This window comes from Pseudomonas quercus, assembly GCF_012033695.1.
GTDB lineage: Bacteria > Pseudomonadota > Gammaproteobacteria > Pseudomonadales > Pseudomonadaceae > Aquipseudomonas > Aquipseudomonas quercus.
In genome coordinates, this window is the sequence record NZ_JAAVJI010000002.1 from 1 (window position 1) to 230,084 (window position 230,084).

General features: G+C 60.6%; 208 protein-coding genes, 8 tRNA genes, 1 other RNA gene and 5 pseudogenes (1 of these 222 running past the window's edge). 90 read left to right on the forward strand and 132 right to left on the reverse strand.

Going from position 1 to position 230,084, the window contains the following annotated elements:
* The first annotated feature begins 98 nt into the window (after positions 1-98).
* From tnpA to tnpC, 3 genes are read left to right on the forward strand one after another with little or no spacing between them, the layout of a single operon-like run.
* Positions 99-416: an IS66-like element accessory protein TnpA gene (tnpA, locus tag HBH25_RS03210; RefSeq protein WP_168081496.1), complete on the forward strand. Its 318-nt coding sequence runs from the start codon at positions 99-101 to the stop codon at positions 414-416.
* The gene (gene tnpB, locus HBH25_RS23210) at positions 413-748 is read left to right on the forward strand and encodes an IS66 family insertion sequence element accessory protein TnpB (protein ID WP_168081498.1); all 336 of its coding nucleotides are present in this window, start codon (positions 413-415) and stop codon (positions 746-748) included. Before tnpA ends, tnpB begins: the two co-directional genes overlap by 4 nt.
* A 49-nt stretch (positions 749-797) precedes the next feature.
* Positions 798-2,324 carry an IS66 family transposase gene (gene tnpC, locus HBH25_RS03220; protein ID WP_168081500.1) on the forward strand — a complete coding sequence of 509 codons (1,527 nt, stop codon included), beginning with the start codon at positions 798-800 and terminating at the stop codon, positions 2,322-2,324.
* A gap of 5 nt (positions 2,325-2,329) precedes the next feature.
* Here the strand turns inward: tnpC and HBH25_RS03225 are convergent, their stop codons facing one another.
* Positions 2,330-2,851, reverse strand: a complete 522-nt coding sequence (locus HBH25_RS03225; protein ID WP_003380656.1) for a GNAT family N-acetyltransferase — start codon at positions 2,849-2,851, stop codon at positions 2,330-2,332.
* Between the two features lie 433 nt (positions 2,852-3,284).
* Positions 3,285-4,619, reverse strand: coding sequence for a DUF6602 domain-containing protein (locus tag HBH25_RS03230; protein WP_168081502.1), 1,335 nt, complete (start codon positions 4,617-4,619; stop codon positions 3,285-3,287).
* 804 nt (positions 4,620-5,423) lie between these two features.
* Here HBH25_RS03230 and HBH25_RS03235 point away from each other — a divergent pair.
* A pseudogene (locus HBH25_RS03235) lies at positions 5,424-5,753 on the forward strand (GreA/GreB family elongation factor); the annotation flags it as partial.
* A 6-nt stretch (positions 5,754-5,759) separates the two neighbouring features.
* Here HBH25_RS03235 and HBH25_RS03240 read toward each other — a convergent pair.
* Both HBH25_RS03240 and HBH25_RS03245 read right to left on the reverse strand, forming a co-directional pair.
* Entirely contained in the window at positions 5,760-6,068 is a 309-nt protein-coding gene (locus HBH25_RS03240) for a class I SAM-dependent methyltransferase (protein ID WP_168081504.1), read from the reverse strand.
* 172 nt (positions 6,069-6,240) lie between these two features.
* Positions 6,241-7,638: an MltF family protein gene (locus HBH25_RS03245; protein WP_168081506.1), complete on the reverse strand. Its 1,398-nt coding sequence runs from the start codon at positions 7,636-7,638 to the stop codon at positions 6,241-6,243.
* 140 nt (positions 7,639-7,778) lie between these two features.
* Here HBH25_RS03245 and HBH25_RS03250 point away from each other — a divergent pair, with 140 nt between their 5' ends.
* Entirely contained in the window at positions 7,779-8,585 is an 807-nt protein-coding gene (locus HBH25_RS03250; protein WP_168081508.1) for a TatD family hydrolase, read from the forward strand.
* Positions 8,586-8,726: 141 nt separating this feature from the next.
* Positions 8,727-8,948: a hypothetical protein gene (locus HBH25_RS03255; RefSeq protein ID WP_168081510.1), complete on the forward strand. Its 222-nt coding sequence runs from the start codon at positions 8,727-8,729 to the stop codon at positions 8,946-8,948.
* A 6-nt stretch (positions 8,949-8,954) separates the two neighbouring features.
* Here HBH25_RS03255 and HBH25_RS03260 read toward each other — a convergent pair whose 3' ends face one another.
* From HBH25_RS03260 to HBH25_RS03275, 4 genes are all read right to left on the reverse strand, one after another.
* A complete protein-coding gene (locus HBH25_RS03260; RefSeq protein WP_420708435.1) occupies positions 8,955-10,940 on the reverse strand; it encodes a transglutaminase TgpA family protein in 1,986 nt (661 codons plus the stop codon).
* 5 nt (positions 10,941-10,945) lie between these two features.
* Positions 10,946-11,896: a DUF58 domain-containing protein gene (locus tag HBH25_RS03265; protein WP_324616854.1), complete on the reverse strand. Its 951-nt coding sequence runs from the start codon at positions 11,894-11,896 to the stop codon at positions 10,946-10,948.
* Positions 11,893-12,810 (reverse strand): AAA family ATPase, encoded by a 918-nt coding sequence (locus HBH25_RS03270; RefSeq protein WP_168081516.1) that lies wholly within the window; start codon positions 12,808-12,810, stop codon positions 11,893-11,895. Before HBH25_RS03270 ends, HBH25_RS03265 begins: the two co-directional genes overlap by 4 nt.
* Positions 12,811-12,874: 64 nt before the next feature.
* On the reverse strand, positions 12,875-13,153 hold the full coding sequence (locus HBH25_RS03275; protein ID WP_168081518.1) for a hypothetical protein: 279 nt from the start codon (positions 13,151-13,153) through the stop codon (positions 12,875-12,877).
* Positions 13,154-13,300: 147 nt separating this feature from the next.
* Here HBH25_RS03275 and HBH25_RS03280 point away from each other — a divergent pair, with 147 nt between their 5' ends.
* Positions 13,301-14,407, forward strand: a complete 1,107-nt coding sequence (locus tag HBH25_RS03280; RefSeq protein WP_168081520.1) for a patatin-like phospholipase family protein — start codon at positions 13,301-13,303, stop codon at positions 14,405-14,407.
* Between the two features lie 20 nt (positions 14,408-14,427).
* Here the strand turns inward: HBH25_RS03280 and HBH25_RS03285 are convergent, their stop codons facing one another.
* From HBH25_RS03285 to kdpA, 5 genes are read right to left on the reverse strand one after another with little or no spacing between them, the layout of a single operon-like run.
* Entirely contained in the window at positions 14,428-15,117 is a 690-nt protein-coding gene (locus tag HBH25_RS03285) for a response regulator (protein ID WP_168081522.1), read from the reverse strand.
* A gap of 2 nt (positions 15,118-15,119) precedes the next feature.
* A complete protein-coding gene (locus HBH25_RS03290; protein WP_168081524.1) occupies positions 15,120-17,759 on the reverse strand; it encodes an ATP-binding protein in 2,640 nt (879 codons plus the stop codon).
* Positions 17,760-17,778: 19 nt separating this feature from the next.
* Positions 17,779-18,336, reverse strand: a complete 558-nt coding sequence (gene kdpC, locus HBH25_RS03295) for a potassium-transporting ATPase subunit KdpC (RefSeq protein WP_168081526.1) — start codon at positions 18,334-18,336, stop codon at positions 17,779-17,781.
* A gap of 23 nt (positions 18,337-18,359) precedes the next feature.
* Positions 18,360-20,405 (reverse strand): potassium-transporting ATPase subunit KdpB, encoded by a 2,046-nt coding sequence (gene kdpB / locus HBH25_RS03300; protein WP_168081528.1) that lies wholly within the window; start codon positions 20,403-20,405, stop codon positions 18,360-18,362.
* A gap of 9 nt (positions 20,406-20,414) precedes the next feature.
* Positions 20,415-22,109, reverse strand: a complete 1,695-nt coding sequence (kdpA, locus tag HBH25_RS03305) for a potassium-transporting ATPase subunit KdpA (protein ID WP_168081530.1) — start codon at positions 22,107-22,109, stop codon at positions 20,415-20,417.
* A gap of 355 nt (positions 22,110-22,464) precedes the next feature.
* On the opposite strand from kdpA, the gene HBH25_RS03310 reads away from it, so the two are divergent.
* Together HBH25_RS03310 and HBH25_RS03315 are read left to right on the forward strand one after the other, a co-directional pair.
* Entirely contained in the window at positions 22,465-23,250 is a 786-nt protein-coding gene (locus HBH25_RS03310) for a response regulator (RefSeq protein ID WP_168081532.1), read from the forward strand.
* On the forward strand, positions 23,250-24,341 hold the full coding sequence (locus HBH25_RS03315; protein ID WP_168081534.1) for a sensor histidine kinase: 1,092 nt from the start codon (positions 23,250-23,252) through the stop codon (positions 24,339-24,341). Before HBH25_RS03310 ends, HBH25_RS03315 begins: the two co-directional genes overlap by 1 nt.
* A 120-nt stretch (positions 24,342-24,461) precedes the next feature.
* Here the strand turns inward: HBH25_RS03315 and HBH25_RS03320 are convergent.
* The 18 genes from HBH25_RS03320 to leuC form a co-directional block, all read right to left on the reverse strand.
* Positions 24,462-24,538, reverse strand: a tRNA-Asp gene (locus HBH25_RS03320).
* A 96-nt stretch (positions 24,539-24,634) separates the two neighbouring features.
* Positions 24,635-24,711, reverse strand: a tRNA-Asp gene (locus HBH25_RS03325).
* Positions 24,712-24,756: 45 nt separating this feature from the next.
* A tRNA-Val gene (locus HBH25_RS03330) sits at positions 24,757-24,832 on the reverse strand.
* 118 nt (positions 24,833-24,950) lie between these two features.
* A complete protein-coding gene (locus HBH25_RS03335; RefSeq protein WP_168082650.1) occupies positions 24,951-25,724 on the reverse strand; it encodes an SDR family oxidoreductase in 774 nt (257 codons plus the stop codon).
* Positions 25,724-26,938, reverse strand: coding sequence for an O-succinylhomoserine sulfhydrylase (locus HBH25_RS03340; RefSeq protein WP_168081536.1), 1,215 nt, complete (start codon positions 26,936-26,938; stop codon positions 25,724-25,726). The genes HBH25_RS03335 and HBH25_RS03340 overlap by 1 nt, the downstream gene beginning before the upstream one ends.
* A gap of 11 nt (positions 26,939-26,949) precedes the next feature.
* A complete protein-coding gene (purF, locus tag HBH25_RS03345) occupies positions 26,950-28,455 on the reverse strand; it encodes an amidophosphoribosyltransferase (protein WP_168081538.1) in 1,506 nt (501 codons plus the stop codon).
* Between the two features lie 16 nt (positions 28,456-28,471).
* The gene (locus HBH25_RS03350) at positions 28,472-29,053 is read right to left on the reverse strand and encodes a CvpA family protein (RefSeq protein WP_168081540.1); all 582 of its coding nucleotides are present in this window, start codon (positions 29,051-29,053) and stop codon (positions 28,472-28,474) included.
* A 98-nt stretch (positions 29,054-29,151) separates the two neighbouring features.
* Positions 29,152-29,823 (reverse strand): SPOR domain-containing protein, encoded by a 672-nt coding sequence (locus HBH25_RS03355; protein WP_168081542.1) that lies wholly within the window; start codon positions 29,821-29,823, stop codon positions 29,152-29,154.
* Entirely contained in the window at positions 29,807-31,114 is a 1,308-nt protein-coding gene (folC, locus tag HBH25_RS03360) for a bifunctional tetrahydrofolate synthase/dihydrofolate synthase (protein WP_168081544.1), read from the reverse strand. The genes HBH25_RS03355 and folC overlap by 17 nt, the downstream gene beginning before the upstream one ends.
* Positions 31,111-32,049 carry an acetyl-CoA carboxylase, carboxyltransferase subunit beta gene (gene accD, locus HBH25_RS03365; protein WP_168081546.1) on the reverse strand — a complete coding sequence of 313 codons (939 nt, stop codon included), beginning with the start codon at positions 32,047-32,049 and terminating at the stop codon, positions 31,111-31,113. The genes folC and accD overlap by 4 nt, the downstream gene beginning before the upstream one ends.
* Before the next feature lie 206 nt (positions 32,050-32,255).
* Positions 32,256-32,879: a phosphoribosylanthranilate isomerase gene (locus tag HBH25_RS03370; RefSeq protein ID WP_168081547.1), complete on the reverse strand. Its 624-nt coding sequence runs from the start codon at positions 32,877-32,879 to the stop codon at positions 32,256-32,258.
* A 57-nt stretch (positions 32,880-32,936) separates the two neighbouring features.
* Positions 32,937-33,791 (reverse strand): tRNA pseudouridine(38-40) synthase TruA, encoded by an 855-nt coding sequence (gene truA, locus HBH25_RS03375; RefSeq protein ID WP_168081549.1) that lies wholly within the window; start codon positions 33,789-33,791, stop codon positions 32,937-32,939.
* A 71-nt stretch (positions 33,792-33,862) separates the two neighbouring features.
* Positions 33,863-36,481, reverse strand: coding sequence for a motility hub landmark protein FimV (locus tag HBH25_RS03380; RefSeq protein WP_168081551.1), 2,619 nt, complete (start codon positions 36,479-36,481; stop codon positions 33,863-33,865).
* Positions 36,482-36,557: 76 nt separating this feature from the next.
* Complete coding sequence (locus HBH25_RS03385; RefSeq protein ID WP_168081553.1) at positions 36,558-37,559, reverse strand: aspartate-semialdehyde dehydrogenase; 1,002 nt, start codon at positions 37,557-37,559, stop codon at positions 36,558-36,560.
* Between the two features lie 84 nt (positions 37,560-37,643).
* Positions 37,644-38,756 (reverse strand): aspartate-semialdehyde dehydrogenase, encoded by a 1,113-nt coding sequence (gene asd, locus HBH25_RS03390; protein WP_168081555.1) that lies wholly within the window; start codon positions 38,754-38,756, stop codon positions 37,644-37,646.
* 66 nt (positions 38,757-38,822) lie between these two features.
* Entirely contained in the window at positions 38,823-39,905 is a 1,083-nt protein-coding gene (gene leuB, locus HBH25_RS03395) for a 3-isopropylmalate dehydrogenase (RefSeq protein WP_168081557.1), read from the reverse strand.
* 69 nt (positions 39,906-39,974) lie between these two features.
* A complete protein-coding gene (gene leuD, locus HBH25_RS03400) occupies positions 39,975-40,613 on the reverse strand; it encodes a 3-isopropylmalate dehydratase small subunit (RefSeq protein ID WP_168081559.1) in 639 nt (212 codons plus the stop codon).
* Positions 40,610-42,043: a 3-isopropylmalate dehydratase large subunit gene (gene leuC / locus HBH25_RS03405; RefSeq protein ID WP_168081561.1), complete on the reverse strand. Its 1,434-nt coding sequence runs from the start codon at positions 42,041-42,043 to the stop codon at positions 40,610-40,612. Before leuC ends, leuD begins: the two co-directional genes overlap by 4 nt.
* A 160-nt stretch (positions 42,044-42,203) precedes the next feature.
* Between leuC and HBH25_RS03410 the strand changes: the two genes are divergently transcribed.
* Positions 42,204-43,091, forward strand: a complete 888-nt coding sequence (locus HBH25_RS03410; protein ID WP_168081562.1) for a LysR family transcriptional regulator — start codon at positions 42,204-42,206, stop codon at positions 43,089-43,091.
* A gap of 80 nt (positions 43,092-43,171) precedes the next feature.
* On the opposite strand, the gene HBH25_RS03415 is transcribed toward HBH25_RS03410, so the two are convergent.
* From HBH25_RS03415 to uvrB, 9 genes are all read right to left on the reverse strand, one after another.
* Positions 43,172-43,624, reverse strand: a complete 453-nt coding sequence (locus tag HBH25_RS03415; protein WP_168081564.1) for an Hsp20 family protein — start codon at positions 43,622-43,624, stop codon at positions 43,172-43,174.
* A 115-nt stretch (positions 43,625-43,739) separates the two neighbouring features.
* Positions 43,740-44,699, reverse strand: a complete 960-nt coding sequence (locus tag HBH25_RS03420) for a tRNA dihydrouridine synthase (RefSeq protein ID WP_168081566.1) — start codon at positions 44,697-44,699, stop codon at positions 43,740-43,742.
* A gap of 4 nt (positions 44,700-44,703) precedes the next feature.
* Positions 44,704-45,156 carry an acyl-CoA thioesterase gene (locus HBH25_RS03425; RefSeq protein WP_168081568.1) on the reverse strand — a complete coding sequence of 151 codons (453 nt, stop codon included), beginning with the start codon at positions 45,154-45,156 and terminating at the stop codon, positions 44,704-44,706.
* 89 nt (positions 45,157-45,245) lie between these two features.
* Positions 45,246-45,321, reverse strand: a tRNA-Glu gene (locus tag HBH25_RS03430).
* Between the two features lie 42 nt (positions 45,322-45,363).
* Positions 45,364-45,439: transfer RNA gene (locus tag HBH25_RS03435), tRNA-Ala, on the reverse strand.
* Positions 45,440-45,486: 47 nt separating this feature from the next.
* Positions 45,487-45,562 (reverse strand) — tRNA-Glu (locus HBH25_RS03440).
* A 67-nt stretch (positions 45,563-45,629) separates the two neighbouring features.
* A tRNA-Ala gene (locus tag HBH25_RS03445) sits at positions 45,630-45,705 on the reverse strand.
* Between the two features lie 199 nt (positions 45,706-45,904).
* The gene (gene gltX, locus HBH25_RS03450) at positions 45,905-47,386 is read right to left on the reverse strand and encodes a glutamate--tRNA ligase (RefSeq protein WP_168081570.1); all 1,482 of its coding nucleotides are present in this window, start codon (positions 47,384-47,386) and stop codon (positions 45,905-45,907) included.
* Between the two features lie 305 nt (positions 47,387-47,691).
* Positions 47,692-49,707, reverse strand: a complete 2,016-nt coding sequence (gene uvrB / locus HBH25_RS03455; RefSeq protein ID WP_168081572.1) for an excinuclease ABC subunit UvrB — start codon at positions 49,705-49,707, stop codon at positions 47,692-47,694.
* Between the two features lie 249 nt (positions 49,708-49,956).
* Between uvrB and HBH25_RS03460 the strand changes: the two genes are divergently transcribed.
* Together HBH25_RS03460 and HBH25_RS03465 are read left to right on the forward strand one after the other, a co-directional pair.
* A complete protein-coding gene (locus tag HBH25_RS03460) occupies positions 49,957-51,147 on the forward strand; it encodes an amino acid aminotransferase (RefSeq protein WP_168081574.1) in 1,191 nt (396 codons plus the stop codon).
* Positions 51,148-51,181: 34 nt separating this feature from the next.
* Positions 51,182-51,559, forward strand: a complete 378-nt coding sequence (locus HBH25_RS03465) for a COG4315 family predicted lipoprotein (RefSeq protein ID WP_168081576.1) — start codon at positions 51,182-51,184, stop codon at positions 51,557-51,559.
* 3 nt (positions 51,560-51,562) lie between these two features.
* Here HBH25_RS03465 and HBH25_RS03470 read toward each other — a convergent pair whose 3' ends face one another.
* The 4 genes from HBH25_RS03470 to HBH25_RS03485 all read right to left on the reverse strand — a co-directional run bounded on the left by HBH25_RS03470 (position 51,563) and on the right by HBH25_RS03485 (position 53,926).
* A complete protein-coding gene (locus HBH25_RS03470; protein ID WP_168081578.1) occupies positions 51,563-52,123 on the reverse strand; it encodes a DUF1285 domain-containing protein in 561 nt (186 codons plus the stop codon).
* 17 nt (positions 52,124-52,140) lie between these two features.
* A complete protein-coding gene (locus HBH25_RS03475) occupies positions 52,141-52,749 on the reverse strand; it encodes a DUF4823 domain-containing protein (RefSeq protein ID WP_168081580.1) in 609 nt (202 codons plus the stop codon).
* Between the two features lie 75 nt (positions 52,750-52,824).
* Complete coding sequence (locus tag HBH25_RS03480; protein WP_168081582.1) at positions 52,825-53,121, reverse strand: DUF1145 domain-containing protein; 297 nt, start codon at positions 53,119-53,121, stop codon at positions 52,825-52,827.
* 67 nt (positions 53,122-53,188) lie between these two features.
* Complete coding sequence (locus HBH25_RS03485; RefSeq protein WP_168081584.1) at positions 53,189-53,926, reverse strand: PA1041 family peptidoglycan-binding anchor lipoprotein; 738 nt, start codon at positions 53,924-53,926, stop codon at positions 53,189-53,191.
* A gap of 149 nt (positions 53,927-54,075) precedes the next feature.
* Between HBH25_RS03485 and HBH25_RS03490 the strand changes: the two genes are divergently transcribed.
* Entirely contained in the window at positions 54,076-54,567 is a 492-nt protein-coding gene (locus HBH25_RS03490; RefSeq protein ID WP_168081586.1) for a DUF6231 family protein, read from the forward strand.
* A 2-nt stretch (positions 54,568-54,569) separates the two neighbouring features.
* A complete protein-coding gene (locus HBH25_RS03495; protein ID WP_168081588.1) occupies positions 54,570-55,046 on the forward strand; it encodes a YchJ family protein in 477 nt (158 codons plus the stop codon).
* On the opposite strand, the gene HBH25_RS03500 is transcribed toward HBH25_RS03495, so the two are convergent.
* Positions 55,043-55,564 (reverse strand): hypothetical protein, encoded by a 522-nt coding sequence (locus HBH25_RS03500; protein WP_168081590.1) that lies wholly within the window; start codon positions 55,562-55,564, stop codon positions 55,043-55,045. The two genes, HBH25_RS03495 and HBH25_RS03500, sit on opposite strands and share 4 nt — an antisense overlap.
* A gap of 90 nt (positions 55,565-55,654) precedes the next feature.
* On the opposite strand from HBH25_RS03500, the gene HBH25_RS03505 reads away from it, so the two are divergent.
* Together HBH25_RS03505 and HBH25_RS03510 are read left to right on the forward strand one after the other, a co-directional pair.
* Positions 55,655-56,110 (forward strand): LEA/WHy family protein, encoded by a 456-nt coding sequence (locus tag HBH25_RS03505; protein WP_168081592.1) that lies wholly within the window; start codon positions 55,655-55,657, stop codon positions 56,108-56,110.
* A 5-nt stretch (positions 56,111-56,115) separates the two neighbouring features.
* Positions 56,116-56,334 carry an SEC-C metal-binding domain-containing protein gene (locus tag HBH25_RS03510; RefSeq protein WP_168081594.1) on the forward strand — a complete coding sequence of 73 codons (219 nt, stop codon included), beginning with the start codon at positions 56,116-56,118 and terminating at the stop codon, positions 56,332-56,334.
* A 145-nt stretch (positions 56,335-56,479) separates the two neighbouring features.
* On the opposite strand, the gene HBH25_RS03515 is transcribed toward HBH25_RS03510, so the two are convergent.
* The 5 genes from HBH25_RS03515 to HBH25_RS03535 all read right to left on the reverse strand — a co-directional run bounded on the left by HBH25_RS03515 (position 56,480) and on the right by HBH25_RS03535 (position 60,973).
* On the reverse strand, positions 56,480-58,558 hold the full coding sequence (locus tag HBH25_RS03515) for an LTA synthase family protein (protein ID WP_168081596.1): 2,079 nt from the start codon (positions 58,556-58,558) through the stop codon (positions 56,480-56,482).
* A 117-nt stretch (positions 58,559-58,675) separates the two neighbouring features.
* On the reverse strand, positions 58,676-59,536 hold the full coding sequence (gene speE / locus HBH25_RS03520) for a polyamine aminopropyltransferase (RefSeq protein ID WP_168081598.1): 861 nt from the start codon (positions 59,534-59,536) through the stop codon (positions 58,676-58,678).
* 95 nt (positions 59,537-59,631) lie between these two features.
* Complete coding sequence (locus HBH25_RS03525) at positions 59,632-59,820, reverse strand: PLDc N-terminal domain-containing protein (protein ID WP_168081600.1); 189 nt, start codon at positions 59,818-59,820, stop codon at positions 59,632-59,634.
* Positions 59,821-59,877: 57 nt separating this feature from the next.
* Entirely contained in the window at positions 59,878-60,399 is a 522-nt protein-coding gene (locus tag HBH25_RS03530; RefSeq protein WP_168081602.1) for a hypothetical protein, read from the reverse strand.
* A 49-nt stretch (positions 60,400-60,448) separates the two neighbouring features.
* The gene (locus tag HBH25_RS03535) at positions 60,449-60,973 is read right to left on the reverse strand and encodes an ankyrin repeat domain-containing protein (RefSeq protein ID WP_168081604.1); all 525 of its coding nucleotides are present in this window, start codon (positions 60,971-60,973) and stop codon (positions 60,449-60,451) included.
* A 330-nt stretch (positions 60,974-61,303) separates the two neighbouring features.
* Here HBH25_RS03535 and HBH25_RS03540 point away from each other — a divergent pair, with 330 nt between their 5' ends.
* Positions 61,304-61,582: a DUF3509 domain-containing protein gene (locus HBH25_RS03540; RefSeq protein WP_168081606.1), complete on the forward strand. Its 279-nt coding sequence runs from the start codon at positions 61,304-61,306 to the stop codon at positions 61,580-61,582.
* 126 nt (positions 61,583-61,708) lie between these two features.
* On the opposite strand, the gene mtnC is transcribed toward HBH25_RS03540, so the two are convergent.
* Genes mtnC through aroC form a run of 5 tightly spaced genes read right to left on the reverse strand, consistent with a single transcriptional unit; the run spans position 61,709 to position 65,867 of the window.
* Positions 61,709-62,392, reverse strand: a complete 684-nt coding sequence (gene mtnC / locus HBH25_RS03545; RefSeq protein ID WP_168081608.1) for an acireductone synthase — start codon at positions 62,390-62,392, stop codon at positions 61,709-61,711.
* 13 nt (positions 62,393-62,405) lie between these two features.
* Complete coding sequence (locus tag HBH25_RS03550) at positions 62,406-62,951, reverse strand: 1,2-dihydroxy-3-keto-5-methylthiopentene dioxygenase (protein ID WP_168081609.1); 546 nt, start codon at positions 62,949-62,951, stop codon at positions 62,406-62,408.
* Between the two features lie 25 nt (positions 62,952-62,976).
* Positions 62,977-63,591: a methylthioribulose 1-phosphate dehydratase gene (locus tag HBH25_RS03555; RefSeq protein WP_168081611.1), complete on the reverse strand. Its 615-nt coding sequence runs from the start codon at positions 63,589-63,591 to the stop codon at positions 62,977-62,979.
* Positions 63,588-64,739: an MFS transporter gene (locus tag HBH25_RS03560; RefSeq protein ID WP_168081613.1), complete on the reverse strand. Its 1,152-nt coding sequence runs from the start codon at positions 64,737-64,739 to the stop codon at positions 63,588-63,590. Before HBH25_RS03560 ends, HBH25_RS03555 begins: the two co-directional genes overlap by 4 nt.
* A gap of 33 nt (positions 64,740-64,772) precedes the next feature.
* Complete coding sequence (gene aroC, locus HBH25_RS03565; RefSeq protein WP_168081615.1) at positions 64,773-65,867, reverse strand: chorismate synthase; 1,095 nt, start codon at positions 65,865-65,867, stop codon at positions 64,773-64,775.
* Between the two features lie 136 nt (positions 65,868-66,003).
* Between aroC and HBH25_RS03570 the strand changes: the two genes are divergently transcribed.
* On the forward strand, positions 66,004-66,957 hold the full coding sequence (locus tag HBH25_RS03570; RefSeq protein WP_168081617.1) for an alpha/beta hydrolase: 954 nt from the start codon (positions 66,004-66,006) through the stop codon (positions 66,955-66,957).
* A gap of 58 nt (positions 66,958-67,015) precedes the next feature.
* Complete coding sequence (locus HBH25_RS03575) at positions 67,016-67,804, forward strand: hypothetical protein (RefSeq protein ID WP_168081619.1); 789 nt, start codon at positions 67,016-67,018, stop codon at positions 67,802-67,804.
* 110 nt (positions 67,805-67,914) lie between these two features.
* Here the strand turns inward: HBH25_RS03575 and pdxB are convergent, their stop codons facing one another.
* From pdxB to rlmM, 3 genes are all read right to left on the reverse strand, one after another.
* Positions 67,915-69,057 (reverse strand): 4-phosphoerythronate dehydrogenase PdxB, encoded by a 1,143-nt coding sequence (gene pdxB / locus HBH25_RS03580; protein ID WP_168081621.1) that lies wholly within the window; start codon positions 69,055-69,057, stop codon positions 67,915-67,917.
* Positions 69,058-69,075: 18 nt separating this feature from the next.
* Positions 69,076-69,330, reverse strand: a complete 255-nt coding sequence (tusA, locus tag HBH25_RS03585) for a sulfurtransferase TusA (protein ID WP_168081623.1) — start codon at positions 69,328-69,330, stop codon at positions 69,076-69,078.
* Between the two features lie 74 nt (positions 69,331-69,404).
* On the reverse strand, positions 69,405-70,460 hold the full coding sequence (rlmM, locus tag HBH25_RS03590) for a 23S rRNA (cytidine(2498)-2'-O)-methyltransferase RlmM (protein WP_168081625.1): 1,056 nt from the start codon (positions 70,458-70,460) through the stop codon (positions 69,405-69,407).
* Between the two features lie 223 nt (positions 70,461-70,683).
* Between rlmM and acnA the strand changes: the two genes are divergently transcribed.
* Entirely contained in the window at positions 70,684-73,422 is a 2,739-nt protein-coding gene (acnA, locus tag HBH25_RS03595) for an aconitate hydratase AcnA (protein ID WP_168081627.1), read from the forward strand.
* Positions 73,423-73,561: 139 nt separating this feature from the next.
* On the opposite strand, the gene HBH25_RS03600 is transcribed toward acnA, so the two are convergent.
* Complete coding sequence (locus tag HBH25_RS03600; protein WP_168081629.1) at positions 73,562-74,992, reverse strand: phosphatidylinositol-specific phospholipase C domain-containing protein; 1,431 nt, start codon at positions 74,990-74,992, stop codon at positions 73,562-73,564.
* A gap of 219 nt (positions 74,993-75,211) precedes the next feature.
* Here HBH25_RS03600 and HBH25_RS03605 point away from each other — a divergent pair, with 219 nt between their 5' ends.
* Positions 75,212-76,777: a methyl-accepting chemotaxis protein gene (locus HBH25_RS03605; protein WP_168081631.1), complete on the forward strand. Its 1,566-nt coding sequence runs from the start codon at positions 75,212-75,214 to the stop codon at positions 76,775-76,777.
* A 102-nt stretch (positions 76,778-76,879) separates the two neighbouring features.
* Here the strand turns inward: HBH25_RS03605 and HBH25_RS03610 are convergent, their stop codons facing one another.
* Positions 76,880-77,536 (reverse strand): alpha/beta family hydrolase, encoded by a 657-nt coding sequence (locus HBH25_RS03610; RefSeq protein ID WP_168081633.1) that lies wholly within the window; start codon positions 77,534-77,536, stop codon positions 76,880-76,882.
* Between the two features lie 143 nt (positions 77,537-77,679).
* On the opposite strand from HBH25_RS03610, the gene ccoN reads away from it, so the two are divergent.
* The 11 genes from ccoN to HBH25_RS03665 all read left to right on the forward strand — a co-directional run bounded on the left by ccoN (position 77,680) and on the right by HBH25_RS03665 (position 87,317).
* The gene (gene ccoN / locus HBH25_RS03615; protein ID WP_168081635.1) at positions 77,680-79,119 is read left to right on the forward strand and encodes a cytochrome-c oxidase, cbb3-type subunit I; all 1,440 of its coding nucleotides are present in this window, start codon (positions 77,680-77,682) and stop codon (positions 79,117-79,119) included.
* Positions 79,116-79,724: a cytochrome-c oxidase, cbb3-type subunit II gene (ccoO, locus tag HBH25_RS03620; RefSeq protein ID WP_168081637.1), complete on the forward strand. Its 609-nt coding sequence runs from the start codon at positions 79,116-79,118 to the stop codon at positions 79,722-79,724. The genes ccoN and ccoO overlap by 4 nt, the downstream gene beginning before the upstream one ends.
* Before the next feature lie 3 nt (positions 79,725-79,727).
* Complete coding sequence (locus HBH25_RS03625; RefSeq protein ID WP_168081639.1) at positions 79,728-79,898, forward strand: cbb3-type cytochrome oxidase subunit 3; 171 nt, start codon at positions 79,728-79,730, stop codon at positions 79,896-79,898.
* Positions 79,895-80,863, forward strand: coding sequence for a cytochrome-c oxidase, cbb3-type subunit III (gene ccoP, locus HBH25_RS03630; protein ID WP_168081641.1), 969 nt, complete (start codon positions 79,895-79,897; stop codon positions 80,861-80,863). Before HBH25_RS03625 ends, ccoP begins: the two co-directional genes overlap by 4 nt.
* Positions 80,860-82,107 (forward strand): cytochrome c oxidase accessory protein CcoG, encoded by a 1,248-nt coding sequence (ccoG, locus tag HBH25_RS03635; protein ID WP_168081643.1) that lies wholly within the window; start codon positions 80,860-80,862, stop codon positions 82,105-82,107. The genes ccoP and ccoG overlap by 4 nt, the downstream gene beginning before the upstream one ends.
* Positions 82,104-82,631, forward strand: a complete 528-nt coding sequence (locus tag HBH25_RS03640; protein ID WP_168081645.1) for a FixH family protein — start codon at positions 82,104-82,106, stop codon at positions 82,629-82,631. The genes ccoG and HBH25_RS03640 overlap by 4 nt, the downstream gene beginning before the upstream one ends.
* A complete protein-coding gene (locus tag HBH25_RS03645) occupies positions 82,628-85,021 on the forward strand; it encodes a heavy metal translocating P-type ATPase (RefSeq protein WP_168081647.1) in 2,394 nt (797 codons plus the stop codon). The genes HBH25_RS03640 and HBH25_RS03645 overlap by 4 nt, the downstream gene beginning before the upstream one ends.
* Positions 85,018-85,194, forward strand: a complete 177-nt coding sequence (ccoS, locus tag HBH25_RS03650; protein ID WP_168081649.1) for a cbb3-type cytochrome oxidase assembly protein CcoS — start codon at positions 85,018-85,020, stop codon at positions 85,192-85,194. Before HBH25_RS03645 ends, ccoS begins: the two co-directional genes overlap by 4 nt.
* Complete coding sequence (locus tag HBH25_RS03655) at positions 85,184-85,912, forward strand: sulfite exporter TauE/SafE family protein (protein ID WP_168081651.1); 729 nt, start codon at positions 85,184-85,186, stop codon at positions 85,910-85,912. Before ccoS ends, HBH25_RS03655 begins: the two co-directional genes overlap by 11 nt.
* A 65-nt stretch (positions 85,913-85,977) precedes the next feature.
* Complete coding sequence (gene fnr, locus HBH25_RS03660; RefSeq protein WP_168081653.1) at positions 85,978-86,712, forward strand: fumarate/nitrate reduction transcriptional regulator Fnr; 735 nt, start codon at positions 85,978-85,980, stop codon at positions 86,710-86,712.
* A gap of 56 nt (positions 86,713-86,768) precedes the next feature.
* Positions 86,769-87,317: an adenine phosphoribosyltransferase gene (locus HBH25_RS03665; RefSeq protein ID WP_168081655.1), complete on the forward strand. Its 549-nt coding sequence runs from the start codon at positions 86,769-86,771 to the stop codon at positions 87,315-87,317.
* Positions 87,318-87,625: 308 nt separating this feature from the next.
* On the opposite strand, the gene recR is transcribed toward HBH25_RS03665, so the two are convergent.
* From recR to dnaX, 4 genes are all read right to left on the reverse strand, one after another.
* Positions 87,626-88,228 (reverse strand): recombination mediator RecR, encoded by a 603-nt coding sequence (gene recR / locus HBH25_RS03670; RefSeq protein ID WP_168081657.1) that lies wholly within the window; start codon positions 88,226-88,228, stop codon positions 87,626-87,628.
* A gap of 74 nt (positions 88,229-88,302) precedes the next feature.
* Entirely contained in the window at positions 88,303-89,334 is a 1,032-nt protein-coding gene (locus HBH25_RS03675; RefSeq protein WP_168081659.1) for an NADP-dependent oxidoreductase, read from the reverse strand.
* Positions 89,335-89,395: 61 nt separating this feature from the next.
* A complete protein-coding gene (locus HBH25_RS03680; protein ID WP_168081661.1) occupies positions 89,396-89,722 on the reverse strand; it encodes a YbaB/EbfC family nucleoid-associated protein in 327 nt (108 codons plus the stop codon).
* Between the two features lie 27 nt (positions 89,723-89,749).
* Positions 89,750-91,804 carry a DNA polymerase III subunit gamma/tau gene (gene dnaX, locus HBH25_RS03685; RefSeq protein ID WP_168081663.1) on the reverse strand — a complete coding sequence of 685 codons (2,055 nt, stop codon included), beginning with the start codon at positions 91,802-91,804 and terminating at the stop codon, positions 89,750-89,752.
* 168 nt (positions 91,805-91,972) lie between these two features.
* On the opposite strand from dnaX, the gene HBH25_RS03690 reads away from it, so the two are divergent.
* Positions 91,973-92,455, forward strand: coding sequence for a peptidoglycan recognition protein family protein (locus tag HBH25_RS03690; protein ID WP_168081665.1), 483 nt, complete (start codon positions 91,973-91,975; stop codon positions 92,453-92,455).
* 2 nt (positions 92,456-92,457) lie between these two features.
* Here the strand turns inward: HBH25_RS03690 and HBH25_RS03695 are convergent, their stop codons facing one another.
* From HBH25_RS03695 to HBH25_RS03705, 3 genes and pseudogenes are all read right to left on the reverse strand, one after another.
* Positions 92,458-92,718, reverse strand: coding sequence for a hypothetical protein (locus HBH25_RS03695; RefSeq protein ID WP_168081667.1), 261 nt, complete (start codon positions 92,716-92,718; stop codon positions 92,458-92,460).
* 74 nt (positions 92,719-92,792) lie between these two features.
* Complete coding sequence (locus HBH25_RS03700; RefSeq protein WP_168081669.1) at positions 92,793-94,235, reverse strand: hypothetical protein; 1,443 nt, start codon at positions 94,233-94,235, stop codon at positions 92,793-92,795.
* Between the two features lie 22 nt (positions 94,236-94,257).
* Positions 94,258-94,932 (reverse strand): annotated as a pseudogene (locus HBH25_RS03705) (autotransporter outer membrane beta-barrel domain-containing protein); the annotation flags it as partial.
* Between the two features lie 210 nt (positions 94,933-95,142).
* Between HBH25_RS03705 and HBH25_RS03710 the strand changes: the two are divergent.
* The 3 genes from HBH25_RS03710 (at position 95,143) to HBH25_RS03720 (ending at position 99,440) form a co-directional block, all read left to right on the forward strand.
* On the forward strand, positions 95,143-96,462 hold the full coding sequence (locus tag HBH25_RS03710; protein WP_168081673.1) for a site-specific integrase: 1,320 nt from the start codon (positions 95,143-95,145) through the stop codon (positions 96,460-96,462).
* A 1,264-nt stretch (positions 96,463-97,726) separates the two neighbouring features.
* Positions 97,727-98,185: a phage antirepressor KilAC domain-containing protein gene (locus HBH25_RS03715; protein ID WP_168081675.1), complete on the forward strand. Its 459-nt coding sequence runs from the start codon at positions 97,727-97,729 to the stop codon at positions 98,183-98,185.
* Between the two features lie 388 nt (positions 98,186-98,573).
* On the forward strand, positions 98,574-99,440 hold the full coding sequence (locus HBH25_RS03720; protein WP_168081677.1) for a helix-turn-helix domain-containing protein: 867 nt from the start codon (positions 98,574-98,576) through the stop codon (positions 99,438-99,440).
* 879 nt (positions 99,441-100,319) lie between these two features.
* Here the strand turns inward: HBH25_RS03720 and HBH25_RS03725 are convergent.
* A complete protein-coding gene (locus HBH25_RS03725; protein ID WP_168081679.1) occupies positions 100,320-100,676 on the reverse strand; it encodes a hypothetical protein in 357 nt (118 codons plus the stop codon).
* Positions 100,677-100,711: 35 nt separating this feature from the next.
* Positions 100,712-101,056: a hypothetical protein gene (locus HBH25_RS03730; protein ID WP_168081681.1), complete on the reverse strand. Its 345-nt coding sequence runs from the start codon at positions 101,054-101,056 to the stop codon at positions 100,712-100,714.
* 95 nt (positions 101,057-101,151) lie between these two features.
* Between HBH25_RS03730 and HBH25_RS03735 the strand changes: the two genes are divergently transcribed.
* Positions 101,152-101,382: a helix-turn-helix domain-containing protein gene (locus HBH25_RS03735; RefSeq protein WP_168081683.1), complete on the forward strand. Its 231-nt coding sequence runs from the start codon at positions 101,152-101,154 to the stop codon at positions 101,380-101,382.
* A gap of 236 nt (positions 101,383-101,618) precedes the next feature.
* A complete protein-coding gene (locus HBH25_RS03740) occupies positions 101,619-102,185 on the forward strand; it encodes a recombinase family protein (protein ID WP_168081685.1) in 567 nt (188 codons plus the stop codon).
* 190 nt (positions 102,186-102,375) lie between these two features.
* Here HBH25_RS03740 and HBH25_RS03745 read toward each other — a convergent pair whose 3' ends face one another.
* Positions 102,376-103,461 (reverse strand): type I restriction endonuclease, encoded by a 1,086-nt coding sequence (locus HBH25_RS03745; protein ID WP_168081687.1) that lies wholly within the window; start codon positions 103,459-103,461, stop codon positions 102,376-102,378.
* A 336-nt stretch (positions 103,462-103,797) separates the two neighbouring features.
* Here HBH25_RS03745 and HBH25_RS03750 point away from each other — a divergent pair, with 336 nt between their 5' ends.
* Positions 103,798-104,043 carry a hypothetical protein gene (locus HBH25_RS03750; RefSeq protein ID WP_168081689.1) on the forward strand — a complete coding sequence of 82 codons (246 nt, stop codon included), beginning with the start codon at positions 103,798-103,800 and terminating at the stop codon, positions 104,041-104,043.
* 506 nt (positions 104,044-104,549) lie between these two features.
* Here the strand turns inward: HBH25_RS03750 and HBH25_RS03755 are convergent.
* The 3 genes from HBH25_RS03755 to ffs all read right to left on the reverse strand — a co-directional run bounded on the left by HBH25_RS03755 (position 104,550) and on the right by ffs (position 106,464).
* On the reverse strand, positions 104,550-105,020 hold the full coding sequence (locus tag HBH25_RS03755) for a hypothetical protein (RefSeq protein ID WP_168081691.1): 471 nt from the start codon (positions 105,018-105,020) through the stop codon (positions 104,550-104,552).
* A 38-nt stretch (positions 105,021-105,058) separates the two neighbouring features.
* Positions 105,059-105,571 (reverse strand): zinc ribbon domain-containing protein, encoded by a 513-nt coding sequence (locus tag HBH25_RS03760; RefSeq protein WP_168081693.1) that lies wholly within the window; start codon positions 105,569-105,571, stop codon positions 105,059-105,061.
* A 796-nt stretch (positions 105,572-106,367) separates the two neighbouring features.
* An RNA gene (gene ffs / locus HBH25_RS03765) (signal recognition particle sRNA small type) lies at positions 106,368-106,464 on the reverse strand.
* 337 nt (positions 106,465-106,801) lie between these two features.
* On the opposite strand from ffs, the gene HBH25_RS03770 reads away from it, so the two are divergent.
* Positions 106,802-107,824, forward strand: coding sequence for a hypothetical protein (locus HBH25_RS03770; RefSeq protein ID WP_168081695.1), 1,023 nt, complete (start codon positions 106,802-106,804; stop codon positions 107,822-107,824).
* 2 nt (positions 107,825-107,826) lie between these two features.
* On the opposite strand, the gene ligA is transcribed toward HBH25_RS03770, so the two are convergent.
* The 4 genes from ligA to HBH25_RS03790 form a co-directional block, all read right to left on the reverse strand.
* Positions 107,827-110,172 (reverse strand): NAD-dependent DNA ligase LigA, encoded by a 2,346-nt coding sequence (gene ligA / locus HBH25_RS03775; RefSeq protein ID WP_168081697.1) that lies wholly within the window; start codon positions 110,170-110,172, stop codon positions 107,827-107,829.
* 111 nt (positions 110,173-110,283) lie between these two features.
* Entirely contained in the window at positions 110,284-111,093 is an 810-nt protein-coding gene (zipA, locus tag HBH25_RS03780) for a cell division protein ZipA (RefSeq protein WP_168081699.1), read from the reverse strand.
* Between the two features lie 187 nt (positions 111,094-111,280).
* Positions 111,281-114,766 (reverse strand): chromosome segregation protein SMC, encoded by a 3,486-nt coding sequence (gene smc / locus HBH25_RS03785; protein WP_168081701.1) that lies wholly within the window; start codon positions 114,764-114,766, stop codon positions 111,281-111,283.
* 1 nt (position 114,767) lies between these two features.
* Positions 114,768-115,427: a GntR family transcriptional regulator gene (locus HBH25_RS03790; RefSeq protein WP_168081703.1), complete on the reverse strand. Its 660-nt coding sequence runs from the start codon at positions 115,425-115,427 to the stop codon at positions 114,768-114,770.
* Positions 115,428-115,649: 222 nt separating this feature from the next.
* Here HBH25_RS03790 and xdhA point away from each other — a divergent pair, with 222 nt between their 5' ends.
* The 5 genes from xdhA (at position 115,650) to HBH25_RS03815 (ending at position 122,361) form a co-directional block, all read left to right on the forward strand.
* Positions 115,650-117,104, forward strand: a complete 1,455-nt coding sequence (gene xdhA / locus HBH25_RS03795) for a xanthine dehydrogenase small subunit (RefSeq protein ID WP_168081705.1) — start codon at positions 115,650-115,652, stop codon at positions 117,102-117,104.
* Entirely contained in the window at positions 117,097-119,496 is a 2,400-nt protein-coding gene (gene xdhB, locus HBH25_RS03800; protein WP_168081707.1) for a xanthine dehydrogenase molybdopterin binding subunit, read from the forward strand. The genes xdhA and xdhB overlap by 8 nt, the downstream gene beginning before the upstream one ends.
* The gene (xdhC, locus tag HBH25_RS03805; RefSeq protein WP_168081709.1) at positions 119,493-120,332 is read left to right on the forward strand and encodes a xanthine dehydrogenase accessory protein XdhC; all 840 of its coding nucleotides are present in this window, start codon (positions 119,493-119,495) and stop codon (positions 120,330-120,332) included. Before xdhB ends, xdhC begins: the two co-directional genes overlap by 4 nt.
* 11 nt (positions 120,333-120,343) lie before the next feature.
* Positions 120,344-121,648, forward strand: a complete 1,305-nt coding sequence (guaD, locus tag HBH25_RS03810) for a guanine deaminase (RefSeq protein ID WP_168081711.1) — start codon at positions 120,344-120,346, stop codon at positions 121,646-121,648.
* Between the two features lie 86 nt (positions 121,649-121,734).
* On the forward strand, positions 121,735-122,361 hold the full coding sequence (locus HBH25_RS03815; RefSeq protein WP_168081713.1) for a LysE family translocator: 627 nt from the start codon (positions 121,735-121,737) through the stop codon (positions 122,359-122,361).
* A gap of 17 nt (positions 122,362-122,378) precedes the next feature.
* Here HBH25_RS03815 and HBH25_RS03820 read toward each other — a convergent pair whose 3' ends face one another.
* Entirely contained in the window at positions 122,379-127,427 is a 5,049-nt protein-coding gene (locus HBH25_RS03820; protein WP_168081715.1) for a dermonecrotic toxin domain-containing protein, read from the reverse strand.
* 72 nt (positions 127,428-127,499) lie between these two features.
* Positions 127,500-127,853 (reverse strand): hydroxyisourate hydrolase, encoded by a 354-nt coding sequence (gene uraH / locus HBH25_RS03825; RefSeq protein WP_168081717.1) that lies wholly within the window; start codon positions 127,851-127,853, stop codon positions 127,500-127,502.
* A 212-nt stretch (positions 127,854-128,065) separates the two neighbouring features.
* Here uraH and puuE point away from each other — a divergent pair, with 212 nt between their 5' ends.
* The 10 genes from puuE to HBH25_RS03875 all read left to right on the forward strand — a co-directional run bounded on the left by puuE (position 128,066) and on the right by HBH25_RS03875 (position 138,813).
* On the forward strand, positions 128,066-128,995 hold the full coding sequence (gene puuE, locus HBH25_RS03830) for an allantoinase PuuE (RefSeq protein ID WP_168081719.1): 930 nt from the start codon (positions 128,066-128,068) through the stop codon (positions 128,993-128,995).
* The gene (uraD, locus tag HBH25_RS03835) at positions 128,992-129,492 is read left to right on the forward strand and encodes a 2-oxo-4-hydroxy-4-carboxy-5-ureidoimidazoline decarboxylase (RefSeq protein WP_168081721.1); all 501 of its coding nucleotides are present in this window, start codon (positions 128,992-128,994) and stop codon (positions 129,490-129,492) included. The genes puuE and uraD overlap by 4 nt, the downstream gene beginning before the upstream one ends.
* Positions 129,493-129,510: 18 nt before the next feature.
* A complete protein-coding gene (gene alc, locus HBH25_RS03840) occupies positions 129,511-130,503 on the forward strand; it encodes an allantoicase (RefSeq protein WP_168081723.1) in 993 nt (330 codons plus the stop codon).
* A gap of 18 nt (positions 130,504-130,521) precedes the next feature.
* Positions 130,522-131,049, forward strand: coding sequence for an ureidoglycolate lyase (locus tag HBH25_RS03845; protein ID WP_168081725.1), 528 nt, complete (start codon positions 130,522-130,524; stop codon positions 131,047-131,049).
* A gap of 337 nt (positions 131,050-131,386) precedes the next feature.
* Positions 131,387-132,175 (forward strand): outer membrane protein OmpK, encoded by a 789-nt coding sequence (locus HBH25_RS03850; RefSeq protein WP_168081727.1) that lies wholly within the window; start codon positions 131,387-131,389, stop codon positions 132,173-132,175.
* A gap of 52 nt (positions 132,176-132,227) precedes the next feature.
* Positions 132,228-132,956 (forward strand): 4'-phosphopantetheinyl transferase family protein, encoded by a 729-nt coding sequence (locus tag HBH25_RS03855; protein ID WP_168081729.1) that lies wholly within the window; start codon positions 132,228-132,230, stop codon positions 132,954-132,956.
* A 446-nt stretch (positions 132,957-133,402) separates the two neighbouring features.
* Positions 133,403-136,300, forward strand: coding sequence for a ribonucleoside-diphosphate reductase subunit alpha (locus tag HBH25_RS03860; RefSeq protein ID WP_168081731.1), 2,898 nt, complete (start codon positions 133,403-133,405; stop codon positions 136,298-136,300).
* 113 nt (positions 136,301-136,413) lie between these two features.
* Positions 136,414-136,587 (forward strand): YhfG family protein, encoded by a 174-nt coding sequence (locus HBH25_RS03865; protein ID WP_229631813.1) that lies wholly within the window; start codon positions 136,414-136,416, stop codon positions 136,585-136,587.
* Positions 136,587-137,186, forward strand: a complete 600-nt coding sequence (locus tag HBH25_RS03870) for a putative adenosine monophosphate-protein transferase Fic (protein WP_168081735.1) — start codon at positions 136,587-136,589, stop codon at positions 137,184-137,186. The genes HBH25_RS03865 and HBH25_RS03870 overlap by 1 nt, the downstream gene beginning before the upstream one ends.
* Positions 137,187-137,574: 388 nt before the next feature.
* The gene (locus tag HBH25_RS03875; protein ID WP_168081737.1) at positions 137,575-138,813 is read left to right on the forward strand and encodes a ribonucleotide-diphosphate reductase subunit beta; all 1,239 of its coding nucleotides are present in this window, start codon (positions 137,575-137,577) and stop codon (positions 138,811-138,813) included.
* A 69-nt stretch (positions 138,814-138,882) separates the two neighbouring features.
* Here the strand turns inward: HBH25_RS03875 and HBH25_RS03880 are convergent, their stop codons facing one another.
* Both HBH25_RS03880 and HBH25_RS03885 read right to left on the reverse strand, forming a co-directional pair.
* The gene (locus HBH25_RS03880; protein WP_168081739.1) at positions 138,883-139,608 is read right to left on the reverse strand and encodes a haloacid dehalogenase type II; all 726 of its coding nucleotides are present in this window, start codon (positions 139,606-139,608) and stop codon (positions 138,883-138,885) included.
* Between the two features lie 73 nt (positions 139,609-139,681).
* A complete protein-coding gene (locus HBH25_RS03885; RefSeq protein WP_168081741.1) occupies positions 139,682-140,590 on the reverse strand; it encodes a LysR family transcriptional regulator in 909 nt (302 codons plus the stop codon).
* A gap of 93 nt (positions 140,591-140,683) precedes the next feature.
* On the opposite strand from HBH25_RS03885, the gene HBH25_RS03890 reads away from it, so the two are divergent.
* From HBH25_RS03890 to ada, 12 genes are all read left to right on the forward strand, one after another.
* Positions 140,684-141,655 (forward strand): ketopantoate reductase family protein, encoded by a 972-nt coding sequence (locus tag HBH25_RS03890; protein ID WP_168081743.1) that lies wholly within the window; start codon positions 140,684-140,686, stop codon positions 141,653-141,655.
* Positions 141,652-142,047 (forward strand): VOC family protein, encoded by a 396-nt coding sequence (locus HBH25_RS03895; protein WP_168081745.1) that lies wholly within the window; start codon positions 141,652-141,654, stop codon positions 142,045-142,047. Before HBH25_RS03890 ends, HBH25_RS03895 begins: the two co-directional genes overlap by 4 nt.
* A 15-nt stretch (positions 142,048-142,062) precedes the next feature.
* Positions 142,063-142,521: a MaoC family dehydratase gene (locus tag HBH25_RS03900; protein ID WP_168081747.1), complete on the forward strand. Its 459-nt coding sequence runs from the start codon at positions 142,063-142,065 to the stop codon at positions 142,519-142,521.
* On the forward strand, positions 142,518-143,750 hold the full coding sequence (locus tag HBH25_RS03905) for a CaiB/BaiF CoA transferase family protein (RefSeq protein ID WP_168081749.1): 1,233 nt from the start codon (positions 142,518-142,520) through the stop codon (positions 143,748-143,750). The genes HBH25_RS03900 and HBH25_RS03905 overlap by 4 nt, the downstream gene beginning before the upstream one ends.
* Complete coding sequence (aroE, locus tag HBH25_RS03910) at positions 143,747-144,565, forward strand: shikimate dehydrogenase (RefSeq protein ID WP_168081751.1); 819 nt, start codon at positions 143,747-143,749, stop codon at positions 144,563-144,565. Before HBH25_RS03905 ends, aroE begins: the two co-directional genes overlap by 4 nt.
* 8 nt (positions 144,566-144,573) lie before the next feature.
* Positions 144,574-145,011, forward strand: coding sequence for a type II 3-dehydroquinate dehydratase (gene aroQ, locus HBH25_RS03915; protein WP_168081752.1), 438 nt, complete (start codon positions 144,574-144,576; stop codon positions 145,009-145,011).
* A gap of 52 nt (positions 145,012-145,063) precedes the next feature.
* Positions 145,064-146,113: a Gfo/Idh/MocA family protein gene (locus tag HBH25_RS03920; RefSeq protein WP_168081754.1), complete on the forward strand. Its 1,050-nt coding sequence runs from the start codon at positions 145,064-145,066 to the stop codon at positions 146,111-146,113.
* Positions 146,114-146,174: 61 nt separating this feature from the next.
* Entirely contained in the window at positions 146,175-147,563 is a 1,389-nt protein-coding gene (locus HBH25_RS03925) for an MFS transporter (RefSeq protein WP_168081756.1), read from the forward strand.
* Positions 147,564-147,917: 354 nt separating this feature from the next.
* The gene (locus HBH25_RS03930) at positions 147,918-148,421 is read left to right on the forward strand and encodes a hypothetical protein (RefSeq protein ID WP_168081758.1); all 504 of its coding nucleotides are present in this window, start codon (positions 147,918-147,920) and stop codon (positions 148,419-148,421) included.
* Positions 148,422-148,786: 365 nt separating this feature from the next.
* A complete protein-coding gene (locus HBH25_RS03935) occupies positions 148,787-149,503 on the forward strand; it encodes a 2OG-Fe(II) oxygenase (RefSeq protein WP_168081760.1) in 717 nt (238 codons plus the stop codon).
* Positions 149,490-150,170: a DNA-3-methyladenine glycosylase family protein gene (locus HBH25_RS03940; protein WP_168081762.1), complete on the forward strand. Its 681-nt coding sequence runs from the start codon at positions 149,490-149,492 to the stop codon at positions 150,168-150,170. Before HBH25_RS03935 ends, HBH25_RS03940 begins: the two co-directional genes overlap by 14 nt.
* Before the next feature lie 213 nt (positions 150,171-150,383).
* Positions 150,384-151,469, forward strand: a complete 1,086-nt coding sequence (gene ada / locus HBH25_RS03945; protein ID WP_168081764.1) for a bifunctional DNA-binding transcriptional regulator/O6-methylguanine-DNA methyltransferase Ada — start codon at positions 150,384-150,386, stop codon at positions 151,467-151,469.
* A gap of 53 nt (positions 151,470-151,522) precedes the next feature.
* Here the strand turns inward: ada and HBH25_RS03950 are convergent, their stop codons facing one another.
* Entirely contained in the window at positions 151,523-152,074 is a 552-nt protein-coding gene (locus tag HBH25_RS03950; protein WP_168081766.1) for an ATP-dependent Clp protease proteolytic subunit, read from the reverse strand.
* Between the two features lie 177 nt (positions 152,075-152,251).
* Between HBH25_RS03950 and HBH25_RS03955 the strand changes: the two genes are divergently transcribed.
* Positions 152,252-152,857, forward strand: coding sequence for a DcrB/PsbP domain-containing protein (locus HBH25_RS03955; RefSeq protein ID WP_168081768.1), 606 nt, complete (start codon positions 152,252-152,254; stop codon positions 152,855-152,857).
* 22 nt (positions 152,858-152,879) lie between these two features.
* Here HBH25_RS03955 and HBH25_RS03960 read toward each other — a convergent pair whose 3' ends face one another.
* From HBH25_RS03960 to HBH25_RS03980, 5 genes are all read right to left on the reverse strand, one after another.
* Positions 152,880-153,362, reverse strand: a complete 483-nt coding sequence (locus tag HBH25_RS03960; RefSeq protein ID WP_168081770.1) for a GNAT family N-acetyltransferase — start codon at positions 153,360-153,362, stop codon at positions 152,880-152,882.
* A 149-nt stretch (positions 153,363-153,511) separates the two neighbouring features.
* Positions 153,512-153,588 (reverse strand) — tRNA-Val (locus HBH25_RS03965).
* Between the two features lie 65 nt (positions 153,589-153,653).
* Positions 153,654-154,835 carry a hypothetical protein gene (locus HBH25_RS03970; RefSeq protein ID WP_168081772.1) on the reverse strand — a complete coding sequence of 394 codons (1,182 nt, stop codon included), beginning with the start codon at positions 154,833-154,835 and terminating at the stop codon, positions 153,654-153,656.
* 11 nt (positions 154,836-154,846) lie between these two features.
* Complete coding sequence (locus tag HBH25_RS03975; protein WP_168081774.1) at positions 154,847-155,740, reverse strand: nitrilase family protein; 894 nt, start codon at positions 155,738-155,740, stop codon at positions 154,847-154,849.
* Positions 155,741-155,864: 124 nt separating this feature from the next.
* On the reverse strand, positions 155,865-157,766 hold the full coding sequence (locus HBH25_RS03980; protein ID WP_168081776.1) for a flavin monoamine oxidase family protein: 1,902 nt from the start codon (positions 157,764-157,766) through the stop codon (positions 155,865-155,867).
* Between the two features lie 194 nt (positions 157,767-157,960).
* On the opposite strand from HBH25_RS03980, the gene HBH25_RS03985 reads away from it, so the two are divergent.
* Both HBH25_RS03985 and HBH25_RS03990 read left to right on the forward strand, forming a co-directional pair.
* Positions 157,961-158,845, forward strand: coding sequence for an alpha/beta hydrolase (locus tag HBH25_RS03985; RefSeq protein ID WP_168081778.1), 885 nt, complete (start codon positions 157,961-157,963; stop codon positions 158,843-158,845).
* Between the two features lie 46 nt (positions 158,846-158,891).
* Entirely contained in the window at positions 158,892-159,824 is a 933-nt protein-coding gene (locus HBH25_RS03990) for a formate/nitrite transporter family protein (protein ID WP_168081780.1), read from the forward strand.
* Here the strand turns inward: HBH25_RS03990 and HBH25_RS03995 are convergent, their stop codons facing one another.
* Positions 159,825-160,937, reverse strand: coding sequence for an MBL fold metallo-hydrolase (locus HBH25_RS03995; protein WP_168081782.1), 1,113 nt, complete (start codon positions 160,935-160,937; stop codon positions 159,825-159,827). It lies immediately after the preceding gene.
* Positions 160,938-161,071: 134 nt separating this feature from the next.
* Here HBH25_RS03995 and HBH25_RS04000 point away from each other — a divergent pair, with 134 nt between their 5' ends.
* The 3 genes and pseudogenes from HBH25_RS04000 to HBH25_RS23675 form a co-directional block, all read left to right on the forward strand.
* Positions 161,072-162,256, forward strand: coding sequence for a sensor histidine kinase (locus HBH25_RS04000; RefSeq protein WP_168082652.1), 1,185 nt, complete (start codon positions 161,072-161,074; stop codon positions 162,254-162,256).
* Between the two features lie 195 nt (positions 162,257-162,451).
* Positions 162,452-163,138: pseudogene (locus tag HBH25_RS23670) on the forward strand (PAS domain-containing protein); the annotation flags it as partial.
* Between the two features lie 108 nt (positions 163,139-163,246).
* A pseudogene (locus HBH25_RS23675) lies at positions 163,247-163,678 on the forward strand (methyl-accepting chemotaxis protein); the annotation flags it as partial.
* Here the strand turns inward: HBH25_RS23675 and HBH25_RS04010 are convergent.
* Complete coding sequence (locus HBH25_RS04010; protein ID WP_168081786.1) at positions 163,675-164,805, reverse strand: GNAT family N-acetyltransferase; 1,131 nt, start codon at positions 164,803-164,805, stop codon at positions 163,675-163,677. The pseudogene HBH25_RS23675 and the gene HBH25_RS04010 sit on opposite strands and share 4 nt — an antisense overlap.
* Positions 164,806-165,108: 303 nt before the next feature.
* Here HBH25_RS04010 and HBH25_RS04015 point away from each other — a divergent pair, with 303 nt between their 5' ends.
* On the forward strand, positions 165,109-166,395 hold the full coding sequence (locus HBH25_RS04015) for a putative porin (protein WP_168081788.1): 1,287 nt from the start codon (positions 165,109-165,111) through the stop codon (positions 166,393-166,395).
* Between the two features lie 130 nt (positions 166,396-166,525).
* Positions 166,526-167,296, forward strand: a complete 771-nt coding sequence (locus HBH25_RS04020; protein WP_168081790.1) for a class I SAM-dependent methyltransferase — start codon at positions 166,526-166,528, stop codon at positions 167,294-167,296.
* A gap of 42 nt (positions 167,297-167,338) precedes the next feature.
* Here HBH25_RS04020 and HBH25_RS04025 read toward each other — a convergent pair whose 3' ends face one another.
* The 4 genes from HBH25_RS04025 to HBH25_RS04040 form a co-directional block, all read right to left on the reverse strand.
* Positions 167,339-168,460, reverse strand: a complete 1,122-nt coding sequence (locus HBH25_RS04025) for a beta-ketoacyl-ACP synthase III (protein ID WP_168081792.1) — start codon at positions 168,458-168,460, stop codon at positions 167,339-167,341.
* Between the two features lie 80 nt (positions 168,461-168,540).
* Positions 168,541-172,452: an ATP-dependent RNA helicase HrpA gene (gene hrpA / locus HBH25_RS04030; RefSeq protein WP_168081794.1), complete on the reverse strand. Its 3,912-nt coding sequence runs from the start codon at positions 172,450-172,452 to the stop codon at positions 168,541-168,543.
* Between the two features lie 116 nt (positions 172,453-172,568).
* Complete coding sequence (gene fadD1, locus HBH25_RS04035; RefSeq protein WP_168081796.1) at positions 172,569-174,266, reverse strand: long-chain-fatty-acid--CoA ligase FadD1; 1,698 nt, start codon at positions 174,264-174,266, stop codon at positions 172,569-172,571.
* A 174-nt stretch (positions 174,267-174,440) separates the two neighbouring features.
* Positions 174,441-176,168, reverse strand: a complete 1,728-nt coding sequence (locus tag HBH25_RS04040; RefSeq protein ID WP_168081798.1) for a long-chain-fatty-acid--CoA ligase — start codon at positions 176,166-176,168, stop codon at positions 174,441-174,443.
* Positions 176,169-176,343: 175 nt separating this feature from the next.
* Here HBH25_RS04040 and HBH25_RS04045 point away from each other — a divergent pair, with 175 nt between their 5' ends.
* Positions 176,344-176,814 carry a MaoC family dehydratase gene (locus HBH25_RS04045; protein WP_168081800.1) on the forward strand — a complete coding sequence of 157 codons (471 nt, stop codon included), beginning with the start codon at positions 176,344-176,346 and terminating at the stop codon, positions 176,812-176,814.
* A gap of 134 nt (positions 176,815-176,948) precedes the next feature.
* On the opposite strand, the gene HBH25_RS04050 is transcribed toward HBH25_RS04045, so the two are convergent.
* Together HBH25_RS04050 and HBH25_RS04055 are read right to left on the reverse strand one after the other, a co-directional pair.
* Positions 176,949-177,113, reverse strand: coding sequence for a hypothetical protein (locus tag HBH25_RS04050; protein WP_168081494.1), 165 nt, complete (start codon positions 177,111-177,113; stop codon positions 176,949-176,951).
* Between the two features lie 52 nt (positions 177,114-177,165).
* Positions 177,166-177,492 carry an aspartate-semialdehyde dehydrogenase gene (locus HBH25_RS04055; RefSeq protein WP_168081802.1) on the reverse strand — a complete coding sequence of 109 codons (327 nt, stop codon included), beginning with the start codon at positions 177,490-177,492 and terminating at the stop codon, positions 177,166-177,168.
* Between the two features lie 208 nt (positions 177,493-177,700).
* Between HBH25_RS04055 and rapA the strand changes: the two genes are divergently transcribed.
* Positions 177,701-180,541 (forward strand): RNA polymerase-associated protein RapA, encoded by a 2,841-nt coding sequence (gene rapA, locus HBH25_RS04060; protein WP_168081804.1) that lies wholly within the window; start codon positions 177,701-177,703, stop codon positions 180,539-180,541.
* 839 nt (positions 180,542-181,380) lie between these two features.
* Here rapA and HBH25_RS04065 read toward each other — a convergent pair.
* Positions 181,381-181,686, reverse strand: coding sequence for a DUF2288 domain-containing protein (locus HBH25_RS04065; protein ID WP_168081806.1), 306 nt, complete (start codon positions 181,684-181,686; stop codon positions 181,381-181,383).
* A gap of 358 nt (positions 181,687-182,044) precedes the next feature.
* Here HBH25_RS04065 and HBH25_RS04070 point away from each other — a divergent pair, with 358 nt between their 5' ends.
* The 8 genes from HBH25_RS04070 to nhaA all read left to right on the forward strand — a co-directional run bounded on the left by HBH25_RS04070 (position 182,045) and on the right by nhaA (position 190,905).
* A complete protein-coding gene (locus HBH25_RS04070) occupies positions 182,045-183,160 on the forward strand; it encodes a branched-chain amino acid ABC transporter substrate-binding protein (RefSeq protein WP_168081808.1) in 1,116 nt (371 codons plus the stop codon).
* A 216-nt stretch (positions 183,161-183,376) separates the two neighbouring features.
* The gene (livH, locus tag HBH25_RS04075; RefSeq protein ID WP_168081810.1) at positions 183,377-184,300 is read left to right on the forward strand and encodes a high-affinity branched-chain amino acid ABC transporter permease LivH; all 924 of its coding nucleotides are present in this window, start codon (positions 183,377-183,379) and stop codon (positions 184,298-184,300) included.
* Positions 184,297-185,550 carry a high-affinity branched-chain amino acid ABC transporter permease LivM gene (locus tag HBH25_RS04080; RefSeq protein ID WP_168081812.1) on the forward strand — a complete coding sequence of 418 codons (1,254 nt, stop codon included), beginning with the start codon at positions 184,297-184,299 and terminating at the stop codon, positions 185,548-185,550. The genes livH and HBH25_RS04080 overlap by 4 nt, the downstream gene beginning before the upstream one ends.
* Complete coding sequence (gene livG / locus HBH25_RS04085; protein ID WP_168081814.1) at positions 185,547-186,314, forward strand: high-affinity branched-chain amino acid ABC transporter ATP-binding protein LivG; 768 nt, start codon at positions 185,547-185,549, stop codon at positions 186,312-186,314. Before HBH25_RS04080 ends, livG begins: the two co-directional genes overlap by 4 nt.
* Position 186,315: 1 nt before the next feature.
* On the forward strand, positions 186,316-187,017 hold the full coding sequence (locus HBH25_RS04090) for an ABC transporter ATP-binding protein (protein WP_168081816.1): 702 nt from the start codon (positions 186,316-186,318) through the stop codon (positions 187,015-187,017).
* Between the two features lie 121 nt (positions 187,018-187,138).
* Positions 187,139-187,813, forward strand: coding sequence for a hypothetical protein (locus HBH25_RS04095; protein ID WP_168081818.1), 675 nt, complete (start codon positions 187,139-187,141; stop codon positions 187,811-187,813).
* 87 nt (positions 187,814-187,900) lie between these two features.
* The gene (locus tag HBH25_RS04100; RefSeq protein WP_168081820.1) at positions 187,901-189,508 is read left to right on the forward strand and encodes an NAD(P)/FAD-dependent oxidoreductase; all 1,608 of its coding nucleotides are present in this window, start codon (positions 187,901-187,903) and stop codon (positions 189,506-189,508) included.
* A 209-nt stretch (positions 189,509-189,717) separates the two neighbouring features.
* Complete coding sequence (gene nhaA / locus HBH25_RS04105; RefSeq protein ID WP_168081822.1) at positions 189,718-190,905, forward strand: Na+/H+ antiporter NhaA; 1,188 nt, start codon at positions 189,718-189,720, stop codon at positions 190,903-190,905.
* Positions 190,906-190,985: 80 nt separating this feature from the next.
* Here the strand turns inward: nhaA and HBH25_RS04110 are convergent, their stop codons facing one another.
* The 5 genes from HBH25_RS04110 to dinG form a co-directional block, all read right to left on the reverse strand.
* The gene (locus tag HBH25_RS04110) at positions 190,986-191,450 is read right to left on the reverse strand and encodes an outer membrane lipoprotein (protein ID WP_168081824.1); all 465 of its coding nucleotides are present in this window, start codon (positions 191,448-191,450) and stop codon (positions 190,986-190,988) included.
* A gap of 80 nt (positions 191,451-191,530) precedes the next feature.
* Positions 191,531-192,178 carry a pyridoxamine 5'-phosphate oxidase gene (gene pdxH, locus HBH25_RS04115; RefSeq protein ID WP_168081826.1) on the reverse strand — a complete coding sequence of 216 codons (648 nt, stop codon included), beginning with the start codon at positions 192,176-192,178 and terminating at the stop codon, positions 191,531-191,533.
* Positions 192,179-192,189: 11 nt separating this feature from the next.
* Positions 192,190-193,209 (reverse strand): OmpA family protein, encoded by a 1,020-nt coding sequence (locus HBH25_RS04120; RefSeq protein WP_168081828.1) that lies wholly within the window; start codon positions 193,207-193,209, stop codon positions 192,190-192,192.
* 110 nt (positions 193,210-193,319) lie between these two features.
* Positions 193,320-194,465: a serine hydrolase domain-containing protein gene (locus HBH25_RS04125; protein ID WP_168081830.1), complete on the reverse strand. Its 1,146-nt coding sequence runs from the start codon at positions 194,463-194,465 to the stop codon at positions 193,320-193,322.
* Positions 194,466-194,563: 98 nt separating this feature from the next.
* Positions 194,564-196,708 (reverse strand): ATP-dependent DNA helicase DinG, encoded by a 2,145-nt coding sequence (gene dinG, locus HBH25_RS04130; protein WP_168081832.1) that lies wholly within the window; start codon positions 196,706-196,708, stop codon positions 194,564-194,566.
* Positions 196,709-196,804: 96 nt separating this feature from the next.
* Between dinG and HBH25_RS04135 the strand changes: the two genes are divergently transcribed.
* Positions 196,805-197,248 carry a hypothetical protein gene (locus HBH25_RS04135; RefSeq protein ID WP_168081834.1) on the forward strand — a complete coding sequence of 148 codons (444 nt, stop codon included), beginning with the start codon at positions 196,805-196,807 and terminating at the stop codon, positions 197,246-197,248.
* A 201-nt stretch (positions 197,249-197,449) separates the two neighbouring features.
* On the opposite strand, the gene HBH25_RS04140 is transcribed toward HBH25_RS04135, so the two are convergent.
* Positions 197,450-198,085, reverse strand: coding sequence for a TetR/AcrR family transcriptional regulator (locus HBH25_RS04140; RefSeq protein WP_168081836.1), 636 nt, complete (start codon positions 198,083-198,085; stop codon positions 197,450-197,452).
* Between the two features lie 70 nt (positions 198,086-198,155).
* Between HBH25_RS04140 and HBH25_RS04145 the strand changes: the two genes are divergently transcribed.
* Complete coding sequence (locus HBH25_RS04145) at positions 198,156-199,307, forward strand: aminotransferase class V-fold PLP-dependent enzyme (RefSeq protein WP_168081838.1); 1,152 nt, start codon at positions 198,156-198,158, stop codon at positions 199,305-199,307.
* 206 nt (positions 199,308-199,513) lie between these two features.
* Here the strand turns inward: HBH25_RS04145 and HBH25_RS04150 are convergent, their stop codons facing one another.
* From HBH25_RS04150 to HBH25_RS04210, 13 genes are all read right to left on the reverse strand, one after another.
* On the reverse strand, positions 199,514-200,296 hold the full coding sequence (locus HBH25_RS04150) for a TatD family hydrolase (RefSeq protein WP_168082654.1): 783 nt from the start codon (positions 200,294-200,296) through the stop codon (positions 199,514-199,516).
* A 24-nt stretch (positions 200,297-200,320) separates the two neighbouring features.
* Positions 200,321-200,677 carry a PilZ domain-containing protein gene (locus HBH25_RS04155; RefSeq protein ID WP_168081840.1) on the reverse strand — a complete coding sequence of 119 codons (357 nt, stop codon included), beginning with the start codon at positions 200,675-200,677 and terminating at the stop codon, positions 200,321-200,323.
* Between the two features lie 31 nt (positions 200,678-200,708).
* The gene (locus HBH25_RS04160) at positions 200,709-201,692 is read right to left on the reverse strand and encodes a DNA polymerase III subunit delta' (RefSeq protein WP_168081842.1); all 984 of its coding nucleotides are present in this window, start codon (positions 201,690-201,692) and stop codon (positions 200,709-200,711) included.
* Positions 201,685-202,317: a dTMP kinase gene (gene tmk, locus HBH25_RS04165; protein WP_168081844.1), complete on the reverse strand. Its 633-nt coding sequence runs from the start codon at positions 202,315-202,317 to the stop codon at positions 201,685-201,687. Before tmk ends, HBH25_RS04160 begins: the two co-directional genes overlap by 8 nt.
* Before the next feature lie 10 nt (positions 202,318-202,327).
* Complete coding sequence (gene mltG / locus HBH25_RS04170) at positions 202,328-203,434, reverse strand: endolytic transglycosylase MltG (protein WP_168081846.1); 1,107 nt, start codon at positions 203,432-203,434, stop codon at positions 202,328-202,330.
* A gap of 2 nt (positions 203,435-203,436) precedes the next feature.
* Positions 203,437-204,252, reverse strand: a complete 816-nt coding sequence (gene pabC / locus HBH25_RS04175; protein ID WP_168082656.1) for an aminodeoxychorismate lyase — start codon at positions 204,250-204,252, stop codon at positions 203,437-203,439.
* Positions 204,252-205,496, reverse strand: coding sequence for a beta-ketoacyl-ACP synthase II (fabF, locus tag HBH25_RS04180; protein ID WP_168081848.1), 1,245 nt, complete (start codon positions 205,494-205,496; stop codon positions 204,252-204,254). Before fabF ends, pabC begins: the two co-directional genes overlap by 1 nt.
* Before the next feature lie 109 nt (positions 205,497-205,605).
* A complete protein-coding gene (gene acpP, locus HBH25_RS04185) occupies positions 205,606-205,842 on the reverse strand; it encodes an acyl carrier protein (protein WP_168081850.1) in 237 nt (78 codons plus the stop codon).
* 194 nt (positions 205,843-206,036) lie between these two features.
* Positions 206,037-206,777 (reverse strand): 3-oxoacyl-ACP reductase FabG, encoded by a 741-nt coding sequence (gene fabG, locus HBH25_RS04190; RefSeq protein ID WP_168081852.1) that lies wholly within the window; start codon positions 206,775-206,777, stop codon positions 206,037-206,039.
* 16 nt (positions 206,778-206,793) lie between these two features.
* Positions 206,794-207,732: an ACP S-malonyltransferase gene (gene fabD / locus HBH25_RS04195; protein ID WP_168081854.1), complete on the reverse strand. Its 939-nt coding sequence runs from the start codon at positions 207,730-207,732 to the stop codon at positions 206,794-206,796.
* A gap of 94 nt (positions 207,733-207,826) precedes the next feature.
* A complete protein-coding gene (gene plsX / locus HBH25_RS04200) occupies positions 207,827-208,861 on the reverse strand; it encodes a phosphate acyltransferase PlsX (protein WP_168081856.1) in 1,035 nt (344 codons plus the stop codon).
* Positions 208,862-208,864: 3 nt separating this feature from the next.
* Entirely contained in the window at positions 208,865-209,047 is a 183-nt protein-coding gene (gene rpmF, locus HBH25_RS04205) for a 50S ribosomal protein L32 (RefSeq protein WP_168081858.1), read from the reverse strand.
* Positions 209,048-209,060: 13 nt separating this feature from the next.
* Positions 209,061-209,588, reverse strand: coding sequence for a YceD family protein (locus HBH25_RS04210; protein WP_168081860.1), 528 nt, complete (start codon positions 209,586-209,588; stop codon positions 209,061-209,063).
* Between the two features lie 110 nt (positions 209,589-209,698).
* On the opposite strand from HBH25_RS04210, the gene HBH25_RS04215 reads away from it, so the two are divergent.
* Complete coding sequence (locus tag HBH25_RS04215; protein ID WP_168081862.1) at positions 209,699-210,277, forward strand: Maf family protein; 579 nt, start codon at positions 209,699-209,701, stop codon at positions 210,275-210,277.
* A gap of 6 nt (positions 210,278-210,283) precedes the next feature.
* Here HBH25_RS04215 and HBH25_RS04220 read toward each other — a convergent pair whose 3' ends face one another.
* Genes HBH25_RS04220 through rluC form a run of 3 tightly spaced genes read right to left on the reverse strand, consistent with a single transcriptional unit; the run spans position 210,284 to position 212,912 of the window.
* Positions 210,284-211,282, reverse strand: coding sequence for a S49 family peptidase (locus HBH25_RS04220; protein ID WP_168081864.1), 999 nt, complete (start codon positions 211,280-211,282; stop codon positions 210,284-210,286).
* Between the two features lie 3 nt (positions 211,283-211,285).
* Entirely contained in the window at positions 211,286-211,963 is a 678-nt protein-coding gene (locus tag HBH25_RS04225; RefSeq protein ID WP_168081866.1) for an HAD-IA family hydrolase, read from the reverse strand.
* Entirely contained in the window at positions 211,956-212,912 is a 957-nt protein-coding gene (rluC, locus tag HBH25_RS04230) for a 23S rRNA pseudouridine(955/2504/2580) synthase RluC (RefSeq protein WP_168081868.1), read from the reverse strand. The genes HBH25_RS04225 and rluC overlap by 8 nt, the downstream gene beginning before the upstream one ends.
* A 747-nt stretch (positions 212,913-213,659) precedes the next feature.
* On the opposite strand from rluC, the pseudogene rne reads away from it, so the two are divergent.
* Positions 213,660-216,839, forward strand: a pseudogene (gene rne, locus HBH25_RS04235) (ribonuclease E); the annotation flags it as partial.
* A gap of 347 nt (positions 216,840-217,186) precedes the next feature.
* Here rne and HBH25_RS04240 read toward each other — a convergent pair.
* The 11 genes from HBH25_RS04240 to HBH25_RS04290 form a co-directional block, all read right to left on the reverse strand.
* Positions 217,187-217,777: a nucleotidyltransferase family protein gene (locus tag HBH25_RS04240; RefSeq protein ID WP_168081872.1), complete on the reverse strand. Its 591-nt coding sequence runs from the start codon at positions 217,775-217,777 to the stop codon at positions 217,187-217,189.
* A complete protein-coding gene (locus tag HBH25_RS04245; protein ID WP_168081874.1) occupies positions 217,774-218,724 on the reverse strand; it encodes an XdhC family protein in 951 nt (316 codons plus the stop codon). The genes HBH25_RS04240 and HBH25_RS04245 overlap by 4 nt, the downstream gene beginning before the upstream one ends.
* Positions 218,725-218,787: 63 nt before the next feature.
* Complete coding sequence (gene murB, locus HBH25_RS04250; protein ID WP_168081876.1) at positions 218,788-219,816, reverse strand: UDP-N-acetylmuramate dehydrogenase; 1,029 nt, start codon at positions 219,814-219,816, stop codon at positions 218,788-218,790.
* Positions 219,813-220,580 (reverse strand): 3-deoxy-manno-octulosonate cytidylyltransferase, encoded by a 768-nt coding sequence (gene kdsB, locus HBH25_RS04255; protein WP_168081878.1) that lies wholly within the window; start codon positions 220,578-220,580, stop codon positions 219,813-219,815. Before kdsB ends, murB begins: the two co-directional genes overlap by 4 nt.
* Positions 220,577-220,762 (reverse strand): Trm112 family protein, encoded by a 186-nt coding sequence (locus HBH25_RS04260; protein ID WP_168081880.1) that lies wholly within the window; start codon positions 220,760-220,762, stop codon positions 220,577-220,579. Before HBH25_RS04260 ends, kdsB begins: the two co-directional genes overlap by 4 nt.
* Before the next feature lie 28 nt (positions 220,763-220,790).
* A complete protein-coding gene (gene lpxK / locus HBH25_RS04265; protein WP_168081882.1) occupies positions 220,791-221,798 on the reverse strand; it encodes a tetraacyldisaccharide 4'-kinase in 1,008 nt (335 codons plus the stop codon).
* Positions 221,798-222,229 (reverse strand): ExbD/TolR family protein, encoded by a 432-nt coding sequence (locus HBH25_RS04270; protein WP_168081884.1) that lies wholly within the window; start codon positions 222,227-222,229, stop codon positions 221,798-221,800. The genes lpxK and HBH25_RS04270 overlap by 1 nt, the downstream gene beginning before the upstream one ends.
* Positions 222,226-222,861, reverse strand: a complete 636-nt coding sequence (locus tag HBH25_RS04275; RefSeq protein ID WP_168081886.1) for a MotA/TolQ/ExbB proton channel family protein — start codon at positions 222,859-222,861, stop codon at positions 222,226-222,228. The genes HBH25_RS04270 and HBH25_RS04275 overlap by 4 nt, the downstream gene beginning before the upstream one ends.
* A gap of 65 nt (positions 222,862-222,926) precedes the next feature.
* Positions 222,927-225,161 carry a DNA internalization-related competence protein ComEC/Rec2 gene (locus HBH25_RS04280; protein WP_168081888.1) on the reverse strand — a complete coding sequence of 745 codons (2,235 nt, stop codon included), beginning with the start codon at positions 225,159-225,161 and terminating at the stop codon, positions 222,927-222,929.
* Positions 225,162-225,245: 84 nt separating this feature from the next.
* A complete protein-coding gene (locus HBH25_RS04285) occupies positions 225,246-226,025 on the reverse strand; it encodes an ABC transporter permease (RefSeq protein WP_168081890.1) in 780 nt (259 codons plus the stop codon).
* Positions 226,022-226,954, reverse strand: a complete 933-nt coding sequence (locus HBH25_RS04290) for an ABC transporter ATP-binding protein (RefSeq protein ID WP_168081892.1) — start codon at positions 226,952-226,954, stop codon at positions 226,022-226,024. Before HBH25_RS04290 ends, HBH25_RS04285 begins: the two co-directional genes overlap by 4 nt.
* Positions 226,955-227,246: 292 nt before the next feature.
* Here HBH25_RS04290 and HBH25_RS04295 point away from each other — a divergent pair, with 292 nt between their 5' ends.
* Positions 227,247-227,657, forward strand: a complete 411-nt coding sequence (locus HBH25_RS04295) for a PA2817 family protein (protein ID WP_168082658.1) — start codon at positions 227,247-227,249, stop codon at positions 227,655-227,657.
* 58 nt (positions 227,658-227,715) lie between these two features.
* Here HBH25_RS04295 and HBH25_RS04300 read toward each other — a convergent pair whose 3' ends face one another.
* From HBH25_RS04300 to HBH25_RS23495, 3 genes are all read right to left on the reverse strand, one after another.
* Positions 227,716-228,702: a zeta toxin family protein gene (locus tag HBH25_RS04300; RefSeq protein WP_168081894.1), complete on the reverse strand. Its 987-nt coding sequence runs from the start codon at positions 228,700-228,702 to the stop codon at positions 227,716-227,718.
* A gap of 399 nt (positions 228,703-229,101) precedes the next feature.
* Positions 229,102-229,314: a cold shock domain-containing protein gene (locus tag HBH25_RS04305; RefSeq protein ID WP_168081896.1), complete on the reverse strand. Its 213-nt coding sequence runs from the start codon at positions 229,312-229,314 to the stop codon at positions 229,102-229,104.
* Positions 229,315-229,451: 137 nt separating this feature from the next.
* Positions 229,452-230,084: the final stretch of an RHS repeat-associated core domain-containing protein gene (locus HBH25_RS23495; protein WP_168081898.1), read on the reverse strand. It continues 7,827 nt past the right edge of the window; 633 of the gene's 8,460 nt are visible here — the last part of the coding sequence; its start codon lies beyond the right edge, outside the window; its stop codon occupies positions 229,452-229,454.

Consider the following 230,084-nt stretch of genomic DNA (forward strand, 5'->3'; position numbering starts at 1 on the left):
GTAAGCGGCCAGCAAACACACCTTCAAAAATCCAGAATTAAGGGCAATGGTGTCCGCCTATTTAAGCGGACGCGATCACCCTTATCGCTAGGATTTCCATGCGCCAACGAAGCTCTTACCCCAAACCCTTTAAAGCCCAGGTCGTTCAGGAATGTCTGCAACCCGGCGCCTCCGTTTCCAGCGTCGCCATCAGCCACGGCATCAATGCCAACGTAATTCGCAAGTGGTTGCCGATTTACCGCGATAAACCCGTCGCGCCACTTCCCGCGTTTGTGCCGCTGCAACCGATGCCTAAACGGCACGCTGATGAAGCGGTAGTTATCGCACTGCCGCTGGGCAAAAAATCTATCACGGTCAAATGGCCCATCTCCGACCCGGACGGCTGCGCACGCTTCATTCGCAGCCTCTCGCAATGATACGCATCGACGCCATCTGGCTCTCGACCGCGCCCATGGACATGCGCGCTGGCACCGAGACTGCGCTAGCCCGCGTGGTAGCGGTGTTCGGTGCGGCAAAGCCGCACAGCGCTTATCTGTTTGCCAATCGCCGCGCCAACCGGATGAAGGTGCTGGTGCATGATGGCGTGGGCATCTGGCTTGCCGCACGCCGGTTGAACCAAGGCAAGTTTCACTGGCTTGGCACTCATCGCGGCCTGGAAGTCGAACTCGACGCTGAACAACTGCACGCGCTGGTGCTCGGTTTGCCATGGCAGCGTGTAGGTGTGAACGGCGTGATTACGGTAGTTTAGTCCTGCCTTTGAGCTGTGTCGGATGAGTTGCTTTGGTAAAATCCACGGCATGACTTCCTTGCCCAATCTCGACCAAATGACACCCGACCAACTGCGCGCACTCGCTGCGCAGTTGCTGTCGAAGGTCGACACCATGGGTCGAAAGATCCATCGTGACGAGACGATCATCGAACAGCTCTCTCACGAAATTGCCATCCTCAAACACCACAAGTTCGCCAAACGCAGCGAGCAGATCAGCCCAGCTCAAGGCAGTTTGCTGGATGACCTGCTCAACACCGACCTTGAGGCCATTGAGGCAGAACTGGACGCGCTTCGTCCTGCCCCGACGCCAGACGAAACCCGCCAAAAGCCCAAGCGCGCGCCGCTGCCGACGCAGTTCCCACGCACCGTCATTCGTCACGAGCCAGAGAACACCCAGTGCGCTTGCGGCTGCCAGCTTCAGCGCATCGGCGAAGACGTCAGCGAAAAGCTGGATTACACACCGGGTGTGTTCACCGTTGAGCAGCATGTACGTGGCAAGTGGGCCTGCCGCCAGTGCGAAACGCTGATCCAGGCGCCGGTGCCCGCCCAAGTCATAGACAAGGGCATCCCTACTGCCGGTCTGCTGGCCCATGTGATGGTGACCAAGTTCTCCGACCATTTACCGCTGTACCGGCAGGAAAAGATCTTTGGCCGTGCAGGCCTGGCGATCCCGCGCTCAACACTGGCTCAGTGGGTGGGCCAAACTGGCGTGCAACTCCAGCCACTGGTGGATGCACTGCGGGAAGTCGTACTCGCCCAGCGAGTCGTGCATGCCGATGAAACGCCGGTGCAGATGCTGGCCCCCGGCGAGAAGAAAACGCACCGAGCGTATGTCTGGGCTTATTGCACCACGCCGTTCTCGGTACTGAAGGCGGTGGTCTACGACTTCAGCCCCAGCCGTGCTGGCGAACATGCACGTAACTTCCTTGGCACGTGGAACGGCAAGCTGGTCTGCGATGACTTCGCGGGCTACAAGGCCAGCTTCGAGCTGGGCATCACCGAAATCGGCTGCATGGCCCACGCTCGCCGCAAGTTCTTTGACCTGCATGTGGCAAACAAAAGCCAGTTGGCCGAACAGGCACTGCACTCAATCGGCGGCCTGTACGAGATCGAGCGGCAAGCCAAAGAAATGAACGATGAAGACCGCCGGCGATTACGTCAGGAAATAGCGGTTCCCGTCGCAGCAAAGTTGCATGAATGGATGCTGGCTCAACGCGAGCTTGTGCCAGAAGGCTCGGCGGTGGCCAAGGCCTTGGACTACAGCCTGAAACGCTGGGTAGCGCTGACGCGCTACCTGGAAGATGGTACCGTGCCCATCGACAACAACCCTGTCGAGAACACGATCAGGCCTTGGGCGCTTGGGCGCTCCAATTGGTTGTTCGCCGGGTCTCTGCGCAGCGGCAAACGAGCGGCCGCGATCATGAGTTTGATCCAGTCGGCACGCATGAATGGGCATGATCCGTATGCTTATCTCAAAGATGTGCTGACGCGGTTGCCGACGCAGAAAGCCAGTGAGATTGAGCATCTGCTGCCGCATCAATGGATGCCGGACTGACTTACTCAGCCTGAGTTTGGCAGCCTGCTTGTCGCCCGCGTGACGTCCATTAGCTCTTCACTGGCCAACTGTTTCCGCATCGGTGTACAAGCCAGCTCAAGACCGGAGGGCGAGGTATAGATGGCTTGATTATCTCCGTGATAGCCACACCGACGGTAGAACGCGGTTGCGTTAGGGGTAGCATCTAAATGGATGTCGACGATTCCGGCTTTAAAGGCCAGTCGCTCAAGGTATAGGAGCATTGCCTTGCCAATCCCCTGTCCCATGAATGCAGGCAAAACGAAAATAGCGCCTATCTCTCCAGACTGGAAATCAATCAGACCTGTTGCGACCGGTGTCTCGCCCAACCAGGCAACGTGGTACTCCTTTTCCACCCAAGCCCGATATCGGTCTGTGAGCGGCACATCAGTCCACGCCATTACTTGCTCAGCGGTATAGACAGTAATGCATTGATGCCGGATCGCCTGGAGGCGTATATCAAACGCGGCCTCGGCGTCAGTACGTTTGGCTGGGCGAATCAACAGCATCTTCACTCTCCTTGTCATCAATGATTTGGAAGGGGGATGAAAAAGCCCCTTCCATTTCTGGCGGGGCTTCTGGTCAATGCTTCTGTTCTAAGCGCGCATCGCCCTATGGCCCGCCAATGGCAGTCATCAAGGGGCGCATCATGCTAACGAGATTTGTAGGGGTCATTGATTGATAATCTGGAGATTTGAGCACTGTGTCAATAACCGAAAATGCGAACTGGCGAGTCGCTCTTTTGTGAAATCTGATCGTATTTAGACCATTTGCTTTGTCCAGACGACTTCACCAGACGCTTACGGTAATGCACTGAGGATGCATGAGAAATACGTATGATGAGCCAGAACTAGTGCCCACCTAAATCAGTTGGACACTGTGGCCTTCAGCGATAGCTTCAGGAAGATGTGTTTGCCGGGAGGTTACCCTTTAACTGATCTCTCACTCGTTGCGCCAAGAGAGCGGAGCTCCGTCGAGCCACCCCTGCACCTTGCCCACGAGCTCCTCCATGGCTTCAACTGTCTCGTCCTCAGGCAGTGCACCATTCGCCTCCAAAAAGTACACCCCCCACTCCCCATCGACTAAGTCACAGTAATAAGCAGATATGGTGTCGGAACCCAGCATGTCGTCCATATGACGAAGGTGGTTATTCTTCACCCCTCCGTAACGCAGGTGTGCTAACAACGATTGCATGAAGAAAGCCGCTTGACTCTTAAGCCCGGAGTTACTCTTTTTCGTAAACATACTTGGCACTACCATATTCTCGCTATTTCGAGAGTATCTAGTGTAGACGAAGTGCTTTTCAAGGACACAAGCGCAAGTGAAGTGTGCAAATGGCTTCATGATTACATCTGCGGTGCAATCCTCCGAAAAACGATCTGCCACATAATATTCTTTAATGACCTGGCAGAGTGCTTCCTCCGAAAGTTTACTCTCAAATGCAAAGACTCCCTTGAATATGGGTGGCGCACTATCGTCGAGCACCGCGACGCCCGACAGCAGATGCAGGCTTTCTCGAAGTTCATTTGCGGTTAGACCCGTCTTCACCTCAATAACTGCTCGTACCGCGTTAGGCGGCACTACCACCAAATCCCCCTCTCTAAAGAGAGGGGCATACTCTAATCTATCGTAAATTACGACATCGAGCTGTCTAGAGCATCCGTAAATAAATCCAGTTGCAACATGATACCGTTCAGGTAGATTCTTGCGCAGAACATTCTGCAATAGATTCTCTCTATAAGTTCCGACCGTGCCGGAATGAGATATAATCAACCTTATCCTTGCGCTTAGATCATCAAGCTCACTCGCAATGGAGGCCGCAAACATTCTTCGCTTTTCAGACTCTTCCCTTTGCTTACCAAGAATCAAGTAGATTTCCTTCACCTTCATGCGCGTATCTGATTTTACAGCAAAGCTATTACTGGCCACCAAAGCCTTCAGAACAAATGTCAAAACCTCTGTACTAAGCCTCGCCCTGCCGTCCTTATGCAAAAGATCTATAAGTTTCGGAATTTCGATTTTTTCATTCTGCCGTATCAGGGCGCTGGCGGTGTCTTGAACAAATTTGTATTGAGCAAATGCCTTACTGTCCCTCGCCAAGGAGGTCGGATGTAATTTCAGGCGGGACTTAATTTCTATCGGAATATCCTTCCAATTTCCGTCTAAGTCGCAGACACCAAGAGTGTTCTGTGTTTCGCTCATTACGATGAAAACCTGAAGATCAGACCAATCGGCTTCATCGACAAAGTAGGTTTTGCCAATATCTACGCTCTTCATGCATCGAACTCCCTGATAGTGAAGACGCCCATCGTTCAGATGTGGCACAACGCCAAGAGTATCTGTTATGAGCAGCATAGGCGAAGCGACGTTAGAGATTCAGGCACAATAGATGAGCCCTTTGAAACACACGATGCCGGTTACACCTCAGGATAGAGGGTCTGCAAACGGATACGTTTATGACTGACAGGGGTTCTACCTGCGCGTCAGTGTACGCGCTTGGAACGTGTCTGTGATGAGTCGCTGGAAAGGCTATGGGCTAGTGAGGTTCGATGGGCGTAAGCGGAGCAATTATGCGGGGGCTAGTCTCCACGCGCTTCGACTGGCCTCAACCAGACTGGATTGAGGCTCACCTTTCCTCGAAGACCGGCAGGTCTTCATCATCGCTTTTGATCACAAATTGATAGCTTGGAGGGGCTTACCTCAACTATTCCAGCATGCTCTCTCTAGCCCGCTAAGCAGGGTTTGCGGGTATGTCGACGGGTACCTTGTGGCTTTGGCTTTGGCTTTGGCTTTGGCTTTGGCTTTGGCTTTGGCTTTGGCGGTAGCGGTAGCGGTAGCGGCGGATGCTTGAGACGAAAGGGTAGAGAGCAAATTGGAGCGGGTAATGAATGGTGTATCTGCTGACCAAGCTGAGGCCCCGAGTCAGTTATCACAGGCGCAACTGGGAAGGGTTGGCGGCATGGCCAATGCGAGGGGCACGTACGAAAATAGTACAGAAAATTTTAGTACATGTACTAAAGCTCGAAGGCAGGTAAATCCGGGGGTTGCGGGGAAATAGTATGCTCCCTAAATCGACTCTGCAAATACAACAAAAAACTGTTGCGCGAGATCGACCGCCGCGTGCGCTACCTGCGCAAGCGGCTGGAAGATGTCAAGGTGGTTGACTACTCACCTGAGCAGGAAGGCAGGGTGTTTTTCGGGGCGTGGGTCGAAGTCGAGAACCTGGAGGGCGAGACTCGCCGGTTTCGCATCGTGGGTTATGACGAAATCTACGGGCGCAACGACTACATCTCTATCGATGCCCCCATGGCCCGTGCCTTGCTCAAGAAAGAGGAAGGTGACGAGGTGATGGTGCCCACCCCCACGGGCGATGTGTGCTGGATCGTCAACCAGGTAGAGTACGAGGGTTAGCGTTCTTCAAAGGCGCAGCAACCCTTGGCGTGCAACCCGCACCAGGTCAGCGATAAGGGCCGGGGCATGCTCAGCCGAGGGCGACTGCACCACGGCCAGGTCAAACCGGTTGTCCGCAACGTGCGCCAAGCCCTGGCCGGGGTTCATGAACCGTACCGAAAACGGCGTGGCCTTGCCATGGCGCCGGGGCCAGCCATCCAGGTAGCGCAACAGCGTGGGCTGATGCTGACCAATCAATAGAATGCTGGGGACATGAGAGGTAAGCACAGAGCCCGGCAGCGGGGCCAGGCAGACGACGGGGCGTGGGCAACTCATTGGCGGGGTACTCCACCTCACGGGTTTCGCGGGCGGGTGCGAGGTAACACCGAGCCAGCGCTTTAGCGGTATTTCAGGCAATGAACAACGCCCAGGCGCCCCGCAAGTAGCTGTCTAAATCGGCGCATGTGTCTGATCCTAGTAGGGGCAGGTTTGAGAGTCAATATCGGCATTACCTGCGCTCCAGGCTGTCGCGTGCCCGGTCGAAGGCCAAGTAGTATTTGTTCACGTTATTAACATATCGCACCGGCGCCAGCCCTACGTTCTCCATGGCAACCCGCTCTACCTGGAAGAACCAGCGATTGGGGTCCAGCCCACGCTGCTTGGCCTGGGCGCGAAACCGCTGTACGCGCTCCGGCCCCATGTTGTAGGCCGCCAATACAAAGGCCATGCGCTCACGCTCATCCATGCCCTTGGCATTGAAGAAATTGCGCCGGATAAGGGCCAGGTACCGGGCAGCAGCTTTCACGTTATCGTCCAGTTCCGCCACACTCTTCACGCCTACCCGGCGGGCTGCGGCAGGGGTGATTTGCAAGGGCCCGCTGGCACCGCCACCACCACGGGCGTCCGGCTCCAGGTCTGACTCCTTGTAGGCCAGTGCAGCCAGGTCCAGCCAGTCCAGGCCCTGCTGCCGGGCATTGCGTTGCAGCACAGGGCGCAGGGTTTCCAGGCGCTCGCGGTCGTCCCGGTGCAGGGGGTATTGGGTTTGATACAGCCCACGCCAGGCGTCGAGCAGGTCCTTGTCCTGATTGACCGGTGCTCGGTACTGCCCGAGGAACTGGCGCACACTGTCGCTCAACTGAGGAGCGCCTTGGCGCACGTACCAGCTCATGGGCGTGGGTGCGCGAAAGGGTACCCGCCGTTCGATGCGCAGGTCCGGCATCAGCTTCACCCAACGCTCGGCAATGGGCTGCTCCACTAACGTAAGGCCGTATACCCCAGCGCTAACCATGTCCAGCACATCCTCAACCCCCAGGGTGGGGTCTGCCCACTCCACCACCATGGGCGCTTTGTGGCGCGCGGCCAATTGGGCATTGGCCTGCTTCACGGCTTCCTGGGCCGCACTGCCGGCCACCAGCACCACGTGCTTGCCGGCCAGCTGGTCCAGCCGGGCCACGGCACGGTGCTTACGAGGCTGCACCAGTACCAGCACGGTGCTGGCGACTGTGGTGGCAGCCTCTACGGCCTGGCCATAGGTATCGGTTGGCAGGGCTTCGCCTGGGGCAGCCAGGTCTGCCTCGCCGCGCTGCAGGGCCGCTAGTAGTTGGCCCTTAGGGCGCGGCACGGCCTTCAGGCGAACCTGCGGGTGCCGCCCCGGCTGGGCATTGAGGTAGTGTTCGAACGCTTGCAGGCGCTGGTCTTCAGTGCCCAACGCTTCGCCCGCTACGGTGGTGGAGCTGTTACGGCTCTGGTTCACCACCACCCTGAGCACTTTGGCCTGGCGGATCTGCGCCAGGTCGCGTGCAGGGGGAACGGCATGCCGGGGCTCAGCCAGCGCAGCGGTACAGGTGAAGACGAAAAGCGCGAGTGTAGCCAGGGTCAATCCCTGGCCAGCAGCAGGACCTTTCATGTGTGCTCCGAGGTTAAAAAGCCACCCCAGGCGCGCCGCCTGGGAGCTACCAAAACCGCGCGGGCTGAGCCTGCGACGGGTTTTATTGTTTGAAATCCAGGTTTGGTATGCTTTCCGGCCTCAGCCTGAAAGGAGCCACCATGCAACTCATCGACATCGGCGTCAACCTGACCCACTCGTCATTCGACGAGCAGCACGCTGCGTTTATAGCGCGGGCTGTAGCCGCTGGTGTGGTGCAAATGGTCATTACCGGCACCAGTGCCGACGTCAGCGAGCAGGCCATTGAATTGGCCGACCGGCTCGACCCCGAGGAAAAGCAGCTGTTTGCCACAGCCGGCGTTCACCCTCACGACGCCACGGCCTGGAACAGCGATACACGGCGACGCATCAATGCCTTACTGCGCCATTCGCGGGTGCGCGCCGTCGGCGAATGCGGGCTGGATTTCAACCGGGACTTTTCTCCCCGCGCCCAGCAGGAGAAAGCGTTCGAAGAGCAATTGGCGCTTGCCGCAGAGCATCAGCTACCGGTATTCCTGCATGAGCGAGAGGCCGTGGCACGGATGCTTCCTATTCTGGCCGAGTGGCGCGATCGCCTGACCCATGCGGTAGTGCACTGCTTTACGGCCGACCGCGAAGCCCTGTTCGCCTACCTGGACCTGGACCTTCATATCGGCATCACAGGCTGGATCTGCGATGAACGCCGTGGCAGCCATTTGCACCCCTTGGTGGGCAGCATTCCTCGGGGCCGGCTGATGCTGGAAAGCGATGCACCTTGGTTGTTGCCTCGTACCCTGCGCCCAAAGCCTAAAAACGGCCGTAACGAACCGGCTTACCTGCCCGAAGTGTTGAAGGCGGTAGCCCAGCATCGCCAGGAATCCGAGACGGATGTGGCAGCCCATACCACAGCATGTGCCCGTGCATTCTTCGGGCTGCCTGAACCCACCTGAAAAACGGCCATTGCCCGTTCGCCCCTTGGACGAAACTTTCAAACCCGCTATGGGGCCCATAGAGAACTGTGATTCGCGTGGAGCACGTCAGTTGGCTACGCTTCAAACATGAATCATTCGCATCCATGATGGAGCCAGATCATGCTTAGACGCCTCGCTTGCCGTACTGCAGGTCGCATGCCCGCCGACGACCTGTTGGCTACCGCCACGCCCGCTGCGGCCTTGTTCACCTTTCCACTGTTGCTGATTGCCATCGCACTGGTTGGCTTAGGTATCGCTACTCACAGCGCCCCCTCAGCAGCAATCGGCGCTATTTGCCTGGTAGCGGCCCTTAGCAAACCCAAGGCTGCACATCCTCGTTAATGAGGATCAGCCAGGGTGTGGGTAGCGATGCGCCGTGCGTAGCCCCCTTTCCAGCCTGGCAAGTGCCAGCGTTGCCAGACGCTTGGCTCCAATGTCACCCCCGTAGCGGAAACGGCTGAATGCGTCTATGAACGCCTTTATCTCTGCGGTGTAATCAGGAAAAGCTAACTCAGCACGCGCCGCAAAATCGTGAGGCCCCTCACCTGAACGTGCGCGCAGCCCTTTGCGAGCCAACACGCGCTCGAACCGCCTGTACAGTTTAAGCTCAGGGTCCACCACCCGCCGGCCGGGCCGAAGCAGGACCAGCGCCAGTATTGCGAGTGTGCTACCACCTGCCACCGGTAGTAGCCAGCTTGCAGCGCCCGCAAACCACCGGCTCAGCCACTGTTGCTGCTGAGCTTCCTGATACCCCAGTACCCACCGTTCCCACCCGTAGTTAAGGTTCTCCCATCCCAGGCGCACCTCGTTAAGCCATTGAAAATGGCGGTAGCGAAGGGCTGAAAAAGGTGACGCGCTTAGAAAAGGCTCGTCGGCGGCCAGCGCCTCGGCCAAGCCGGCCTCTACCCGCTGGGGCGCTACGGCGGCCGTAGGGTCGGCCTGGGTCCAGCCACGGCCTGCCACCCAGTATTCAACCCACGCATGGGCGTCATATTGGCGCACGCTCAGGTACCCGCCGCGGGGGTTGAATTCGCCACCTTGGTAGCCCATCACAATCCGGGCAGGCACCCCCATGCTGCGCAACAGGAACGTGAGCGCGCCTGCGTAATGCAGGCAGAAGCCACGGCGGCTCTCAAACAGAAAACCATCGATGCTATCAGTGCCCAAGGGCGTAGGCCGCAGGGTGTAATGAAAATCCTGCTGGTTGAACAGGTGCAACACCGCCTGTACCTGCTGATCAGGCGACGGGTTGCTATGGGCCAGGGTTTGGGCCAGTGCTCTGCTCCGGGCGTTCCCGGCCTGCGGCAGCGCCAAGGCCTGGCGACGAGCAGCCTCGCTTAAAACAGGCTCACGCAACGCCTGTGGCCAGCCCGTGGCGTCATAGCTGAACGCCTGGTCGATGGGCCGGGAACGCTGCCAGCGAAGGTCGTACCCTTGCCGGGCATCGGCGCTCTCCAGGCGGCTGGTGTCCAACATGAACAACCAGGGCTGATGGCTCGCTTCCTGAATCACTCGGTAGCGGTAGGCGGGACCTTGGGGCTGCCACTCAGGCGCCGTGCGTACCGCCCCCGGATCGCTCTGGGTCCAGCGTGTACCGTCGAATCGGTCCAACGCCAGGGCACGCCAATACAGGGCCTGGCGAGGGGGTAAAGGGCCTTCGAATGCCACCCGGAAAGCCAGCTCGGGCGACTGGGCCAGCTCGGCAATATCGCCTGGTGCAACGGTATCGCTTAGCCCGGTGCTTGCGCGGTCTCCTGGCATGGGCAATGACCACAAGGGGCCGATGCGGGGAAATAGCACAAACAACACCAGCAGCAACGGCAGGGCCTGGCCGATAAGTAGCCCGGCGCGCTTCAACGGCAGGGTCCAGTTCATGGACGCCGACGGCCACTCCAAGGCGATCAAGGTGGCCAGCAAGGCACTCAGCGGCAGCAGGCTATAAAGCGCCCAAGGCAGGCTGGCGTCAAACAGGTAACCGACGGCGAGGCAGAAAAACCCCAGCATAACCACCACCCGCGCATCCCGCGGGGCTTGCACTTCCAACAGCTTGAGCACTGAAGCGGCCACCAGCAAGGCGGCGGCGAACTCCAGGCCGATGACCGTGCCTACGGAGCGGTAGAGGCCTGCCACCATGGCAACCAGCAGAATCCCTTTGACCACCCAGCCTGGGGCGCCGCGCCCTCGGCGCTCTACCCAGAGCCGCCAGCCACTGCACGCCAGCCACAGGCCTATCAGCCATACGGGCACATTGGGCCACAACGGAACCAGCACCAAGGCTTCGGCGCCCAGCAGCCAGTACAGTGCACTGCGCGGCAGGTCCGGTAACCTGGCCACCGTACTCACAGCCCTTCCATCGCCAAGGCATACAGACACGCGTCTCGATGTGGCTCACCCGTAGCGGTGGCCAGCGAGGTACTGGTCAGGAGCAGGGAAAACGACTCGCCCCGGCTGCTCAGCGCCAGCACCCAATGACACAATACGGACAGCCGCTGTTCAAGCGGCCCTTCAAGGGCCGCGATGTCCAGGGCCACATCCTGCCCGCGCGCCTCTGCAAACGACTTGATCAGCAATGCCTGGCCTTTGGAAAACGCCTTCCAGTGCAGGCGCCGCCACGAGTCTCCCGGCCGATAGGCTTGCAAGCCCTGAAAATCATCTACCCCTGTGTCCAGCACATGCCAACCGTGATCCTCGGCATCACCGGCCGGCCCGTGGCGTGGGGGCAACACAGCCGGCTGGGGCGCGGGGTACACCAGCACCTGCTGGCTCAGGTCAACCCAGCTCCAGGCCCGTAACAACCCCAGCGGGAAACGCGTTTCCAAGCGAATGCGCGGCGCAGCCATCCAGCCCCGGTGTGGTGCTACCAGCCCCAGTGTGATGCGCTGCGCCTGCCCCACTGCCAGGTCCAAGCGCTGCAACTGGGCCTTGGACCATCCCACGTAGAGGGCCAAGTGCGGCCGGCCCTGGCTTTCCAGCATCAGCCCGAACTGAGCGGCTTCATGGGCGAAAACAGGGGCCGGTGCCTCTGCTCTGACCCAGAGCCCGCTCAGGTTGCGATACGTATGCAGCATGGCGACTACAAACAGGCCCGCCAGCGTGAACGCGAGTGCGTAGGCCATGCTGTTTTGATAATTGATGGCTGCTAGCAACACCAGCGCCAGGGTGACGAAGAAACCGTAGCCTGCACCACTGGGCAGAATGTAGATCCGCCGGTGGTCCAGCACAACGTCAGGGGCCGGAGGCGAGCGGCGGGCTTGCCAGGCCGCCACCCGCTGCCGCCAGGGCGTGGTCACAGCGCCGGCACCTCTCGCAATAGCCACTGCACCAAGGTGCCGCCCTGCTGGCTGCCGGGGTCGGTACGGTCACGCAGGCGATGCCCTGCTACAGCAGGCAGCACGGCTTGAATGTCTTCAGGGATCACGTACTCGCGTTCGTCCAGCAGCGCCCAGGCACGGGCCGCAGACAGCAGGGCAAGGCTGCCGCGAGGTGACAGGCCCATGGCGAAATGAGGCTGGGTACGGGTGGCCTCGGCCAGGCGCAGCACATAATCCACCACGGCTTCGCTGACCCGAATGGCCTTGGCGCGTACCTGAATGGCCGCCAACTGTTCAAGGTCCAGTACAGGTGCCAGGCGTGGCAGCATGTCCCGCCGCGCTTCACCTAATAGCAACGCGCGCTCGGCCGCGTGGGCCGGGTAGCCCAAGGACACACGCATGAGAAAGCGGTCGAGTTGAGACTCAGGCAAAGGGAAAGTCCCACCCTGGCTGGTGGGGTTTTGCGTGGCAATCACGAAGAAAGGCTGTGGCAGCGGGCGTGTAGCGCCCTCTATGGTCACCTGCCCCTCTTCCATGGCCTCCAGCAACGCACTCTGGCTTTTGGGCGTCGCACGGTTGATTTCGTCCGCCAGCACCAACTGGGCGAAGATGGGGCCAGGATGAAAGGCGAACTGGCCACTGTCCTTATCGAACACGGACGTGCCCAGGATGTCCCCTGGCAGCAAATCAGAGGTGAACTGGATGCGTTGGAAGCCCAGCCCCAGTACCCTGGCCAAAGTATGGCTGAGCGTGGTTTTACCCATGCCGGGCACGTCTTCGATCAGCAAATGGCCGTCGGCCAACAGGCAGGCCAGGGCCAGGCGTATCTGAGTGGGCTTGCCCAGGACTATCTGGTTAACGGCCCTAAGGCAAGCCTGCAGTGAATCGGCCATCGGTACCTCTGCGCTACTGCCAAAGGTGCGCTACCCTGCCGGCGGGGCTGAGTGGGTATAAGCCCTACCGCCCTTCGCGAGACTCACGGATATAGAAGCGCGCCTTTTCGGCTTTGGTGGTACAACCTTCGAAGGCTTCGAACTGCTGCTGGGTCTTGGCGCCGGTCAACAGCGACAGGGCCTTGGAATAGCTCACGGTGCCCGCAAACCCTTCGGCCTTGGCAACGTCCAGTTCATGCCAGGCGGCATCAAGCTGGGTGCCGCAGCTTTCACGGTAAGCAGTTTTACCGGCGCAACCGGTGATCAGTACAGCGAGCAAAGGCAGGCAGACCCAGGCTTTCATTAATTCGAACACTCCAGAAAAGAGACAGCGTGCAGATAAGACGGCAACGCCCGTGAAAAGTGCCAGCCCTGCAAAACCCTGGCGGTCGCCGGGCGAGGTCAGCAGCGGCATAGTATACGGCCCGAGGGGCACCCAAGCGGAGGCACTGTGACAAAGAAAACCGTGGCATTGGTGCTGGGCGCAGGGGGTGCCCGTGGTTACGCGCACATTGGTGCCATCGAAGAAATCGAGCGCCGAGGGTATGCCATCCGTTGCGTTGCAGGCTGCTCGATGGGCGCGGTGGTGGGCGGCATCTATGCCGCGGGCCGGCTGGACGAGTACCGCCAATGGATCGAGCGCCTGGACTACCTCGATATCCTGCGGCTGGTAGATGTGAGCTTCCGCATGGGCGCCATTCGTGGAGACAAGGTGTTCGGGCAGATCCGCCGGCTATTGGGCGACCTTAACATCGAGGACCTTCGCATTCCCTACACGGCAGTGGCCACCGACCTGACCCATCAGAAAGAAGTGTGGTTTCAGGAAGGCTGCCTGCACCAGGCCATGCGGGCATCAGCCGCCATTCCGAGCCTGTTCACGCCGGTAATGATCGGCAACCGCACGCTGGTCGACGGCGGCCTGCTCAACCCGCTGCCCATTGTTCCCGTGGTGGCCAGCCATTGTGACCTGGTGGTGGCCGTCAACCTCAACGGCACCAGCGCCCTGCCCTATGAGATGCCAATGATTGAGCGGCCTGCGGCGTTCCGCAGCCGCTTCGACCGGTTGCTGGAGTCCCTCAATTCGCGACTGCCGTCCCGCCGTCGGCAGGCCCAGGCAGTGTTGCAGATGGAGCGCAATATACTGTCACCCACCAGCATGGCACCTGCCCCATGGTTTCCAGAAGACCTGTGCGAACCTTTGCCTGAGACGCCGGTGCAGGCTTTCGCGGACGGTGCCGATGAGCAGGTGGTTCGGGTGCGGCCGCGGCGTCGACCGCCGTTGCCCGACCCGGACGAAACCGCACCGACCTCAGCCACTGATGCCGTAGTGGTCGATGCCGTAGGCCCGGCCTCGTTGCTGGACCTGGTCAACCAGAGCTTCGAGGTCATGCAAACGTCATTGGCGCAGTACAAGATCGCTGGCTACCCGCCAGATGTATTGATCGAAGTGCCCAAGCGCGTCTGTCGGTTCTTCGAGTTCTACAAAGCCCCTGAACTGATTGCCCTTGGCCGGCGTATCGCCAGGGATGCCTTTGACCGGTATGAGGGGCGGCGCTAGCAAGGGAGCGCTGGACAGGGCTATGCGTCCATCAAGCGGTAACCCACCCCCGGCTCGGTCTGTATATACCGCGGGCTGGCCGGATCGTCGCCCAGCTTCTGGCGCAAGTGCCCGATGACGATGCGCAGGTAGTGCGTGTCTTCCACATGGCTCGGCCCCCAGATCTCCACCAGCAGTTGGCGTTGGGTAATCACCCGGCCTGGATACTGGGCCAATTGCGCCAGTACGGCGTACTCCTTGCGCGTGAGGCTCAAAGGCGAACCGCCTAACGTCACACGGCGACCGGCCAGGTCCATGGCCAATTCGCCCAGCAGCACCGTAGCAGGCTCCCCAGGTGCCGAGACAATGCGCCGCAACAAGGCCCTCACACGGGCCAGAAACTCCTGAATGCCAAAGGGTTTGGTCACATAGTCATTGGCGCCAGCGTCCAGCGCCTGCACTTTCTGCACTTCGCTGGCCCGCACAGACAGCACCAGCACCGGCACCTGGCTCCACTCGCGCAGTTGAACCAGCACCGCCTGGCCATCCATGTCGGGTAGGCCCAGGTCCAGTACAACCAGGTCCGGCCCGTTCAGGGCCGCCTGTTCCAGCCCCGCTACCCCGGTGGCGGCCTCCAGCACTTTGTAGCCCTGGGAGCCCAGGCTGATGCGTAGAAACGCGCGAATCTGGGGTTCGTCGTCGATCACCAGTACCTTGGTGGGGTCAGGCATGTTCAGGCTTCACTCTGTGCAACCGGAGGCGGATGAAGCGGCAAGCATAAGGCGATGCGCGTGCCCAAGCCATCATCACCTTCACTGACCGTCACTTGCCCGCCATGGGCGCCCACCATGCCTTGGCAAATGGCCAGGCCCAGCCCCGTGCCCTGCCCACCCCGGTCGCCACGGGCGGCCGTGTAAAACATGTCGAAGATACGCTCGCGCTCCGCTTCTGGAATGCCTGGGCCCTGATCGATGACGGCCAGGCACAGGCGATCACCCTCTTGGGTGGCTTCCACTTGCAAGCGCCCACCCGGTGGTGAAAAGCGGGCAGCGTTTTCCAGCACATTGATCAGGGCCTGCTCGATCAACGCAGGGTGAACCCACAGCAGGGGCAGCTCGGCAGGCACCCGAACCTCCACCGCCAGCGGCGCCAACACCGAACGTAAGCGCTGCACAGCTGCACCCACCAGCTCGCCGGGGGCGATCCAGTCTCGGGCCAGGGTCAGTGCCCCGTGGCCCAGCCGGGTCATGTCCAGCAGGTTCTGGATATAGCGGTCCAGCCGCTCGCACTCCAGGCGGGTGCTTTCCAGCAATTGCTCACGGTCGCTGGCCGACAACAGGCTGCCCAGGGTCTGCAGGCTTTCGATACTGCCGCGCATGGCGGTCAACGGGGTACGCAGGTCATGGGACACCGAGGCCAGCAAGGCGCTGCGCAACTGTTCAGTCTCCCCATGCAACCGCGCCGCTTCCAGCTCCTGGGCCAGGTTGGCACGCGCCAGGGCCTGCGCCAGTGGTTGCGCGAGGGCCATCACACGCTGCCGCCGTTGCTGGCTGATGGCGTGCTGGCCTGACGCGGCCAGCCCGATGAGGCCCAGGGTTCGGCCATTGGCCACCAAGGGCCACCACCACCAGCGCCCGCCCGGCAGCGTACCTGTGCCCTGCCCTGCTGGCTGGCCATGTTGCCAGGCCCAGTCAGCGGCAGCCTGCTCGGTTGCCTCCAGGGTGACCAGGGCGGCATTTGAACCCTGCAGGCGACGTTCAGGGTTACGCGACAGCACACAGGTCCCTACCTCTGACCAGCGCGCCAAGTGAACACGGGCTACCTCGAAGACCCCTTCAAGGTCACTGGCCGCTGCCAAGCCACGGGACAGGTCCAACAGGTCTGTGGTATCGGCCTGGGTATCGCGCAGGGCTTGCACCTGGTGGCGCTGCCGACCGGCCAGCTGACCGGTGAGTGTGGCCATAATCAGGAAGAACACCAGCGTCAGTACATCCTGCTCCCGTTGGATGGCCAGCGAAAAGTGCGGTGGAATGAACAGCAGGTCGTACAACAGAAAAGACGCCAAGGCGCAGACGAGCGCGGGCCCCGTGGCGCTGCGAATGGCCACCAGCAAAACCGCAGTAAGAAAAATCAGCGACACGTTAGGCAGTTCGAGCCAGCCCGGCACTGCACAGGCCACCAAGCCAGCCACACCGGCCGCGGCCAACGCCCACACGTAGGCGGCTGGGCGCCGCGACGGCGACATTCGCTGGACCTTGGGCCGGGCAATGGCCGGATCACGTTCAAGCACCGACAGCTCGACTACCGGCCCCAGGCGCAGCAGGCGGCTCGCGACGCCACGCCGCCAGCCACGGTTGCGCGCCGTTTGCCCTACCACCAGCACGCTGGCCTGGCGCTCGCGTGCATGCTCCAGCAACGTGCGCGCCGGGTCTGCTCCGCGCAGGGTGACCACCTCGGCGCCCAGGCGCTCTGCCAGTTGCTGGGCGGTGGACAGGCGCTGACGGCTGGCTTCGTCACCCGGCTTGCCGGTGTCTACGTGCACCACACTCCACGGCAGGTGGCGGCGCTGGGCAACCAGGCTGGCATGGCGCACCAAGCGGTCGGCGTCACCGTCCGCCTCTATGCCCACCAGCAGCCGCCCCCGCAGCCGGTTGGCACCGGCTACCGGGCCGAATACATGCTGGCCAGCATCTACCTGTGCTGCGGCCGTTTGCAGGGCTAATTCGCGCAGGGCTGTGAGGTTGCGGGGTGAGAAAAAGGCTTCGATGGCCGCACGGGCCTGTTCGGGCACGTACACCTTGCCGTCACGCAAGCGCTCCAGCAGGTCGTGAGGGGGCAGGTCGATCAATACCAGTTCGCTGGCGCTCAATACCAGCCAGTCCGGTACCGTTTCACGCACCTGCACGCCGGTGATACCCCGCACCCGGTCGTTGAGGGATTCCAGGTGCTGAACATTGACAGTGGTATACACGTCGATACCGGCGGAGAGCACTTCCTGCACGTCTTGCCAACGCTTGCCATGGCGGCTGCCGGGCACGTTGTCATGGGCCAGCTCATCGATCAGGGCCAGTTGCGGCTTGGCCTGCAGCAGTGCATCCAGGTCCAGCTCTTCCAGCCAGCGGTCGCGGTACTGCACCCGGCGCAGCGGTAGCCGTGGCAGCCCAGTGAGGCGGGCTTCAGTCTCGGCCCGGCCATGGGTGACCACCATGGCCGCCAGCACCTTGATGCCCTGGCGCTGCCGGTCCTGAGCGGCCTGCAACATGGCGAAGGTCTTGCCCACCCCGGCGGCGGCGCCAAGGAACACTTTCAGGCGCCCCTGGCCAGGCACCGGTAATGCGGCCAGCAGCGCGTCGGCCTGCTCGGAGTTGGTCACGTTTACCCCTTGTGTGTGGTCAGCGCGCTGACGTTAACGCATCCAGCGCCAGGTTCAAGCCCAGTACATTGATCACTGGCGGGCCAAACAAAGGCTGGCGTACCTGGTTCATCGCCAAAGTATGGACCTGGTCTTCGGCCAGCCCACGGGCCTTGGCGACTCGCGCGACCTGGTACAGCACGGCAGCCGGGGGCAGGTCCGGGTCCAGCCCGCTGGCCGAGGTGGTCAGCAGGGCCAGGGGCACCGGGCCGGCCGCCGCGCTGTACAGCGTGGCCACGCTGGCCTGTACACGCGTCGGCAGGGCCGGGTTGGTACTGGCCAGGTTGCTGGCGGCACTGGACACCGTCGCGAAATCCCCCGCCGAGGGGCGCGGCTGGAACCATTGCGGCCCTGTGAACGGCTGGGCCAGCAGTGCAGAACCTCGAACCTGGCCCTGGGCGTCGCGCACCAGGCTTCCTCCGGCCTGGGCGGAAAACGCCAGACGGGCGACGGCCGTCACGGCCAGTGGATAGGCGACGCCGGTCAGCAAGGCCATGATCAGCAAAAGGCTCAGGGCAGGACGTATAAGGGTCAGCATTGCGTTATCTCCACGAAACAGCATTACACCAGGCCCAGGCCAGTCAGTGTCAGGTCGATCAGCTTGATACCCACGAACGGTACGATCAGCCCGCCAACGCCGTAGATCAGCAGGTTGCGCCGCAGCAGGTGGGCCGCACTGCGTGCCTGCACCTTCACCCCACGCAGGGCCAGGGGCACCAGCACTATGATGATGAGCGCGTTGAACACGATCGCCGACAGAATGGCGCTTTGAGGTGTGGCCAGGTGCATCACGTTGAGCAGGTTCAGCGAGGGGTACACGCCGGCGAACAACGCAGGCAGGATGGCGAAGTACTTGGCCACGTCGTTGGCCACCGAGAAGGTGGTCAGGGCACCTCGGGTAACCAGTAACTCTTTGCCCACCCGTACCACGTCCAGCAGCTTGGTCGGGTCGCTGTCCAGGTCCACCATGTTGGCGGCCTCGCGCGCGGCCTGAGTGCCTTCGTTCATGGCCACCCCTACATCGGCCTGCGCCAGCGCTGGCGCATCGTTGGCGCCGTCGCCACACATGGCCACCAAGCGTCCCTGATCCTGCTCCAGCCGAATACGCTCCAGCTTTTTCTGCGGCGTGGCCTCGGCAATCATGTCGTCCACACCGGCCTGGGCAGCAATGGCTGCAGCGGTGAGCGGGTTGTCTCCGGTCACCATGACCGTGCGAATGCCCAAGGCGCGCAGGGCCGCAAAGCGTTCGCGAATGCCGGGCTTGACCACGTCGGTCAGCTCGATAGCCCCTAGCAGCCGGTTGTCCTGGCTGACCAGCAACGGTGTACCGCCCTGTTGGGCAATGCGGTCGATCTCACGGGCCAAGGCGCTGGGCAACTCGCTGCGCTGGCTGCCGATAAAGCCCAGCACAGCATCCACTGCGCCTTTGCGGTAGCGGGTTGTACCCAGGTCCAGGCCTGACAGGCGAGTTTCGGCGGTAAACGGCACGCTGGTGCCGCCCGTGGCGCCGCTGAGGTCCCGGCCCACGAACTGCAGAACGGATTTACCCTCGGCGGTGGTGTCTGCCAGGGACGCATAAGCCGCGCCGTCTTCCAATGCAGCCTTGGCAATGCCAGGTGCCGCGATCAGTGCCGTGCAGCGACGGTTACCAAAGGTGATGGTGCCGGTCTTGTCCAGCAGCAGCACCTGCACGTCACCGGCTGCTTCCACGGCCCGGCCAGATTTGGCAATCACGTTCAGCCGTACCAGCCGGTCCATGCCGGCGATACCGATGGCCGAGAGCAACCCGCCGATGGTGGTGGGTATCAGGGTCACCAGCAGCGCCATCAGGTAGATCAGCGGCAGTTCCCCTCCGGAAAACCGCGCAAACGGCTGCAGGGTCGCCACCACAATGATGAAAATAAGGGTCAGGCCGATCAGCAGGCTGTCGAGAGCGATTTCGTTAGGGGTTTTCTGCCGGCGTGCGCCTTCCACTAACGCAATCATGCGGTCCACCGTAGATTCGCCCGGATTGCTGGTGACCCGTACCAGCAGCCAGTCCGACACCAGCCGCGTGTTGCCTGTCACCGCCGAGCGGTCCCCGCCGGATTCCCGAATCACCGGGGCAGACTCCCCCGTAATGGCAGCCTCGTCCACTGCAGCGATACCTTCGACCACCTCACCGTCAGCAGGGATCATTTCCCCCACCTCGACCCGCACCAGGTCGCCGATACGCAGGCTGCCGGCGGGCACGGTTTCCATGGCACCGCTGGTGGTACGCCGGCGGGCCATCAGCCCTTGGCTGCCGCTGCGCAGGCTATCGGCACGCGCCCGCCCACGGCCTTCGGCCAAGGCTTCGGCGAAGTTGGCAAACAGCACGGTAAACCATAGCCAGAGCGCCAGTTGCGCCCCGACCCCGGCACTGACACCGCTGTCTGGCAGCAGGCACAGCACGGTCGTGGCTACGGCGGTAATGGCCACCACCAGCATGACCGGGGAGCGGCGCAACTGGCGTGGGTCCAGCTTTACGAACGCCTGGCCCAGCGCTGGCAACCACAGGTGTTTAAGGGTGACGCCAGTGGCCGGTGTTGCGGCAGCCACCACGGACGGTTCAAGCGGCAGGTTCATGGCGAGTTCTCAAAAGGCGTGGGTCAGTTGGTCGGCGATGGGGCCCAGCGCCAGTGCAGGAAGGAAGGTCAGCCCGCCTACCAGCACAATGGTCAGGGTCAGCAGCGCTACGAACAGCGGGCCATGGGTAGGGAAACTGTCGATGCCGGCAGGGGCTGGCTTTTTCGCGGCCAGACAACCGGCCAAGGCAATCACTGGGATGATGTAGCCGAAACGCCCGATCATCATGGCCAGCGCCAGCAACAGGTTATGCACGGCGGTATTGGCGCTCAGCCCGCCGAAGGCCGAACCATTGTTGGCGGCAGCAGACACATAGGCATACAGCAGCTCACTGAAGCCATGGGGCCCAGGGTTGTTCAAACCCGCTGGGGTACTGGGCAGGGCTGCTGCCAGGGCTGCAGGCAGCAATGTGGCCACGGGCATTACCAGCAAGGTCGCTACCAGCAAGCGCACTTCGGTGGCCTGCAATTTCTTGCCCAAGTATTCCGGCGTACGGCCGATCATCAGGCCTGCCAGGAACACGGCGGTGAGCACAAACAGCAACATGCCGTACAGCCCGGCCCCTACCCCGCCGAAGATCACTTCGCCCAGCATCATGTTGACCATGGCCACCATGCCAGCCAACGGGTTGAGGCTGTCATGCATGCCATTGACCGAGCCATTGGACGCTGCCGTAGTGATGACGGCCCACAGCGTGGTAGCGGTGGTTCCAAAGCGGCTTTCCTTGCCTTCCAGTGAGGGTTCCAAGGCCAGGTTGGCAGCCGACAAGGCAGCGTTGGGCTGGAATTCGGCCCACAGTGCCACGCCTGCTCCTACGGCCAGCAGCACCAGCATGCTGGCCAGGATCGCGCGGCTCTGGCGCAGGTCTTTTACGTAGTGCCCGAACATGAACACCAGTGCGGCCGGGATGCACAAGATAGCCGCCAGCTCGAACAGGTTGCTCAACGCGGTAGGGTTTTCAAATGGGTGTGCTGAATTCACCCCAAAGAAGCCACCCCCATTGGTGCCTAACTGCTTGATGGCAATCTGGCTGGCTACCGGGCCCAAGGGAATGAGCTGGTCGGCACCTTGTACCGTAACGGCCGGCACGTAGGCCGAGAACGTTTGTGGCACGCCTTGCCACACCAGCACCACGGCAAATACCAAGCACAGCGGCAGCAGGCCATACAGGGTGGCACGGGTGAGGTCTGCCCAGAAATTGCCCAGGCTGGCACCGCCGCGGCTGGCGATGCCACGGCACAGCGCCGCCAGCACGGCCAGGCCCGTGGCCGCGCTTACAAAGTTCTGCACCCCCAGGCCGGCCATCTGGCTCAGGTAACTGAGCGACGCTTCGCCACTGTAGGCTTGCCAGTTGGTATTGGTCACGAAACTGACCGCTGTATTGAGTGCCAAGGTCCATTCAAGGCCCGGCAAGTGCTGCGGGTTAAGAGGCAGCCACCCTTGGAGCATGAGTAAGGCAAACAACAGCGCAAGCCCGGCCAGGTTGAACGCCAAGAGTGCGCCCAGGTAGGCACGCCAGTTCTGCTGCCGCGCCGGGTCGATGGCCGCCAGGCGATAGCAGCCCCGCTCCACAGGCCCCAGCACCCGGCCCACTACCGTAGGCTGGCCTTCCATCACGCGAAAATAAAACCGCCCCAACCAGGGCGCCGGCACCAGCACCAAGGCCGCTACGCCAATGATGAGCCAATAATCATAGCTGTGCATGATGGCTGCTCCTGTACCGCACCTTTGCGCTCATCAACCTCTCCTTCGAGGTCACTCTTCAAGGCAGCTATTGTTAAGGCTAGGGCTGTAAAGGAACGAGATGGCAGGTGCGGCTGGGGCGTAAAGACCGCGTAATGTTTGCGCCCGGCGTCAGGTTCAAGCCGGTTGTATCAAGGCCGATACATTCAAGAAACCCACAGGACATGCGAGCACTTCAGACTAAGGGCATGCTGCGCCCGCGCTGCGCCCGCGCTGCACTCGCGCTGCACCCGCGCAGGCCCGGCAGGTGCCCATGCAGCCCTTTTCTTACACACACCGCCGGCCAAGGGCCCGGTGCCCAGGCAGATGACCTTTCATGACAACTTCTGAATCCACGCCCGTACCCACCTTCGGTCTTCCTTCCGATCCTGACCGGCTTTGCGAACTGGACGATGGCAAGCGCTGGAATACCCGTGCCTTGATCGTCGATGACGACGTGCCGATTCGCGAATTGCTAGTCGATTACCTGGCCCGTTTCGGCATTCTCGGGGTGGGTGCCAGCGACGGAGAAGCCATGCGCCAGGCGTTGAGCCAGAGCACCTATGACGTGGTGGTGCTGGACCTGATGTTGCCCGGTGAGGACGGGCTGGCGCTGTGCAGACAATTGCGTGCCGAATCCGACATTCCGATCCTGATGCTCACGGCGCGTTGCGAACCCACCGACCGGATCATCGGTCTGGAGCTCGGTGCCGATGACTACATGGCCAAGCCCTTCGAACCCCGTGAACTGGTGGCCCGCATTCAAACCGTGCTGCGCCGCGTACGTGATGAGCGTACGGAACCACGCGGCAACCTGCGCTTCGACAATTGGCGCCTGAACAGTGTGCTGCGCCAATTGACTTCGGCCAGTGGCCTGGTCGTTCCCCTGAGCAACGCCGAATTTCGCTTGCTCTGGGTGTTCCTGGAACGGCCAAGGCGCGTTTTGAGCCGTGAACAATTGCTCGACGCGGCCAGGGGGCGCTCCATCGAAGCCTTCGATCGTAGCATCGACCTGCTGGTGTCGCGGCTGCGCCAGAAGCTGGGCGATGACCCCAAGGCGCCCCAACTGATCAAGACCGTGCGGGGTGAAGGCTACCTGTTCGACGCCCGGGACATTGGCTGATGCGTACCGCCGATACGCTGTTCGCCCGGTTGTTCGGTGTGTCCGTGATTGCCATCCTTTTGGCTCACCTGCTGGCCCTGGTGTGGTTTCATCACTACGGGTTCCCGCCGCCGCCAGGCTGCCCTCCGCCCTTCGCTCAGCCCATGCCTGCACCGGGCATGACGGGGGCTTCTAGCATGCCGGGAACCTGGCCGGGCGGCTCGGAGCCCCAAGGGCCATTTAAACCTTGTCGTGAACGCCACGTCTTCGACGGGCCTATCGTGCCGCTCACCTTCCAGATCATTACGCTGGTGATCGCGGCCTGGTGGGGCGCGCGCTACCTGTCGCGGCCCATTCGCCGCTTCAGCGAGGCTGCTGAACGCCTCAGCGAAAACCTGGACAGCCCGCCCATGGCGGAAACCGGCCCCGTAGAGGCGCGCAAGGCCGCCCATACGTTCAACCAGATGCAGCAGCGTATTCGCGAACAAGTGCAACAGCGTGCCCGTATGCTCGGCGCAGTGTCCCATGACCTGCGCACGCCCTTGTCCCGGTTGAAGCTGAGGCTGGAGCAATTGGGCGACGAGAAGCTGCAAATGCAGATGCGGCAGGACCTGGACGATATGATTGGCATGCTGGACGCCACCCTGACTTACCTGCATGAACAGCGGACCAGCGAAGCCCTGCAGCTGTACGATGTGCAGGCCCTGGTGGAGTCGCTGTGTGAAAACGCCCAGGACAACGGTTTGCCCGCTGAGGCGAGAGGACACTGCACGCCCTTGCGTACCCAGCCCATGGCGTTGCGCTCGTGCCTGAGCAACCTGCTGGACAACGCCCTGCGCTACGGGGGCGCCACACAGGTTGCATTGGCCGACGGGCCCACCCACATCATCATCCGGGTGATCGATCATGGGCCCGGTATCAGCGCCGAAAAACGCGAAGCTGTGTTCGAGCCCTTCTTCCGGCTGGAAGGCTCACGCAACCGTAACTCCGGCGGTGTGGGGCTGGGCATGACCATTGCGCGAGAGGCCGCTCAACGGCTCAATGGCAGCCTGGCGCTCGACGAAACACCTGGGGGCGGCCTGACGGCTATCGTGCGTTTGCCAAGGCTCTGAAATTAGGCTGCGCTTTCCGGTAGCCCTTTATTAGAACGACACCGAATGGCAGACGAAAAAAAACGACCCGAAGGTCGTTTTTTTTGAGGCCCGAAACCGTTCAACGTTTCGAGCCGAAGATGGCGCAGCGGACGGGACTCGAACCCGCGACCCCCGGCGTGACAGGCCGGTATTCTAACCGACTGAACTACCGCTGCGTATCGCTCAGGCTTTCGCCCGAAGTGAAACTGGCTGATCAAAGCGGGGTGGTTGCTTCGATCTCAGATGACGCCGAAACGACACCTGGAGAAAAATGGCGCAGCGGACGGGACTCGAACCCGCGACCCCCGGCGTGACAGGCCGGTATTCTAACCGACTGAACTACCGCTGCGCGTCGGTGGACTTTCATCCGCTCTAGAATCAGAGCACTTCGAAGTGGTGGGTGATGACGGGATCGAACCGCCGACCCTCTGCTTGTAAGGCAGATGCTCTCCCAGCTGAGCTAATCACCCGTGTACTGCGTCGAAGTGGTGCGCATTTTGGCGATGGGGCGACTGTAAGTCAATACCCTGCTTGAAGTTTTTTTCAAAAAGCCTGAATTTCGTTTAAAGCCCCCGCTGCGCTTGAGGTTCAGGCGTAAATCATCTTGCGGGTCATGCCGCCGTCCACGATCAGCTCCTGCCCCGTCACGAACGCTGCCGTAGGCGACAGCAGCCAAGCCACTGCGGCTGCTACGTCTTCTACGGTACCTACGCGCCCAGTGGGATGCTGTGCATGGTCAGTGTCCGTGAGCGGTTCGGCGCGGCGCTGGGCGGGATCACGGGCGTCGATCCAGCCAGGGCTGACTACGTTGACCCGGATTTCCGGGGCCAGGCTGATTGCCAGTGCGTGACTGAGTGCCAGCACTCCACCCTTGCTGGCGGCATAGGCCTCCGTATCGGGTTCGGACTGATGGGCGCGGGTAGAGCACAGGTTCACAATGGCTCCGTTGCGTGCGCGCAGGTAGGGCGCGCAATGCCGGGCCAGCAGCATGGTGCCGGTGAGGTTTACGTCGATCACCCGCTGCCAGCGCGACAATGGCAGGCTTTCGAGCGGGCCATTGTGGGCATGGGTTATTGCAGCATTGCACACCAAGGCGTCTAGCCGCCCGAAACGTGCCAGTGCCTGGGCTACCCCCGCAGCGACCTGCTTGTCGTTGGCCACGTCCATGGTCACAAAAGCGGCGCTTTCGCCCAAGGCCTCGGCAATCACCGTGCCCCGCTCCGCGTCCACGTCGGCCAGTACCACTTTCCACCCTTCCACCAGCAGCCAGCATGCGACGCCCAGGCCTATGCCACGCGCAGCCCCTGTCACCAGCGCCACCCGTGCGTCGCGAAAGCCGCTACGTGCAATTTCGACAGGAATCACAGGGCTGCCAGGCCCCGGGCCAGGTCTGCTTGCAGGTCTGCCAGGTCTTCCAGGCCCACCGCCACACGAATAAGGCTGTCGCGGATACCGGCGGCGTCACGCTCCTGTGGCGACAGGCGCCCATGAGAGGTGGTGGCCGGGTGGGTGATCGTGGTTTTGCTATCGCCCAGGTTGGCGGTAATGGACACCAACCGCGTAGCGTCGATGAACGCCCATGCCCCTACCTTTCCGCCCTTCACCTCGAAGCTCACTACCCCGCCGAAGCCGCCCTGCATCTGGCGCTTGGCCAAAGCGTGCTGCGGGTGGCTTTCCAGGCCTGCATAGTGCACCTTTTCAATACCAGGCTGCTGCTCCAGCCATTCGGCCAGCGCCTGGGCGTTGGCACAGTGGGCACGCATGCGCAGCTTCAAGGTTTCCAGCCCCTTGAGGAAAACCCACGCGTTGAACGGGCTGAGGGTGGCGCCTGCCGTACGCACCACGCCTACCATTTCCTTCATGTGTTCGGCACGGCCTGCCACCACGCCGCCCATGCAACGGCCTTGGCCATCGATGAATTTGGTTGCCGAATGCATCACGATATCTGCTCCCAGCTTCAGCGGCTGTTGCAGGGCGGGTGTGCTGAAGCAGTTGTCCACCACCAGCAACGTGCCTTTGGCATGGGCGATCTCGGCCAGCGCAGCAATATCGACCAGCTCGGCCAGCGGATTGGAAGGCGACTCCACGAACAGGAACCGGGTGTTTGGCCGGATGGCCTGCTCCCAGCCCGCGAGGTCGGCCAGCGGCGCGTAGCTCACTTCGATGCCAAAGCGCTTGAAGTATTTTTCGAACAGGCTGATGGTCGAGCCGAATACGCTTTGGGAGATCAGTACGTGGTCACCTGCACTGCACAGCCCCATGGCCAGGCCGGTAATGGCAGCCATGCCCGTGGCGAAGCCTACGGCCTGTTCCGCGCCTTCCAGCGCCGCGATACGCTCTTCGAAAGAACGCACCGTGGGGTTGGTATAACGCGAATACACATTACCTGGCACATCCCCGGCGAAACGGGCAGCGGCATCGGCTGCCGTACGAAACACATAGCTGGAGGTGAAGAACAGCGGGTCACTGTGCTCCCCTTCCGGGGTGCGGTGCTGGCCTGCTCTTACGGCCAGCGTGTCGAACCCTACGCCGTCCAGGTCGCTGTCGAGGCGCCCTGCGTCCCAATCCTGGCTCATGCTCGGTCCTCTCAGTTGTTGTACAGGTCGATGATGGCGCTGGCCGCCTGTGGCCGGACCTTGGCGGTATCGTTACGCGCCGTGTCGATCTTGCTCAGGTAGGTGGCATCGATATCGCCGGTCACGTACTGGCCATCGAACACGGCACAATCGAAGTGATCAATCTTCACCTTGCCCCCGCCCACTGCATCGATCAGGTCGGGCAGGTCCTGATAGATCAGCCAGTCGGCACCGATAAGGTCCGCCACTTCCTGGGTACTGCGGTCGTGGGCAATCAGTTCATGGGCACTTGGCATGTCAATGCCATACACGTTCGGGTAACGCACCGCCGGGGCGGCCGAGCAGAAGTACACCTTCTTGGCACCGGCTTCGCGGGCCATCTGGATGATCTGCTTGCAGGTGGTGCCCCGCACGATGGAGTCATCCACCAGCATTACGTTCTTGCCACGGAATTCCAGCTCAATGGCATTGAGCTTCTGGCGCACGGATTTCTTGCGTGCTGCCTGGCCCGGCATGATGAAGGTGCGGCCGATGTAACGGTTTTTCACAAAGCCTTCGCGGAATTTCACGCCCAGCTGATTGGCCAGTTCCAGGGCCGATGTGCGGCTGGTGTCCGGGATTGGAATGACCACGTCGATGTCGTGGCCCGGGCGCTCGCGCTGAATTTTCTCAGCCAGCTTTTCACCCATGCGTAGGCGGGCCTTGTAGACCGAGATGCCGTCGATGATCGAATCTGGCCGTGCCAGGTACACATGCTCGAAAATGCAGGGGGCATACTTGGGGTTCGGCGCGCACTGGCGGGTGTGCAGCTGGCCTTCTGCGGTGATGTAGACGGCTTCGCCGGGGGCCAGGTCGCGAATGAGCGTAAAGCCCAGCACGTCCAAGGCCACGCTTTCGGAGGCGATCATGTACTCCACCCCGTCATCGGTCTGGCGTTGGCCGAACACGATCGGGCGAATGGCGTTCGGGTCCCGGAAACCGACAATGCCGTAGCCGGTGACCATGGCCACTACTGCATAGCCACCCCGGCAGCGCTTATGGGTGTCTTTAACGGCGGCGAACACATCCTCTTCAGTAGGATGCAGCTTGCCGCGCACGGCCAGCTCGTGCGCGAACACGTTCAGCAACACCTCGGAATCCGAGCTGGTGTTGACGTGGCGCAGGTCGGACTCGTAGATTTCCTTGGCCAACTGTTCCACGTTGGTGAGGTTGCCGTTGTGGGCAAGCGTGATCCCGTAGGGCGAGTTCACATAGAACGGTTGTGCCTCGGCGGAGGTTGAGCTGCCCGCCGTGGGATAGCGCACGTGGCCGATGCCCATGTTGCCCACCAGCCGCTGCATATGCCGCTGCTGGAACACGTCGCGCACAAGGCCGTTGTCCTTGCGCAGGAATAACCGGCCCTCATGGCTGGTCACAATACCGGCAGCGTCCTGGCCGCGATGCTGCAAGACGGTCAACGCGTCATACAGCGCCTGATTCACGTTCGACTTACCGACGATACCGACGATGCCACACATGCGACGCAACCCCTACTTAGTGAACCTGAACGGACCCCTGCTCGTGCGCCTTGGGCGCTGGCAGTAGGTGCTCCTTGAACGGAATCTCGACCGGCGAACTGACCCCGGCCGCCAGCCACTGACTGCTCATCCCCAAAATGAGGTTCTTTGACCAGTCTGCAACCAGAAGAAAACGCGGTAACAACTGAGACTGCTGCCACCAAGGGTCCTGCTGAACCGGCCCTAAGCTAAGCAACCCCGCAGCGACCACGACCAGCAGGCCACCCCGGGCTGCACCGAACACCATGCCCAGGAAGCGGTCAGTGCCGGAAAGGCCAGTGACGCGAATCAGCTCGCCAATCAGGTAGTTGACCATCGCGCCGACCAGCAACGTAGCCACGAACAGAATCACGCAGCCGGCAATTACCCGTGCCGACGGCGTTTGAATATAGTTCTCGAAGTACTGCGCCAGGCCGCCGCCAAACATCCAGGCCACGGCACCTGCCACTATCCAGGTGACCAGCGAGAGGGCTTCCTTGACGAAACCACGCTTCAAGCTGATCAGTGCAGAGACAGCGACGACCGCGATGATCGCCCAGTCAACCCAGGTAAATGCCACGTTTCGGCCCGCAGACGTATAAGGCCGCGCATTTTAGCAGACAGGAAGGTTCCGGTTAAGGGAGATTCTCCAATCCCCCTCACAAGCTGGTCGGCGGTTCAGCCGCGTTCAGGCTCGAAGCGCACCACGAACCCTTTGAGGTTCTGTTGGCGATTGATGACATCACGCAGGCGCTCCGCCTCGCCCCGGTCGATGAGCGGCCCCACAAACACCCGATTCTTGCCTTCGGCTGAACGCACGTAGGCGTTGTAACCTTGAGTGCGAAGGGTTTTCTGCAAGGTATCAGCCCCTGCACGGTTCGACAGGCTGGCCAGTTGAACCGACCAGCTTACGGGCACGCCCCCCGCATCGAGCTTGCTGGCCACATCAGCCTTGGCAGTCGGTGCTGTGGAGGTGGAAGGTGCGGGGGTGGTAGGTACGGCCGCGGGTGCTGCTGTTTTCGTCGATGGTGCAGACGGGGCCGTTACTGTCGGCGCCGCAGAGATAGGCATGCTGGGCGCACGCGCCTGGGAAGAAGCACGGGCTGTGACCGGCGGAGAAGGCGGTGCTTCATCCACCACCGGCGTGGGTGCAGGGGCATCTGGCACCGCAGCCGGCTGTACCTTGACCTGCGGTACCACAGGCACAGCGGGGGCCGCTGGCGCATTCACACGTACTTCGCGCATTTCATCCGGGCGGCTGAACAGCATGGGCAGGAATACCACCGCCAGTGCTACCAGCACCAGGGCGCCTACCATGCGTTGTTTGACCACGTTATCCAGCAAAGCCATCGGCGGCTACCTCCACGCCGTGCCGGTCGAGCCATGACAAGGCCTCGGCGACACAAAAGAAAGATCCAAACACCAGTATTTCGTCGTCCGGGCCTGCCTGGTCGCATTGGTGCGCCAGGGCGTCATGGACGCTGCCATGTGACGTTGCCGTTGCGCCAAGGTTCGACAAAGCTGCCTGCAACGCCGCAGCCGGCTGTGTACGCGGCGATGGCAGAGGAGCGACTGCCCAATGCGCGATGCTTCCCAGCAGTGGCTCGATCACACCAGGAAGGTCTTTGTCTGCCAATAGCCCGAACACTGCACGGCGAACGCTAGGCAGCGGCAATGCGGGCAAGCGGCTGCGCAGGTAGTGCGCCGCATGGGGGTTGTGGCCCACGTCCAGTAACAGCCGGACCGGTTTGCCTTTCCACAGCGCCTGGCGGCGGTCCAGGCGGCCCATCACCCGGGTACGGCTCAAGGCACTTGACAACACGGAGGGCACCCAGGGCAGGCCGAACAGCGCATAGGCCTGCAAGGCCAGTGCAGCGTTTTCCATGGGAAGGGCCAGCAGCGGTAGCTCGGTGAGGGAAAGCGCAGCACCATCAATGGCCTGGCCGCGCCATGCCCATGCCTGGGGCCCGACGGCCAGGTCGAATGCAGCGCCTCTGAGGTACAGCGGGCAGCCCAGCCGCTGCGCGGCGTCCAGCAGAGGTGCTGGCGGATCGAGGTCGCCACACAGTGCAGGCTTTGCCGAACGCAGGATGCCCGCCTTCTCGAACGCCACAGACTCGCGGGTATTGCCCAGGTAGTCAGCATGGTCGATGCCGATGCTGGTCACTACCGACAGGTCTGCATCTACCAGGTTGACCGTGTCCAGGCGCCCACCCAGGCCCACTTCCAGCACCACTGCATCGAGGTGCGCGCCTGCGAACAGCCAGAACGCTGCCAGGGTGCCCATTTCAAAGTAGGTGAGTGTGGTGCCCCCGCGGGCAGCCTCGACGGCTTCGAACGCTGCGCACAGCTGTGCATCTGTCGCGTCCTGGCCTTCAAGGCGAACCCGCTCGTTGTAACGTAGCAGGTGCGGCGAACTGTACACGCCTACCCGAAGGCCTTGGGCCTCGAGCAGGCTGGCAATGAACGCGCAGGTAGAACCCTTGCCATTGGTGCCGGTAACGGTGATGACACGCGGCGCGAGGGCCCCAAGGTTCAAACGCTCCAGCACGGTTCTGGAGCGTTCCAGCCCCATGTCGATGGCCACCGGGTGCAGCTGTTCCAGGTACGCCAGCCATGCGTCAAGGGTACGTGGCTTCATACCGCTGAGGGAGCGCCTGCAGTGGCGCCGGCGGGGTCCAGCTCAACGGGATGTACGACGCTCAAGGCAGGGTTGGGCGTAGCCACGTTCATCATCTGTGCCAGCAGCCGTGCCAGGCGTGGGCGAAGCTCCTGCCGGTGGATAATCAGGTCGATGGCGCCGTGGTCCAGCAGGAACTCGCTACGCTGGAACCCTTCGGGCAGTTTTTCGCGGACGGTCTGCTCGATGACACGCGGCCCGGCGAAACCGATCAAGGCCTTGGGCTCGCCGACAATCACGTCGCCCAGCATGGCAAGGCTGGCGGATACACCACCATACACCGGGTCGGTCAGTACGGAGATGAACGGAATCCCCTCTTCTCGCAGGCGTGCCAGCACGGCAGAGGTCTTGGCCATCTGCATCAGGGAGATCAGCGCCTCCTGCATGCGCGCACCGCCGGAGGCCGCGAAGCAGACCATCGGGCAGCGGTGTTCCAGCGCATAGTTGGCAGCGCGCACAAAACGCTCCCCCACGATGGCACCCATGGAGCCGCCCATGAAGCTGAATTCGAACGCGCTGGTTACCACGGGCATGCCCATCAGGCTACCGCTCATGGAGATCAAGGCGTCTTTTTCACCGGTCTGCTTCTGGGCGCCGGTGAGGCGATCCTTGTACTTCTTGCCATCGCGGAACTTGAGGCGGTCGACCGGTTCCAGGTCTGCACCCAACTCTTCACGCCCTTCAGCATCCAGGAAGATGTCCAGGCGTGCCCGAGCACCAATGCGCATGTGGTGATTGCACTTGGGGCAAACGTCGAGGGTTTTTTCCAGCTCCGGGCGGTACAGCACTGCTTCGCAGTTGGGGCACTTGTGCCACAGCCCCTCGGGCACCGAGCTCTTCTTCACCTCGGAACGCATGATCGAAGGGATCAGTTTGTCTACCAACCAGTTGCTCATGCCTGTTTCTCCAGTAACTGGGCGAACCCTGTGCGGGCCGGACCGGGGCTCGAAGCCACCATGGTCGTTCAATACCAGGGGAGCGCAATGCGCTTCACCCTCACTAAAAATACGGAGGCGCGCCAGCGGGGCTGCCCCGTGGCGCGCTGAAGAAGTTCGACGGCCATAAGGCCACCGCCGTCACATTGCCACACGGTGGGTGCAAGTCAACGCCACGAACGCACTGCCTTGACGAAGGCCTGGACACGGTGAGCATCCTTGATGCCCTTGCTCAGCTCTACGCCGCCGCTTACATCCACGCCAAAGGGCCGTACCCGCTCAATGGCTTCGCTGACGTTTTCCGGCGTCAGCCCACCGGCCAGGATGATGGGCTTGGGCAAGGCAGCTGGCACGAGGTTCCAGTCGAACGCCAGCCCGGTACCACCCGGCACGCCCTCTACGAACGCATCCAGCAGCAGGCCGCTGGCGCTGCCGTAGCGTTCGCAGGCTGCTTCGAGGTTATCACCTGGCCTCACCCGCAATGCCTTGATGTATGGGCGATGGTAGCCACTGCACTGCTCCGGGCTTTCATCACCGTGAAACTGAAGCAGGTCCAGGGGAACGGCGTCCAGGGTTTCATTGATTTCACAGGCAGAAGCATTCACGAACAGGCCCACTACCGTGACAAACGGCGGCAAGGCACGGATGATTTCGCGCGCCTGTTGCACATTTACTGCACGAGGGCTGGGGGCATAAAACACCAGGCCAATGGCATCAGCGCCTGCCTGAGCGGCAACGATGGCATCTTCCGGCCGGGTAATACCACAGATCTTGCTGCGAACGGCGCCCATTGTGTAAGACCTCTACTGTCAAAACGGGCACGATGGTAGCAAATACCCCTGTGGCCGTCAGCTGTCCAAACCCGTGAAGCCGGTCAGAAAATGTGGCCCGATGTATCGGTTGGGCACCCCATAGGGCTCAGGGTACTCAACGTTCACAAGGTAAAGCCCATAGGGATGGGCGGTTACCCCGCCCTGTCGCCGCTCGCCACGCTCCAGCACCTCTGCTGCCCAGCCTATGGGTTTGTCCCCAGAACCAATGGCCATCAACACGCCAGCCAGGTTGCGCACCATATGGTGAAGAAAGGCACTAGCACGGACATCGATGACAATGAGGCTGCCATGGCGTGTGACTCGCAGGTGGTGCAAGGTCTTGATGGGGGATTTGGCCTGGCACTGGCTGGCCCTGAAGGCACTGAAGTCATGGGTACCATGCAGAGGTGCTGCTGCCGCGGCCATGCGTGCCACATCCAGAGGCCGATGATTCCAGGTGACTTCCTCGCTCAAATGCGCGGGGCGGATAGGGTCGTTGTAGATCACATAACGGTAACGACGGGACACGGCCTTGAACCGCGCATGGAAATCGCTCGGCATCACCTGCGCCCAACTGACACTGATATCGCCTGGCAACTCGCTATTGGTGCCCATCACCCAGGCCCGCTCCGGGCGTACGGCACGGGTGTCGAAATGAACGACCTGGCCGCAGGCGTGCACGCCTGCATCTGTGCGGCCGGCGCACAACACGGACACTGGGCTGGCAGCCACCTTGGACAAGGCCTTCTCAAGGGTTTCCTGAACGCTTCGCACACCCTCGATCTGCCGCTGCCAGCCTTTGTAGCGTGAGCCTTTGTATTCCACGCCCAAGGCGATTCGGGTATAGCCCTCAGCAGCCACTTCATCCGCTGCGCTTTGATAGATGTCCACGTGATAAACCCATATTCAGGAAAACGACAACGGCAGCCAATTGGCTGCCGTTGGGTGATACACGGCGCGCGTCAGCTTAACGTAGCCAGCATCTTGCGCGCTTCTTTCTGCTGGGCCATGGTGCCTTCTTTAAGCACTTCATCCAGAATGTCCCGCGCCCCTTCGGCATCGGCCATTTCGATGTAGGCACGTGCCAGGTCGAGCTTGGTGGTGACCTCATCGGAGTCGGACAGGAAATCGAACTCGTCCAGCCCTTCACCCGCCCTGCCCTCGCCATGCAAGCCGTTATCCAGGGAGGCTTGGCCAAGGCTATGGGACAGTTCATCCAATTGAGCGTTGACGTCGTTCACATCGGCGGCAAAACGATCCTGATCCTCCAACTGCTCACTGGACAGTGCCAAGTCAAAATCATCCAACTGCTCGCGATGAGTACGCTCGGGCGCTGAAGCCTCATCTTCCCCTAGTACGCGGGGCGTTTCCAAGGGACCAAGGGCGTCCATTTCATTCGCTTCGGACGGTGCCGGCCTTTCTGTCGCCTGCTCAGCATCAGCGGCCTGCTCCAGCCCTACTTCTGGTTCCGGCTCCACATTGCTGCGTTCAGCTGCGCTTTCTCTGAGCAGGGTTTCGAAGTCCACCTCATCCCGGGGCGTAGCACGCTCGGTCGTTTCAGGCGTAGCGTCTGCAGCAACAGGCTCTATGCCATCCAGGCTGAGGTCGAAGTTGGTGTCGAACACATCCCCGATGGGTTCGGGAGCACTGGCATCGTCCTGCAACAGGTCCTTGACGTACTGGGCGTCCAGCTCTGCCGCTACGGCAGCGGCGCTCAACCCGGCTGCAAGCCCTGCCATGGCAGGGAAACGTGCCTTGAGTTCGTCCACCGGTGCGGGGTTGCCGCCATGGGCCATCAGGTGCCGTTCCTGCGCAATAAAGCCGTCGCGATCCCCCTGCTGACCATAGACTTCCATCAGTTTGAGCCGGAGGTCGCTGCGTTGAGGCTCATTCCTGACGCCCGCTTCAAGCACGTCTCTGGCACTCATGTAACGGTCGTTGTCGATATGTGCCTGAGCCTGTTCCAGTGGATCGCTCGCCGCAGGGGCCACCACCAGAGACGCCACAGACGGCACCTCTTGACGGACAGCGATGCGGTCTGGCCGTGCATACACCGGTGCCTCACCGGCAGAGGCCTCGGCGGCCGCCGCTGCGGCTACAGACGCCGCCACCATGGCAGGAGCCAGGCGGACCGATGGCGAGGACGTGCCCAAGCTGTCGAAGCTGCCTACCGGCGCTTCGAAATCTTCAGGCCGGAATTCCTGTGCTTCGGCCAATTCCCGCGCCATGCGTGCATGGCGCTCAGACTCCTGCTGCGCCCTGCGCCGACGTGCCAGCAGCCAGGCAGCCAGCAAGGCGGCTGCCACCGCCAGGCCAGCAGCCGTGCCCAGTAGCCAGGAACCGGTGTGGTTATCTTCGGTGGCAGGGGCTGGCGCTACGACCGGTGGTGTGGTGGCGTCCGGCGAGGCGACAGGGGCTTGGGTGGATGGCGTGAGCTGCGCATCAACCGCTGGTGGGGCAGATGTCACAGCCGCGTCAGGCGCTGGGGCCACTGCCTCAGGGGTTGCCGCAGGTGCCGGTGCGGTAACCGCCGGTGCTGCGTTTGCCCCCGCTTCAAGGCGCGCCAACTGGTCGCTCTTGAGCTGCAACAGGCGATTGGCTTTGTCCAACTGGCTTTGCAAGTCGGCCAATCGGCTTTGCAGTTCACTGTTCTCGCGCCGGGCGCTATCCAAGCCTTCCTGGGTCACCGCCAGCTTGTCCGTCAGGGCTTTGTTATCACCGGCAAGGCCCTTGGCGTTGGCGGCATTGGCGTCGCCGGACACCAGTTTGAGGTTATCGGTCTGCGCAGGCACGGGGGCATTGCCTCGCCCGTTACCCCGCGTAGCGTCCAACTGTTGCGCACGAGGGCCCAGTCGGCGGCCTTCGCGCCAGGCCGCGTTCTGCCGTGCCACTTCTGCAATAGCCTGTGGCTGTGCCAATGCTGTGGCGTCGTTGCTATCGGGGATACGCAGCACCTGGCCGGCACGCAGGCGGTTGATATTGGCGTCCTGGAAAGCAGACGGGTTCATGGCCTGGATGGCCAGCATGGTCTGCTGTACCGACGCTTGCTCACGGAAACGTGCAGCGATTTCCCACAAGGTGTCGCGGCTGGTGGTGGTGTACTCCCGGCCATTGGACGCCGCTGGCGCCGTCACCGCTGGCGTAGCGGCTGGCGTTGCCGCCTCTGCAGCTTGCGGCGAGAACTTGGACGCATCGACCAGAACACTGTAGTCGCGCATCAGGCGCCCGCTGGGGTAGATCACCTGCACCAGGAACTTGAGCAGCGGCTCGGACAGTGGCGCAGGCGACGTGACCTGAATCACGCTACGCCCGCCGGGATTGATTACGGGCGTAAAGCTGAGCTGGTTGAGGAAGGCCTGACGCTCCAGGCCTGCGCGCGCGAACTCATCCGGCGAGGCAAGGCCTGGCACAATCTCAGGTGCGGTGAGCTGAGCCACATCACGCAGCTCGATCTCTGCCACCAACGGCTGGTTGGCGGCTGACTTGAGCGTCAGCTCGCCCAGTTCCAAGGCTTGCGCCATACCGGAAGACAGCGCGGTGGCAGCGGCTATCGCCAAGACCAGTTTTCGAACATGAACCATGGCCAGATCCTTTTGTGCGTGCCGGGCTTGCAACGTAATCCGAGAAATTTTTTTACAAAAAGTGCCCAAGTATCTTTTACGAAAGGCGTTTTATCAACAACTCAGCCACTTGCACTGCATTGAGGGCTGCACCTTTGCGCACGTTATCCAGCACCAGCCAGAGGTTAAGCTCGCAAGGGTCGCCCAACCCGCCGCGTACGCGACCCACGTAAACCACGTCCTGGCCCACGGCATCTCCCACTACCGTTGGGTAGTCGTCAGCGCCTGTCCACTCCACACCCGCCGCCTGTTCAAGGGCCTGTGTAGCAGCTTGCACATCCACGGGGGTGCGCGAACGTACGCTCACTGTGAGGCTGTCGCCAAAGAATACAGGCGCCTGAATGCAACTGATGGATACCTTGAGTAAAGGCAGGTTCAACAGTTCGCGCAATTCCCGGTGGGCACGTTTTTCCAGCGCCAGCTGACCCGCTGCATCCGGCTCGCCGACCTGGGCGAGCATATTGAAGGCTACCTGGCGGTCGAACACCCGAGGTTCCAGGGGCCTTGCGTTCAGCAGTTCGGTGGTTTGCCGCGCCAGCTCGCGTACCGCCTCACGGCTACTGGCAGACATGGGCAGGCAAGCGGTGACCGTAACGTGCTCGATGTCCAATAGCCCTTGCAGGGGTGCTAGGGCCAGGGCCAATGCCGTTGCGATGCTGCCGGGTGTGCCTACGCGGCTGGGCGCTGACAGGCCCTGAAGGGTTTGCGCATTCACTTCAGGCACCACCGCCGGCGCGCCTGCCCCACCTGCCAGGTCGATCACTTGGCAGCCAGCCTCGCTCGCCTGGCCTGCGAAGGCGGCCGTCACGGCGTCGCCAGCGCAGAAAAACACTAGCTTCACCTGGTTGAAATCGAAACCGTTCAGCGACTTTACCCGCACGTTCCGGCCACGAAAAGGGATGGACTGCGCCACTGAGGCTTCGCTTGCCAGCACATGCAGCTGCCCAAGCGGAAAATCGCGCTCTTCGAGCACCTGAACAAGGGTTTCGCCTACGGTGCCGGTAGCACCGATCACCGCCACGTCAAAGGTTGCAGACATCAGGGTTCCTGTTGAAAAAATAAGGTTGCCAGAAAACAAAACCCCCGCCATACGGCAGGGGTTTGTCGCAGGCCTTGCCGGGTATCACCGCTCCAGCAGGATACGCAACATACGGCGCAGCGGCTCGGCTGCGCCCCACAGCAGCTGGTCACCTACCGTGAAGGCGCCCAGGAACTGCGAGCCCATGTTGAGCTTGCGCAGGCGGCCTACGGGAATGTTCAGCGTACCGGTGACCTGGGTAGGGCTCAGCTCTGCCATGCTGGCTTCGCGATGGTTGGGCACCAGTTTAACCCAAGGGTTGTGCTGGCTGATCATGCCTTCGATGTCCGCAATGGGGACATCCTTGTTCAGCTTGATGGTCAGCGCCTGGCTATGGCACCGCATGGCGCCGATGCGTACGCAGATACCATCGACCGGCACCGGGTTCTTGAAGCGCCCCAGGATCTTGTTGGTCTCTGCATGCCCTTTCCATTCCTCGCGGCTCTGGCCGTTGGGCAGCTCTTTGTCGATCCAGGGAATCAGGCTACCGGCCAGGGGCACGCCGAACTGTTCAGTGGGGAAGGCTTCACCGCGCATGGCCTCGGCCACCTTGCGGTCGATGTCCAGAATAGCGCTGGCCGGGTTGGCCAGGTCGTCGGCCACAGCGGCGTGGGTAGCACCCATCTGCCGAATCAGCTCACGCATGTTCTGGGCACCTGCACCTGAGGCCGCCTGGTAGGTCATGGCGCTCATCCACTCCACCAGCCCGGCCTCGAACAGCCCGCCTAGGCCCATCAGCATAAGGCTGACCGTGCAGTTGCCACCGATGTAGTTGCGGGTACCGGCATCGAGTTGCTGATCGATCACCTTGCGGTTGACCGGGTCCAGCACGATCACGGCATCGTCCTGCATGCGCAGGGTGGAGGCGGCATCGATCCAGTAGCCCTGCCAGCCCGCCTCGCGCAATTTGGGGAACACTTCGCTGGTGTAGTCGCCACCCTGGCAGGTGAGGATGACGTCCAGGGTTTTCAACTCATCGATGCTGTAGGCATCCTTGAGCGGTGCCACCTCCTTGCCCACGGCCGGGCCTTCGCCGCCCACATTGGAGGTAGTGAAAAACACCGGTTCGATCAGGTCGAAGTCCTGCTCTTCCAGCATCCGCTGCATGAGCACGGAACCGACCATACCGCGCCAACCGATCAGACCTACACGTTTCATCGCAACTGTACCCTTGGAAAAAATGTGAGCCGCCGCTCTGGCAAGCGAGACGGCGGGCCCGAGAGATTACAGATTTCGCAGGGCCGCGACTACCGCGTCGCCCATTTCCTGTGTACCCACCTTGGTGCAACCTGCCGACCAGATGTCGCCGGTACGCAGGCCCTGGTCCAGCACTTTCCCGACCGCCGCCTCGATGGCCTGGGCCGCGTCATCCTGGTTGAAGCTGTAGCGCAGCATCATCGACACCGAGAGGATGGTCGCCAACGGGTTGGCAATGCCCTGCCCTGCAATGTCTGGGGCCGAACCGTGGCAGGGTTCGTACATGCCTTTGTTGCTGGCATCCAGGGAGGCCGAGGGCAGCATGCCGATGGAACCGGTAAGCATGGACGCCTCGTCGGACAAAATGTCACCGAACAGGTTGTCTGTTACCACCACGTCGAACTGCTTGGGCGCCTTCACCAGCTGCATGGCAGCGTTGTCCACGTACATATGGCTGAGTTCGACCTCAGGATAATCCTTTGCAACCTCCTCCACCACTTCACGCCACAGTTGGCTGGAGGCCAGCACGTTGGCTTTGTCCACGGAGCATAGCTTTTTGCCGCGCACCTTGGCCATGTCGAAGCCCACTCGGGCGATACGCCGGATTTCGCCCTCGCTGTAGGGCAAAGTGTCGTAGGCCTGACGCTCGCCGTTTTCCAGCTCACGAGTCCCCCGAGGAGCGCCGAAATAGATGCCGCCCGTCAGCTCCCGCACAATAAGGATGTCCAGCCCGGCAACGATCTCCGGCTTGAGCGAGGAGGCGTCCGCCAATTGCGGGTACAGGATGGCCGGGCGCAGGTTGGCGAACAGGCCCAACTGGGCGCGAATTTTCAGCAGCCCGCGTTCGGGGCGGATGTCGCGTTCGATCTTGTCCCATTTGGGGCCACCGACAGCGCCTAGCAGCACCGCATCGGCAGCCCGGGCACGGTCCAGGGTTTCGTCGGCCAGGGGCACGCCATGACGGTCGAGGGCGGCACCGCCAATCACATCTTCTGTCAACGTCAGGTCGAGGCTGAAACGCTCATTGGCAACGTTCAGTACCTTGACGGCTTCGGCCATGATTTCAGGGCCGATACCATCGCCGGGGAGAACCAGGATCTGCTTGCTCATGCGTTCCTCTTCATAGGCAAACGGCACCCCGCAGGGTGCCGGTAGAAATGCGTGCGTGGGTCATTCGCTTCAGCGGAACAGCCAGGGCTGGCTGGCCTTGTGGCCTGCTTCGAACGCGCGAATGGCCTCGGCATCCTGCAGGGTCAGGCCGATGTCATCCAGGCCATGGAGCAGGCAGTGTTTGCGGAAGGCGTCTATCTCGAAACGGTACACCTTGCCGTCCGGGCGAGTCACGCTCTGGGTATCCAGGTCGATAGCCAGCTGATAGCCAGGCTCGGCCTCTACCTGTTTGAACAGGTCGTCTACGTCGGCAGCGTCAAGAATGATCGGCAACAGGCCGTTCTTGAAGCTGTTGTTGAAGAAGATGTCGGCGTAACTGGGCGCAATCACGCACCGGAAGCCGTATTCATCCAACGCCCAGGGCGCATGTTCACGGCTGGAGCCGCAACCGAAGTTCTCACGGGCCAGTAGCACGCTGGCGCCCTGGTAGCGTGGCTGGTTGAGCACGAACTCGGTATTCAAGGGGCGCTTGGAGTTGTCCTGGTAGGGCTGCCCTACGTCCAGGTAGCGCCATTCATCGAACAGGTTAGGACCGAACCCCGTGCGCTTGATGGACTTGAGAAACTGCTTGGGAATGATCTGATCGGTGTCAACGTTGGCGCGATCCAGCGGCACGGTCAAGCCAGTGTGTTGAGTGAAGGCTTTCATGCTGCGCTCTCCTGGGTCAATTCACGCACATCGATGAAGTGGCCGGTCACGGCCGCAGCGGCGGCCATGGCGGGGCTGACCAGGTGAGTACGGCCACCGGCCCCTTGGCGCCCTTCAAAGTTGCGGTTTGAGGTGGACGCGCAATGTTCACCGGCTTCCAAGCGGTCCGGGTTCATGGCCAGGCACATGGAGCAACCGGGCTCACGCCACTCGAAGCCCGCGTCAATGAAGACGCGATCCAGCCCCTCCTGTTCAGCCTGAGCTTTAACCAGCCCTGAACCGGGCACCACGATGGCCTGCTTCACGGTGGCGGCTACCTTACGGCCTTTGGCAACGACGGCCGCTGCGCGCAGGTCTTCGATACGCGAGTTGGTGCAGGAGCCGATAAAGATACGGTCCAGGCGAATCTCGGTGATCGGCTGGTTCGCGCGCAACCCCATGTACTTCAGGGCACGCTCGATGGACCCTCGCTTGACCAGGTCGGCTTCAGCGGCCGGGTCCGGCACAGCCTGGTCAACCGCCAGCACCATCTCAGGCGACGTACCCCAGCTGACCTGCGGCTTGATCTGCGCGGCGTCCAGGCGCACTACCGTGTCGAAGTGGGCATCCTCGTCGGATTTCAGCGACTGCCAGGCGTTTACGGCCTTGGCCCAGTTGTCACCCGTCGGTGAGAACGGCCGGCCCTTCACATAGGCAATGGTTTTCTCGTCACAGGCCACCAGGCCTACGCGCGCGCCGGCCTCGATGGACATGTTGCAGATGGTCATGCGGCCTTCCACAGACAGGTCGCGAATGGCGCTGCCCGCAAACTCAATGGCATGGCCATTACCGCCCGCCGTGCCGATTTTGCCGATTACGGCCAACACAATGTCCTTGGCCGTTACACCAAAGGGCAAGGTGCCTTCCACCAGCACCTGCATGTTTTTCATCTTTTTGGCCACCAGGCACTGGGTGGCGAGCACATGCTCCACTTCCGAGGTGCCGATACCATGGGCCAGCGCACCGAACGCGCCGTGAGTGGAGGTGTGGGAATCGCCGCATACCACGGTCATGCCCGGCAACGTAGCCCCTTGCTCGGGCCCGATGACATGAACGATGCCTTGGCGCTCATCGTTCATCTTGAATTCGGTGATGCCGTACTCGTCGCAGTTGTCATCCAGGGTCTGAACCTGGAGGCGCGACACCTGATCGGCAATGGCTTCGATACCGCCTTTGCGTTCTGGCGTGGTAGGGACGTTGTGGTCGGGTGTGGCCACGATGCTGTCGACGCGCCAGGGCTTGCGACCCGCCAGGCGCAGCCCTTCGAAGGCTTGCGGAGAGGTCACTTCGTGAACGATGTGGCGATCGATGTAGATCAGCGCAGAGCCATCGTCCCGTTGCTTGACCAGATGCGAATCCCAGAGCTTGTCGTACAGCGTTTTACCGGCCATCTAGTGGTTCCTCGTCAGGCATGACTGTCGCAGAGTGGCGGCTTCTGCTAGCCGCTCGATTGATAAGCCTCCGCTTGTAGGCCTAAATGCTATGAGGTTAGATTGAATAACTCAAATTCATAATTTTCATATTCTGGATAACAAAAAGGAATTCGAAGGCGTGGACCTGGCAAACCTTACTGCCTTTATCAGGGTGGCGGAAACCGGCAGTTTTTCCAACGCAGGTGAGCAATTGCACCTGACCCAACCGGCGATCAGCAAGCGCATAGCAGGCTTGGAGAGCCAATTGAACACGCGCTTGTTCGACCGCCTGGGCCGGGAAGTGAGCCTCACCGAAGCCGGGCGCGCCCTGCTGCCCAGGGCTTACCAGATTCTCAATGTGCTGGAGGATACACGCCGTGCCTTGAGCAACCTGGACAAGGAGGTCACTGGCCGGCTGACGTTGGCGACAAGCCACCACATCGGTTTACATCGATTACCGCCCGTGCTGCGCACCTTCACACGGCGCTACCCCAATGTGGCCCTGGATATCCAGTTTCTCGACTCCGAAGTGGCCTACGAAGAGATTCTCCATGGGCGTGCCGAGCTGGCCGTTATCACCCTAGCCCCGGAGCCCCATGGGCTGGTAAAGGCCGTACACATTTGGGACGACCCGCTGGACCTGGTAGCAGCACCTGAGCATGCGCTGGCGCGCCAGCAGAACGTGTCGCTTCAAGACATCGCTCGGCACCCAGCCGTATTCCCAGGTGGCAATACCTTCACTCACCACATTGTCCATCATCTCTTCCAGGCCCAGGGGCTCACCCCCAATATCGCCATGAGCACCAATTACCTGGAAACCATCAAGATGATGGTGTCCATTGGCCTGGCCTGGAGCGTATTGCCGCGTACCATGCTGGATAATCAAGTGACCACCCTGTCGCTACCCGGCGTCCAGTTGTCTCGCCAGCTAGGCTACATCGTGCATACGGAGCGCACGCTCTCCAATGCGGCACGTGCCTTCATGGCACTGCTTGAAGCCCAGGCAACGTTCGATGAGGGTGCGTGAACTGCGCGGCTGCCTGTAGCCAATAAAAAAGGGGGGCACCCCACCAGGTGCCCCCCTTTTTTACTTCACGCGTCGAGCGATCAGTGTTCCAGCACAGGCTGCTGTGCGCCACCAATCGGGATGCGTTTTGGCTTGGCCTCTTCAGGCACCACACGCAACAGGTCGATGTTCAACAGGCCGTTCTGCAAGCCAGCCGCCTTGACCTCGATATGGTCTGCCAGGCGGAAGGACAGTTTGAAGGCCCGCTGGGCAATGCCCTGGTGCAGGTAGGTAACGGCGCTGGTATCGCCCTCGCGGTTTTTGCCGCCGGTGACTGTCAACACGCCCTTCTCGACCTGAAGGTCCAGGTCCTGCTCCTGGAAGCCCGCTGCAGCTACAACGATACGGTAGTCGTTATCGCCATGCTTTTCGACGTTGTAGGGTGGGTAGGTGCTACCCGATTCATTGCGCAACGCCGACTCGAACAGATCGTTGAAACGATCGAAGCCAACGGAGTGACGGAACAGTGGAGCCAAGGAAAATGCAGTACTCATGACAAACTCCTAAATGTTTCAGCGAGTGGTTGATTCCGCGACCCGACTTCGGCATCGCGTACTTAACAGATAGGGCTCGCCAAAACGGTTTCAAGACCGTTCGTCGTCTTTTTTTTCAGGCAGCTACCGTGTCGTTCATGCCTAGCAGGGCGCTGATGCGGGTGCAGTCGGTTTCCTGGCGTAAGGCAGTAAACAGCTCCACGGCGCCTGGATAGGTACGCGTGAGCATGGCCACCCATTGCTTGAGACGGCCTGGCGCATAGCGAGGCGATAGCTTGGCCGTGGCCTGCCGCCAGAAGTCCTGCAGCAGGGGGAGCAGCGCCTCCCAGGTCATGGGCTGAAGCTCATGACCCTGCGCCGCTGCAGCGATCTGCAGAGCCAGGTCCGGGCACGACACCAATCCACGGCCCAGCATGAAGTGCTGAGCGCCGCTCACTTCCCTGCAGCGCAGCCAATCCTCAACCGTCCAGATCTCACCGTTGGCATATACCGGCACCTTCACGGCATCCTGCACGCGCGCCACCCACTCCCAATGGGCCGGTGGCTTGTAGCCTTCAAGCTTGGTGCGCGCATGCACCACGATGCGTTCAGCCCCGCCATCGGCCAGCGCACGCGCACAGTCCATGGCACTGGAAGGGCTGGCGTAGCCCAGGCGCATCTTGGCCGTGACGGGCACATGGGCAGGTGTGTCACGGCGCACCTGGCTCACAATGTGGTGCAACAGGTCCGGCTCGTTCAGCAGCACCGCCCCGCCACGGGACCGGTTGACGGTTTTTGCTGGGCAACCGAAATTCAAGTCAATCACTGGGGCCCCTAGCTCACAGGCGACGGCGGCGCTATCGCCCAGCAAGGCTGGCTCGGAGCCCAGCAACTGCACATGCAAGGGTGTACCGGCACGGGTTTGGCTGCCATGGGCCAGCTCTGGGGCCAGCTTGAGAAAGGACGAGGGTGGCAGCGCTCGGTCTGATACGCGGATGAATTCGGTCACGCACCAGTCGATCCCACCCACGCGGGTCAGCACGTCCCGCAGGATGTTATCTACCAGCCCCTCCATGGGCGCCAAGGCAAGTTGCATGGTTTCAGTTCTCGGGCGCGGCAGGCGCTGGCAGGATGGCGCAGCGATAGCCATCGATGAATTCGCTAGGCATGCGCTTGGGCCGGCCAGTGGACAGCTCGATGCACACGAATGTGGTTTGCGCACGCAACAAGGTCGCGCCATCGCGTGGGCGAACCAGCTGGAAGCGGCGGTTCATTTTCAGGCGCTGGTCCCAGTCCATGATCCAGGTGCCCATTACCAGTTCATCGCCTTCATAGGCGGCGGCCAAGTAGTCGATCTCGTGACGCAATACCGCCATGGCGCGGTCCAGGCGGCGGTATTCGGCCAGGTCCAGGCCTAGATGGCCGGAGTGGCGCCAGGCGCAGCGCTCAAGCCAGGCGACGTACACGGCATTGTTGGCATGCCCCAGGCCATCGATGTCATCGGCGGTTACGTGATAGTCGAGGGTGAAAGGTGCTGGTAGATCCCAATTCATAGGCTCTCCTGCGCTCACGGGGGGCTGGAAAAACAAAAGGCCCATTCAATAATCGAATGAGCCTTGATTCCCGGAGATCGGGGTAAACGTGGCGTCCCCTAGGGGACTCGAACCCCTGTTACCGCCGTGAAAGGGCGGTGTCCTAGGCCACTAGACGAAGGGGACGCAAACCTTCGAGCAGGCCTGCCGTAGCAGGCCTTGGCAAATTGGTGGAGCTAGACGGGATCGAACCGTCGACCTCTTGCATGCCATGCAAGCGCTCTCCCAGCTGAGCTATAGCCCCAATTTAACGCCTGGCGGCGTGTATCACCGAAGCGATACAGGTGAAACTGGCGTCCCCTAGGGGACTCGAACCCCTGTTACCGCCGTGAAAGGGCGGTGTCCTAGGCCACTAGACGAAGGGGACAGACCTTCTTTCCCACCAGCCTTCTGGCCGGTGTACCCCAGGCTTACAGCGCCTCGGGCAAGGAATATGGTGGAGCTAGACGGGATCGAACCGTCGACCTCTTGCATGCCATGCAAGCGCTCTCCCAGCTGAGCTATAGCCCCACAGTGCGGCGCCTTGTTTCAGCACCATGTCGTGGACGGGGCGCATATTAAGACGACACCCCTACCCTGTCAAACAAATTTTCAGAAATTCTTGAAAAATTATTCCCGGCATTCAAAGGGTTAGGCCAACCCCCCGAATAACAAGGCTGCAACGGCAACAAGCGAAGCGCTCATGTCCGTTGCACACCCAGGGGCATTATCAGCCGATATCGGCCAGCAGCTTTTCCCATTCCTTGTTTTCTTTCTTCGAGACGCCGCCCAGTACATCCAACGCTTGACGCAGGCGGTAGCGGGTAAGGTCCGGCCCCAGGATTTCCATGGCGTCTAACACCGATACCGAGCTGGCCTGGCCAGTGATGGCGGCGAACATCAAAGGCATGGCATCCCGCAGCTTGAGCTGCAAGGCATCGACCACCGCCTGGATACAGGCCGTGATGCGGTCCTTCTCCCACTGGCGGAGGCTTTCAAGCTTCCAGAGGATAAGTTGTATCACCTGCCGAACCTGGTCAGGGCTGAGTTTCTTGCTCACGAGCAAGGCAGGGTCCGGGCGTATGCCACCCTCGAAGAAGAAGCCGCCCAGCGGCACCACCTGGCTGAAGGTTTCCACCCTGCCCTGTACCAGGGGGGCGATTTTCATCAGGTAATCCGGGTTGAACGCCCACTTCTGCAACCGCGCCGCGAAGTCTTCCACAGGCAGTTCACGCAGCCACTGGCCGTTGAGCCAGGAAAGCTTTTCGATATCGAAGATAGGCCCGCCCAAGGAGACGCGGGACAGGTCGAAGTGTTCGACCATTTCCTCCAGGGAAAACTTCTCGCGTTCGTCCGGCATGGACCAGCCCATGCGGCCCAGGTAGTTGAGCATGGCCTCAGGCATGAAGCCCATGCGCTCGTAGAAGGTCACCGAGGTGGGGTTCTTGCGCTTGGAAAGCTTGGATTTGTCCGGGTTGCGCAGCAGTGGCATATAGCAGAGCTGAGGTTGCTCCCAGCCGAAGTATTCGTACAGCTTCATCAGCTTGGGCGCGGACGGCAGCCACTCTTCGCCACGCAGCACGTGAGTGATGCCCATCAGGTGGTCGTCCACCACGTTGGCCAGGAAGTAGGTGGGCAGGCCATCGGTCTTGATCAGCACCTGCATGTCCATACGGTCCCACGGGATCTCCACGTTGCCACGGAGCATGTCGGGCACCACGCAGACGCCCTCGGTAGGCACCTTCATACGGATCACATGGGGCTCGCCAGCGGCCAGGCGGCGCTGGACTTCATCGGCAGGCAGCAAGAGCGCACGGCCGTCATAGCGCGGCGTTTCGCCCCGGGCGGTCTGCTCGGCGCGCATCTGGTCCAGCTCTTCAGCCGTGCAGAAACAGGGGAACGCATGGCCGGCGTCTACCAGTTGCTGGGCATAACGTTGGTAGATCTCGCCGCGCTCGCTCTGGCGGTAAGGGCCATGGGGGCCGCCTACATCCGGGCCTTCGCTCCATTCAATGCCCAACCAGCGCAGGGCATCGTAGATTTGCTGTTCGGATTCGCGGGTTGAACGCAGCTGGTCTGTGTCCTCGATCCGCAGGATGAACTCGCCCCCATGCTTTTTAGCGAAGCAGTAATTGAACAAGGCGATATAGGCCGTGCCAACGTGGGGGTCACCGGTAGGTGAAGGGGCGATTCGGGTACGAACGGTACTCATTGAAGGTTCTCGGGCAGGGCTGTGCAAAGTGAGGAATGGTAGCACCCTGTGGGAGTTCGCGCAGCGCGGGCGCAGCGCGGGCGCAGCGGACGAACCTTGGGCACCCGTTCCCGGGCAAGCCCGGTCCCACAGGGTGTGCCAGGCACTGAAAGGCCCTGCGGGAGCCTGCGAAGCGCGGGCGAAGCGCGGGCGCAGCGGGCGAACCGGTGGCATTTGTTCCCGGGCAAGCCCGGTCCCACAAGGAATGCCATTGGCTAACAGACCTTGTGGGAGCCTGCGAAGCGGGCGAACCTTGGGCCAGAGGCTTACACCGCCAGTAAACGCTCGCGCAATTTGCCGATCTCGTCCCGGGTTTGCGCGGCGGCCTCGAACTCCAGGTCGCGCGCATACTGCAGCATCTTCTCTTCCAACTGGCGAATGCGCTTGGTGATTTCGCTTGGGCTACGCAGCTCGGCTTCGTACTTGGCGCTTTCTTCGGCGGCCTTGGCCATGCCCTTGCGCTTCTTGCTCTTGCCCCCTGGGATGTTGGCGCCTTCAAGAATGTCCGCAATATCACGCACTACGCCTTTAGGCACGATACCGTTGGCCTCGTTGAACGCGATCTGCTTCTCACGACGGCGGTCTGTCTCGTTGATGGCGCGTTCCATGGAGCCTGTCATGTTGTCCGCGTACAAGATGGCGCGACCATTGAGGTTACGGGCCGCACGGCCAATGGTCTGGATCAGCGAGCGCTCCGAACGCAAGAACCCTTCCTTGTCCGCGTCCAGAATGGCGACCAAGGCCACCTCAGGCATGTCCAGGCCCTCGCGCAGCAGGTTGATCCCCACCAGCACGTCGAACGTGCCCAGGCGCAGGTCACGGATGATCTCCACCCGCTCCACGGTATCGATGTCCGAGTGCAGGTAGCGCACGCGCACATCGTGGTCTGCCAGGTAGTCCGTAAGGTCTTCAGACATGCGCTTGGTCAGTGTGGTCACCAGTACGCGCTGGTCAAGGGCGACACGTTTGCGGATTTCCGACAACAGATCATCCACCTGAGTGGACGCCGGGCGAATTTCGATCTGAGGGTCCACCAGGCCGGTAGGCCGCACCACCTGCTCGACCACTCTCCCCGCATGCTCCTGCTCGTAAGGGCCTGGCGTGGCCGATACGAAGATGGTCTGGGGCATGATCGATTCCCACTCTTCGAAACGCATGGGCCGGTTATCCAGCGCCGACGGCAGGCGGAAGCCGTATTCCACCAAGGTTTCCTTGCGTGAGCGGTCGCCTTTGTACATGGCGCCCACCTGGGGGACGCTCACGTGGGACTCGTCGATCACCAGCAGGGCCTCGGCCGGCAGATAGTCGTACAACGTAGGCGGCGGGGCCCCGGCCGGGCGGCCTGACAGGTAGCGGGAGTAGTTTTCGATCCCGTTGCAATAGCCCAGCTCCAGCATCATTTCAAGGTCGAACCGGGTGCGCTGTTCCAGCCGCTGGGCCTCTACCAGCTTGTTGGCCCCGCGCAGGTACTCCAGGCGCTCTTCCAGCTCTACCTTGATCTTCTCGATGGCCCCTACGATGGTTTCCCTAGGGGTCACGTAGTGGGTCTTGGGGTAGAGAGTGTAGCGCGGCAGGCGCTGGATGATTTCCCCGGTGAGCGGGTCGAAGGACGAGATGTTTTCGATTTCATCGTCGAACAGCTCGATACGGATGGCTTCCAGGTCCGACTCGGCCGGGAATACGTCGATCACGTCGCCACGCACACGGAAGGTGGCCCGGGCGAAATCCATTTCGTTGCGGGTGTACTGCAGCTCAGCCAGCCGGCGCAGCAGCTCGCGCTGGTCGAAGCGGTCGCCTCGGTCCAGGTGCAGCACCATACGCAGGTAGGTTTCCGGGCTGCCCAGGCCGTAGATGCAACTGACCGTGGTGACGATGATTGCGTCTTTACGCTCCAACAAGGCCTTGGTGGCCGACAACCGCATCTGTTCGATGTGATCGTTGATGGAGGCGTCCTTTTCAATGAAGGTGTCCGACGACGGCACATAGGCCTCGGGCTGGTAATAGTCGTAGTAGGACACAAAGTACTCAACGGCGTTGTTGGGGAAGAACGCCTTGAACTCTCCATACAACTGGGCTGCGAGGGTTTTGTTAGGTGCCAGTACCAACGTCGGCCGCTTTACCTGGGACACCACGTTGGCAATGCTGAACGTCTTGCCTGAGCCGGTCACCCCCAGCAGAGTCTGATGCGCCAGGCCTGCATCGATGCCCTCTACCAGTTGGCGGATCGCTTCAGGCTGATCGCCAGCAGGGCGGTATTGGGTAACAAGCTGGAATTCGGACATGGTCTACCTCGGTTCACCCCGCAGGGCTGTATCCATAAACAGTACTTGGGCCATTGCTGTCCCGTCAAACCCGCATGCGTTCAAGGCCCCAGCAATGTGCCACTGGGCCTGATTCAGGCGGGGAAATAAATTCACTAAAACAAAGCCATGGCGGTCGCGAACCTGCGGTGCGGTCTCTATACTCACTGACCGTTGGCGTACCGCGTTGGTGCGGTCTTTTTAACTTCTCCCACAGAGCCACGGTCCCTCATGAGCCTGTTTTCCGCTGTCGAATTGGCACCCCGCGATCCTATCCTCGGCCTCAACGAGGCCTTCAACGCTGACCCCCGCATGGGCAAGATCAACCTGGGCGTAGGCGTGTATTACGACGAGGCTGGCAAACTCCCGCTGCTCAAGGCCGTCATCCAGGCTGAGCAGGCCCGGGTGGCCCAGCACGCGGCACGCGGCTACCTGCCCATCGACGGCATCGCCACTTACGACAAGGCCGTACAGGTGCTGCTGTTCGGGGAGCAGTCGCCGTTACTGGCCGAAGGCCGTGTGGTGACCGTTCAAGCCGTAGGTGGCACGGGGGCGCTCAAGCTGGGCGCAGATTTCATCAAGCGCCTGAAGCCCGATACCGTGGTGGCCATCAGTGACCCGAGCTGGGAAAACCACCGGGCCCTGTTCGAAACCGCTGGTTTCCCTGTGCAGGACTACCGCTACTATGATGCGACCAACCACGGTGTAGACCGTTCCGGCCTGCTGGAGGACTTGAACGCGCTCCCCAGTGGTTCAGTGGTGGTGCTGCATGCGTGCTGCCACAACCCCACCGGCGTGGACCTGACCCGCAGCGATTGGGAGCAGGTGCTGGACGTGGTTCGCGCCAAGGGCCATATCCCCTTCCTGGACATCGCCTACCAAGGCTTTGGCGATGGTATTGCCGAGGATGCCGAGGCGGTACGCCTGTTCGCGGAAGCGGGCCTTGAGTTCTTCGTGTCCAGTTCGTTCTCCAAGTCCTTCTCGCTGTATGGCGAGCGCGTGGGCGCCTTGTCGATCGTGACAGCCTCACGGGACGAGAGCGCTCGCGTACTTTCCCAAGTCAAGCGCGTGATTCGCACCAACTACTCCAACCCCCCCACCCATGGCGCGACCATTGTTGCCACGGTGCTTAACAGCACGGAACTGCGTGCCCTATGGGAATCGGAACTGGCAGAGATGCGTAGCCGCATCCGCGACATGCGCTTGGCCTTGGTCGACCGCCTGGCGGGCGCCAGCCAGGATTTCAGTTTCATTCAGCAGCAGCGGGGGATGTTCTCCTACTCGGGCCTGACAACCGCTCAGGTTCACCGTTTGCGTGATGAATTTGGCATCTATGCATTGGACACAGGGCGCATCTGTGCTGCCGCCCTTAACCAAGGCAATCTGGGTATCGTCACAGACGCTATCCGCAAGGTCATTTGAGAATCCGTCACTTCTATCCAGGCAGGAGCTTTCAATGAAACGTATTGCACTTCCCGCGCTGTTCGCTATCGCCTGCCTCGCGGCCACTGCCCAGGCTGCCGAACCCGCCAAGACCGTTACTACCGACAAGGGTGCGGTATGGGTGGATGACAAGGGCCAGGCCCTGTACACCTACGATGAGGACATGACGGGCATGTCCATGTGCAATGGCAAGTGCGTGGAAAACTGGCCAGCCTTCGTGGCTCAAACTGGCGCCGTTCCAGAGGGCGACTGGACACTGGTCAAGCGCAACGACGGGCGCCAGCAGTGGGCCTACAAGGACAAACCGTTGTACACCTGGAAAAACGATGCCAAGCCCGGTGATGTGACCGGGGATGGCAAAGGCGGGGTGTGGCACGTTGCCAAGCCCTAAGATTCAGGGCGCTTCGCCAAGGGTGTAAAACACTCCCCCGCTCCACACGCCTAACCACTGCTGGCCGTCTACCTCTCGGGTAACGGCCAGCTCTACCAGCTGATAGAAGACGTTACGGTTAATCAAAGCTTCCAGGTTGCCGCGCACAGTTACATAAGGTGCAGGCTCGCCCGTTACGTCATCGGTCACTACCCGCAGGGGATGTTCCGGCCCGGCGCTGAACTGGTTCTCCACGTTGTCTGTGAAGTGGAGGTGCTGTTGCTCGCCCTCACCTTCCACCTGCATCAGCACCGCCACAAAGGGTGCGTCTTCAATCTGGATGCCCACCTTCTCCACCGGCGTCACCAGGCACCAACGGTCTTCATCACGCCTTAAAATAGTTGAGAACAACCGCACCATAGGCTTTCGCGTGATAGGGGTACCCAGGTAATACCAGGTGCCATCACGGGCAATGCGCAGGTCGATATCCCCACAAAAGGCCGGGTTCCACAGGTGCACCGGGGGCAACCCTTGGGCCTTGGGAATCTGTTCCAGCAAGTTGTCAGCCGTTGAAGGGTTGCTCATGGTCGTTCCTAAAGCGGTTACGGCTGGTCGCCCATGCCTAACAAGCGCTGAGCGTAGTCCTCGAAAGGCGGGCCAAGCAAGTCTTCCGGCCGGTTGTTGTGGAAGGTAAGCAACCCGCCTCGGCTGCGAATAGTGGCAGTATCGATCAGATAGCGTGTACTGGTCTCGATCAGCATCATCTGTACCACACCACTGTCGATGCCCAGCCGGTCTACAGCTTCCTGGTCAGACCATTCGTCCAGGTTGCCGATACGGTCATCCGCCCTGGCAAAGCGCGTGTACAACACATAGTGCGCACCCACACCCCGTGCCTCGGTCAGCGCCTGTTCAAGGCCTTCTGGCTGTTCTGCGCGACGTACCATGGGGAAGTATTCAACGAAGCCTTTGAACGCTTCCTCAGCCACTACGTTAGGCCGAGGGTACGCGCCACCGGGGGGAACGAATGAACCCTGGGCGATGTAGATAAAGGAGTCTGGCTGCAGCCGGAAGTTGACTGAACGGCGGGTCTGGCTGTGGTCGAGCACGCCGGCGTCGCTAAGCTGGTCCCGTGCTACTACGCCCATGTCACTCACACTCATGCAACCGCTCAACAGCAGCATTGCCAGTACAGCACCCAACCTTTGCATTGCGTTCTCCAAATGCCGCGACGGAAACCCGGCGAATGAAGACCCCAATGCAGCTTTTGCGCCAACCGCGTTGCGCTAGGCCTTGTTTAAAACAGATGCAGGCACCACAGGCCTGCGCAGCACGACCTGCAGGTAGAAAATGCCCATTATCAACACCAGCAGCCGGTCCAGCCAGCGACGGTTGCTGCTCTGCAACTTGCGGTTGAATACCAGCAGCTCCAGCCCATGCAGTAGCAACAGGCTAATGCCAGCAAGGGAGATAAGCGCGGAGAAAGGTTTTGGAAACGGCGACACTAGATTCAGCAGTACTAGCCACCACCCCAGAAGCGGCAGTAGGGAGGCCACGCCAGAAGCGATTGTGGGAAACCTCATGGGGCGGGACCTCGCAGCCGTTTCGGTAAAGGGGGTTACTCTACCGAAAAAGCTGCGAGGCGTCCTGTCAGCGGTTCAGGCGCAGTTCCACTCGACGGTTCTGCGCACGGCCTTCAGGCGTGCCATTGTCCGCCACAGGTTGGCTTTCGCCATAGCCCTGGCTGCTCAGCTTGGCCTGGGCCACGCCGTGCTGGGTCAGGAAGTCCACCACGCTTTGGGCGCGGCGTTCAGAAAGGCCCTGGTTGTAACTGTCACTGCCTACGCTGTCGGTATGACCCTCAACCTTTACGCTGACAATGTCAGCCGCGTTGAGGCGATCCAGCAAGCCCGTCAACTGGCTTTGGGCCTCTGCGGTCAGGTTGGACTTGTCAAACTCAAACAGCACGTCACCCGCGTCGCTCAGGGTGATGACCTCTTCCTTGGGCGGCTGAGGTGGTGGTGGCGGTGGCTCTACCGCCACAGGCGCTGGCAGCGGTGGCAATGGGCAACCGTTGTGGGATACCGGTGTACCGTGCGGTGTGTCGGGGCAGCGATCACGGCGGTCAAACACGCCATCCCCGTCCTGGTCACCGTCCTGCGCGTAACAGATCAAACCGCCGGTAATCACACCCAGCACCCCTCCCCCTGCAGCCCAGGCGCTGCTTTCCAGCGCGCCCAGCCCTGCACCTGCTACACCCCCGATGGCACTGCAAATGGGCCAGTTCCCTTGGTTCAGCGGCGCAGTACCATCACTGTGCGATGCGCACCCTGAGAGAACACTACTGACCAGAAGAACGGGCAACAATGCCCGCACGATTGTTCTCATCGTTGTAACTCCTGTGTCGCCGGCCGGTGCCGGTCATTGGATTAAAGCCCAAGGCAGGTCGCTCTGCCGAAATACAGGCAAATTGATTGCGCACTAGGCGGGAAGTTTCCAGGACGTTAGTCTTTGTTTTCCAAAAGAGGACGTGCGGCATGACCCTTTCAACCCAAACACCCCAGCAGGCACTGGCGGCAGTGCTCGACGCGCACCCACCCGAACGCCTACTGGTGGTGGCTGCCGGGCGCTTTCCAGCGCTGGATGCCTTCATGGAAACGCACCCCCACACGGTGCTTGGCCTGGCAACACCCGGCGCCCTGCCACCTGAGCTGGCAGGCGAGCGATTCGACCTGGCGGTGGTGGTGGACTGCCTTGAACACCTGACCCTTCGCCAAGGCCAGGAGTTATTGGGTGGCATTCGCAACCTGAACGCCAGCCGCCTGGCCGTACTGGCTGACCTGGGTGCGAGCCCCTGGGCTGAGACAGACTTTTATGCCTTGGCCCTGCAAAAAACTGCAACCTTTCAACGAGACGCGCAGACCCTCGGGCTGTTCACTTATGATGTGCGCGAATACAAACAAGCGCCGGACTGGCTCAACGCGCGCTTCTGGGCCAACCCGCAGCACTTTGACAAATATTGGTGGTAACCATGGCAACGTCGGTATGCCCCTGCGGCAGTGGCAGCTTTCTAGAGGCCTGCTGCGGGCGTTTTCATGAGGATTACTCCGCGCCAGATGCACAGCACCTTATGAGGTCCCGCTACAGCGCCTATGTGCTGGGACGGGTGGACTACCTGGTCGCCACAACGCTCCCTGCGCAACAGGGCAAGCTTGACCGTGAGGCTATGGCGACCTGGAGCGCACAGGCCACCTGGTTAGGCTTGGAAGTAGAAAGCGCCGAGGTGATGGGCGGCACGCCTGAGCACGCTCGGGTCACCTTCGTTGCCCGTTGGCACGATACTCAGGGCGAACACAGCCACCGAGAACGCTCCGGCTTCGTTCAAAACGCTGGCCGCTGGTATTTCATCGACCCCACAGTGCCACTGACCGCAGGCCGCAATGACCCCTGCCCTTGTGAGAGCGGGCAGAAATTCAAGAAGTGTTGTTCGGGCTATGCAGGGGCCTAAGGCACCATCTTCAAATGCGAAACATCCGGCACCACTGCCACCGCTTTGGGCTCAGCCGTCACCAGGTCAGCGCCGGCCGGGGCCAGGCTCAACCGGCTCAGGTCCAACGGCGGTGGCGGCACGGGCGCGGCTTGGGGCTGCATTAGTGCGCCGGGTTCGGCCACCGGGTAGTCTGGGGCATCTACGTCCACAAAGGCCGCCATGTAGCGATCTCTGGGTGTGACCTGCAACCGAGGGCCAGTGACCGAAGCCAGTGGAGGTGGAGGCGCCAGTTCAACGTGCTCCACAGAAGCGGTTTCTTGAACATAGGCAACAGCCCCTGCCTTGGCCATGGCCTGGCGGAAACGTTCGGCCGCTGCGGCCTCCAGGCCGCCCTTCAATACCAGGCGGCGGCCGGAAAACAGCAACGCGACGCGCTCGGCATCGGCGCGGAACAGCTGCCCTACACTGGCCTTCACGGTTTCAACCGGCACGCCTGGTATGCACTCACCTCTGAAAGCAATCTCGTACAGCGCCATGCTATGGTCTCCTGCAAATCGGCACGGTGTTCCTCAATGGACACCCCTGGGAGGCGGTAGATGCAACGGAACCACCGCAAAGCAAGGTTCATGCTCCTGGCCCTTTTGCTCGGGTTGGGGGGCTGCTCTACCTGGCTCACAGGTAACTATGAAGACCCGGAAGTACATCTCAAGCGCGTGGAGGTGGTCAAGGCGAAGCTGCTGGAACAGCGTTTCAAGCTTCATTTCGTGATCGACAACCCCAATGACGAGGACCTGCCCGTGCGCGGCCTTACCTACAAGGTAAGCCTGGAAGGGCTGTTGCTGGCCGAAGGCGAAGATGACAGCTGGTTTAGCGTACGTGCCCACAGCCGGGCCGTCCATGTAGTAGAGGTACGCACTAACCTGTGGGAGCACCTCAAGCCCCTGGCCAAACTGCTGCGCCATCCGGACAGGCCGTTGCAGTATCGGCTGGAGGGTGAGCTGCGCACCGGGTTATTATTCGGCCACAACCTTTCCCTGCGGCGAACGGGTGAACTCACCCCCGCAGGCCTGCTTCTGGAGTAGTGCAGATGTCGCAACAACCTCACGTTCATGGCCCGGATTGCAATCACGATCATGACCATGCTCATTCCCATGACCACGGCCATCATGGCCATGTCCACGGCCCTCACTGCAACCACAGTCACGAACCCCAGGAGCCTGTCCGCAACACGTTGAAGGACGTGGGCCGCAACGATCCCTGCCCCTGCGGCAATGGCAAGAAATTCAAGAAGTGCCACGGCGCCTGAGCTGAACTGTCGCTAGCTGCCTGCTCGTTGTGCCCTGCACTGCCCCATGTGGGACTGGGCGCAGCCAAAGGCGGAGACCGGGAACCTCCCGAGCCCCTATAAAAAGGCCCATCAAACGATGGGCCTTTTGTTATTGCGCGCAGGTTTACTCAGCCTTGCTCTGCACCGCACCCGCCGTGTTATCCATCAGGCTCTTGGTCGCCGTCTGGATGAACGAATCGAGCTTATTGCGCAGGGCCGGAACGTCAGCGGTTTCCGGGATCAGCTCGGCCTTGGGTTCAGGGCCAAAGTTGTAGCGGTACAGCTTGGGCTCCATGTCACGGGACTCGACCAGGATACGGTCACCGCTCACGATGGCCACACTCTGCTCGCTGCCCGAAGGCTTGATAATGCCAAAGCCCTGGTCCCCCTGCTGCAAGTTGAGCAGGTCCCGGCCCCAGCACTGGTGCTGCGTTTCGCCACCCAGGCGGCCCATGATGGTTGGCACGATGTCCACCTGGGTGCCCACCGTGTGGTTCACGGCACCAAACTTCTCCTGGATGCCTGGGGCAATCAACAGCAGCGGAATGTTGAAGCGGCTCAAGTCCATCTCAGTCAACTGCCGCTCGTTACCAAACCCATGGTCGCCCACGATCACGAACAACGTCTGGTTGTAGTACGGAGACTGCTTGGCTTTTTCGAAGAACTGCCCCAGCGCCCAATCCGAATAACGCATGGCGGTCAGGTGCTGGTCCAGGTTGCCACGGCCGGTGACCGGCGCCACAGGCAGGTTGGTGGGCAAGGCATAAGGGGTATGGTTGGACAGGGACTGCAACAAGGCATAGAACGGTTGGCCCTGCCCGGCGAGCTTGTCCAGCTCCTCGTTGCCGCGGCTGAACATGTCCTGGTCCGACACACCCCAGGTTGGGTCCGAGAAGACCGGGTTCACGAAGTCATCACGGCCAATGAAAGTGGTCATGCCCTGGTTGCTGAAGAACCCGGACTGGTTGTCCCAGGCGAAGTCACCGTTGTACACATACACGTCGTTGTAATCACGCGGGCTAAGCATCGCGGGTAGGCCGGAAAGCTTATGGCTGCCTTCAGGCGTTTGCATCAGGTATTCGAAACCGGGCAGGTTGGGGAAGCAGCCCATGGTGGCGAACATGCCTTGGTGCGTGTGGGTGCCGTTGGAGAAGAAGTGATCGAACAGCAGCCCTTCTTTACTGAGCTTGTCGAAGTACGGCGTGATATTGCCGTCGTTGCCCAACGCACCTACGGAATGGCCGGCAAAGCTTTCCAGCAGGATCACCACCACGTTGCGGATCGGCAGGGTATTGCCTGCAGGCGGCGTGAATACCCTACGTACAGCGGCGCTGTCGGTGTCGATCAGGCGCTCGTTGGGCGTCACCAGCATGTCGCGGACGGTACGCGTCGCCTGGGCCTGGGGCAGCGTGGCCTGCCAGATGTTGTCGCGATCCTCGGACAGGCGGCTCTTGGCTGCCGTGGCCAGGGTTAGTACGCCGTTGAGGCCCAGCTGGTTGGCGAAGTTGGAATCCGTTGTGTAGGCGTCGCCCCAGCGCAGCGGAGGGCCCTGGCGCAAGGTGCCGCGCACGGCCACAACCGCCAGCAGGAGTACCACCACAAACACCGCCGTACGGCCATACCAGGGCGCGCTCGTGCGGCCAGCCACTGCCACCTGGCGTGGGCGCGTTGCCCGGTCGATGCCTTTGAACACCAGGCTCAGCAACAGGGTGCCCACGGCCCAGGCGATGAGGTAACGCACCACGGGGTAGCCGTACCAGATCATGCTGAGCACGGTTTTCGGGTCTTCCTTCACGTACTGGAACACCAGGCCGTTGAGGCGCTGGTGGAACTCGCGATAGAAGTCCATTTCCAGCAGGCCTGCCAACATCGACAGGCTGGCCGTGATCGTCAACCAGGCGCGGAAAAACCCGCGCGCTGCCATGGCGCGAGCGCTGAGCACCGCCAATAGCAAGGGCACCAGCAGGTACACCACCACGCGCAGGTCAAAGCGCAGGCCGTTGACGAACCCTTCTGCAAGGGCGGACGTAGAGGCGTCCCCTGCAGACTCCAGGTTGTACACCAGAAGGGCCGCACGCAGGCCGCTGAACAGCACCATCAGGGCCAGGCCGCACAGCAGCGTGTAAGCAAGGTGAGACTTCAGGGAAGGCCGAGGCGCGCGCGCGGGCGTGCGGTCAGGGCGCTGAGCATCCAGGGTAGCCATGTGGGGTCAGGTATCCGTACAAAGGTGGTCGATCAATAAGCGAAGCGGCTCCAAAGGCTGCGACAGCCGGTGTGAAAATTCTGTTCACCCCGGTGGCGCTGGCTTGGCAACACTCACTCAGTTGTTGCTGGGTTTATTGACGGCCTGCAGCACATATTGCGGAAGTGCAAAGGCGCCCAGATGAATCTCCGGGTTGTAGTAACGCGTCACAATACCGCTGCCTGCAAAGCGGGCACGCAACGTGTCCAGCGGCAACTTGCGGTATTCCGGGCGGGTGGCGCCCCAGGCGAAGGTCATGGCCCCGCCAATGTAGGTGGGCACCGCGGCATGGTAGAAATGCCAGTCGGCGAACAACCCGCGCAGGCGACCGGCCGTGGTACGAACGCCGTCCAGCTGCATGAAAGGCGTACCGTTCTGGGTGACCAGAATACCGCCCTCATTGAGGCAACGATGGCATGCCTGATAGAAGTTTTCGGTGAACAATATTTCACCCGGCCCAATGGGGTCGGTGGAGTCTGAAATGATCACATCGAATTTTTCTTCTGTGGTCGCCACGAAGCGCATGCCGTCATCGATGACCAGGTTCAAGCGAGGGTCTTCGAACGCGCCTTTGGAGTGGTCAGGCAGGAACGTCTTGCACATCTCTACCACGGTGCCGTCGATCTCTACCATGGTGATGTGTTCGACACCGTGGTGCTTGGCCACCTCGCGCAGCATGCCGCCATCGCCGCCACCAATGATCAATACGCGGCGAGCAGCGCCATGGGCGAAGATCGGCACATGGGTGAGCATCTCGTGGTAGATGAACTCATCGGCCTCGGTCGTCTGGATCACGCCATCCAGGGCCATCACACGGCCCATGACCGGGTTCTGGAAGATTACAAGGTGCTGGTGGTCGGTGCGAACCTCGTGCAGCAGCTTTTCCATACGGAACCGCTGCCCATAGCCCTCGTAAAGCGTTTCCTGGTAGTCGCTCATGAACACGTCCCCTGCAAATCGGCGGCAGCCTAGGCTGCCGGGGTAAGAAAGGGGCGCATTCTAGTACGTGAGCCGTGACAAGGCTAACCGTGTGTCTATCTGAGCTTTCCTCGCGGCCCTAGAATCGCCCAGATAATCAAACCCAGCACCGGCACAATAGCGATCAGTAGCACCCACAGCACTTTGATGCCCACCTCTTCGCCGCTTTTAAGTACGTGAAGAATGGCCCAGATATCCAGTGCCAGAACGATAAGGCCGAACAGGCCATTGAAAGTAGCACCCATGACGCACTCCAGTAGGCAGGTACCGGCATTAGGCCGTTTGCCGCGCTGGCGGTTCCGTTACCCCGCCTTCAGCGCCTCTAGTGCAGGGGCTGCGTAAATATGCGCCTGCTCGCAGAGCTGTAGCACTTTGGGCAGGTCATTGTGGTAGACCAGCACTGCCTGTAGTTCCGTGTCCAGAACGCGGCTGAAGTTGAGCAGGACATAACCGCCTACCTCTTTGTTCATGCTGGACAACTGGATCTGCAGGCGGTTGACAGCCACCTGAGGCTCGACGCGCATCAGCTGCTTGGGCTTGAGGTTGAAGGGCACGCCCGGGCCGAAGGAGGCCATGATCTGCTCTAGCAGTTCCGGATAGCTGTCGGCCTGAAACAGTACGGTGTCCGGCAGGCTGCCTACAATCACCCACTCACCAAGGGGAATAGGGAAACTGTCGTCGTAGTTGATGTCCGGGTTGGCTGCCAGGAAGCCATCAGGGTCGGCATAGGCAGCAGCCGCTTCGTCGGCCACCCGGGCAATATCGGCGTCTGTCATGCAGCCGGAGCTGATGCACGTGAGGAGTTCAATCAAAAGGCTTTGCATGGGGTCCAGGTTTCATTGGAGAAATACCAAGGATACCAGCCCCATGCCTTTAATGAGCCAAGGCTTCAAGCTGTGCAACGGTTGCCTGTGCGCCCATTGCCCTGGCGGCACCCAACGCATCGACGCCTACGCGGTCGCGCGCCTGGAGGTCGGCGCCCTGTTCCAGTAGCCATGCCACCAGCTCGGTGCGGTTGAACATGGCAGCCATCATAAGCGCGGTACGGCCATCTGCTGCGCAGCCGTTTACATCGGCACCATGTTCGATAAGCAGTTGTGCCATCGCTTGGTTGCCTTTGAATGCGGCACCGGCCAGTGGCAACTGGTTCTTGTCGTTGGCGATGTTGGCGTCGGCACCCCCTTCCAACAACGTGCGCGCTGCCGCCAGGTGCTCGTGGTAGCTGGCAAGCATCAGGAGCGTATCGCCATTGTGATTACGCAGGTTGGCGGGTACGCCCTTCTCCAGCAGCTTTTGCAGCATGTCGGCATCGCCTTTTCGAGCCACATCGAATACTTGAGCCGCAAATTCGGCGGCTTCGTCTTCGGTCATAACGTGAGGGGCAGTTGAATCAGGCATTGAAGGCTCCAGCCAGAACGGTTTGCCACAGTGTTCCTGAGAGACAGACGGTGGGTCAACCGCTCGTCAACTGAAGCGCTGAGCACGGAATTTAAATGCCAAATGATGTCATATACACACTATTCGCTGAAGTGTGATGCCCATCACGCAAAATGCATACTCCCCTACCCCTCACCTTGCAGATTGCACGAACGCGTAAAAATCCTTCCTTAGCCAAGCCATTGAAAAACAAGGCTTTTATTTTTTATAGGTACTTGGCACATTCACTGCAACCTTCCTTGCATCGCCAGCTGGACAGCCAGCCCACTCGAAATGCCAAGGAGTCGCCAGATGGAATTCCTCCAAGAAAAATTCGCTAGCCTGTTTTCGGAATATGACGTAATTGCACAACCTCGCCCGGACGGCGCTGTGCTGCTGACCCTGCGTGATGAAGACGGCCGTCAAACTCGCCGCTCCATCTCTTATTCCCAGCTCAATACCCCAGAGCAACTGTCTTGGGTGATTAGCGCCATTCGCCGCGACCTGGCAGGCGAAGTGAGCCAGCTTCCTGAGATCCACCTGCTGCAAAGCCAGAACCGTTTTGCGCTACCGACCTACCATTCGGTCTAAGCCAGAGGTCTGCCGCCGAACATTGGCATTTGAGCAGATAGCAGCACCCTGAAAATTCGCCACCGACCCGCCCACTCAGCTGCAACAGTGGACCGGTCCATGGCGAATTTAGTTTTATAGGCGGGTTTAAAAAGCGCTTGGCTCAATAGCCGTAAAGTTCGCTACTACTGGATGCAAGATGTCCAGCTCCCCCTCTCGTGCCAACCCGCATACGGCCATTCCTGCAGCATTTGCAGCCTCCAGCTCCTCGCCTATATCAGACAAGAACAGTACGTGCTCTGAAGGCATTCCCATGGCGTGTGCAATGGCTACGTAACTGGCCGGTACCCGCTTGCCACCGCTGGTTGTGTCGAAATAGCCCGAAAACAACGTTGTCAGGTCACCGGCTTCGGAATAGCCAAACAGCAGCCTCTGGGCCTGGATCGAACCAGACGAATACACATACAGGTCATACCCCTCCTCCTTCCAGCGCTTTAACGCTGCCACGGCATCTGGGTAGACATGGCCCTTGAGTTCACCGGTCTCGTATCCCCGTTGCCACACCAGCCCTTGAAGCGCTTTGAGTGGCGTCACCTTGCGGTCTTCGCTCATCCACCCTAGAAGAATATCGATGACCTGTTCCAGGCTTGCATCCTGCTCGCCTGCCTCGGTACGTACCGCCGCGATCTGAACAGCGACCTGCGGGTCGTGCGCCTGCTCACGCACAAACCCAGGCAACTGACGGACCGCGTAGGGGAACAAAACGTCATACACGAACTTGACCGAGCTGGTTGTGCCTTCGATGTCGGTGAGTATGGCCTTGATGGGCATTGGAAAATCCTTGTCAGTCATCCAGGCGTGGAAAGTGCTGGGCGATGGGCTCACCCGTGAAATTTGCCACCCAGCCTTCGGCATTGTTGAACAGGCGAATGGCTACAAAGTGAGGGTGCTCCCCCATGTCGAACCAGTGAGGTGTACCAGCGGGCACGGAAATCAGGTCGTTCTTTTCGCACAGCACGGCGTAAACGTATTCACCCAAGTGCAAGGTGAACAAGCCACGACCCGCCACAAAGAAACGGACTTCGTCTTCGCCATGACGGTGCTCTTCCAGAAACTTTGCCCGCAGTGCGGCTTTGTCTGGATGGTCGGCCGCCAGGCTGATCACGTCCACGGTCACATAACCGCATTCGGTCATCAGCCGGTCGATCTGCGCACGGTACGCTTCGATCACAGCCTCTTGGCTGGCGCCGGGCTGTATGGGCGCAGCGGCCTCCCAACGCTCGAACCTCACGTTGTGCTCGGCCAAGGTAGCGGCGATGTCTTCAACGTGCGTCAGCACCTTGTTCGGCAGGCTTGGGGCGCTTTCGTGGTAAACGGTCAGGCAGCTCATCAGGCAGCTCCTTGTAGTCGCCGTATCAACGTACGGCTCGCATCTTCAATTCACATTCGAACAGGAACTCGAAGGCTTCCACCTGCCGCAGGGCGTCTTGCATGCTTGCACCCCAGGTGTACAAGCCATGGCCACGGATCAGGTAGCCTACACAGTCAGGGTGCTCGTCCAGCCAGGGTTGCACACGGCTAGCCAGGCGTGCGATGTCCTGGTCATTCTCGAAAATCGGCACCTGCACCGGGCTTTCATGGGTAGACACACCGCTGAAGGCTTTTTGCAACTCGTAATCCTCCAGCACCAGCACAGCCCCGGAGGTCACACGCGACAGCACGGTCGCGTTGACCGAATGCGTGTGCAGCACGGCGTTGATACGGGCGTCGCAGCTGTACAGCTGGGTATGGAGCAGGGTTTCGGCAGACGGCTTCTTGCCCGGCTCCAGGCTATGGCCCTGCATGTCCGTGGCCAGCACATCGTCCAGGCCCAATGCCCCCTTGTGCTTGCCGGAGACGGTCAGCAGGGCTTCACTGGCGGACAGCCGTGCAGAATAGTTGCTGCTGGTGGCCGGGGACCAGCCTCGGGCATACAGAAAACGGCCCGCTTCGATGATCTGCCGGGCAAGGGTTTCGCGGTCTGGGATCATACCGGCTCCTTCTGGGTAAATAGGACCATCATAACGGCTGCGGCAAAGGCCGCCACGCTGGCCAGTGCAAAGGTGCCGAACGGCCCCAACACCTGCCAGGCATGGCCGGAATACACCGCGCCCAAGGCGCCGCCTACACCTGCCAGGGCCGCGTACAGCGCTTGCCCCTGCCCTTGGTAGCGCAAGCCAAAGGTGGTACGCACTTTTTGTACCGCTGCGGCATGAAAGCTGCCGAAGGTGGCGGCATGGAGCACCTGGGCCAACACCAGCATCCCAACGTTGCTGGCAAACCCGCCCAGCAGCACCCAGCGAACAGCGGCCAGCACAAAGCTCACCAGCAGCACGGTATTGACGGGCCAGCGTGCAAGCAACCGGGCCATGCCCATGAACATCAGCACCTCGGCCACCACACCCAGGGCCCAGCACAACCCGATGGCCAGGCTGCTATAGCCCAAGGTGGCCAGGTGAATACTGAAAAAGGTGTAGTACGGCCCATGGCTGAGCTGCATCAACCCCACACACAGGTAAAAGGTGATAACCCCTGGCTGGCGCAAGCGTGCCACAAAGCCATCGCCTGGGGGTGGCGGGCTGGTTTCATCGGCTTCGCGAGCAGGCGCAGGCACCCAGGCACTGGCCAACAGAATACCGGCCATGATCACCAGTATCGTGGCCGGGTAATCCCCCATGCCGCGCCATTCGAACCAGCGCCCCAGCAGGATGACCGCTGCAATAAAACCGATGGAGCCCCACAGCCGTACCTGCCCATAACGGGTGGGCTGGGTACGCAGGTGGGCCAGGGTAATCACTTCGAACTGGGGCAGTACCGCATGCCAGAAAAACGCATGCAAGGCCATCACCAGTGCCAGCCAGGCATAGCTGTCGCCCAGGAATACCAGGCTGAAGCTGAGCAAGGTGGCCGCAGCGCCCAGCCGCACGATGCGAAGGCGATGGCCGCTGCGATCGCCTAGCCACCCCCACAGGTGCGGGGCGATGCAGCGCATCACCATGGGAATGGCCACCAGTTCGCCAATGCGCGCAGGCGCGAACCCTAGGTAGGCGAACCAGGGCGCTAGAAACGGCGCAGTGCCGCCCAGCAGGGCGAAATAGAATAGGTAGAAGCCGGACAGCCGCCAGTAGGGAACGGCCATGCTGTCAGGCCAGGCCGAGCAGGCGCGCGCAGGTCATGCCTGCTGGCCCAGCACCGGCGTGCCTACTCGAACATCGGCGTTCTGCCCACGGTGGCGCAGCAGTTGGTCCAGCAGCACGATGGCCATCATGGCTTCGGCGATAGGCGTTGCACGAATGCCTACGCAGGGGTCGTGGCGGCCTTTTGTAATCATGTCCACCGACTGCCCGGCCGCGTCGATGGACTGCCCTGGCGTAGTAATGCTGGACGTAGGCTTGAGTGCCAGGTGCGCCACGATGGGCTGGCCGGAGGAGATGCCCCCCAGCACCCCACCGGCATTATTGCCCACGAACCCTTCGGGGGTGAGCAGGTCCCGGTGTTCACTGCCACGCTGGGCCACGCTGGCAAAGCCTGCACCGATCTCCACGCCTTTAACGGCGTTGATGCTCATCAAGGCATGGGCCAGGTCGGCGTCCAGCCGGTCGAAAATGGGCTCGCCCAGGCCAGGCATCACGCCTTCGGCCACCACGGTGATTTTCGCGCCAATGGAGTCCTGGTCACGGCGCAGCTGGTCCATGTAGGCCTCCAGTTCCGGCACCTTGGAGGCATCGGCACTGAAAAAGGCATTCTGTTCCACCGAGTCCCAACTCACGAAAGGAATGTGGATAGGCCCTAGCTGGCTCATGTAGCCACGCACCTGTATGCCCAGCGTGGCCAGGTATTTCTTGGCAATGGCCCCCGCCGCCACCCGCATGGCCGTTTCCCGTGCCGAGCTGCGACCACCCCCACGGTAGTCCCGTACACCGTATTTATGGTGATAGGTGTAGTCCGCATGGGCGGGGCGGAACACGTCCTTGATGGCTGAGTAGTCCTTGGACTTCTGGTCCGTGTTGCGGATCAGCAAGCCGATAGGCGTACCCGTGGTATGGCCTTCGAACACCCCGGAAAGGATCTCGACCTCGTCGGCTTCCTGGCGCTGGGTGGTGTGCCGGCTAGTGCCTGGCTTGCGGCGGTCCAGGTCACGCTGCAGGTCCGCGACGTCCAGCGGCAGCCCTGGTGGGCACCCGTCGACGATGGCCAGCAGGCCAGGGCCATGGCTTTCGCCTGCGGTGGTGACGGTGAACAGCTTGCCGAAGGTGTTGCCAGACATGCGAGGCGCTCCGCGAGATGAATCTGCATGAAACTTGGGGCCGGCCAGTATACGCAGGGTAGCGAGGCAGTTCACCCTTTGCCGAACCCTGCCGAGCCGCTTCGGTCCAACCCTTCCTCTGCCCACACGGTCTACGATGTTGCGCTTCTTTATCTTGCTTGCTGCCTTGTTCACCAGCCTGGCCCAGGCTGCCCCCGCTTCCATCCTGCAACGGCCCATTGACCTGGACACCGGCACAGGGACCTTGCACGGAAGCCTGCTGCTGCCCCGCGCCAAGGGCCCAGTGCCCGTGGTGCTGATGATTTCCGGCTCTGGTGCCACCGACCGGGACGGCAACAACCCGGACGCCGGGCGCACCGACAGCCTGAAAAAGCTGGCCTGGGCCCTGGCGCGTGCCGGTATCGCCAGCGTGCGCTACGACAAACGCGGCGTGGCCAGCGGCCTGCCCCTGGCCCCCGACGAGCGAACGCTCAGCGTGGAGGGCTATGTGGCCGATGCCCAGGCCTGGGCCCGGCAATTGTCCGCTGACCCACGGTTTGGCCCGCTGACGCTGGTTGGCCATAGCGAAGGCGCCCTGATCGCCACCTTGGCAGCCCCGGGCACCAAAGCCGTGGGTGTGGTGACCTTGTCCGGAAGCGGCCGGCCCATCGACCAGGTATTGCGAGAGCAACTGAGCGAACGCTTGCCACCGGAGCTCTATGCCCGCAGCGAACAGCTGCTGGATTCGCTCAAGGCCGGCCAAGTGGATGAGCAGGTGCCTGAGCCGTTGCAGGTGGTGTTCCGCCCTAGCGTGCAGCCCTACCTGATTTCCCTGTTCCGCCAGGACCCAGGCAAAGCGTTCGCGGCGCTGAAGGTGCCGGCGCTGATCGTCCAGGGCGAGCACGACATTCAGGTGGGCGTGAAGGACGCCGATGCCTTGGCCGCCGCCAACCCGAAGGCGCGCCGGGTGATCATTCCTGGCATGAACCATGTGCTGCGCATCGTGCCCCTGGACATGAAGCAGCAGCTGGCGTCCTACAACAACCCTAACCTGCCCTTGGCGGCAGGCCTGGCGCGGGAACTGGCCAGCTTCATCAACGCGAACCGCTGAGCCAGGCTTCAGCTCTGGCCTGGGTGGCCGATACCCTCCTTACAGGAGGACTGTCACCATGTCTGATACACCCCTTAACGAGGCACCGGCCGAAGCGGCTACCCCCGCCCCCGGTGCCGACCTGCCATGGGGCGATGTTGCCCCGGAGCACCGGGAAGTGCTGCGCCTGGCGGCCTTGCCCACAGACCGTACAGCGGGCCTGCGGCCCTTGCGGTTTGTGCAGTATGGCTGGGCAGAACGGCACAGCGAGCGCTACAGCCTGCTGCGGTTGGTGATCGACCTGCCAGGCCAGCGCGTGCGCAAGGAACAGAATTGCCTGGATGTCTGGGCCGATCACCAGGAACGACGCCTGTTCACGCTGCCGGAAACCCTCAGTATCGAACCAGCCAACCGTGGCCTGGGTCGCTTTCTACTGGCCCAGGCGGCGACCTGGGCGAAGGGGCGCTGGCCGGCCTATCGCTTGGACAGTATCGAGCTGCCCAACCGCGATGCGCTGGTGGAAGACACTCGCCTTCGGCGCGACCATGTGCTGCGCACCCATGGGTTTGATGTGGTGTACGAAGACGCTCAGCACCTCAAGGGCAGTGTAAAGCCAGTGACCGTGAATGAGCTGCTGCCCAACTGGAACGGTGACAAGCTGCAGCGGATGGACACGCTGGAAACCGCCGCGCTGCTGCAACAGGCAGATAAGGGCCTGCAGGAGCAGGAGGTGAAGCTGCGCAAGCATGAGGAGCGCCTTAACAAGTACCGGCGTGAAGATGGCAGCTTGCGGTTTACCATCGCCTGCCTGATTGCATTTGCGCTGTTTCAGGCCGCGCTCTTGATCTGGATTGCGACTCACCGATAGCGCCTGCGGCGGTGCCTGGGTCGTTCGTTCCCGGGCTTTGCCCGGTCCCACAGGGTTGAACTGCGCCGCATGTGTGGGAGCAGGGGCACCCTGCGAACTGGCGGCGCGCGTTACACCAGCCGTGCACCCAGCGCCTGGACATACTGGCGCAACAACGCGCCCTCCCCTTCGATGTGCACAGCCAAGCCATCGATTTCCCGGCGTGGCGGGTAGGCTTTGCGCAGCGCATCGAAGCGTGCACGCTGTTGAGCGGCATCACCGGCCAGGCTGAGCCGGAAACGGGCGTCGTCGCTACGGGGGTCGTACACCGCACGGCATAACATGGCCAGCGCCCAGGCGGGGTCGGCGCTGCCATTCAAGGTAAGGCCCGGCAATGCCAGTGGCGGCAGCAGAGTAGCCAGAGAAACGCTAGGTTGCACGCCAGCAGCTGCACAGTAAGCCCGGTAGATCGCTTCCGTGCCCCGTTGCCGCCCCTCCAGGCTGTAGCCTGCGATGTGAGGCGTGGCGATGGCGCACAGGTCGGCCAGCGCCTCGTCGACCGCAGGCTCGTGTTCCCACACATCCAGCACCGCCTGAAGGTCATCACGGGCCAGGAGCACCCGCTTGAGTGCAGCGTTGCTGACCACAGGGCCACGGGCCGCGTTGATCAGCCAAGTGCCCTGGCGCAGGCGTTCAAGTTCGGGGCTGCCCAACAGGTGCCAGGTCGCATTAGGGCCGGTCTTGGTCAGCGGCGTGTGCAGGCTGATCACATCGCACTGTTCGATAATCTCATCCAGGCTACAGAAGTCGCCGCCCTCCACTGCCTGCCGAGGTGGGTCACACACCTTCACCCGCCAGCCGAAACCGCGCAGCACACTGGCGAGCCTGCCGCCCACCTGCCCTGCGCCCACGATGCCATACGTCCGCTCTGGCAAGGCGGCGCCGTCCAGCTCAGCCAGGGTAAACAGGCTGCTGATCACGTAGTCCACCACGCCGCGGGCATTGCAGCCCGGCGCGCTGGCCCAGGCAATGCCTTCCTGTTGCAGCCAGGGCACATCCAGGTGATCGGTGCCGATGGTACAGGTGCCCACGAACCGCACACGGCTGCCTTCCAGCAGCGCCGGGGTTACTGGGGTCACCGAACGCACCAGCAGCACCTCAGCGTCGCATACGTCGCTGGCGGCCAGGGTGCGCCCTGGCACTCGGCGAAGTTCGCCGAAGCCTTGGAAAAAGGCGTCGGCCAAGGGGATATTTTCGTCAGCAACGATCAGCATCGGGGGACCTATGGGCGCTTACTGCGCTTTTTTGCGAATCCAGTAACGATAGGTGCCAGCCGCCTCATCCTGGCCGACCAGCTCGTGGTCCAGAAACGCACAGAACTTGGGAATGTCACGCCGGGTGGACGGGTCAGTGGCGAGCACCTTCAACAAGCCGCTAGGCGGCAGGTCACGCACGGACTGGTGCAGCATCATGACCGGCTCTGGGCAGTTCAGGCCGGTGGCATCAAGCACCGCATCGACGTTCAGGTGTTCAAGGGTATCAGGCATGGGCTACGTCTCCCCGTGGGCCGCTCTCGGTACATGACTCTGGTTGCATGGCTCTGGTTGCATTGAAGCAGGCATCAGGTATCCAACCGGCGCAGGTGGCAGGTCACTTCTTCACGATCGTGGTACAACTGTTTGCAGCCGATGGCCACCTTGATACGGCGCGCCTGGAAGCCCTCTCGAATGCGGTCCAGCAAACGACGCACTTCCGCATAGCGCTGTTTCATGGGCAGTTTGAGGTTGACCACCGCCTCGCGGCAATGCCCTTCCCCAAGCCAGGTTTCCAGCAACGCGGCATTGCGAGCGGGTTTTTCCACGATATCGCACACCATCCAGTCCACCGGTGGCCGTGGCGCATAGGTAAACCCGTCGGCCATCAGGTGCTTGACCAGGCCAGTGTCCATCAGGCTCTGGGCCATGGGGCCATTGTCCACGGCGGTCACCAGCATACCTCGGTTCACCAGTTGCCAGGTCCAGCCCCCCGGTGCAGCACCCAGGTCCACGGCGGTCATGTCGCTGTGCAGGCGGTCGTCCCATTGGTCCCGAGGAATGAAGTGGTGCCAGGCCTCCTCCAGCTTGAGGGTAGAACGGCTCGGGGCCTCGCGGGGAAACTTCAAACGAGGAATTCCCATGGGCCACATGGCACTGTTCTGCTCCTCGGCCACGCCCAGAAACACCTCCCGGCCACTGATAAACGTTAGCAGCAAACGGGTGCCAGGCGGGCCGGGCCGCAGCTTGCCGGCCTTTTCCAGGGCTTTGCGCAAGGGTGCTTCGAACTTGCGGCAAAAGGTAGACAGTTCCTTGCCGTCGTTGGTGTCCAGCACCTCCAGCCACAGGCTGGTACAGGCCGGGTAGCCCTCGAGCGCCTGGAGCAGCACGCTGATACGGTCGGTCTCCGGCAGGGCCACATAGTGCCCACGCGCCCATTGGCGGGGAAAGATCAACTCGCGAAAGCGCAACTGCGCCATAAGCGTGGCAGGGCCTTCGGCGTCCATGCACACGAACTCGGCACACGCCGTGCTGGGCCGGGCCTTGGCGTAGCCGGCCACACCCAGCGTGGCCGCGTGCTCGCTGATTTCCGAGCACACTTCGCCCTCGAAACCGGGGCGGCAGTGAAGCAACAAGGTATTCATCCATACTCCGCAGGCCGCGCCCTGTGGCCTTGCGTTCTGCGCAAGGCGAAGGTGGCGCGGCAAACTGCGGATGATAGCGCAGCCGTTGTCACCATGGGGGCCGGCGTTGCGACCGTTCAAGCAACGAGGCACGCCATGGGAACCGTGGCGGTGCTGGGAAAGTCCAGTGCAGACAAGCTCAGCCAATGGTCCGTGCCGTGCGGGCCATCAGGAGACCCCTTACATGCCTTCCCTCGATAGCCTGAATACCCTGCATACCCTCAAGGTCGGTGACCGCGAGTATCACTACTTCAGCCTGCCCGCTGCGGCCAAGCAGTTGGGCGACCTGCAATCGCTGCCCATGTCCCTCAAGGTGCTGCTGGAAAACCTGCTGCGCTGGGAAGACGGCACCACCGTAGGGGTGCCTGACCTACAGGCCCTGGCGGGCTGGCTGAAGGATCGGCGCTCGGACCGGGAAATCCAGTACCGCCCGGCGCGGGTGTTGATGCAGGACTTCACCGGCGTGCCGGCGGTGGTGGACCTGGCGGCCATGCGCGCCGCCGTGGCCAAGGCGGGCGGTGACCCCCAGCGCATCAACCCGTTGTCGCCCGTAGACTTGGTGATCGACCACTCGGTGATGGTGGACCGATACGGTAACGCGCAGGCCTTCGAGGAAAACGTCGACATTGAAATGGAACGTAACGGCGAGCGCTATGCCTTCCTGCGCTGGGGCCAGAGTGCCTTCGACAATTTCAGCGTGGTGCCGCCCGGTACGGGCATCTGCCACCAGGTGAACCTGGAGTACCTGGGCCGTACCGTATGGACACGCGAGGAAGACGGCCGTACCTACGCCTTCCCGGACACCCTGGTGGGCACCGACTCCCACACCACCATGATCAATGGCCTGGGAGTACTGGGCTGGGGCGTGGGGGGTATCGAAGCAGAAGCCGCCATGCTGGGCCAGCCGGTGTCCATGCTGATTCCCGAAGTGGTGGGCTTCAAGCTTACGGGCAAGTTGCGAGAAGGCATCACCGCCACCGACCTGGTACTGACCGTAACCCAGATGCTGCGTAAGCAAGGGGTGGTGGGCAAGTTCGTAGAGTTCTATGGGGATGGCCTGGCTGAACTGCCATTGGCCGACCGCGCGACCCTGGCCAATATGGCGCCGGAATACGGTGCTACCTGCGGGTTTTTCCCAGTGGATGACATCACCCTGGGTTACCTGCGGTTGTCCGGCCGCCCTGAAGAAACCGTGCAACTGGTGGAAGCGTATTGCAAGGCTCAAGGCCTGTGGCGTGAGCCTGGCCAGGAACCGGTGTTCAGCGCACAGCTGGGCCTGGACATGGGCGAGGTTGAGGCCAGCCTGGCCGGCCCGAAACGCCCCCAGGACCGCGTGCCCCTGGGCCAGGTCAGCCAGGCGTTCAATGACTTTATAGGCCTGCAGCTCAAGCCGGCGAAAAAAGAGGAAGGCCGCCTGGAAAACGAAGGCGGCGGGGGCGTGGCGGTGGGTAATGCCGACCAGACCGGCGAGGCCACATACAGCGATGGCACCGCCACCCATGCGCTTAAGCACGGGGCTGTGGTCATTGCGGCGATCACCTCCTGCACCAATACCTCTAACCCTAGCGTCATGATGGCAGCCGGGCTGCTGGCCAAGAAAGCGGTGGAAAAGGGGCTGAACCGCAAGCCTTGGGTAAAAACCTCCCTGGCGCCAGGCTCCAAGGTAGTGACCGACTACTACAAGGCTGCTGGGCTGCTCTCCTACTTGGAGCAACTGGGCTTCGACCTGGTGGGCTATGGCTGCACCACCTGCATCGGCAACTCCGGGCCACTGGACGCCCCCATCGAAGCGGCTATTCAGCAGGCCGACCTCACGGTGGCGTCCGTATTGTCTGGCAACCGTAACTTCGAAGGCCGAGTACACCCGTTGGTGAAAACCAACTGGCTGGCGTCACCCCCCCTGGTAGTGGCCTATGCCTTGGCCGGTAACGTGCGCATCGATATTGCCAGCGAGCCCTTGGGCACCACACCGGATGGCAAACCTGTTTTCCTGAAGGACATTTGGCCCAGCCAACGTGAAATTGCCGAGGCGGTCGCAAAGGTCGACACCGCCATGTTCCACAAGGAATACGCCGAGGTGTTCACCGGCGATGCCCAGTGGCAGGCCATCGAAGTGCCCCAGGCGGCGACCTATGTCTGGCAGAACGACTCTACCTATATCCAGCATCCACCGTTCTTCGACGGGATCGCTGGCCCCCTTCCCGTGGTGGAAGACGTAAAGGGTGCTTATGCCTTGGCGGTGCTGGGAGACTCAGTCACCACAGACCATATCTCTCCGGCCGGCAACATCAAAGCCGATAGCCCGGCGGGCCGTTACCTGCGAGAAAAGGGCGTGGCACCCCAAGACTTCAACTCCTACGGCTCACGCCGTGGCAACCACGAAGTGATGATGCGCGGTACATTCGCCAATATCCGGATTCGCAACGAGATGCTGGGCGGCGAAGAAGGTGGCAATACGGTTCACATCCCAAGTGGTGAAAAATTGGCCATCTACGACGCGGCCATGCGCTACCAAGCTGAGGGCAGCCCCTTGGTCATCCTGGCAGGCCAGGAGTACGGTACTGGCTCCAGCCGCGACTGGGCCGCCAAAGGCACCAACCTGCTGGGCGTCAAAGCCGTGGTCGCGGAAAGCTTCGAACGTATCCACCGGTCCAACCTGGTCGGGATGGGCGTGCTGCCACTGCAGTTTACCGCCGGTGATACCTGGAAAAGCCTGGGGCTGACAGGCCGCGAGCGCTTCGACATCCTTGGCCTGACCAACGCCACCCTCACCCCTCACATGCCGCTTACCCTGCGCATCACCCGCGACGGCAGCGAAACCCAGGATGTGAGGGTATTGTGCCGGATCGATACCGTTAATGAAGTGGAGTACTTCAAGGCCGGTGGGATTCTGCACTATGTGCTGCGGCAGTTGATTGCTTAGCTTAAAGGCAAGGAGCCCTCGATCTCCTTGCCACTTAGTTAACCCACGAACCTTTAAGCGATAAATAAATTCACCCATAGTTAATAAATCATCAATTAAATGCAATCCATGAGCAAGCAATCCGATAACAATATATAGGCTACTGATAGTTAAGGCGTACCACTTCCTTAGTGTACGCCGCCGACACGAAGTCCATGTAAACGATACCTGGCCGACTTCGGCTCGGAACCTCCTGAGAGAGCACCTCTTTTAGCTTTTCATTAGCAGCCCTTGATTCCTGGCTTATGGGCGTAAGGGTCCAGGACAGGAGGAACAGGCGGCCTTCCCCTGGCTTATTATACTGCTTCCATTTGCTCAGCTGATCGGCTTTCATCGCTTCGTAGCTACTGGCATTTGAATAAACATCGTAGACCTTGAAATGACCCGAATTCTCGCCATACCGAAAATTCCCTATACTTGGATCAATATACTCATCATAATCATAAACATATACAGCCTTACCCGCCAGCTCGCCTACGGTCCGCTCTAAAATATTAGGATTCGGCAAGCTAGTCACATATGCAGACCCCCTGAAGTAGGTGGAGACAAGCTCAGAAATTCGTCTCTTGGTATCCTCCTCATAGTGATCTTCGTAATCTCGAATATGAGAAAACTTTAGTATAACTGTTTCTGTCGGATGATTAAAAAGGAACAAAGACACGGATGCCAAAATCTTAACAAGCCCTTCTCCATTACACCCCCAAGGCCCCTCCCTATGATAAGTAACTAACTTGTCATGATCGTAATCTATCCGCAGATCAAAATAGCGAACCCCGTGAATAAGCTGGGTTTCCACACTAAAATCCTGCGTTTTTGTATAGCTAGGAACTACTATAGGAAAAGTACAGTGCGACGTCTCTGACATGCCAGAGTCATGGCTACCTGGAAGCGTGAGATAACCAAGCTTTTTATCCTGAAAATCCTCCATCCAATCAGCGCCATAAAAATCCCAGAAGTTCCTGAGCATAACGGTATTCTCATCATTGCCACCGCGCAGTAGATCTATACTGCATTTGCTATTCACCGTTTCATCAATACCAACGCAATTAATCGTATGGTCTCCGATATATTCTGCTTTTTTACCCCCACACCACCAATTATTCGAAACGAAGTCATGCCCCTGAGCAAACACTATATCATCAATTATAATTGAGTGATTATCTGTGAACTCTCCACCTTTTAGAACGAGCTTGAGCGTCCCCAAAAACGCAAAATTTAGCTCAGCCGGCAAATCGTTGAATGTATTGTTTCTAGAGTTCACTATACTTTTGAACCTCACAGCCACGTGCTCCGACCCCTTACGACCTACGCGAAAGCTGATCTCTCCATCAGGACCAAACGTTTTAATCATACCTATATGATTAAAACCCTCCGGATCTTGGCCTGGAGTGATATGAAAATCTGTTACACGAAACTCACCGCTTACAATTTTATACCCATGATTGGTGGATGACTGATCCGTATGGATAACAACCTTATTATCGTGATAACTCATGTTTGGCGAGATCACTTCTTTTTTAAAATCAGACATTTCAAACCTCAGCTATGCATTGGATTCATACCTAGTAATACACAAGATATAATTTTGAGAAAGCTACTAATCTGTTAGCTTCAACAAGCGACTCAAGGATGGTACGCCCTATCACCAACGGCTTGATGGGTTTAGCAATCTATCGCAGGAAAATAACCCTAAACTATCCACCGGTTCCGCCGACACCCTCACAAAGCCCCAAGCGGAACCTGCCAGCTCATGCGCAACAACCAGCCCGTCACCCAACGTGAACGTACCTTTCCCGCCCAACAGCGGCTGATCTCCACCACCGACACCAAAGGCATGATCAGTTATTGCAACGATGCCTTTGTGGACATCAGCGGCTATAACCGTGACGAGCTGATCCGCGCGCCTCACAACTTGGTGCGCCACCCGGACGTGCCCTCAGCCGTGTTCGAGCACATGTGGTCCACGCTCAGGAAAGGCAGGCCGTGGATGGGCATTGTGAAGAACCGCTGCAAGAACGGCGACTTCTACTGGGTGAACGCTTATGTCACCCCTGTGCTGGAAAATGGCCAAGTGGTGGGCTACGAGTCTGTGCGGGTCAAGCCCACCGCCGAACAGGTGGGCCGTGCCCAAGCCTTGTACGCCCGGCTCAATGCCAGCAAGCCGGCAGTCACCGCCATAGACCGTTGGTTACCCGTAATGCGGGACTGGCTGCCGTTCATTCTGGTCAGCCAGGTCGGTTTTCTGATCGGGCTGTGGCTGAACACGGGCTGGGGCTTCGCGGCCGCGGCGGCGCTCTCGGTACCGCTGGGGTTGCTGGGCCTGAGCTGGCAGCAGCGTGGCTTGAAGCGGCTGCTGAAACTGGCGGAACAAACCACCTCCGACCCTTTGATTGCGCAGATGTATACCGACAGCCGTGGTGTGCAGGGGCAGTTGGAAATGTCCATGCTCAGCCAGGAAGCCCGTTTGAAAACGTGCCTTACGCGGTTGCAGGATACCGCCGAGCACCTCAATGGCCAGGCCCGCCAGGCCGACCACTTGGCGCACGAAAGCTCTGAAGGGCTGGACCGCCAGAAGGCCGAAACCGAACAGGTGGCCGCTGCCGTGAACGAAATGGCGGCCACCACCCAGGAAGTGGCCAGCCATGTGCAACGCACCGCCGATGCGACCCAACAGGCGAACCAATTGACCCGCCGGGGCCGCGACATTGCCGGGGAAACCCGCGAGGCCATTGAGCGGCTGTCGGCCTCCGTAGGTGAAACCGGGCAGACCGTCACGCGTCTGGCCAAGGACAGCGACGAGATTGGCGGCGTGGTCGACGTGATCAAGGGCATTGCAGACCAGACCAACCTGCTGGCCTTGAACGCGGCCATTGAAGCGGCCCGTGCCGGGGAAATGGGCCGGGGCTTTGCCGTGGTAGCCGATGAAGTACGCCAGCTGGCCCAGCGCACGGCGGAGTCCACGGGCCAGATCCACAGCCTGATCGCCAAATTGCAGAGCACCGCCAACGCGGCCGTTCAAACCATGGAAGCCGGCACCCGCCAGGCCCAAGAAGGAGTGGCCCGGGTGCTGGAGGCGGACCAGGCGCTGGTGGGTATCAGCGAGGCGGTGGCCAACATCACCGACATGACCACTCAGATCGCGGCCGCTACTGAGGAGCAAAGCTCTGTGGCCGAAGAGGTCAGCCGTAATATCACCACCATCGCCGAGCTGGCAGACCAGACCTCCGGCAAAGCCCAGAGCACAGCCTTGCTCAGCGAAGAGCTGACCCAGACTGCAGCCAGCCAGTATTCGTTGGTGGAGCGGTTCAACCGGTAGATACGCTGTTAACGGTTAACCTTGTTCGCCCGCTACGCAGGCTCCTACAGTGCCTGCGCCCTGCGCGCTTTCTGTGGGAGCCTGCGTAGCGGGCGAACATGTTCAAAGAAACGCGCACACCCGGTCCGCGGCTGCTTCCAGGTGCTGTTCCTGGGTGAACCCCGAGGTTTTCAGGGGCTTGAGGTCGTGGTCTGCGGCGGCCATCCAGTACACCTCCACGGCAGGCGCCAGGATATAGCCCTCTACTGCCGTACGGTTGCCCAAGGCGTCCCGTTCGCCTTGGATAATCAGCGTGGGCACTTGCAGGTCTGCCAGGTGCTCGACCCGAGGTTTTTCGGGTTTGCCTGCGGCGTAAAACGGGTAACCCAGGCACACCAAGGCATCGGCACCCAATTCATTGGCCAGCAGGCTGGCCATGCGCCCGCCCATGGATTTGCCGCCGATGGCCAGGCGCCCCGGCACCTGGGTACGGGCCAGGGCATACACTTCGCGCCACTTCTCCAGCAGCCGGGCTTGAGGGTTGGGCGGGCGTTTGCGACCGTCGATTCGGCGTTGGGCCATGTAGGGAAACTCGAACCGCAGCACGTCCACGCCCCCCTGGGCCAGCAGGCCGGCCATGGTCTCCATGAAGGGGCTGTCCATGGGCGCGCCTGCGCCGTGGGCCAGAATCAGGCAGGTACGCTCGTCTTCGCTGGCCTCGGTGATCGCACCGTTCCATAACCAGCCATTGTCCTGTACACGTTCTTCCCACTCGTCCATCACGCCAGCTCCTGAGCCATAAAGCCCGACTGTGCCCGAAGGCCAGCCAAAGCACCATGCCAGCGAGGCGTGAGGTCGCATTGCCTCCCTGCCCGACTTCCCCCACACTGCCCGCCACTGCTTCATATCCACGTGGACGAACCATGCACAGCCCTTCGCGCGCAACCACCTACAACTACCGGGTCGTTCGCCAATTCACCGTGGCCACTGTGGCCTGGGGCATCCTGGGCATGCTGGTGGGCGTGTTCATCGCCGCGCAGCTGGTATGGCCTGCACTCAATCTCGAACTGCCATGGGCCACGTTCGGCCGCTTACGGCCGCTGCACACCAACCTGGTGATTTTTGCCTTCGGCGGCTGTGCGCTGTTCGGCACGTCGCTGTACGTGGTGCAGCGCACCTGCCAGGCGCGGTTGATCTCCGATGCCTTGGCCGAGTTCGTGTTCTGGGGCTGGCAAGCGGTGCTGGTGGCAGCGGTCATCTCGCTACCGCTGGGCTACACCACCAGCAAGGAATACGCCGAGCTGGAATGGCCCATCGCCGTGGCGCTGGCTATTGTCTGGGTGGCCTACGCCTGGCTGTTCTTCGGCACGATACGGGCACGCACCGTACGGCACATCTATGTGGCCAACTGGTTCTACGGAGCGTTTATCCTGGTGATGCTGATCCTGCATGTGGTGAACCACCTGGCCTTGCCGGTCAGCCTGTTCAAGTCCTACCCGGTGTACGCCGGGGCCACCGATGCCATGGTGCAGTGGTGGTATGGCCATAATGCCGTCGGGTTTTTCCTGACAACCGGCTTTCTGGGAATGATGTACTACTTCGTCCCTAAACAGGCTGAGCGCCCGGTGTACTCGTACCGGCTGTCCATCCTTCATTTCTGGGCGCTGATTACCCTCTACATCTGGGCCGGCCCCCACCACTTGCACTACACGGCACTCCCGGACTGGGCCCAGAGCCTGGGCATGGTGATGTCGGTGATTTTGCTGGTGCCCAGCTGGGGCGGCATGATCAACGGCATGATGACCCTGGCCGGTGCCTGGGACAAATTACGCACCGACCCCATCCTGCGGTTTCTGGTGGTGGCGCTGGCCTTCTACGGCATGTCCACCTTCGAAGGCCCGATGATGTCCATCAAGACGGTAAACGCCCTCACCCACTACACGGACTGGACCATTGGCCACGTGCATTCGGGGGCGCTGGGCTGGGTAGCGATGATCACGATCGGCGCCACCTACCATATGGCGCCCAGGGTATTTGGCCGTTCGGCCATGCATAGCCTTACCGCCATTCATGCGCACTTCTGGCTAGCCACCGTAGGCACGGTGCTCTATATCACCGGCATGTGGGTCAATGGGCTGGTGCAAGGGTTGATGTGGCGAGCCCTTGAAGACGATGGCACCCTCACCTACAGCTTCGTCCAGGCCGTTGAAGCCAGCCACGAGGGCTATGGGGTACGCCTGCTGGGGGGCGCCTGCTTTGCCAGCGGCATGCTGGTGATGGCCTGGAACCTGTGGCACACCGTTCAGCGCGGTAGCCCTGAGCAGGCTCTGAAAGCCGCGGCCATACCCGGGGGCCCGCGATGAACCACGCCCGGTTGGAGAAGAACATTGGCCTGCTGGCGTTGATGATGGTGCTGGCCATCAGCGTGGGCGGGCTGACGCAAATCGTGCCGCTGTTTTTCCAGGACGTGGCCACGCAGCCGGTGCTGGGCATGACGCCGCGCACGGCGCTGGAAGTGGAAGGCCGCGACGTGTTCATTGCCAACGGCTGCGTGGGCTGCCACTCCCAGATGATCCGCCCGTTGCGGGCGGAAACCGAGCGCTATGGCCATTATTCAGTGGCCGGCGAAAGTGTGTGGGACCACCCTTTCCTATGGGGTTCCAAACGTACCGGGCCGGACCTGGCCCGTGTGGGTGGGCGCTATTCCGATGCCTGGCACGTGGCACACCTGACCGACCCGCGCAGCCTGGTGCCTGAATCCGTGATGCCCGCCTACCCTTTCCTGGCCAACACCCTGGTGGACAGCACGCAAACCCCTCGAAAGCTGCAGGCACTGCGCACCTTGGGGGTGCCCTACACCGAGGCTGACATCGAGGGGGCGGAGGCCGCGGTGTGGGGCAAAACAGAACTGCAAGCCTTGGTGGCCTACTTGCAAGGCCTGGGCACCCTTATCAAGGACAGGCCATAACCCATGGATGTCGGAACCCTTCGCGGCTTGGGCACGCTACTGGTACTGGTGAGCTTCATTGGCCTGGTTGTCTGGGCCTGGAGTGCCCGCCGCCAAGCGGACTTCGATGACGCGGCGCAGTTGCCCTTTGCCGATGAGCCCAAAGATGAGCCACAGGACGCTCCTCCGCCATGAATGCCTTCTGGAGCCTGTATATCACCGTGCTGACCCTGGGTACCCTGGCCGCCATGGGCTGGTTGCTGTGGGCCAACCGCTCCGGCCCCTCTGACCCTGATGACACGCCCCCTGAGTTCGATGGCATCACTGAGCAGAATAACCCACCACCGCGCTGGTGGCCTTGGCTGTTCATAGCCACCCTGGTATTTGCCGTGACCTACCTGCTGCTGTACCCCGGCCTGGGAAACTGGCGCGGGTTGCTGCCGGGCTACACCTGGCTGGACCCGCACACTCAAACGGCCTTCGCCGATGGCCGTCAAGGCTGGAGCGGGGTTCATCAATGGGAAAAGGAACAGGCCCAGGCCCGGCAGGCGTATGCCCCACTGTACGCTCGCTTCGCCGACCTGCCGCTGGACGCAGTAGCGGCGGACCCACAGGCCTTGGCCATGGGTAAACGCCTCTACGCTAGCCACTGTGCCTTGTGCCATGGGGCCGATGGCCAAGGCGCACCGGGCTTCCCAAACCTGGCCGATGACCTGTGGCGCTGGGGCGGTGATGACGCTGCTCTGCAGAGCAGTATCCGGCTGGGCCGCACCGGTGTGATGCCGCCTTGGGCCGCTGTGCTGGGCGAGCAAGGTAGCCGCGACATGGCCGCCTATGTACTGCAGCTCAGCGGGCGTACCGTGCCGGAGGGGGTTACTGCTGATCCGGCTGAAGGCGCTAAGCGCTATGCCCAGGCCTGCGTGGCCTGCCACGGTGCCGAAGGGCATGGCAACCCATTGCTGGGCGCGCCGGACCTTACCCAGGCCCGTGGTTTTATCAACGGCGCCAGCTTCGAGGCGGTGTACCGCAGCATCTACGATGGCCGCATGGGCCAGATGCCTGCCCAAGGCCAAATCGTAGGAGACGAACGGGTGAAGGTGCTGGCCGCCTATATCCGCAGCTTGTCCCAGCCATCCGACCCTGAGCGGCCAGCGCCATGACCCTGATACCTGTGCGCAACCTCACGGCGCAGCCGCGTGCCGTCAGCGGTCGATACACGCGGCTGCGTACAGGGCTGGGGGGCGTGCTGGTGCTCGCGTTTCTGTCGCTGCCCTGGTGGCGCTGGCAGGGCCAGCAAGCCCTGTGGCTGGACCTGCCCAACCGCCGCCTGCAGGTATTTGGCGCGGCCTTCTGGCCGGATGACCTGCACCTACTGGCCTTGGCCTTGATCGTCGCGGCGCTTGCCTTGTTCTGGGTCACCGTGCTCGCCGGGCGCGTTTGGTGCGGGTACGCGTGCCCTCACACCGTGTGGACCGCGCTGTTCCTGTGGTGCGAGCGTGTGACCCGAGGGCGGCGCCTGATCTGTCATCTGCTGTGGCTCACCCTCAGCGCACTCACTGCGCTCACACTGGTGGGCCTGTTTGTGCCCATCCAGCAGCTGTTGCCTGCCATCGCTACGGGCACCCTAGGGGCTGGCGCAGGGGCCTGCCTGGCGGCTATCACCCTACTCACCTATGTCAACGCCGGGTGGCTACGTGAACACCTGTGCGTGTACCTGTGCCCTTACGGCCGTTTCCAGGCCGTGATGTTCGATGCCCATACGCCCGTGGTCCATTATGACCAGGCACGCGACGACTGCACCCAGTGCACCCTGTGCGTGCAGGTGTGCCCTACCGGCATCGACATCCGCCAAGGCCTGCAACTGGCCTGTATTGCCTGCGGCGCCTGTGTGGACGCCTGCGATAGCGTCATGGCCAAGGTAAAACGGCCCAAGGGACTGATTGCCTACCGCAGCGAAGCCGACCAGGCGGGCCCCGCCCTGCTGAAACGGCGCCCCAGGTTGCTAGGGTACGGGGTAGTGGTGATCGCCAGCACTGCATTGCTTGCCTATGGCCTGGCCACTCGGCCACTGGAGACCCTGAGCGTGAGCAAGGACCGGCAGCTCTACCGCGACCGGGGCGACGGTTTTATTGAAAACCTGTATAGCCTCACGATCCTGAACAAGACACGTCAGCCTCGTACCTATGCCTTGAGTGCCACCGGCCCCCAAGGCTTGGCCTGGCGGGGGGTACGCCAGGTCACGCTGGCGCCGGGTGAACGGCGAACCGAGGTGATGAGCCTGGCCCTGGCGGCTGAGCAGGCGGTCAATACCGAGGTGGTGTTTCAGGTCGCTGAACACCGTTCAACCGCTGCACAGGCTACTGCACAACAGGTCAGTAGCCGCTTCACGGGGCCATTGCCATGAACAGCCCTTGGTATAAACACCGCTGGGCGTGGTTCATCGTGCTGCTGCTGGCCGGATCGATGCTGCTGAGCAGCGTGATGCTGCTGCTGGCCATACGGGGCCAGGACGGCCTGGTCAACGATCGTTACTACGACGCGGGCAAAGGCATCAACCGGGCCTTGGGTGAAGACCTGCGCGCCCGTCAGTTGGGGCAGCAGGCTGAACTGGTGTTCGACAGCCTCACCGGGGAAGTGCGCCTGCGCCTGCGCGGCCGTAGCAAGCCCGCACACCTGCAGCTCAACGTCATCACCCCTACCCAGCCCGACAGGGACCGCACCGTGCGCCTGGTGCGCAGCGGAGTGGCCACACGGGGCATTACCGAATACCGAGGCCAGTTGACCGAGGCGGTCGAGGGCCGGCGCAGCCTGGAGCTGCTAGGCACAAGCCCTGAGGGCACCTGGCGGATTTACGAACAGGAATGGGTAGTTCCGGACCACGGCGTTACCCTAGGTGATGAGGCCCCTGCAGCGGTGCTGAAGCCATGACGGCCGACACCCAGCGTTGTTTCCATTGTGATGAAGCCGTGCCCAAGGCCTTGCAGGGCCGCTATGCCCGTGAGCTGCTACAGGCGCGTCGTACGTTCTGCTGCCTAGCGTGCCGGTCCGTGGCCGAAAGTATCGTTGAGGCGGGCTTGGAACGTTTCTACCATCACCGTGAAGCGCCAGGGCCCCTGCCAGTGCGCCCTGCCGGCCTTCTCCCTTTCGAGCCTGAAGACAGCTGGGCGGGTTTTATTCGCGAGGCCAATGGGGTGGCACACCTTTCATTGGCCATAGAAGGCCTGCACTGTGCCGCCTGTACCTGGCTCATCGAGCACCGCCTCAAGGCGGTACCGGGTGTGGAAGCCGCCGACGTGCAACTGGCTACTCACCGGCTGCGCCTGGCCTGGCAACCCACCGTTGTAGCCTTGGGAACCGTGCTGGCCGAGCTGGGGCATATCGGGTATGCCGCCCGCCCCTGGCGTGCCGATGAAGCAGCCGAGGCCCAGGTACGGCACACCCGTGCGGCGCTCAGGCGCCTGGGCGTGGCCGGGATATTATGGTTTCAGGTGATGATGGCCACCATGGCAACCTGGCCGGAGTTCAACCTGGACCTTAGCCCCGCCCTGCACACAGTGCTGCGTTGGGTAGGGTTTTTCCTGGCCACCCCTATTGTGTTCTACAGTTGCGCGCCCTTTTTCAAGGGTGCGGCCCGTGCGCTAAGGGCCAGGCAGGCCAGCATGGACCTGACCGTGGCCCTGGCCATTGGCGGCGCCTATGGGGCTGGGGTCTACACCACGGTCACCGGCCAGGGCGAGCTGTATTTCGATGCGGTAGGCATGTTCGCGTTCTTCCTGCTGGCCGGCCGCTACCTAGAGGCCCGGGTGCGCCAGCGTGCCGCCCAAGGCAGTGCCCAATGGGCCGCACAATTGCCTGCCAGTTGCCTGCGGGTACAGCCCTCAGGCCAGGCCGAACACGTGTTGCTCAGCACACTGGCGGTGGGCGACCACGTCCGTATTCCGCCCGGTAGCATGGTGCCGGCCGACGGCGTGGTGGCTCATGGCCAGTCCCGGTTGGATGAATCCTTGCTGACGGGGGAATTCATGCCGTGCCCGCGTGGGCCAGGTGAGCGGGTCAGTGCCGGCACGCTCAACCTCGATCAATGCCTTGACGTGTGTGTGCAAGCGGTGGGCGAACACAGTCAATTATCAGCCATCAGCCGCTTGCTAGAACAGGCGCAGGCCAACAAACCTGCTTTGGCCCGGCTGGCCGACCGGGCCGCGCGGGTGTTGCTGTGGGTGTCCCTAGGGGCTGCCCTGGTGTTCGGCGCCGTCTGGTGGTGGCTGGACAAGGCGCAGGCGCCGTGGGTGGTGCTGGCCCTGCTGGTTGCCACCTGCCCGTGCGCCTTGTCCCTGGCGACCCCTACGGCCCTGACGGCGGCTCTGTCGACACTGCAGCGGCGCGGCCTGCTGATTACCCGTGGGGCTGTGCTGGAAACCCTCACCCACGTGGACACCCTGCTGCTGGACAAAACGGGCACACTCACTGAAGGGCGCCCTTGCATCGCTCAGGTTGTACCGCTCGGGTCGCTGTCGGCGGCGGACTGCAGCGTACTGGCCAGTGCGTTGCAACAGGATTCCGGCCATACCCTGAGCCATGCCTTTGCACCCGTCAGCCTCCTCGCCCAAGGCGTGCAGGCCTACCCTGGGCAAGGGCTGGAAGGCACGGTGCAAGGTCGCCTGCTGCGGCTAGGTGCTGCTGCCTGGGCGTGCCAGCAGGCGCTGGCAGCACCCGACGATAAACACCAGTGGCTGCTACTGGCCGACCACACCGGCCCCCTGGCATGGTTCGGCCTGGACGACCGTGTGCGAGAAGACGCACCGGGGTTGATTGCCTACGCTTGCCAGCGTGGCTGGCGCACTGTGATAGCCTCCGGCGACCGTTCCCCTGCCGTGAAGGGCCTGGCCCATACCCTGGGTATCGAGGCCTTCAGTGGGCTGCTGCCTGCGGACAAACTCAGCCTGCTGGCGCGCCTTCAGGCTGAGGGCCGAACCGTGCTGGTAGTGGGTGACGGCAGCAACGATGCCCCAATGCTGGCCCAGGCCGATGTTGGCATCGCCATGGGCCAAGGCACGGACCTGGCCCATACCCAAGCCGATGCCGTGGTGCTCTCCAATCGGCTAGGTGCCGTGATCGAGGCTGTTGACATGGCGACCCGGTGCCGCCGGGTGATCCTGCAAAACCTGGCGTGGGCTGCGCTGTACAATGGCCTGATGCTGCCGTTTGCTGCCATGGCGCTGGTCACACCGGCCTGGGCGGCCATTGGCATGTCCGCCAGCTCGCTGCTGGTGGCGCTCAACGCCTTGCGCCTGAACCGCTCGCCAGAGGCCCAGCCATGAGTGCCCTGTATTTTCTGATACCCGCTGCGCTGCTGATCGTCAGCGCCGTGGTATGGCTGTTCTGTTGGGCTGTCAGCAGTGGGCAATACGACGACCTTGATACCCCGGCACGGCGCCTGCTGATGGATGAAGACCTGCCGCCCCCACCTGAGCCGCCTTCCCATGACCGCTGAAGTACTGTCCAGCCTGGCCAGTGCTTTTATCTTCGGGCTGCTGGGCAGTGGCCATTGCGTAGGCATGTGCGGGGGGCTGATGGGCGCCTTTGCCCTGGGCGCTGCGCCGGGCCGCCGGTCCCCCTCGGCGCTTCTGCTGGGATACAACGTGGGCCGGGTAGTGAGTTATGGGGTCGCTGGTACGCTGCTGGGGGGTGTGGGCTGGGCGCTCACCCAAGCGCTAGGCCAGTGGCCGTTACGGCTGTTGGCCGGTGGCTTGTTGGTGGTGATGGGCTTGTACCTGGCGGGATGGTGGCAGGGGTTGCTGACGCTGGAACGGCTAGGCCAAGGGCTGTGGGTGCGTATCCGGCCCCTGGCCGGCACTTTGCTGCCAGTGGCCTCACTGAGGGCGGCGGTGATGCTGGGCATGCTGTGGGGCTGGCTGCCCTGCGGCCTGGTCTACAGCACGCTGTTGTGGGCAGCCAGCCAAGGCCAGGCGGGGCATGCCGGCGTGCTGATGCTGGCTTTCGGGCTAGGCACCTGCCCCCTGTTGCTGTTGACCGGCCTGGCCGGTGCCCGTGGGCAGCGCTGGCTCAGACGCCGCGGTATTCGCCAGGCGGCGGGCAGCCTGCTGATTGCTTTCGGCCTGTGGACGTGCATTGCTGTTGTCTACCATAAGGCTTTGGGCCCTCACCATGGGCACATGGCTACACACCACGCCATTAATGGATCCAGCTGAAGTTGGCCCGTTGTGTTTCAATCGGTTACCCTTGCGCTTCATACGTGCTTCAAGGAGTTTGATAGATGTCCGAGCCACTTAAACAAGGGGCAGGCCATCAGGCACATTGCAAGGACTGCAGCCTGGCCCCGCTTTGCCTCCCCCTTTCCTTGGACCTGCAAGACATGGACGCGCTGGACGCCATTGTGAAACGTGGCAGGCCCCTGAAAAAAGGTGACGTCCTGTTCCGCCAGGGCGACCCTTTCAGCGCGTTGTACGCGGTGCGTTCCGGTACGCTTCGCACCCTCACTTTGAGTGACAACGGTCAGGAACAGATCACCGGCTTCCATTTGCCCAGTGAACTGGTAGGGCTGTGCGCCGTAGACGCAGACCATTACCCGGTGTCTGCAGTGGCGCTGGAAACCACCACCGTGTGCGAAATCCCTTTCGAGCGCCTGGAAGACCTGGCCATGCAACTGCCTCAACTGCGGCGTCAGCTGCTGCGGCTGATGAGCCGGGAAATCCGTGATGACCAGCAGATGATGCTGCTGCTGTCGAAAAAGAATGCCGACGAGCGTATCGCCACGTTTTTGATCAACCTGTCGGCGCGCTTCCGGGCCCGTGGCTATTCGCCCAATCAATTCCGCCTAAGCATGTCCCGCAATGACATGGGCAACTTTTTGGGCCTGGCGGTGGAGACGGTGTCACGGGTGTTCACGCGCTTCCAGCAGAACGGGTTGATCGCGGCTGAGGGCAAGGAAATCCACATTCTGCAACCGGTTGAACTCTGTGCACTGGCCGGCGGGTCGATGCAGGGCTGAACACCAGCGTAAGGGCAGGTATAATCCACGCTTTTGTGCCCTGCCGAGACGTGTTCATGCCTTTTGACGATTCCGACCTCAAGTCCCTTATCCGCCCGGTGGTGGACTTTCCCAAGCCGGGCGTGGTGTTTCGCGACATCACCCCGCTGTTCCAGTCACCCCGGGCCATGCGTACGGTGATCGACCACTTCGTGGAGCGTTATGTGGAGCAGAACGTAACCCATATCGGCGCCATGGACGCGCGGGGTTTTCTGATCGGGGCTGTGGTGGCGCACGAGTTGAACAAGCCGCTGATCCTGTTCCGCAAGCAGGGCAAGCTGCCCGCCGATGTGATTTCCGAAGGCTACCAGACCGAATACGGCGAAGCGTTCCTGGAAGTGCACAGCGACAGCCTGTGCGAAGGGGATTCGCTGGTGCTGTTCGATGACCTGATCGCTACTGGCGGTACGCTGCTGGCGGCCGTGAGCCTTACCCGCCGCATGGGTGCCCATGTACATGAGGCTGCGGCCATCATCGACCTGCCCGAACTGGGCGGCGGCCAACGCTTGACCGAAGCCGGCGTGCCAGTGTTCAGCCTGACTGCGTTCGCGCTGGACGAGCAGTAGGCCCAAAGGGCCATATTCCCAGGCTTCGCCTGGTCCCACAGCGTAAACCGCATACCTAGTGGGAGCCGGCGCCAGCTGGCGAACATACAAGCGTAAACGGCGCATACCCTGTGGGAGCTGGCGCCAGCCGGCGAACATACAAGCATAAGCGGCGCATACCCTGTGGGAGCTGGCGCCAGCCGGCGAACATACAAGCATAAGCGGCGCATACCCTGTGGGAGCCGGCGCCAGCTGGCGAACATACAAGCGTAAACGGCGCATACCCTGTGGGAGCTGGCGTTAGCCTGCGAACAGTGCCAGCGCCGTACTTACAGGCTGATCGGCTTGCGCCCTGCGAAGGAGTGGGCCAGGGTGCCGCCGTCGACCATTTCCAGCTCGCCGCCCAAGGGAACACCGTGGGCGATGCGGGACACCACCAGGCCTTTTTCATTGAGTAATTGAGCGATGTAATGCGCGGTGGCCTCGCCTTCCACCGTAGGGTTGGTGGCCAGGATCACCTCGGCCAGCGTTGCCTCCTCGCCGATGCGGGCCATCAATTGAGGAATGCCAATGGCCTCCGGTCCTAGCCCATCAAGGGGTGACAGGTGGCCCTTGAGCACGAAGTAGCGGCCACGAAAACCTGTCTGCTCCACGGCATACACGTCCATGGGCCCTTCTACGACGCACAGCAACGTATCATCGCGCCGCGGGTCGGCACACTGGGGGCAGAGCGCCTCTTCGGTCAGGGTGCGGCAACGCTGGCAATGCCCTACCCCGTCCATGGCATGGGCCAGTGCCTGAGACAGCCGAGCGCCGCCGCTGCGGTCGCGTTCCAGCAATTGCAGCGCCATGCGCTGGGCGGTTTTCTGGCCGACGCCTGGCAAGATGCGCAGGGCGTCGATCAGTTGGCGAATCAGTGGGCTGAAGCTCATCAAGACACAACCTGACAAAAACGGCGAAGACGCGGGTTATACCCGCGCCTGTTACAGGGGTCAACGTTGATAGGTCACTCGCTGACCTTCACCACCAGCTTGCCGAAGTTCTTGCCTTCCAGCAGGCCAAAGAAGGCTTCTGGCGCGTTGTCCAAGCCTTCTACCACGTGCTCGCGGAACTTGATTTTCCCGTCTCGCACCCAGGGCACCATGGCCGAGAAGAACTCAGCATGGCGGTCGCCGAAGTCGTCAAACACGATAAAGCCCTGCATGCGCACCCGCTTGGTGAGCAACAAGCGCGGTATCAGGCTCAGGCGGTCCTTGCCCTCGGGCAGGTCCTGTTCGTTGTAATGGGCGATCAGCCCACAGACAGGGATACGTGCACGAGGGTTGAGCAGCGGAATCACCGCTTCGAACACTTCACCACCGACGTTTTCGAAATACACGTCGATGCCCTTGTCGCAGGCTGCGGCCAGGTCCTTGGCAAAGGTCTCGCTGCGGTGATCCACACAGGCGTCGAAGCCCAGTTCTTCCACCACGTATTTGCACTTCTCGGGGCCGCCTGCTACGCCAACGACCTTCAGGCCTTTGAGCTTGGCAACCTGGCCGACCACAGAGCCGACCGCGCCGGATGCCGCCGCGACTACCAAGGTTTCACCTTCCTTGGGCTGGCCGATATGGGTGAGCCCCATGAAAGCGGTCATGCCAGGCATGCCCAGCACACCTAGCGCCATGGAAGGCTGAGGGATGCCCGCTGGCAAAGGCATCAAGCCGGAGCCGTCTGAAATCGAATGGGTTTGCCAGCCGGTGGCGCCCACTACCAGGTCCCCTTCCTGGAATTTAGGGTGACGTGACTGTTCCACCCGGCTCACGGCACCGGCGGTCATCACGTCGTTGAGTTCAACAGGTGGCGCGTAGGACGGGGCATCACTCATGCGGCCACGCATGTACGGGTCCAGGGACAGCCACAGGGTGCGCAACAGCACCTGACCCTCTTCCAGTGCAGGCAAGGTTTGGGTTTCGGTGCGGAAGTTCTCGGCCACCGGTTTGCCCTTGGGGCGGGAGGCCAGAACGATACGGCGGTTTTGGATGGCATCAGCGGCCATGGGCGTGATTCCTTCAATCGTTGGAGACTGAACAGAGACCACGCCAGGCCCTAGGCGTTTCTTAAAACGGCATCTTGAAACCAGGCGGCAACTGCATGCCGGAGGTCATACCCGACATCTTGTCCTGGCTGTTGGCTTCGATCTTGCGCACGGCGTCGTTCACGGCGGCGGCGATCAGGTCTTCGAGCACGTCCTTGTCTTCCTGCATCAGGCTGTCATCCAGGCTAATGCGTTTGACGTCATGACGGCCGGTCATTACCACGCTCACCAGGCCTGCGCCCGATTGGCCCGTTACTTCAGCATTGGCCAGTTCTTCCTGCATCTTGGCCATTTTTTCCTGCATTTGCTGTGCCTGCTTCATCAGGCCTGCCATGCCACCTTTCATCATGGGTGCAATCTCCACGTTCGTTCGGGTTCAAGTGCCCTGGTCTGCCAGGGGTTCAATGGTATCGTTGCGCACGGTGGCACCAAACCTGTCCATCAGCTGGCGGATAAACGGGTCGGCTGCAATGGCCTGCTCCGCCTCCTGCTGACGCTCGGCACGGCGGCGTGCGGCGGCCTGGGCCGGGGTTTCCTGTTCCGGGCGCACCAGGTCTATCTTTACCGTGACCGCTTTGCCCAGGTGCTGGTTCAGCGCCTCGTTCAGCCGCCGTTGCTGAGTGGCGTTGAACAGCGCGCCTTGGGCTGGGTCCAGGTGCAACAGCCAGGTATCGCCTTCTACCGACACCAGGCTGCAGTTGGCCGCGATGCTGCCGGTAAGGCCAGAGACGGGCAACTTCGGAAATAACTCTAGCCACTCCAACGCCAGGCCGGTGGCGGCCTGTGCGGCGGGTGCGGGCTCTGGTGCGGCGACCGGCTCGGCGGCGTGGCTGGCAAGGTCATCCAGGTAGCCATAGCCGGCAGGGTCAGCCTCCTCCGGGTAGTACTCGTCGTCAGCAGGTGGTTCGTCGTCGCGCACCATGCCCACAGGGTGGTATTCGATCGGCGCACCGGCGTTGTCGTCCAAGGCGGCATTGTTGTCAGGGGCTGGCGGCACCACCGAGGCCGGCACAGGGCCTGGCATAGGCGACAAAGCGGGCTGCTCGGCGCGGGTGTCCAGCAGCGCTTCAGGTGGCGCAGCGGGCGCAGTGACCGGCACTTCTGCATCCGCGGCAGGCGCGTCGTTCCAGGGCAGGCTCGGGTCGTCTACGGCCAGCGGTGCTGGCTTGGCCGGCACCGGGGTCGGTACAGGTTCACGAGGCGGGCTGGGCGCCACGGGTTCCTGGGCAACAGGCTCATGGAGGACAGGCTCATGGGCGACAGGCAACGGGGCCACGGCCTTGGGGGAATCAACCGTGGCCTGGCTGATCCCCGCTGGCTTTAGCTGCACGGGCGGGGCGGCTTCGCCCGCCGGCCGGAACGCCAGCATCCGCAACAGCACCATTTCAAAGCCACTGCGGGGTTCCGGGGCCAGTGGTAGGTCACGACGGCCGATCAACCCCATCTGGTAATAGAACTGTACGTCTTCGGCAGGCAGGGCCTGCGCCAGGGCCAGTACTCGGTCGCGATCACCCTGGCCGTTGTCCACGGCCTCAGGCAACGCCTGGGCGATAGCCACCCGGTGCAGCACGTTGAGGATTTCTGCCAGCACGCCGGCCCAATCCGGCCCCTGCTCGGCCAGGTGTGCAATGGCCGCCAGCAGTGCTTTGGCGTCCCCCTCCAGCAGGGCATGCAGCACATCGAACACTTGGCCGTGGTCCAGAGTGCCCAGCATGGCGCGCACATCGGCCGCCTGTACCCTGCCCTCGCCAAAGGCAATGGCTTGGTCGGTCAGGCTCATGGCATCCCGCATGGACCCGTCGGCGGCGCGGCCCAGCAGCCAGAGCGCGTCATCCTCGAACGGAATGTTCTCCGCCCCCAGCACATGGGCCAAGTGCTCGACCACACGCTCGGGCGTCATATTCTTAAGCGAGAACTGCAGGCAACGGGACAGGATGGTCGCCGGCAGCTTCTGCGGATCGGTCGTCGCCAGGATGAACTTGACGTAGGGCGGCGGTTCTTCAAGGGTTTTGAGCAAGGCGTTGAACGAGTGCGTGGACAGCATGTGCACTTCGTCGATCAGGTACACCTTGAACCGCCCACGGCTGGGCGCGTACTGCACGTTGTCCAGCAGCTCGCGCGTGTCTTCCACCTTGGTGCGGCTGGCGGCGTCGATCTCGATCAGGTCGACGAAACGGCCTTCGTCGATTTCCTTGCACACCGAGCACTGGCCGCACGGCGTGGAGGTGATGCCGGTTTCACAGTTCAGGCATTTGGCAATGATACGGGCGATGGTGGTTTTGCCCACGCCGCGGGTTCCCGTAAACAGGTAGGCGTGGTGCAGCCGTTGATTGTCCAGCGCGTTGATCAGGGCCTTGAGCACGTGCCCCTGCCCGACCATTTCGCGAAACGAGCGCGGCCGCCATTTACGTGCAAGAACCTGATAACTCATGGAAAACCGTCATGACCTGTAGCGTTAGGCCGCCAATCGTAGCCGAGCAGGACTAAAAAAGCACCCGGCGCCGTGCGCTGGCAGGCCATCGGCACCCTTTCCCGATTGGCCCCTTGTGGCATCTACGGTTTTCTACGAGCCTTGTTCACATGCCAAGGACTGAGGCCCATGACAACCATCAACTTCAAGCAACGTACCCGCACAGACTGGCTGGTGGTGCATTGTTCCGCCACCCGTGCCGCCCAGGATATAGATGCCACCGATATACGCCGCTGGCACTTGGGCCGTGGCTGGGCAGACATTGGCTACCACTATGTGATTCGCCGAGATGGCGGTGTAGAAACCGGCCGCCCTGAAGACAGCGCTGGTGCCCATGTGAAGGGGTTCAATTCGACCTCGGTCGGCATCTGTCTGGTAGGTGGCCTGAATACAGAAGGCAAGCCAGAAAACAACTTCACGCCAGCGCAGTTTTCCAGCCTTGCCAAACTACTGGGCCAGCTCAAGCGCCGCTATCCCAAGGCTCATGTACGCGGCCACCGGGATTTTTCCCCAGACCTGAACAAGGACGGCACGGTAAGCCCCAATGAGTTCATGAAGGCCTGCCCTTGCTTCGACGTACAGGCCTGGTTGGCCGCGAACCCGCTCGGGTAGTTTCACTCGGTACGCAGGCGAACCGTGTAATGGGCTTCTATGCCTTTCATCCGCGGCTGGAAATGGGTATTAGTGATGGGGTAGCTGGCCACAGGGCCATTTACCGGGTGGTGCTCCAAGGTGTCACCGGCGCCGGCGTTGAGCGTCACCTCCCAGATCAGGGCTTTGCCCTGTTCCAGCCGCGTGTGATAAGGGCCGAAGCGGGCGCCATCGATACGCAAGATATACACCTTGTCCAAGGGCGTGCTGAGGGGCTGTTCCACGTGCGGTACTCCGTAACAAACCAAAACGATTCAGCGGAAATATGCAACAGGCCCTTGTGCTTGTAAATGCACGCCTAGCTAACCAGCGTGGGTATCAAGTCCTTGAAGGTTGGTACGGCGGGCCATTGCTCAGACCCGTCGAAGCTCAAGTAACCTCGCACGTAGAACGGCGTGTTGCGTTGCAGACGCAGCAGCAGTTCCCGGGGGATCACCAGGCTACCGTCATAGCCGACGCCTGTGCCTACCTCAGCGGCGGTAATGGGCCGCCCCTGTACCACCGGTTCGTCCAAGGCTTTGCCGCTGGTATCTACCCCCTCTACACGCACCATCAGGCGCTGATCAGTGGTCATTATGCGCCATGCCGCCAAGGTGATCGGCGCCCCAGTGGGAAGAACCCGCCTTAATGACAGTTGGTTGCCATCGACCAGTTCGCACTGGACGGTGGGAAAATTCAACCCGCTGGAGTTTGTGAATGCCAAGGTCAGCACGGTGGATGTGTGGACCTCTCCCGCTGTGTCAGTCACTTTGTAGTACACGGCAACCGTGCGGTCCAGATGCGGCGCAACGGCTTGTACACTTACGTTGACCTGTGTGCCGGCACCTTCAATCGGCAGGCGTGCACCGCCTACCTGGCCAGGCGTACCAAATATCAAGACTGCTGTTTCGCCAGGCTTGATCACCGCAGTGGCCGGTACTTCCAGGTCAAGCCCGGTAGTAACCTGGGTCGCCGTCAGGGTTTGCCGGGCACCACTGCCAGAGGCCCCTACGGCTTGCAGCACGGGCAGTACCCGGGGCACGGGGGTGGCCCGTACAGCTAACAACGTGGTAGAAGACTGCGACGTGTTACCTGCATAGTCCGTAATACGGTAGTACACAAAACGTGTGCCATCTCCTCGCTCCCGTACCATCGCACCTGAGAAGGTAAGCGTCATGGGTGGAGCCAGGTCCGCAACGCGCACGATGCCTGCACTGTTCCCGGCATTGGGTTGGGTATCCCAGTACCACTCGATACGGTCGCCAGGTGCCTGGCCCGTATAGGATAGGACCCCCACCTGCAACTGATCTCCATGGGCTTGCAAGTAATCGTCCGTCAGCCCACTCAGGACTTCGCTTGGAAATTGCAAAGACTGTGGCGGCATGCCTAAGACCGGTGGCACCTGGTCGACATTCACCTCTGTGGCTTCGCCTTCACTCACACTGCCATTGCCCAGGCGTATCTGGTAATGCAAACGATGCATGCCGTGGTCCAGACGCAGGCCCGCCAGTGAAAACACCAGGTCATCCTCGTCGAACCCTGGCGGCATCGGCCGGTCAAGGGCTATCTCCCCATCCCAATACAGCTTCACCTGGGGTGGGGCAAGCACTCCACTTTCGGGCCACATCGGTACTTGAACCCGTAAAGGAAGGTTCAATAGCGCTACGGGTAACATATTCACCGGCTCGCCTATCAGGTCAGGCAATGCATCAAGTATTTTAGCAGGTGGCAACGTAGAGTCATTTGGTGTGGACGTGCCCATACGTAAACTCCTTGGAAAAGGTCTACCAGTTGTAGCGAAGCCCTGCGTTGATGCCCCAAGGCTGCTCGAGGGCCTCCCCGTGGGCGTAGTCAAACCCTATATTGGCTTGCAAGCGGCTGCCGAAATTAACAGCCAGGCCCGTACCCAGTTCTGCGCGAGAACCTGCCAGGTCGTTGTTGAAACGGTTGCCATTGACGGTCACGCTGTTGCGTCTGGCGAACTCATGCACCATCGCCGCGCGCACATAAGGCTGAACACTGCGCCCTTCGCCCAAGCCCAGCGTGCGGCCCACGGTGGCACCGGCTTTGCCCAGCAAGGAGCGCGCCCGCTCGCCGTCGGCATTCAAGCCATTGTCCAGGCTAAACTCACGGCCCTGCACCACCAGTGAAGACAATTGCCCATAAGGTTCCACGAACCAGCCCTGTGACAGGCTGATATGGCGCCCGAACTCTACGGAAGCGCCTACGCCAAGGGTGTTGTAGTCGCCGTTGGTACGGCCGCCATCACTGAGTGCGACATCTGCGGTGTTACGGAACCGGTTGGCTTTGACCAGCGCGTCGACGTAATAGCCAGTGCTGCTGTCCAGCCAGGTAGCGTAGGCACCTGCGTAGTAACTGTTGACCTTGCCATCCGTCCCGCGCTGCAGGTCTAGGTCCGACTGGCTGTAACCGGCCAGCACGCCCACCAGCCACACCCCGGCACACGATGTTCCCGCCATGGCTGCTCCCTTCCGGGCCTGACCAGGTGGCATGCAAGCATGCGGTTTAACGGGTAATCGTGTCTGGAATAGGTGTTTCAGGCTGGTGAGCTTGGAGAATGAGCGTCTTCATCGATTGAAAAACGATGCTCAGTTTTCTGGGTAGTGGTTGCCACCGTCACACATTGGTGTAACAGACGGGAGGCACACATGAGCTACATCGTACGAAGAGAATGGAGTTATTCCTTTAATATTCAACTACCTAGAGCGCTTTACCCGAAAGCGAGCTTTATACGCATGGCACTGGGCTTATCTGAGCGACGACCTTCGATTTTTCTGGCGTCTGTTCTTGCTCAGAAGCTTCATGCTCACCTAGACGATAACGGTCCTGTGCCCATACCTGACCTGCGTGCCTTGCTACGAACGTGGCGTGATGAGGAAATCGCAAGCGGGAGATACCGACGGTCAGAGACTTCTTGGAACGCAGTAGCCCAGATCCAGCAGCCTCGGATATCGAAGCTAGCCGCCAAGTATTTCGACGAAGGCCAACGCAACAACCTTTGGGTGTTGAATGGCTCCAAGGAAATAAAGCGTTCACTTGCTCAGCTTGTAGAGCTTACACGAGACGTGCATATCAACGAGCTGACCAGAGATATTGCAGCCAAGGTCAAGGATGCGTTGATAGATTACCCATTCAAATACACGCCAGAAGCGTACAAGGGGAAGACCGCCCTAGACGTAATAAGCGAAGGCGGCGACTACAGACGCATTGACCCCATAACGGTAAACAACAAGCTGAGAAAGATGACGGCGTTTGTTAACTGGTGTGTAGCCCATGGTCACTTACAGCGTAACCACTTTGATGGATTGAAAGCACTGGCACCACCACCAAAATCTGCCAGAGAATCGTTTGAACCCTTCGACCTCACAGTGCTACTGACTGAGGAAAACCTTAGAGCCGCTGCACGTGGGTACACATGGCGTTACTGGTTACCTCTTATGGCACGATTCACAGGGGCAAGGCTTGAGGAACTGTCTCAGCTTCAGAAAGATGACATCTTCGAACAGAACGGGATATGGTGTATGCGATTTGACGAACGTGGGACAGGCCAGAGACTAAAGAACCAGGGGAGTCGCAGAACCATTCCCATACACCCAGAACTTCTCTCGTATGGCCTGCTGGACCATTGGATGGCGATCAAAGAGTCTGGAGGCGAACGCCTATTCCCTGACCTTGTAGAGTCTCAAGGCAAGCTGGGCACACATGCATCAAAATGGTTTTTGAAGTACCGGCATAAACTTGGGATTACTAGCGACAAAAAGACCTTCCACAGTTTCCGGCATACTTTCATTGATGATCTTCGAGATTCGGGCGTACAAGACTCGCTTATCAAGCGACTGGTAGGGCACGAGGATGGGGCGGTTACATTCAAACACTATGGAAGCCGTTCGCCCATTCGGGCAATGCTGAACGCAATTTCGCATATCACTTTAACAGGGAAGAAAACCGTCGATCGATCAACGGAGTAATTCATAAGGTAGGAACGAAGCACCGCAGGATGGAGGCCTACCCTGCGGCGGCTGCTCATGAGTGGGTAAGTTGAGACCTCACAATGTCCCCGACTTTGCAAGGTCACAGACCGCCCTTCATCATCCGGCGTTAGCTCTGGTCGGCGAACCTACGGATGTTCACGCTAGAAAGCACGCCATTTGCTGTCCGACAATAATGAGGCGGATGACGGAGGCATAGGAATCAAGCCAATCTTACATCGTCTGGAAGGGGGGCTGCATCTATTGCTCTTGCATCAGTTGCTTAGCTACCTACCCCTACCCGCACCGCTTCCAGCCTTCTGGTGATCCACCCGCGACAGACCGTGCATCCCTGATGCCGATGCCTTTATATAGTGTCTCGTTGGCGCCCTCCCACGCAAGCTCTCGGTACGGGCCACTGAGACGCGTCGTAACGCGCATGAAAAATTGGCTCGATACCTGTTGACAAAAACTGGCTATAGGCTATCATCGCCCCAACACCAGCGACGATGGCCAGAAACGGGCGCTCTCAGCCCGCTACCCGTCCAGAGACCGCACACAAAGCTTCACCCAACCGCTAACGCCGCTGACAATCCATTAGCCAGCATCCGATACCGGTAACTCCACAGGCCAAATACGCCAAACGCGCTATACTTATCCCTACACCTCCGTGAATATACGGAATGGCTGTAAAGGGATTTTGTCGTGCCTGAGATTTTATGATTCTACGGTCCCTAGACCTAGTTTAAAGAGCTTCACAACCACAAGAACGTACTATGCTTTACGCACTGACTCCGCTGCACATGCAACTCGACGCGGGCAAACCAGGCACCGCTACAACGCCTAGATAGCTGAATAGAAACTACCCACTCTTGACGCTTGACAGTGGTTTCAAAATCTTGAGACCGATCCTGCTTAAGTACGGGCGACGGCACGCTATCGCCAAAATTTCGTCTTAATTTATCGAACCCTATACTACCATACTTGTAGGAGCTTCCATGCACTAACTAACTTACCAAGTCACAAACGCCGACAAGAACCGAAATTCCATTCACACCGCACGAACTCTCCAATAACCAAAAGTCAGAGTTACGGCCACCCCACGTCTAAAAATACGCGAAAAACCACAGAGAATCATATGCATAATCATCACGATATATCCGCCAAACCGCATCACAACAATGGCTCACGTCGAGTATCAGGGACGCACCGAACTAACTACGGCAGACCTAGGCGAGCCAGGGCTGTCAGTCACTGGCGCGAGTTGGACGCTGCCATCGCGATGGGTGGATTTGAGAGTCCTACCACCCTTGATGCCCTCTGGCTGGCTGCGGCTGTGGAGGAACAGCGAATGGCATTAGCTAAGGAGCTTGAAGCACTCAAAGACAAGGTTCAAAGAGACGCTCCAAAGATTGAGCTTTACCAAACTCTGGCCAATACAGAAGAACTGTTTAATGGTGACGTGATCTCCAAAATAGTAAGCAGCGGAAGAACACGTCTCTTCAGGTATCTACGCAAGCACGGAGTCCTGATGAGCGCCCCACACAGACTGAACATTCCCTACCAAGAGCACTTGGACACAGGCAGGTTCGAAGTTAAAGTTAGCACTTATCGAAATCGGAAAACTGGTAAACTCACCGTTAAAGCTTGTCCCTTGTTTACCGGCAAAGGAATCATCTGGCTTCAACAATTTATCGAGAAGAACGGCCGAGACGGGCTATAATACAATACTTTTGACGCAGGCAACTGAAGGGTTCTAGCACCCTCTAGATCGACGACCGCCTCGCTTAATACATCCCCTTTGGGATATTGATATGACGATGGTAGGCACGGTGTAGTTGAGGAAGGACTTGTCCCCTGCCTTGAGCACACCGCCCTCAGGAAGCTGGTAATGACAAGCTGGCTGCCTTCATCGCAAGTCGGAACTCAAAGGGATGAACCCATCCCTTAAATACGAGGTCCAGCTCAAAGACCAGTGAACGCACTCAATTAGCGCAGAAACAAGGCGCACCCGATAGTCATGCTGCCACACGCAAGGCGGGATAACTACCAAAGCAACTCACATCTTCGAGAACCCTCTCAAACCAATAATAATTTATAGAGACATCCACTTGAACACCGAATTTTATTCCTCTGTACATATAGACTCAAGCATCCAGAAACTCAGATCCAAGATAGCGGGCTCACTGGGCACCGTTTTAATTGATGGCCATATCTGGGACAAGCACAACGGAGAGCTCTACGGGAGCTACATCGGGATTTCGTTCTGTCGGGAGGACGCTTTAGAAAACAAGCCACTATCCACTAGCTCAGTTAACCGCTACTTCATCGGAGAAGATGGGAGCCCTTATGTTAATGCTCAAATCTCAGCAGAGAATGGAGTTATCGGCACGGTAATAGACCTACCTTCCAAACCTGTTGCGATAAAGGCAACGTCAGGCAGGAAGGCAAGGACGATTACTAACCCAGTTGCCGTGGCATTAATGGCGCTTAGACTCGAAAAGCAGTGGACACCATGGCTCGATGACATCGTATATGGAGCCATACATACCGGGCCTGGTGTGATACGAGGTAAGCAAAGCGTAGCTTTCGCTGACGTCATGAAGGTTCTGCGGCTACCTGAGTTATCAGTAGAAAATGCGGCTGGAGTCCTTCTTAACCATGACCGAGAGCCTATGAGTACTCGACAGCTACAAAGAGTCGTTCAAGCGGCAAGAATTGCAATCGCCGGCATTGCACTTTACCTCGAACGTCATCCAGAGGTTCTCCGCCCCGTTGAACTCTCGCTAGACTTCGATCAACTATGGAAACCCCAAGACAATGGTCCAGCTCAGGTCTCTATTGCCCAGCATCCTCTTAAGAATCAGGTGCTTGAAATGATCAGGTCTGGGATCCCAGTCAAGACCACTGCTAACCAGTTAGGCATTTCCAAAAACACTGTAAAGAAATGGCGCGATCAGAACAAGTCTGCAGGCTAGAGCAGAGGGGTCAGTGATCATTGATTAACGACAGATAATAGAGTGAAACTCGGCATGCCCTGCATGATGAGTGAACGACCGCAAAGCGAAGCTTTTGGATAATCAACTTTATATATTTATATTGTGGCGTAAACGCCACAGCCTAATATACTGTGCCTGAGGCACCCACACTTCTTCTATTAAGGAGGGGGAGGAAAGGGGGTAGACCCCCTCCCCGCTCTTGCTCTAAACTTCAAGGTTATTTCTTGCAAGTGAAATTCGCAACGAAACGTTGCAGTTTAACCATTTTATAGCATATCTGTGATTTTCTGGGGCCTCTGCCCCTCCCTCAATAAGAGTGCTCTGAGGCACGGATAAACAAGATGCCGTGACGGATACGTCACAAGAATTGCCCTTGGGGATCACTGCAAAATTAGTACGGACCTGCACGCTCCTGTTCTGTGCTTGCCGTGCCGATGGCACTGCTACCAACGTCAGACATAGATGGGAAAAAGAAGCGATGATCTTTCCTCCCATGTTAATGTTAACGCATAGGATTACCTTGCAGCCTCAGCTGCTACTTCGTTGATATAGGAGAAAACATGGTAACATTGGCCATAATGGATCATACCTGCCCTTGGAAACAGAACAATTATCTAGTGTTGGAAGCAGCGTAGCGGGTATACGACACATCTTTAAATCTAATGCAGGATCTATCGGTTATCTAATCCGCGAAAGGCGTTTGCCACTCGCCTACCCCCTTCCTCTCCCCACCTTCCCCCCACAAACCGTGGATTTCAAGCCAGCGGTCTAAGCCAGACCTCCATTTCCGCTACAGAATATATGGTTTCTGCAAAGCGCTTCCGGAAAGCACGTCCTCCACCTATCGACCATCGACCTTTACTTCCTCTTGGCAGCTACGGCCCCCACCAGAGTATCGCTGTCTGAGTAGATGAAAGCCCCGTTGACAAGGCAATCGAGGATGCCATTTCGCAATGCATGATCATCAATCGAAATGACCCAGCCATGCCTGACGAGACCGGAGACAGCCCGATCCACTCGTTCTTGCTCAAGCCTAAGGAAGTCGGGCAAGGTCGACATATCAATCCTGACCGCTCCTTCTCTGTCCATCCTCACCAACAGAAGCAGCATCACTGACACCATATCCCCGCATGCGGATGTCATACCTGCCATGACTTCAAACGCATAAGGCGAAGCATGTATCGCACGGGCAGTGGATAGTTTCTGATCGATCATTCACTACGCTCCCTCGCATGTTGATACGGATAGGCTCAGACCTGGGCATAAGGGTTTTCTGTTCGGATCAGACCTGAGTTGACCATGCATACAAGAGGTTCATCTGGTTCGCTGCTCGCTTCCACCACCTTGATCCAGCCTTCAAGCACAAGGTCAGTGATGGCCTTCTCAACCTTGCTTGGTGCGCTGTCGCACCGCTGGGCGATTGCTGCCTTGGTAATCCGCACGATCCCTTGCTCATCCACCCCTGACATCAAGATGAACATGACCGCCCCAGCGGAACGGTTCGCAAGCATTAGCTCTTGCAGACGCAGCAGAGCTGCTGGATTCAGGTAAACAGGGTTGCTGGAGATAGGGGACTTCAAAGCAGGCTCAATCATCGGTGGGGCTCCTTGAAGGCTTGGTAAGCGGCAACGCCTACTGGATGTCACGATTAGTGTGTTCACGATTAGAACACATCACAGGACGATGGGGAATGCCAGCCCCACCCCCCTCCCCAGCCCTTCAGCGCCAGTTCGGAACCCGAGTTCGGGAGCTGCGTCTTGCCATGGGGGTGAGCCAAGAAGCCTTTGCCGACCGGTGTGGCTTTGCCCGGACGTACATGTCTCGCATCGAGACAGGCGGGGCTAACCCGTCCATCAACGCTATCAAGGTGTTGGCTGACGCTCTGGACGTCAGCATCTCGGCCTTATTCCAAGGGCTTTGAGGGATAAGCCAGTCAATCCGCGCTATCGCCTTGTACTATCGAAGCGCCTATGCATCTGCATATCCATCACCCCCACCCGGTTCCCGACGGTTTTCGTATTCAATGGGGTCTACCCAAGCGGCTACTGCAAGATGAATACAATTCCCCTGCCGAATCCGTATTCATTAGGCTTGTTTTTCCTTCTGGATACAGGCACCCTAATCGGGTATAGAACCAAATGAATACAGGAAAGCGAGATGGCACGAGTCGGGTACATTCGCGTGAGTTCGACGGACCAGAACACAGCACGCCAACTAGATGGTGTCGCTCTGGATAAGGTATTCACTGACAAGCTCAGCGGCGCTACTACCGCCCGCCCGCAGCTTCAGGCAATGCTTGAATATGTCCGGGAGGGTGACACCATCCTGGTTCACACTATTGACCGCTTGGCACGCTCGTTGGTGGATCTGCTTGCACTCGTAGCACAGCTCACTACCAAAGGTGTACACATCCGCTTCCACAAGGAGCAACTTGAGTTCACCGGTGAGGACAGTCCAATGCAGAAGCTCATGCTGGCCATGATGGGCAGCTTCGCAGAGTTTGAACGCGCGATAATCACAGAACGTCGCAAAGAAGGTGTCGCCAAGGCGAAAGAACGAGGCGTCTATAAAGGGCGCGTCAAGACTGTTGATGATGATGCGATCCGTGCCATGGTCGCTGGCGATGGGGTGACGAAAGGTCTGTCATTCCGCAAAACCGCTGAAAAGCTAAAGATCAGTCTTAGTACTGTTCAACGTGCAATGAGGGCCTCTGCAAGCGCGTAGAAGTCATGCTGTATGGGTGGCCGAGGTTACCTCATCAGATATTTGAAACTGCGGTTTACGGCTTCTACAGGCCCTTGTAATCCGCGTCAAACCACGAGCCACACATGGCAGAATTTTTAGGTTTTGGCACTCTTCATATATATGCTTTTAATCACCCGCACTGACTACACAGTACGGGCGATAATAGCATTCATTTATAAAGGGACGCGGTGGCCTTAAGCTCCTCTGAGAACTCGTAGATTTCGTCGAGAACCGTTATAGGGTGTCGAGTCTCGCCCTTTCCAGCATCGAATATACCGATATACTTCTGAGCCCGATTGAAGTGCAGACGGCATATGGGCTTCCGGTTATTATCATCGAGCAGTATCCCGAAGTAGCTCTGGGTATCACGATGTCCGATACGCTTGGCATCTACAACTGCCCGGACGATAGCCTTAACGATATGGAAGCCTTCCAGCTCATCTTCGGTTGTGCGGATCAGCTCCTCGCCTTCCTCTTCAGTGACTTCATCAGGTGGCAATGAAGGCTGGACAGCAGTAATCGCGTAAGACGGCTCAGGAGCCCCACTCATCGCTGACTTTAACCGATCATTGATCTGATCACCCAGGAATTGGGCAGCAGCCTTACGCGTCAGGGTCGTGAATTGCTCTCTCACTTTCTGAGTGATGATCCCGTCGTAGACTCTAGAAGCAAAGAACTTCACAAAGTCATCACTTGGCTGACTGAACTGAGAGGCCATTTCTTTCTTGATCTGACCCACATACTTCAACTCACCTGCTGCACTAATAATCGAGTCCACGTCGAAGGCTGACTTGGTTAGCTTTTGCAGCTCAGGTAGAGCATGCTCATCTAAGTCCAAAAGGTCCAACTCTAGAAATGGCTTCTCATCCATCTTGTTCGGAGCATCAAGATCGGTGAAGAACCTATAGACTTGACCATTTGTTAGAATTGAAATGCGGGCACTGGTAACATGAAAGTACCGGAAGAGCTGACTAGCGTGATTAATATGGAGAGGCTCACCTATCTTCTTGCACTCGATCAGAATCTGAATCTCGCCATTCTTCATGATGGCGTAGTCTATCTTCTCTCCTTTTTTTGTGCCAACGTCGCAGATGTATTCCGGCGTCACCTCAGAGGGATCGAAAACGTCATAACCCAGAACAGAATTGATGAAGGGCATCACAAAGGCAATCTTTGTGGCTTCTTCTGTCTTGATGGCGGGACCTTGCTGACGAATCTTGGCGGATAATGCGTTCAATCGCTCTACGAATTCCATGTACTGCTCCTGGCTTGGATACCATACCCCGTTGCACTGCCGCGTAGTGGCAATTGCAAATTACACTGAGTCTACCTGACCTGTCCACCACACGCCTATCCAACAGCCAGTATCCTCATCGAGCCCGATCATTCCTTCAATTTCAAGGAAAGTGGACCGCTCAAAAGCGGAACGGACACACGAGCAGCAGTCCAGGCAAGCCTCCACTGGCAAATTTGCAGGCCATGCAATCTGCTTTCGGATCATAAGGGCTCTGCCGCTGATTGCAGGCCCCATACTCAGTAGTTGAGATTCGCTGCTAGACTCATGGCCGGTTAAGCACAAAGCGGAGCTGGAATGAACACACCCTCCCAACAGGAAGAGATGGCAGACATCCATGCCGACGTTAGAAAGTTGCTGGTCCAGAACCTGAAGATCAGTGCAGAGATGGCGGAAAGGCAGTTGCAATGCCTCAGCTCAGGCGCCGGTGCTTCTGCCCCCTACACCAGATCACAGGTCTACCTGATGGTGGCCGTAGGGGCATTCGCTGGTTTCATCGGGGGGGCGGGTGGCGTAACGTTAGGCATGTGGCTGAAGCACTGATCTTGGTGATTACTGTGTACTTGAGGCAGACCCGTGAAGAAAGCTTTTCGCCAAATCCACCAAGTCACCAAGTCACCAAGTCACCAAGTCACGATCCAATGATGGAATGTTCGTACTAGAGGCTACCTTATGAATCTCACATCTCCAGCTACGCTTGGCCTCCTACGGCAAGCAGCTCATGGTCACCCCTTCGATTTGCCGCACACCCACGGCCAGCTGCTCGTGGCGCTTCTTCTGTCCAGGCACATCGCGATTGTCGAAGAAACGCAGCTAAAGCTGTGGCCAAGGCTAACTGACCTTGGCAGAGAACTTCTTTTGATATTGGAAACTGGCAAAGCCATACATTGAGAGTGCTCCTCTTAGCCATGAGCATCTAGTATGCAGATCGAAAACAACTCTCTACCACTTTCTACGAGCCGTTTTTTGAGTCAACTTGGGTTCCACTGCGACAGGCTGTAACCCCAGGGGCGCAGGCGGAGCGCCCTGCATACCAGCTGCACCGATCTCTACTTGTAATCCGCCTTTATTCGTAGCAAGCCTGCGATTCGCTTTATTGATTCGTGGTTTCTAACGGCCGCGAGGCCATTGGGAGGACTATGTGAATGGGCCCCACTAGGTCTCTTGTCTCTAGCCTCATTCCCTATGGCGTTGAGTTCACGTGCAGCTTCAAGAATATGAGCCTTCGACGGCAGGCCAAAGATAGACTTTGCCGATTTGTAGAACACGACAACTTCAGCTTTAGACACAAGCTCAGCAGCATGATCAAACATTTTTGCAGAAAGGTCTGCATCCTCTAATCCGTTAGTGATTTTTGCTTGTTGACGGAGAAGCGTATTCGCCACATTTCCTACCGCCGCTTTCAGGTGCTGTACTGGCTCAATTAAAAGCTTAAGAACTGCCTGACCGACAACAAAAATAATCACACCGCCTATTACAGTAACGAACGGTGTAAACCATTGCCCGACTATGCTTGACATCCGTTATAGTCCCCACTCATTTTTTTTCGATATTCCAACTAACAGGTCAAGCCAAAATTTTCAGTAAGAAGCTTTAGTGATGACCTTGCCTCCTTCTCTTTCTCATACGCCCCTCCGGCAATATCCCAACCCAACATATCAATCACAGGGAGTCCGGCATGCAATATTAGTGAAGTAGCTTCGTCGCGTTCTTTCTGGTCTTTGCAGGAAACCATTGCAACCCAGCCAAACCAAACGCTCGAAGTAGTAGCTTGTTCATGAGCAAGATCAGAACCACAGTGTTTGCAATTGATAGCAGCCCGCTTGATGGGCTCGGCACAAAAAGGACATGTGCGTAAGTCGCCCGACTGATACAAGGGAGTGAGAGGAGGCCGCCTACCCCCAAAAATCACCATCAAGAGCCCGGAAAATGCTACAAAACTGCCGATCATAGTTTGATTAGATTGTTGAGCCATTAGCCCAATATTTTTCCTCGTCGAGATCGACACATCCATGTTCATTGCAACAAACACCCAGATAATACCGGTAATGAATTGCGATGCAAAAGCCACGCATTAGGCTCCCTCCTAGTTGACAGGCGGCAGATCATATCATAGTGGAAAATCGCACGCGGCACTGAAAAGGCTTTCTTATTAATCAGCCAGGTTTAGCGAATTCCTGACCACCGCTACAAGAAAATATGTGTTCGAGGAGGTACTAGTCAAGCGGCGAGCGGACTCAGACCAATTGGCGCTGGCGTTAGCCATGATGCTGAAGGGTAACTCTCCGCAATATATGAGGAGGACAGGTTACGATTCCGTGTAAACGTTTTGGTAGATCGCAGCACATCAACCTGACGCTTCGTTGGCAATGAGGGTGCTCACCTTGTCTCGTAGTCGTTTCACCTCACCTTCCAAGTCTAGAATCCGCCTCTGCTGATGATCAATCCGTTGCTGGTCATCATCACGCATAGTTACCAAATGAGCTACCCGCTTACGGCATGCAACTAGCTCTCGGTTAGCTTCGTCTAGCTCATGACCGAGCAGCGTGCATTAATGGCACCACGCTTCCAGCAGAGAAGGCATACCCAGCACGAAAGCTTCACATTTTTGGCTTGCTGAACGATCATCCATGGCGGTGCCCGGACTGCTGTATGCACGCACAGTATCGCTATCGAAAGTCGTCTTCACAACCTAAAGGGCGATAGGCGGCACTCATGGTTGCATATGGCAACGCATGAGATACAGGAAGCAGCATGATACGCTAGGAGAGTCAGTAACACCTGCAAGACGCAGATGACCGTCACACACTGAGAGATTTCAGAGTGTAACCTGCTGATAAGAAAGAAAATTTTCGAATAGGTGGCGGCCCCACCAGCCACACCCCGGCACACGATGTTCCCGCCATGGCTGCTCCCTTCCGGGCCTGACCAGGTTAACGGGTAATCATTGCGAGGGGACCGATGGGGCCACCATAACGCATGCTCGGCCGGGTTGCCCGGTGAGCGGGGGCCATTGTACAGGGTTGGCGACGGGATACAACCGCACAATAGAAAAAAACCAATACGATCATGCTTTTAGGGTTGCTTACAGACGAGCTACATGCGGCACAAACACGCTATCGCCGCTCTACCATACCAATCACCAGATGCTGAAAGCGCTTGATACAACATCATAAGATTTAAACATCTTATCCTCCTCGGATATGGAGACCTCGTCAACCTGACAAATATGCCAGGTTCATTTATTTTTGAATCTGCGTCAATCTCCTCCTATCAGTGCCTTTATCTGGGGAGATTCGCAATGAAAGAGATACTAAACAACTTGCTTCTAAAAATATTAATGACTGGCCTAACAAGCCTGCTATTTTCAATGACAGCGTTAGCGGAAAAAAAAGCTGAAAACCTTACCGGAACTCTAAGAGTTGGTACCCAACAAGAAAACACCTGCTCAGGCACTGTAACAGGAGAAGGTGTTTCTATTTACGGAATAGGCTGCCACAACAGTGGAGCTCAAGTAGTTTTACAGGATTTCCCCTCCACCTCGAAAATACTCCTTACCGAGAGCGACTGCACTGAGTCGCTGGAGAGCCAAGGCTGGTGGGTAATGCTGGAAGCAACCGCCCTTAAAACATCTACTCCGTATCTGAGCATACAAGCGATTGTTGAGAAGGCTAATAGGTGGAAGGCGAACCCTGATGATCCGTATGTGGCACCTTATTTAAAAATAACAGGTGCAGACATTAAAACAAATACCGGCAAAGTCGGATGCAGCCTGCTCACTCTGGCCGTGACGTCCTTGGAAGCAAAGAAAAATCGTCTACCGCTTATTTTTGAGCCCTCCCAAGCCGCTAGAGACGGCAAGTATTCCAGCTTCGGAGGCTGCTCGAATGGAGCAATGGCCAGAATCTACTCTATAGACCGGCAAAAATTCAGATACCAGTGCATTCGATTCAAAGACGGGGACGGTAACGAATACATTGCTGACGAAGAAAATGAAAAAACCTTTTACGGGCAGAACGCTACTGCCAAGTGCGATGCCAACATGGCTGTCACCTACATGTCATTTGAGGATGAGGGCAGATCCCCTGAGGACAGCTTTATTCTTTGCAGAAAATTCAAAAACACCAAAGATAATACTTACATGAAGTTTTCCGCCCAGACCTATGACCAACGTGTTATCGGGCAGAAAGAAAATGACCTCATATGCCAGAGTCCGGTGCAAATGGGGCCTGAATATCTAATATCGGCCCCCGATAGTATCATCACTGGCATCAATCGGCGCAGTAGTGAAAAGCGGCTCTTTTGTTCCACATACTCTCGCTAAGCTCAACTGCTGACAGGCGGCTCCAGCTTTTTCAATGCAGCTAGCAATTGGCCCTCATCCATCACTGTCACCCCCAACTGCTGCGCCTTGGCCAGCTTGCTCCCCGCCCCAGGCCCTGCCACCACGGTATGGGTCTTGGCGGATACGGAGCCGGACACCTTGGCACCCAAGGCTTCGAGTTTTTCCTTGGCTTCGTCCCGGCTCATGCTCTCCAGGGTGCCTGTGAGCACCCAGGTCTGCCCGGCCAGGGGCAAGCCTTCCACGGTGCGTTTGGCGCTGCTCCAGTGCATGCCGAAGTCACGCAGTTGAGCCTCTACGGCTAAAGCCGCCTCACGCTGGGCAGGGTCGGCAAACCAGGCACGTAAGGCTTCAGCCGCGCGCTCGCTCACCGTCTGGCGCAAGTCCAGCCAGTCGGCCTCGACCAGGGCCTGGATGGAGCCGAAACGTTCGGCCAGCTTTTGCGCGGCGCCGGGGCCTACATAAGGAATTTCCAGCTTGGCCACCAACCCGTCAAAGGTTGTAGCGGCAGCATATTCGGCGTGCAGTTCGCCTTGGTCCTGGGGCGCTACGCCCCGCTCCAGCAATTGCGCGATCACGGTGCGGTTGTGTTCTTCCTCAAAGAAATGGCCAATCTCGTAGGCCACTTCGCTACCAATATCCGGCAAGTAGGTGAGCACCAGCGGCAGCGCCCGGCCGATGCGTTCCAGGCTGCCTAAAGCGCGGGCCAGTACCTTGGCCGTCTCCTCCCCCACATCAGGAATACCCAAGGCGAAAATGAAGCGTGCCAGTGTAGGTTGGCGGCTGGCGTCGATGGCCGCGATCAGGTTACGGCTGGAGACTTCAGCAAAGCCTTCCAGCCCTAGCACCTGTTCCTGGGTGAGCTGGTACAGGTCTGCTGGTGAATGCACCAGGCCGGTATCCACCAGTTGCTCGACGATCTTGTCGCCCAGGCCGTCGATGTCCATGGCACGGCGGGAAACGAAGTGAATAATGGCCTGCTTGAGCTGCGCCGCACAGGCCAGCCGGCCCACGCACCGGTACACAGCCCCCTCGGTCACCGTCTGCTTGCCCCGGCTGCGCTTGATCAGCTGAGTGCGTTCTACCTCGGAGCCACATACCGGGCAATGCGTAGGCACCTGCACGGGCACGGCGGTTTCAGGCCGGCGCTCCAGCACCACCTGCATCACTTGTGGGATCACGTCGCCCGCACGGCGAATGATCACCGTATCGCCAATCATCACGCCCAGGCGTGCCACTTCGTCCATGTTGTGCAGGGTGGCATTGGCCACGGTAACGCCGGCCACTTTCACCGGCTTCAAGCGCGCTACCGGGGTTACCGCGCCCGTGCGCCCTACTTGGAATTCCACGCCCAGCAATTCGGTGAGCTCTTCCATGGCCGGGAATTTGTGCGCAATGGCCCAGCGGGGTTCGCGAGAGCGGAACCCCAGCTCCCGCTGCGCGGCAATGTTATTGACCTTGAATACGACACCGTCGATTTCATAGGCCAGGCTGTTACGGCGCTCGCCAATGCTGTGGTAGTACGCCAGGCATTCCTGGGGGCCGTGGGCCAGCTTCAATTCACGGCTGATGGGCAAACCCCACTGCTGCAATTGCTTGAGGTTGCCAATATGGCTGTCGGCGATGTCCTGGCTGACCTGGCCAATGCCATAGCAGCAGAACTCCAGCGGCCGGCTGGCGGTGATGCGTGAATCCAATTGGCGAAGGCTGCCAGCCGCCGCGTTGCGTGGGTTGGCGAACGTCTTGCCACCCGCCTCGGCCTGCGCTGCATTGAGCTTCTCAAAGCCCGCCTTGCTCATGAACACTTCGCCACGCACTTCCAGCGTGGCGGGCCAACCGCTGCCCTTGAGTTTGAGCGGGATGTTGCGCACGGTACGCACGTTGGTACTGATGTCCTCCCCTGTGGTGCCGTCACCCCGGGTAGCGCCACGCTGCAACTGGCCATCCACGTACAGCAGGCTCACGGCCAGGCCATCGAGCTTGGGTTCGCAGCTGTATTCCACGGCCTTGCCGGGTGCAGCATCCAGCCCTTCGGTCACGCGCCGGTCAAAATCCACCAGGTCGGTTTCGGCAAAGGCATTGCCCAGGCTAAGCATGGGGATTTCATGGCGTACCTGGCTAAAGGCTGTTTGCGCGCTGCCACCGACCCGCTGCGTGGGCGAGTCAACTGTAATGAGCGTGGGATTATCGGTTTCCAGTGCCTGGAGTTCCCGAAACAGCCGGTCATATTCCGCATCCGGCACACTGGGCTCGTCCAGCACGTAATAACGGTAGTTGTGCTCGTCGAGTTCGGCGCGCAGTTCAAGGATACGGGTATGGGCAGTGGTCATAAGCGTAGTCCGGCCTCGAACATCAGCGGCTCAAGGCATTGTTGAATAGGGTTAAAACTAAAAAAGCCAGCCCGACATCACGCCGGCACTGGCTTTCCTAACAGTACAGCATTAACGCTTGTGGGTAAGCGCGCGGCGCTCGAACTCCGCGATACGCTGGCGGTAGTGCTCGATGGTCTGTGCCGTCAATACGCTGCGCTGGTCGTCTTTGAGTTCGCCATCCAGCTCTTGGGCAAGTTTACGTGCAGCCGCCACCATAACCTCAAAAGCAGGCTTGGGATGGCGCGGGCCGGGCATACCCAGGAAGAAACTCACGGCGCGGGTGGTGAAGTGGTCGATGTCGTCCAGGTCGAACACCCCAGGCTTGACCGCATTGGCCATGGAGAACAGCACTTCGCCATTGCCTGCCATGCTTTCGTGGCGGTGGAAAATGTCCATGTCGCCGAAGCGCAAGCCGCTTTCCAAGATGTTCTGCAACAATGCCGGGCCCTTGAAACCATTAGGGTCGCGGGAAATCACGTTGATGACCAACACTTCTTCTACCGGCGAGGTGTCCTCGACTAATGTATGCGCTTCTTCGGGGCCGAAGTCCTCGCGGGCTGACAAGCGTGGCTCGTCCACCGCCAGTTCGGCAACGCGGGCGGGTTCCTGGCGTTTGCGACGGTTCGACGACCTGGCCGGTGCGGTCATGGACGGCAGGTCGGCCTCGTCCAGCTCGGGTTCCTGGTGCGTTTCCAGCACCCTGGGTGGGCCTAATACTTCGGTTGGCCCCTCTTCCTCCGGCAGGTTGGAAAAACTGCGGTCAAGCCTGAACTTGAGCTTGCCCTTGCCACCGCGCATGCGGCGCCAGCCATCGAAGAGAATGCCGGCAATCACGATGATGCCGATGACGATCAGCCACTCGCGCAAACCGATTTCCATGAAGTCCTGTGCCTCGAAAAGAATGTCAAAAATGAAATAGGGTGGAAAAACCCTTTAAAACGTAGCCCCAAACCTATGTTCTGGTTGGTTTTTTGCCACGCACACAAAAATATGAACAATAAACTATCACGACCAAAGGCAACTTTACACCGTCCCGCGCATGTGTTTCACCATAAGGGTGCAACAGTTAGGCATCCACCATCGCCAACGCTTCTTCAACATCTACAGCCACCAGCCGGGAACAACCGGGCTCATGCATGGTGACCCCCATCAATTGATCCGCCATCTCCATGGCGATCTTGTTGTGGGTAATGTAGATAAATTGCACCGTGTGGGACATTTCCTTCACCAGCCGTGCGTAACGCCCTACGTTTGCGTCATCCAATGGCGCATCCACTTCGTCTAGCATGCAGAACGGTGCCGGGTTCAGCTGGAAAATCGAGAACACCAGCGCCAGCGCAGTCAGCGCCTTTTCGCCTCCGGACAACAAGTGAATGGTGCTGTTTTTCTTGCCTGGCGGCCGGGCCATGATTGTGACCCCAGTATCGAGCAAATCTTCGCCGGTCAGTTCCAAATAAGCACTGCCACCGCCGAACACTTTCGGGAACAGGGCCTGCAAGCCACTGTTGATTTGGTCGAACGTGTCCTTGAAGCGGTTGCGGGTTTCCCGGTCGATCTTGCCGATCACGCTTTCCAACGTGGCCAGCGCTTCTTCGAGGTCTGCATTCTGGGCATCCAGGTAATGCTTGCGCTCGGACTGCTGGCGATACTCTTCGATGGCCGCCAGGTTGATGGCCCCCAGCCGGTTGATACGGGCGTCCAGCGCCTGCAACGAAGCCTCGGCGCCCTGCTCGCTGGCGTCTACCGCCAAGGTAAGCAGCACACCGTGCAGGTCATAGCCATCCGCCGTCAGCTGCTCTTGCAAAGCCTTGCGTCGAACGCTCAGGCCCTGCCATTCCAGCCGATGTTGCTCCATCTGCCCGCGCAACAGTTGCGATTGCTGCTCAGCCTGGGTGCGGCGCTTTTCCGCTTCGCGCAGCTCACGGTCGGCATCATCCAGGGCGGCGCGGGCCAGGCGCATGTCGTCGTCCACGGCCAGCCGTTGTTCCAGCAGCCCTTCGAGGGTGAGACGAAACGCTTCCAGCGGCGCCTCCCCCTCCTCCAGGTTCAGCACCAACTGCTCCTGACGCTCGGCCAGCCGTGCCGATTGCAGCTCCAGCCGTTCCAGGGCCTGGCGAGTGGACGTGTGCTGGGTACGCAATGACCCCAGGCGGAGCGCCAGCTGATGGGCACTGTCTTTGTGCAGCCGTGCGGCCTGGCGCACGCGGTCCAGTTGTTCGCGCAAGGCGTCTCGCTGGGCGGCCAAGGTTTCACGCTGGCCGGTGTCCTCGGCCATGGCGTCCAGTGCCTCTTGCAGCAGCAGACGGCACTCGCCAATGGCCTCGGTTTCCATGGCCCGCTGCTCGGCCAGCTCCAGGGTTTCTTCATCCAACCGGCGCCGACGCAGGGCCAACTGTTCGGCACGGGCCTGGCTGGCCGAACGCTTGGCTTTCAATTCCCCCAGTTGCCGGGCTTCGTCCTGTAGTCGGCGGCGTAACTGCTCCCGAGCCTGTTCACTGTGCTGCTGGCGGGCGCGCAGGTCCGCCAGTTGCTGCTCCAGTTCAGCCTGGGTGGCTTCGGCGGCTTCCCGCGTGGCGTTGAGTGTGTCCAGTTCCTGCGCCCGTGCCAGCACCCCCCCCTGGGTGTCGCTGCCTCGGCTAACCCGCACGAAGTGCCGGCCCACCCAGTACCCGTCGCGGGTGGCCAGGCTTTCACCCGGTGCCAGCTGGCTACGTGCTGCCAAGGCCGCATCCAGAGTGGCCATGGGGCGTACCTGACCCAGCCAGGCAGAGAGGTCTACGGGCGTACTGACTTTATCCAGCAGGCTGCCTGCCAGTGCCGGGGCCTGTACCGGTTGCGCCAGGCGCAGGTCGCCACCATCGAAGCGGCCCAGGTCGGCCGCCTTGAGGTCATCGAGCAGTACCGCGTTCAGGTCCGCGCCCAGTACGGCCTCTACCGCCTGTTCCCAGCCGGGCGCCACACGAAGGCCTTCAGCCAGGCGCGGCCGTGCCTGCAAACCTTGCTCGTTCAGCCAGTCCGCCACGCCGCCCACCGGGTTGAGCGCTGCTTGCTGCAAAGCTTCCAGCGAGGCCAGCCGGCCACCCAGCCGTTGCAGCTCACCCTGCCCGGCCTGCTGCTGCTGGCCCAGGGTGTGGAGGGTATCGCGCAGCGTGTCTAGCTGCTTGGTGTGCGACTGCTCTTCGCTGTGCAGGTCCTCGATCAGCAGCTCGGCCGAGGCCAGTTGTTCATTAAGCTCGACAATGGCCGCGTCTTCCGGGTCTGCAGCCAGGCTGGCCAGTTCTTCGGCCAAACGGCGTTGGCGCTCGGCCAGCCGTTCCAGCAATTGCTCCAGCTGCTGCAAGCGGGCTTGCTGCACTTCGGCTTGCTGGCGGGGCTGGGCCGACCGCTGGTTGAACGCATCCCACTGTTCCTGCCACCCCTGCATGGCCGCTTCAGCGGCCTCCAGGGCAGCGGCGCTTTCTTCGGCCGCTGCCGCTGCTATGGCTTGCTCAGGCTCCAGCATGTCCAGCTCTTCGCCCAGGGTCGCCAACAGCGTCTGATCATGGCCCAGGTGCGATTCGGTTTCCTGGCGGGCGCGCTCAGCCTCGCGCAGATCGTCCTGCAACTGGCGCAAGCGTTGCTGGCCGTGCTGAATGCTCTGTTCGATACGCGCAATGTCACTGCCCACCGAATAGAACCGGGCCTGTACCTGGTTGAAGCGCTCAGACAGCTCATGGTGGCCATCGCGCAGGCGCTCGATGCTGGCATCGGCGTTGCGCTGGTCTGCCACCAGGGCTTCGAAACCGACTTCCTGCTCACCGATAATGCCTTCACGCTGTGCGACCTGTTCATCCAACGACCGCCAGCGAAGGGCCGACAGCTGCGCCTTGAGCTGGCGTTCCTCGGCCTTGTATTCCTGGTACTTCTCGGCGGCCTGGGCCTGGCGGTGCAGGCGTTCGAGCTGGCGCTCCAGCTCTTCTCGCAGGTCAGTCAGGCGTTCGAGGTTTTCCTGGGTACGGCGGATGCGCGTTTCGGTCTCCCGGCGGCGCTCCTTGTACTTGGAAATGCCCGCCGCTTCTTCGATGAAGTTGCGCAGCTCTTCGGGGCGCGCTTCGATCAGGCGGGAGATCATGCCCTGTTCGATGATGGAGTAGCTGCGCGCACCCAGGCCCGTGCCCAGGAAAATATCAGTGATGTCTCGACGGCGGCACTTGGTGCCATTGAGGTAATAGGTGTTCTGCCCGTCGCGGGTCACCTTGCGGCGGATGGAGATTTCGGCGTAGGCCGCGTACTCTCCGATCAGGGTGGTTTCGCTGTTGTCGAACACCAGTTCGATACTGGCCTGGCTTACCGGCTTGCGGCTGGTGGAGCCATTGAAAATCACGTCGGTCATGGACTCGCCGCGCAGGTTCTTCGCAGAGCTTTCGCCCATGACCCAGCGCACGGCATCGATGATATTGGACTTGCCGCAGCCATTGGGCCCTACCACGGCCGCCATGTTGCTGGGGAAGTTGACCGTCGTAGGGTCTACGAAGGACTTGAAGCCGGCCAGGCGAATGCATTTAAGGCGCATGTCAGGGCTGACCCAGGGCGGCTAGCACCAGTTGGCAACTCAACTGGCCATAGGCATCGAGTTGCTGCCGGATACCGGCGGTATCCCGTTGGCGCACCGCGGCCAGCAAGCCGTCGAACAACGCCAGGTAGTCAGCCATCACCGCCTTGCGCTGCTCCAGGGCCCGGTAGTAATTGCGGTTCATGGCCGGCTGCAGGTTTTCCACCGTTTCGCGCAGGTAAGGGTTGTCGGCAAACGGGTAGGCTGCACGCATTACTGCAAAACTGTGGTCCACGAACGCCTGGATATCATCGGCCTGGGCGCTGCGTGCCAGGGTTTGCCGAAGCGCAGTGAACGGCGCCAGGTCTGCCTCGGTGCGCCAGCCCTGGGCAACGGCATTGCCCAGCAGGATGTACAGTTCGGCCATCAAGGTGCATAGGCTGCGCACATGGTGAGCATCCAGGTCGCTGACGTGGGCACCACGGCGCGGCAGAATCACCACCAGGTGGCGGCGCTCCAGGATCAATAGCGCTTCACGAACCGAGCCACGGCTTACATCTAGCGCTTGAGTGACTTTCTGTTCCTGAATGCGTTCGCCCGGGCGAAGCTCGCCGCGGACAATGCGGTCGGCCAGGTGGCGGGCGATCTGCTCGGCGAGGCTGTCCGAGGCCTTGAACGTCATGATGGTCTCTAGGGGTCCGGTTGAGCGCAAGGGCGCGATTGTATAGCAAATGCACACGGGCCGGGCCTGCTACCCACAGGCAAAGGTGGCACGAAACCCGCTTGCGAAAGCCAACCGCTTTTAAAGCTGACTCATAGGTCAGAAAATATTTGACCTTTGGGCCCGCCCAACACACCCTTTGCCCATAACGGCAAAGGCCGGAACTGCCAGCGAGGCCGCCCTGTGATCCAGTTTCTGCTCAACCATACGCTGTGCACCGAACACCGCCTGGACCCTAACCTTACCGTGCTCGCCTACCTGCGCGAACACCGCAACATCCGTGGCACCAAGGAAGGCTGTGGCAGCGGCGACTGCGGCGCCTGTACCGTGGTGCTGGGCGAGCTGGCCCCTCACGCCGATGGCGCGCCCACCTTGCGCTACCGTAGCGTGAATGCCTGCCTTACCTTGGTGGCCAGCCTGCATGGCAAGCAGCTGATCACGGTGGAAGCCCTCAAGCAGCAAGGCCAGCTCCACAGCGTTCAACAGGCCATGGTGGACTGCCATGGGTCCCAATGCGGGTTCTGCACGCCTGGCTTTGTGATGAGCCTGTTCGCGCTGCAAAAGAACCGCCCTGGGGCCGATACCCCCGCCATTCAAGAAGCCCTGGGCGGGAACCTGTGCCGGTGTACCGGCTACCGCCCCATTGTGCAAGCCGGGCTCCAGGCCTGCGCTCAGCCTGTGGCGGACCGTTTCGATGCCCTTGAGGCCCAAACCCTTGCCCAACTGCAGGGCATTGCCCAGCAAGGCCTGGCAGAACTGGACAACGGCAGCGCCCATTGCCTGATCCCCACTACAGTCGACGAACTGGCCACCGCCTATGCCCAGGCCCCGGCAGCACGCCTGTTTGCCGGCAGCACCGACCTGGCCCTGGAAGTGACCCAGTTGCATAAGCCACTGGGCGCCATGATCTACCTGGGCCACGTGGCTGAATTGCGGGGTGTGACCGTTAACGAACAGGTGATCGACATCGGTGCGGCGACCCCGCTGACCGACTGCTACACGGCCCTGGCCGAGGACTACCCGGACTTTGGCGCCTTGTTGCACCGTTTTGCATCACTGCAGGTACGCAATCAGGGCACGCTGGGCGGTAATATCGGCAATGCCTCCCCGATCGGCGACTGCCCGCCCCTACTGCTGGCACTGGGCGCTTCGCTGGTACTTCGCCAAGGCGCTGTGCAACGCACGCTCCCGTTGGAAGACTTTTACCTGGGCTACCGCATCACCGCCCGCCAGCCCGGCGAGTTCATCGAGCGCGTGCATGTGCCCAGGCCGCTGCCGGGTGAACAGTTCAAAGCCTATAAAGTAGCCAAGCGGCTGGATGATGACATTTCTGCGGTGTGCGCGGCCTTCAGCCTGACCCTTGATCAAGGCCGCGTCGCCGGTATCCGAATCGCCTATGGCGGCATGGCGGCTATTCCCAAACGTGCGCAGGCCTGCGAATCGGCGTTGTTGGGCAGGCCCTGGACCACGGCAACCGTAGAACACGCTTGCCAGGCCCTGGCCGACGACTTCACCCCGCTGAGCGACATGCGCGCCAGCCGGGCGTACCGCTTGCTGGTCGCACAGAACCTGTTACGCAAGTGCCTGCTGGAAACCCTTACACCAGAACTCAACCTCCGGGTGGCCGCTCATGTCTAGTTCCCATGCCCCGCACGGATCACCCGAGGCCCTGGCCGAAGCCTTTCGCCAAGGCATGACCACAGGTGTAGGCCGCAGCGTGCGCCATGAAAGTGCTGAAAAGCATGTGAGCGGAGAAGCCCAATACATTGATGACCGGCTGGAATTCCCTAACCAGCTGCATGTGTATGCACGCCTGTCCGACCGCGCCCACGCCCGCTTGATCAGCGTAGATACCGCACCCTGCCTGGCCGTGCCTGGCGTGCGCCTAGTGATCACTCACGAAGACCTCCCGGCCCTGAAAGACATTGGCCCCCTGGTGCCAGGCGACCCCCTGCTGGCCATCGACACGGTGGAATACGTGGGCCAGCCGATCCTGGCCGTGGCGGCGTGCGACCTGGAAACCGCCCGGCGCGCAGCCCAGCTGGCCGTGATCGAATACGAAGAACTGGAACCGGTACTGGATGTAGTAGAAGCCCTGCGCAAACGCCATTTCGTGCTGGACAGCCACACTCACCAGCGGGGTGACAGCGCCACGGCATTGGCCAAAGCGCCGCACCGCCTGCAGGGCACATTGCACATCGGCGGCCAGGAGCATTTCTATCTGGAAACCCAGGTGGCTTCGGTGATGCCCGGCGAAGACGGCAGCATGCTGGTGTATTCCTCCACCCAGAACCCCACGGAAGTGCAGAAGCTGGTAGCTGAAGTACTGGGCGTGGCCATGAACAAGGTGGTGGTGGACATGCGCCGCATGGGTGGCGGCTTTGGTGGCAAGGAGACCCAGGCCGCCGGCCCGGCCTGCCTGTGTGCGATCATCGCCAGGCTGACCGGCCAGCCCACTAAAATGCGGCTGCTACGGGGCGATGACATGGCCATGACCGGCAAGCGCCACCCGTTTTACGTGGAATACGACGTGGGCTTTGACGACCGTGGCCGTTTGCACGGCATCGCCCTGGACCTGGCCGGCAACTGCGGGTATTCACCCGACCTGTCGGCCTCTATCGTAGACCGCGCCATGTTCCACGCCGACAACGCCTACTACCTGGGCGACGCCACTATCAACGGCCACCGCTGCAAGACCAACACCGCGTCCAACACCGCCTACCGCGGCTTTGGCGGGCCCCAGGGTATGGTGGCCATTGAAGAGGTGATGGAGCGCATTGCCCGCCACCTGCACCTGGATCCGCTGGCCGTGCGCAAGGCCAACTACTACGGCAAGACGGACCGCAACATCACCCATTACTACCAGACCGTAGAACACAACCTGTTGGAGGAGATGACCGCCGAACTGGAGGCCAGCTGCGACTATGCCCAACGCCGCGAGGCCATCAAGGCGTTCAATGCCAGCAGCCCTGTGCTGAAAAAAGGGTTGGCGCTCACGCCGGTAAAATTTGGTATCTCGTTTACCGCCAGCTTTCTTAACCAGGCCGGCGCCCTGCTCCATATCTATACCGACGGCAGCCTGCAACTGAACCATGGCGGCACCGAAATGGGCCAGGGCTTGAACACCAAAGTGGCCCAGGTGGTGGCCGAAGTGTTTCAGGTGGACATCAGCCGTATCGAGATCACGGCCACCCACACCGGCAAGGTGCCCAACACCTCGCCCACGGCCGCGTCCAGCGGGGCTGACCTCAACGGCAAGGCCGCGCAGAATGCCGCCCTCACCTTGCGCCAGCGCCTGGTGGCCTTCGCTGCCAGCCATTGGCGCGTGAGCGAGGAAGACGTGGTGTTCAGCAACGGCCTGGTGCAAGTCCGTGAGCAGATCATCACGTTCGAAGCGCTGATCCAGCTGGCGTATTTCAACCAAGTGTCGCTTTCCAGCACCGGCTTCTACAAAACGCCGAAAATCTTCTATGACCGTTCTCAGGCCAAGGGCCGTCCCTTCTACTACTACGCCTTTGGGGCAGCTTGCAGCGAAGTGCTGGTGGACGTGCTGACGGGCGAATACCGCTTTACCCGCGTAGACATTCTTCATGACGTGGGGGCTTCCCTGAACCCGGCCATCGATATTGGCCAAGTGGAAGGTGGGTTTATCCAGGGCCTGGGCTGGCTGACCTGCGAAGAGCTGGTGTGGAACGACAAGGGCCGCCTGCTCACCAACGGCCCGGCCACCTACAAGATCCCGACCGTGGCAGACACGCCCGAGGTGTTCAACGTGCGCCTGGTGGAGAACCGCAAGAACCCTGAAGACACGGTGTTTCACTCCAAGGCCGTGGGTGAGCCGCCGTTCATGCTGGGCATCAGCGCCTGGTGCGCCTTGAAAGATGCCGTGGCCAGCCTGGCCGGCTACCGTGTACACCCGCTGCTGGACGCACCTGCCACCCCTGAACGCGTATTGATGGCCTGCCAACAGGTACGTGAGGCCACGGCCACGGCAGTTCCCATTCAACAGCCCGAGCAGGTATGCCCATGAGCGACTGGATAGGTGCACTGGCCCAGCATCACGCGGCGGGCGAACCCTGCGTGCTGGTGACCCTGATCGAAGAGCGCGGCTCTACGCCGCGCAACGCCGGGGCTAAAATGGTGGTCACGCCCCAGGAAGCCTTTGACACCATTGGCGGTGGCAACCTGGAGTTCAAGGCACTGGCCATCGCCCGTGAACTGCTGGCCCGTGGCGAACGCCAATCGCGCCTGGAGCGGTTCAGCCTGGGGGCCAGCCTGGGCCAGTGCTGCGGGGGCGCGGCTGTGGTGCTGTTCGAACCCTTGGGGCAGCCCCAAGCCCATATCACGGTATTCGGCGCAGGCCATGTGGGCCGTGCACTGGTGCCGTTGCTGGCCAGCCTGCCCTGCCGCGTGCGCTGGGTGGACGCCCGTTCCCGGGAGTTCCCCGCCGTGTTGCCCGCTGGCGTGGAGACCATTGTCAACGACGACCCGGTGGAAGAAGTGGACCGCCTGCGCCCCGGCAGCTACTGCCTGGTGATGACCCATGACCACCAACTGGACCTGGCCTTGAGCGAAGCGATCCTGCGCCGTGGCGATACCCAGTGGTTTGGCCTGATCGGTTCGAAAACCAAGCGTGCCCGCTTTGAACACCGCCTGCGCGACCGGGGCCTGGCGGCTGAGGCCTTGGCGCGTATGCGGTGCCCAGTTGGCCTGGACGCTGTGAAGGGTAAACTGCCCATGGAAATTGCCGTGTCCATCGCGGCCGAAATCATTTCTCTCTACAACGCACGCTTCGGCGAAGCCAGCCAGGGTGGGGAAACCCTCACGCGTCTGGTGTCACCGTCTCGGCGTCATTCATCGCTATGACAGAGCCCTACATGAACACGACCCGAAAAGCCTACCGCGCCAGCCTGCTGCACAGCCTGGGCGACCCTGCCGACCTGGGTATCGATGCCTCTTACCAGTACATCAGCGACGGTGTGCTGGTGGTCGAAAACGGCCATATTGCTGCCATGGGCGAGGCGGCCGTGCTATTGCCTACCCTAGGCGCGGACACGCCGGTCGAGCATTTCGAGAATGCCTTGATCACGCCGGGCTTTGTAGATACCCATATCCACTTGCCGCAAACCGGCATGATCGGGGCCTATGGCGAACAGCTGCTGGATTGGCTCAATACCTACACTTTCCCTTGCGAGCGCCAGTTCGCCGACAAGGCCCATGCCGATGACGTGGCTGCCCGCTTCGTGGCCGAGCTGCTGCGCAACGGCACCACCACAGCCCTGGTGTTCGGCAGCGTACATCCTGAATCCGTCGACGCCCTGTTCGAAGCGTGCGAACGCCACAACCTGCGGATGATCGCGGGCAAGGTGATGATGGACCGTAATGCGCCGGATTACCTGACCGACACCGCGCAAACAGGCTATGAGCAGAGCAAGGCGTTGATCGAGCGCTGGCATGGCAAGGGCCGCTTGCAGTACGCCGTCACACCGCGCTTTGCCCCTACCAGCACCCCGGAGCAATTGACCGCGGCCGGGCGCCTGCTGGCTGAACACGAAGGTGTGTACCTGCACACGCACCTCAGCGAAAACCAACAGGAAATCGAGTGGGTCAAGGCACTGTTCCCTGAGCAGGACGGCTACCTAGACGTGTATGACCACTATGGTTTGCTAGGTGAACGCTCGGTCTTCGCCCATGGCGTGCACCTGTGTGAAGACGAATGCGCACGGCTGGCACAGACCGGCTCGGCACTTGCGTTCTGCCCCACCTCCAACCTGTTCCTGGGCAGCGGTTTGTTCAACCTGCCGATGGCCGAACGGCACAACGTCAAGGTGGGGCTGGGCACCGATGTGGGGGCCGGCACCAGCTTTTCGATCCTGCAGACCCTTAACGAGGCGTACAAGGTGATGCAGTTGCAGGGTGCCCGTCTGCACCCCTTCAAATCCTTGTACCTGGCCACCTTAGGCGGTGCGCGGGCATTGTCCCTCGGTGACCGGGTCGGGCGCTTGGCCCCCGGCTATGAAGCAGATTTTCTGGTGCTGGACCTCAAGGCGACACCGCTGCTCAGCTACCGCCTGGCCCAATGCCGCGACATCGCCGAAACCCTGTTCGTGCTGATGACCCTAGGCGACGACCGCGTGGTGCAGCACACCTTCGCAGCGGGCCACCGGGTGCACAGCCGCTGAGCACAACGCTGCGCCCCCACGGCGATTTGCGCATGCCGTGGGCAGGCGGATAATCACCCCTCCTTCAAGCGACCTGCACCTTGCCCATGAACCTGGAAACCTGGCTTCTCTTCGCGACCGCTGCCTTTGTGGTGATTGTCATCCCTGGGCCGCTGTCGCTGCTGATGGTGAGCAACAGCCTCACCTTGGGCATCCAACGCGCGTGGCCGGCTTTCATCGGTGGTGTAAGCGCGTCATTGTGCCTACTGTGCGCCTCGGCGCTGGGGCTGGGCGCACTGTTGGCCGCGTCCGCTACCTGGTTTGGGCTACTGAAACTGGGGGGTGCGCTGTATCTGTTTTACCTGGCCTGGATGAGCTGGCGCCAGGCGCGACGGCCTGCGCTGGTGGCCACTGTGCCTGTGGCACCGTTCGGGGGTAATGCAGCCCTGTTTGGCCGTGCGTTTGCCTTGGGCGCGAGCAACCCAAAGGACATCCTGTTTTTCGCAGCCTTTTTGCCGCAGTTCATCACTAGCACCGAACCGCTGTTGCCGCAGCTGTCGGTCATGGCGCTGACCTGGGCAGTACTGGACCTGTGCTGCAAGCTGGGCTATGGCCTGTTGGCGCGCAGCGCAGGCGCCTACCTGCGCAGTGGTCGTGGCCAGCAATGGTTCAACCGTGCCAGCGCTGCATTGTTTGCCAGCGCTGGCACGGCCGCCTTGCTCGGGCAGCGCTAAACGCCCTTGCCCCTGGTTTAGAAGTCGGCCAGGCGTTGCAAGGCTACCTGCCCATGTACCGCGCTTCCGTCCAGGCGTAACGTGGCCACGAGCCTTATCAACCTGCCTTCATTCATCGCCAGCTCCAATGCCGCGGCCTGGGGCTCACTGATGTGTTGACGCCAGTAGGTGATCCAGCCATTGGACAGCACCTGATGCCCGCCTTCGGACGCGATCTCTATGACCTGCGACTCGCTGACCTGCAGGGCGACCAAGTACACCTGATTCGTGGAGGGCTGGCGATATTGAGCGAAATGACCAGCACGGTGATCGAGAATGAGCCCGTAACGAGTCAGCATATCGTCAATCACGTTCGCGGCGTGATGACGCATGCGCACGCTGCCAACGGCCGCAACCAACCCTTGGGTGTACTGTTCCACGGGCCGCAGGTAAAGCACCGTGGGCGCTGACGTGGGCGCATCGGCGACCAGCGGCAACCGCCATGCCGCAGGGCTTGTCATTAGGGTTGGACGCTGCGCCGTCAACACCGTTAGAGGGTCGGCAAGCCTGCCTAGGGTGTGGCTCTCGCGCATCCAGCTCGATAGGGTGTGTTCAAAGTGTAGCAACCGGGCGGCATCGCTACCCTCGGCAGCCAAGAAGGTAGCGTGCGCGACGTTCAAGGCGCTTTGCCGGGTAAGCCCCGGCCTGGCGCGGCTTACCTGACGGTCCAAGGGGGCGGTGAACAATTGGCGGCGCACGGTCCACCGGTTGCTTTCACGTGCGATCAGCCAGGGCTGTTCGCCAAATCGCTCGCGAATACAGTGCTCCAAGGCCTCGAATGTTAGCGGCGATGGCAAGTGATTTGGCCTGGACAGCAGCAGTAATGCATCCTCGCTTGCGGGGTAAACCGGCAACAAACGGCCGTTGACCTGGACACCCTCAACCGCAGCCTGCCCTTGTGTGCGATACAGCCCGGACCCCTGCACGGTTTCGATGTCCTGCACGCCGAGCGGTCGTGTCGCATGGCGCCAGTTACGCCCTCTCACCGGTTGTGCTGGTGTACCTGCGCCTAGCGTCACGCGCTCCCAGATCAATGCGGCCGGGCGTGTAGCTTGGGTTTGTATGCCACCAAGCAAGGTATCGAGATGCCCCTGGTACCTGGCACGGCGCAAGGTAGCGGCCATCTGGGAATCCGGCAGCCTGGCGATAATCATGTCTAGCCAGGCATCGCTAAGTAGATTGACGCCATTCATCCCCTGAATGGACAGCACACCCTGGGTGTTCACCTGCAGTAGCACATGGATGCGTGCATGGCCGCCGCGGCGGAAAATGCACAGGTGGCGCCCTAGGAGCGAGCGGGTGAACAGTACCTCATAGCCACGATGGGTAATGATTTGCGCCAACGCAGCCTGCAACTGCGACCCTTCCCCAGACAATTGTGCGTTGCGCAATGCCGTATGTTCTGCCGCGTCCAATTGCCAGCGCAATTGAGAAAACTGCTCCGATCCGGCACGAACTGTCAACGAGTGCTGGACCAAATCGAGCCGTTGCACGGTCAGGAAACGCAGCGGGTCGGAATGCGGGTCGGCCACAAAGCGCTCAAGGCCCTGTAGGCGAGCATGGGTCAGGCCGTCCATTGTCGTGTCGGCGCTGCGATATACCGCTTCACCCAGCGCCTGGCGGCTGTCCGCGGCAAGGCCGGGAAAACGTTCGGCCAACCGCTCCTGGAAGGTTTGGGTATAGCCACCCAGCACCTCTGGCGGGTCGATGGCGACGTTGCCCAGGCGCACGCGAATCGGCCCTTCACCCCGGCTGATCAAGTCGTCGAGGTCCCGCAGGCTACGAGGCGGCGCACCCACTGGGGTGATAAAACGCTCCTGTCCACGCGCGGTACCCTCTATGACAGGGTAGTAATGGCCCTGCATACGTACCGCAGACCGCCCCTGGGTACTGCCCTGGAACACGACAGTAACGTCCCCTCCTTCTGCACCCGAGATAATGTGATCGCTCTCGGTGAGGTTCCAACGCACACGTTGCCAGCCTTGGGCAGGCGGCACCGCAGCAGGCGCAGCGCCTGGGCCACGGCGAAACGCCAAGGCCCAGGCTGGCGGCGTGCCGTCGATGAGGTAGGCATGGGCGAACTCCCTGGCGCGCGATTCACTTACGAAATTGTAATCTGCCAGCACTCTACGCCCTCGTTGTAGCGCTACCGTGCGGCTTGTGCCTGCGAAGGGGGCATGCCGGCTACGTGGCCCCCAAGACGCGAACACCTCTTCAGCCTCGGTCAATTTACCGCCACCGCCACGCAGGCCAGCCTCGGCATGGATCACCCAACGCTCACCTTCACGGCGTACGGGCGCCTGATAACGCCGGGTAACCGTTGCTTTCAAACGTAGGGTTTCTTCTTCCGCTCGACGGTACACGGCATAGGCTCGGCCGTCCTGCCAGATGTATTGCTCGCCGTTGAGTAACCAGGTCCCGGCGTCTCGCCCTTCCAAGGCGACAGCGCCGCGCAGCCGCAGCGGTGCCTGATAACCTGCGAAGGCCTCCCGGCCTGCCTCCAGCCCGACGCGCAGCTTGACGTGTGCGCGAACCGCATGGCGCACGCCTGCCAGGCCGCCAGCAACCGGCAACGCACCTAGCAGCACGTCCACGATGCCACCGGCAACACCCAACAAGGCCCAACTAAAGGCTTCAGGGTCTTGCTGACGCCAGCCTGCAACTACGGCATGAGCGCTTTCATAAATGTTTTGAAGGCCGATCAGCGTGCCCACACCCGGCAAAATCGCCAACGCTGCACGCAGGTACCCCAGGTATTGATGGTGCCCGGCCAAATTGCGCGCTTTTAGAATATCCAGCTGGCTACGCCCCTCCTCGCTGGCGCGTGCCAGCAACCAGGCGCGTCGGTCGTGCAATTGCACAGCCACCAAGGTTTGATCCAGGCTGGCGGGCGCGCTCAAATACCCAGCGTAGCTGCGTTGCGCGGCTTGACGGAACCATGACAGGCGCTGCGCCGGGTCGCCGCCCAAGCGTTTGGCCACGTAAGTGGCCATGTCGTCACGTGTGCGAATAGCATCGCGCAGGGTGTCCAGAGCATGGGCCAGCGTGTCACGCTCCAGCAGCGAGAACCCGCCAGGCGCACCAGGCATACACAGCAGGGTGCGACCGCCCTCGCCCGCGACCAAGGCACAACAGCCTTCTATATTGCGGCCGGTCGGCTCACCTGGTTGCACCACCAGCCAATGCACCCTTACCCCCAAGGCGGCTAGCCGCCCGGGATTGTGTTCGGCCGCCGCGCTGTGGAGCAGCTTCAGCCCCCCTTCACTCAAACGCCCCTGCCAATGGGCGGTGAGGCCCTGCAAGCGTAATTCGAGTTCGTAAGGGCGCCTTAAACGCTCCGGCGCGTCGCTCAGCGCAGGGTCCAGCAGGCGTTGCAACAGTGTTTTGTACTGCTTGAGGGGGTCCAGTGCAGGCAACGTACGGATTAGGTAGCTGGCGGAGAGCCCCGGCACCCGCCACTGCGCCTGCTTCAGCCGTTCGGTTTCCGCTTCGTCGCGGGCATCCAGGTTTTCCGTGGCCAGTTGCTCAAGGCTGGCCTGTTCCCAGGCCTGGCTGGGTACCCACTGCATCCCGGTAGCGACGTCATGGGGCTCGACAGCGGCGGGCCATGTGCCTTCGGGCGAGGGTTCAAGAATGCTACCCGGACCGAACCAGTGGTAAGTGACACTCACCGGGCGTTCCAACACCGGCTCGCGTGGGTCCAGCGTCAGCCCCAGGTCTTGTTGAATTCGCTCGGCCAGCAAGCGGCCTGCAAAGGTCGGGAACGGCGGGATGTTTTCGCTCAGCCAGTGTTCAAGGCGCGACGCAGCCTCATGGTAGGCCTGAAGCTCTGCGGCAAAGCGCTGCCGGTCAGTGCTGTCCCGTGCCAACAGCCAAGTGGGCAAATGCTCCACCAGGGCATCGGCTTGCCATTGTCGCTCTACCGTGGCCAATGCCTGATGACGGGCGGTGTCCAAAGGCACCGCCAAACCGGCTCGGGCTTCATCTGTCACGCGCTCCAGCGCTTGCGCGGCAGTTAACTCAGGCCAGGGCGTTTGCCCGGATTCCACAGCGCGAAGCCGCTCTACCCAGTGCTCGACCATAGCGTGAACGGCAGCGCTCAAGCCGCCCGCCATAGGCACAAGCTTCAAGCCGCTGCCATCACCCACCACGTCTGGCATGCGCTCCGACCATACGGAAAGCACCGGCGCTTCAAGCGTGAATGCCAAGCGGCTGCACAGCGTAGCTGCGTCTTCAAAAGGGGCCAGGCCACCCCCTTCGCCCTGTACCCAGAGCCACAGCGGCAGGGTGCGAAGGTTGCCAGCCCAGGCATGTTCATCGGTCAACACCCAGGCGCCGGGCAGGCGTGTGCCGTTCCACTCGATCGCCAGGTACTGCAGCGTGCCTGCCGCAAGCCCGGCGGTGAGGCTTTGCAGCGCCGTCTCGGGTAGCTGCCGTTCTTCGGCCTGCAGGGTCGCTTCAGCCATCAAGGCGGCTTGGGTGGCCTTTTGCACATCCAGCAGGTGGCCTTCCAGGTAGGCAGCACTCAGTTCCCCGGCCAATAGGCCGTGGAGTTGCTGCCACGCCAGCTGACGCTGCTGTCGAATCGCTTGGTAAGGCGCGAGCACGCCAGGGGCTGGCGCCTCATCCCCAAAGCGGGCGAGCAAGCGCTCGCAATGGCGCGCATGCTGGGTTTTCAACCATTGCTTGGGGTAGCCCTGAGGCAGGTTCCCCAGCGCGATCAGCGCTTCATAAGCCCGCCCCTGGAAGTGCAACGCCTCTGTCAGCGCTGCCTGCCAGGCTTCTGGCTCAGCCTCTATGCGGTCACGCTGAGCTGACAGCTCGGGGGGGAGGGTCAGGTACCAGTCTTCTCGGCCCTGAGCGTGGCCCTTCAAGGCATCGACAACCCTATTGAGCCATGCAACGGGCCAATGCGAAACGGCCTCACCGGCCGCCAGGTACGCCTGGGCGTCTTGCTGTGCCAGCGGCGGCGCGCCGTCGTCGTAAGGGGTAACGGGGCTTTCAAGTAGATCATCCAACGCATGCATGCTTGCGGCTCCTTCCAGTGGGAAGCCGCAGTGTGCTTACCGCGGGAAAGCACGCGTGGTAGATATCTACCTTCAGCTCCCGCGGTAGGTGGAATAACTGTAGGGGGACAGCAACAGGGGCACATGGTAATGCGCCTGGGTAGCGTCTATACCAAACCGCAGCACCACTTCGTCCAGAAACGCCGGTGTTGTCAGCGCTACGCCCTGCGCGCGGTAGTAGGCACCTGCCTGGAAATGCAGCTGATAGATACCGCTGGTGTAAGTCGCGCCGTCCAGCAGAGGCTGATCGCAGCGCCCGTCCGCATTGGTGGTGGCGCTGGCCAGCCAGGTTAACTGGCCCTCGTCCATGCGGTAGAGCGTAATGTCGATGCCGCTGCCAGGGCAGCCTCTGCTAGCGTCCAATACATGTGTGGTCAAACGCCCCATGAAAGGCTCCTGTATCAACCAAATGCACCACCCGGGTGCGGTTTAGGCAATTGCCATTTCAGTGGCACACCTGTTGCGCGGGAACGAGAAAATCTGACCACGCAGGCAAGTTTCTTGCAACGCTTTTGTGGCCGAGGCAGGATACAAAACACCGGCCTGCCCGTGCTGATAACGGTCCCGTTTTTCAAACGCTCGCCAGAAGGAGCTTTGCCGTGAGCGCCAGCTACCCCCGCAACCTCGTCGGCTATGGCGAGCACCCGCCTCACCCCCAGTGGCCTGGCCAGGCGCGCATTGCCTTGTCATTCGTGCTCAACTACGAAGAAGGTGGCGAACGCAACGTGCTCCATGGGGATAAAGAAAGCGAAGCCTTCCTGTCTGAAATGGTGGCGGCGCAGCCCCTGCAAGGCGTACGCAACCTGAGCATGGAATCGTTGTACGAGTACGGTAGCCGTGCCGGGGTGTGGCGCATTCTTCGGCTGTTCCAGCAACACGGCATTCCCTTGACCGTGTTCGCCGTGGCCATGGCAGCCCAGCGGCACCCGGAGGTGATCCGCGCCATGGTGGCCGCCGGTCACGAGATCTGCAGCCATGGCTACCGCTGGGTCGACTACCAATACATGGACGAAGCCCAGGAGCGCGAGCACCTGTATAAGGCCATCGAGGTGCTGACCCAACTGACCGGCGAGCGCCCGCTGGGCTGGTACACCGGCCGTACCGGGCCTAACACCCGCCGCCTGGTAATGGAGGAAGGCGGGTTTCTGTATGACTCGGACACCTACGACGACGACCTGCCCTATTGGGAGCCCGCCACGCCTACAGGCAAGCCGCACTTGGTGATTCCCTATACGCTGGACACTAACGACATGCGGTTTACCCAGGTACAAGGCTTCAACAACGGTGACCAGTTCTATCACTACCTCAAGGACGCCTTCGACGTGCTGTACGAAGAAGGCGCCGAGGCGCCGAAAATGCTATCGATCGGCCTGCATTGCCGGCTCATTGGTCGCCCTGCCCGCCTCGCTGCACTGCGGCGTTTCATTGAATATGCCAAAGGCCATGACCGGGTGTGGTTCGCACGCCGCGTCGACATCGCCCGCCACTGGCATGCCACCTACCCTTTCCAGCCTCAGGCCACCCCATGATCGATGTTGCCGCCCTTGACCGCGAACAGTTCATCGCGACGTTTGCCGGCCTGTATGAGCATTCACCCTGGGTCGCCATCGACACCTGGGACCGGCTGGGCGGGCAGCGCATGAATAGCCTGGACGCATTGCATACCGCCTTGAGCGAGACCTTGCTGGCGGCCGACCGCGGCCGGCAATTGGCGTTGATCAACGCACACCCGGACCTGGCTGGGAAAGCCGCCGTCGCTGGCGAGCTGACCGCAGCGAGTACCGCCGAACAGGCCAGCGCCGGTATCCATCACTGTACGCCAGCAGAGTTCGCCCGCTTCACCAACCTCAACAGCGCCTACAAGGCGCGCTTCGGCTTCCCGTTCATCATGGCGGTGAAGGGGAGCGACCGGCACCAGATCCTGGCCGCGTTCGAAACCCGGATTCACCACACCCCAGAGCAGGAGTTCAACTGCGCCCTGGGCGAAATCAACAAGATTGCCCGTTTCCGCCTTCACGCCCTTTAATCGCCCAAGGCCCTACTGATGATTGCCTACGCCGCCCCCTTCGAGAAGTACCTGAACCTGGCTGACGCCCGCCTGGGCACCCGCGCCCTGTCGGTAAGCGACGACTGGTTCGCCGACGTGAACCGCCTGTTCCAGCCCCATGCCGCAGTCTGGAAAGAAGGCGTATTCGACGACAATGGCAAGTGGATGGACGGCTGGGAGTCCCGGCGTAAACGGTTCGAGGGCTACGATCACACCGTCATTCGCCTGGGCGTGCCGGGCACGTTGAAAGGCGTAGACATCGACACCTCGTGGTTCACCGGCAACTTCCCCCCCTCGGCGTCCCTGGAAGCCTGTTACCTGGCCGAGGGCGACCCTACTGACAGCACGCCCTGGGTCGAGGTGCTGGCTGCGGTGGAACTGCAAGGCAACAGCCACCACTACCACGCCATTGCTTATGACCAACCGGTGAGCCACCTGCGCTTCAACATCTACCCCGATGGCGGTGTGGCGCGCTTGCGTGTGCACGGCATTCCCACCGTGGACTGGTCGTGCGGCGGGGACGCGCCCATGGACCTGGCCGCCGCACTGAACGGGGGCCGTGCGCTGGCCTGCTCCGACCAGCACTACGGCCACATGAGTAACCTGCTCAACCCTGGCCGAGGCGTGAACATGGGCGATGGCTGGGAAACCGCACGGCGGCGTACCCCAGGCAACGATTGGGTGATCATCGCTCTGGGGCACCCAGGTACCGTGGAGCAGGTGGTGGTAGACACCTTGCATTTCAAAGGCAACTATCCCGACAGCTGCTCCATCCAGGCGGCCTTCGTAAAGGGCGGCACTGATAGCCAGATCGAAACACAAAGCCTGTTCTGGCGCGAGTTGCTGCCCAGCCAGAAACTTCAGATGCACCAAGAGCACCACTTTGCCGAGCAACTGCGCGACCTTGGCCCCATTACTCATCTGCGCCTGAATGTATTCCCAGACGGCGGTGTGAGCCGGTTGCGCATCATCGGCCGCCCAGCGCGCTGACCTTCCCAAGGATTTGCCATGCGTGAACTGCTGATCCAGCCATTGACCCCACAGGCCTTTGCGCCTTTCGGTGAGGTGATCGAAACCCAGGGGCGCGATCACTTCCTGATCAACAACGGCTCCACCGAACGCTATCACCGGTTGGCCGACGTGCAATTGGGCCTGCCGGGGGATACGGCCATCCTCAGTATCTTCCGGGCACAGGCCCTGGAGATGCCCCGGCCCATCACCATGCTGGAGCGGCACCCCTATGGCAGCCAGGCGTTCATGCCACTGCTGGGGCATCCGTTTCTGGTGGTAGTGGCGCCGCCAGCCGACCAACCGGACCCAGCCGCTATTTGCGCGTTCTATAGCGATGGCCGCCAGGGCGTGAACTACCACCGTGGCGTATGGCACCACCCGGTGTTGGCCTTGCACCCGCAGGACGACTTCCTGGTGGTGGACCGCAGTGGGCCGGGCAACAACTGCGACGAGTATTTCTTCCCGGTGGAGCAGCAGTGGATGCTTGCCCCCATGGCCAGGCTGGAGGCTACCGCTGATAGCTGACTGCACCCCGTTCCCTGGCCTTGCCCACCCCTGCAGCGGTTGTTCCTGACACCCAACGCCCCATCCCGGGGCGATTGCCTTTCACAATGCCCCTCATTATGCTGCGCGCCCTTTTGCCGATAGCGCTGCCCTGCCCGGCTGCCTGCCGTTGAAGAGTGTAGCCTGGCCTGTTGGCGCGGTTTCCTGACCCGCTCGACAACTCTTTTCAATTGGCCCGCAAGCACTGGCGCAGCAATTGCTAAAGGGTTCTGGCAGTCAGCGAACCTGACCGACCAGACAGCACGTTTACTCAGGTGGCGCCTATGTAGCGCCGTCGTTATCACCAGGGAGCTTATGAATGAACCGTGTCCTTTCCAGCCTTGCGGTCACCGGCGTTGCGCTGGCCGCAAACACTGCTCACGCGGCAGGCGATTGGTTGCAATGGCAAAGCAACAGCCTGACGTACCTTAACGGGCGGGACTTTACGGTAGACCCACAGAACCAGCAGACCTTTACCTACGAGCATGCTGACTCCTGGAAGTACGGGGACAACTTCCTGTTCGTGGACAAGATCTTCTTCAACGGCAAGGCGTCTTCCAGCTCGGGCAACAGCACCTTGTATGGCGAATTCAGCCCGCGCATCTCTGCTGCCAAGATTCTGGACCGCCCTATCAAGCTGGGCCCTGTAAAAGACGTGCTGCTGGCGCTGACCTATGAGTTCGGCGAAGGGGACAACGAATCCTACCTGTTCGGCCCTGGCTTGGACCTGGACGTACCCGGTTTTGATTACTTCCAGCTCAACTTCTACAAACGCGTGACCGATGGGCCGCGTGCCGGCGACAACGTGTGGCAGATCACCCCGGTATGGTCCTACACCCTTCCTGTGGGCAAGTCCGATGTACTGATCGATGGCTTCATGGACTGGGTGGTGGGCAATGACAGCAACAACCGTGGCGACTACCACGCCAACCTGCACTTCAACCCACAGATCAAATATGACCTGGGCAAGGCCCTGAACATGCAGGATCGCCAACTGTATGTGGGTATCGAATACGACTACTGGAAAGACAAGTACGGCATCAAGGACACCCCTTACTTCGACACCGACCAGAACACGGCCAGCCTGCTGGTGAAAGTGTTCTTCTGACCGCCGAACGCCAAAGGTGGGCAACATCGGTGGCAAACGGCAGAATAGCGCCATGAATGCTTATCCTGCCTGTTGCACCGCCTTTGAACACCACTGCCCCCTGCCCTTGCCAGTAGTAGGCAGTGGGTTCGCCAGTTGCACCTTTGACCCCGCCTTGATCGCCGCCGACGACTTTAGCCGCAGCGGTATCGCCAGGCCGGCTACCATCGAACGGTCCGTGGCCAAGCGCCAGGCTGAATTTCTGGCTGGCCGGTTGTGCGCACGGCAGGCCCTGGCACAGCTGGGGGTTACGGACCGGGGCATCCCTATTGGCGAGGACCGGGCACCGGTATGGCCGGCAGGTATCAGCGGCGCCATTACCCATGGCCAAGGCTGGGCAGCCGCTATCGTGGCGCCCTTGCAAGCCTATCGGGGGCTGGGGCTGGACGTTGAAACCATACTGGCACCTGAGCGCGCTCAGCGGTTGGCCGGAGAAATCCTTACCCCGGCGGAGCTGGAACGGCTTCCCTCAAACGCCGCGCGCTCAGCCCTGGCCGTGACCCTCACTTTTTCCCTTAAAGAGAGCCTGTTCAAGGCCCTCTACCCCTTGGTACGCCGCCGGTTCTACTTTGAGGCGGCAGAGCTGCTGGAGTGGTCTGACAGCGGCCAGGCGCGCCTGCGCCTGCTGGAAGACCTGAGCGAAGAATGGACGCGTGGCAGTGAACTGGAGGGGCAATTCCAGGTCACCCACGACCGTTTGCTGAGCCTGGTTTCCATCGTTGGGCGGCGGGACGAACGGTAGCTTTCCTACAATACGTGTCGAACCTGGCTGAAACCCTTGAAGCACGCGGCTCGCAGGTTTTGCCCCACATTTTGCCCACACGTTATCCACATTTCCTGATGTTGCAATGGTCGATAGACCGCATTATCTTGTATCTGCCTCGCGCAGAAACACTACATGTTGGGTTTTGGTGTTTTCTTGTGAACACAAATCAGCTGAGTATTTCAAGCCTTTTTTGAAGCGGGTTCGTGGCAGGTAATACGTTGTTCTTGTGCTGTTTATGCGCGCTAGCGCTGCCAGGGAGGCGTCTGTTCAGCCCCCCAATTTTTTTCTGAAGTGCTGTATTCCGGCCCAGGCGGCCGGGGCCTTCCATCGGCCCCAGGTTGCCTTCGCTGGCTGTCGTGCTTCGTATGGAACGGCGGTTTTTCCGCCGCGCCTGACTATTTCTAGAAACCGTGGAGAACTCAATGCACACCGACACCACTCGCGAGAACCCGCAAGGCCAAGCGCCTCAGGGCGTCGGCTCCCACCAGGAGCTGAACGCCACGGCCCCCGGCCAATTGCGCGTGATCAAGCGTAACGGTACGGTCGTCCCCTACACCGACGACAAGATCACCGTGGCCATCACCAAGGCGTTCCTCGCAGTGGAAGGCGGCACCGCTGCCGCGTCGTCGCGCATCCATGACACCGTTGCCCGCCTTACCGAACAGGTGAGCGCCACCTTCAAGCGACGCATGCCCTCCGGCGGCACCATTCATATCGAAGAGATCCAGGACCAGGTTGAACTGGCCCTGATGCGCGCTGGCGAGCAGAAAGTAGCCCGCGACTACGTGATCTACCGTGAGCAACGCACCCGGGAGCGTGCCAGCCGTGGCAACGCCGGCCAGCCTGCCCAGCCCCACCCCAGCATCCGCATCACCCGCGCTGATGGTGCCCTGGAGCCGCTGGACATGGGCCGCCTGAACACCATCATCACTGAAGCTTGCGAAGGCTTGCTGGAAGTGGACGGCGAGCTGATTCAGCGTGAAACCCTGAAGAACCTGTACGACGGCGTAGCCCTGAAGGACGTGAACACCGCACTGGTGATGACGTCCCGTACGCTGGTGGAGCGCGAGCCGAACTACTCGTTCGTGACCGCACGCCTGCTGATGGACACCTTGCGTGCCGAAGGCCTGAGCTTCCTGGAAGTGGCCGAGAGCGCTACCCACCACGAAATGGCTGAACTGTACGCCAAGGCGCTGCCGGCCTACGTGGCTGCCGGTGTGAAGTTCGAGCTGCTGAACCCGGAGCTGGCCAAGTTCGACCTGGCCAAGCTGGGCGCTGCCATCGATCACGAGCGTGACCAGCAGTTCACCTACCTGGGCCTGCAAACCCTGTACGACCGCTACTTCATCCACAAGGACGGCGTGCGCTTCGAACTGCCGCAGATCTTCTTCATGCGCGTGGCCATGGGCCTGGCCATCGAAGAGAAAAACCGCGACGACCGCGCCATCGAGTTCTATCGCCTGCTGTCGTCGTTCGACTACATGGCCTCCACGCCTACCCTGTTCAACGCTGGCACCCTGCGCCCGCAGTTGTCCTCGTGCTACCTCACCACCGTGCCAGACGACCTGTCCGGCATCTACGGCGCCATCCACGACAACGCCATGCTGTCCAAATTCGCGGGCGGCCTGGGCAACGACTGGACGCCTGTGCGGGCACTGGGTTCATGGATCAAGGGCACCAATGGCAAGTCCCAGGGCGTCGTGCCCTTCCTGAAGGTGGTGAACGACACGGCCGTAGCGGTCAACCAGGGCGGCAAGCGCAAAGGCGCTGTGTGCGCGTACCTGGAAACCTGGCACCTGGACATCGAGGAGTTCCTCGAGCTGCGCAAGAACACCGGTGACGACCGTCGCCGTACCCATGACATGAACACGGCCAACTGGATTCCCGACCTGTTCATGAAGCGCGTGTTCGAAGACGGCAAGTGGACCCTCTTCTCGCCATCCGAAACTCCGGACCTGCACGACCTCACCGGCAAGGCCTTCGAGGAGCGCTACGAGTACTACGAAGCCCTGATCGAGTACGGCAAGATCAAGGTGTACAAAACCCTGCAAGCCAAGGACCTGTGGCGCAAGATGCTCTCGATGCTGTTCGAGACCGGCCACCCATGGTTGACCTTCAAGGACCCGTGCAACCTGCGCAGCCCGCAGCAGCACGTGGGCGTGGTTCACAGCTCCAACCTGTGCACCGAGATCACCTTGAACACCAACAAGGACGAGATCGCGGTCTGCAACCTGGGCTCGATCAACCTGCCGAACCACATCGTGGACGGCAAGCTGGACACCGCCAAGTTGGCGCGCACCGTTAAAACGGCCGTGCGCATGCTCGATAACGTGATCGACATCAACTACTACTCGGTACCTCAGGCACGCAACTCCAACCTCAAGCACCGCCCGGTCGGCCTGGGCATCATGGGCTTCCAGGACGCGCTGTACCTGCAGCACATCGCCTATGGTTCCGAAGCGGCTATCCAGTTCGCCGACCATTCCATGGAAGCGGTGAGCTACTACGCTATCCAGGCATCTTGCGACCTGGCTGACGAGCGCGGCGCCTACGAGACGTTCCAGGGTTCGCTGTGGTCCAAAGGCGTGCTGCCGCTGGACTCGCTGGACACCTTGATCGAGCAGCGTGGCGCCAAGTACATCGAAGTGGACCGCACCGAAACCCTGGACTGGGCACCCGTACGGGCACGGGTTCAGAAAGGTATTCGCAACTCGAACATCATGGCCATCGCGCCGACCGCGACCATTGCCAACATTACGGGCGTGTCGCAGTCCATCGAGCCGACCTACCAGAACCTGTACGTGAAATCGAACCTGTCGGGCGAGTTCACCGTGATCAACCCCTACCTGGTACGCGACCTCAAAGCCCGCGGCCTGTGGGACTCGGTCATGATCAACGACCTCAAGTACTACGATGGGTCGGTGCAGCAGATCGAGCGCATCCCGCAGGAAATCAAGGACCTCTACGCCACTGCGTTCGAAGTCGACACCAAGTGGATCGTGGAAGCGGCCAGCCGCCGTCAGAAGTGGATCGACCAGGCTCAGTCGCTGAACCTGTACATCGCTGGCGCCTCGGGCAAGAAGCTGGACGTGACCTACCGCATGGCGTGGTTCCGTGGCCTGAAAACCACCTACTACCTCCGTGCCTTGGCTGCCACCAGCACTGAGAAATCCACCGTCACCACGGGCAAGCTGAACGCCGTTTCAAGCGGTGGCGACTCCGCCCTGCATGCCGCCCCGGAAACCGCCGCCCCAGCCGGCCCGGCTCCGGTGCCAAAGGCCTGCGCCATTGACGAGCCGGATTGCGAAGCCTGCCAATAACCCTGGCTGCGTGACCCACAAGGCGCCTTCGGGCGCCTTGTTTCGTTTGGGCAAGCCCTTGGTGAAGGCGCCTTTGCGGCCTATAATTGCCGACTACGTTTGGAGATATGCCTATGCCCGCTTCGCTCGATGAAAAACGTGCCTACTACGCTCGCATCCGCCAAGCCAATTACCTGGCAAGCCTCAGGCTGGAAGGTTTTGACGTGCCAGAAGGCAGCTGCACCAAACCGCTTCCTACCCGTGAAGAACTACTGAAGCAGTACAGCGCCAGCACTCGTACGGAGTAATGGATAAATACGGCGTAGGCCAGGACACCTATTGCTACCCACAGTCCAGCGTGCTTCGCAACCGCCTGGGTATCACGGATTCAACAAGGTTGAGCGCGGCTGAACGAGACCTCTCTACCCTTGCTGCCAATGAAATCGATTTTCAGCCTCCTCCATACGACATAGCGTATTGGCAAACCGTGCACCATCACCTGTTCAAGGACCTATACGATTGGGCTGGCCAGCTACGAACGGTCGATATTGCCAAGGGTTCCACCCGGTTCTGTACAACATCCCGAATTGAGGCCGAAGCAGAGAAGCTTTTCGCACAGGCTGCTCATCAAAACTGGTTCACACACCTGCCCAGGTTCGCTTTCATCGAGGCCATTGCCGAACTATTTGGTGAGCTCAATATGATCCATCCGTTTCGCGAGGGTAACGGGAGAGCGCAGCGCATTCTGTTCGACCACGTGGTTGTGAACGCCGGTTATACGGTGGAGTGGAGCACGGTCCTTCCTGACGAATGGAAAGCGGCCAACATCAGTGCCGTTCACTGCGATTACGCCCCTCTTGGCGCCATCTTCGCGCGATGTCTGACGGGTCGCATTTCGCCCGACTGACGGCTGCACGCACGGTCGCACAAACCACTCTATCCTGTGTCCTACATCAACACGCACCCCTACATATAGGTGTGATGCTTTACACAAGCACCGGCTATCCCATGGAATTTTGTGGTTTCTGCCCGAGCATTTTGCCGCGATTTTCTTTATACTGCGCCACCTGCAAAAGGACCTGACCATGCACTTGGAAACAGCGGTTATTCATACCGACTGGCGGCTTTTCTCGTCCTTGAAGAAGGGGTTGGCAGTACCCCGCACCCCCTTTGGCCTTATACACGGCTAAGCGGCAAACCCTATTTTTTGCATCGTGCCAATAGGCGCGGCGCAGCAGCTTTTCCCCCATCAACCTGGCCGCCAGCGTGCGGCTTCAAGCAGGAGCGACTCCCCTATGCTGAGCTGGGACGAATTCGAGAAAGACGACGATACCGCTGTACAGGCCGATGGCAACCCAGCAGCCGTTGCCATGGACAAACTTGACAGCGCCGGTGATGCCGCCGCCCATGAGGCCCGCGAAGTGAGCGCCAATGACAGCGCGGCGGTGGCCCGTGCCAAGGCAGCACTCAACAGCCTGGACATCGCCGAAGGCCTGGCCGAGCTGGAAGGCTCCGCTGCCCGTGTGAAGGTCGATGAAAAGCGCATGATCAACTGCCGCGCCGACCTCAACCAGCTGGTGCCCTTCAAGTACGATTGGGCCTGGCAGAAATACCTGGACGGCTGCGCCAACCACTGGATGCCCCAGGAGGTCAACATGACCGCCGACATCGCCCTGTGGAAAAACGCCGAAGGCCTGACCGACGACGAGCGCCGCATCGTGATGCGCAACCTGGGCTTCTTCTCCACCGCCGACTCCCTGGTAGCGAACAACCTGGCCCTGGCCGTATACCGCCTGATCACCAACCCCGAGTGCCGCCAGTACATCCTGCGCCAGGCCTTCGAAGAGGCGATCCACACCCACGCCTACCAGTACTGCATCGAATCGCTGGGCATGGATGAAGGCGAGATCTTCAACATGTACCACGAGATCCCTTCGGTCGCCAAAAAGGCAGCCTGGGGCCTGAAATACACCCGCGCCATTTCCGACCCCAAGTTCGACACCGGCACCCCGGAAACGGACAAGGAACTGCTGCGCAACCTGATCGCCTACTACTGCGTACTCGAAGGCATCTTCTTCTACTGCGGCTTCACCCAGATCCTTTCCATGGGCCGTCGCAACAAGATGACCGGCGTGGCCGAGCAGTTCCAGTACATCCTGCGCGATGAGTCCATGCACCTGAACTTCGGCATTGACGTGATCAACCAGATCAAGATCGAAAACCCGCACCTGTGGGATGCCGAGCTCAAGGAAGAAGCCACCCAGATGATTCTCCAGGGCACCCAACTGGAAATCGAATACGCGCGCGACACCATGCCACGCGGCGTGCTGGGCATGAACGCGGCCATGATGGAGGACTACCTCAAGTTCATCGCCAACCGTCGCCTGTCGCAGATCGGCCTGAAGGAAGAATACCCAGGCACCACCAACCCGTTCCCCTGGATGAGCGAGATCATGGACTTGAAGAAAGAGAAAAACTTCTTCGAAACCCGCGTGATCGAGTACCAGACCGGCGGGGCGCTGAGCTGGGATTGATCGGTTAAACCAGGCGCCTGCTATTGCATGCCAGGCGCCTGCCTGACAAAAGCGGCTGGGGGGCTCTAACTAGCAACCCAGCGCTTGAGCCGCCTCAATCAAAGAATCGGCCACCACATCCCACGCCTCTTCTGCATGAATGTCTTTCATTTGGCCAGGGCCGTGCTCGTAAGGCCTGCGAATGAAGACGGTACGCATGCCAACAGCACGCGCAGCTCTCAAGTCCTCGTTGTGTGCAGCGACGAGTGCCGTACGTTCCGGGGGCAGGCCTGCGGCCGCAATGGTTCTGAGGTAAGTTTGTGCCTGGGGCTTGTAGGTCTGGCTAAGCTCCGCCCCACCGATCATGTCCCATGGCAAGCCTGCGTGACGAGCCAGGTTCATCATTCCAGCGATATGGCCATTGGACAACGGGCCAATCGCGAACCGACGTTTGAGCCTGGCTAGCCCCTCGACGGCGTCAGGCCAAGGGCTCAATTGTTCCCATGCCCTGTTCAGTTCATCGCGCTGCTTTGCCGGGATACGGCTGATATCGGCGTGCAGTTCACTCAGAACAGTGTCCAGGCTTTCACGGTTCAACACGTCCAGGGTGACGAAAGGCCGCCGCCCGGCCCGTATAGGCTCCATGGAGGGCTGGTACAGCGACCGCCAACGATCGGCGAACGCCAGAGGATCGATCTCCAGGCCATGGCGTTTCAGGAACGGTTCCGCCACCCGAGCGACACTTGTGCGCCAGTCCACTACCGTGCCGAACACGTCAAAGCCCAGGAAGCCAACAGCCTTGAAATTCGATGTCATCCTGCATACCTCGTTGTGAACGGAGGGTGCCTGGCGATCCTACTTAATGCGAACACAGCGCCAGGCATACCGTTCAGGTCAAGTAACTGAATAACGCCGCCACCTCCCCTCGCAACCACCGGTTGCCAGCGTCCTGGTGGTAACGGGCATGCCAGTGCTGCTTGACCGTAAACCCCTCCACGGGCACTGGGCAGTCGTACACCTGCAAGCTATAAGTGCTGGCCAGGGTATCCCCGATATGGCGTGGCAATGTAGCTACAAGGTCCGACGTTTGAATCACCGCACCTAGCCCGAGAAACCCGGGCAGTTCCAGCACGATCCGCCGGTTTACCCCCGCCTGTGCCAACCCGGCTTCCAGCAGCCGCTGGCCTGTACCGGCGCTGACCAGCACGTGGCCCTCGGCTTCGTACAAGGCCTTGGACAGCGTATGTGTCACACGCGGGTGCTGCGCGCTGGCCAGGCATACCCAGTGCTGCGGGAACAGCACTTGCTGGTAGATGCCGCCCCCCAGCCAAGGCACGAACCCTATGGCCAGGTCTGCCTCGCCGGCTTCCAAGGCGCGCTCGGTGTTGCCATCGATGCGCGAGATGTCCAGCCGAATACTTGGCGCTACGGTGCGAAGGTGAGCAAGCAGGCGCGGCAGCAACGTGATGTGGCTGGCATCGGTGATGCACAGGTTGAAGCGCCGTTGCGCCGTAGCCGGGTCAAAAGCCAACTCCCAAGCCACCAGCCGGCGCAGGGATTCGAGCACCTCGCGGCAAGGAGTGATAAGTGCATCTGCCTGGGGTGTAGGGGCCATTCCCGTAGGCGTGCGAACGAACAGCGGGTCGCGCAGTTGCTTGCGCAATTTCCCTAGCCAGAGGCTGATAGTGGGTTGGCTTTGTCCCAAGTGCTCGGCAGCCCGGGTGACACTGCCTGTGCTGTACAGCACATCGAAGAGCATCAGCAGTTTGGGGTCTGGCAACCCATCAGCGCTGCGCATTATTGCGTTTCCCAATAGGCCTATTGGTTTCATTGTATAGCTCAAAGAACGCCCGGTGCCTAAGGTAGCCCAAAAACGGGAGCCGCCTCTATTGTGAATATCTGCATTCTTGGCGCCGGGGCGTTGGGTAGTACGTTCGGTGCCTGGCTGAGCGAAGCCGGGCATACCACCTGGCTATTGAACCGGCCCAGCCGCCACCTTGAAGCCATAGGCCGCCATGGCCTGACCGTTGAAGAAGATACCCACCGGCGAACGGTGAAGGTGCGCGTCAGTAGCGATGCCAAGGACATCGGCCCCGTGGACCTGGTGGTGGTACTGGTCAAGTCCTTTGCCACCCAGGTGGCCATAGAAAATGCCCGCCCCCTTATCGGCCCGCATACCGTGGTGATGTCGCTCCAGAACGGCCTGGGCCAGGAAGACGTGCTGGCCAGCGTGGTCGGCCGCGACAAAGTGATTGCAGGCAAAACCTATGTAGGGGGTGTGCAAACGGAACCCGGCGTGGTGTGCAGCGGCGTGAGGGGTAAGCACACGTTTATTGGCGAGCTGGACGGGCGCCTTACACCCCGTGTGCAAGCAGTAGCCGACGTATTCGAGGGTGCAGGCCTGGCCACCACGGTAACCGACAACATTGTGGGCACCATGTGGGACAAGCTGCTGGTGAACGTGGCGACGGGCGCACTCACCGGCATTACCCGGCTGAACTATGGCCAGCTCTACACCGAACCCGCACTGCGGGACATCGCCCTGTTGGCGGTTGCAGAAGCCATCAGCGTGGCCAGGGCGGCCGGCATACGGCTGAGCCTGCACACCCCGGAAGCGGCCTGGCAGCTGGCAAGCGAAGGCCTGCCCGCCTCTTTCAAAACCTCCATGCTGCAAAGCTTGCAGAAAGGTTCGATCACCGAAATCGACTTCATCAACGGCGCCGTGGTGCGCCTGGGCCAGCGCTACGAAGTGCCAACGCCCGTCAACGCCACGCTGGTGGCCTGCATCAAAGGCATCGAACGCGCCATGGCCGAGCAACAACAACAACAACAACAACAACAACAACAAGAGACCACCCTATGAGCGTGCACAAAGCCTACCTGGAACACGTGGCCATCTGGGTGCGTGACATTCACTGGCACATCCGTTTTTTCCATGACGTGTTCGGCATGACCCTGCGTGAAGTACAGGGCCCGGAACACGCACCCGCCCAATACTGGACGCTGGGTGGCATGCAGTTCATGAGCAAGCCCGATTTCGAAGGCCCTGAGGGCCGTCTGGGGCACCTGGGCATCATGTGCGAACACATGGAGGCTTCCCTGGCGGCGGCCAGGGCCTTCGAGGGCGTGACGCAAATGCCCCAGGGCTCCAACTGGCTGCAGTTGCCCGATGGCCTGGCCGTGGAATTCATTCAGGCGTGCCCAGCCCACGCTGTACACGACGCCTTGGCAGTTAACGCACGTGTCCCCCAATAAGAAGAGTGCTGCACCATGACCCTGCTTGAAAAATACTTTGATGATGCCCGCGAAGGCGATACCGCGATCACCCCTGAATACCACGTCACCAAGGCACGCATCCTGGCCTATGCCGACCTTACTGGAGACCATACGCCGGTTCATGTGGACGAGGCCTACGCCAACGCCAGCCATTTCGGCGGCCTGGTCGCCCATGGGCTGATGGGGCTGGCCATCGCTGACGGGCTCAAGACGCAGTGCGAGTACCGCTTCGTGCCTGGCATGTCCTTGGGCTGGACCTGGGACTTTCTGCTGCCGATCCGGGTGGATGACGTGCTGCATGTGAGCCTGCGCGTAGGCGCCATGCGGTTGAGCAAGAGCAAGCCCGGCTGGGGCATCGTGGTGCTGCCCTCACAGTTGATCAACCAGAAAGGCGAGGTGGTACAGCAGGGTGAGCACCGCCTGATGGTGCCGTGCAAAGGAGGCGCCCTATGAGCCAGCCCTTACCCCTCACAGGCATCCGGGTAATCGACTACAGCCACTTTCTGGCCGGCCCTTATGTGGGCCGCTGCCTGGCGGGGCTGGGCGCGGAAGTGATCAAAGTGGAGCGCCCTGGCAGCGGAGATGCCGGCCGGCAGCACTCGTTCGTGCTGGACGACTACCAGAGCGGCTATTTCCTGCAATTGAACATGGGCAAGCAAGGCGTCAGCGTGAACATGAAGGACCCGCGCGGCAAAGCCTTCATGCAGCAGCTGTGCGACAGCGCCGATGTATTCATTGAAAACTACCGCCCTGGTGCGCTGAACAAACTGGGGCTGGGTTACCAGGAGCTCGCCGCACGCAACCCGAAACTGGTGTATTGCTCCATCTCGGCCTACGGCCATACCGGGCCGGATGCACACCGTGCCGGCTTCGGCCTGATTGCCGAGGCCAAGAGCGGGATCATGCAGATGGTGGGCACACCCGGTGAGGCACCCCCGCTGCTGCGTATTTCGCTGGGCGACATGTACACCGGCATTCATGCGGTGGCGGCTATCAACGCCGCGCTGCTGGGGCGTGTGACCAGCGGCAAGGGCCAGCACATCGACATGGCCCTGTACGACACACTGGTGTCCATGCACGAGTACGCGGTGCAGTGTCATACCTTGTCCGGCGGCGACATCCTCCCGGAGCAGACCGGGCATGACATGCCCACTTCAACGTTGTATGGCGTATTCCGGGCCGCAGACGGCGACCTGGTGATCGCTGCCCAGGTGGATGAAGCCTGGAAACGGTTTGCAACCCTTGTAGAGCAGGACGCCCACCAGCCGGGGTTCGGCAGCGATGCGCGCTTTCATACGCTCAAGGGTCGCAATGCCCACCGAGAGGAGATACTGGCCACGGTCAAGGCTTGGGTGGCGCATAACCCCGTCGCCCGCCTGCTGGGCCTGCTCGATGGCATCGACGTGCCCTGTGCGAAGGTGCAGCGTATCGATGAAGTGATCGATGACCCGCAGATCAAGGCCCGGGGGATGATCCAGGAGCAGCAGCACCCGCGCTACGGCACGCTGCGCCTGCCCAACCTGCCCTTCCGGTTCTCCGACTGCGATACCACCATTGCTTCAGTGGCCCCCGACCTGGGGGAGCATAACGTTCAAGTGGCCCAGCGCCTGGGCCTGAGTGCCGATGAAATCGCGCGCCTGGTCGCCGATGGCGTGCTCTACACCCAGGAGGTCAAGCCATGACTGACCACTATGCCGTGATTGGCCGGCCCATCAGCCACACTAAGTCGCCCCTGATCCACGGGCTGTTTGCCGAAGGCGCCGGGCAGGACATTCACTACGGGGCCATCGAGGGGTCATTGGAGCACTTCGCTGTGGATGTCTCACGCTTTCGCGCCTCAGGTGGGCTCGGCATGAACGTAACGGCCCCGTTCAAATTGCAGGCCTTTGCCTTGGCCAGCCACCCCAGCGAACGGGCCCGCCTGGCCAAGGCCGCTAACGCATTGAAGTTCGAGAACGATCAGGTGCTGGCCGACAACTTCGACGGCATCGGCTTGCTGCGCGATATCCAGCACAACCTAGGCACCCCCTTAAACGGTAAGCGGGTGTTATTGCTGGGGGCCGGCGGCGCCGTGCGTGGGGCGCTGTTGCCGTTTCTGGAGGCTGGGCCGGCCGAGCTGGTGATGGTCAACCGCGACCTGCCCAAGGCACAAGCACTGGCCCAGGAAATCAACCACCCACGCCTGACGGTGCGGCCCTACTCGGCACTGGACGGGGACACCTTCGACCTGGTGATCAATGCCACGTCCGCCAGCCTGACGTGCCAACTTCCCCCTGTGCCTGGCAGCGTGTTCAGCCATGCCGCATTGGCCTACGAACTGGCCTATGGCAAAGGCCTTACGCCCTTTCTGAGCCTGGCGCGTGAGCACGGCTCGGCACACCTGGCCGACGGCGTGGGCATGCTGGTGGAACAGGCCGCTGAAGCTTTTTACTGGTGGCGCAATGTGCGCCCTGATACCCGCCCGGTGATCGACCGCCTGACAGTGCCCCTGACCTGAGTAGCCCTATGAACGTACTGATGCTGCATGGTATCAACCACAACCTGTTCGGTAAGCGTGACCCGGTGCAATACGGCACCATCACCTTGAGCGAGATCGACGCCCGGCTGAAGGCGCTGGGGAATGAGCTGGATGTGAACATCGACAGCTTCCAGAGCAACTGCGAAGGGCTGATCGTCGACCGTATCCACCAGGGCTACCAGGACGGCGTAGACGGTGTGCTGATCAACGCCGGTGCCTGGACCCACTACAGTTATGGCATTCGCGACGCGCTCGCTATCTTGACCGTACCTGTGGTGGAACTGCACATGTCCAACATCCATGCCCGCGAAAGTTTTCGCCACCATTCGGTATTCGCCGAGATCGTGCGTGGGCAGATCGCAGGCTTTGGGGTGGACAGCTACCTGTTGGGCCTGCGGGCCGTGGTCAGCGCGGTACGCGGCTGAACCGCACGCTCAGTCAGGCTCCCTTTGAATAATCACAATAACGGGGCCCCTTATGACCAAGACACGCATTGCCGTTGCTGGCGCCGGCTATATCGGCCAGGCCCATATGCAGGTGCTTGCAGAGAGCAGCACGTGCGAGCTGGCCGCCGTGGTCGACCCTTCGCCGGCCGCCCAGGCCCTGGCGCAGGAGGCGGGTGTACCGCTGTATGAATCGCTGGAGCAGCTGCTGGCACTGGGCCGGCCAGACGGCATCGTGCTGGCGACGCCCAATCAGTTTCACGTCCCCCATGCACAGCTGTGCATCCATGCCGGCATTCCCATGCTGCTGGAGAAGCCGGTGGCCCCAACGGTGGCCGAAGCCCGGGCACTGGCCGAAGCGGCGCAGCGCAGCCACGCACGCATTCTGGTAGGCCACCACCGCGCCCACAGCCCGATCATGGCCAGGGCGTGCGAAGTGATTGCCAAGGGGACCTTGGGCCGTTTGGTGACGGTGATGGGCAGCGCCCTGTTCGTTAAACCGGACCACTACTTCAGCGATGCCCCTTGGCGCAAGGAACCCGGTGCAGGGCCAATCCTGCTGAACATGATCCACGAGGTACACAACCTGCGCATGCTGTGTGGCGACATCACCGCGGTTCAGGCCTTTGCCTCTCACGCAGTACGCCACTTTCCCGTGGAAGACACCGTCGCCATCAACCTGCGCTTCGCCAGTGGTGTGCTAGGCACTTTTCTGCTGTCGGACACTGCCGCCAGCCCGCGCAGCTGGGAGCAGACCTCCCAGGAAAACCCGGCCTACGCCAGTTACCCCGACGAGGACTGCTATGTGGTTGCCGGCACACACGGGAGCCTGAGCGTACCGACGCTGCGCCTGAACACGTACCCCACGGAGACTGACCGCTCCTGGTGGAAACCCTTTGAAACCGGCGTAGTAGAGATGACCCGAGAAGACCCGCTCGCACGGCAGATGGCCCATTTCGGTGCCGTGATACGGGGCGAAGCCGACCCGCTGGTCACCGTGCAGGATGGCTTGGCCAACCTGCTGGTCACCGAAGCCATCGTACAGGCCGCCCGGACTGGCCGAAGGGTGGACATCACCCACTGAAGCAACAACCAGGCACACCGGCAGGCAGCGCGTTCAATAACAACAATAAAGGAGGTGCCCCATGGGCAACCCGTTAACTGGCAAGCCACAAATGTCCTCTCAATCCCGCAAGGCCACCGCCAGCGGCTGGATCGGTTCGGCATTGGAGTACTACGACTTCTTCATCTACGCACAAGCCGCCGCACTGATTTTCCCGCAACTGTTCTTCCCTTCCACCGACCCGAAGATCGCCATCGTAGCCTCCCTGGCTACGTATGGCGTGGGCTACCTGGCAAGGCCCGTGGGCGCGTTCTTCCTTGGCCACTGGGGTGATACCCGTGGGCGAAAGAACCTGTTGCTGCTGTGCATGTTCCTGATGGGCATTGCCACCATGGGCGTTGGCTTGCTGCCTACCTACCATCAGGTGGGCATTCTGGCGCCTATCCTGCTGGTGGTGATGCGCTTGATCCAAGGCTTTGCCGTGGCCGGTGAAATCTCAGGGGCCAGCTCGATGATTCTGGAGCATGCACCGTTTGGTCGCCGTGGCTACTACGCCAGCTTCACCTTGCAGGGTGTGCAATTCGGCCAAGTGCTGGCAGCGGCCATCTTCCTGCCGCTGGCCTATTTCATGGCACCTGAAGACTTCAATAGCTGGGGTTGGCGCATTCCGTTTCTGCTCAGTGCGCTGGTGCTGATCGCCGGCTACTTCATTCGCCGGGGTGTACACGAAACCCCGGCATTCGCTGAGGCCGATGCCAGCCAGGCCACGGCTCAGTCCCCCATCACTGAAGCGTTCAAATACAGCTGGAAGCGCATGGTACTGGTGGTGTTCGTAGCCTTCATGAACGTGATTCCCGTGGTTGCCACGGTATTTGGGGCCGTTTATGCCGTACAGCCGGCCTACGGCATAGGCTTCGATAAAAGCGTGTACCTGTGGATTCCGGTTATCGGCAATATCGTAGCTGTTGTTACCATTCCCTTTGTGGGCAACCTGTCAGACAAGATAGGCCGCCGGCCGCTCATCATCGGGGGTGCCCTGGGTTCTGGCTTACTGTCCTACGGTTATTTGTACGCCATCAGCCTCCACAACCTGCCCCTGGCCTTTGTCATGTCGCTGTTGATGTGGGGCGTGGTGTACCAGGGCTACAACGCCATCTTCCCCAGCTTCTACCCGGAACTGTTCAAGACACGCTACCGGGTATCGGCCATGGCCATTGCCCAGAACCTGGGCACCTTCCTTACGGCCATGCTGCCAGCGCTGTTCACACTGGTGGCGCCTCCGGGCACCAACAACGTACCGATGGTGATTGGCACCCTGACCTTCGCCGTCACCTGCATTGCTGCGCTGGCGGCCTACCTGGCACCGGAAACCTACCGTGTGCCGTTGGAACAGCTGGGCGAACCGGGCGCACAAGCCCTGCCCAAGGACCTTTACGACACCGCACGCGCAGGGCTGCACAACGGCCAATAACCCCTGGGCAGGTAGAGGTTGGGCGCTTCGCTATACTGGCGACGACTACACTTAGTCGCGCCAGGCGCGTTATACGCAGGGGCCTGATGCCTGGATTGCTTCCTTCAAGGGCAGCCCGGCGCCACGGACAGCGCCGCCCTAACGCCATTCAAGCCTTCGGCTCACCCGCGTTGCAGCCGTATTCGCGTGCTGTAAGCGACTACACGCACGAGTACAACCCGAACGCTTTGGGCTTGGGGTTCACATTTAGGCGGCAGCAGCACACGCTAGGATTCAGCAGTGCATTTCCATATAAACAACCTACCGCCCTGGATGATAGGATCCAAACCACTTTCACTCAGCCCAGGGCCTTTTATGCTGGATATCCTTCGTGCCACACCGCTGTGGGTGTATGCGGTGTTCTTCATAGTGACCTACTACGGGATCCTCGCCTGCTTCAAAAATGAGGAAACCAAACGCTCACTGATACTGACGCCGGCAATCTTCATCGCCCTGTCTTTAGCGTCATTGACGTTTTCCCAGGGCGTTGCCTTGCCCCTACTGGTCTACGCCACGGCACTGCTGGCCGGGGGCGGGATAGCACAGTACCTGTACACCTATCGCACAGTCGAACGCGACGGTGAGCGGTTGATCATTGCCGGCACCGTTAAAGTGCTGATGGTGTACTGGGCCTTTTTCGCCTGGCGTTACTACAGCGGTTATGAAGCCGCGGTGCATCCAGAACAGGCCGATGCGCTGTTCGCCGTCGCCTCTTCCTCCCTGGCCGCCGGCTTGATCAATGGCTTGATCTTAGGGCGTAGCCTACGGCTACTGCGCCTCTTCAAACCCTGCAACGCCAACCTGGTAGCCCCGCGATGAGTGCCAATGCAGGCCACGGGATGGCCGCTGACGACCCCCACGCCAACCCAGGTTAACCCCTACCTGGACTTGTGCTTGCCGGTCGCCTGGGCACCTTCCTTACTGCCATGCTGCCAACGCTGTTCACACGGGTGGTGCCTCCGGACACCAGACACCTACCGTGTGCCGTTGGAACAGCTGGGCGAACCGGGCGCACATGCCCTGCCCAAGGACCCTTACGACACCGCACGTGCAGGGCTGGCAAGCGGCAAATAAACCATCGCTGCCACCGCCGGGGGGTGGCACGCATTTAAATAGCAATAAACGGGAAGGTTCGACCGCCAACTACCGCTAGGCTTCATGCACTTCATACAAGGGTGCCTGACATGCCTGATGCTGCGTTGGAGGAACGCCTTGCCGCCCTCCCCTGGGACGAACACCTGGCGGGCCTGGATGCCAAAGGCTATACCCTGATCCAAGGGTTGCTGACACCCCAGGCCTGTGACCAGCTTGCTGGCGGCTATGAGCATGACGCCACCTTTCGAGCGTGCATACACATGGCCAGGTACGGGTTTGGCTCGGGAACGTACAAGTATTTTGCCTACCCGCTGCCGGCCCTGATTGCCACGCTACGCGCGCAGGTGTACCCACGCCTCGCCCCCTTGGCCAATGCCTGGAACGCCAGGCTGGGGATACCTGAACACTACCCCCCTCTGCTAGACACGTTTATCGCTGAATGCGCCACCGCTGGCCAGCACAAGCCTACGCCTTTGCTGCTTCGCTATACTGCGGGCGACTATAACTGCTTACACCGGGACCTTTACGGCGATGTAGCCTTCCCAATGCAGATGGTTGTGCTGCTCTCGCAGCCCGGCTCAGACTTTGCCAGGGGCGAATTTGTGATCACCGAGCAACGCCCTCGCATGCAATCGCGCGCAACTGTACTGCCGCTGGCGGCAGGGGACGCGTTGATATTTTCAGTCAACCGGCGCCCAGTAAAAGGCACCAAGGGCTATTACTCGGTCTATACCCGCCACGGGGTCAGCGACGTGCGCGACGGCAACCGCTTCCGCCTTGGAATCATCTTTCATGACGCAAAATGAGCCTATTGCCCAAGCCATGAAGGCTTTGAGCGCTATAGATCCTAACTGGCAAGCGTTGGTAAACCAGGTGGGCCCCTGCCTCCACCCCTTGATCGAGCCACACGACCCTTTCAAGTCGCTGGTAAAAGCCGTGGCCTACCAGCAACTCCATGCGCGTGCAGGAGACGCGATGTTGCGTCGGCTTCGTGAGCTGTTTCCAGGCCAGGTGTTTCCAACCCCTGCCCAACTGGTAGCCCTTGAGCAACCGGCACTGGCGCGCTGTGGATTTTCCACGGCCAAATGCAAGGCCATCAAAGCTATCGCGCTGGCGCGCCTGGAAGAACGAGTGCCCGATGTGCACCAGGCACTGGCCATGAGCGAAGACGCGCTGATACAAACACTGGTGGCGTTGCCCGGTGTGGGCCAATGGACGGTTGAGATGATGCTGATCTATGGCTTGGGTAAACTGGATGTGTTTCCCGCGAGTGACTTTGGCGTACGCGAGGGCTTTCGCCGGCTGTATGGGCTGGCCGAGCGGCCAGGCGCAACACAGCTGAAACGGTGGGGGCATGCCCTGGCACCCTATAGAACGTTGGGTGCCTGGTACCTGTGGCGGGTGCCTGTGGGTTTCGAGCCACCGGAATTTCAAGAATATGAAAGCAAGACCCGGAGTGGCTCAGCGCATTGATGCCGGTAGCTTTGTACCTAGGCTGTGTACGAAATGTTCTGACGCGAAGGTCAGGCCGGGCCGCGCAGGCAAGGCGAAAACAGCTGAGGAAGCGGACTGGGCCCGCACGCGGGTTTACTGGTTGTAAATGAGCATTCCGAAGCTGTTTTCAACGCAGCATCACCGAGTGTCAGGGCTTTTCGTACATAGCCTAACACAGAAAAAGGCGCCTCCATGGACAGTACCAGTTACGCCTCAGCCGCTGTACGGCACAGCACCGAAGACGATCCCAGGTGGCAGATGCTGCTTGATCGCAAGGCACGGGCAGGTGTCGAGTTCGTGTATGGCGTGATCACGACCGGAGTGTATTGCACGCCCTGTAGCCCCACCAAACTGCCTCGCCCGGAAAACGTGGTCTTTTTTGATACGGCCTCCCAGGCAGAAGCTGCAGGTTATCGGCCCTCCAAACGCGCGGATCGGACCCAAGACAAAGTGGAAGCCAAACATGCCCAAGTGGTGGCCGACGCCTGCCGCCTGATTGACCTGTCTGAAGCCGTCCCGAATCTAAACGGGCTTGCAGAGCAGGCCGGCATGAGCACTTTTCATTTCCACCGCATTTTCAAGAAGATCACTGGGCTCACGCCCAAGGCCTATGGCAGCGCGTCACTACGGTCGCGGGTAAGGGACCGGTTGTCTCAATGCGACACCATCACGCAGGCACTCTACGACGCTGGCTACAACTCCAACAGCCGCTTCTATGAAGCGTCCAAGAAAATGCTGGGGATGAAGCCCACCGAATACCGAGCAGGCGGTGCAGAGCTGGACATCAAATTTGCCGTAGGTGCCAGCGCACTCGGTGCAATCCTAGTGGCTGAAAGCGCACGCGGCATATGCGCCATCACCTTGGGAGACGACCCCAACCAACTTGTCGAACGCTTTCAGGACCAGTTTCCTAACGCCAACCTGATCGGTAATGACCCTGACTTCGAGCAGCGGGTGGCCCAAGTGGTCGGGTTCGTAGAGTCGCCCGGTATTGGCCTGGCCTTGCCACTGGATATTCGCGGTACCGTATTCCAGGAGCGGGTATGGCAGGCACTGCGGGACATACCCGTAGGGGCAACCGTGACCTACACCGAAATCGCTGCGCGCATTGGCATGCCTAAAGCGGTACGTGCTGTGGCCAATGCCTGTGGGGCGAACAAACTGGCGGTTGCTATTCCTTGCCATCGAGTGGTGCGCAGCGACGGCTCCCTGTCCGGTTACCGCTGGGGTATCGAACGCAAGCGCAAGTTGCTGGAGCAGGAACAGCGCTCAGTGTAAGGCGCAGCAGCCTCAAGGGCCGGCACGGGCTCTAGCGCGCCAGGCCTAAGCTGTCAGCCATGCACCACATGGCACACCGCATCCTTGGGCATCGGCAACTCATCCACCCCATGCACCACCCCCGTAGCCAGCGCTTCCTCAGCGTTCAGGATACGCGGGGACGCGATCAGGCAACTGGACACGTCCAAAGGTACAGCCGCACCGTACGTACGCTCGTCCACAATGCGCGAATACAGCTCCAGGTCGTAGTCCAGGCTCATGGCGTACTCGGACATGCGTGCATGGTCCACTGAGCCGTGCAGGTTCCAGTGAAAGGGGTGGAACAGGAACTTGCTGTGCTTACATGCCGTGCGCCGCTCCCCCGCCAGAAAAATGATATTGCCCATGGACTCGACCGTGCCCAGGTTATGGGTATGGACAGGAACGGGCAGCGCCACCAGAAAGTTGTACAGCGAAAAGCCATAACTGCACTCGCCGCCCATGGTCGCAATCTTGATCACGATGCTTGAAGCGCCTTTCTGGACAGCCAACGAACACTTTTCAATGAGTTCACCGGTTGAGGTGGAATTGATCGACGAGGTGAAATGCACAATGTGTGTGGTCATGCTGACTGCTCCCTCCGGCGTGATCAGGCCTTTCAATGTTGAGCCAACGCGGTACAGCCCAGTTCAGGTCGCTTACCCTGGAGGGACGAACGGTGTGAAGACAGCAAAATGTAGCGCCTGGCGACCACTGCCTATAAATTCCCCTTCTTGCCTACCTTTGCACTTTTGGAGACCTGAATGCCCCTGCCCCGCTCGCTTGCCTGGTCCCTGTGCCTGATTGGGCTGTGTACCGTATCGCCCGTTGCCTGGTGCGGCCAGGCGGCCCACAAGCCCGCCGCTGCAGCGCCAACCTCAAGCAAAACCCTCAAGGTAAGCCTGCTGGGTGGCAAGTTGCAGTTCAGCCTGCCCACTGGCTATACCGGCACACCATTACCGCCAGGTGAGGCCAGCACGGGTACAGCCGGCGCCAGCGGCACGCTTTACACAAACGACAAGGACCGGCGCATTGTGGTAACGACCGAAGTACCCGTTGAAGCGGGTACGGGTGCGGCGCCCGCCAACGACGACAGCTTCCTGACCAGTGCCAGCGAAGGCTTTATCGGCCGCCAGGCCCAGGGCCTGGCAGACTTTCACAAAACGGCAGAAAAACGCGTGACCTTGAATGGCCTGCCTGCCCAACAGGTAGACGCCACTGCCAGCATCGGCGGCGGCCGAACACTGACCACATATTTCATTACGGGCGTTGGCAAGCAGCTGGCCGTGGTGCAGGTGGTGTCACGAGAAAGCGACCCGGCCGGCCACCAAGCCATGGTCAAGCGTGTGGTGGCCGGCGCCAGGAAGTGAACCCGTACCGGGTTCGCACAGGTCATGCCCCTAGCGCAAACGCCTCCAGCGCGTCGCCTTCCAGGCGATACCGCACCCACTCTTCATGGGCCTGGGCACCAATAGAGGTGTAGAAGTCGATGGCGGGCTGGTTCCAGTCCAGCACGCTCCAATCCACACGGCCGCAGCCCGTCTCATGGGCAATTCGCGCCAGATGGCGCAGCAAGCCCTTGCCGGCGCCTATCCCCCGATGGCTAGGGGACACGAACAGGTCTTCCAGGTACAAGCCCTTGCGGCCTAGCCAGGTGGAGTAACTGAGGAAGTACACGGCAAAGCCAATGGGCTGCCCGTCCCGCTCGCACATCACTGCCCTGGCGGGGGACGGTTCGTCGAACAAGCTGCGCTCGATGTCGGCCACCGTGGCCTGCATTTCGTGTTCAGCCTTCTCATAGATAGCCAGCTCCAGAATAAAGCCATGGATGGCCGTTGCATCGGCACGGGTAGCGTCGCGAATGTGAAAGGGCACGCAAGTCTCCTGACAGGTAGGGAATGACACGCACCGGATAATGGCTCAGATTGCCTGTTCGATCACGGGCTTTACCGCCGTATGAGCAACAAAAAAGGGCGACCCTTTCGGATCGCCCTTTTCGTGCCCGGAACACCGGGGCTTTAAGCTGGTAGGCACAATTGGACTCGAACCAACGACCCCCACCATGTCAAGGTGGTGCTCTAACCAACTGAGCTATGTGCCTGCTGTGGCGCGGCATTCTACGGATATTCCAGCGGCTGTCAACATTGCCACGTCATCGCACCCTGCTCAGGCCGTTACCAACCACCCCACAAGAGGCACCAGGGCCAAGACGCCCACAGCCATGGCTGTTACGTTACCAATATAAGGGTGCACATGGGCCGGAAGGCGCGTGCTGATGGCAACCGCCAACGGAGGTGTGAGCAACGCGCCCAGCAGTGCGCTGAGTGCGATGACAGCGGGCGCCGGCCCATGCACCAGAACGGCGGCAGGCACTATAGACACCAGCGGAATGTAGGTGGGGTACCAGCCGCGTTTTTCCCACTGCCCACGCCACACCCATACACCTACCGCCGAGGCCAGCGCCTGGCCTATCAGCAACTGGGGCAGCCACCCGGAGCCATAGAAAGGGCTGCCGGGGTTAAGCCCGTACGCCAGCAGTGCACCACCGATCAGGCCCAAGCTAGCCCATTCATTACCGTAGAACGGCGCTTCGGAGAAATCTGCCAGCACGCGACGCAATCCCCAGCGCAGGTTCAAGCGCGCAGCAATCGGCGGCACGGCCTGTTGTTCGCGCGCTGTAGTTGTTGGCGCCTTCACCACTACGGGGAAGCGTCGGCACAACTCAAACGCCAGCAGGCTGGCCAGTGCCATCCCGCCTACGTTGCCTACCACCACAGGCAACTGCCAAGGCGTGCAGACATAGGCCACCAATAGCAGGCTAGCCGGTGTGACCAGCAGCGCCCCCATTACGGCACCGCTGAGCGCCACCCGCCAGCCGCGGCCGTGTAGCAAAACCAGCGCAGCCGGCAGTGAGACGAAAGCAACAAAGGTGGGTTGCCAAGCGCCACCGGCCAACGTCCAGCCCCATAGCAGGTTGCCCAGCAACAGCCCTCCTGTTGAGCTGAGCAACAGCCACGGCCACAGGCCACTGCCATAGCTGATAGGAAACCCCTGCCAACGTGCACCTTGGCGTCCGCCCCACCACGCAAGCAGGCCACCAGCGATCAGGCCCAGGGAGGCGAACTCGTGTTTGTAGAACGCCACTTCGCTGATGTCCCCTATCACCCAGCGCCAGCGAGCCGCCGGGTGATCCAGGTGGGCCATCATGTGCTCATACCCTGGCCAGGCCAAGGTAAGCCCGGCCAGATCTATCAATAGCCTGCCGGCAAGCACACTCAGCACTGCTGCTGCGAGCAAAGCGCCTGCCAACAGAAGCGCACTGGGGCGTAGCATTTTAAAAGGCTGCATGCTCACCCCCTTTAGCGCGGCATCATCGGATGCTGGCGATAGCCGAGCATGGGATCGTAAAGGTCGGCACGGCGGTCGCGTGGGAGGTCGTTCAAACTGTTCCAGATCGGCGCACTGCGAGCGCTGACCAGATCAATATCGGCCTGCAGGATAATTTCTTCTTCCGAACCCGCCACCTTACCCAGTGGCCAGCCCTGAGTGCTGGCGATCAGGGAGCAGCCCAGGAACCGCTCGCCTCGGTCAGTGCCCACTCGGTTGGCGGCCGCGATAAACACATTGTTGGCGTGTGCAGCCGTCATAGTCAGGTAGCTGGCCATGCACTTGCCGGTGTCGTCGAACAAGGGGGGCGGGGTCCAGACCCAGTTATTGAGGCTGCAAATGATATCCGCACCTTGCAATGCCAAGAGACGAGGCACTTCGGGGAACCACACGTCCCAGCAGATCATCAGCCCAATACGCCCGATCGGGGTTTCGAAGACTGGAAAGCCCAGGTCACCGGGCCGGAACCATAGCTTTTCACAATTCCACAAATGGGCTTTGCGGTACTTGCCAATGTACCCGTCCGGCCCTACGAGCACGGCCGTGTCGTACAGGTATGTACCCTCCCGCTCTGCCATGCCGGCGGCCAGGTACACGCCGTGCTTCTGCGCAAAGGCTTGCCAGGCTTGCACGGTCGGCCCTTCGGGCACGGCTTCGGCCAGCGCATAGGCTTCGGTACGGTTGCAGTAGGTATAGCCCGTATTGCACAGCTCAGGTAGCACTAGCAGGTTGGCGCCCGAAGCAACGGCTTGCTCGGCCAAGGCAAGCCCATGGGCAACGTTGCTGGGCAGGTGATCAAGGCCGCACTGGGGGCCGAACTGAATGACAGCGACCCGCACAGGGCTGATGGCATGGATGGGTGTCATGACAGACGCCTTCTTATTCGAATGGGTGGATAAACATTTTATATCTAACCCATTCGAATATTTAAGCAGATGCTTTCTGAAGTGTTTGTATGAAATATCCAGCGGCTGGGCTCAACCCTTGGTTTCAGGCATCCGGTTGATAGTATCGAGGATAATCCTCTATCGAAAAGCTGCCATTGAAGGTCGCTTGGGTATTTGCACAAAGATGAATAACCGCATCTATTGCTCCGCGCAATGCAGGCTCGGTCCATCCTGCATCTGCACTGTAACCTTCCCCAGCAAAGTACAGCCGAGACCTTGCCGAATGGTTTCGGTTATAGGCCATAAGGCGCACAACATCGCCGTAGGCACCAGCACGGTAAAGCCTGGCACAACCCAATGAATTTCGGTCGGTCAACCACCGCTGCACCTTTGCGCCCGAAAGGTCCACATAGGGCGAAATGGTTCTATTGATATTCGAACACCGCAACAGAATCCGGTCCAGTTCAGCTAGGCAATGGTTAACCAATTCCACATCACTGAATGATGCCAGCTTGTTGGCATCGTCCTCCCATGTGTAACTCAACAGAAGGCAGTCACTTGTATGGCTGGGGCTGTACCGGTAGGCGTAAACATCGTGGATGAAGCTATCAGTAACCAAGATTTGAGGTATCGTCCGCTCGTTATCGAAAAACTCCTTCCTCAAAGGGACATAGACCTTGCAACTGCTTTCCCAATGGGCATGCTTGTAAGCATCGATCACATCATGCGGTAGCATTACCTCATCAAAACCCTCCAGGCGCATTTGGGTCTCTAATATCCACGAGGGTACGGTTACTACCACCTCATCGTATTCGAGAATTTCCGTATGCTGATGTGGGCCGGTTACATCCAATAAGATGGCACCGCGAGGCTGGCGCCGAATGCCAGTCACTTTGGTTCCCATCAACAAGCCATTCCTTCTTGGGTGCAGATCCTGATAAAGAGAACGGTTTGTCTCAGGAATGGGCAGATACATAAGTGAATCGTCCAACGCAGCAATACCAAGCCATGCAGGCGCTTCGTATACAGTTCCTCGTGAGTCCGTAACCGACTGCTGCGGATCAAGGGGCGTTGGCAACAGCTGATCGTTGGTGTCTAGTCGGCCATGTACGAGCTGCAAATGACTACTAAAGCCGAAAATGGCGGTACGCAGGGGATACAGGCAGCACACGTCGTAAAAGGCACCCCAGCTACCATCTCCGATGCCAATGGAATAGAAAATTCGAGACTCCTCTGAATCCATTCCCAACCCGCCGAAATCGGCAGAGTCCCCAGCTCCTTCTTTAGCGGGAGCAAGCCGTACCAATTCTCGGAATGAAAGGTGAGCATAGCGGTCGACCATGGAACCCCAGAAGCTTTCCCAAGCGGGGGTTGCATACTTCTCAGCGACTATCGCACATACACGTTTGGCGAACCGGAGCCATTTATCTTGTACTGCCTGCAGTTGTGGTGTTGGCGGCGGTATATCCCCGGTAGGATTTTTCCAGATCAGCATTTCGGGCGTATCGCTAATCAAACACCCCTCGCGCAGGTAGATCCCGGTCTGCACTACCCAAGGCGTCCCAGGATTAGGAAAGTCAGATACTTTTAGACCAAACAGCTCAGCATAATAGGCCATGAGCGAACGCCCCTCTTTGGGATGTTCGCCAGCGCGGTTGAAGAAAGGTAAACGCATGGCGCCCATTTCGAAAGGCGCACCGCCCTTGTCGCTGGCAATAGTCAAGTGCCTGCCGCCAAGTCGTAAGGACTGCTCAATCAAAGTGACCTGTTTAAATCCTGCCCTGACGAGTTCACGTGCAGCACATAACCCAGCCACCCCAGCACCGATGATAGCGATACGACGCTCAGGCTGGGTGGCCGTCGCCACACCGCCTGGTTGCTCAAGAAGCCTGCGGTAGTCAAAGCACAGGTCCGGTGGGTTCGGGTAACGCACCCGCCATGAGGATGCAGGCAGTTGAGGATGCCCTAGATAGGCAGGATGGTCGAAGCTGGAGCCGATGGTCATAGATGTTTTCCTGGCGGGGCCGATGAACGACAAAGCGCTGTTTTACAGCGCTTACTCCGCAGCCTTGAGTTAGATAATGCTTACCCGCCGTCCTACCAGGTGCTTCTAAACCCACCCAGCTAAGCACCGCAACCCATCCCCAGCGCAGCGGTCTATCACTGAGTCGTTTTCTCACGCACCTCAAGGCATTGCCCATGGCTCCTGCACGCTCCCCTCACCGCTGCTGGCTCACCCTGGCAGGCCTGGCCCTGTTTCTGGCCGTGGGCCTACCCTACGGGTGCTCGCGCCTGGCCTACAAGGAGCGGGAGCTGATCTTCAGCATCGAGCCCGGCCAGGCAAGCTGGTTCAGCGGGGTGCCGGACGGCATGGTGGACATGACTATTCCTGTCACCGCCGACCTGGCCAACCCTAGGCAATACCTGCATGCCTGGTGGTGGCCATCACCGGCCAAGGGGGCGCCGTCGGTGCTTTACCTGCATGGCACCCGTTGGAACCTCACCGCCCAGCTTCGACGCATCAGCCAACTGCGGGCCATGGGCTTCTCGGTGTTGGCCATCGATTACCGCGGTTTTGGTGATAGCCCAGGCGCGCTACCGTCCGAGCGCAGCGTCTACCAGGATGCACAGGCCGCTTGGGAACGCTTGGTCACGCTGCAGCCCAACCCGGCCAAGCGCTTTATCTACGGGCACTCCTTGGGGGGCGCCATCGCCGTGGACCTGGCCAAACGTATTGGTGAAGGTGATGCTGCCCCCGCCTCAGGCCTGATCGTCGAATCCACCTTCACCAACATGGCCGATGCGGCCATGGCGGTGATCGACACCTCATTGCCCCTTCGTTGGGTGCTGTCGGAGAAGTTCGACTCCGTGGATAAAATCGGCGGTGTTCGCATGCCCGTACTGATCGTGCACGGCACCGATGACAAGTACGTACCGGACCGTTTCAGCCAGGCCTTGTTCGCGGCAGCGGCCGAGCCCAAGCGGCTGTTGCTGGTACCCGGCGGCACCCATAACAACAGCATGACAGTGGGCAGCCGCGAATACACCGTGGCCCTGCGGGAGTTGTTCGGGGTAGGCAACTAACACAACGGGCGGCAGTCAGTAGCACACTGCCAGGAGCGAACCTACGATGACTGAACAAGAACGCCGCGACACCTCCCCACACAGCGCCGAACGACCCGCTGAACAGCTTGGTGAACAGGGCCCTGAACAGCCAGGCATTGAAGCCTCCGGCAAAGAGACACCTGGGCTTTCGAACGACGAAAAAGACGAGGTGGAAGAAAGCACCCCACCGCGCCCCGCCGTGCTACATGAGATCATTCGCAGCCAGGGTGACCATGAACTGGAGCGCAGTGTGGCGGCACTGTTCTGGTCTGCGTTGGCTGCTGGCCTGACCATGGGCCTCTCGTTGATGGCCATGGGGCTGCTCAACGCACGCCTGCCAGGCGGCGAGTCCAGCCATGTGATCGCCAGCTTCGGCTATTCGGCCGGCTTTCTGGCCGTGATTCTGGCCCGCCAGCAATTGTTCACCGAAAACACCATCACAGCCGTACTGCCGGTCATGACCCACCCTACCCTGGCCAACTTCACCCGCTTGCTGCGCCTGTGGGCCGTGGTACTGGGGGGTAACCTGGTGGGCACTCTGTTCGTGTCCTGGATCATGCTGCACCTGCCTATTTTCGATACCGCCACGGACAAGGCCTTTCTCGAAATCGGCCACAAGGTCATGGAAAACGCCCCAGGGCAGATGTTTTCCAAAGGCATTATCTCGGGCTGGATGATTGCCACCATGGTGTGGATGATCGCGGCCCTGGACAACGCTCGCATCTGGGTGATCATTATGATCACCTACCTGATGGCCCTGGGTGACTTCACGCACATCGTGGTGGGCGCTGCCGAGGTGTCCTACCTGGTATGGGCGGGTGAACTTCCTTGGAGCGACTTCTGGCTGGGCTTCGCCGGCCCCACCCTGGCCGGCAACATCATTGGCGGTAGCTTCATCTTTGCTCTGATCAGCCATGCGCAGATCCGCAGCGACGCCTCTACCTCTCCTACAAAATAATCAGGGCCGGTATACCTGCCCCTGCTCGCTCTCGGCCAGGGGCATGGCCTCTACCTCACGCCACCAAGCGACGCCCCGGTGCGGATGCAGCAGATCCAGCCGCTCGCCCAGGTGAGGGGTAGCCAGGGGCACACCGGCAGCGTCAGCCAGGCGGGTGATGCGCTCGAAGGGTTCTTGCCAGGCGTGGAAAGCCAGGTCGAAAGTACCGTTATGGATGGGAACCATCCAGCGCCCTTGCACATCCTGGCAGGCCTTCAGGCTTTCCTCAGGTTGCATGTGCACGTTAGGCCAGGCCGCGTTGTAGGCACCGGTTTCCACCAACGCCAGGTCAAACGGGCCGTAGCGCTCACCAATAGCTTTGAAACCCTCGAAATAGCCCGAATCACCACTGAAGAACAGCCGCCATTGGGGGTCGATCAGCACCCAGGAGGCCCACAGGGTTCGGTTGCTGTCGGTAAGGCTACGCCCGGAAAAATGCTGCGCAGGCGTGGCAGCCAGGCGAACACCGGCCACCTCTGTTTCCTGCCACCAGTCCAGCTGGCGGACCTTGTGCGCGGGTACGCCCCACTCCATGAGGGTTTCGCCTACGCCCAGCGGGGCCAGGAAGTGCTCGGTCTTGGCCGCAAGGGCCATGATGCTGGCGTGGTCCAGGTGGTCGTAATGGTTGTGGGAGAGCACCACCGCCGCCAAGGGCGGCAGGTCATCCAGGCTCAGCGGCGGCGCGTGAAAGCGCTTGGGGCCGGCCCACTGCACGGGCGAGGCACGCTCCGAGAAGACCGGATCGGTAAGGAAGAACACGCCGTGGGTCTTGATCAATAACGTGGAATGCCCCAGCCGCCACAGGCTGTTGTCCGGCGCCTCCACCAGCACCTGGCGGCTCAGAGGCTGCACGGGCAACGGTGCCTGAGGGCGCGTTTGCGGGGGTTTGCGCATGAGTAGAAACTTGACACCGATACGCAGCTTTTTCAGCACGCCATCTGGGGGTGACACCGTGAGGTTCTGATAGCGGCCATCGGCCATGCGTGAATGCGGCAGGCGATCATCTTCCAAAGCGGATGCAAGAGGCGGTAGGGCCATCAGCAATAGCACTCCTGTAGCAACCAATCGTTTCATACGGGATAAGTGAATGTAGGGCCAGGGCTTGAGCATACAGGCCACTGCTTTGGGGCGCACCCCGCATCTCCGGGTTTCGGGAACGTTCACACATGGCCTAAACTTCGCCATCGAATTCCATTGGACACCTCATGATGGCAAGCCACCTGAACGATGACGTCGCCCTTATCAGCCGGATACAGGCTGTGCCTGCCATGCTTCAAGTGGTGTGCGAAACCACCGGCCTTCGCTTTGCGGCCGTTGCACGGGTAACCGATACCCACTGGATGGCCTGTGCCGTGGATGACCGCCTGGGCTTTGGCTTGGCTCCGGGGGATGAGTTGGCTTTGCATACCACCTTGTGCGATGAGTTGCGCGATAGCCACAAGCCCATCGTCATCGATCATGCCAGTGAAGACCCAGGCTTTTGCGATCACCCCGCACCGCAGCTGTATCGTTTTGAAAGCTATATTTCCGTGCCTATGTTCTTCCCCGATGGCCGCCTGTTCGGCACCATCTGCGCGTTCGACCCGCAGCCTATCCCCTTGAGAGACAGCACCGCCCCTGCCATGGTCGAATCATTCGCCCGGTTGCTGTCGGTAATGATCGAAACCGAGCTAACGCAGCAACGCACTGAAGCAGCACTGTTGCGCGAACAAGAAGCCGCAGAGTTGCGTGACCAGTTCATTGCGGTACTCGGCCATGACCTGCGCAACCCCCTGTTCGCCATCAGCGCCGGCGCTGAGCTGTTGCTCAGGCGTACGTTGGAAGACCGTTCAAGAACCGTTGTCGAACACATCCGCGCCAGTGGTGAACGGGCGTCCCGCCTGGTGGCAGACGTGCTGGACTTTGCCCGAGGGCGGCTGGGCGGTGGCCTTACTTTGAAGGTAGCCCTTTGCCCCGACCTGTCCCAGGCCTTGCAGCAAGTGGTCAAGGAAATCGAAGGTATCTATCCGAACCGGGAAGTGCAGGCCGTGCTCGGCAACCTGGAAGGCGTGCACTGCGACCGGGAGCGTGTGACGCAACTGGTGTCCAACCTGCTGAGCAATGCCATCCTGCACGGCGCTCAGGACCAGCCTGTGACCTTGACTGCCGAACGAACGCCGGACCACCTGCTTATCAGTGTGCATAACTATGGCCCAGCCATCGAAGACGCGGTGCTGGCGCAGCTGTTCCAGCCTTTTCAACGGCGCCGCAATGAGCGGCCCGGAAACGGCCTAGGCCTGGGGCTCTACATCGCCCATCACATCGCTGTGGCCCATGGCGGCGAACTCCAGGTGGCCTCTACCGACGCGGGCACCCGGTTCGTATTCAGCCTGCCCTTGCAGGTTCACGGTTGACCTTGGCCTGGTCCCTTCGTCGGCACTAAAGCCGTGTGATTAAAGCGCAGCTCCCTATGGCCGATGCCCTGACATCCATTTTGCGGGTCCTGTCAGGAGTGCGCCATGTTTAACAAACAACTCAAATCCGAACTGGCGACGCTGCGCGAACAGCATGCGACTACCCAGCAGATACGCTCACTGCTCGACGCGGACATGCTGGTTATCCGCCTAGACCCCAAAGGCTGCATTCAGCATGTGAATGCGAACTTTGAAACAGAGATGCTTTACCGCCGGGCGGAACTGCTCGGCAAGCCACTGGAAGACCTGGTCCCGGCCCATGTGAAACGCGACCCCTTTCACCTGCGAGTACGCACCGCCCTTGAGCGCGCAGAAAGCTTCAGTGGCGCCTTGCGCCTGCTGCGCAGGGACGGTCGTGAAGCCTGGCTGCGCGTGTTGCTGGTCCCGGCCCGGGACAGCAGCGGTGCGGTCACCGAGTTTATCCTCTATGCCAATGACCTGACCCGCACCATTGAAACCTCCCGCGAACAGGAAGGCGTGATCAAGGCCCTGCTCCGTTCCACCGCCGTGATCGAATTCGATTTGCAAGGCAATGTGCTCACCGCCAACGATCGCTTTCTGGGCGCGATGGGTTATCGCCTTGAGCAGATCAAGGGTAAGCACCATCGCCTCTTCTGCACTCCTGAAGAGGTAAGCTCACCGGCCTACCAAGCGTTCTGGGATCAACTGCGCCGTGGTGAATATGTGGCCACGCGTTTCCAGCGGGTAGACAGCCAAGGCCGACCGGTGTGGCTGGAGGCTTCGTATAATCCGGTACTGGACCCGAACGACCGGCTGGTGAAGATCATCAAGTTTGCCACTGTGATCACAGAGCAGGTTGACCGCGAGCGGGCAGTGGCCGATGCCGCCACCATTGCCTACAGCACTTCCGTGCAGACCGACAGCACCGCCCACAGGGGTGCGGATGTAGTGCAGCAGACCGTTGCCGTGATGAACGGCTTGGCACGGCAGATGGAAGAAGCGGCTGCAGGCATTCAGGCCCTGGACCAGCAGAGCCAGGTTATCAGCACCATCATCAAGACCATCAGCGGCATTGCCGAGCAAACCAATTTGCTGGCGCTCAACGCAGCCATTGAGGCGGCACGTGCGGGAGAACAAGGGCGTGGTTTTGCGGTTGTCGCCGATGAAGTCCGCCAGTTGGCTTCACGTACCACCCAAGCCACGGCTGAAATCGCCGGCGTGGTGCAGAAGAACCAGAAGCTGGCGTCCGATGCAGTGGGCGTTATCGCCACGGGCCAGCAGCAGGCCCAGGCCGGCATGGAACTGGCCGGCCAGGCCGGCAGCGTTATTGTGGAAATCCAGGATGGTGCGCAAAAGGTGGTGAGTGCAGTGCAGCAGTTTGCAACCCAACTCGGGCACTAATTGCTATCCGCTTGCCGGTAAGGCAACGCGCCACGCGCCTCCAGGGCGTACTGCATGATGCCCTCGCGTTCACCGTCCAGATATTCGGCCACCGCGTCCCGAAGGCCTGTGTGCATCAGGTAATGCCAGGACCGGGTAATGACCGGTTCGAAGCCCCGGATCAGCTTGTGCTCACCCTGCGCGCCGGCATCGAAGCGCGACAGCCCCAAGGCAATGGCCTGGTCCATGCCTTGGTAGAAACAGGTTTCGAAATGCAGCCGGTCGAACTCCGCCAGGCAGCCCCAGTAGCGGCCGTATAACGTCTGCCCGTCCATTAGGCAGAAGGCCATGGCCACAGGCCGGCCGCGCTGGTGGGCAAACACCACGCGAATGGCGTCTGGCATGCGCTCGGCCAGCAGGCTGAAAAACGCGCGCTCCAGGTACGGCGCCTGGCCACGTACTTCATAGGTATTGGCATAGCAGGCGTAGACAAAGTCCCAGTGAGCCTCGCCAAGCTCACGGCCTTCCAGCCACTGAAACTCAAAGCCTTGCGCCGCCACCTGCTCGCGCTCCTTGCGCATCTGCTTGCGCTTGCGTGAGTTGAGGGTATCGAGAAAATCCTGGAAATCCCGGTAGCCCCGGTTGTGCCAATGGTATTGGCAACCTAGCCGTTCAAGCCAGCCCGGCTCCTGGGCAAGCAGGTGATCGACCCCAGCCTCGGTGAAATTCACATGGGCGCCAGAGTAGCCCGCCGTTGCCAGGTGCTCGGGGATTGCCCGTAGCAGGGCCAGGCCGTGCGCCGGGTCGCCGAGCACACGCTGGCCGGTCACTGGGCTGAACGGTACTGCACACAACAGTTTGGGATAGTACGCCAGCCCGGCACGGCGGCAGGCGTCGGCCCAGCCATGGTCGAACACATACTCGCCATAGGAGTGGCTTTTTCGGTAGGCCGGCATGGCGGCACGTAGCACCCCTTTGTGCCACCACAACAGGTGCTCGGCGCGCCAGCCGGTGCCGCGGCCCACGCTGCCGCTGTCTTCCAGGCTGCTGAGAAAGCCGTGACGCAGAAAAGGCTGGGCATCGGTCAGCAACCCATCCCAGGCCTGCGGCGGCACCTCTGCCAGGCAGGTTGCAATCTGTATGGTCATGAATCGATCCCCAAGGTGCAGTAGCTATCCATAGTGCTGAAAAATGCACGGGTTTTACAGCTCAGGCTACCAACGGCGTGATCCAGCATAGTGGCAAGGCGCCTGCCGTCAGCGTGCAACCCCTTTTCCAGAGCGGCTCGCACCGCTTCGCTTGTCATCAACCTGCCATGTGGCTGCCACTCACCTGTCACACCCCCTCGCAATACTTGCGCCTGTTTTCGAAGACGGGGCTCAACCCCGCTGCCGTCCTGATCGGACCTGCCTTGGGATGACCACGTCCCGCTCTTAACCAGGGAGTAACTTATGCGTCTTGTTTCAACACGAACCGGTGCCGGCGCCTGCGCAGCCCTGCTGCTGGCAGCCAGCCTGCCCGCCTCGGCGGCCGTCGATGAAAAGCTGCTGGAAATGCTCCGCGCTAACGGTTCGATCAGTGGCAGCCAATACGCCGAACTCAAGGGCGAGCTGGATCGCGACAGGCAAGCGCAGCAACAGCAGCAGGTCGCAGCAGCCCAGGCCAAGAAAGAAGAGCTGTCTGCCTTTGAACAGAAAGTGGCATGGGCGTCGAAAACCCAGATAAAAGGCGACGTTCGCCTGCGCTACGAAGATCAGAACACCGATGGTGCTGCCAGCAACAGTGGCAAGGACACCGACCGCCAGCGCGTACGCGCCCGCTTTGGGGTGTACAGCCAGATCAACCCACAAGTGGACGCAGGCATTCGCCTGGCCACGGGGAGCAGCAGCGATGCACGCTCTACCAATGAAAACCTGGACAACTATTTCGTCAAGAAGAGCTCCTGGGTAGACCTGGCCTACCTGGACTGGCACCCCACGGCCCTGCCAGACCTGCACCTGGTGGGTGGCAAGATGACCCAGCAGTGGGTGAACATGGGTGATGTGATCTGGGATGGCGACATCAACCCGGAAGGCGTTTCTGCCGCTTACAAGCGTTCGATCGGCGGCGGCAACGAGTTGTTCGGCAGCGCGGGCTACTACAACCTCAAAGACAACGTAGACGGCGAAGGTGTGCAGTTCCGCCACGACCTACGCATGTACGCAGGGCAGTTGGGCGGCCGGTTCGGCCTTACCGATAACCTGAAACTGACCGTCGGTGGCAGCGTGTACGGCTTCGACGGTGACGGTGACGATACCGCCGGATCGGGCAAGCTATCGGTGAACGGCAACACCGCCGCCGAACAATTCAAGCTGTACGAAGGCTTCGCCCAGATGGACATCACCGGCATGGTGATCCCCCTGGCCGTGTATGGCCAATACGTGAAGAACGCAGACGCCAGCGACGACGCCGACAGTGCCTGGTTGGTGGGCGCCAAGACCAAGGTCTTCGACAAGTGGAGCCTGGATTACAACTACCGCGACGTTCAGCGTAATGCGGTGGTGGGCGCCTTCACCGATTCTGATTTCGGCGGCGGCTTCACCGGCGCGCGGGGCCACAAGCTGAAAGTGTCCTACGACATCGACAAGAACTTTGCCTTGGGCGCAACCTACTTCATGGCCGAGTCCGACACCTATGTCACCAACCGTACCGACACGGACGTCGATACCCTTCAAGTGGACTTGGAAGCGAAGTTCTAAGGGTGCTGTGACCTGTTTGCTGCAGCCCATTGCGCGGAGGCCTGTTCCCGGTCTCCGCCTTCGGCTGCGCCCGGTCCCACAGACGAACCTGGACTATACTGCACCCTCCACAACGATAGGTGCTTGCTCCATGTCGTCTGTCCACAACGCTGCACTAAAGGGTTATTCGGCAGAGGCGCAGCGGTATACCCAGGGCCGCCCAGACTACCCCGAGGGGCTGAGCACCTGGCTCAGCCACACGATGAACATTACCCCACAGGCTCGTGTGGTCGACCTGGGCGCAGGTACGGGAAAGTTTACCCGTCTGCTGACACCGCTCAGCGATCACGTGGTCGCCATTGAACCGGTGGAGGCCATGCGCCAGGCTTTTATACAAAGCTTCCCGGATATTGAGGTAGCCCCCGGTACCGCACAAGCCCTTCCCTTGCCGGACAGCAACGTCGATGCCGTACTGTGTGCCCAGGCTTTTCACTGGTTTGCCGAACGAAAAGCCCTTGAAGAGATTCACAGGGTGCTCAAGCCGGAAGGGCGGCTGGGGCTGGTGTGGAATGTGCGTGATGAGTCGGTGGACTGGGTAGCGGAGATCACGCGGATTATCACGCCGTACGAGGGTGATACACCGAGGTTTCATACAGGGAAGTGGCTAGCGCCGTTCGATGGAACACTTTTTTCCGCCCCCGAACCCACGTGCTTCGGCTACACCCATGCGGGTACAGCCGAAACCGTCATCATGAACCGCTTTCTGTCGGTCAGCTTTATTGCCAGCCTGCCTGCTGCTGATAACGCCGCAGTCGCACAACAGTTACGCGAACTGATTCATGATCACCCAGCATTGGCGGGCCGGGCGACCATCGAGTTCCCTTACCAGACGCAGGCGTACGCGTGCCAACGCCTGGGTTAAGGGCCTCACCTGCGTGTCGGCATCATAGCGCCAACACGTGTTTCAACGCTTGCGCAGGATCACGCTGCCAATGGAGTAACCGGCGCCAAACGAACTCAGCACGCCCAGGGCGCCTTGGGGCAGGTCATCCTGGTGTTTGTGCAGGGCAATCACCGAACCGGCAGAGCTGGTATTGGCGTAGGTATCAAGAATCACCGGCGCTTCGTCTGCCGTAGCATCGCGCCCCAGCAGTTTTTTCACGATCAGCTGGTTCATGCTCAGGTTCGCCTGATGCAGCCAGAACCGTGACACCCGGCTGACTTCGATGTCGTTTTCTTCCAGGTGTTTGCCCACCAGCTCAGCCACCATGGGGCACACTTCGCGGAATACTTTGCGGCCTTCCTGCACGAACAGTTTGTCCTGTGCCAGGGCGCCCTCTTCCGCTGCCCGGTTGAGGAAGCCGAAGTTGTTGCGAATGTTGTTTGAGAACTGCGTGATCAGCTTGGTGCTGACCACGTCGAACTGGTACGGCGAAGTGGCCAGGTCCGCCCGCTCCACCAGCACGGCGGTAGCGGCGTCACCAAAGATAAAATGGCTATCGCGATCGCGGAAGTTCAGATGGCCCGTACAGATCTCTGGGCTGACCACCAGCACCGCACGGGCCTGGCCCAGCTGAACAGCGTTGGCGGCTGCCTGAATGCCGAAGGTGGCGGACGAGCAGGCCACGTTCATGTCGAAACCAAACCCTTGGATACCCAAGGCCTGTTGCACCTCGATCGCCACGGCTGGGTAAGGCCGTTGCAGGTTGGAACAGGCCACGATGACTGCATCTACATCGGCGGCCGTACGCCCTGCTCGGTCCAATGCCTGCCGGGCTGCCGCCGTGGCCATTTCACACAGAATCGATGGCTCGTCATTGCTGCGCTCGGGCAAGCGCGGCACCATGCGTTGCGGGTCCAGGATACCGGCCTTGTCCATCACGAAACGGCTTTTGATGCCAGACGCTTTCTCGATGAAAGCCGCATTGGACTCCGCGAGGGGCTCCTGCTCGCCCCGGTCGATGACCTCGGCATGTGCGGCATTGTGCTGGTGCACCCAGGTATTGAACGATGCCACCAGCTCTTCATTGGTAATGCTGTGGGGCGGTGTGAACAGCCCGGTACCGCTGATAACGACGTTGTACACGTTCGTTCCTCTGAATAGGGGCGCCTATGAGGCGAAGCCCGCAGATTTTGCCACACTTGGCACGAACGTGCCCATTGGCATCAGGCTTCTACCAATGCCCACTGCTTGGCCAGGCGCTTGTCTGAAATCGGCACTTTCGTGCCCAGCTGCTGGGCGAAGAGCGATACCCGGTACTCCTCAAGCCACCAGCGGTACACCGCCAGCTCAGGGTCGCGCTTGCCCTCCTGGGCGTGCTTGACAGCACGTGCCTGGTACTGCGCCCACAACTCGCCCAGTTCGCCGCTCCAGACACGATCACGTTGCACCTGAGTGCCTACTTTCTCCAGGCGAAGCTCGATACCCTTGAGGTAGCGTGGCAGTTCTTTAAGCCACTGGGCCGGTGTTTCCCGAACGAACCCAGGGTAGACCAGCCCGGCCAGTTGCTGCTTGATGTCGTTGAGTGCAACGGCCTGAGCCAGGTCGATACGGCCCTTGAAACGCTTCTGCAAGCCGTGCCACAAGGTCAGGATCTCCAGTACCAGGCGCGCCAACCGCTCGGCATGCTCAGCCCAGCTACCGCGCTTGCGTTCGGCCAGGCTGGCCAGCCCAGCGCCTTCGCGCGGCAGGTTGGCCTCCCCCTCCAGCACGCAGCTGTCCAGGCTGGCCAGCAATATGTCTTCGACCAAGGCCTCGATACGCCCCAGGTCCCGGTACAACAGGCCCATCTGGGTTTGCCCTGGTAGCTTGCTGCGCAGGAAACGCGCCGGCTCTGCCAATTGCTGCAACAGCAAGCGTTGCAGGGCGCGCCGGTGTTGATAGTCGGCTTCGGCTGCCGTGGAAAACCGGCCTTCGCGCACTTCGCCCTGCTCCTCCACCAAGGCCGGATAGACCGTGAGCTGAAGGCCGGCGACGTTATGCCGCGCGGTTTCGGCCACAGAGGCAAAGGCTTTGGGCTGCACCGGCCCGGACGCCTGGGTAGCCGCAGGCATGGCCAGTGCCGCCTGCCCGGCCTCAGCGAAACGTGCGGTGAGGGTGCCCAGGTCGCGGCCTTCCCCCAGGAACTTACCCTGGGCGTCCACCACTTCAAGGTTCATGCGCAGGTGGCCTTCCAACTGGCGCTCGGCGTCGGCCCAGTCCTCTTCGCTCACACGGGCGCCCGTCATGCGGGTAAGCTCAGCGCCCAGTGCCTGAGGTAACGAACCCTGGCCGAAGACCATGCGCGCCAGCGCGGCTTTTATGAAGTCTGGCACCGGTACGAAATTCTTGCGTACGGCCTTGGGCAGGTTACGCACGAGGGCCACGCAGCGGGCCTCGATCAACCCCGGCACCAGCCAGGCCAGGCGCTCGGCCGGTAGCGTGTTGAGCAAAGGTGCTGGCACCCGCAGGGTCACGCCATCACGGGCATTGCCCGGCTCGAAATGATAGGTGAGGGGCAAGGCCAGGTCACCCAGGTGCAGCGTATCGGGGTACAGGGCTGCCGTGACTTCGCTAGCCTCACGGGCCAGTACATCCTCCTCCCGCATAATCAGCAGGTTCGGGTTTTTCTGGCTGTGAACGCGATACCAGCTGTCGAAGGTGGCGGTCTGGTGGATCTCTGCAGGCAGCCGGGCTTCGTAGAAGTTATAGAGTGTTTCTTCATCGGCCAGGATGTCGCGGCGGCGAGCCTTGGCTTCCAACTCGTCCAGGCGCTCCAGCAAGTGGCGGTTGGCCGTCAGGCACCGCGCACGAGACTGGATCTCCCCGCGCACCAGGCCTTCGCGGATAAACAGCTCCCGGGAAGCGACAGGGTCGATCGGCCCGAAATGAACCGGGCGGCGGCCAATGATAATCAGGCCATAGAGCGTGATCTGCTCGAAGGCCACCACCTGGCCCCGCTTCTTTTCCCAGTGGGGCTCGAAATGGTTGCGTTTGATCAAGTGCTCAGCCAACGGCTCCAGCCACTGGGCATCGATCTTGGCGACCATGCGGGCGTACAGCTTGGTGGTTTCCACCAGCTCGGCGGCCATCAACCATTGGGGCCGCTTGCGCCCGATGCCACTGGACGGGTGAACCCAGAATCGCCGTTGCCGTGCCCCCAGGTAGTCCCCCTCTTCCGTTTTCTGCCCTATCTGGCTCAGTAAGCCGGACAGAATAGCCTTGTGCAGCTTGACGTAGTCGGCCGGCTCCGGGTTGACTGGCAATTGCAGGTCGCGGCAGATCAGCGCCAATTGGCGGTGCGCGTCGCGCCACTCGCGCAAGCGCAAGTAATTGAGGAACTGTTTGCGGCACCAGTTGCGCAACGGGTTGCTGCCCAGCGACTGACGCTGCTCCTCAAAACCGTTCCACAGGTTCACCAGCCCGGCAAAGTCGGAATCCACGTCCTTCCATTGAGCATGGGCCTGGTCGGCAGCTTGCTGACGCTCTGGCGGGCGCTCGCGAGGGTCTTGTACGGACAGTGCGCTGGCCACGATCAGCACCTCGGCCAGGCTGCCCTGCTGGGCGCCCTCCAGCAGCATGCGCGCCAGGCGCGGGTCTACAGGCAGGCGGGCCAACTGGCGGCCCAGCGGCGTGAGCTGGTTTTCGCGGTTGACCGCGCGCAGTTCCTGCAACAGGTTGAAGCCATCGCTGACGGCCTTGCCGTCCGGTGGCTCGATAAAGGGGAAGGCATCGATGGCACCCAGCCGCAGGTGCAGCATCTGCAGAATCACCGCTGCCAAGTTAGTGCGAAGAATTTCCGGGTCGGTGAAGGCCGGCCGTGCGTTGAAATCCTCCTCGCTGTACAGGCGCACACACAGCCCTGGCTCAACGCGGCCGCAGCGGCCCTTGCGCTGGTTGGCGCTGGCCTGGGACACCGCTTCGATAGGTAACCGCTGTACCTTGGCGCGGTAGCTGTAGCGGCTGATGCGCGCCGTACCGGTGTCAATCACATAGCGAATGCCCGGTACGGTCAGGGACGTTTCGGCCACGTTGGTTGCAAGCACTACGCGCCGACCAGGGTGGGACTGGAAAATGCGCTGCTGCTCGGCCGGTGACAGCCGCGCATACAGCGGCAGTATTTCGGTATGGCGTAGCTGGGCCTTGCGAAGGAACTCAGCCGCATCGCGGATCTCTCGCTCACCCGGCAGGAACACCAGCACGTCCCCTGGGCTTTTCCGATCCTGGCGTTCCAGCTCGGCAAACTCTTCGAGCGCGGCGAGAATGCCCTGGTCCATGCTCAGGTCTTCTTCCACCGTATTGCCGTCTTCGTCCTGCTCGCCCACCAGCGGGCGATACCATACGTCTACCGGAAAAGTGCGGCCTGATACTTCGATCACGGGGGCGCCGTCGAAGTGCTGGGAAAAGCGCTCCAGGTCGATGGTGGCCGAGGTGATGATGACTTTCAGGTCCGGGCGGCGTGGCAGCAGGGTTTTGAGGTAGCCCAGCAGGAAGTCGATGTTCAGGCTGCGCTCATGGGCCTCGTCCACAATGATAGTGTCGTAGCGCTCAAGGAAACGGTCGTGCTGTGTTTCCGCCAGCAAGATGCCGTCTGTCATCAGCTTTACCAGGCTGCTGGCGCTGCTCTGGTCCTCGAAACGTACCTGATAGCCCACCAGGCTGCCCAGGGGCGTACCCAGTTCCTCGGCCACTCGGGTTGCCACGCTACGGGCGGCAATCCGGCGCGGCTGGGTATGGGCAATCAGCCCCGCCTGCCCACGCCCCAGTTCCAAGCAGATTTTGGGCAACTGAGTGGTTTTGCCGGACCCGGTTTCGCCCGCAATGATCACCACTTGATGCTTGGCGATAAGCGCCTTGATCTCGTCGCGCTTGGCAGCAATCGGCAGCTGATCGTCGTAGCGAATGGTCGGTACGCTGGCACGCCGCGCTGCTACAACAGCGCAAGACGCTTCATAGCGTTCCAGCCAACGGGCCAGCTTGGCCTCGTCGGGTGCTTTACGCAGCTCGTGCAATTGCCGCCGCAGGCGATGGCGGTCGGCGGTCTGGGCCAGGTCAAGGTTGCGCAACAGGGTATCGAGGGACGGCGTGGGTTCGGTCATCAGTGTGGCCCGGGCGGGCACGGTAGAAAATGTGACCGGGATTGTCGCAGATTTGCCAGAGTTTGGGGGCGCCTGCAGGGGCGCCGGCAGATGAGCCGGCGCGTCGCCCTTATGCCTCAAGCGGTTTTCTTGAGCCCCAGCTTTTTCAGCTCTTCGTCACGCAACTCGCGACGCAGGATCTTGCCAACGTTCGTGGTGGGTAAACTGTCGCGGAACTCAACGGTTTTAGGCACCTTGTAGCCGGTCATGTTGGCGCGCATATGGTCCATCACCTGATCACGTGTAACGGTCATGCCAGGCTTGACTACCACGAACACCTTGATGGTCTCGCCGGATTTTTCATCCGGGATACCAATGGCTGCACACTGCAGAACGCCGGGCAAGGTGACCAGCACGTCTTCGAGCTCGTTGGGGTACACATTGAAACCAGACACCAGGATCATGTCCTTCTTGCGGTCCACGATCCGGATGTAGCCGTCTGGCTGAATGACCGCGATATCGCCGGTCTTGAGCCAACCGTCGGCATCCAGCATCTCTGCCGTGGCTTCCGGGCGCTCCCAGTACCCTTTCATCACCTGCGGGCCTTTCACGCACAGCTCCCCGGCTTCTCCAAAGCCCAGTTCGCGCCCACTGTCGTCGATGACACGGCAAAGCGTGGAACAGACAGGAATGCCGATGGTGCCGATTTGAATGCCTTGCTTAGGGTTGACCGTGGCCACGGGGCTGGTTTCGGTCATGCCATAGCCTTCGCAAATGGAGCAGCCCGTGGTTTCACGCCAACGCTCGGCTACCGCCGATTGCAATGCCATGCCACCAGAAAGCGTGAGCTTGAGCGCAGAGAAGTCCAGCTTGCGGAAGTCAGCGTTGTTGCACAGGGCAACGAACAGCGTGTTAAGCCCCACGAACCCACTGAATTTCCACTTGCCCAGCTCTTTGACCATGGCCGACAGGTCACGCGGGTTACTGATAAGCACATTGTGGTTGCCCATCAGCATCATGGCCATGCAGTGGAAGGTGAACGCATAGATGTGGTACAGCGGCAGGGGTGTAATCAGCACTTCGCTGCCTTCTGCCAGGTTCGACCCCATCAGCGCCTTGCACTGCAGCATGTTGGCCACCAGGTTGCGGTGGGTGAGCATGGCGCCCTTGGCCACGCCTGTTGTACCGCCAGTGTATTGCAGCACGGCCACTTCGCCACTGCTGGGCGATACCTCTTTGACGGCGACGCCACGGCCCAAGGCAAGGGCCTGGTTGAACCGTACTGCACCCGGAATATGGTAGGGCGGGACCATTTTCTTGACGTACCGCACCACGCTGTTGACCAACAGCCGCTTGACCGGCGGCAGCAGGTCGGCCACTTCGGTCACGATCACATGACGCACGGCGGTCTTGGGTACGACTGCCTGGGCAAGGTGAGCCATGTTCGCCAGGCACACCAATGCCTTGGCACCGGAATCCTTGAACTGATGTTCCATTTCCCGCGCCGTGTACAGCGGGTTGGTGTTGACCACGATCAGCCCGGCCCGTATCGCGCCGAACACGGCGACCGGGTATTGCAGCACATTGGGCAGTTGCACGGCGATGCGGTCGCCTGGCACCAGGTCCGTATGCTGCTGCAACCAGGCCGCAAAGGCACCGGACAGCGTGTACAGGTCACCGTAGGTAAGCGTCTGGCCCAGGTTGCTGAACGCAGGTTTGTGGGCGAACCGCTGGCACGACTGCTGGAGCACGGCCTGGATATTAGGGTACGCATCTGGATCGATCTCGGCGGGAATGCCCGGCGGGTACTTGTCTGCCCAGAAATTGTCGGCCATGAAAACCCTGCTCCTCGTGCGGCGAGATCACCGCAGTCGATGCGGTTCTTATAGATATGGTGAAAAGCGGGCCGAGATTATCAGCTTTGGGAAAAACCGCCTAGAGCCAGACCCCAGGCAAAGGTCATATTGAACACTCGATAACCGCCATCAGTCACGTTTAGTGTAATTACTCTAAACCTGGCAATTCTTCTCCGCGTGCCCTTCTGAAGCGTAGGCTTCCTCTCGTAGTGCACGGCGCAGTATTTTTCCCACAGGTGTCATGGGCAAGGCGTCCCGTATCACAACCTGCCTGGGCACCTTGTACGGTGCAAGGTTGTCACGGCACCAGTGGCTGAGGGCTGCCACCTCCAGGCCCTTGGCCCGCGGCACCACGAATAGCCGTATGGCCTCCCCCGTACGTTCGTCAGGTACGCCGATCGCTGCGCAGTTGAGCACCTCAGGGTGGGCCATCACTACCTCCTCCACTTCGTTGGGGTACACGTTGAAGCCGGACACAATGATCATGTCTTTCTTGCGGTCCACAATGCGCACAAAACCGTCAGGGTCGATGATTGCAATGTCGCCGGTTTTCAGCCAGCCTTCGCCGTCCAGGGTCTGCGCCGTTTCTTCTGGGCGCTGCCAGTAACCTTTCATCACCTGGGGCCCTCGCACGCATAGCTCGCCGGCCTCACCCAAGGGGAGCGCCTGGCCCTGCTCGTCGATAACCTTTAGCGCCGTACCTACCACGGGTAGGCCCACTGTACCCAGGCGCGCCCCACTACCGTAGGGGTTGGTGCACACCACCGGCGAGGTTTCTGTCAGGCCGTAGCCTTCGGTGATTCGGCAACCCGTAAGCGCTTCCCACCGTTGCGCGGTCGCCTTCACCAGTGCCGTGCCACCCGAGTTCGTGACCTTGAGTGCGGAAAGATCCAGCCTCGCGAACCCCGGATGATCCATCAGCGCCACGAACAAGGTGTTCAACCCAACGAAAGACGTGAACCGCCAACGGCCCAGCACCTTGATAAAGGCAGGAATGTCGCGTGGGTTGGTGATGAGCACGTTGTGATTGCCGGTGACCATCAGGCAGAGGCAATGCGCCGTAAAGGCGTAGATATGGTAAAGCGGGAGCGGCGCAATGGCAGTTTCCTGGCCTTCACGCACCAGCGGTTGGCCATCGGCACCTGATTGGCTAAAGCACGCCTGCACTTGCTGCATATTTGCAAGCAGGTTGCCATGGGTCAGCATCGCGCCTTTGGCCACGCCGGTGGTACCGCCGGTGTACTGCAATACAGCAGTGTCTTCCCGGCACAGGGCAACAGGCGTGACAGCGCCCTTGCGGCCCAGCTTCAGCGCCTGAGTGTAGCCAATGGCCTGGGGCAGATGATAGTGGGGGACCTGCTTTTTCAACCTTGCCACCGCCAGGTTCACCAGCCAGCCTTGGGCGGGCGACAGCAGGTCGCCCATTTTGGCTTCAATCAGGTAGTCCATGGGCGTGTCGGCGACCACCTGTTGAACGCGGTCGCCAAACAGGTTCAAGTAAACCAGGGCCCGAGCACCCGAATCCTTGAACTGATGGCGCATTTCCCGCGTGGTGTACAGCGGGTTGGTGTTCACAACGATCAGCCCTGCGCAGAGGGCGCCGAACACAGCGACAGGGTACTGAAGCACATTGGGCAGTTGGACAGCGATGCGGTCGCCAGGCACCAGGTCGGTATGCCGTTGCAGCCAGGCAGCAAAGGCCTCCGCTTCGCACTTTAGTTGGCCATAGGTGAGCGTGCGCCCCAGGTTGCTGTAGGCGGGCTTGTCGGCAAAGGCGCCGCAGGCGTGCTGGAACACCTCTACTACAGAGGCCCAGGTGGTGAAATCCAGCGTGGCCGGTAAGCCTGCGGGGCGCTTGTCGGCCCAGAAGTCAGGTTGCATTGTTATTCTCCCCTGCTTGAGGCGCGGGCTTCATGCCAGCGCAGCCTTGGGGCGAAATTAGCAGCTGAGCGGACTATGGCAACTGCCAGGGTTGCGTTATTTACATCCTGAATTGAAATAGACACGTCACATGGCGATACACTAAGCGCCTTTGCGCGAACAGGATCGACCCTCCATGACCGACAGCACCAACACGCCCTATGAAGCCCTTGAAATCGGCCAGACCGCCAGTTACAGCCGTACCGTGACCGAGCGGGAAATCCAGCTGTTCGCAGAGCTTTCCGGCGACCGCAACCCGGTGCACCTGGACGCAGACTACGCTGCCAAAACCCTGTTCAAGGAGCGCATTGCCCACGGCATGATCACCGGCGCCCTGATCAGCGCGGCAGTGGCCTGCGAACTGCCTGGGCCGGGGACTATTTACCTGGGCCAGCAGATGACGTTCCAGAAGCCCGTGAAAATAGGCGACACGCTGACGGTACGCCTGGAGATCCTGGAAAAGCTGCCCAAGTTCAAGGTGCGGATTGCTACACGCGTGTTCAACCAGCATGAAGAGCTGGTGGTGGACGGGGAAGCGGACATTCTTGCGCCGCGCAAGCCGCAGACGGTAACGCTCGCAGCGCTGCCGACCATCACTGTGGGCTGATCCGCTTTCAAACAGGCAAAAAAAAGGCGGCCCAAGCCGCCCTGAATATGCCGTGCGTGCCCGAGGGCAGCGGGGTATTGCTGCCTCAGGCCTTGAAGGTTAATACCCCTTCCCGCGTTACGGCTTGATCCAGGTCAACGCTTCTTCGGTTTCTTCTTAGGCTTCTTTTTTCCGGCCATGGGCATGGCCTGCTCGAACGCATTGCGCACTTCACGCAGGCGTTTTTCATTGAGGTCGTGCTGCCGGCGTGCGCGTTCGGCAGTAAAATCCAGAAGGTTGTCGTCTTGGCTCATGGTCATGGCACGTCAGGAATGTGGTCGTATCATGGCGCGTCCCCGCCTGGCTGACCAGTCACACTTCAAGGTCTACCCACAAACCCTGGCGAGGCGGCGCCTCCATCAGGGGGACGGCAGGCACTGTATTATCAGCATTGAGCTCATCGCCCGCCAGCACCACGGCAGGCGAAGCCTGGCCATTGCGTTCCTGGCGCTTGCGCCGCTCCTCGAACGCCCGCACCAATGCCGCGGCATCCTCGCGTTCGCGATTGCGCAGGTCGATATCGGTTTCGGTGGACGCTGGCTGTGCAGGGGCCACGGGTGCAATGTCAGGTGTTGGCCGGATGGGGTCCAGTTGAGGATTTACCGGCACAAAAGGCTGCAATGTCACAGGTGGAATCATCTTTCCTCCAAGTGCCTGTCAAAGGGGCCTACCGGATCCTGAACAGGATGACGGAGCCCTGGCTGACCAAGCTATCGGCCAACCGCTGGCCAACTTGAGGCGCTTCGTCTGTGGCATTCGCCAAAGCTGGCCTACAATTGCGCAAGGCGCCTTTGGTTCTGACCGGGCGATCCGTTAGAATCCCCGGTTTTTGCAGGCGGAGTAAGGCATGGCGCAGCAGTATCAACCAGGACAACGCTGGATCAGCGACAGCGAAGCGGAACTGGGGCTGGGTACGGTCATCGCTCAGGACGGCCGCCTGCTGACAGTGCTCTACCCCTCTACCGGGGATACGCGCCAGTACGCACTGCGCAACGCCCCCCTCACCCGCGTACGGTTTTCACCCGGCGACTCGATCACGCACTTCGAGGGCTGGAAGCTGACCGTGCGCGAGGTGGAAGACGTGGATGGCCTGCTGGTGTACCACGGCTTCGATGCCCAGCACGAACCTCGTACCTTGCCGGAAACCCAGCTGTCCAACTTCATTCAGTTCCGCTTGCCCAGCGACCGCCTGTTTGCCGGGCAGATCGACCCCCTGCAATGGTTCTCGCTGCGCTATAACACCTTGCAGCACAGCAGCCGGCAGGTTCAGTCCTCGCTATGGGGCCTGGGCGGCGTACGCGCCCAACCCATTGCCCACCAGTTGCACATTGCTCGGGAAGTGGCAGACCGTATCGCACCCCGCGTCCTGCTGGCGGACGAAGTCGGCCTGGGCAAGACCATCGAAGCCGGCCTGATCATTCATCGGCAGTTGCTCAGCGGCCGTGCCAGCCGCGTGCTTATCCTGCTGCCGGAAAACCTGCAACACCAATGGCTGGTGGAAATGCGCCGCCGCTTCAACCTCGAAGTGGCTTTGTTCGATGCCGAGCGCTTCCTGGAAAGCGATGCCAGCAACCCGTTCGACGATGCCCAATTGGCCTTGGTATCCCTGGAGTGGCTGACCGAATCGGAAAAGGCCCAGGACGCCCTGTTTGCGGCAGGCTGGGACATGCTGGTGGTGGACGAAGCGCACCATCTGGTCTGGCACCCGGAAAAACCTAGCCCGGAGTACAGCCTGGTCGATCAACTGGCCCAGGTGATTCCAAGCGTGCTGCTGCTGACAGCCACCCCCGAGCAACTGGGCCTGGACAGCCACTTCGCCCGCCTGCGCTTGCTGGACCCGAACCGCTTCCATGACCTGGAAGCCTTCCGCCGGGAGAGTGAACACTACAAACCCATCGCTGAAGCAGTGCAGGAACTGCTGGAGCAGGGCCGGCTGTCCCAGGCGGCACACAAGACCATCCATGATTTCCTGGGTGCCGAGGGTGAGGCACTGCTGGGCGCGGTACAGGACGGTGACGCTGAAGCCAGTGCGCGCCTGATCCGCGAGCTGCTGGACCGCCACGGTACAGGCCGCGTGCTGTTCCGTAATACCCGTGCGGCTATCCAGGGTTTCCCCGAGCGCGAGCTGCATGCCTGTGCGCTGGACGCGCCGGTGGAATATGCCGAGTTACGCGGCCTTCAGGCGCTGCATCCGGAGCTGGTGGTAGAACCCGCACAGGGCGAAACGGACGACAACCGCTGGTGGCGCTTCGACCCACGGGTAACCTGGTTGATCGACACGCTGAAGTCGCTGAAAAAGGTCAAAGTGCTGGTGATCTGCGCACGTGCCGAAACGGCCATGGACCTGGAAGACGCGCTGCGCGTGCGCTCCGGTATTCCGGCTACCACCTTCCACGAAGGCATGAGCATTCTGGAACGTGACCGCGCGGCAGCCTACTTCGCGGACGAGGAATACGGCGCGCAAGTGCTCATCTGTTCGGAAATCGGCTCTGAAGGGCGCAACTTCCAGTTTGCTCACCACTTGGTATTGTTCGACCTGCCTGCCCACCCAGACCTGCTCGAACAACGCATTGGCCGCCTGGACCGCATCGGCCAGAAGCACGTGATTCAGTTGCACGTACCCTACCTGGCCGGCACGCCACAAGCGCGGCAGTTCCGCTGGTACCATGAAGCCCTGAACGCATTCCTTGCCACCTGCCCCACTGGCAACACGCTCCAGCACCGCTATGGCGAACAACTTCAGGCCCAGCTTGAAGGGGGTAGCGACGCAGCATTCGATGCCTTGATTCTGGAGGCCCGTGCCGAGCGCGAGAAACTGGAGGCCGAGCTGCACAGCGGCCGCGACCGGCTGCTGGAGCTTAACTCCGGTGGTGCGGGCGAGGGCCAGGCGCTGGTCGAGGCCATTGAAGAGCAAGACGATCAGTTCGCCTTGCCTATCTATATGGAAACCCTGTTCGACGCCTTCGGTATCGACAGCGAGGACCATTCGGAAAACGCCCTCATCCTCAAACCTAGTGAAAAGATGCTGGACGCCAGCTTCCCTCTCGGCGACGACGAAGGTGTGACCATCACCTATGACCGCCAACAGGCGTTGTCACGTGAAGACATGCAGTTCCTGACTTGGGAACACCCGATGGTTCAGGGTGGCATGGACCTGGTGCTGTCCGGCTCCATGGGCAACACGGCCGTAGCGCTGATCAAGAACAAGGCGCTCAAGCCCGGGACGGTATTGCTCGAACTGCTTTACGTCAGTGAAGCTGTAGCGCCAAGGGCCCTGCAACTTGGCCGCTTCCTGCCGCCTGTGGCCTTGCGCTGCCTGCTGGACGGCAATGGCAACGACCTGGCGCCACGTGTGGCCTTTGAAACCCTTAACGACCAGCTTGAAAGCGTGCCCAAGGGCAGCGCCAACAAGTTCATCCAAGCGCAGCGGGATGCACTGGGGCCCCGTATCAATGCGGCCGAGGCCAAGGTTGCGCCACGCCATGCAGAGCGCGTGGCCGAAGCGCAGCGGCGCCTGGCAGCCGAGCTGGACGAGGAAATCGCTCGCCTGACCGCCTTACGCGCCATCAACCCCAGTGTACGGGAGAGCGAGGTTCAAGCCCTGCGCGACCAGCGCGAGCAAGGCATGGAAATGCTATCGAAAGCGGCCTTGCGGCTTGAGGCGATTCGGGTATTGGTAGCCGGCTGATCTCACGGGGGCAAGGCCGGCAAATTCCCGGCCTACGCCCTCACCTTCGAACAGCCCCACAGCAGACCGCGCGTGCTTTTGTAGGCGCTGGCGCAGCCTGCGAACTGGTCCCCAGATGATAGGTACCAAGCGAGCAGTTCCCGGCCTACGCCTTCGGCTTCGACCAGTCCCACAGCAGACCGCGCGTGTTTTTGTAGGAGCTGGCGCAGCCTGCGAACTGGTCCCCAGATGATAGGTACCAAGCGGGCAGTTCCCGGCCTACGCCTTCGGCTTCGACCAGTCCCGCAGCAGACCACGCGGTTTTTGTAGGCGCTGGCGCAGCCTGCGAACTGGTCCCCAGATGATAGGTACCAAGCGAGCAGTTCCCGGCCTACGCCTTCGGCTTCGACCAGTCCCACAGCAGACCACGCGTGTTTTTTGTAGGCGCTGGCGCAGCCTGCGAAATGGTCCCCAGATCATAGGTACCAAGCGGGCAGTCCCGGCCTACGCCCTCACCTTCGAACAGCCCCACAGCAGACCGCGCGTGCTTTTGTAGGCGCTGGCGCAGCCTGCGAACTGGTCCCCAGATGATAGGTACCAAGCGAGCAGTTCCCGGCCTACGCCTCGGCTTCGAACAGCCCCACAGCAGACCACGCGGTTTTTGTAGGCGCTGGCGCAGCCTGCGAACCTGGCCCTCAGATGGCATGTACCAAGCGGCCAATTCCCGGCCTACGCCTTCGGCTTCGACCAGTCCTACAGCAGACCACGCGTGTTTTTGTAGGCGCTGGCGAAGCCTGCGAACGGGTTTCAAGCTGATAGGTACCAAGCGAGCAGTTCACGCACTCTATTAGGGCAGCCTCTCAGTTGCTTGCCCTCTCCTGGAACACAACCCAGGGTGAAACGACAACAGCCCACAATTCAGGGTCGCGCTCCAACAGGTCCGCCGCCCTGCCCTCACCCACTTTAGCGACCTCGCCAGCGTCTAGCCACGTGCTTAGCTGAGCATGATTGTTATTGGCCATGGCTTCAGCAACTGCAATCAGGTCCAACTCGGCAGCGACCCACAACAGTGCGCCGCGCGCAAAGAACGGCTGCAGTTCCTGCCAGTTGATTCTTGCCGTCTCGCCGAGCAGTTTGGCATAGAGGGTGCTTGTCTGTTGCGTCATGGGCCTGGCCTGAGAAGGAAAGTAGCGGCAATGATAGCGGCTAGCGCTTTTCTGAAAAACCTGGTTTCAACTTCACGTACCGAATAAAACACCTGTATTTCCTGGGTGTTAGCGTGATAAAAGGCACTTACTCGTCGAAAATCTGTAAGAAACTTTCATATAAGCGACATCGACGCGATGCCCGGCAACTGGCCAGCTTTTCAATGGATCAAGGGGCAAACTACACTGCCTTCGCGATACCGAGACACACTGGCCACGCCGGTCGATTATGGTGCAAACCTGCAATGGCAGGCGCAGCAGTACCGGTCCGCGGCCTGCCGCACGGACTATAAGAACTAAAACACGAGAGTGGAGCCTTATGCACAACACCAAGATGTCCAAACTGTTTGCCGCCATGGTATTGGCTGGCGCCGCCAGCTACTCGTTCGCCGCTGACACCATCAAGGTCGGCATCGCTGGCCCTAAGACCGGCCCTGTGGCCGAGTACGGTGCCATGCAATTCCGCGGTGCGCTCATGGCAGTCGACCAGATCAACGCCAAGGGCGGTGTGGACGGTAAGAAGCTTGAGGCGGTCACCTACGACGATGCCTGTGACCCCAAGCAGGCCGTAGCGGTCGCTAACAAGGTCGTCAACGATGGCGTGAAGTTCGTGGTCGGCCACCTGTGCTCCAGCTCTACCCAGCCGGCCTCGGACGTCTATGAAGACGAAGGCATCCTGATGGTCACCCCGGCAGCCACCAGCCCGGACATCACCAGCCGTGGCTACAAGCTGGTCTTCCGCACCATTGGCCTGGACAGCGCCCAGGGCCCTGCCGCCGGCAACTATATCGCTGACCACGTGAAACCCAAGATTGTGGCCGTGGTGCACGACAAGCAGCAGTACGGTGAGGGCATTGCCACCGCGGTCAAACAGACCCTGGAAGGCAAAGGCGTAAAAGTGGCCGTGTTCGAGGGCATCAATGCCGGTGACAAGGACTTCTCTTCGCTGATTGCCAAGCTCAAGCAGGCTAACGTGGACTTCGTGTACTACGGCGGCTACCACCCGGAGCTGGGTCAGATCCTGCGCCAGGCCAAGGAAAAGGGCCTGAATGCCAAGTTCATGGGCCCTGAGGGCGTCGGCAACGACTCCATCTCCCAGATTGCCGGTGAAGCCTCTGAAGGCCTGTTGGTGACCCTGCCAAAATCCTTCGACCAGGACCCAGCCAACCAGGCCCTGACCCAGGCGTTCAAGGACAAGAAAGAAGACCCAAGCGGTCCGTTCGTGTATCCGTCCTACACTGCCGTGCAGCTGATCGCCGACGGCATCACCGCCGCGAAAAGCGAAGAGCCCGAAGACGTTGCGAAGGCGCTTCACTCCGGCACCTTCAAAACCCCAATGGGCGAACTGAGCTACGACGACAAAGGCGACCTCAAGAACTTCCAGTTCGTGGTTTACGAATGGCACTACGGCAAGCCTAAGACCGAAGCGAAGTAACCCTCCCGCTACGGCCCACCAAAGCCCACTGCCCTGTGCAGTGGGCTTTGTTTTACGAGCACCGAAGCCCTTGCCGCCCTGCGGCGAGCGCTTCCCCTGAAAATCTTAAAACCGTTACATGCGGTTCACCGGACCAGACGTGGCTGAACGCACCTTCAGAGTGTTGAACCACACGGCTGCTGGGGAAATGCCAACAGGTTTTTAGGAGCGCGGCACATGCCCGACATTTATCATTACTTGCAACAGCTGATCAACGGCCTCACCGTTGGCAGTACCTACGCCCTGATCGCCATTGGCTACACCATGGTGTACGGCATCATTGGCATGATCAACTTCGCCCATGGCGAGGTGTACATGATCGGCTCCTACGTGGCGTTCATGGTCCTTGCAGGCCTGTCCATGATGGGCATCCACAGCTTGCCCGTGCTCATGATCGCCGGCTTTGCCGCCGCTATCGTGGTCACCAGCGCCTACGGCTACAGCATCGAACGCGTGGCCTATCGCCCGCTGCGCAACAGCAACCGCCTCATTCCACTGATTTCTGCGATCGGCATGTCCATCTTCCTGCAGAACGCGGTTCAGCTGTCTCAGGGGTCGGGCAACTTTGCCATCCCTAACCTGCTGCCCGGCGATGTACGCTTCGGGCCAGGTGGGTCACAGGAAGTATTGATTTCCTACATGCAGATCCTGGTCTTCGTGGTAACGGTCGCCACCATGTACGGCCTTACCCTGTTCATTTCCCGCTCGCGCATGGGGCGTGCCTGCCGTGCGTGTGCCGAAGACATGAAAATGGCCAGCCTGCTGGGCATCAACACCAACGGTGTGATTGCTCTGACGTTCGTGATCGGTGCAGCGCTGGCTGCGGTAGCCGCCATGCTGCTGAGCATGCAATACGGTGTCATCAACCCCAATGCAGGTTTCCTGGTAGGCCTGAAGGCCTTCACCGCTGCGGTACTGGGCGGCATCGGCAGTATCCCTGGCGCCATGCTGGGCGGGCTGGTGCTTGGGGTCGCCGAGGCCTTCGGTGCCGATGTGTTTGGCGACCAGTACAAAGACGTTGTCGCCTTTGGCCTGCTCGTGCTGGTGTTGCTGTTCCGCCCGACCGGCATTCTCGGTCGCCCGGAGGTTGAGAAGGTATGAGCAAATCAATCAAGTCGGCGCTGTTCAGCGCCTTGCTGGTATGGGCAGTGGCCTATCCCGTATTCGGGCTCAAGCTGGTGTTTTCAGGGGTGACCTTGCAGGTGCAGGGTGCCGATACCACAACTGTCATCGTCATTGCCCTGTGTTCGATTGCACTGTTCATTCGGGTATTGGTGGCCAGCCGTACAGCCGGCACCCCGAGTGCAGATCGCAAGCCTTGGGTGCCTGCCGGTGTCTCTTCCTGGCTGACCCTTCCCAGCACCCAACGCTGGGGCTTGGCCGCGCTGATCGTTTTGGCCTTCATATGGCCGTTCTTCGGCTCCCGTGGCGCAGTGGACATCGCTACCCTGGTGCTTATCTACGTGATGCTGGGCCTGGGCCTGAACATCGTGGTAGGCCTGGCAGGGCTACTGGACCTAGGCTACGTGGGCTTCTACGCCGTGGGCGCCTACAGCTATGCCCTGCTCTCCCACTACTATGGGCTCAGCTTCTGGGTATGCCTGCCACTGGCCGGCCTGTTCGCGGCGCTGTTCGGGTTCGTACTGGGCTTCCCCGTGCTGCGCCTGCGTGGCGACTACCTGGCTATCGTGACCCTGGGTTTTGGCGAGATCATTCGCATTTTCCTGCGCAACCTCACCAGCATCACGGGTGGCCCCAATGGTATCGGCAACATCGAAAAGCCTACGCTGTTCGGCTTGAGCTTCGAGCGTCGCGCGGCCGAAGGCGCTCAAACCTTCCACCAGTATTTCGGGCTGGACTACAACCCGGCAGACAAAGTGGTATTCCTCTACCTGATTGCCCTGCTGCTGGCGCTGGCGGCTTTGTTTGTGATCAATCGCTTGCTTCGCATGCCTATTGGCCGGGCCTGGGAAGCCTTGCGCGAGGATGAAATCGCCTGCCGTGCCCTGGGCCTGAACCCCACGGTGATCAAGCTCTCAGCATTTACGCTGGGTGCAGCCTTCGCGGGCTTTGCCGGCAGCTTCTTCGCCGCCCGGCAGGGGCTGGTCACACCCGAGTCATTCACCTTTATCGAATCGGCGATCATTCTGGCCATTGTGGTACTGGGCGGCATGGGGTCGCAGCTGGGCGTGATCCTGGCAGCGATCGTCATGATCCTGCTACCGGAGCTGATGCGTGAGTTCAGCGACTACCGCATGTTGATGTTCGGCGCCTTGATGGTGCTGATGATGGTATGGCGCCCGCAAGGGCTGCTGCCCATGCAACGCCCTCACATGGAGCTGGGCCGATGAACCGTGAAATATTGAAGGTTGACGGCCTGTCCATGCGTTTCGGCGGGCTTTTGGCGGTCAATGGCGTGGCCTTGACTGTCAAAGAAAAGGAAGTGGTCTCCCTGATCGGCCCCAACGGCGCCGGCAAAACCACCGTATTCAATTGCCTAACGGGCTTCTACAAGCCCAGCGGCGGGACCATCCTGCTGGACGGCGAAGCCGTGCAAGGGCTGCCTGGCCATGTGATTGCACGCAAGGGCGTGGTGCGCACCTTCCAGAACGTGCGGTTGTTCAAGGACATGACCGCCGTGGAAAACCTGCTGATCGCCCAGCACCGCCACCTCAATACCGGCTTTTTGGCGGGCCTGTTCAAGACCCCGGCCTTCCGCCGAAGCGAACGCGAGGCCATGGCGTACGCCGAGCACTGGCTTGAGCGGGTGAACCTCAAGGACGTAGCCAACCGCCCCGCCGGCACCCTTGCCTACGGCCAGCAACGGCGGCTGGAAATCGCCCGTTGCATGATGACCCGCCCGCGTATTCTGATGTTGGATGAGCCAGCCGCAGGCCTTAACCCTCGGGAAACCGAAGAGCTCAAGGCGCTGATCGGTGTGCTGCGCGAGGAATACAACGCTACGGTGCTGCTGATCGAACACGACATGAAACTGGTGATGACCATCTCCGACCATATTGTGGTGATCAACCAAGGTACGCCCTTGGCCGATGGCACGCCTGAACAGATCCGGGACAACCCTGATGTGATCAAAGCCTACCTGGGGGAAGCCTGAGATGCTGCAGTTTGAAAACGTATCGACCTTCTATGGCAAGATTCAGGCCTTGCACAGCGTGAATGTGGAGATCAATCAGGGCGAGATCGTCACCCTGATCGGCGCCAACGGCGCAGGCAAGTCCACCTTGCTGATGACGTTGTGCGGCTCGCCACGAGCGCATTCGGGCAGTATTCGCTACCTGGGCGAGGAACTGGTGGGGCTGGAATCGGCGCAGATCATGCGCAAAAGCATTGCAGTAGTGCCTGAAGGCCGCCGCGTGTTCGCCCGCCTCACGGTGGAAGAGAACCTGGCCATGGGCGGCTTTTTCACGGAAAAAGCTGACTATGAAGCGCAGCTGGACACTGTGCTGGCGTTGTTCCCCCGCCTGAAGGAACGCTATGGGCAGCGCGGCGGCACCATGTCCGGCGGTGAACAACAAATGCTGGCTATCGGCCGCGCCTTGATGAGCAAGCCGAAGCTGTTGCTGCTGGACGAACCTTCATTGGGCCTGGCGCCTATCATCATTCAGCAGATCTTCGACATTATCGAACAGCTGCGACGTGATGGCGTGACGGTGTTTCTCGTGGAACAGAATGCCAACCAGGCGCTCAAGGTAGCTGACCGCGCCTATGTGCTGGAAAATGGCCGTGTGGTCATGACCGGGACGGGAGAAGCCCTGTTGACCGACCCCAAAGTGCGGGAGGCGTACCTGGGCGGATAACGCCGCAAGATTTCCGGCCGGGGCTGCGCAGCAAGGGCAGGCGGGGCAACAGTATCAGGTTGGGTACTAAATCCTCGTCGGGAACGTGCTAACTTGGCTTCCCTTTACTAGGAGACCGACGATGCTCGCTGCCCGCTCGCTGTTGCTTGCCACCCTGCTCCCCGTGTTTGCAGGCTGCCAGATGCTGGGTTTGACCGGTGACGATACAGCGCCAACGCTCTCCGGCCAGACCCGTATGCAAGGCAGCCTGGCGACCGCCGAAGGCCACCTGCTGTTCACGCCATGTACGGCCTCCCGCACGTTTGTAGTCACCGATAATGGCAAGACCGGCCTTGCTGAAGAGGCGGCGGCCTTCGGCCAGCAGCCAGGCCCCTTGTTCGCTGACCTGCGTGGCCGCTTCGATGGTAACGCCGTTGAAGGCAGGCCAGGCCAGCTCAACCTTCAGACCCTCTACCGAGTAGAACCCGGCAACGGTGCCTGCAAGGACCCTAATTTCAAGTTGACGGCCTACGCCGCCCAGGGCAAAGGCTGGTCAGCTCAGGTCAACACCAATGGCATGAAGCTGGAGCGCGACGGCCAGCCTGCTTTGGCAGTGCCGTACGTGCAAGAGCAATTGCCTGGGGGGGCCACCAGCTTGAGCACCGAAGCCAACAACCAGCACATCGAACTGTGGCTGGCACCACAGCGTTGCATGGAAGGCGACCGGGTGAGTTTTCTGACCGCCGAATTACGCGTGGGTACTCAAGTACAGCGCGGTTGCGCCTACCCCGGCGGCGCTCCGGCCGACGGACATTGACCGCTCACCAGTGGCTGGCGCGCCCCGAGCGGGTATAATTGCCGGCTTGCACTTGCGCCGCGATCGCGGCCGGCCACTGGACACCCCATGCTACGAATTACCGAACTCAAACTTCCCCTGGACCATACTGACGAGGCGCTGCGCCACGCCATCGTTCAACGCCTGGCGATCGCAGACGCTGAGCTGTTGTCGTTCAGCATCTTCAAACGTAGCTATGACGCCCGCAAGAAGAACTCAGAGCTGCTGTTCATCTATGCGGTAGACGTTGAAGTCGCACACGAAACCGCCCTGCTGGAACGGTTTGCCAACGACCATAACCTGGTAGTGGCACCAGACATGACGTACCGCTTCGTGGGCCATGCCCCGGCGCCGATGGGCCAACGCCCCCTGGTTGTAGGCTTCGGGCCCTGCGGCATCTTCGCCGCCCTGCTATTGGCACAGATGGGCCTGCGCCCTATTGTGCTGGAGCGCGGCAAGGAAGTACGGCAGCGCACCAAGGATACCTGGGGGCTGTGGCGCAAGGCCGAACTCAACCCGGAGTCCAATGTACAGTTCGGTGAGGGCGGTGCTGGGACATTCTCGGACGGCAAGCTGTACAGCCAGATCCGCGACCCGCAGCACCATGGCCGCAAGGTCCTGGAAGAATTCGTGAAAGCCGGGGCGCCGGAAGAAATCCTCTACGTGAACAAGCCGCATATCGGCACGTTCCGCCTCACCGGCATGGTTGAAAACATGCGTCAGCAGATCATTGCGCTGGGGGGCGAAGTCCGTTTCGAATCCAAGGTCACGGACCTTTTGATCGAAAACGATCGCATACGAGGTGTGCAACTGGGCAACGGCGAGCAACTGATGGCCAACCAGGTGGTACTCGCCCTGGGCCACAGCGCCCGCGATACCTTCCGCATGCTGCATGCCCGTGGCGTGTACATGGAGGCCAAGCCGTTCTCCGTCGGTTTTCGTATCGAGCACCCCCAGTCGGTCATCGACAAGGCCCGGCTGGGCAAATACGCCGGGCACCCCAAGCTCGGTGCCGCTGACTACAAACTGGTGTACCACGCCAGCAACGGCCGGTCCGTCTACAGCTTCTGCATGTGCCCAGGTGGCACGGTAGTGGCTGCTACGTCCGAGCCAGGTCGGGTTGTGACAAACGGCATGAGCCAGTACTCACGCAATGAGCGCAACGCCAACTCTGGCCTGGTGGTCGGCATCTCCCCTGAGCAGGACTACCCAGGCGGGCCGCTGGCCGGTATCGAGCTGCAGGAACAGCTGGAAACCACCGCCTACCTGCTGGGTGGCAGCAGCTACCATGCGCCGGGGCAACTGGTGGGCGATTTCATGGCGGGCCGCGCATCAACCCACTTGGGCAGCGTTGAGCCCAGCTACAAGCCTGGGGTCGCGCTGATTGACCTGGCCGCCTCCCTGCCGGCTTTTGCCATCGAGGCTATCCGCGAAGCATTGCCTGCATTCGACCGTCAGATCAAAGGCTACAGCATGCACGACGCTGTGCTGACCGGGCTTGAAACGCGTACCTCATCACCCTTGCGCATTACCCGTAACGAGCACTTCCAGAGCCTGAACCTCAAAGGCTTGTTCCCGGCAGGCGAAGGCGCTGGGTACGCCGGAGGTATCCTTTCAGCAGGGGTGGATGGTATTCGTGTGGCCGAAGCGGTCGCCAGGGATTTGCTAGGCGTTTAAGCCCACGCCACAAAGCAGCCGGAAAGGACGCCGGCAGCGGCTTTAACGTTTCGGACACAATCGGAAACGCATTCAAGGAATCCTCTGAAAAGCCTATGGCTGCGGGGGTTTCAGCCCTCGCGCCTGGATCCCGGCTTATACTTCGGGTTTGCCAGGCAAGCCCTGCGCGTTAGGGTATGCCCCACACTTATCAGACCCAGGAGGGCGCCTTGTCTGTACGTCTGTCGCTACGCAAGTTTTTCGCAATGGAGGCCACAGGTGGCTTGTTATTGATCATTGCGGCCGCCGTGGCCCTGGTAGCCAACAACTCGCCTGCTTCGGCCTGGTACCAAGGGTTTCTCGATATCCCGGTCGGGGTACGCCTGGGCCCGCTGGAAATTGCCAAGCCTTGGCTGCTATGGATCAACGACGGGCTAATGGCCCTCTTCTTTCTGCTGATCGGCCTGGAAGTGAAACGCGAAATGCTTCAGGGCCACTTGGCAAAACTGTCTCAAGTGGTGCTACCAGGGGCGGCGGCCCTTGGCGGCATGATAGTGCCGGCCCTTATCTATTGGTCACTGAACCATCAAGACTCCGCAGCTGCGGCAGGTTGGGCCATTCCCACGGCCACAGACATCGCTTTTGCGTTGGGTGTATTGGCCTTGCTGGGCAAGCGCGTGCCCGCGTCCCTCAAGCTGTTTCTGATGACGCTCGCCATCATCGATGACCTGGGGGCCATCGTGATCATCGCCCTGTTCTACTCCGGCGCGCTTTCCACCACCGCATTGCTGTTGGCTGCCGGCTGCCTTGTTGCCCTGCTGGCGCTAAACCGGGCGGGTGTGCGTCACCTGGCGCCCTACCTGCTGATCGGCCTCGTCCTCTGGGTGTGCGTACTGAAAAGCGGCGTGCATGCCACCTTGGCAGGTGTCGCGCTCGCCTTCTTCATCCCTTTGCGTGGAGGCGACACGGCGGAGCATGAGTCGCCCTTGCTACGCCTTGAACATGCGCTGCATCCGTGGGTGTCCTACGCCATTCTGCCGCTGTTCGCCTTTGCCAACGCTGGCATCTCCTTGAAGGGCATCAGCCTTGAAAGCTTCACGCATTCAGTACCTCTAGGCATCATGGCCGGGCTAATGCTGGGCAAGACCCTCGGGGTGTTCGGCATGACCTTCATGGCTGTGAAAACCGGCTTGGCAGCCTTGCCTGCACATGCCAACTGGGGCCAGTTGCTAGGCGTGGCCGTGTTGTGCGGCATAGGGTTCACCATGAGCATCTTTGTTGGCTCACTGGCGTTCGACGCCGCTATCAGCCCTTATGCCGGCCAGGACCGTATGGGCATTCTGGCGGGGTCCTTCCTGTCGGCCGTCGGAGGTTATGTCATCATGGCCCTGGCCAGCAGGACCAAAGCTCAGGCCTGAATGCAGGGCCGTTGCTCGCAGGCGTTGCGGCTTCTAGTGCCCACGCCTGCGAAGCGGCCATTTAACGCTGGCTTGATGGCTTAATGGGTAACTCGGCTGGTGCCATCAACCGTCATGATGCGTACCCGCTCACCCACACGGAACACTTCATTCTCCTGCACTTGCTGTACATAGGCGCGGGTGCTGCCATCGTCTTCACGCACCGTGACTTCCACCCCTTGAGTGCGCGTCAGGCCTTCTTCACTGGCGGACCCCAGGAAGCCGCCTGCAACGGCACCGATCACGGCTGCCACCAGGCTGCCGCGCCCGCCGCCTACGGCGCTGCCAGCTACACCGCCCACGATAGCGCCTGCACCAGTACCGATAGGCGTTTTGGTGCCTTCGATCTTGACGGGGCGCAGTGCTTCGATGGTTCCCATACGAACCGTTTGCACCCGGCGGGCTTCGTCACGGGAATAGGTGTCACCGGTAAGGCTGGACGCGCACCCGCTCAGCAGGACGGTCAGGGCAGTAAAGCAACTGGCAAGAACAACAGAATTACGCATGGATCACACTCCGTAGGACAGACAGCCATTAAACGCCGCCATACGAAGGGTGTCATGAATTCCGGAAGTTTTGAAGGGCCTTAAGGCGCCAACCGCTGACGCTGCCAAGTGCCTTGGTGCAAGCGATAATCCAGGCGGTCATGGAGACGGCTGGAGCGACCCTGCCAGAACTCGATACGGTCCGGTACCAGGCGATACCCGCCCCAATGCTCCGGGCAGGTCAGCGGTTTGTCACCGAAGCGCTCGCGCGTCTCCTCAAGGAGGGTTTCCAGTTCGGCACGGTCACGGATAGGGCGGCTTTGGGGAGAGGCCCAGGCCCCGATACGGCTACCCAAAGGGCGAACCTGGTAATAGGCCTCAGACTCGGCCGCCGCCACCTTCAACGCCCTGCCCTCGATGCGAACCTGACGCTCCAGGGTAGGCCAGAAAAAGGTCATGGCCGCAAACGCATTGAGGGCGAGGTGCTCGCCCTTGGCGCTTTCGTAGTTGGTGAAAAAAGTGAACCCCTGGTCGTCGAGGCCTTTGAGCAACAGCACACGGCAGTGAGGCCGCCCCTCGATGTCGACCGTCGCCAGGGTCATGGCATTGGCCTCGACAGGCAGTTGCTCGGTAGCCACAGCTTCATCGAACCATTGGCGGAACAGGCTGAAGGGGTCGCTTGGCGCGTCGCTTTCCGTCAGCCCATTTCGGGTGTAGTCACGACGCATGTCCGCCAGGGATTTGCTCATCAATCCGTTGCTCAGTTCTTGGCCTGTTGATTGGCAACCGGCTTCTTGGCGGCGGCGGCTTTCTTGGCAGGTGCTTTTTTCTTGGCCGGTGCTGCAGGCTTTTTGGCAGCCACCTGCTTGCCAGCTGTTTTCTTGGCCGTTGCCGGGGCCGCTTTGGGGGCTTCTGGCAAGGCTTTAACGTCTTGCAGTGCGACCAGGGCCGCAGCCACCGGGGTAGGCTGGTCATACTTGGCCATCAACACGGCCATGCCGCTTTCCGGCGTTACCAACATTTCTACGCGACGGTTCAGCGCCCGGCCGGCCGGGCTGTCGTTGGCGGCGCGAGGCACGACCGAGCCCATGCCACGGGTGCTGAGGCGGTTACGCTGCAAACCGCTGAGGCGGAAGATGGCGGCAATGGACTGCGCACGTTCCAGGCTGACCTTGCGGTTAGCATCAGCGGCACCGGTGCTGTCAGCATGGCCGAGAATCAATACAGATGTCTTGGCGTCCCCTTCCAGTGCCTTGGCCACATTGGTGATAGGTGACAAGGACACAGGCAACAACATGGCCGGGCGATCCGGGTTGAAGGAGCCATCTACTGGCGCAGTGACCACGAACATGTCATCACCACGGGCCAGCTCGAACTTGCTGCCGCGAATGGCTTCGCGAAGCTTAGGCTCATAGGCGTCAAGCCAAGCCTTGGTGACTGCCGGATCAACCTTGGCCGCTGTGGCGACAGCGGCAGCAGGTGCCCCTTTCGGGTTGGTTGCAGCGGCCTGAGCCTTGCCATCATTGCCAAACGGCCACCACCAGTGACCTTCGCTGGCCGCCTTGGCATCAGATGCGGCTTGGGCCTGGGTGACTCGATCCTGTACGGCCTGCTCTACGCCATTGTCCTTGGCAACCTCTTTGTTCGCTGCTTCTTTGGCAGACGGCTCGCCAAACGGCCACCAGCTTGCACCCGTTTTGGCAGAGGCGTCTTGCGACGTGTGGGCACAGCCGGTGATTGCCAGGCACAGAGCGAAAGCGAAGGTCTTCTTGGCGTACATGATCGATCCGGAAAGATGATGTCAATAAATCGGGTTAAAAAACCCACTTAAATCGTTGATTGGATGGTAGAACATTCAGCGCGCCGTGGGCTACCGCCGGTCGCATGGAACTAAAGGCAGACCATGAGGGTACGCGCCAGTTTCTGGGCCCGTGGGTCCATCAACACATAGGGGCCCAGGGTATTGGTCACGAACCCGAACGCCACGCCATGGTAAGGGTCAGCAAACCCTACCGAACCCCCTGCACCAGGGTGGCCGAACGCTCCTGGGCCCAGGCCGAACGTAGCGTTGGGCACTGCAGGCTGGTCCAGCATGCACCCCAGGCCGAATCGTACAGGGGTAAGCAGCGTCAAGTCTTCTTCACAGCTGTGCTCACGGGTCAACTCGGTTAACCACTCGTCGCCTAGCAGGCTGCCGTCCAGCAGCCCTTGGTAGAACCCGGCCAGGCCACGGGCATTGCCATGCCCGTTGGCCGCAGGTTGTTCCATGCGCCGCCATTCCGGCTTATTAGTACTGGTAAGGATGGAGGGTGGATTAGTGAACGCTCGGGTACTCAAGGCCTCGGGCTCGCGCAGCGTGACCTGAAGCAGGCGCTGAGCAGCCGCATCGCCTGGGTTGCCTTTGCCACGGGCCACATGGGCCACACGGTGGAACTCGCTGTCGGCCAGGCCAATATGAATGTCCAGCCCAAGCGGGGCCGCTACCCTGTCTACAATGGCACGGCCTGGCGAGCGGCCGTCGACCCGGCGGATCACCTCGCCTAGCAACCAACCGTACGTAATGGCGGCATACCCCTGGGCGGTGCCAGGCGCCCACCAGGGGCGCTCAGCTGCCAACGCAGCGGTCATGCGTGGCCAATCGTACAGCGCGTCGGCTGGAAGCAATTCCCGCAAGGCCGGCAAGCCTGCACGGTGGCACAGTAGCTGGCGTACGGTAATGGCCGCTTTGCCGTTTTCGGCGAATTCAGGCCAATACCGTGCCACGGGGGTATCCAGGTCCAACTTGCCTTCTGCGGCCAATTGCAACGTTGCTGCAGCAGCTAAGGTTTTAGTGCAGGAAAACAGGTTTACCAAGGTATCGCTGTGCCAGGCTTCGGAGCCGTCCCGGTCACTGGTCCCGGCCCACAGGTCGATCACCGTTTCGCCATTGACCTGGATGCACAGGGCAGCGCCCCGCTCCTGGCGATCGTCGAACAGGGCCGCGAAGGCATCACGAACCGGTTCGAATTCCAGCGAATAGTGGCCTTGAATCAACACAGGAAGCTCCGCACAGGCACGTCATACAAGGCCGAGCATTGTTTCAGCGATTGACGGCTTTGGGAAGCGCAGCCCTACGGTGCAGCGGCTACGCCGTATTAGCCTATTTCCCGACGGAACGGCGGCAGCGCATCCAGAATGGCCTTGCCATAACGCTGGGTGACCACCCGCCTGTCCAGCAGCGTGATCATGCCCCTGTCCTGCTCTGTGCGCAGCAGCCGGCCACAGGCCTGAATCAACCGCAAGGAGGCGTCTGGCACCGCGATCTCCATGAAGGGGTTCCCGCCACGGGCTTCGATCCATTCTGCGAGCGCGGCTTCAACGGGGTCGTCTGGCACTGCAAAGGGAATCTTGGCAATCACCACATGCTCGCAGTACGCCCCTGGCAGGTCGACCCCTTCAGCAAAGCTGGCCAGGCCGAACAGGACACTGCTCTCACCACCGTCTACCCGGGCCTTGTGCTTGTTCAGCGTTTCCTGCTTCGACAGGTTGCCCTGGATAAACACTTGCCGACGCCAGTCGCGGTCTACGCCCTCGAACACATCCTGCATTTGCCGCCGTGATGAGAACAGCACCAGGGACCCTCTGGAGCCTTCTACCAGCCCCGGCAGGTCCCGGATGATGGCCGCCGTATGGGCGGCAGAGTCTCGCGGGTCTGCACGCAGGTCTGGCACCCTCAGCACACCGGCATCGGCATGATGAAAGGGGCTGGGCACCACCGCAGTCACGGCATCCTTAGGCAGCCCGGCACGCATGCGGAACCGATCGAAGCGGCCCAGTGCTGTGAGGGTGGCGGAGGTGACCACCGCCCCGAAAGCAACGTTCCACAGGTTGCGACGCAGCATCTCCGCGGCCAGGATAGGGCTCGCATTCACTTCCAGGTCGTACGAAGCCCCTGCCTCCACCAGGGTGAGCCAGCGCGCCATGGGCGGGCTGCCTTCCGGGTCTTCGGCGGTAAAGGCTACCCATAGCTCCCAACTGCCCTGCGCCCGTGCCAGCAAGGTGCCGAACAGCGGGTACCATTCTTCGGCCTGGTGGCTGGCAATGCCGATGTTCACCTCACCCTCCATGCCCTCTTTGAGCAGGTCCGCCAGGCGGGTGTACAGGTCGGTAAGGCGGGCAAACCCTTGCTTGAGTTCAATACCCATTTCACGGATGTGCTCGGGCACCAGCCCGCCCACAAAGCGATGGCGAGGGCGCTCGCGGCCCTGCATGTCTTCGCCAGGGCGAAAGTCTGCCAGTTGCTCGCACGCGCCATACATGAACTGCATCTGTGACTTGAGCTCGCGGGCCAGCTCCGGCACTTGTTCGATGAACTTGCCCAGGTCACCCGGCAACGGATGCTGGGCCAGGAGCTTGGTCAGGTTGCGTGCGGTTTGCTCCAGCCAGTCTGCAGTGGAGCGCAGCCGGGTGAAGTGGGCGAAGTGCCCAATGGCTTTGTCCGGGAGGTGGTGGCCTTCATCGAACACGTAGAGTGTGTCTTTTGGGTCCGGCAGTACAGCGCCGCCCCCCAGGGCCAGGTCTGCCAGCACCATGTCGTGGTTGGTGACAATCACATCCACCTTCCCCATGCCTTCGCGCGCCTTGAAAAAAGTGCATTGCTGAAAGTTCGGGCAATGGCGATTGGTGCACTGGCTATGGTCGGTGGTAAGCCGTGCCCACACTGGGTCTTCCAAGGCTTCGGGCCAACTGTCCCGGTCACCGTCCCAACGATTGCTGGCCAGCTTCTCGATCATTTTGGTAAACAGCTTGAGGCTGGCTTCGTCTACGTCTATGGCAAAGCCTTCGTCCTCGAAGAGCTGGGCTGTGGCATTCTGCGCTTCGCCTTCTTGCAGCAGAGCGTCCAGCTTGGACAGGCACAGGTAGCGGCCCCGGCCCTTGGCCAGCGCAAAACTGAAATTGAGCCCGGCGTTGCGCATGATGTCGGGCAGGTCCTTGTGGACGATCTGCTCCTGTAGCGCCACCGTTGCCGTGGCAATCACCAGCCGTTTGCCAGCCGCCTTTGCAGCCGGGATGGCGGCCAGGCTGTAGGCCACCGTTTTGCCGGTGCCTGTGCCTGCTTCTACCGCGACCACGGCCGGGTCACCGACACGCCGCCCTTCTTCATCGCAGGGTACCGCACCCAGCGCCTTGGCCACTTCGGCAATCATCAGGCGCTGGCCATAACGGGCCTTGAGCCCCTTGGCTTCGAGAAAACGGCTGTACGCGCCCTGGATAGTAGATTTGAGTTCAGTGCTGAGCATGGCGTCCGAGCGCCCCGCAGGGCTGGATGGATTATCAGTGGTTCGGGAAGGTCGCTATCATACCCCCTATTGCCTGCCACGCGGACTCAAACCGGGATGAACTCGATAACTTTCTATTTCAGCCAAGCCGTCCCCTTTGTGCTGGCTGCAATGATCACCGCTACCCTGTTGCTCTATGCCGCCTTGAACGTTAGCCGGCACGCCCGGCTGCAGCAGGCGTGCCGCCTGGGGTGGGCAGGGTTTGCGGCTATGGTGGTGTGCATGGTGGCCTGGTTCAAGGGCCAAGCCTATGGTTTGGACGCTGCACCCAAGCCGGTGCAATGGCAACTGGGCCTTGTGCTGGCCAGCGGCGCACTGCTGGCCCGGGTGACCCTGCTGCGCGTCAATGAGCTGGCTCAAATCCAGGGCCTGGGGTTGGCAAGGCTGGAGCGCTTCGTGCGTTGGCAATTGGGCATTGCGGCAGGGCTGCTAGGTGAGGCAGCCCTATTACGATGGCTGGCCAGCGCTTTTCCCTTCGCGGGCCACGCCTGCTGCCCATAGCCGAAAGCTGGAGGGGTGCACTAGGCTGTGTACGAAATGTTCTGACGCGAAGGTTAGGCAAGGCGAAAACAGCTGAGGAAGCGGACTGGGCCCGCATTCGGGTTTACTGGTTGTAAATGAGCATTCCGAGCCTAGGCGGCCCCAGCTGTTTTCAACGCAGCATCACCGAGTGTCAGGACTTTTCGTACATAGCCTAAGGCCTCAGGCGTGCCCATCCCCATCACGCTTGCGCCTGTTGCCCATGCGCACACCAATGTCCATGAGAAACTGGAAAAACCCTTCCTGGTCTTCAAGGACATTGCTCCAGAAGGGTGAGTGGTACAGCGCTACCGCACCGTGCACCAGCGCCCAGGCCGCACAGTAATGGAAGTACGGGGGTACGTCCTCCAGCTTGCCTTCATCGATCCGCCCCTTGATGAGTTGGGTGAGGCGATCGAAATTGGACGCCCGGATGCTGTGAAGTTCGGCGACCAGCTCAGGGACCTGCGCACCTTTTACAACCTTTTCTTCCAGCCGATCGAATAGCCGGTAGCGCTGGGGATCACGCATGCGAAACTCGAAATAGGCACGTGACAACGCTTCCTTGTCACGGTCTACATCGGCCGAATGCAGCAGGCTATTGAGGTCCCGCTCATAATCCAGCATCAACCTAAGGTAGATTTCAGCCTTGGATTTGAAGTGTTTGTAGATGGTGCCTTTGCCGATGCCCACCGTATCGGCGATCATTTCCACGGTAACGCTGTCCTCGCCCTGTTCCAGGAACAGCTTGAGCGCGGTATCGAGGATTTCCTGTTCCCTGCGGCGGAATTCGCGGACCTTTCGAGGTTCTTTTTGCATACACAAACCGGGGCTGAATCGAAGCCGGTATTATGCCTAACTGGCGTCAAATTGCACGGATCATCCCACTATGCCCATGTTTTCAAGCGAGTTTCCCCAGGCGCCTGGCCTGCTGTATCTCAATCACGCAGCCGTATCCCCGTGGCCCCAGCGCAGCGCCCTTGCCGTGGCGCGCTTTGCCCAAGAGAACGTGCAGCTCGGTGCACGGGACTACCCAACCTGGATGACCGTAGAACACCGGCTACGCGAACGCTTTCAGCGCTTGCTCAATGCTCCCTCTACCGATGACATCGCCTTGGTGAAAAATACTTCCGAGGCGCTTTCAATGGTAGCGTTCGGGCTGGATTGGGCGCCGGGTGACCAAGTGGTGATCAGCCAGGAGGAGTTCCCCTCCAACCGCATCGTGTGGGAGGCTCTGGCACCTAAAGGCGTGGAAGTCATCCAGGTTGCCCTTGACGGCGAAGACCCTGAAGCCGCCTTACTGCAGGCGTGCGGCCCTAGAACCCGTTTGTTGTCCATCAGCGCCGTACAATATGCCAGCGGCCTGAAGATGGACCTGCCCCGGCTTGGCCAGGGTTGCAAAGCGCGGGGCGTACTGTTTTGCATCGATGCCATTCAGCAACTGGGGGCCGCACCGTTCGATGTTCAGGCCTACGCGTGCGATTTCGCCATGGCTGACGGTCACAAATGGATGATGGGCCCCGAAGGGCTGGGCGTGTTCTATTGCCGGGCAGCCTTACGCCCTCACCTGACGCTTCAGCAGTATGGCTGGCGTATGGTCGAGGCAGTGGGCGATTACACTCAGCCTACCTGGGCACCCTCCCACAGTGCCCGGCGCTTTGAATGCGGCAGCCCTAATATGCTTGGGATCATGGCGCTTGACGCCAGCCTTGAGCTGCTGGAAGAGGTAGGCCTGGTAGAGGTCGAGCAACTCATCACAGCCCGCATGGACCAGCTCACTGCAGGCATTGCCCAATTACCAGGTGCCCGTATCCACTCCTCCCCTCAACCGGAAAGGCGCAGTGGTATTTTCTCGTTCAGCATCGACGGCCAGGATTCACTCGCGCTGCACAAACAACTGATGGCCGAAAACGTGGTGTGCATTCCCCGAGGCAAGGGTGTTCGCTTTTCACCGCACTTCTACACCAGCGAGCAGGTGATCGCTGACGCAGTGGCCAAAGTGGCCAGGCTAAGTCAAGCGATCGGAAACCGGCAGTTGTGAGCCCACGCCTGCTGATTCCAAAACCGTTTAAGGAACGAACGTAATGCGCTGGACGAATCGGCGGCCTGACCAATACTCAAAGGGTCACCCTGCCCTATCCCCCCCCACAGGGCAGCGCGATAAAGGTGTCGACGGACCGCACACCTTTGTTTTACTCCTAATGGTCTTAACCCGGGCGCTACGAAGGGCCTGGGTTTTTTTTACATTCAGGCCACCCTGGCCAAGGGGAACAGGCGTCGGAAGTTGGCCGTGGTCTGGGCCGCAAAGGCGTCATACGCCTCACCGCGCAGGTCGGCCAGAAAAGCGGCTACTTCGTAGACATACTGGGGCAGGTTGGGCTTGCCCCGGTAAGGAATAGGCGCCAGGTAAGGGGCGTCTGTTTCCACCAGCAGGCGGTCTGCCGGTACCTTGCGAGCTACTTCCCGCAAGGCTTCGGCATTGCGGAAGGTGACGATACCAGAAAGGGAAATGTAGAAGCCAAGGTCCAGTGCGGCCCTGGCCATGGCCCAGTCTTCCGTGAAGCAGTGGAGCACGCCACCTTGTGGAAGCGCCGCCGCCCGCAGCAAGTCCAAGGTATCGGCCTGGGCAGCCCGGGTATGGACAATCACGGGTTTACCTGTTGTTGCCGCAGCCTTGAGGTGGAGCGCAAAGGACGCCTTCTGTACTTCGGCAGTTTCCGGTTCGTAGTGGTAGTCCAACCCGGTCTCGCCAATGGCCACGACCCGAGGATGGTCCAGCTCACTCAGCAGCCAATCCAGGCTAGGTACACCCTGGGGGGCGACGTCCAGAGGATGGATACCGACGGAACAGTCCACATCGGAATAGCGGGCCGCCAGGTCCCGCACCGCCTGAGCATTGTCGGCACTGACGCCGATGCACAGAAAGTGGCCGACACCGCGGGCACGGGCGGCCTCAAGCGCAGCGTCCAGTGACCCGCCGTGAGCGGACAGGTCGAGGCGGTCAAGGTGGCAGTGTGAATCGACCAGCAAGGGGGTTGAAGAAGTCATCAGGCTCTACATGGTGTGGGTCGGCCGGTCCGATTTCAGCGCACCGGCAAGGTACGTCTCGATTTTGTTGCGGGCGGTATCGTCGCCATCGTTGAACTGCACGCCTACGCCGGCGGCACGGTTGCCTTGGGCGCCACGCGGGGTAATCCATGCCACTTTGCCAGCGACCGGTATCTTTTCCGGCTCATCCATAAGGTTGAGCAGCATGAACAGCTCGTCGCCCAGCCGATAGCTTTTGGCGGTAGGGATGAACAACCCACCATTCTTGATGAAAGGCATGTAGGCAGCATACAGCACCGCCTTGTCCTTGATGGTCAGCGACAGGATACCGCTGCGTGGAGCGGACGCGATCGGCTGGTTCATTGATCTTCCTTGTAGCGGGATTGAAACGTGCTCAAGACGGGCCTGGCAATGTCATCCACAACCCAAGCAAGCTTTCGAGTAGCAACACACGGTTGAGGTTCGCTTTGGCCAGCACTTTCTGACGATGCTGCAGTGTCCAGTCCTGAAGGGCTATCACCTTGGCCATGGTCGACTTCTGGGCAAGATATTGCAGCACCTTGCGCATATCGCTCAAGCCTAAACCGCTTTCATCCAGCGTCAACTGGTAGCGAAGTACACGCTGCGACCAGTCGGTGAACCAGTCGAACAGCCAGAGCAGGGGCACCTGCTTCCACCCTTCAGCCAGCTCCGTAGGGCTTTGTTGCTGTTTGAGCAGCCGCTTGACGCCCTCTACCACCAGCGCCCGCTGCGCCAGCGCGCCTTGGTCGTGCAGCCGACGTGCCGCCAGGGGTGAATCATTGGCCAGCGCCAGCAGGGCTTCGCGTGCCGCAGTGTCCACGTCCGGTAACGTGTGGGCCAACCACTCCCCAGCCTGCGCAGAAGTAGGCAATGGGCAGGGTTGCTGTACACAACGGCTGCGAATGGTGGGCAGCAGGCGGCTGGGCTGATGGCTTACCAAGAGCATGACGGTGTTACCGGACGGCTCTTCAAGGCTCTTGAGCAGGGCATTGGCAGCATTGAGGTTCATGGCTTCGGCCGGCTCGATAAGGATCACCTTGCGCCCACCCAATTGCGCGGTCTGGCTTACAAAGCTCACCAGGCTGCGCACCTGATCGACCAGGATGGCTTTATCGGCTTCTTCGGGTTGTAACACGAAGTGGTCCGGGTGGCTCCCTGCCAGCAGCAGGTGGCAGCTTTTGCACGCCCCGCAGGGTTCATGCCCAGGCATTTTGCACAGCAGCAGCGTCATGAGGCGGTCTGCCAAGGCCCGCTTGCCAATACCTTGCGGGCCTTGCAGCAGGTAAGCGTGAGCATGCTCAGTACGGCTGCTCAATTGCTGCCAGGCTGCAGCCTGCCAAGGGTAAAGCTCAGCCACGGGCGCGTTCCAGCCAGCGCGGCAACTCCGCTTGCAGGTGAGCCTGAACCTTGGCCAGCGGCAGGCTAGCGTCGATGATTTCGTAGCGCTGCGGGTCAGTTGCAGCACGTGCCAGGTAAGCCTGGCGAACAGCGTCGAAGAAACTGCGTGCTTCTTGCTCGAAGCGGTCCAGCCGGCCTCGGGCTGCTGCGCGGGCAAGCCCCACGTCCACTGGCAAGTCGAAGACCAGGGTCAGGTCTGGGCGCAGGCTGCCCTGCACGAAAGCTTCCAGCTCGGCAATACGGCTGACGGAGATGCCACGGCCACCGCCCTGGTAGGCATAGGTAGCATCGGTGAACCGATCACAGACCACCACAGCGCCGCGCGCCAAGGCTGGGCGGATCACCTGGTCAATGTGCTGTGCCCGTGCGGCAAACATCAGCAGCAGTTCGGTGTCCACGGCCATGGGCTCGTCGCTGGGGGCTAGCAGCAGCTCACGAATACGCTCGGCCAACGGGGTGCCACCCGGCTCGCGCGTCAGTTGTACGTCCATGCCAGCGTCACGCAAGCGAGCGGCCAGGTAGTCGCGGTTGGTGCTTTTGCCGGCACCCTCAGGCCCCTCAAGGGTAATGAACAGACCGCTCACACAGGTTTCCTCATGGTTTTTTCGTTTCCTCGGCAGGCACAGCAGGCGCTTGGTCTGCACCCGAAGCACCATCCAGGCCTTGGGTGGCTGCCGGGCTGGAGCGGTAATCCGCACGACGCTTGAGCTGGTACTGGCGCACGGCTTGGTTGTGCGCGTCGATGTCGTTGGAGAACACATGGCTACCGTCACCTTTGGCGACGAAATACAGGCTATTGCCATCAGCCGGGTTAAGGGCCGCACGAATAGCCTCGCGCCCTACCAGGGAAATAGGCGTAGGCGGCAGGCCAGGGTTCAGGTAAGTGTTGTAAGGGCTGGGCTCACGCAGGTCGGCGCGGGTAATTCGGCCGGTATAGCGCTCCCCCATGCCGTAAATCACCGTAGGGTCGGTTTGTAAAAGCATGCCAGCGGCTAAGCGGCGCACAAACACCCCGGCAATTTCGCTGCGCTCCTCAGGCACCCCGGTTTCCTTCTCGATCAGTGAAGCCATGATCAAGGCCTGGTAAGGGTCGCTATACGGCAAGCCAGCGGCACGCGCCTTCCACTCCTCAGCCAGTACTGCATCCAGGCGGGCAAAAGCCTGTTCCAGCAGTTGCTCGTCCGTCATGCCCTTGACGTATTTGTAAGTGTCCGGGAAGAAGCGGCCTTCCGGGAACACGCCGGGGTGGCCGAGCTTGGCCATTACCGCCTCATCCGAGAGGCCGGCCAGCGTCTGCTTGAGCTTTTCCTGGCGAGCCAGCAAGGCACGTACCTGACGGAAATTCCAGCCTTCCACCAGGGTAAGGCTGTACTGCACTACCTCACCGCGCTGCCATAGGCCCAGCATATCGCGTACCGTGGTGGCAGGCCCTACGCGGTACTCACCGGTATGCAGAGCCTGCCCGGCCAAGTTGAAGCGCCAGTACAAACGAGCCCAGAACGCGCCGTGCAGAGCGCCCTGCTCTTCCAAACGGTTCAGCATGCCACCCGGTGAGGCACCGGCCGGTACATCAACGAGCTGCTCGGCAGGCAACGAAAGTGGTTGATCGAGTACGCTCTGTACGCGCCACGCAGCGATGCCCATCAGGACAACGCCGAGCAAGACAAGGGTTTCAAGCAGCAACAGAAATTTGCGCAGCACTGTCAGGTATCCAAGAGTTCGCGAGCCATTTGCTGAAGTCTACGGGTGCAGGGGCCTACGGGCCAAGCCAGGTCGGCATAGCGACGAACCGGCCAGATGCCGTAGACACTGTTACAGGTGAAGACCTCGCTGGCGCGGCCAAGGGTGCGCAGGTCGATGTCCACCACCTCCACCGGTTTGCCTTCGGCTGCCAGGCGAGCCAGCAATTCGGCGCGCAGCGTACCTGCCACACCGCAGCGCCGCAGATCCGGGGTAAGCACTTGGCCGTCACAGACCATGAACAGGTTACTGAACACGCCTTCGATTACCCAGCCTGCTGTATCCAGCATCAGGCCCTCGGCGTATTCACTGCCCTGCCATTCGGCCCGGGCCATGACCTGCTCAAGGCGGTTCAGGTGCTTGAGGCCTGCCAACAATGGCTGCTCTGCCAAGCGCACGCTGCACGCAAACAACGCAACACCCTCGGTTTGGTGCGCCTCGGGATACGTCGGTAGCGGCGACCCCTGTATGAGGCGACGCGGTGGTGCCGCAGGGTCACCTGCATAACCACGGGCGCTGTCGCCACGGGTGACCGTCAGTTTGAGCACGCCCTCGCCCATGGCTTTGGCATAGGCTTCGATCTCGTACCGGGCTGCCACCGAATCCAGCGGTATGCCCAACCGCTGGCACCCCAGCACCAGGCGTTGGAGGTGGCGATTTCGCAGGCGTAGTTGCCCGCCTGTCACGCGAATGGTTTCGAATACCCCATCACCGTACGCAAGCCCTCGGTTGCCCAGGCCGATGGTGGACGCAGGTGCGCCGTCGACCCAGGGCTCCATCATTCGCTGAACCGGCGGAACACCAGCGAACCGTTGGTTCCGCCAAAGCCAAACGAGTTCGACAGCACCACGTCGATGGGCATGCTGCGGGCTTCGTGGGGCACGAAATCCAGGTCGCAGTCGTTGTCCGGCTCATCCAGGTTGATGGTAGGCGGGGCGATCTGGTCGCGTATGGACAGCACGCTGAAAATGGCTTCTACCGCACCTGCCGCGCCCAGCAGGTGCCCTACCATGGATTTGGTGGAGCTGACCGCCAGATGATAGGCATGGTCTCCGAACACCGCCTTGATAGCCCGAACTTCGGCCAGGTCACCGGCTGAAGTGGACGTACCATGGGCATTGATGTACTGGACGGCTTCTGGTGCCAGCCCGGCATCTTTCAAGGCGTTGGCCATGCAGCGGGCTGCACCCGCGCCGTCTTCTGGCGGGGAGGTCATGTGGAAGGCATCGCCGCTGGTGCCAAAGCCGATCAGCTCGGCATAGATCCGGGCACCACGGGCACGAGCATGTTCCAGCTCTTCGAGCACCAGTGCACCCGCGCCATCCGAAAGCACGAAGCCATCCCGGCCTTTGTCCCAAGGGCGGCTGGCCCGGGTCGGCTCATCGTTGCGGGTCGACAAGGCACGTGCAGCACCAAAGCCGCCCATACCCAGGCCGCAGGCAGCCATCTCCGCACCACCAGCAATCATCACGTCGGCTTCGCCGTAGGCGATGTTGCGCGCTGCCATGCCGATGCAGTGGGTACCGGTGGTGCAGGCGGTGGAGATGGCGTAGTTAGGCCCCTGTACACCCAGGTGGATCGACAGGAAGCCAGAAATCATGTTGATGATGGAGCCAGGCACAAAGAACGGCGAAATGCGCCGGGGGCCTTGGTCGTGCAAGGTACGGCTGGTGTCCTCGATGTTGGTCAGGCCACCGATGCCCGAACCCATGGCCACACCGATACGCTCGCGGTTGCCATCGGTGATATCCAACCCGGCATCACGCACGGCCTGAAAGCCGGCCGCCAGGCCATACTGGATGAACAGATCGAGCTTGCGCGCCTCTTTGGGCGACAGGTACTGCGCCACATCGAACTGCTTGACCGAACCGCCGAAACGGGTGGAAAACGCTGACAGGTCCGTATGCTCGATCGGACCGATGCCGCTTTGGCCGGCCAGAATGCCTTGCCAGGTGCTTGGCACGTCGACGCCCAATGGCGATAGCATGCCCATTCCAGTGACCACGACGCGTCTACGCGACACAGGGTTCTCCTTAATACTTTGTTTCAACTTCCTGCCCCTCTAAAGAAAAAACCGCACGCCGACAAAGGCAGTGCGGTTTTCTCCTGACAGAAAGCGTCGATTACGGCAATCAGGCCTGGTGGGCGGTGACGTAGTCGATGGCTAACTGAACGGTGGTGATCTTCTCAGCTTCTTCGTCTGGAATTTCGGTTTCGAATTCTTCTTCCAGCGCCATTACCAGCTCGACGGTGTCAAGCGAGTCGGCACCGAGGTCTTCAACGAAGCTGGCTGAGTTGGTAACTTCTTCTTCCTTCACGCCCAGCTGCTCGGCAACGATTTTCTTGACGCGTTCTTCGATGGTGCTCATACCTAGTTTTCACTCCTAGTGGATAGTCAGGCGACTGGCCGGTGTATAAGTTTATAGGAAGGCCCTCGCATTTCAAGCTGAATGCGAACCTCGCCAAACGCCGGCTAGCGACCTCTATAATCGAGATGCAGCTTTATAACGGATTTTCGGGTGTTACGTATGACATTTTTTCTACAGCACTCGGTTGCGCTGTGTCACATGTACATGCCGCCGTTGACCGGAACCGTAGCCCCGGTTACGTAAGCAGCGCCATCGGATGCAAGGAAGCCTACAACCTTGGCGATTTCCTCCGCCTGACCCAGACGGCCCAGCGGAATCTGTGTCAACAACCCTTCACGCTGCGCTTCAGGCAACTCACGGGTCATGTCGGTATCAATGAAGCCGGGAGTTACCGAGTTCACGGTAATGCCCCGAGAACCTACTTCGCGTGCCAATGCGCGGCTGAAGCCTTCAAGGCCTGCCTTGGCGGCTGCATAGTTTACTTGGCCAGCGTTGCCCATGGCACCCACAACCGAACCAATACTGATGATACGGCCCCAGCGAGCCTTGGTCATGCCACGCAGCACGGCCTTGGACAGGCGGAACAGACTGTTCAGGTTGGTATCGACCACGTCGAACCATTCGTCGTCTTTCATGCGAAGCATCAGGTTGTCGCGTGTGATACCGGCATTGTTGACCAAGATGGCTGGTGCGCCGAAACGCTCCGAGATCGTTGCCAGGGCGGTTGTCACGGACGCGTCATCACACACGTTCAACTCAAGGCCAAGGCCTTCGATACCGTGTTTCTTGAGGGTAGCCGTGATGCGTTCTGCGCCTGAGGCGCTGGTGGCTGTCCCAATGACGATAGCGCCCTGGCGACCAAGCTCCAGGGCAATTGCCTGGCCAATGCCACGACTCGCACCGGTTACCAGTGCCACTTTACCTTGCAGGCTCATGCCAGCATCTCCTGTTTCAGGCCAAGGCCGCACGCGTGGCGGCCAAGGCATCGGGGGTATCCAGATTGTAGGTTGTCAGGCCATCGGCGCAGCGCTTGTTCAGCCCCGACAGCACCTTGCCAGGGCCGCACTCCACTAGCTGAGTGGCGCCGTGTTGGGCCAGCAGCGCGACCGTTTCAACCCAGCGAACCGGCATGTACAGCTGCGCCAGCAGGTTCTGCTTAAGGTCCTCAAGGCTTGCGGGCACCGTGGCCGTTACGTTTTGAACGATCGAAATGGCTGGGGTTTTCCAGGCAATGCCTGCGATATCTTCGGCAAAACGCTCGGCAGCGGGCTTCATTAGAGCGCAGTGTGAAGGCACGCTCACGGGCAGCGGCAAGGCACGCTTGGCCCCACGCGCCTTGCAAGCATCGATGGCGCGCGCAACAGCCGCCGCACCACCGGCGATAACCACCTGGCCTGGCGAGTTGAAGTTCACAGCACTCACCACCTCACCGGCAGCAGCTTCTGCGCAGGCTGCAATCACGTCTTCGTCTGAAAGGCCCAGTATGGCAGCCATGCCGCCCTGCCCTGCCGGCACAGCGTCTTGCATCAACTGGCCACGCCGCGCTACCAGGCGCACAGCCTCTGCCAAGCCAACACTGCCCGCCGCAACCAGCGCACTGTACTCACCCAAGCTATGCCCGGCCACGTAGGCCGGTACAGCACCGCCTTCGGCCTGCCACACACGCCACAGGGCGATAGACGCGGTAAGAATCGCCGGCTGGGTTTTGTCGGTCTGGTTCAACTGCTCAGCCGGCCCCTGCTGGGTCAGCGCCCAGAGGTCGTAGCCCAAGGCGTCGGACGCTTCCTTGAAGGTTTCGCCTACCAACGGGTGCTGACCAGCCTGGCCGGCAAGCATACCGACGGCTTGGGAGCCTTGCCCTGGAAAGACGAATGCGAGGGATGCAGTCATGGAGCGCGCCCTTATCAATGCTGTGAGTAAACGTGTTGACGGTCAGGGACCGAACACAAAAATCCAGTGTTGGATGATAACCGGAACCGGCCGGTCACATTCTACCGCCGTGTGACGAGCGCTGCGACAACAGGGCGGCCAAGCCTTCCCCGAGCCGACAGGGCAGATTTTCGTCTATCTGGTCGCGTGCCCGCTCTATGGCAGCCTGCAGCCCTTGCACCCCGGCAGCACCATGGCTTTTTATCACAATGCCCTGCAGGCCAAGGAAACTGGCGCCGTTATGGCGTGCCGGCATGAGGTCTTCGCGCAACCGCCTTAGCACCGGCAATGCAACTGCCCCTGCAATTCGCGCCATCACCCCTTTGGTGAACTGCGCTTCTATGCGCTCGCCAATCATGCTGGCGAGCCCTTCACTGGCCTTGAGCAGCACATTGCCTGCAAAACCATCGCAGACCACCACATCAGCTTCACCCCGGTAGACACCATCACCTTCCACGAACCCGACATAGTGGATACCGGCGCCTTGCAGCAACAGGGCGGCAGCCCTTACCTGCTGGTTCCCTTTGATGTCTTCGGTGCCAACGTTGAGTAGCGCTACTCGCGGTGTTGCAATGCCCTGAACCTGGGCAGCAACAGTGCCCATGAGCGCGAACTGATACAGATGCTCGGCATCGCAATCCACGTTCGCGCCCAGGTCCAGCAATTGGCAATATCCCTTACGCGTGGGCAGGGCGGCGACCATTGCCGGGCGATCTACGCCTGGGAGGGTTTTAAGCACATGCCGGGACAGCGCCATCAGTGCGCCGGTGTTACCTGCACTGACCACAGCCTGCACCTGATTATCGCGCAGGGCCTGCAACGCCACCCGCATGGAAGCATCCGGCTTGCTACGCAGGGCATGGGATGGCTTGTCATTCATGCCAATCACTTCAGTAGCAGGCAGAATTCGCAGGCGAGATCGATCGACGCCCGGATAGGCGCGCAGAATGTCTTCAAGCAGGGCGGGTTGGCCAACAAGGGCCAGGGACAGCGAGGGGTTTGAAACGAGGCAGGCAGCACAGGCCTGGACAATGCTGCGGGGACCGAAGTCCCCGCCCATTGCGTCGATCGCGATGGTTCGAGCGGACAAGGATTACTCGTCAGCGCCCTTGTCGATCACTTTACGGCCACGGTATACGCCTTCTGGCGATACGTGGTGACGCAGGTGAACTTCACCGGTGGTTTTTTCGACGGACAGTGCGTTCGGCTCGAGCGCGTCGTGCGAACGGCGCATGTCACGGGCAGAGCGGGATTTTTTGTTCTGCTGAACAGCCATAATTGATTAACTCCTAAACGTTTGGGTCACGCTTTAACTGCGCCAAAACACTGAACGGGTTGGACCGCGTTACCTCGTCCTCGGTCGGCTCGGGCTCTTCGAGACCCGCCGGCTGCTGGCATTCTTCCGGATGATGAGCAGGGATGATCGGAAGGGCGAGCAACAGCTCTTCTTCGATCACGGCCCGCAGATCCAAGGGATCTTCGCCCAGTTCCAGCACGTCATAACCTTTCGGTAACGATTGGGTATTCGCACCCTCCCTGACCACGGCGTACGTACATTCGCTGTGAATAGGAAGGGTGACCAGCTCAAGACAGCGCTGGCAAACCATCTTGACGTCGACGCTCAGATCACTGTGCATGAGCGCAGTGTGATCTTCGGCTCGTTCGAAGATGAGTTTAGCCTGGACCGTACCGACATTGTCGGAAAGCAGGTCGCAAAGTCTCTCCAGATCGGCTAGAGGCAGGCTACCTTGAAGGGTAACGCCACGATCGGCCAATTTGCGCGGGTCAACGTGAGGTGGAATCGGGTCATTCAACATAGGCGCGACATTCTAGGGATGCCCCCTGGCTGTGTCAAAGGAAATTCGGCCATCGGCAGTGCAAGGGTACGCGCGTAGAATCACGGGCTTCAACCTTGCTGAGGCTAACCATGCGGCCCTTGATTCTTGCTTCGAGCTCCACCTATCGCCAGGCGCTGCTGCGCCGCCTGAACCTGCCCTTCGAGAGCCGCTCGCCCGAGCTCGACGAAACACACCTGCCAGGCGAAGCGGCCCTGGCACTGGTGCACCGACTGGCAGAGGGAAAGGCGCGCGCACTGGCCGGTCACTACCCTTCCCACCTGATCATTGGCTCCGATCAGGTAGCTGTATTGGGCGAGCGCATACTGGGCAAGCCGGGGGGCTTCGAGCAGGCACTGGAGCAGTTGATGGCGACCAATGGCCAGCAGGTGACCTTTATGACAGGCCTGGCCTTGCTTGATACCCATACCGGCCTGTGCCAGGTAGACATGGTGCCTTTTTCAGTGACCATGCGTACGCTGCCTGAAAGCGCCCTCGCCCGCTACCTCCAGGCCGAACAGCCCTATGACTGCGCTGGCAGCTTCAAGGCCGAAGGGCTGGGCGTGAGCCTGTTCGAACGTACGGAAGGCCCCGACGCCACCAGCCTGGTCGGCTTGCCACTGATTCGCCTGGTGGCGATGCTGGCACAGGCTGGGGTGGATGTTCCATAAAGCGGTTCAGCGCAAGGCTGGGCCATTAAACCCCATAAACATCGCCAACTCGCTGGCCACACTGGCGCCCAGCTTCTTGGAGAAACGGTCCAGCGGGGAGTCTTCTACCGTGAAGTCCACCAGGTCTTTGGCGTGAATGATGTCTCGGGCCACATGGCTGCTGCTGCCCAGGCCGTCAATCAGCCCCAGTTGAAGGGCTTGCTCACCCGACCAGATCAACCCCGAGAACAGCTCGGGATGGTCCTTGTCCTTCAGGCGATCGCCACGGCCGGCTTTCACCTGTGCAATGAACTGCTGGTGGGTGGTGTCCAGCACACCTTGCCAGAAGCGTGTTTCAGATTCCTTGGCAGGCTGGAATGGGTCAAGGAAGGCCTTGTGCTCGCCCGAACTGTAGGGGCGGCGCTCCACGCCCAGCTTTTCCATGGCTCCCACAAAACCGTAACCGGCGGCTGTCACCCCAATGGAGCCCACGAGGCTGGCCTTGTCGGCATAAATCTCGTCTGCGGCACTGGCAATGTAATAGGCACCTGAGGCGCCCAGGTCAGCAATCACTGCATACACTTTTACATCAGGGTGCAGCCCGCGAAGGCGTTTGATTTCGTCATACACGTAGCCGCTCTGGACAGGGCTGCCGCCGGGGCTATTGATGCGCAACACCACGCCTTTTACCTTGGCGTCATCGAAAGCGGCCCGCAGGCTAGTTACGATATTGTCGGCGCTGGCACTTTCTTTGTCCGCGATCACGCCTTTAACGTCGATCAAGGCAGTGTAGGCACTGCCTTTGCCTGCCGCTTTTTCGAGCTTGCCGAACGGCGAGAAGAGAAACAGCATGCCCACTAGATAAAGGAAGGTGAGGCTTTTGAAAAAAATGCCCCAGCGCCGAGCGCGGCGCTGCTCCTGAACACTTGCGAGCAATGTTTTTTCCAGCAGCTTCCAGCTGCGCTCATCACCAGAGCGAGGGCCCTGCTCACCTTCGGCCGAGGGCGCTTTCCATTGATCTGACATCCGCTACTCACTTCTGGCTGATAAGGGTTCACCTGGCTGCAGCCAGGCGGTCAACTGGGGAAAACGATCGATAGCCAGCACGGGTTCGTAAGCCAGCAAGGCCTTCAGCTCGATGGCGCCGTAGCCAACGGCTACACAAGGCATGCCGGCATTGCGAGCCATCTGCAGGTCAAACGCCGAGTCGCCGATCATCAAGGCTCGCTCGGGGCCTACACCACAGTGCTGGAGGATCTCTTCCAACATCAAGGGGTGTGGCTTGCTGCGGGTTTCATCGGCGGCCCGGGTAATGTCAAAGAACGTGTCCAGGCCATGGGCCTTGAGGACGCGATCAAGGCCACGGCGGGCCTTGCCTGTGGCGACGGCCAGTTGAAAACCGTCGCGCCGGAACCGTTCGAGCCCTTCGAGCACCCCGTCGAACAAGGGGGAAGGCGTGGCCTCCAATGCAATGTAGCGCTGGGCATACTGGTCACGGAAGGCCCCCACCGCCGCTTCATCCAGTTGCGGGTACAGTGAAAGGATCGCTTCGGGCAGGCCTAGCCCGATAATGCCCTTGACCTGGGTAGCGTCGCGGGGGGCCAGATCACAGCTGGCCGCCGCATGCTGCATGGCATCGACGATACGGCCAATGGAGTCGGCCAAGGTGCCGTCCCAGTCGAACACCAGCAGGTCATAATCAGGCATTGACCAGCTTCTCCACCGTAGCGGCCCACATTTCATCGACAGGGGCCTGCACGTCAAGACGGCTACCGTCCGGCAATGTCACGGACAGGGCATACGCATGGAGGAACAACCGCTTGCCGCCGAGTTCGCGCACTTCACGGCTGAAATCTTCATCGCCGTATTTAGGGTCCCCGGCGATGCTGTGGCCGGCATGCAACGCATGCACGCGAATCTGGTGTGTACGGCCGGTGATGGGCCGCGCTTCGACCATTGTGGCGAAGTCGCCAAACCGGCGCAGTACCTTGAATACCGTCAAGGCCTCCTTGCCCTCAGGGTTTACTTCCACCATCCGCTCGCCGGAGCGCAAGTTGCTTTTGAGCAAGGGGGCGTTGACCTGCTTCTTCGCAGTGGCCCAGTGGCCTCGCACCAGTGCCATGTAGCGTTTGTCTACCCCATCACCTCGCAAGGCCTCATGGAGGTGGCGCAACATGCTGCGCTTCTTGGCAATCATCAGCAGGCCGGAGGTGTCTCGGTCCAGGCGGTGTACCAGCTCCAGCTCCTTGGCGTCCGGACGCAACTGGCGGAAGGCTTCGATCACGCCAAAGCTCAGGCCGCTGCCGCCGTGTACGGCAATACCGGCAGGCTTGTTGAGAATGATCAGGCCTTTGTCTTCGTGAACGATAGCGGCCTCCAGGCGCTGCAGCAGGCCTTGGGCGACTGGCACCGGCGCATCACGCTCGGGCAGGCGCAGCGGTGGCACCCGCACAATGTCACCCGCCTGAAGCTTGTACTCGGGTTTGATACGGCCCTTGTTCACCCGCACTTCGCCCTTGCGCAAAATGCGGTACACAAGCGTGCGTGGCACACCCTTGAGTGCAGTGATAAGAAAATTGTCGATGCGCTGGCCGGCAAGTTCCGGCGCAACTTCAAGCAACTGAACGCCTGAAGTTGGAGAAGAGGTCGTGGTCATGGGCCAGATAATATCAATTTTTGAGCCATTTGAAGCACTTAATGTTTGCTGCTATAGTCCCGAGCGCCGCCATGAGCGGATGGGGAGTGACAGACGGTAAACGACCGCCGCTTACCCATTTTCAAAAGAGGACGCGAGGCCGTCCGACGGGGCTTTCACCGCGCGGCGAACCAGTGGTTCGTACAAGGCGCAGCCTGGCAGGAATGTATCGAGTTCAACAAGGCGGCCTTATCGGGCCTTGTGTAGTCGAGTATTGCGGCTTACATGAAAGCGCAGTGGTTCCATCAGGTGAAGTGATGAAGGCTTCGGAAATACAAGCCTTAGTTTTTTTAGCGTGCGGCGGCCAAAAGGCGCCGTGATAAATGCCAACCCGTTGCGGATTCAGCGCGCGGCAGCACCCGAATTATCAGGGATACGTGTAGGGTGGAGATGCACAGGTAACGTGCCGTGTGGCGCCGAGCCCCGCCAGTGGAAACCCCGGTGCGACCGTTGCCCAGGGCCAGCACGCGGCACGGCCGGCGCGCACAGACGCTTTCGAAGCGTCCACGGCTGGGTACCTGATTCCTCCTCCTGACTGAGTGCTTTTGACACCACACAAAGGCAGGACGCGTCGCCGCGGCGCAGGCTCAACGAAGCCTCGCCGCTGGCAAGGAAGCTGTAAAAGCCTCCCTCGCACCTGAACACCGACCGTGAGAAGTCGTGTGTGCCGAACGCCGTTTCCGGCAGCCCGGAAACCGACGGTACTACATGAAAAGAATGCTGATAAACGCAACTCAACCCGAAGAGTTGCGCGTAGCGCTGGTAGATGGCCAGCGCCTCTACGACCTGGATATCGAATCCGGTGCGCGTGAGCAGAAAAAAGCCAACATCTACAAAGGCCGCATTACCCGTATCGAGCCTAGCCTCGAAGCGGCCTTCGTGGACTTCGGCTCCGAGCGCCACGGCTTCCTGCCCCTCAAGGAAATTTCCCGCGAGTACTTCAAGAAGGCACCTGAAGGCCGTGTAAACATCAAGGAAGTGCTGAGCGAAGGCCAGGAAGTCATTGTCCAGGTCGAGAAGGAAGAGCGCGGCAACAAAGGCGCCGCCCTCACCACCTTCATCAGCCTGGCCGGCCGCTACCTGGTGCTGATGCCCAACAACCCCCGTGCCGGTGGCATCTCGCGCCGCATCGAAGGTGAAGAACGCAACGAACTGCGTGAAGCCCTCAACGGCCTGGTCGCCCCCGCCGACATGGGCCTGATCGTTCGTACTGCCGGCCTTGGCCGCAGCAGCGAAGAAATGCAGTGGGACCTGGATTACCTGCTGCAGCTGTGGACCGCCATCAAGGAAGCCTCCCTTGACCGCTCTGCCCCGTTCCTGATCTACCAGGAAAGCAATGTCATCATTCGCGCCATTCGCGACTACCTTCGCCAGGACATCGGCGAGGTGCTGATCGACAGCGTCGAAGCCCAGGAAGAAGCCCTGACCTTCATCCGCCAGGTGATGCCGCAGTACGCCAGCAAAATCAAGCTGTACGAAGACAGCGTCCCGCTGTTCAACCGTTTCCAGATCGAAAGCCAGATCGAAACCGCCTTCCAGCGCGTGGTGGAATTGCCATCGGGCGGCTCCATCGTGATCGACCCTACCGAGGCCTTGGTGTCCATCGACATCAACTCGGCGCGTGCCACCAAAGGCAGCGACATCGAAGAAACAGCCCTGCAGACCAACCTGGAAGCGGCTGAGGAAATCGCCCGCCAGCTGCGCCTGCGTGACATCGGTGGCCTGATCGTCATCGACTTCATCGACATGACACCGGCCAAGAACCAGCGCGCCGTGGAAGAAAAGGTCCGCGAAAGCCTGGAAGCCGACCGTGCTCGTGTACAGGTGGGCCGCATCTCCCGCTTCGGCCTGCTGGAAATGTCTCGCCAGCGCTTGCGCCCGTCCTTGGGCGAAAGCAGCGGTATCGTATGCCCACGCTGCAGCGGCACCGGCATTATCCGGGACGTGGAATCGCTCTCGCTGGCCATTCTGCGCCTGATCGAGGAAGAAGCCCTCAAAGACCGTACCGCCGAGGTACGCGCACAGGTGCCTATCCCGGTTGCAGCCTTCCTGCTGAACGAAAAACGCAATTCGATCACCAAGATCGAGCTGCGCACCCGTGCCCGTATCATCATCCTGCCGAACGATCACCTGGAAACGCCGCACTTTGAAGTGCAACGCCTGCGTGACGACAACCCGGAAGTGCTGAACACGCAGTCAAGCTACGAAATCGCTGCCGCTGAAACCGAGGAAGTGCAGCCCGTTGCTGCGACCCGCACCTTGGTTCGCCAGGAAGCGGCCGTCAAAACCGCACCCGTGCGTGCCAATGCGCCCATGCCTGCTAGCGAAGAGCCGGCCACCGCACCGGCCGCTGCAGCACCGGTGGCTACGCCGTCGGTTGGCGAGCCTAGCCTGTTCAAAGGCCTGGTGAAATCGTTGGTCAGCCTGTTCGCAGGTAAGGAAACCCCAGCTGCGCCGGTCGCCACCACAGCTGCCGCCCCCGCTGCAGCCAAGCCGGCCACCGATCGCACGTCACGTAATGACGAGCGTCGCAACGGCCGCCAGCAGAGCCGCAACCGTAACGGCCGGCGTGACGAAGAACGCAAGCCGCGTGAAGAGCGCAGCAGCCGCGAAGAGCGGGCACCGCGTGAAGAGCGCGCCCCTCGTGAAACACGCGAAGAGACCGCAGCACCCCGTGAAGAACGCGCGCCGCGTTCAACCCGCGAAGCTCGCGCCCCACGCGAAGACCGCCGTTCGCGCGAAGACCGCCCAGTGCGCGAACTGCGTGAACCCCTGGACGCCCCGGCTCAATCCCAGGCACAGCCCGCGGCTCGCGAGGAGCGCCCTGCACGCGAAGAACGTGCCGAGCGTGCACCCCGTGAAGAACGCGTAACGCGTGAGGAACGCGCACCTCGTGAAGAACGTACGCCCCGCGAGGAGCGTGCGCCACGCGAAGAGCGCCAGCTGCGCCCGCCGGTCGAGGAACCTGCCACCTCCGCTGTTACTGCAGCTGAAGACGCTGTGTTGAACGATGAGTCGCAGGATGACAGCCAGGACGGTAACGATAACGACCGCCCACGCCGTCGCTCTCGCGGCCAGCGCCGTCGCAGCAACCGTCGTGAGCGCCAGCGTGATGCCAATGGCAACCTGATTGGCGGCGAAAGCGAAGACGATCAGGCACCAGGTGAAGGCGAAGCAGTTGAAGGCGCACAGGTGATTGCTGCCGCTGCGGCAGTGGCTACTGACACGGCCATCACCCCGGCTGCCGAAGCTCAGGCCCATCAGCAGGCCGAAGCCGCCACTGCCAGTGTGCAGTCGGCTGAGGCTACCACTGCACCTGAGATCGTCACCACACCCAATGAACAGGCGCCTTCCATTGTGCCTGAGCCTTTGGAGCGCTTGACCAAAGCGTTGGGCGCCGATACGTCGGGCGTCGATACGACGGCTGTCGAAGCCCCTGTGGTCGAATCACCTGTGGCCGAAGTCGTGCCAGAGCCGTTGCCTGAGGTCGCTGTAGCGCCCGTTGTGGAACAACCTGTACAGCACGTGGAGGTGCCAGCAGCGACCGAAGCCGCTGAACAGCCTACCGCTCCAGTGGTTGAGCAGCCTACGCGTGTGGCGCTCTCCCAGGCGCCTGTTGAGGCTGAAGCACCCGTGGCAACACTTGCGGCTGCCGTGGAAGCTCCAGCGGCTGACGCACCCATTGCAGAGGCACCCGCTGCCCAGGATCCGGCCCCTGCACCTGTTGTTTCGGCCAATGGCCGTGCGCCCAATGACCCTCGTGAAGTACGCCGCCGCAAGCGTGAAGCCGAACTTGCTGCTGCCGCTGCCCGCGAGGCCGAAGACGCTGCCCGCCTGACCAACGCCAATGCGCTTGCACAGGTTCAGGCACCGGTTGAAGTGGACGTACCGGCACCGGTAGTCGTTGAACCCGCAGCGCCTCAGGCGTCAGCTGAGTCGGCCCCTGCTCCTGTAGTGGAAGCAGACCCGGTTGCGCAGCTGGTCGCCGAACAGGCCACCGACGACGCCCTGCCGCAGGCTCACATCCCTGCCACGGAGGCGCCAAGCCAGGCGCCTGCTTTTGACGAGCCTCGCCAGGGTGCGGAAGAAAGCGCTGCACAGGTGAACGACACCGAGAAGCACAACAAGGAACCCAAGCCTCAGGCCTGAGCCCTTGCATAAGAAAGCCCCTGTCATCGTACGGTGACAGGGGCTTTTCTTTGGCCGCGAGCCGGGAAACCATGAAGGTCGGGCGCTTAAGCAAGGTCCTTAGGCACGTCTACGTCCCGTACGATGCCGGGGTCATTGACCTCCAGCAGTGTCACCCTCCCCTGTTCAAACAGCCGACGCCCCCCCTGGTCGCCATTGAGGGCACTCAGTGCCTGGCCGTAAGTTGCGCCAAAACCCACAGGGTGGCCACGCTGCCCCTCGTAAACAGGGAGGCAGATACCTTCAGGGGTCATGCCGGCATACACGCTTTGTATCGTATGGGGCCTCACCCAGGGCATGTCGCCAAGGGCTACCAACCAGCCTTGGGCCGTAGGATAGGCGCCGACAGCAGCACTCAGGCTGTCCCCTATTCCTGATGACGCCACGTCCAACAGATCGAAGCCGTATTGGCTGGCAAGTGCTTTCAGTTCATCACGACGCTCACTGTCACGCCTTACCACCAGTACGCCTGTGCCCGACCATCCCGCGAACGCACGCAGTGCATGCTCAAGTACCGGTCGCCGAGCACCGTCCCGTCCAATACAGGGGGCCAGCAGCTTATTAGAAGGTATCCCTGCCTGCTCAACAAAGCGTCGCCCGTAACCTGCGGCCAACAGAATTGCACACGTGCGTTTCATGTGGCCTGGTTCTTGAGGGCAACCACCTGTGCCATGAGTGACAAGGCAATTTCGGCGGGGGTATGGCTACCAATGGGCAGCCCGATAGGCCCATGCAAGCGGGCCAGTGCAGCCTCGCTCACGCCCAAGGTAGCCAAGTTGCGTTTGCGCTTCTCGCTGTTCACTCTGGAGCCTAAAGCGCCGACGTAGAAAGCTTGTGAGTCCAGCGCGGTCAATAGCGCCATGTCATCCAGCCGAGGGTCATGGGTCAGGGCCACGATGGCGGTGCGCGGGTCTGGCTCAATGGCCAGGACTGCGTCATCTGGCATGCCAGGCACGAAGCGGCCCTGCCCGGCTTCCCAACCCTGATTGAATTCGCTGCGCGGATCGCACACCAGCACGTCAAAGTCGAGCAGCCGCGCAATGTCGGCTACGCATCGCGAAAGCTGGCCCGCACCGATCAGCAACAGCCGCCAGCGGGGACCGTAAAGCGTACGCAGGCAATGGCCATCGAAACTGTGTGCGTCATCGCGGCTCGCTGCCGACAGGCGTATGGCGCCGGTATGAAGGTCCAGCTCCCGGAGCACCAACTCATGGTCATTGCAGCGCGCCAGGAGCTCGTCAATCCAACCGGCATCGTTGAGCCATTCTTCGGTCAGGCGCAAGGTTCCCCCGCACGGCAACCCGAAGCGAGCGGCTTCCTCGACGGTGAGCCCGTAGGTTACCAATTGAACCTGGTTGCCGTTTCGCTGCAAGCGACCGTCATGGAGGCGGGCAATCAGGTCATCCTCGATACACCCCCCTGAAACGGAACCGCTCACCACACCGTCATCACGCAGGGCGAGCATGGCACCAGGAGGCCGAGGTGCACTGCCCCAGGTCTGTACAACGGTGTACAGCACCACGGTGCGCCCTTCGGCGAGCCAGTCTTTGATATCGTGTAACACGCCAAGGTCGACGCTGTTCATTCCTGCCTCTTCTGCTGATGGCGGCTGAGCCACCAGCATCGGACGGCAATGGGGCGGTGGGGTTCAGCCTGCTGGTAGCACATTGGGCTCCATTTCCAGCGTAACGCCAAAACGCGCCTGAATACTGGCCTGAATGTCACGGGCCAACGCCAGCAACTCGGGGCCTGTGGCCGAGCCATGGTTGACCAGCACCAGGGCCTGATCCTTGTGCACACCCGCATCGCCGCGGCGGTAGCCCTTCCAGCCAGCCTGCTCGATCAACCAGCCTGCCGCCAGCTTGGCCTGATGGTCGCCTTGGGCATAAGCCACCAGGCCGGGCCATTGCGCCCCAAGGGCGGCGGCCTGCGCCTGGGGCACCACCGGGTTCTTGAAGAAGCTGCCTGCGTTGCCCAGCACGGCAGGGTCTGGCAGCTTTTCCCGGCGAATTTCACAAATGGCATCGCTGACGGCCTGTGGCGTGACCTCGTCAATACCACGCGCGGCCAGGCGTTGCCGAACCGGCCCGTACTCCAAGTGCAAAGGCGCCTCACGGCTGAGCTTGAAACGAACGCGCAGGATGATCCAACGGCCGGGCTGCTGCTTGAACACACTGTCGCGGTAGCCGAAACGGCAGTCTTCCAGTGAGAAGTCGGACAGTGTATTCGTATGGCGATCCAAGGCCGTAAGGCCCGCAAACACATCCTTTATCTCAACCCCATAAGCCCCTACGTTCTGCATGGGCGCGGCACCTACCGTTCCTGGTATGAGGCTGAGGTTCTCAAGGCCTGCCAGGCCGTGTTCGAGTGTGAAACATACAAAGGGGTGCCAGGGCTCGCCGGCCTCTGCCTCCACCAGCACATGGGGGGTGCCAGCCTGCACGATGCGCTGCCCACGGCTGGCCATGCGAATCACCAAGCCCGGTACATCGCTGAGCAGCAACAAGTTGCTGCCTCCGCCCAGGATATGCACGGGCAGGGACCGGGCCTTGGCGTACTCCAGCGCAGCGACCAATGAAGCATCGTCGGTAACGTCGACAAAATAGGCCGCCTTGGCTTCAACCCCAAAGGTGTTGTAAGGCTTAAGGGAGACGGCCTGGCGAATCGACAGGGTCATCCGGCCTCCAGCAGGCGCCGGACACGCTCCAGGTCTTCGGGCGTATCAACACCCGGCGGCGGCGCAACCTGTGCATCGGCCACGTGGATGCGCACACCGTGCCATAGCGCTCGGAGTTGCTCCAGGGATTCGGTTTTTTCTAGCCAGCAGGGGCCCCAGCGAACGAAATCCTGTAGAAAGCCGGCGCGGTAGGCGTAGATGCCGATGTGACGACGATAGGGGACGCCTTCGGGCAACTCGGTAGGCCGCTGGGCCAAGGCATCACGAGCCCATGGCAACGGTGCGCGGCTGAACGTAAGCGCCAGGCCGTTCACGTCGGTGACCACCTTGACCACATTCGGATTGAATAACTGGTGCGCATCCAGCAACGGCTCACTGAGCGTCGCCATGCCTGCTTCGGCACTGGCCGCCAGGTTCGCAGCCACCTGGTCGATCACCACAGGCGGGATCAGTGGCTCGTCACCCTGTACGTTCACGACAATGGCATCGCTGCCAAGGCCCAATGCAGCAGTCACTTCCGCAAGCCTGTCAGTGCCAGACTCATGGTCATCCCGCGTCATGACAACCTCGGCCCCGAAACCTTGGCACGCCGCCTGGATGCGCGGGTCATCGGTGGCCACGACCACACGGGTGGCGCCGCTGAGCCTGGCCTGCTCCCACACACGCTGGATCATGGGCTTGCCCGCGAGGTCCTGCAGCGGCTTGCCAGGAAAACGCGTGGAGGCATAGCGTGCGGGGATCACCACCGTAAAGGGTACGGTCATTTCTCCAGGCGCTCGTCGTCGGTCAGGGTACGGGCTTCCGTTTCCAGCATCACCGGAATGCCGTCGCGAATCGGATAGGCCACCCCAGCCCCTTTACTGATCAGCTCCGTTTTGTCTTCGCTGAGCTTGAGCGGGCCCTTGCAAAGGGGGCAGGCGAGGATATCGAGCAGTTTGGTGTCCATAAGGTCCTTGCATCAGGTAGGGGCGTTGTCAGGCAGTTGCGCTGCCGATCAGGTGCGCCAGGCGGGCATCGAACCAGGCCACGAACGCCGGTGAGGGGCGTGCATCGACTGCCAGGTACCACCAGTTGGCGTGGGCAAAGCCCTGGCACTTGACCGCGTCTTTCTCGGTCATGAGCACAGGCAGTGGTGGCTCGAAAGCCAGTTGTGCAGCGCTATAGGTGGCGTGGTCGGCAAATGCATGCTCGATTGGGCGCCAGTCTAACCCTTCGAGGGTCGAGAAGAAACGCTGCGGGTTACCGATGCCTGCGACGGCATGCATCGCCTGGCCGGAAGGGAAATGATCCAGCTCCACGCGCTCCCCGGAGGCTACGTTTACCAGTGCCACAGGCTGCAATAGCATGCCGTAGCCCAACGCATTGTCAGTTGGCTGGCCATTGCACAGTACTGCATCGACGTCGTTCAAGCGTTCAGGTGGTTCACGCAGCGGGCCGGCCGGCAGGCAGCGACGGTTGCCCAGCCCACGCGCAGCATCAACCAGCACCAACTCCAGGTCGCGGGCGAGGCGGTAGTGCTGCAGGCCGTCATCGCACAGAATCAGGTCCAAGGCATGCTCGGCCAGCAGTGCACGCGCGGCCTGGGGCCGGTCGGGGTCGATGCACAACGGTACGCCGCTACGCTGAACGATCAGCAAGGGTTCATCGCCTGCCACAGCAGCCGTATCCCCTGCCGTTACCTGCCAGGGGAAACGAGGCGGCGTGGCGCCATAGCCGCGGCTGATCACGCCTACCTTCAGGCCAGCCTGCCGGCAGTGCTCGATCAACCAGAGGATCATGGGGGTTTTGCCCGTTCCGCCGACGGTGATATTACCCACGACCACCACAGGCACCGATGCCCTCCACCCGGGGCGGCTACCGTCGATGAAGGCTTGCCGGCGGCGGCCTGCCACGCGCCGGTAAAGGCACTCAAGTGGCCTAAGCAATGCCAAGGCCGGATGGCCCTTGTACCACGCGGCAAGCAAACGGTCCGAAAGCGCCATCAGCGGTTTGCCTGTGCCTCGACCGTGGTCATGCTCAACCGGCTGAAGCCCAGCTTCCCAGCGGCGTCCATGGCCGTGATAACCGCCTGGTGAGGGGTTTTGCCATCGGCGCTGATGGACAGCGGCAGCGTGTTGTCCCCACCCGATTCAGCCCGTAGCGCCGTCAGCAGCGTATCCAGGTCGCTTTTAGGTAGCACATGCTGGTTTATGGCGTAGTTGCCGTCCGCGCTGATGGCGATGTCCAGGCGCTTGGGCGGGTTCTGCTCAGGGGCGCCATTCACGGCTTGGGGCAGCTCTACCTGAAGGCCGGTTTCGCGTTTGAATGTGGTCGTGACGACGAAAAACAGCAGGAGGATGAACACCACATCGATCAGCGAGGTGAGGTTGATCTCGATGTCTTCGCGACGCCGACGAGTACGGCGAAATTTCACGCTTTGCCTCCATCCAGGTCGATATCGCGGTCGCCATGGAGCACTTCCACCAGTTTGATAGCGTCCTGCTCCATGCGTACAACCAGTTCATCGATGCGCCGCTGCAGCAGCCGGTGGAAGAATACTGCAGGAATGGCAACGATCAGGCCTGAAGCGGTCGTGATCAACGCTTTGGAGATACCCCCGGCCAAGACCGTGGCATTGGTGGTGTTGCCGCTGGCATTGAAGGCGCTGAAAATATCGATCATGCCCAGTACGGTACCCAGCAGGCCCAATAGCGGCGCCATGGCCGCAATGGTGCCTAGCGCGCCCACATAGCGCTCCAGTTCATGGATGACACTGCTGGCGGCTTCTTCGATGCACTCCTTCATGATGTCGCGGCCATGACGGGAATTCGCAAGGCCTGCAGCAAGAATTTCGCCCAAAGGGGAATGGGCTCGCAGCTCCTTGAGCTTTTCGTTGTTGAGTTGCTTCTCCTTCATCCACGTCCATACCTGAGCGATCAGGTTAGGTGGCGCAACCCGGCTTGTACGCAGGGTCCACAAGCGCTCGGCAACAATCGCCAGCGCAGCGACGGAACTCAAAATGATCGGCAGCATCATCCAGCCACCGGCTTTGACCAATTCCCACACAGTACCGTCCCTCTCAAGCAAATTTCGCCACTCTATCACAACCGCTTGCCAGACCAGACCTGCCGTCAACCGCCGGTCGTGCGCCATAGCCTGCGCTGCTGCCGCCATAGGGTAGGCGTTTCGTCACTGCCCAAGTGCCACGAGAGGGCGCCGTGTCGCGCGCTGTCCAAAACAACGATGCCCCGCTCGGCCAGCCGTGCCGATACCTGTGCATGGGGATGGCCGAAACGGTTGTTCCAGCCTCGGGAAATCAGTGCCCAGCGGGGCGACAGCGCATTGAGCAGTGCCGCCGAGCTGGACGTACGGCTACCATGGTGAGGCACTTGCAGCCAATCCACTGTCCAGGCCGGGTTAGCGGTGATCAATGCCCGCTCAGCCTGGGCGTCAATATCACCCGTGAGCAACAAACGCTGCCCGTTCGCCTCGACCAACAATACACAGGAGGCGGGATTGGGGCTTCGGGCGTTGGGCCAGCGCCAGGGTTCGAAGCGAACGCCGCTCCATGTCCAGGGCTCGCTGCCTTCACAACCCTCGGCCTGCCAGCGAGCAGGCGCAGTGCCTGGCTCACCTGCCAGTACACGGCCAGGGGACAGTGCGTCTACAACGGCCTGCGCACCGCCACTGTGATCGATATGGTTATGGCTGACTACAAGCGTATCCAGTTGGCGTACACCCAGGCGACGGAGGCTGGGCACCACGATGCGGTCGCCCGCATCGCCTGTGCTGTACTGCGGTCCAGCATCGAACAGCAGGGCGTGATCACGGGTCCGTATCAGGATGGCCAGCCCTTGGCCCACATCCAGTTGCACCACCTGCGCTTGCCCCCAAGGTGGCCGCGGAAGCGGTGCAAAGCCCAATTGCAACAGGAGAGGAAGGCCGGCCCAGCGCATCGGCAACCCGCGCGGCAGCAGCAGCAACAAGGCGCCACACAACGCCAGCAGCCAAGCCCACGGGGGAAGCTGGGACGGCAACCAGAGTGGTGAGGCTTGGGCTGCCAGCCCCAGCAGCTTGAGCAACAGCTCCAGCGCGTTACCAGCTACCCATAGCAGCGGCTCACTTCCCCAAGGAAGCCAGAGGGCTGCGGTGCCTAGCAGCGCTGCCGGAAGGGCAACCAGGCTGACCCACGGCACCGCCACCAGGTTGACCACAGGGCCGGTGAGGCTGACGGCCAAGCCCAGCGCGGCCATGACCACAGCCAGCCCTACAGCAATGCACCATTGGGCACGCCACCAGGCCTGCCACCATGCCCACCGCCCTAGGCGGCCGGCAAACGCCAGCAGCAGTACGGCAACGGCTGAAAAAGACAGCCAGAACCCGGGCGTAAGGCTTACCAACGGATTGACCGCCAGCACGGCCGCCAGCGCCAGTACCAGTGGCGTGAATACGCCGATGTGCCGAAAACGCCACCGCCATACCAAGGTCACAAGGATCATCAGGCAGGCACGCTGAACCGGTACTTCGAAGCCCGCCAGCGCCCCATACCCCAATGCGGCACCACCAGCACCCAGGCAGGCACAGGGCAGCCATGGCAGCCTGCCTGGCCACCCTCGCCTGCGCGCCAGCCAGGCGACCAGCCCGTATACCAGGCCAGCCACCAGCCCTACGTGCTGCCCTGAGATCACGAACAGGTGCACAGTGCCTGTGGCTTGGAGTACGCGCCATTGTGCGGCAGTGATCCCCGAATCGTCACCCAGTACCAGGGCTACCAGCAAAGGAATGGCAGCCTGTACCTTCGATGCCAATAGGCGCTCCCGCACAGCTTCCCTGACAGCGGGGGGGCCGGCTGCTAGCCGTTCCCCGGCCTTGACCGTTCCAGTAGCCCCTAAGCCTTGGGCAAATAGCCAGGCTTCGTAGTCAAAGCCGCCAGGGTTCACCAGGCCCCGAGGCGCTGACAAGGTGACCGCTAGCCGCCAGCGCTCTCCACTGCGCACCACCGGGCCATTGCGCCAGGTCACCCGTATAAGCGACGGCAGTGCACCGCGCCGGGAAACCGCGCCCTGAACGGTGAAAATCACAGTGGCTTCACTTCGCACCGGCAGGCTGGTTACCGTTCCCTCTAGCCAAACGGTACGGCCGTCCAGCTCCGCCGCCAGTTGCCCTTCGCCAACGCGAATCGCTGCAAGCAGTGCCCATGCCAGCCCAGCCAGGGCACACCCCAGCCAGGTCGCCGGCCTGAGGCGGCACAGCAAGGCAGCCAGACCACCCAGCGCAAGCAGGCAGGCCCACTCGGCAGGCGGCGGCCCCGGCCACCAGCGCGCGCCCAATGCTCCTGCTGCAAACGCCAACAATGCTGCCCGCATAACCGCCCTCCCTGGTGGCCCGTGAAGTATGAACGGGAACCACTACCTAGGGCGGAGCAGGCTGTTACCAGGTTTTAAGCTGGCTTAGGTACGCATGCCACGGCCACTCACCAGCAGCCGGGCGCACGTGATATAGAGCACTACGGTAGCAACGCACATGAAGGTCAGCGCCGTGCCGATTCGGATATCGGACACACCCAAAATGCCAAAACGGAAGGCGTTCACCATGTGCAGCACCGGGTTGGCAAGCGAAAGGGTCTGCCAGATCGGTGGCAACAGGTTGATGGAGTAAAACACGCCACCCAGGTACGTCAGCGGGGTGAGCACAAACGTCGGAATGATGGAAATGTCGTCGAAATTCCGTGCAAACACGGCGTTGACGAAGCCCAGCAACGAGAAAATGGTGGCTGTCAGTACAACCACTATCAGCGTCACACCCAAGTGATGCACGTGCAGGTCGGTGAAGAACAGCGACAGCAGCGTTACGATCACGCCTACTGCCAGCCCGCGCAGCACGCCGCCCAGTGCGTAGCCCACCAGAATGATGTGGGGTGACACTGGGGACACCATCAGCTCCTCGATGGAGCGCTGGAACTTGGCGCCGAAGAAGCTCGAAACCACGTTGCCGTACGAGTTGGTGATCACCGACATCATGATCAGGCCAGGCACGATGTACTGCATGTAGGTAAACCCGTTCATGTCGCCAATCTGGCGACCGATCAGGTTTCCGAATATCACGAAGTACAGCACCATGGTGATGGCCGGTGGTAGCAGGGTTTGTGGCCAGATGCGCATGAACCTGCGCACTTCTCGGTACACGATGGTATTGAGCGCCACGAGGTTGGGCGTGAATTCAGAACTCATACGGCCACCTTCGCCAGGTTTTTTTCCACCAGTGACACAAACAACTCCTCAAGGCGATTGGTCTTGTTGCGCAGGCTTTGCACTTCAATGTTCTGCATGGCCAACTGGCTGAACAGCTGCGTCACACCCACTTGTTTGTCCACCTGAACCTCAAGGGTGTGGGGGTCCAGCAAACTGCAAGGGTAGCCCGCCAGAGTAGGCGCCACGGCCAGGTTTTGCCGCAAGTCCAGCACAAAGGTTTCCACGGTCAACTTGCCCAGCAAGGCACGCATGCTGGTGTTCTCGGCAATGGTGCCGTGGTCGATGATGCCGATATTGCGGCACAGCTGCTCGGCCTCTTCCAGGTAATGGGTCGTCAGAATGATCGTAATGCCCCGCTCGTTGAGCTCGGTCAGAAATGCCCACATGGAGCGGCGTAATTCAATGTCCACGCCAGCGGTGGGTTCATCGAGAATAAGCAGCCGGGGTTCGTGGATCAGGGCCCGTGCAATCATCAACCGGCGCTTCATGCCCCCGGACAGCGAACGGGAGGGCGAATCACGCTTTTCCCACAAGCCCAGTTGCGTCAGGTATTGCTCGGCACGCACCTTGGCGACCTTGGGCGGGATTCCATAATAGCCGGCCTGGGTGACGACAATGTCGAACACTTTTTCAAACTGGTTGAAGTTGAACTCCTGGGGCACAACGCCGATGGCGCGTTTTAGCCTCGCTGGGTCCTTGTCCAAGTCATGGCCGAACACATTGACAGTACCGCTGGTTTTGTTCACCAGGGTAGACAGAATGCCAATGGTGGTGGACTTGCCGGCGCCGTTGGGGCCAAGCAAGGCAAAAAAGTCGCCCTCTGCAACGTCCAGATCAATACCCCTCAGGGCCTGGAAGCCGTTGCCGTAGGTCTTGGTTAACTGCCGAATGGCCAGTGCAGAACTCATGACTGATCAGTACCGATAGGAAGGTGGCGCGAACGTTAAGGGCCACAGGGGTGGATTACAATGCTTGGGGGCGCGTTTCATGCTGACCTAGCATGATAGAGCAGTACAGTCAGTGGCATTGATAGTAACTATCAGCCTGCATGCCCTTGCCGCTTGCCCTTTAACCACCGACCGGCCTAGCGGGGCTTTAGTTTCGCCGGCCTGCCTGCCCTTTCAATAGAAAGTCGCAGCGGGAGGGACAACTGTGACAGCGGCGCCTATACTGGCGCGCCCTTCCCAACTGGAGACCTTCGTGGCCAATCCGTTCGTTGAGCATCACCTGGCGCTGCTGCACCACTTGCGTGGAATTCTTGTGGCGTTGGGCGAGGCCGAGCAAGTGCCGGAAGAGAGCCATGCATTGTTCGTCGAGCGCTTCGATGAGCTGATCGATGCACTGGCCCATGAAGCACCGGAAAACTTTTACCTCGGCCAGGACCTCCTCTGCCAGGTATTCACACGCTACCCGCAGATCGCCCACCTGGTCCCACGCGACCTGCTGTGGTTCTTTGGTGGCGATTGCCTGCACTACATGCCGGATGACGAAATCGACCTGTACCAGCAGTTGGAAGATCGGCGTCATGAGGCCGAAGCCAATGACGAACCGTTCGATTGGAACCAGGAAAAACAGCTGCTGGCCATGTCAGAGACTGACCCGAGGCATTGATACGCGCTGCTGGCAGGGCCTGGTCAGGCCAGGCTACCTGCCCTGCTTGAATCACTGGTCAGGGATAGATGTATTTCAGGATGTAGAGGCTCAGCGCACGAAATACATCTTCTGGCACCCTTGGTATCAAGGACTGCGCTCGCTCCAGCGTCTTGCAACTGAACTTCACCATTTCCTGACGCACGTGCGGGTCAGTCATGCCGGCATGCACAACTTGGGCGTACTGAAGGTACGAACAGGGATAATCTGCCTCAGCGCTACGAAGTATCCTAAATAAAGGATTAACCCCCTGCAGCTGTACGAAGGGCTGCCCATCGTAATCGGCCTGGGGAGTCAGCTGGGCCGGGGCGTCACAGTGGCTGTGACACAATGGCTTGCTGTCCATGCCAGTTTCAATGCCGCGATGATAAAGTGTGATCTGGGAGCCCGGTACTTGCGTGCAGGCATTCTCGAAGGCATCAAGGATCGACTTGGCGTTAAGTTGTGAAGCCTCGATCGCCGACAAGGTCAGGAAACGTTCCAGCTCATTCTTTTCCAGACCCCTTACACCCCGGTCCAGCGTTGCCCAGTGACTGAACTCCTTCTGGCAGGCAATCATATGCACATCGAACTGGTAGCCTTTTTCTACGGCAACGGGTGGAAACTCAGCAAACGCTGGACTATCGAGCGCCGACTCCATGATGATGTTGTAACGGTTGCTGAACGCATACTCAAACACCTTGCGGCCCAGTGCCCAGATGAAGGCCTCCGTGTGCTCATAAACATGCAGCACGCCGTGCTCTTTCATTTGCGCGAAATGAGGATGCAGCTCTCGGAAGGAAGGTAAATACAAACGTACGTAGTTGCTGTAGCGCCCGCTGGGTAACAATGTGTTCTCAAGCAAATAGGTTTTGCCCGAGCCTTGAGCGCCCGCCACGATGAGCATTTTCGGGCCAGGCTCGCAGGTAACGCAGTCAGCGTCCCGACGCTTGTCGAAAAGCGATTCGCTGAGCGTGGCAAACGCCTGGTCCAGGTCGGCGTCGGTATAAGGGTACAAAGAGGTCATGATCATGGCCCTGATATGGATGGGGCCACTACTTTAGGATCGACGACAAGCGCTGGGCGGTAGTTAGGTATGCCGTGCGTGTTCAGCCATGCTGTGAATCACAAGCATGAAAAAAGAACCCTCCGGCCCTTGCAGGTTGATGAAAACTCCTGCTTTCGAGTGAGGGTTTGTTGTTTACGCCGCTCCCATGGTTAGGTGAGCAGCTTTAAGGAGCGTTTGGCGTTTGCATCAGTAAACGCCAAACGCTCGGCTTGCAGCAATTACCTACTGTCGACGTGTACAGCACCTCGGTGGTCAGCGGCGCTACCGACCGCTCAGATCCGCAGGGCGCCACGGCGTTCACCTCCAACACTCAAGACCGCATCAGTACCCACAAAGTGCGGTCACGCTGGGCGGGGGCTATTTCTTGAGTTCGACGTTAACGGCATGGGGTGTCGATCCGTTCATCTCGATAGTAAACGTGACCTCGTCATCCTCTTCCAGCTTCAAGTCTTTGACCTGTTCTGGAGCCAGGTAAACCTTGTCTTTATTTTTATCGTACTGAATCCAACCCCATTTCTTCGCTTCATCGTATTCCACCAGTGTTCCTGTTATACGCGCTACTTCGCTCATGACATTAACCCTCGTTTCATTGACTATGCATGTAGTTTCCCCGCGCCCAAACGCGGAACAGTAAAGCCAGTATCTCTACTACAACCCGGATACAGAAATTATCGTCAGTTCTCTAGGGGCAGACACCCAGCAGGTGGCTACCAAAACCGTACACTGTTGATGGCCGGTAATATATCGTGTTGCAAGTTGCCCAAAAATGGCAGCTTAGGCACTGCCGAACGCTCATGACTGCCCCCCCTTATACTGACCGAGGCCTGTTGCTCCTCAAGTTGCTCCTCAACCAAGGATTGGCTGGTCTCTATCGTACCTTTCAGCACATTGGCCTCGAGCGCAGTGTTGAGAGAGTAGATTGCGTACGACGTGCCGCGCGCGGCCCCTTCTGTATGTATCGATTCGGTTAGGAAACCGCCAACTTTCCCGAGCCATCCCGAGTTCGCCCATTTGGCCGAGGACTGTTCAGCAGCTTCAATGGGGGCCCCCAGGTGGTTCCAACCCTGCCTTACAGCACCGCGCAGGCCTTGCCGTGCCAACCACTGCATAGTGGGGTCCAAGCTGTTGTATTTGAAGCGGCCCAGAGCCCCCATGTTTTGAGGGCCAATTAGACCACCCACCTCGCCGAGGCCGCGTGTAGGACCAAGGCCATTGGGGCCATTAACAAATGCCCTCACCCGGCGCGCACTTCGAATGCCCCTGACCCCTTGCCGCACCATGGATTTGGCGCTCCCCCAAACGGCTTTAGCGCTGCGCCCCGCAGCTTTGCCAGCGCTCCA

Coding starts and splice junctions, on each gene's coding strand:
- tnpA (WP_168081496.1), top strand. CDS start 99: ATGCGCCAACGAAGCTCTTACCCCAAACCCTTTAAAGCCCAGGTCGTT.
- tnpB (WP_168081498.1), top strand. CDS start 413: ATGATACGCATCGACGCCATCTGGCTCTCGACCGCGCCCATGGACATG.
- tnpC (WP_168081500.1), top strand. CDS start 798: ATGACTTCCTTGCCCAATCTCGACCAAATGACACCCGACCAACTGCGC.
- HBH25_RS03225 (WP_003380656.1), bottom strand. CDS start 2,851: ATGCTGTTGATTCGCCCAGCCAAACGTACTGACGCCGAGGCCGCGTTT.
- HBH25_RS03230 (WP_168081502.1), bottom strand. CDS start 4,619: ATGAAGAGCGTAGATATTGGCAAAACCTACTTTGTCGATGAAGCCGAT.
- HBH25_RS03240 (WP_168081504.1), bottom strand. CDS start 6,068: ATGAGTTGCCCACGCCCCGTCGTCTGCCTGGCCCCGCTGCCGGGCTCT.
- HBH25_RS03245 (WP_168081506.1), bottom strand. CDS start 7,638: ATGAAAGGTCCTGCTGCTGGCCAGGGATTGACCCTGGCTACACTCGCG.
- HBH25_RS03250 (WP_168081508.1), top strand. CDS start 7,779: ATGCAACTCATCGACATCGGCGTCAACCTGACCCACTCGTCATTCGAC.
- HBH25_RS03255 (WP_168081510.1), top strand. CDS start 8,727: ATGCTTAGACGCCTCGCTTGCCGTACTGCAGGTCGCATGCCCGCCGAC.
- HBH25_RS03270 (WP_168081516.1), bottom strand. CDS start 12,810: ATGGCCGATTCACTGCAGGCTTGCCTTAGGGCCGTTAACCAGATAGTC.
- HBH25_RS03275 (WP_168081518.1), bottom strand. CDS start 13,153: ATGAAAGCCTGGGTCTGCCTGCCTTTGCTCGCTGTACTGATCACCGGT.
- HBH25_RS03285 (WP_168081522.1), bottom strand. CDS start 15,117: ATGCCTGACCCCACCAAGGTACTGGTGATCGACGACGAACCCCAGATT.
- kdpC (WP_168081526.1), bottom strand. CDS start 18,336: ATGCTGACCCTTATACGTCCTGCCCTGAGCCTTTTGCTGATCATGGCC.
- kdpB (WP_168081528.1), bottom strand. CDS start 20,405: ATGAACCTGCCGCTTGAACCGTCCGTGGTGGCTGCCGCAACACCGGCC.
- kdpA (WP_168081530.1), bottom strand. CDS start 22,109: ATGCACAGCTATGATTATTGGCTCATCATTGGCGTAGCGGCCTTGGTG.
- HBH25_RS03310 (WP_168081532.1), top strand. CDS start 22,465: ATGACAACTTCTGAATCCACGCCCGTACCCACCTTCGGTCTTCCTTCC.
- HBH25_RS03315 (WP_168081534.1), top strand. CDS start 23,250: ATGCGTACCGCCGATACGCTGTTCGCCCGGTTGTTCGGTGTGTCCGTG.
- HBH25_RS03340 (WP_168081536.1), bottom strand. CDS start 26,938: ATGAGCCAGGATTGGGACGCAGGGCGCCTCGACAGCGACCTGGACGGC.
- purF (WP_168081538.1), bottom strand. CDS start 28,455: ATGTGTGGCATCGTCGGTATCGTCGGTAAGTCGAACGTGAATCAGGCG.
- HBH25_RS03355 (WP_168081542.1), bottom strand. CDS start 29,823: ATGGCTTTGCTGGATAACGTGGTCAAACAACGCATGGTAGGCGCCCTG.
- folC (WP_168081544.1), bottom strand. CDS start 31,114: ATGAAGCCACGTACCCTTGACGCATGGCTGGCGTACCTGGAACAGCTG.
- accD (WP_168081546.1), bottom strand. CDS start 32,049: ATGAGCAACTGGTTGGTAGACAAACTGATCCCTTCGATCATGCGTTCC.
- HBH25_RS03370 (WP_168081547.1), bottom strand. CDS start 32,879: ATGGGCGCCGTTCGCAGCAAGATCTGTGGTATTACCCGGCCGGAAGAT.
- HBH25_RS03380 (WP_168081551.1), bottom strand. CDS start 36,481: ATGGTTCATGTTCGAAAACTGGTCTTGGCGATAGCCGCTGCCACCGCG.
- HBH25_RS03385 (WP_168081553.1), bottom strand. CDS start 37,559: ATGTCTGCAACCTTTGACGTGGCGGTGATCGGTGCTACCGGCACCGTA.
- asd (WP_168081555.1), bottom strand. CDS start 38,756: ATGAAACGTGTAGGTCTGATCGGTTGGCGCGGTATGGTCGGTTCCGTG.
- leuB (WP_168081557.1), bottom strand. CDS start 39,905: ATGAGCAAGCAGATCCTGGTTCTCCCCGGCGATGGTATCGGCCCTGAA.
- leuD (WP_168081559.1), bottom strand. CDS start 40,613: ATGAAAGCCTTCACTCAACACACTGGCTTGACCGTGCCGCTGGATCGC.
- leuC (WP_168081561.1), bottom strand. CDS start 42,043: ATGGCCGGTAAAACGCTGTACGACAAGCTCTGGGATTCGCATCTGGTC.
- HBH25_RS03415 (WP_168081564.1), bottom strand. CDS start 43,624: ATGAGTACTGCATTTTCCTTGGCTCCACTGTTCCGTCACTCCGTTGGC.
- HBH25_RS03420 (WP_168081566.1), bottom strand. CDS start 44,699: ATGCAACTTGCCTTGGCGCCCATGGAGGGGCTGGTAGATAACATCCTG.
- HBH25_RS03425 (WP_168081568.1), bottom strand. CDS start 45,156: ATGAATTGGGATCTACCAGCACCTTTCACCCTCGACTATCACGTAACC.
- gltX (WP_168081570.1), bottom strand. CDS start 47,386: ATGAGTACCGTTCGTACCCGAATCGCCCCTTCACCTACCGGTGACCCC.
- uvrB (WP_168081572.1), bottom strand. CDS start 49,707: ATGTCCGAATTCCAGCTTGTTACCCAATACCGCCCTGCTGGCGATCAG.
- HBH25_RS03460 (WP_168081574.1), top strand. CDS start 49,957: ATGAGCCTGTTTTCCGCTGTCGAATTGGCACCCCGCGATCCTATCCTC.
- HBH25_RS03465 (WP_168081576.1), top strand. CDS start 51,182: ATGAAACGTATTGCACTTCCCGCGCTGTTCGCTATCGCCTGCCTCGCG.
- HBH25_RS03470 (WP_168081578.1), bottom strand. CDS start 52,123: ATGAGCAACCCTTCAACGGCTGACAACTTGCTGGAACAGATTCCCAAG.
- HBH25_RS03475 (WP_168081580.1), bottom strand. CDS start 52,749: ATGCAAAGGTTGGGTGCTGTACTGGCAATGCTGCTGTTGAGCGGTTGC.
- HBH25_RS03480 (WP_168081582.1), bottom strand. CDS start 53,121: ATGAGGTTTCCCACAATCGCTTCTGGCGTGGCCTCCCTACTGCCGCTT.
- HBH25_RS03485 (WP_168081584.1), bottom strand. CDS start 53,926: ATGAGAACAATCGTGCGGGCATTGTTGCCCGTTCTTCTGGTCAGTAGT.
- HBH25_RS03490 (WP_168081586.1), top strand. CDS start 54,076: ATGACCCTTTCAACCCAAACACCCCAGCAGGCACTGGCGGCAGTGCTC.
- HBH25_RS03495 (WP_168081588.1), top strand. CDS start 54,570: ATGGCAACGTCGGTATGCCCCTGCGGCAGTGGCAGCTTTCTAGAGGCC.
- HBH25_RS03500 (WP_168081590.1), bottom strand. CDS start 55,564: ATGGCGCTGTACGAGATTGCTTTCAGAGGTGAGTGCATACCAGGCGTG.
- HBH25_RS03505 (WP_168081592.1), top strand. CDS start 55,655: ATGCTCCTGGCCCTTTTGCTCGGGTTGGGGGGCTGCTCTACCTGGCTC.
- HBH25_RS03510 (WP_168081594.1), top strand. CDS start 56,116: ATGTCGCAACAACCTCACGTTCATGGCCCGGATTGCAATCACGATCAT.
- HBH25_RS03515 (WP_168081596.1), bottom strand. CDS start 58,558: ATGGCTACCCTGGATGCTCAGCGCCCTGACCGCACGCCCGCGCGCGCG.
- speE (WP_168081598.1), bottom strand. CDS start 59,536: ATGAGCGACTACCAGGAAACGCTTTACGAGGGCTATGGGCAGCGGTTC.
- HBH25_RS03525 (WP_168081600.1), bottom strand. CDS start 59,820: ATGGGTGCTACTTTCAATGGCCTGTTCGGCCTTATCGTTCTGGCACTG.
- HBH25_RS03530 (WP_168081602.1), bottom strand. CDS start 60,399: ATGCAAAGCCTTTTGATTGAACTCCTCACGTGCATCAGCTCCGGCTGC.
- HBH25_RS03535 (WP_168081604.1), bottom strand. CDS start 60,973: ATGCCTGATTCAACTGCCCCTCACGTTATGACCGAAGACGAAGCCGCC.
- HBH25_RS03540 (WP_168081606.1), top strand. CDS start 61,304: ATGGAATTCCTCCAAGAAAAATTCGCTAGCCTGTTTTCGGAATATGAC.
- mtnC (WP_168081608.1), bottom strand. CDS start 62,392: ATGCCCATCAAGGCCATACTCACCGACATCGAAGGCACAACCAGCTCG.
- HBH25_RS03550 (WP_168081609.1), bottom strand. CDS start 62,951: ATGAGCTGCCTGACCGTTTACCACGAAAGCGCCCCAAGCCTGCCGAAC.
- HBH25_RS03555 (WP_168081611.1), bottom strand. CDS start 63,591: ATGATCCCAGACCGCGAAACCCTTGCCCGGCAGATCATCGAAGCGGGC.
- HBH25_RS03560 (WP_168081613.1), bottom strand. CDS start 64,739: ATGGCCGTTCCCTACTGGCGGCTGTCCGGCTTCTACCTATTCTATTTC.
- aroC (WP_168081615.1), bottom strand. CDS start 65,867: ATGTCTGGCAACACCTTCGGCAAGCTGTTCACCGTCACCACCGCAGGC.
- HBH25_RS03570 (WP_168081617.1), top strand. CDS start 66,004: ATGTTGCGCTTCTTTATCTTGCTTGCTGCCTTGTTCACCAGCCTGGCC.
- HBH25_RS03575 (WP_168081619.1), top strand. CDS start 67,016: ATGTCTGATACACCCCTTAACGAGGCACCGGCCGAAGCGGCTACCCCC.
- pdxB (WP_168081621.1), bottom strand. CDS start 69,057: ATGCTGATCGTTGCTGACGAAAATATCCCCTTGGCCGACGCCTTTTTC.
- tusA (WP_168081623.1), bottom strand. CDS start 69,330: ATGCCTGATACCCTTGAACACCTGAACGTCGATGCGGTGCTTGATGCC.
- rlmM (WP_168081625.1), bottom strand. CDS start 70,460: ATGAATACCTTGTTGCTTCACTGCCGCCCCGGTTTCGAGGGCGAAGTG.
- acnA (WP_168081627.1), top strand. CDS start 70,684: ATGCCTTCCCTCGATAGCCTGAATACCCTGCATACCCTCAAGGTCGGT.
- HBH25_RS03600 (WP_168081629.1), bottom strand. CDS start 74,992: ATGTCTGATTTTAAAAAAGAAGTGATCTCGCCAAACATGAGTTATCAC.
- HBH25_RS03605 (WP_168081631.1), top strand. CDS start 75,212: ATGCGCAACAACCAGCCCGTCACCCAACGTGAACGTACCTTTCCCGCC.
- HBH25_RS03610 (WP_168081633.1), bottom strand. CDS start 77,536: ATGGACGAGTGGGAAGAACGTGTACAGGACAATGGCTGGTTATGGAAC.
- ccoN (WP_168081635.1), top strand. CDS start 77,680: ATGCACAGCCCTTCGCGCGCAACCACCTACAACTACCGGGTCGTTCGC.
- ccoO (WP_168081637.1), top strand. CDS start 79,116: ATGAACCACGCCCGGTTGGAGAAGAACATTGGCCTGCTGGCGTTGATG.
- HBH25_RS03625 (WP_168081639.1), top strand. CDS start 79,728: ATGGATGTCGGAACCCTTCGCGGCTTGGGCACGCTACTGGTACTGGTG.
- ccoP (WP_168081641.1), top strand. CDS start 79,895: ATGAATGCCTTCTGGAGCCTGTATATCACCGTGCTGACCCTGGGTACC.
- ccoG (WP_168081643.1), top strand. CDS start 80,860: ATGACCCTGATACCTGTGCGCAACCTCACGGCGCAGCCGCGTGCCGTC.
- HBH25_RS03640 (WP_168081645.1), top strand. CDS start 82,104: ATGAACAGCCCTTGGTATAAACACCGCTGGGCGTGGTTCATCGTGCTG.
- HBH25_RS03645 (WP_168081647.1), top strand. CDS start 82,628: ATGACGGCCGACACCCAGCGTTGTTTCCATTGTGATGAAGCCGTGCCC.
- ccoS (WP_168081649.1), top strand. CDS start 85,018: ATGAGTGCCCTGTATTTTCTGATACCCGCTGCGCTGCTGATCGTCAGC.
- HBH25_RS03655 (WP_168081651.1), top strand. CDS start 85,184: ATGACCGCTGAAGTACTGTCCAGCCTGGCCAGTGCTTTTATCTTCGGG.
- fnr (WP_168081653.1), top strand. CDS start 85,978: ATGTCCGAGCCACTTAAACAAGGGGCAGGCCATCAGGCACATTGCAAG.
- HBH25_RS03665 (WP_168081655.1), top strand. CDS start 86,769: ATGCCTTTTGACGATTCCGACCTCAAGTCCCTTATCCGCCCGGTGGTG.
- recR (WP_168081657.1), bottom strand. CDS start 88,228: ATGAGCTTCAGCCCACTGATTCGCCAACTGATCGACGCCCTGCGCATC.
- HBH25_RS03675 (WP_168081659.1), bottom strand. CDS start 89,334: ATGGCCGCTGATGCCATCCAAAACCGCCGTATCGTTCTGGCCTCCCGC.
- HBH25_RS03680 (WP_168081661.1), bottom strand. CDS start 89,722: ATGATGAAAGGTGGCATGGCAGGCCTGATGAAGCAGGCACAGCAAATG.
- dnaX (WP_168081663.1), bottom strand. CDS start 91,804: ATGAGTTATCAGGTTCTTGCACGTAAATGGCGGCCGCGCTCGTTTCGC.
- HBH25_RS03690 (WP_168081665.1), top strand. CDS start 91,973: ATGACAACCATCAACTTCAAGCAACGTACCCGCACAGACTGGCTGGTG.
- HBH25_RS03700 (WP_168081669.1), bottom strand. CDS start 94,235: ATGGGCACGTCCACACCAAATGACTCTACGTTGCCACCTGCTAAAATA.
- HBH25_RS03710 (WP_168081673.1), top strand. CDS start 95,143: ATGAGCTACATCGTACGAAGAGAATGGAGTTATTCCTTTAATATTCAA.
- HBH25_RS03725 (WP_168081679.1), bottom strand. CDS start 100,676: ATGATCGATCAGAAACTATCCACTGCCCGTGCGATACATGCTTCGCCT.
- HBH25_RS03730 (WP_168081681.1), bottom strand. CDS start 101,056: ATGATTGAGCCTGCTTTGAAGTCCCCTATCTCCAGCAACCCTGTTTAC.
- HBH25_RS03735 (WP_168081683.1), top strand. CDS start 101,152: ATGCCAGCCCCACCCCCCTCCCCAGCCCTTCAGCGCCAGTTCGGAACC.
- HBH25_RS03740 (WP_168081685.1), top strand. CDS start 101,619: ATGGCACGAGTCGGGTACATTCGCGTGAGTTCGACGGACCAGAACACA.
- HBH25_RS03745 (WP_168081687.1), bottom strand. CDS start 103,461: ATGGAATTCGTAGAGCGATTGAACGCATTATCCGCCAAGATTCGTCAG.
- HBH25_RS03750 (WP_168081689.1), top strand. CDS start 103,798: ATGAACACACCCTCCCAACAGGAAGAGATGGCAGACATCCATGCCGAC.
- HBH25_RS03755 (WP_168081691.1), bottom strand. CDS start 105,020: ATGTCAAGCATAGTCGGGCAATGGTTTACACCGTTCGTTACTGTAATA.
- HBH25_RS03770 (WP_168081695.1), top strand. CDS start 106,802: ATGAAAGAGATACTAAACAACTTGCTTCTAAAAATATTAATGACTGGC.
- ligA (WP_168081697.1), bottom strand. CDS start 110,172: ATGACCACTGCCCATACCCGTATCCTTGAACTGCGCGCCGAACTCGAC.
- zipA (WP_168081699.1), bottom strand. CDS start 111,093: ATGGAAATCGGTTTGCGCGAGTGGCTGATCGTCATCGGCATCATCGTG.
- smc (WP_168081701.1), bottom strand. CDS start 114,766: ATGCGCCTTAAATGCATTCGCCTGGCCGGCTTCAAGTCCTTCGTAGAC.
- HBH25_RS03790 (WP_168081703.1), bottom strand. CDS start 115,427: ATGACGTTCAAGGCCTCGGACAGCCTCGCCGAGCAGATCGCCCGCCAC.
- xdhB (WP_168081707.1), top strand. CDS start 117,097: ATGTCTAGTTCCCATGCCCCGCACGGATCACCCGAGGCCCTGGCCGAA.
- xdhC (WP_168081709.1), top strand. CDS start 119,493: ATGAGCGACTGGATAGGTGCACTGGCCCAGCATCACGCGGCGGGCGAA.
- guaD (WP_168081711.1), top strand. CDS start 120,344: ATGAACACGACCCGAAAAGCCTACCGCGCCAGCCTGCTGCACAGCCTG.
- HBH25_RS03815 (WP_168081713.1), top strand. CDS start 121,735: ATGAACCTGGAAACCTGGCTTCTCTTCGCGACCGCTGCCTTTGTGGTG.
- HBH25_RS03820 (WP_168081715.1), bottom strand. CDS start 127,427: ATGCATGCGTTGGATGATCTACTTGAAAGCCCCGTTACCCCTTACGAC.
- uraH (WP_168081717.1), bottom strand. CDS start 127,853: ATGGGGCGTTTGACCACACATGTATTGGACGCTAGCAGAGGCTGCCCT.
- uraD (WP_168081721.1), top strand. CDS start 128,992: ATGATCGATGTTGCCGCCCTTGACCGCGAACAGTTCATCGCGACGTTT.
- alc (WP_168081723.1), top strand. CDS start 129,511: ATGATTGCCTACGCCGCCCCCTTCGAGAAGTACCTGAACCTGGCTGAC.
- HBH25_RS03845 (WP_168081725.1), top strand. CDS start 130,522: ATGCGTGAACTGCTGATCCAGCCATTGACCCCACAGGCCTTTGCGCCT.
- HBH25_RS03850 (WP_168081727.1), top strand. CDS start 131,387: ATGAACCGTGTCCTTTCCAGCCTTGCGGTCACCGGCGTTGCGCTGGCC.
- HBH25_RS03855 (WP_168081729.1), top strand. CDS start 132,228: ATGAATGCTTATCCTGCCTGTTGCACCGCCTTTGAACACCACTGCCCC.
- HBH25_RS03860 (WP_168081731.1), top strand. CDS start 133,403: ATGCACACCGACACCACTCGCGAGAACCCGCAAGGCCAAGCGCCTCAG.
- HBH25_RS03865 (WP_229631813.1), top strand. CDS start 136,414: ATGCCCGCTTCGCTCGATGAAAAACGTGCCTACTACGCTCGCATCCGC.
- HBH25_RS03870 (WP_168081735.1), top strand. CDS start 136,587: ATGGATAAATACGGCGTAGGCCAGGACACCTATTGCTACCCACAGTCC.
- HBH25_RS03875 (WP_168081737.1), top strand. CDS start 137,575: ATGCTGAGCTGGGACGAATTCGAGAAAGACGACGATACCGCTGTACAG.
- HBH25_RS03880 (WP_168081739.1), bottom strand. CDS start 139,608: ATGACATCGAATTTCAAGGCTGTTGGCTTCCTGGGCTTTGACGTGTTC.
- HBH25_RS03885 (WP_168081741.1), bottom strand. CDS start 140,590: ATGCGCAGCGCTGATGGGTTGCCAGACCCCAAACTGCTGATGCTCTTC.
- HBH25_RS03895 (WP_168081745.1), top strand. CDS start 141,652: ATGAGCGTGCACAAAGCCTACCTGGAACACGTGGCCATCTGGGTGCGT.
- HBH25_RS03900 (WP_168081747.1), top strand. CDS start 142,063: ATGACCCTGCTTGAAAAATACTTTGATGATGCCCGCGAAGGCGATACC.
- HBH25_RS03905 (WP_168081749.1), top strand. CDS start 142,518: ATGAGCCAGCCCTTACCCCTCACAGGCATCCGGGTAATCGACTACAGC.
- aroE (WP_168081751.1), top strand. CDS start 143,747: ATGACTGACCACTATGCCGTGATTGGCCGGCCCATCAGCCACACTAAG.
- aroQ (WP_168081752.1), top strand. CDS start 144,574: ATGAACGTACTGATGCTGCATGGTATCAACCACAACCTGTTCGGTAAG.
- HBH25_RS03920 (WP_168081754.1), top strand. CDS start 145,064: ATGACCAAGACACGCATTGCCGTTGCTGGCGCCGGCTATATCGGCCAG.
- HBH25_RS03925 (WP_168081756.1), top strand. CDS start 146,175: ATGGGCAACCCGTTAACTGGCAAGCCACAAATGTCCTCTCAATCCCGC.
- HBH25_RS03930 (WP_168081758.1), top strand. CDS start 147,918: ATGCTGGATATCCTTCGTGCCACACCGCTGTGGGTGTATGCGGTGTTC.
- HBH25_RS03935 (WP_168081760.1), top strand. CDS start 148,787: ATGCCTGATGCTGCGTTGGAGGAACGCCTTGCCGCCCTCCCCTGGGAC.
- HBH25_RS03940 (WP_168081762.1), top strand. CDS start 149,490: ATGACGCAAAATGAGCCTATTGCCCAAGCCATGAAGGCTTTGAGCGCT.
- ada (WP_168081764.1), top strand. CDS start 150,384: ATGGACAGTACCAGTTACGCCTCAGCCGCTGTACGGCACAGCACCGAA.
- HBH25_RS03950 (WP_168081766.1), bottom strand. CDS start 152,074: ATGACCACACACATTGTGCATTTCACCTCGTCGATCAATTCCACCTCA.
- HBH25_RS03955 (WP_168081768.1), top strand. CDS start 152,252: ATGCCCCTGCCCCGCTCGCTTGCCTGGTCCCTGTGCCTGATTGGGCTG.
- HBH25_RS03970 (WP_168081772.1), bottom strand. CDS start 154,835: ATGCAGCCTTTTAAAATGCTACGCCCCAGTGCGCTTCTGTTGGCAGGC.
- HBH25_RS03975 (WP_168081774.1), bottom strand. CDS start 155,740: ATGACACCCATCCATGCCATCAGCCCTGTGCGGGTCGCTGTCATTCAG.
- HBH25_RS03980 (WP_168081776.1), bottom strand. CDS start 157,766: ATGACCATCGGCTCCAGCTTCGACCATCCTGCCTATCTAGGGCATCCT.
- HBH25_RS03985 (WP_168081778.1), top strand. CDS start 157,961: ATGGCTCCTGCACGCTCCCCTCACCGCTGCTGGCTCACCCTGGCAGGC.
- HBH25_RS03990 (WP_168081780.1), top strand. CDS start 158,892: ATGACTGAACAAGAACGCCGCGACACCTCCCCACACAGCGCCGAACGA.
- HBH25_RS03995 (WP_168081782.1), bottom strand. CDS start 160,937: ATGAAACGATTGGTTGCTACAGGAGTGCTATTGCTGATGGCCCTACCG.
- HBH25_RS04000 (WP_168082652.1), top strand. CDS start 161,072: ATGGCAAGCCACCTGAACGATGACGTCGCCCTTATCAGCCGGATACAG.
- HBH25_RS04010 (WP_168081786.1), bottom strand. CDS start 164,805: ATGACCATACAGATTGCAACCTGCCTGGCAGAGGTGCCGCCGCAGGCC.
- HBH25_RS04015 (WP_168081788.1), top strand. CDS start 165,109: ATGCGTCTTGTTTCAACACGAACCGGTGCCGGCGCCTGCGCAGCCCTG.
- HBH25_RS04020 (WP_168081790.1), top strand. CDS start 166,526: ATGTCGTCTGTCCACAACGCTGCACTAAAGGGTTATTCGGCAGAGGCG.
- hrpA (WP_168081794.1), bottom strand. CDS start 172,452: ATGACCGAACCCACGCCGTCCCTCGATACCCTGTTGCGCAACCTTGAC.
- fadD1 (WP_168081796.1), bottom strand. CDS start 174,266: ATGGCCGACAATTTCTGGGCAGACAAGTACCCGCCGGGCATTCCCGCC.
- HBH25_RS04040 (WP_168081798.1), bottom strand. CDS start 176,168: ATGCAACCTGACTTCTGGGCCGACAAGCGCCCCGCAGGCTTACCGGCC.
- HBH25_RS04045 (WP_168081800.1), top strand. CDS start 176,344: ATGACCGACAGCACCAACACGCCCTATGAAGCCCTTGAAATCGGCCAG.
- HBH25_RS04050 (WP_168081494.1), bottom strand. CDS start 177,113: ATGACCATGAGCCAAGACGACAACCTTCTGGATTTTACTGCCGAACGC.
- HBH25_RS04055 (WP_168081802.1), bottom strand. CDS start 177,492: ATGATTCCACCTGTGACATTGCAGCCTTTTGTGCCGGTAAATCCTCAA.
- rapA (WP_168081804.1), top strand. CDS start 177,701: ATGGCGCAGCAGTATCAACCAGGACAACGCTGGATCAGCGACAGCGAA.
- HBH25_RS04065 (WP_168081806.1), bottom strand. CDS start 181,686: ATGACGCAACAGACAAGCACCCTCTATGCCAAACTGCTCGGCGAGACG.
- HBH25_RS04070 (WP_168081808.1), top strand. CDS start 182,045: ATGCACAACACCAAGATGTCCAAACTGTTTGCCGCCATGGTATTGGCT.
- livH (WP_168081810.1), top strand. CDS start 183,377: ATGCCCGACATTTATCATTACTTGCAACAGCTGATCAACGGCCTCACC.
- HBH25_RS04080 (WP_168081812.1), top strand. CDS start 184,297: ATGAGCAAATCAATCAAGTCGGCGCTGTTCAGCGCCTTGCTGGTATGG.
- livG (WP_168081814.1), top strand. CDS start 185,547: ATGAACCGTGAAATATTGAAGGTTGACGGCCTGTCCATGCGTTTCGGC.
- HBH25_RS04090 (WP_168081816.1), top strand. CDS start 186,316: ATGCTGCAGTTTGAAAACGTATCGACCTTCTATGGCAAGATTCAGGCC.
- HBH25_RS04095 (WP_168081818.1), top strand. CDS start 187,139: ATGCTCGCTGCCCGCTCGCTGTTGCTTGCCACCCTGCTCCCCGTGTTT.
- HBH25_RS04100 (WP_168081820.1), top strand. CDS start 187,901: ATGCTACGAATTACCGAACTCAAACTTCCCCTGGACCATACTGACGAG.
- HBH25_RS04110 (WP_168081824.1), bottom strand. CDS start 191,450: ATGCGTAATTCTGTTGTTCTTGCCAGTTGCTTTACTGCCCTGACCGTC.
- pdxH (WP_168081826.1), bottom strand. CDS start 192,178: ATGAGCAAATCCCTGGCGGACATGCGTCGTGACTACACCCGAAATGGG.
- HBH25_RS04120 (WP_168081828.1), bottom strand. CDS start 193,209: ATGTACGCCAAGAAGACCTTCGCTTTCGCTCTGTGCCTGGCAATCACC.
- dinG (WP_168081832.1), bottom strand. CDS start 196,708: ATGCTCAGCACTGAACTCAAATCTACTATCCAGGGCGCGTACAGCCGT.
- HBH25_RS04135 (WP_168081834.1), top strand. CDS start 196,805: ATGAACTCGATAACTTTCTATTTCAGCCAAGCCGTCCCCTTTGTGCTG.
- HBH25_RS04140 (WP_168081836.1), bottom strand. CDS start 198,085: ATGCAAAAAGAACCTCGAAAGGTCCGCGAATTCCGCCGCAGGGAACAG.
- HBH25_RS04145 (WP_168081838.1), top strand. CDS start 198,156: ATGCCCATGTTTTCAAGCGAGTTTCCCCAGGCGCCTGGCCTGCTGTAT.
- HBH25_RS04155 (WP_168081840.1), bottom strand. CDS start 200,677: ATGAACCAGCCGATCGCGTCCGCTCCACGCAGCGGTATCCTGTCGCTG.
- pabC (WP_168082656.1), bottom strand. CDS start 204,252: ATGGAGCCCTGGGTCGACGGCGCACCTGCGTCCACCATCGGCCTGGGC.
- acpP (WP_168081850.1), bottom strand. CDS start 205,842: ATGAGCACCATCGAAGAACGCGTCAAGAAAATCGTTGCCGAGCAGCTG.
- fabG (WP_168081852.1), bottom strand. CDS start 206,777: ATGAGCCTGCAAGGTAAAGTGGCACTGGTAACCGGTGCGAGTCGTGGC.
- fabD (WP_168081854.1), bottom strand. CDS start 207,732: ATGACTGCATCCCTCGCATTCGTCTTTCCAGGGCAAGGCTCCCAAGCC.
- rpmF (WP_168081858.1), bottom strand. CDS start 209,047: ATGGCTGTTCAGCAGAACAAAAAATCCCGCTCTGCCCGTGACATGCGC.
- HBH25_RS04210 (WP_168081860.1), bottom strand. CDS start 209,588: ATGTTGAATGACCCGATTCCACCTCACGTTGACCCGCGCAAATTGGCC.
- HBH25_RS04215 (WP_168081862.1), top strand. CDS start 209,699: ATGCGGCCCTTGATTCTTGCTTCGAGCTCCACCTATCGCCAGGCGCTG.
- HBH25_RS04220 (WP_168081864.1), bottom strand. CDS start 211,282: ATGTCAGATCAATGGAAAGCGCCCTCGGCCGAAGGTGAGCAGGGCCCT.
- HBH25_RS04225 (WP_168081866.1), bottom strand. CDS start 211,963: ATGCCTGATTATGACCTGCTGGTGTTCGACTGGGACGGCACCTTGGCC.
- rluC (WP_168081868.1), bottom strand. CDS start 212,912: ATGACCACGACCTCTTCTCCAACTTCAGGCGTTCAGTTGCTTGAAGTT.
- HBH25_RS04240 (WP_168081872.1), bottom strand. CDS start 217,777: ATGAAACGCACGTGTGCAATTCTGTTGGCCGCAGGTTACGGGCGACGC.
- HBH25_RS04245 (WP_168081874.1), bottom strand. CDS start 218,724: ATGAACAGCGTCGACCTTGGCGTGTTACACGATATCAAAGACTGGCTC.
- murB (WP_168081876.1), bottom strand. CDS start 219,816: ATGACCCTGTCGATTCGCCAGGCCGTCTCCCTTAAGCCTTACAACACC.
- kdsB (WP_168081878.1), bottom strand. CDS start 220,580: ATGACCGTACCCTTTACGGTGGTGATCCCCGCACGCTATGCCTCCACG.
- HBH25_RS04260 (WP_168081880.1), bottom strand. CDS start 220,762: ATGGACACCAAACTGCTCGATATCCTCGCCTGCCCCCTTTGCAAGGGC.
- lpxK (WP_168081882.1), bottom strand. CDS start 221,798: ATGGCGCTTTCGGACCGTTTGCTTGCCGCGTGGTACAAGGGCCATCCG.
- HBH25_RS04280 (WP_168081888.1), bottom strand. CDS start 225,161: ATGCGGGCAGCATTGTTGGCGTTTGCAGCAGGAGCATTGGGCGCGCGC.
- HBH25_RS04285 (WP_168081890.1), bottom strand. CDS start 226,025: ATGAGTTCTGAATTCACGCCCAACCTCGTGGCGCTCAATACCATCGTG.
- HBH25_RS04290 (WP_168081892.1), bottom strand. CDS start 226,954: ATGAGTTCTGCACTGGCCATTCGGCAGTTAACCAAGACCTACGGCAAC.
- HBH25_RS04300 (WP_168081894.1), bottom strand. CDS start 228,702: ATGACCTCTTTGTACCCTTATACCGACGCCGACCTGGACCAGGCGTTT.
- HBH25_RS04305 (WP_168081896.1), bottom strand. CDS start 229,314: ATGAGCGAAGTAGCGCGTATAACAGGAACACTGGTGGAATACGATGAA.